We start from the raw sequence: 181331 nt of genomic DNA, 5'->3' as shown, positions 1-181331 counted from the left end.
CCGTGTGGAAAGACCCCGAAGGCCTGACCGACGACGAACGCCGCATCGTCATGCGCAACCTCGGCTTCTTCTCCACTGCCGATTCGTTGGTCGCCAACAACCTGGTCCTGGCCGTGTACCGCCTGATCACCAACCCGGAGTGCCGCCAGTACATCCTGCGCCAGGCCTTCGAAGAAGCGATCCACACCCACGCCTACCAGTACTGCATCGAATCGCTGGCCATGGATGAAGGCGAGATCTTCAACATGTACCACGAGATTCCATCGGTCGCTAAGAAAGCGGCGTGGGGCCTCAAGTACACCCGCTCCATCTCCGATCCAAAGTTCGAAACCGGCACCGTCGACACCGACAAAGAGCTGCTGCGCAACTTGGTCGCCTACTACTGCGTCCTGGAAGGCATCTTCTTCTACTGCGGCTTCACCCAGATCCTCTCCATGGGCCGTCGCAACAAAATGACCGGCGTGGCCGAGCAGTTCCAGTACATCCTGCGCGATGAATCGATGCACTTGAATTTCGGTATCGATGTGATCAACCAGATCAAAATCGAAAACCCACATCTGTGGGATGCCGAGATGAAGGAAGAAGCGACCCAGATGATTCTGCAAGGGACTCAGCTGGAGATTGAATACGCGCGCGACACCATGCCACGCGGTGTATTGGGCATGAACGCGGCGATGATGGAGGATTACCTCAAGTTCATCGCTAACCGTCGCTTGTCGCAGATCGGTTTGAAAGAAGAATACCCAGGCACCACCAATCCGTTCCCTTGGATGAGCGAGATCATGGACTTGAAGAAAGAGAAGAATTTCTTTGAGACCCGTGTGATCGAGTACCAGACGGGCGGCGCGCTGAGCTGGGATTGATATAAAACGGCCCCTTCGGGGGCCGCGTTGTTTTACCTGTCGATGTCTTTTTATGCCCAGTCAAACCATCAAGACACCCTGCGTCGGCCTGTGCTCCACCGTGTATGGCGACCTGGTCTGCCGTGGCTGCAAGCGCTACCACCACGAAGTCATTCAGTGGAACGGCTATAACGCCGAAGAAAAACAAGCGGTGTGGCTGCGCCTTGAACAGTTGCTGGTGCAGGTGATGGCCAGCAAGCTGGAAGTGTTCGATCCGCAGCGCCTGCGCCAGCAGTTGGAAGACCGCAAGATCCGCTTTATGCCGCACCAGTCGCCGTATTGCTGGGCGTACCAGTTGATTGCCCGCGGTGCGCGGGTGATTTCGAAGCTGGATGCATATGGGCTGGCGTTACTGCCGGAGTTTCGTGAGCGCAGCCTGGCGGATTTACGCGATGCGATTGACCGGGAGTTTTTTCTGCTTTCCGAGGCACATTACGAACGCTACATCGCGCCGGGATTTATCCGCGAGGCGTTTGGACCGGCCCTGATCGCCACGTTCTAAACCTCACCACAACACCACACTGTAGGAGGGAGCAAGCCCCCTCCCACATTTGGATATATGCCGGTCAGGCATTCCAGGAAGCGGCGCGCTCCGGCTGCACGCCATACCGCTCAATCGCCTGCTGGCACACCTGCGGTTCCAGACTCCCCTGCTCCACCAACGCCGTCAGCGCAGCCAACACAATGTGATGGCGGTCCACTTCAAAGAAATCCCGCAGCGCAGCCCGTGTATCACTTCGCCCGAAACCATCGGTGCCGAGCACGGTGTAGCGGGAATCCAGGTAGGAAGCGATCATCTGCGGCACTGCCCGCACATAGTCAGACACGGCGATCACCGGTGCGCCCTTAGGCAGGCAACCGGTCAAGTGACTGGTCCGTGCAACTTCCTGCGGATGCAACCGATTCCACCGTTCCACCTCCCGCGCATCCCGTGCCAGTTCGCTGAAGCTGGTGACGCTGAACACCTCGCTCGCCACCTGCCAGTCGTCGGCCAGCAATTTCACCGCCGCCTGTGCCTCACGCACCAGGGTGCCTGAACCGAGCAAGCGCACCTTCGCGTCGGGCGCTCCGCCCAGGCGATACATACCCTTGATGATCGACGCTTCCACCCCCTCGGGCAGTGTCGGCTGCGGGTAGTTTTCGTTCATCAGGGTTACGTAGTAGAACTCGTCCACATCGTGCTCCAGCATCTGGCGCATGCCGTGGTCGAGGATCACCGCAAATTCGCCAGCAAATGCCGGGTCGTAGGCGCGGCAGTTGGGCACCGTGGCGGCGGCGAGATGGCTACTGCCATCCTGATGCTGCAACCCTTCGCCGCCCAGGGTGGTGCGGCCGGCGGTGGCACCCAGCAGGAAACCACGGGCGCGCTGGTCGGCAGCCGCCCAGATCAAGTCGCCTACGCGCTGGAAGCCGAACATCGAGTAATAGATGTAGAACGGCAACATGCGCAGGCCATGCACCGAGTAGCTGGTGGCCGCAGCGACCCAGGAACTGATGGCGCTGGCCTCGCTGATGCCTTCTTCGAGGATTTGCCCGTCGGTGGCTTCGCGGTAGCTGAGGATCGAGCCGATGTCTTCCGGCTCGTAGCGCTGGCCGACGCTGGAATAGATGCCGATCTGCTTGAACAGGTTGGCCATGCCGAAGGTGCGCGCCTCGTCAGCGACGATAGGGACGATGCGCGGCCCGAGGGATTTGTCCTTGAGCAAGTTGGTGAGCATGCGCACGAAGGCCATGGTGGTGGACATCTCCTTGCCCTCGGCTGCCGTGGCGAAAGCGGCGTAACCGGCAATAGGCGGCACGTTGACCGATGCTGCAAGCTGGCTGCGGCTGGGCACGTAACCGCCCAGGGCGTGGCGACGTTGATGCAGGTAGCGCAGTTCGACGCTGTCATCGGCCGGTTTGAAAAAACTCAGGGACTCGGTCTGTTCATCCGACAGCGGCAACTGGAAGCGATTGCGGAAGGCGATCAGCGCGTCGCGATCGAGCTTCTTCTGCTGGTGGGTGGTCATCTTGCCCTGCCCCGCTTCGCCCATGCCGAAGCCTTTTTTGGTCTGGGCCAGGATCACCGTGGGCTTGCCCTTGACCCGGCGCGCGGCGTGGTAGGCCGCGTGGATCTTGACCATGTCGTGGCCCCCGCGTTTGAGGCGGTCGATCTGTTCGTCGCTTATGCCCTCGACCAACTTGGCCAGCGACTTGCTCTGGCCGAAGAAATGTTCGCGGTTATACGCGCCGTCCTTGGCGGCAAAGGTCTGGAATTGCCCGTCCACGGTGTGTGACAGCGTCTCGACCAACGCGCCGTCGGCGTCCTTGGCCAGCAAGGCGTCCCAGTCCGAGCCCCATACCAGCTTGATCACGTTCCAGCCGGCACCGCCGAACAATGCCTCCAGTTCGTCAATGATTCGACCGTTGCCGCGCACCGGGCCGTCGAGGCGTTGCAGGTTGCAGTTGACCACCCAGGTCAGGTTGTCCAGGCCTTCGCGAGCGGCCAGGGTCAGGGCCGACATGCTTTCCGGCTCGTCCATTTCGCCGTCGCCGAACACTCCCCAGACGTGGCGGTCGGTGGTGTCCTGCAAGCCGCGATGCTGCAGATAGCGCATGAAGCGCGCCTGGAAAATCGAGCTGATGGGGCCGATGCCCATGGAACCGGTGGGGAACTGCCAGAAGTCCGGCATCAACCAGGGATGGGGATAACTGGACAGCCCGCGTGCACCCGCTTTAGCCCCGCCGATTTCCTGGCGATAATGGGCCAGGTCGCTTTCGTTCAGACGGCCTTCAAGGAAGGCGCGCGCGTAGATACCCGGCGCGGAATGGGGTTGGTAGAACACCAGATCGCCGCCAAAGCTCTCGTGGCGGGCGCGGAAAAAATGGTTGAAGCCGACTTCGAACAAATCCGCCGCACTCGCGTAGCTGGCGATATGGCCACCGAGTTCGCCATAGGCCTGGTTCGCGCGTACCACCATGGCCAGGGCATTCCAGCGCACCAGCGAGGCCAGACGCTCTTCGGTAGCGAGGTCGCCGGGAAACGCCGGCTGCTGCTCGACGCTGATACTGTTGATATAGGGCGTGCCGTGGCGCGGCTTCCAGTCGATGTGCGGGGCGCTGCCTTCGCGGGCCAACAGGTCGAGAATCTGGCGTGCGCGCTCGGGGCCGGCATTGGCCACCAACGAGGCCAGGGCATCGCGCCACTCGTTCAGCTCTTCCTGATCCATTGCTGTGTGATTCACTGCACTCGCGAAACCGTTCATGGGCACCTCCGGGCTTTTTTTCAGTTTATGTCGGTGACTGAGGATTTTTTGCCTCTTGTGAGGCGCGCCACAGCGTATTTTGAGCATGAATCGCTGCCAATCAGACGATTCCCAGCACGTTGTGCTCCAGCACCCCGAAACGTGGCAATTGTGTTTAAAATGCCGCCCGCTCAACGACTGACGTTTAACGATGACCCCAGACGTACTCGCCACCCTGCACGCCCACCTGCTCACCGCCCTGGCCAGCCCGCCCGCTGAAACCCGGCGCCTGTTCCACGGCCGTGGCCGCTGCTGGCCGGGCCTGGAGCAACTGACCGTGGACTGGCTGCAGGGCGTGGTACTGGTCTCGCTGTTCAAGGAACCGGATGCGGCGCAACTGCAAGCCTTGAAACAGCTACTGCAGGCGCAGTTGGGGGCGTATACCGTCGCGCTGCAACACCGCTATCTGCCGCAAAGCACCACCGAATGGCTGGTCGGTGAGGCCGTCGACGAGCTGACCATTACCGAAGGCGGCCTGCGTTACCTGATCGACCTGGGTAAAAAACAGAACAGCGGGCTATTTCTGGACATGCGCTACGGACGCAACTGGGTGCGCGAACAGGCCAAAGACCTGCGCGTACTCAACCTGTTTGCCTACACCTGCGGTTTTTCTGTGGCCGCCATTGAAGGCGGCGCCGAGCACGTGGTGAACCTGGACATGGCCCGCGGCGCACTGAGCCGTGGCCGCGACAACCATCGCCTGAATGGCCACGACCTGGGCAAAGTGACCTTCCTCGGTCACGACCTGTTCAAATCCTGGGCCAAGGTCAGCAGTTATGGCCCCTATGACTTGGTGATTATCGATCCGCCGTCTTTCCAGAAAGGCAGTTTCCTGCTGACCAAGGACTACCAGCGCGTACTGCGCCGCCTGCCGGATTTGCTCACCGCACAGGGCAGCGTGCTGGCGTGCATGAATGATCCGGCCTTTGGCGAAGACTTCCTGATCGACGGCGTTACCCGCGAAGCTCCGGGCCTGCGCTTCGTGGAACGCCTGGAAAACCCGCCGGAATTTCCGGATATCGACGCACAAAGTGGCCTTAAAGCACTGGTGTTCCGCCAAGGCTGATGCCGAAACGGCCTACGCTTGCTACGCTAATCAATACACCGGGGTGGTGAACCTTATCCCCCCCTTCCCGGTCGATACCTGCATCCCCTGGCCAGACTCGACGGCGTAACGCCGTCGGCTGCCCCGTTCCACCCTTTGGAGAACAGCCCGTGATATCGACCCTGCATGTAGCCAGATTAAAAGCCTGGGGCGCCCACGGCTTTACCGCCACCGGTGTGGTATTGGCCTTCCTGGCCACCCTGGCACTGCTGGAAAACTCACCCAAGGCCTGCCTGCTATGGCTGGGCCTGGCGCTGGTGGTCGATGGTGTCGATGGCTCATTGGCGCGACGGGTGAATGTCAGCACGGTATTGCCAAGCTTTGACGGTTCGGTGCTGGACTTGGTGATTGATTACCTCACCTATGTGTTTATTCCGGCGCTGTTTATCTATCGCTATATCGACCTGCCCGAGTTCACCCACCTGTTTACGGTGTCGGTGATCCTGGTGTCGTCGCTGTTTTGCTTCTGCAACGTCAACATGAAGAGCAAGGACAACTACTTTGTCGGCTTCCCGGCGGCCTGGAACGTGGTTGCCCTGTGCGTCTATATCATCCAGCCGGCGGCGTGGGTGACATTGTTGACGGTGATCGGGCTGGCGCTGCTGACCGTGACGCCGATGAAATTTCTGCATCCGTTTCGGGTGAAGCGGTTTATGCCGATCAATATTGCGGTGACCACGATCTGGTTGTTGTGCAGCTTTTTGATGGTGGTGGATTATCCGAATACCAACCCGTGGACGTTTGGGTTGTGGTCGGTGATGTCGGCCTACTTCCTCGGGATTTGTGTTTGGCGGACGGCGCTGGAGTGGATCGAAACCCACCGGTAATCAAGCGGGTACGGTCTCAAATGTGGGAGGGGCTTGCTCCCACATTTGGATCTCCATACTTCAAACAGGTAAGATACCGGCCTTTGGCGCTGTCCCTTCTGCGCCCTGCCAATAATAAGCCCCGCCCATGCCCTTCGAACTCAGCGTAGACCTCACTACCCTCGCCATCCTGGCCGTCGTAGCCTTCATCGCCGGTTTCATCGACGCCATCGCCGGCGGCGGCGGGCTCCTGACCACCCCCGCCCTGCTCACCGCGGGTATGCCGCCGCACATGGTGCTGGGTACCAACAAACTCAGCTCCACGTTTGGTTCCGCCACCGCCAGTTTCACCTTCTACCGCCGCAAACTGTTCCACCCGCGCCAATGGGTGCACGCCATCGTCGGCACCCTGATCGGTGCCCTCGCCGGTGCCGTCGTCGCCCATTACCTGCCCGCCGAAACCCTGAACAAGATGCTCCCGGTGATCGTCTTCGGTTGCGGCCTGTACCTGTTGTTTGGCGGCACGCCCAAGGCACCGCTGGATGCCGACGCGCCGATCAAGAAGAAATGGCAAAGCACCCAAGGCTTCGGCCTGGGCTTCTACGACGGCGTAGCCGGGCCTGGGACCGGTGCGTTCTGGACCGTCAGCACGATGCTGCTGCACCCCATCGACCTGGTAAAAGCCAGCGGCGTGGCGCGCAGCATGAACTTCGTCAGCAACGCGGCGGCGCTGTCGGTGTTTATCTTTAACGGTTCGGTGGACTGGATCGTCGGCCTGGCCATGGGCTTTTCGGTGATGGGTGGCGCGTTCTTCGGCGCACGCAGCGCGATCAGCGGCGGCGCCAAATTCATTCGTCCGGTGTTTATCACCGTGGTCCTCGGCCTGACGGTGCGCCTAGCCTGGCAGCACTGGTTCAGCGTGGCCTAAACGGCGGGCCAGGTAGAGGTCGATCAGGTAACGCGCAATCGAACGCGACGCCGGCAACGGCGGCAGGTCGTGGATGTTGAACCATTGTGCGTCTTCGATCTCGTCGGCCTGGGGCACGATATCGCCGCCGGCGTACTCGGCATGGAAGCCCAGCATCATCGAGTGTGGGAACGGCCAGCACTGGCTGCCCATGTACTGGATGTTCTTGACCTCCACCTGCACTTCCTCGCGCACTTCGCGGATCAGGCAGTCTTCGGCCGATTCGCCCGGCTCGGCAAACCCCGCCAACGTGCTGTATACGCCCGTGACAAAGCGTGGCGAACGCGCCAGCAGAATCTCGTCGCCACGGGTCACCAGCACAATCATGCTCGGCGAAATGCGTGGGTAGCTGCGCAAGTCACAGGCCTGGCAGAACATCGCCCGCTCCCGTGGCACTTGGACCATGGCCTGGCCGCAACTGCCGCAAAACCGGTGTTCCCGCGCCCAGGTGCCGATCTGCGCGGCGTAGCCCAGCACTTTGTACAGTGTGTGATCACCTTGCAGCATGAAGCCGCGCAGGCCCTGCCAACTGCAGCCGGGCACGTCGCTGGCCGAATTCAGTTCCAGCAGGTACACCGGTTCGCCGTCGAGGTGGCCAATGCCGTGTTCGGCAAATACCGACAGGTCCTGGCGCTTGAGCCATTCCCGAGGGAACAGCGGGCCGTTGGTGTCGTGCAAAAAGCCCTCGCGGCTGCGGGCAACGGCCCAGCCGCCTTGGGCGTCGTTGTCCAGCAGCGTTGTGGTAATCCAGCCTGGGGTCATGTCAGTCAATCCACGAATTCGGGTTTCTGCTTGCTCATATGGGCCGCGATGGCCACGCGCAGGTCGTTGGATTGCAACATAGCCGAGTTCCAGGTGGCAACGTATTCCAGACCGTCATTGACTGTATGGTCACGCATGTAGCTGATCATGGCCTTGGTGCCGGTCACGGCAATCGGTGACTTGGCGGCGATTTGATGGGCGATCTCCAGCACGCCGGCCAGCAGGCTTTCTTGATCGGGATAGACGCGATTGACCAGGCCGATGCTGCGCGCTTCATCGGCGCCGAACGGGCGACCGGTATACGCCAGCTCACGCAGCATGCCGTCACCGATGATGCGCGGCAGGCGTTGCAGGGTGCCAACGTCGGCGGCCATGCCGATGTCGATTTCCTTGATCGAGAACTGCGCGTCTTCAGCGGCATAACGCATGTCACAAGCGCTGATCAGGTCAATGGCACCGCCGATGCAGTAACCCTGAATCGCCGCCAGCACCGGTTTGCGGCAGTTGTCGACGGCGTTGAACGAGGCTTGCAGTTCGAGGATCTTGCGGCGCAGCAGGCGCGCGTTACGGCCTACGTCCTTGCCGAAGTCGTTGGCGACCGAGGCCAGCATCATCAGGTCGATGCCCGAGGAGAAATGCTTGCCGGCGCCGCTGAGCACCACCGCACGCACGGCGTCGGTGTCTTCCACCCACTGGAAAATGTCGATGATTTCGGTCCAGAACGCCGCGTTCATCGCGTTGATCTTTTCCGGGCGATTGATCTGCACATGGGCAACGTTGCCGGTGAGTTCGACGACAAAAGCTTGGTATTCGGACATGGCAGTGATCCCTGACTGGCGGCTGATAAGGCCCGAACTATATCAAGGGTGTATCAAGGCGCGTCGGCCAAAAACAGGACTGGCAAAGGTCATGGAATGTTGTGGGTGCCCCCGTCGGGAAAACGCTGGAAAAAATCCCGCCCAAGCGCCATCCTGCGCGCTTTAAGCCGCCCGTCAGCGGCGTTCGACGCTCAAAGGATATGCCCATGCAAGCCCAACCCCTCACCCCCGCCGATTTCGCCTTCATCGATGAAACCCTGTTGAAATACGGCGACGACCACTCAGTGCTGAACCTGGCCGAACTCGACGGCTACTTCACCGCCCTGGTGTCCAGCCCGGCACAGGTGGATATCACTGAGTGGTTCCCGGCCATCTGGGGTGGGCAGAACCCGGAGTGGGAAAGCCCTGAGGAAGCCCAGCAGTTTCTCGACCTGTGCGTGCGCCACATGAACACCCTGGCCACGCAACTGGCCAGTAATGCCCAGGGCTTCAAGGCACAGTTCGACGAGACCGAGCATCAAGGCCATGCGCTGACCCTCGCGGAAGAATGGTGCTTTGGCTACATCCGTGGCGCGGCCATTGGCAACTGGCCGGAACTGCCGGGCGAACAGGCTGCACAACTGGAAAAAATCTCCTGGTGTGCCGAGCAGGACAACTTTGAGTTGCCGGCGGATTTGGATGTGAAGGCCCATCAACAGCGGGTCAGTGAGATCGAACCGGCCGCGCGGGCGCTGCATGATTACTGGCTGGCCTTGCGCTAGACCTCGACAAGCACCGCTGCTTTGGCCGATTATTCGTGTCCGCCCGTCGGCCACTCCGTTCCACCTTGCCTTGATCAGGAGCCTTGTACCTTGAGTTCGCAGAAAACCGTGACCGTTACACCGCCCAATGTCCCCCTGAACGGCAAGGTCGCACCGCCCGGCTCCAAATCCATTACCAACCGCGCCTTGCTGCTCGCGGCCCTGGCCAAGGGCACCAGCCGCCTGAGCGGTGCATTGAAGAGTGATGACACCCGCCACATGTCGGTGGCCCTGCGCCAGATGGGCGTGATCATCGATGAGCCGGACGACACTACGTTTGTCGTCGTAGGCTCCGGCAAGCTGCAATTGCCGGCGCAGCCGTTGTTCCTCGGCAATGCCGGCACCGCGATGCGCTTCCTCACTGCCGCCGTGGCCACCGTGCAAGGCACCGTGGTGCTCGACGGCGACGACTACATGCAGAAACGCCCGATCGGCCCGCTGCTGGCCACCCTCGGCCAGAACGGTATCCAGGTTGACAGCCCGACCGGCTGCCCACCGGTGACCGTGCATGGCGTCGGCAAGGTCCAGGCCAAGCGTTTTGAGATTGATGGCGGTTTGTCCAGCCAGTACGTGTCGGCGCTGTTGATGCTCGCCGCCTGTGGCGAAGCAGCGATTGAAGTGGCCCTGACCGGCAAGGACATCGGCGCCCGCGGCTACGTCGACCTGACCCTGGATTGCATGCGTGCGTTCGGCGCACAGGTCGAGGTGGTCGACGACACTACCTGGCGCGTGGCGCCGACCGGCTACACCGCCCACGACTACCTGATCGAACCGGACGCTTCCGCCGCCACTTACCTGTGGGCCGCTGAAGTGCTGACCGGTGGCCGCATCGACATCGGCGTGGCCGCGCAGGATTTCACCCAGCCGGACGCCAAGGCCCAAGAGGTGATCGCGCAGTTCCCGAACATGCAGGCCATCGTCGTCGGCTCGCAAATGCAGGACGCGATTCCGACTCTGGCCGTGCTGGCCGCGTTCAACAACACACCGGTGCGTTTCACCGAGCTGGCCAACCTGCGGGTCAAGGAATGTGATCGCGTGCAGGCGCTGCATGACGGCCTCAATGAAATCCGCCCGGGCCTGGCGACCATTGAAGGCGACGACTTGCTGGTAGCCGCCGACCCTGCGTTGGCCGGCACGTCGTGCAATGCACTGATCGACACCCACGCCGACCACCGCATCGCCATGTGCTTTGCCCTTGCCGGGCTGAAAGTCTCGGGTATCAAAATTCAAGACCCGGATTGCGTCGCCAAGACCTATCCTGAGTACTGGAAGGCTCTGGGTAGCTTGGGCGTTCAATTAAGTTACTGACACAACCCTACTGTAGGAGCGAGCTTGCTCGCGAAGGTCGTTAACGATAACGCGCTCATTCTGAATGAACGCGGTGCCCTGGCGTTTTTCGCAAGCAAGCTTGCTCATACAGCTCCAATTCGCCGGGAGCGTTCATGACCATTCGCCAACCCTGCCCACCCGGCGCCTGTGTCTGCGATCGCGAACAACTGCTGCAAGCCCCTGGCGCCGACGCGCGCATCCTCAACCTTACTCGCCAGGAAGAAAAGCGCCTGATCGAGCGCCTGGAAGACTTAAAGAACCTCCAGGACCTGGAGCGCATGCAACAGCTGATGTACCAGCAATTGGGCATCCGCGTGCATGTCGCGCCGGGCCATACGGAGGTCAAGAGCATGCGCGGGATTCAGATCGTAATCGACGAACTGCCGGGCCTGTGTCGCAAGACCCGACAGTCGATTCCGGCGGCGATTCGTCGAGGGTTGGAGAAACGTCCGGAAATTGCCTACCGCTTGCTGGATGCCCACGACCTGTTTCGCGAAGGCTGAATTACCCGGCCACCGTCTCGCCCTGAAACAGGCCCTGCCCCACGCCTCTGGCCTTTTGCAAATGCGCCTGCGCGCCACCGCTTTCCGACTCCAGCAGCAACGCTGACGTCACCACCTTTGCCCCACAGTAATCAAAAATTCCGTAGTCGATCTGCGTGCGCATGGCGTTGGCGTAGCCGTGGCGATCGAAAGCGCCTTCATCCGCTGCGCCAACGGCCAGCAGGTGCACCTGCAAGTGCCGCAGCTTTTTCACCACGGGGGTGTCGGGGCCGTAATCAATCGCCCAGCCGTTGATGAATACGCGGTCGACCCAGCCCTTGAGCAAGGCCGGCATTGACCACCAGTAGATGGGAAACACGATGACCAGTGCGTCGGCGCGGTCGATGCGCGCCTGCTCGGCGAGCACGTCGGCCGGTGGCGTGGCACGGGTGCGGTGCACCAGGTGGTCGGCGGTCGAGTAACGCGGGTCGAACCCTTCGGCGGCCAGGTCGGCGATCTCATGGGTATGGCCGGCCGCAGACAATCCGGCGGCGACTTGCGCAGCCAGGCTGTGGGTGAGCGATTGCCGGTCGTGGTGTGCAACAACGATCAAGGCGTGCATGACATTGACTCCTTTTCGGTTTACGCTGGGCTTAAGTTACCTTTGGTAAGTTACTTTTGGTATATAAGCATGTCAAGCAGTCAATCCCCTCCCCCTCGTCGGCGCCTGGCCCGCGAGGATCGCCTGCGCCAATTGCTCGACGTTGCCTGGCAACTGGTGCGTGAGGAAGGCACCGACGCCCTGACCCTGGGGCGTCTGGCGGAACTCGCGGGCGTCACCAAGCCGGTGGTGTACGACCATTTCGTCACGCGTTCGGGGTTGTTGACCGCGCTGTACGAGGATTTTGACGCGCGCCAGAACCAAGTGTTTGCCGATGCCATTGAGGCCAGCAGCGCGACACTGGAGGATCGGGCTTGGGTGATCGCCTCGGCCTACGTCGATTGCGTGCTGTTGCAGGGGCGCGAAATTCCGGGGGTGATAGCGGCACTGAGCAGTTCGCCGGAACTGGAAATCCTCAAGCGCAAGTACGAAGCGATCTTCCTCGACAAGTGCCGCGACGCGCTGGCGCCGTTTGCGCCCGGTGGTCGGGTTTCCCAGGCGGGGCTGCGGGCGATGTCGGGAGCGGCGGAAGCGCTGTCCCACGCAGCGGCCAGCGGCGAGATAAGCCGTGAAGAGGCGCAGCAGGAACTGTTGGCGACCATTCTGGCGATGGTCAATCGCGGGGTGTGCACCGCGGGTTGATCGGGCGCGGGTAATACCGTTGCCATCGCATCCATGGGTAAACACCCTCTAAGAGCAAACACCGTACCTGTGGCGAGGGCGCTTGCTCCCGTTGGGCCGCGAAGCGGCCCCAAAGATGGGACTGCTAGGCAGTCCAACGGGACGGTGCGGCAATCCGACAAGCTCCTTCGCCACAGGGTGCAGTGCTGAACTTAACTGAACGGTATTGCCCCACGGGACGTTGTTATTCAGCCCAGGCGCTCGTTCACGAAGAGCCGCACCTTGCGCGTCAATTGATCCAGATGCCGATCACGCTGCTTCTCCGCATCCACCATCGCGCGCTTGCCATGCTTTTGCAGCAGGTAGGTATGGATCTGCCGCACCTCCAGTGAGCTGTAGATCGACGCCACATCCAGCACGCCCATCAAGCCATCGGTGCCGTAGTCCCGGGTGTTCATCAGCACCTGGGTGCCCCGCGCGCCGCGTACCTGCAAGCCCATGGCTTCAAATGCAGGCACCTTTTCTACCGCACACGCCAATTCGGCGTGGGGATAACGCGCCAGCATGTCCTGCATCATGCTCCGCGCCACACCCTGGCGCCTGCAAGCGGCCTGCACCGCCATGAACGCCACCCCGCATGCCTCGGGGTCGTCCTTCACTGGCAGGTACAGCAAAAAACCGATGACCTTTTCCGGGTCCTGCGCATCCGTGGCGACGATCAGTTCGACCGCAATCCCTTTCGCTCCGCTCAGCGCCTCAAGGTACAGGTGCACCTCAAAGCCAATCGCGTACTGGTAGATGTTGTAGAGCAGGTTGCTCGGCGCCAGCGCGACGCTGCTGATGTCGGTGAGGTTATCCACCACCATCTGCAGGATCTGGCTGTTGATCGGCTCGGGGCACGGTGTGGTGTAGCGGGTAAGGCTGAACATGCAAATTCCTGGGGTTTCACGTCAAGGCAGCGGCGATTGTACCTGCTGCCGGCCGGTCATTGCCCGCACACCTCGCGCAAACACCCGCGCAACCAGCGATGGGCGAGGTCGGCGTCCAGGCGCGGGTGCCAGAGCATGGCCACGGTGAAGGCCGGTAACGCCAACGGGAGCGCAAAGCAGAACAGGTCGCGTCGATTGGTGGCATAGCGTTCGGGCACAGCGGCAATCAGGTCCGTGTCGCGAGCCAAGGCGATGGCCGTGGAGAAGCCGGCAACGATGGTTGTGATTGTTCGCGTCAAGCCCTGGGCTTCGAGAGCATCGTCAATCTGGCCACGCGCCTGGCCGCGGCGAGACACGTAGACGTGCTGGCCTTCGGCAAACCGCTCTGCACTGACGTCGCCCTGGCTGAGGGGATGGCCGCTGCGCACGACGCCGATCAGGCGATCACGAAACAGCGCCTGGGTCAGCACTTCGGGGCTGGCAGTGGCGTCGACCACACCGGTTTCCAGGTCGACGCTGCCTTCACGCAGCAGCGCATTGTCTTTGTCAGTCTTGTTGACGAAGCGCAGGCGCACGTCGGGAGCCTCTTGGGCGATGCGTGCCAGCAACGCCGGGCCGACGCTTTCAACAAACTCTTCGCTGGTGCGCAGGGTGAAAGTACGCACCACCTCGCCCATCGCCAAAGATTGCACAGGACGCAGCACCGCCTGGGCGTCCTGCACCAGTTGGCCGACCTGTTCGCGCAGTTCCAGCGCGCGTGGCGTTGGCACCAGGCCGCGACCGGCGCGCACCAGCAACGGGTCACCGGTGGTTTCACGCAAGCGCGCCAAAGCCCGGCTCATCGCCGAAGGGCTCAAACCCAGGCGTTTGGCGGCGCGGGCGACGCTGCCTTCGCTGAGCAGCACGTCGAGGGTGATCAGCAAGTTGAGATCCGGCATCAGCGCTCCTTATAAGGCGTTTAGCGCAAGTATTCAGTGCAATCCATGCGCCTTCCGCCATGTTAGGCGACGCCGTAGATTTGCGACAGTTGCGTTCATTAAAGGAATCTCCCATGCAAACCACTTCACGCGGTGCACTCGTCAGCCTGTCGCTGTGCATGTTGCTCGCATCCCTCGGCACCAGTATCGCCAATGTGGGCTTACCGAGCCTTGCGCAGGTCTTCGATGCCTCGTTTCAGGCGGTGCAGTGGGTGGTGCTCGCCTATCTGCTGGCGATTACGGCGGTGATTGTCAGCGCCGGGCGCCTGGGGGATCGCCTAGGGCGCCGCCGGCTGCTGCTCGGGGGATTATTGCTGTTCGCGTTGGCGTGTGGACTGTGTGGTGTTGCGCCCTCCCTGGCGTGGCTGGTTGCAGCACGCGGCCTGCAAGGCCTGGGCGCGGCAATCATGATGGCGATGACCCTGGCAATGGTGGGCGACACGGTGACCCGCGAGCGCACCGGGCGCGTGATGGGCTTGCTCGGCACAATGTCGGCGGTGGGCACGGCCATGGGGCCCAGCGTTGGAGGACTGCTGCTCAGTCTATGGGGCTGGCGGGCGCTGTTTCTGGTGGGTATGCCGCTGGGATTGCTCGCGGCCGCCCTCGCCTGGCGCTACTTGCCGGTGGATCGTCAACAGCCTCCGTTGCCCACGGGCGCGACCTTCCGATCGTCATTGAACGACCCTGCCCTGCGCGCCGGCCTGGCCATGAGCACGCTGGTGTCTGCGGTGATCATGGCGACTTTTGTGGTCGGGCCGTTCTACTTGTCTCACGGGTTGGGGCTCACGCCTGCATGGATGGGCCTGGCCATGGCCGTCGGTCCATGTGTAGCGGCGGCAACCGGGGTCCCCGCGGGCCGCCTGACCGACCGCCTGGGCAGCCACCGCATGACGCTTGCCGGGCTGGGCATCATGGCCATCGGCGCCGTGTCGCTGGCACTGGCCTTCGGGCTGGTGGCCTACCTGGGTTCACTGGTCACGCTGACGGCGGGCTACAGCCTGTTCCAGGCCGCCAACAACACCGCCGTGATGAGCGATGTCGAGGCGGCACGCCGAGGGACGATCTCGGGCTTGTTGAACCTGTCTCGCAATCTCGGCCTGATTGGTGGCGCCTCGGCACTCGGTGCCGTGTTCGCGTGGGCGACTCCCGATGTGACCCACGCCGCCGCGCAATCTGTGGCTAATGGCCTGCACGCAACCTTCGCCGTGGCATTGGCGTTGATCCTGCTCGCAGGCACGTTGGCCTGGGGGCGCAACAACGCCGGGAACCACCCGCAGAACACCCGCTGAGGCAAAAAAACAAAAAAGGCGTTGCGCCAGACCGGGTTACATCGCGCATCATGGGCACTTTCAAGCTCAAGGGTAACGTCCATGCGCGTTCTGTCATTGATGATGGGTCTTACGACGCTGGCCGCCAGTCTGGCGTTCTGCGCCAGCGCGATGGCGAATGAAGAAAGTCAGTTGGTACAACAGATCAACGAGTACCGCAGCCAGGTGCAACGCTGCGGTGACCAGGGTTCCCAGGAACTGCCACCGCTGGCCAGCGATACGCGGCTGGTGCTGCCGGCCAACAATGTTGGCGACTTGCAGCAGGCATTGGCGCGGGCGGCGTACCCGATGGTGAATGTGCAGGCCATCAGCCTGTCCGGCCCCAAGGATGCCCAGGCGGCCATGAAGGCCGTGCGCGAAAGCTTCTGCCGGGTGGTGCTGGACCCACAATTTGTCGATATCGGCGTGAGCAACAGCGGGCAGGACTGGCGCATCGTGCTTGCGCGCCCGCTGCTGTCCAGTGGCCTGGGGGATTGGCAGACCGAGGGCAAGCAACTGCTCAACCTGATCAACGCCGCCCGTGAAAAATCACGCCAGTGCGGCAAACAGGACTTCGCCGCCACCACCCCGTTGTCGTGGAACGACACCCTGGCCAGCGCCGCCAACAGCCACTCGCGAAGCATGGCCAACGGCAACTTCTTCGACCACCTGGACCATGACGGCCGCACCCCCGGCGACCGCGCCGAACTGGCCGGGTATATCGCGAAGAACATCGGCGAAAACATCGCCGCCGGCCTCGATACCCCGCGCAAGGTAGTGGACGGCTGGCTCGCCAGCCCCGGCCATTGCGCCAACTTGATGAACCCGCAATTTCGTGAATTGGGCGCGGCCTATGCCATGGACCCGAAGAGCGATGCGGGGATTTACTGGACCGGTATGTTGGGCACGCAGTAGGGTTTGGGCAATCGCCCAAACCTTGTAGGTTTTAACTATTCAAACGGATAGATTATCAACGTGCCATCTAAGCGAAAATAGCGCTGAACTGGCAGCGTCCAAGCGGGTCAGTAGCTTTGGCACCCGATACTCCGGGGCCGCTTGAAGACTCTGGCAAAACAAGGTGTTCACCCAATGATGAATTGGCTGCAAAGCAGCAGCAACATGGCTGAGCGGGTTCGTCAGCATGATTGGGCAAGCACGCCTCTGGGCCCGCTGGAGCAGTGGCCGGACGTGTTGAAGACCACTGTGGCGCTGTGTTTCGCGTCGAGCTTTCCCCAGGCCATCGTTTGGGGCCCCCAGCTGATTACCCTCTACAACGATGCGTTTGTGCCGATCCTGGGGGACAAACCGTATGCGCTGGGGCGTCCCTTCAGCGAGACGTGGCAGGAGGTGTGGCCTGAAGTGGCGCCCTTTGCCGACGCAGCCTTCCAGGGCCATGCCACCTACATCGAAAACTTCCCCCTGCTGATCGAACGCGGCAGCGAGCCGGAGCAGGCGTATTTCACTTTCTGCTACAGCCCTATCCGCGACCCCCAGGGCACAGTGGTGGGAATGCTCGACACCGTGTCGGAAACCACCGCCACGGTATTCTTCGCCCGCCGCCTCGCCGCGCTGGATGCCATCGGCAACGCCGTGGCCAATGCCACCGACGCCGAAGCGATCATGACCAGCACCACCCAGTTACTCGCGGAACACTTGCAGGCGAGCAATTGCGCCTACGCCGATATGGACGCCGATGAAGACGGCTTTACCATTCGCAACAACTGGACCGCACCGGGCTCGCCGAGCATCGTCGGCCGCTACAGCCTGGCCGCGTTTGGCGAAAAGGCCGTCAGTTGCCTGCGCGCCGGCGAACCGCTGGTGATCCGCAACAACCTGCACGAGTTGCCCGCCCACGAGTCCGCCACCTTCCAGGCCCTCGGCGTCACGGCAACAATTTGCATGCCGCTGATCAAAAACGGTCGGCTCAGCGCCTTGATGGTAATCCACGACAAGGCGCCGCGTTTCTGGTCGCCCTATGACCTGGCCCTGTTGGGCGAGATCACCGAGCGCTCCTGGGCGCATATAGAGCGGGTTCGCGCCGACGCCGCCGTGCGCGAGGGCCTGGCGGCCTACACCGAGCTGAATGCGAGCCTGGAGCAACGGGTAGAAGAACGTACCCTGCTGCTGACCCAGGCCGAAGCCGCTTTGCGCCAGTCGCAAAAACTCGAAGCCATCGGCCAACTGACCGGCGGCGTGGCCCATGACTTCAACAACCTGCTGACTATTATTCGCTCCTCGGTGGATTTTCTGCGCCGCCCAGGCTTGTCCGAAGAGCGCCGGCAACGCTACATGAGCGCGGTCTCCGATACCGTGGAGCGTGCCAGCAAGCTGACCAGCCAACTGCTCGCATTTGCCCGGCGCCAACCGCTGAACCCGGAAGTCTTCGACGTGGGCCAGCGGGTCATGAACATCGGCGAGATGCTCGAAAGCGTCACCGGTGCGCGCATTCAGGTGCGGGTCGAATTGCCTGGCCAGCCTTGCTATGTGCGTGTTGATTCCAGCCAGTTTGAAACCGCGCTGATCAACATCGCCATGAACGCACGCGACGCCATGAGCGGCAACGGCACGCTGACCCTGCGCGTCGACAACGTGCCCGCCCTGCCGAGCATTCGGGGCCACGCCGAGTCGCGCCAGCCGTTTGTGACGGTTGCCCTGGCCGACACCGGCAGCGGCATTGCCGGCGAGACATTCGAGCGTATTTTCGAGCCGTTCTTTACCACCAAAGAGGTGGGCAAAGGCACGGGCCTGGGCCTGTCTCAGGTGTTCGGCTTTGCCAAGCAATCGGGCGGTAACGTCGATGTGACCAGCACACTGGGCCAAGGCACGGTCTTTACCCTGTACCTGCCCGAAGTGCAGCCCGAGGTAACCCCGCATGAGCCTTCACCCCTGGTGCCCGGCCCGATACAGGACGCGGCCCTGCGCCATATCCTGATAGTGGAAGACAACCTGGAGGTGGGCCGCTTCGCCAACCAGATCCTGCAGGACCTGGGGTACCAGACCACTTGGGTCACCGATGCCGAACAGGCACTGGCGCTCGCCGGCCCGGATGCCGGAGCGTTTGACGCGATTTTCTCGGACGTGGTAATGCCCGGCATGACCGGCGTAGCGATGGCCAAGGTGCTGCGCGAGCGCCGCGCGGACCTGCCGCTGGTACTGACCTCAGGCTACAGCGAAGAGCTGGCGGACAACGGCTACGAAGGTTTCGAATTCCTCGCCAAGCCTTACTCCGCCGATCAGGTTGCGCGGGCACTGGCCAAGGCGATGCGCAAGGACTGAGCCCTACTCCGCCACGGCGACCTGATTGCGGCCCAAGGCCTTGGCACGGTACAGCGCCTTGTCGGCAGTGTTCATCAGGCCGTGCAGGTCTTGATCCTGCGTATGGGTGGACGCCACGCCGAGGCTGGCGGACAGGCCCTGTACCGGCTCGGAAACCAAACCAGAGATGGCCTTGATCAACTGCTCAGCGATATCCCGCGCGGTTTCCAGTGACGTATTGGGCAGCAACACCGCAAATTCCTCGCCACCCAGCCTGCCGTACACATCGGCCTGGCGAAACGACGCGCTGATCACCCCGCCAATCTGGCGCAACACCTGGTCCCCGGCCTGATGGCCGTAGGTGTCGTTGATATTCTTGAAGTGGTCCATGTCCATCATCAGTGCACACAGCGGCTGCTGATTGTGGCGACATTGCGCATACAACAAGTGGCCATGTTCGAAGAACGCACGGCGGTTCATCAGGCCGGTGAGTTCATCGGTCTGTGCGGCGCGCGTGGAAATCGTGTGGGCCTGTTCCATTTGCCGGGTCAGGCGGAAGGCTTTTTCCAGGGCATCGGAGAACTTGCGCGTGGCGCTGACCACAAACGAGGAAAACACCAGCACCGCTAACGCCACGCCCACCTGCATCGACGACGGCTGAAACAGCAACCAGAAGGTGCAAGGCATCAACACCAGGCCGATGGAGACCAGCGTCATATAGCGATAAGCCGAGTAACACGAGACCGCGCTGACGGACATGCCCACGGCAAACAGCATGATCAGAGCCTGGGAAAGCCGGTCGTCGGTGGGCATCAGCGCAAACGCACCGGCGCCCCAGGTCCCTGCGGACAGCATCAGCGTGATGAAGTAACGCAGCTCCCACCGGTCCGGCGTGCGTTCGCTGTTGGGGCAACGAAACCAGTCCATGAACAGTTTGACACGCAGCAGCGACGTTACCGCCAGCACCACCAGCCACACCAGCATGACGCGATGGTCAAAGCGCTCCCAGCACAGCCAGCAGAGCATCGCAGCGGCCATGTAACTGCCGAAAATCGCGGCAAACGATTGGCGGAACAGCTGGTGCAAACGGTCGGTTCGCACCTGCTCTTCTATAAGACAATCCTGGTCCTGCCCACGCCCAAGGCCATTCATGAAATCCGCCTGATTCAACTGCCATGACAAAGGCGCCATTGTGGCACCCTGCCACTAGCGTGGACAACAGAATCCAGCAGGATAGAGCGTCTAACTCGCTTCCGGCCGCAAAATCAGCACCCCCAACGGCGGCAAGTTCAGCAACAGCGACACCGGTTGCCCATGGCGCGGCTCATCTTCGGTGAAAACGCCGCCGCCGTTGCCGTAATTGGAACCTGCGTAAGTGTCGGCATCACTGTTGATGACTTCGCTCCAACGCCCGGCAAACGGCACGCCGACGCTGTACGCCTCACGCGGCACCGGGGTGAAGTTGGCCACCACCAGCACCGGCTTGCCATCCTTGCTCCAGCGAAGCCAGGCATACACGCTGTTGATCGCGTCGTCGCCGATCAGCCACTGGAAGCCCTGGGGCGCGTCGTCCTGTTCATGCAGGGCCGGTTCCTCGCGGTACAGGCGGTTCAAGTCGCCCACCAGCTTCTGCACGCCACGGTGTTCCGGGTACTGCAGCAGGTACCAATCCAGTTGCTGGTCGTGATTCCACTCGCGCCACTGGCCAAATTCGCAGCCCATGAACAGCAATTTCTTACCGGGGTGCATCCACATGAAACTCAGGTACGCACGCAGGTTGGCGAATTTCTGCCAGCGGTCGCCGGGCATCTTGTCGATCAGCGAGTGCTTGCCGTGCACCACTTCATCGTGGGAGATCGGCAGGATAAAGCGCTCAGACCAGGCATACACCAGGCCGAAACTCAGCTCGTTGTGATGATGGGCGCGGTACACCGGGTCCTGCTGGATGTAATGCAGCGAATCGTGCATCCAGCCCATGTTCCACTTGTAGTTGAAGCCCAGGCCGCCCTGTTGGGTGGGCTGGCTGACGCCGGGCCAGGCGGTGGACTCTTCGGCAATCACCAGCGCGCCGGGCGCTTCCAGGGCCACCACGTCGTTCAGGTGGCGCAGAAAATCGATGGCTTCCAGGTTCTCGCGGCCGCCGTGGCGGTTGGGCACCCATTCACCGGCCTTGCGTGAATAGTCGCGGTAGAGCATCGAGGCCACCGCATCCACGCGCAGGCCATCGACGTGGAAGTGTTTAAGCCAGTGCAGCGCCGAAGCCAGCATAAAGCCGTGCACTTCGGTACGGCCCAGGTTGTAGATCAGCGTGTCCCAATCCTGGTGAAAGCCTTCCAGTGGGTTGGCGTATTCGTACAGCGCTGTGCCGTCGAATTGCGCCAGGCCGTGAGTGTCGGTAGGAAAATGCGCAGGGACCCAGTCGAGGATCACGCCAATATCGGCCTGGTGGCAGGCATTCACGAAGTAAGCGAAATCTTCCGGCGAGCCAAACCGCGCACTCGGTGCGAACTGTGACAACGCCTGATACCCCCACGAGCCACCGAACGGGTGCTCCATGATCGGCATCAGCTCGATATGGGTGAAGCCCAGCTGCTGCACATACGGAATCAGCCGTTCAGTCAGTTCGCGCCAGCCGTATTGGCGCGACACTTCACCGGCCTCGTCCAGCTCGCACTGCCAGGAGCCCACATGCAGTTCATAGATCGACAACGGTGCGCTGGGTTTCTGTTTTTCGCCGCGTGACTGCATCCAGTCGTGGTCCTGCCAATCCACCTGTAAAGGTGCGGCGACCTTCGAGGCGGTGTCGGGCGGCAGTTGGGTGGCCAGGGCCATCGGGTCGGCCTTGAGCGGCAGGATGCCGTTGGCGCCGAGAATTTCGTATTTGTAGGCCGCACCCGGTTGCAGGCGTGGGATGAAGAGTTCCCACACGCCGGAAGGATGACGCAGGCGCATCGGGTGGCGGCGGCCGTCCCAGATATTGAAGTCGCCCACCACCGACACGCGCCGGGCATTCGGTGCCCACACCGCAAAACGCACACCTTGCACGCCGTCAACGCTGGTCACCTGGGCGCCCAGGCAACTGCCGAGGTCACGGTGATTGCCTTCGGCAAACAGGTACAGGTCCATTTCCCCCAACAACAGCTGGTTGAAACTGTAGGGGTCTTCGGTGATCTGCTCACCGCCGGCCCACTGGATTTTCAGCAAGTAGTCCTGGCGAGTCGCGAAATGCCCGACAAACAGGCCGGGCACCTGGCTCGCTTCCAGGCTGCCGAGCTGTTCACCGCCCTCACGGCTCAGTACGTGGACGCTCAAGGCCTCCGGCAGGAACGCGCGGATAAACTGCCCGCCCTGCTCATCGTCGTGCGGCCCCAGAATCGAAAACGGGTCGTGATGCTCGGCGCGTACCAGCGCTTCGACGTCCTTGGACGCCGGCATTGCAGTCAACTTGGGCTGCAGCGGTTCTTTATGTGTAAAACTCATGACGTCTCCCCACCGCGTACAGATTTAGATCCAGGTATAAGCCCGCTCAGCAAACCGTGTAAACCCTGCAAGGGCACCGGCAACCAGGTCGGGCGGTTTTCCGCTTCGTAGGCCACTTCATACGCGGCCTTCTCCAGACTGAACAACGTGAGTGCGGCGTCCTGGCCTTTGGCATCCTGCCAGTCATGCGCCAGTGTAGACGTAGCAGCCTGATAAGCCTGGATAAATGCCTGCCGCGCTTCATTCAGATAACGGTCGGTCACACGCCGGCGGGCAGTGTCCGCTTCGGGCGAGTGATCCACCCCTTGCACGTTCAGGGCCATGGCGGCGGCGTAATCAAACGAACGCAGCACGCCACTCACATCCTTATACGGGCTGTGCTTGCCGCGCCGTTCATGCAGCGGCCGCGCCGGTTCCCCTTCAAAGTCGATCAGGTAAGCGTCGCCCTTCACCACCAAGACCTGGCCCAGGTGCAAATCACCATGGACGCGGATGCGCAACCCGCCGACCGTGGCTTTCGCCAGGGCCTGCACGTGAGCGCTGATGGCTTTTTTCTGCTCCAGCAATTGACTGACCAGCGCCTGATCGGCCGGGTTCAATTGGCTTTGATGCACCTTGAGCAATTGCAGCGCGCGCTCGATCTGCGCGCTCACATCCTTGGCCCAGGCCTGGGTGTCCTTGACCGTGGTGGCTTCGGGCTTGAAGTCTTTGTTGGTGGTTTTCGCGCCCAGTACCACGTGCATTTCACCGAGACGCTGCCCGAGCAATGCAGCGAAATCCGCCAGCTCGCCCAGGGCGTTGTAGTGCTGCTCCTGTTCGGAGATGGCTTCGGCGAGTTCATCGCGAATCGCACGTTCCAGGTTGTTCTGGGTCCAGCCCCAGGCGTCGCCCTGGTTGCTCAGGTAGCCCTGGGCAATCATCAACAGGCTGTCCTCGCCTTGGCCATCGCGGCGAATCATCGAGCCCAGCAGCGGCGAAATATTCGGGTAACCGGCTTCGGTCAAGTAGGCGCTCATTTCCAGTTCCGGGTGCACCCCGGCGCTGACTTTACGGATCAGCTTGAGCACCAGGCTCTCGCCCACCACCACCGAACTGTTGGACTGCTCGGCCGCCAGGTAGCGCACTTGCGCTTCCTCCGTCAGTTGCAGTTTGGCCAGGTGTGGCGTGGCTTCGAAACGCAGGTCGCCTTCGCTGGAGTTCAACACGGTGCCGGCCTGCAGGCTCTGGATCACCGCACGGATAAAGTGCTCAAGGCTGAACGCATCGGTGACCAACCCCACTTGCCGCACACGCCGTACACGGGCCAGGGCGAGTTGTTGCGGCAAGGCGCTGGTGAACTGGTCTTCGCCGAGGAAGCCGAACGGCAGTTGATAACGGCTGACCTGGCCGCCCGCAGTCACCTCAAGCTCGCTGAGCAGCACCGGGTGCTGCGGGTCGCCAAAACGCACGCCGTAGGCAATGCGCACGCTGTCGATGGCGGTGTCCTTGCCGGCAAACCAGCGGCGCTTGGGCAGCCAGGCCGGCAGTGAGGTCTGTTCAAGGGTCGTGCGGCAAGGTTCTTCGAGTAATTCTTCCATGCGTTTTTTCAGCACCAGTGTGGTGAAGTCCGGCATGCTTTGCGCCGGCTCCACATGCCAGCTCGGCATCTGGTTTTCCGCCGCCAGCACGAACCAATAGAAGCCATACGGCGCCAGGGTCAGCAGGAAATTCAACTGGCCGATAGGCGGGAAGGCATTGCCGCCGAGCATCTCCACCGGGACCATGCCGGCAAACGCCGAGAGGTCCAGCTCCGCCGCCTGGGCACTGCGCGACACGTTGGCCACACACAGAATGATTTCGTGGCGGCCATCCTCCCCGGTGTATTCACGGGTGTAGGCCAGGATGCGACGGTTGCTCGGTGAAAGCATTTTCAGACTGCCCCGGCCGAACGCCTTGGACTGCTTGCGTACCGCCAGCATGCGCCGGTTCCAGTTGAGCAGCGAATGCGGGTCCTGGGTCTGGGTCTCGACGTTGACCGACTGGTAGCCATACAGCGGGTCCATGATCGGCGGCAGCACCAGGCTGGCCGGGTCGGCACGCGAGAAACCGCCGTTGCGGTCGATGGACCACTGCATCGGCGTGCGCACGCCATCGCGGTCGCCGAGGTAGATGTTATCGCCCATGCCAATTTCATCGCCGTAATACAGGGTGGGCGTGCCCGGCATCGACAGCAGCAGGCTGTTGAGCAACTCGACACGTCGGCGGTCACGCTCCATCAGCGGCGCCAGGCGGCGGCGAATGCCCAGGTTGATCCGCGCGCGACGGTCGGCGGCGTAGTAATTCCACAGGTAGTCGCGTTCTTTGTCGGTGACCATTTCCAGCGTCAGTTCATCGTGGTTGCGCAGGAAAATCGCCCATTGGCAATTGGCCGGGATCTCCGGGGTCTGGCGCAGGATATCGGTGATGGGGAAGCGGTCTTCCTGGGCCAGGGCCATGTACATGCGCGGCATCAGCGGAAAGTGGAACGCCATGTGACATTCATCGCCGTCGTCACCCTTCTTATCACCGCTCTTTGTTTTACCAAAATACAACTGCGTGTCTTCCGGCCATTGGTTGGCTTCGGCTAGCAGCATGCGGTCCGGGTAATGGGCGTCGATCTCGGCGCGGATCTGCTTGAGGACATCGTGGGTCTCTGGCAGGTTTTCGTTGTTGGTGCCGTCGCGCTCGATCAGGTACGGAATGGCGTCCAGGCGCAGGCCGTCGATGCCCATGTCCAGCCAGTAGCGCATCACCGACAGCACCGCTTTCATCACCTGCGGGTTGTCGAAGTTGAGGTCCGGCTGGTGGGAATAGAAACGGTGCCAGAAGTACTGGCCGGCGACCGGGTCCCAGGTCCAGTTGGACTTCTCGGTGTCGAGGAAGATGATGCGGGTACCGTCGTATTTCTGGTCGTCATCGGACCACACATAGAAATCCCGCGCGGCCGAGCCCGGCTTGGCCTTGCGTGCCCGCTGGAACCACGGGTGCTGGTCGGAGGTGTGATTGATCACCAGCTCAGTGATCACCCGCAGCCCGCGCTTGTGGGCCTCGGCGATAAAGCGCTTGGCGTCGGCCATCGTGCCGTAGTCGCTGTGTACACCCCGGTATTCGGCGATGTCATAGCCGTCATCGCGGCGTGGCGAGGGGTAGAACGGCAGCAGCCAGATGGTGTTGACGCCGAGATCGGCGATGTAGTCGAGTTTGGCGATCAGCCCGGGAAAGTCACCGATGCCGTCGTTGTTGGAGTCGAAATAGGATTTGACGTGAACCTGGTAGATCACCGCGTCCTTGTACCAGAGCGGGTCTTTGATAAAGGTGGCAGCCTTGGGTTTCTTCGCCATTGGAAACTCCTGAAATTCTGCGATGGAGATCGTCGGAGATCGTTCCCACGTCGAGGCGTTTAACCGTCTGCGTGGGAATGCAGCCAGGACGCTCCGCGTCCCAAAGCGTGACGCAGAGCGTCACATGAGGCATTCCCACGCAGAGCGTGGGAACGATCTCCACGGTTCGACGCCTCGACATGGGAACGATCTCCAGACTTAAGATGTGGTAATCCGCCAGATCCCAAAGGGGGTGTGCGGCTCAAGGCGCATCCACTGGGTCTTGCCGTACCACGTCCAGCGATGGCCATTCATTAGGTCTTCGCCCTGGGTGTGGGCGTCGTCAGGGAGGCCCAGCTCCCAAAGCGGCAATTCGAAATCGGCCTCCTGGGCGTTGAACGGGTCTAGGTTGACGGCGATCAGGATGAAGTTGCTGCCGTCTTCACTGCGCTTGCCGAAGTACAGGATGTTGTCGTTCCAGGCGTTGTAGAGCTTCAAGCCCAGGTGCGTCTGCAGCGCCGGGTTTTGTCGGCGTATGCGATTGAGTTGGGCGATCTCGGCAATGATGTTGCCCGGCGCGGTGAAGTCCCGTGGACGGATCTCGTATTTCTCAGAGTCCAGGTACTCTTCCTTGCCCGGCACCGGCGCGGCCTCGCACAGTTCAAAGCCCGAGTACATGCCCCACAGGCCGGAACCCATGGTTGCCAGCGCCGCGCGAATCAAGAAACCCGCGCGCCCGGATTCATGCAGGAAGCCAGGGTTGATGTCCGGCGTATTGACGAAGAAGTTCGGCCGGTAGCACTCACGCCACGGCGACTCGTTCAACTGCGTCAGGTATTCGCTCAGCTCGGCCTTGGTGTTGCGCCAAGTGAAATACGTGTAGCTCTGCGAGTAACCGACCTTGCCCAGGCGCGCCATCATCGCCGGCGTGGTAAATGCTTCGGCGAGGAAGATCACCTCGGGGTGTTTGGCCCTGACGTCGCTGATCAGCCATTGCCAGAACGGCAGCGGCTTGGTGTGCGGGTTGTCGACGCGAAAAGTCTTCACGCCCTCTTCGACCCAGCCCACCACGACGTCGCGCAACTCGGTCCACAGGCTCGGGATAGCGTCAGCGGCATAGAAGTCGACGTTGACGATGTCCTGGTATTTTTTCGGCGGGTTCTCGGCATATTTGATCGTGCCGTCGGGGCGCCAGTTAAACCAGCCGGGGTGTTGCTTGAGCCAGGGATGGTCCTGGGAACACTGGATGGCAAAATCCAGGGCGATTTCCAGGCCATGGTCGGCAGCGGCTTTGACCAGGCGACGGAAGTCGTCGCGGCTGCCCAGTTGCGGGTGAATGGCGTCGTGGCCGCCCTCCTCGCTGCCAATCGCGTAGGGGCTGCCGGGATCATCCGGGCCGGCGGTCAGGGAGTTGTTCTTGCCCTTGCGATGGCTGCGGCCGATCGGATGGATCGGCGGGAAGTACAGCACGTCGAAGCCCATGTCGTGAATCATCGACAGCCGCGCGTGCACGTCGTTAAACGTACCGTGACGTGCGGGATCGTCGGTGATCGAGCGGGGAAACAGCTCATACCAACTGGCAAACTGCGCAAGCTGGCGCTCCACGTCAATCGGGTAGACGCTGCTGATGCTCAAGTAGGGGCGATGATCGGCCTGGGTCATCAGGTGCGCACTGTCTTCGTGCAGAAACTGCGCAACCTGCTCGGTTTCCAGCAGGCCGGAGAGTTCGTGGTGCAACAGCATCAGGCGGTCGCGCAGCTCGTTGTCGCTGCGCTCGGCGGCCTGCAACACCAGGCTGCGGCCTTCCTGCAGTTCCAGGCTAACCGGCATGCCGGCTTCGTGCTTTTTGCGCAGTTCGTAACAGAAGCTGGCGAAGGTGTCGATCCAGGCTTCGATGCAGTATTCATGGGGGCCCTGGGCGGTAACAGTAAATGAGCCTTCCCAGCCATTGTTGCCGACATCGTCCATGACCACGCTGTGCCAGCTTTCTTCGTGCAAGGCGCGCCAGCGAATCAATACGGCGAGCTTGTCGTGGCCGTCTGCGAAGACTTTGCTGGTGACGTTGACCCGCTGGCCAACCACGGCCTTGACGGCAAATTCGCCGCCGTCGATCACGGGGGTGGTGCTTTCAATCGCTATGCGAGGCAACAACAAGGCCTGGGACAGCGGCAGTACGGAACCTTCTTCTGGCGTCAGTGTTTCAGCAGTCATCGAGCATCTTCCCCTTACGCCCTGTGGACGCTCTTTGCTTGATCCGAATTCTGATACGGCGACGCTCTCCTTGAGCAGGGCCGTATAAGGTCCGAGCCCGCACCCCGGTTAAAAGTTCAGGTGGATATGCCGGTTTTGAGCAAGGAATCAATTGCTCCCGACGGATGTCCACCAGTAGAGCAAAGCACAAAGGAGGCCACACCGATGAATATCCCGATCCCGGCTGAAACACCGGACCCGAATATCGACAACCCAACCCTGCCGCCGACCGAACCGGAGCCGATTCCGGAGAACGAGCCGCCTGGAACCGTACCACCGCCCGTGGAGGAACCGCCAACGACGATGCCGCCAGTGATTGTTTGAGCAACGCAGAGCCGGCTTTTTCAATGATTACGAGGGCGCGGAACAGCCGGCGCTGCAGCATTCCACTCCCTGATCAGAACGTTGATGCGTTAGTCGTTATTTATTGCGAATCGGCCTAGACAACTGTCATTTATGACAGTATCCGCCGATTGAAAGACGGCCTAGCATTTGGAGACTATCGGACGTAATAGCGCCCGCCACTCCAAGTTCCCACACGGGCAGACAAACAATGAAAATACTAAATGCACTGTGCCTGGCAACCCTCTCAATGCTGATGGGCTGCAGCACGCCTTCACTGCATATAGATGAAAAAAGCAGCGTGGCCGACGAATTGAATACGCGATATATGGACACGTCAGAAACATGCAGTGACGGCAGTGCCGCGTTTCACTGTAACGGCGTTCTAGTCCGTGTTTCCGACACGCTTATTTCCTCAAAAGATGAACTCGACAAAAATACGGTCGCATTTTCCTATATGCGCGCCGACGCTCGCGTGACTGAACTCTACAAACGAGGTACTCAGGGCATCATTCTGAGCGCACTGCCCATTGCAACCACCAATGCGCTGAGTGTGCGTTGCGCGTTTGCAACGAACGCGCAAACCGATTCTCGCCCGGATGGATGCGGGATGACGACCAGGGTCATTCAGGGTTTAGAGTTCGAATGGAGTCGGCATTGTGATGAACAAGGGATCAACGATGAAGACAGTTGGTATCTTCACTATAAAAAAATCCGTTATCACGAAGCCTATATGTGTGCATTGCGCCCTACTGCGTACCAATTTGCGCTGAGTATTAAAGCCCGTAAGCTGATGCTGCAGGATTTCACTACCCCGTGGAATGAAGTTGTTACTTCCGCATGGAATGTAGCAGACCTGAAAACACTTCCCTTCCAAGCGTTTTTCTTTAACCCGCAAGCCCCCCAAAATCTGGTCGCTGCACAAAAGCTACAACGCGACTTCTACACGTACACCGGTATTATTTTGCCCATCGTCAGACTCGACTTGGCCGCGCAGGACCGCCCTGTTTTCGTTTACAGTAAAGACGATCAACTTCTCTTACCGACTCATTGATCCCACGCTCGACAGGCGGCGCCCCGATACCTGCGGCTCCGAGAACCCGCCTTAACAAGCGAAACATCCTACTGACTCGAACGGTGAAGTCCTGACTTCGTCTGAACGGACATTGCTCATACTGACCTCGCATAGACGTCTTCCCAAGACGACTCGCTTACCCATGTACTCGCGAGGAAACATCATGTCAGCCATCAATCAAATGTCGGACCTTCACTCTGCACTCCCGCCAGGGCAACATCGTCCAGAACACAGCCCCCCTCCAACGTCTTCAGTCGTCACCCCGCAAGCGTTGGAGGCCCTGCTCCAGTCAGGCCCGAACGATGCGAGGGAGCCCAAGCGACCTGACAACTTCAAGCCCACCCCTTCAAATACGGTAACGATGAAGCAGGACCTCGCTGACCTTGGCGTACAGGTAGACAGGAGCGCGGTTGAGCGCATGGTGCGTGACCCGACATCCAAAGCATCGGTAGCCGTCTTCAACAAGATTAGCGCGCTGTTGACGGCAGACAAGATCAATTCCTTATTGTCCGAGCCCAATGCAAACGATAACGTCAAGGCCCTCAGCGGGGTCGAAGCCCAATTGGGCAAGGACGCGATCGACGCTGTCGTGACCCCCCTCGAGGCTGAGCAGATCGAGGCCTATCAGCGCTACGTCGATTCGGCACTGTTCAACTTGAAAGCCAGATTAATGAACGCCCCGCTTGAAAGCCGCTTTGATATCGTCCGCAATTTTGCAGGTAAAAAACACGAGCACTTGACGGGTATCGAGGACTATCTAGTTGAAGTAAACGCCAAGGCTACATCCCTCTGCTCCATTTCCGCCCTGGTGAAAAAGGCAATCGGCTCGTTGCAGTTCGCACACCACAACGATTGGGACAACCGCGTGCCCACAGACACACGCGACAAACCGTGTAAGGATCGGCCCAATATCTACAGTTACGCAAACATCCACGAGTCCTCCCTCGACTCCCCCAGCGAAGTCAGGGATTTCGTGCAGGGTCGAGACAAACTGGATGTTTCACGTATTCGAAGACAACTGAACAAGACACTGCAATGGGTCCACCAGTTATCCGGAGCTAGCGGCGAAATGCAGTTGAAATACTCCCCCATCCATAACACGAGCGTTCTCGTGATATCAGGTAACAAGGGGGAGGATGCGTTTGTCGCAAAGGTATTCGGGCAACTAAAGGAAACCGACCTGCTGACCTGAGCGGCGCTCATTGATCCTTTTCAAAGGTCTTGACGATTTTTGGCATCACGCTGAACACCGCCAAGGCCAACAACGTACTGAGCACCGCTGTCGATTCCCGGCCCAACCCGGCCGAGACCCCAATCGCAGCGGTCATCCACAGGCCAGCAGCGGTGGTCAGGCCTTTGACATGCCCTTCCTCATCATCCTTGCCCTTGATGATGGTGCCGGCACCGAGGAAACCGATCCCGGCAATCACACCTTGAACCACCCGGCTCATGGCGTCCGCCTGACTGCCGGACATCTGCGGCACCATCACAAACAGCGCAGCGCCCAATGCAACCAGCATGTGCGTGCGCACCCCGGCGGCCTTGCCCTTGCTCTCGCGTTCAAACCCGAGGATGCCCCCGAGGATCGCGGCGATCAGCAGGCGTACGGTGATCTGGGTAAGCTGTTTCGCGTCGCCGATGTCCGCGAATTCAGCCTGCAGGGTTTGCCACACTTCTTGCCACCAGGCATCCATGGAAACGGTCCTTTGTCGTAGTAGTTATTGGATGGACAGCGGCGACCGCCAGTCAGTTGCCTGGAACCCGTGCCTGCGCCCGCACCCTAACGTTCATAGCCCATGAAAAGGAGATCGGCATGACCCTACGTATCGAAAACCAGATGTGCTACTTCAAGCTAGATGAGGATGGCCAGGAACAAAGCCTGCCCGCCACACGGGTCAAGATCGTTACCGACAATGACAAATCCATGTCGTTCGTGGAGCTGGCGGGCCAGCGGATCTACATCACTGAAGTCGAAGCCGACGCCCTCACGGTCGCCGGGGCGACGGACGGACGTAACCATGTAAAGGCGGAAGAGCCTGGTTCGCTGATTTAATTGATCTGTATCAGCACAGGCCAAATAGCGCTGCACCCCAGGCCCAACGGGGTGCAGCAGATTGTCGCAGCGACTGATTCCCGACCCATCTGATCCGCTTTATATCGCTGTAGCTGAGCCTGTTATGCAAACAGAGCGGCCGTCATAGTTCATTGGCCTGATGGAGGCTGATGAGCGAACGACCATGAGCGAAATAATCCCCGTCCGAACCGTGGAAACCTATGAGCCTGCGCACCCAAAGAAGGTGAAGGCCACATCCAGCGACCACCTGATCCATACCCGTAGTTTTACCGGCGTGTACCGCACCTTGCGTGTGAGTGGTGCAGCGTTCCTGTTCCTGGCCTTTTTCGGCACCGTGTGGCTGAACTGGGGCGGTCGCCAGGCCGTACTGTGGGACTTGGCCGAAAGCAAATTCCACATTTTTGGCGCGACCTTCTGGCCCCAGGATTTCATCCTGTTGTCGGCGCTGCTGATCATCTGTGCATTTGGCCTGTTTGCGATCACCGTGTTTGCCGGTCGCGTGTGGTGCGGCTATACCTGCCCGCAAAGTTCGTTCACCTGGCTGTTCATGTGGTGCGAAAAGGTCACCGAAGGCGAACGCAACCAGCGCATCAAACTGCAAGCGGCGCCCTGAAACCTGAAAAAACTGGCGCGACGCTCGGCCAAACATACGATGTGGCTGGGCATCAGCGTGCTGACCGGGCTGACCTTTGTCGGCTACTTCACGCCCATACGCCCGCTGGCTACCGAACTGCTGACCTGGCAAATGGGCGGCGTGAGCCTGTTCTGGGTGCTGTTTTTCACCGGCGCCACCTACATCAATGCTGGCTGGCTGCGCGAAGCGGTGTGCATGCACATGTGCCCGTATGCGCGGTTCCAGAGCGTGATGTTCGACAAGGACACGTTGACGATCTCCTATGATGTGGCGCGTGGCGAAAACCGTGGCCCGCGTAAACGTGAGGTCAAGCCTGCGGATGTGGGCCTCGGCGACTGTATCGACTGCCAGGTGTGCGTGCAGGTCTGCCCCACCGGCATCGACATTCGCGACGGCTTGCAAATGGAATGCATCGGCTGCGCGGCGTGTATCGACGCCTGCGATTCGATCATGGACAAAATGGGCTATGCCCGTGGCCTGGTGAGCTACACCTCCGAACATCAACTGCAAGGCGGCAAGACCCATCTGCTGCGGCCACGCCTGATCGGCTACAGTGCCGTGCTGCTGGTGATGATCGCGGCGCTGGTGGTGGCCTTGATGGAACGGCCAATGGTCTCGCTGGACGTGACCAAGGACCGTGGCATGTTCCGTGAGAACAGCCAGGGCTTGATCGAAAACATCTACAGCCTCAAGGTCATCAACAAGACCCAGCAGCGCCAGGATTACCGCTTGGAACTGGTGGACGCCGAGGGCTTCCAGTTGCAAGGCAAGACCGAGATCAGCCTCGCCCCAGGGGAAATCAGCGATGTGCCGGTATCCGTGGCATTGTTGGCGGATAAGCCGGCGAGCAGTTCGCAGACGATCCACTTCAAGGTGTCGGATGTGGACGAACCCTGGATCTACAGCGCTGCCGACAGCCGTTTTGTGGCGCCGCTGAACCGCTGACGACCACGACGTCAAAGACGCAGGGGACTAAATGTGGGAGGGGGCTTGCTCCCGATTGCGGTATGTCAGCTAGAGAGTTCATTGACTGATCCACTGCTATCGGGAGCAAGCCCTCTCCCACACTTTGCTCTGTGTTAAAAATGAGAAATCGTTTAAGGCCACCCATGAAACGCTACGAAAAATTCGCCGATGACATTGCCGAACTGATCCGCTCCGGCGTTCTGGGCCCCGGCCAACGGGTGCCGTCGGTGCGCTATGCCAGCCAGACGTACGGCGTCAGCCCGTCCACGGTGTTCCAGGCCTACTACCTGCTGGAACGGCGCGGGCTGATCCGCGCGCGGCCGCGTTCGGGCTACTTCGTCAACACCCATGCGCCCAGTCCGTTTTCCGAGCCGGTGGTGAGCGAACAGGTGCATGAGTCGACTGAAGTCGATGTGAGTGAGCTGGTGTTCTCGGTGCTCGACTCCATCAAAGACCCGAACACAGTGCCTTTCGGCTCGGCCTTCCCCAGTCCGATGCTGTTCCCGCTGCCGCGCCTTGCCCGCTCCCTGGCCAGCGCCGGTCGCGAGATGGACCCGCGCCTGGTGGTCACCGACATGTCGCCGGGCAACCCGCAACTGCGTCGGCAAATTGCCCTGCGCTACATGGTCGGCGGCCTGATGCTGCCCATGGAAGAACTGCTGATCACCAACGGCGCCCTGGAAGCGCTGAACCTGTGCCTGCAAGCCGTCACCGAGCCGGGCGACCTGGTGGCCATTGAAGCACCGGCGTTCTACGCGTGCCTGCAAGTGCTCGAACGCCTGAAGCTCAAGGCGGTGGAAATTCCGGTGCACCCGCGCGATGGCATCGACCTGAATGCGTTGTCACAAAGCCTTGAGCGTTATCCGATCAAGGCCTGCTGGACCATGACCAGCTTCCAGAACCCCATGGGCGCCACCCTGCCGGAGGCAAAAAAACAAGCGCTGGTGGCGTTGCTGCGCAGCCATCAGGTGCCGCTGATCGAGGACGATGTGTACGCCGAGTTGTACTACGGGCAACACGCGCCCAAACCGGCAAAGGCCTTCGACACCGAGGGCCTGGTGATGCACTGCGGGTCGTTTGCCAAGAGCCTGGCGCCAGGGTATCGCGTCGGCTGGGTGGCGGCCGGGCGCTATGCGCAGAAGGTCGAGCGCTTGAAGCTGATGACCTCCCTATGCCCGTCGATGCCGGCGCAGGCGGCGATTGCCGACTACCTGCAGCACGGTGGTTATGACCGGCACTTGCGCAAACTGCGCTATGCGCTGGAAGAACAACAAAGTGCCATGCTGGCCGCCATCGCCCGCTACTTCCCCGCGCAGACACGGGTCAGCCAGCCGGCTGGAGGATATTTCCTGTGGCTGGAATTGCCCGAGCAAACCGACTCGTTGAAGTTGTTCCAGATGGCCCTGGCCCAGGGCATCAGCATTGCGCCAGGCCCGATTTTCTCGGCGACCCGACGCTTTCGCAACTGCATTCGCTTGAACTATGGCAGCCCGTGGACAGAGGCGTCGGAGCAGGCGATGGAGACGTTGGGACGAATTGTGCGGTCGTTTTGAGTTATGGCGTTGCCCTTACTGACGCCATCGGGAGCAAGCCCCCTCCCACATTTTGATGTGTGAATACTCTCAAGTGTGGGAGGGGGCTTGCTCCCGATGACACCGGTGCAGGCACTACATAACTAGCGACCGCCGCCCAGATCGATAAAAGTACCGGTGGCGTACGACGCCTTGTCCGACAGCAACCAGATAATCGCTTCCGCCACTTCGTCCGGGCGCCCGCCCCGGGCCATGGGAATTCCGGACTCCAGCTTGCTGACCCGGTCTGGGTCGCCGCTCAGGGCGTGGAAGTCGGTGAAGATATAGCCAGGGCGCACCGCGTTGACACGAATGCCCTCGCCCGCGACTTCTTTCGACAGGCCCAGGGTGAAGGTGTCGAGCGCGCCCTTGGAAGCGGCATAGTCCACATATTCGCCCGCTGCCCCCACGCGCGACGCCACCGACGACACGTTGACGATACTGCCGCCCTGCCCGCCATGCCGAGGCGACATGCGCAGCAGCGCATGCTTGGCGCAAAGGATCGGGCCCAGCACGTTGGTCTTCAAGACTTTCAGGATGCGGAATTCGGACATTTCATCGACCCGCGACTTTTGCCCCACGGTGCCAGCGTTGTTGACCAGCGCCGTGACACGCCCCAGCTCAGCGTCAACGCGGCTGAACAAGGCGATCACTTCATCTTCAATACTGACATCCGCACGCACGGCAATCGCCTGCGCGCCCAACGCGCGAACCTGCTCGAGAACGCGGTGGGCGGCGGCTTCGTCGGACTGAAAATTGATGCAGATGCGATAGCCCTCGCGTGCTGCCAGCAATGCCGTCTGGGCGCCAATCCCGCGACTGCCTCCAGTGATGATGACGACTTTGTCCATGCGTGCGATCTCCTGATTCAACCTGAGGTTTAGGGTTGGATCCAAGAATACGCGTCACGCACGGCTTTTGTCAGGCGTTAACACGTCTTCCGCACGCTGGATGTCTGCCATAAAACCGTCTGCCGGCAGCGGGTGACCCAACAGGTAGCCTTGCAGCGCGTTGCATCCCAGGCGCGTGAGGAAGCTTTGCTGCACATCGGTCTCTACCCCTTCGGCAACAATCCGCAACCCCAGGGCCTGGCCCAGCGCGACGATGGCCGACACGATGGCGGCGTCGTCGCTGTCGTGCTCCAGGTCGCGCACAAAACCACGGTCGATCTTCAGCTCGTTGGCCGGCAAGCGCTTGAGGTACATCAGGCTTGAATAGCCAGTGCCGAAGTCGTCGATGGACAGGTCGACGCCCATGTCCGAGAGCTGCTGCAACACCGCCATGCTCGCATCGGCGTCGCTCATGGCGGTGGTCTCGGTGATTTCCAGGGTCAGGCTGTTGGCCGGCAACTGGTGACGCTCAAGGGCCGAGGCCACGCTATTGACCAGCCCGACGTGACAGAACTGCAGCGCCGAGAGGTTCACGGCAATGCGCCAATCCTCATAGCCCTGGGCGTACCACACGCGCATCTGACGGCAGGCTTCATTGAGTACCCACTCGCCAATCGGAATGATCAACCCGGTCTTTTCCGCCAGGTCGATAAAGGTCGCCGGCAGTAACAGGCCTTGCTGCGGATGTTCCCAACGCAACAGCGCCTCGGCACCCACCGGGATGCCACTGATCGCGTCGAACTTGGGCTGGTAATACAGACGGAATTGCTCGTGTTCCAGGGCGTTGCGCAAGTCCTGCAGCAGCTGCAGTTGTTTGCGTGCGTTGGTGTTCATCGACACATCAAAGAAGCTGTAGCCGTTCTTGCCCATGCCCTTGGCGTGGTACATCGCGGCGTCGGCGTTCATCAACAGGTCCTGCGGGTTGCTACCGTTGCCGGGAAACATGGCAATGCCGACGCTGGCGGATATTTTCAGTTCGTGTTCAGCCACCTGGAACGTCTGGTTGATCAGGTTCACCTGGCGTTCGGCGAGGCCGAGGGCATCGTCTGGCTGGGTCAGCTGTACCAGCAGCACAAACTCATCCCCGCCGATGCGCGCCAGGGTGTCGTGGCTGCGCAGGTCTTCGCGCAGGCGTAGGCCGACTTCGCGCAGGAGCTGGTCGCCCATATGATGACCAAAGGCGTCGTTGACCGGCTTGAAGCCATCCAGGTCGATAAACATCAGGGCGAAGCAACCGCCTTGCTCCTTCACCGCCTGTATCGCCTGCTGAATGCGATCCGCCAGCAACGTGCGGTTGGGCAGGCCGGTAAGCATGTCGTGCAGGGCCAAGTGGGTCAGCTCCTGGTTGGCCAGGGTCAGGGAATCGGCGAGTACGGAGGTGCGCGCCTCCAGACGGGCGTCGAGCAACGAGGTGAGTAGCGCGATGCCCAGCACCGCTAACGTCGTCACCAGCACCAGGTTGTCCAGGCCTTGGCCGCTCAGGCCTGTCAGCGCCGCGCCGCAGAAACTGTCGTCGGCAAACTGTGCCGCCGCCATGCCGGTGTAGTGCATGCCAACGATGGCCACACCCATCACCACTGCCGCGCCACCGCGTGCCAGGCGTACATAAGGGGTGCTACGGCGCAGGTTGAACGCAATCCACAGTGCCGCACCGGAGGCCACGACCGCGATCAGCAATGAAGCGCCGAACAAGGTGGGGTCGTAGTCGATACCGGGCGTCATGCGCATTGCGGCCATGCCGGTGTAGTGCATGCTGGCGATGCCTGCGCCCATGATCAGCGCACCAAAGGCCAGTTGCCAGGCGGGCAAGCGTTGCTGGCTGACCAGCCATAACGCAAAGCCGCTGGACAACACCGCGATCAACAATGACAGCGCGGTAATGCCCAGGTCAAAACCCAGAGCAAACGGCAGGCGCAGGGCCAGCATGCCGATAAAATGCATGGACCACACGCCCACGCCCATCGCCAATGCCCCGCCGGCGATCCACAGGTAGACGGCGCGGCCCTTGGCGGTCGCGATGCGGCCGGTGAGGTCCAGCGCGGTATAGGACGCAAGGATCGCGACGCACAGGGAGATCACAACGAGGGAGATTGAATAACTACCGATAAGCATGGGACTTCTCGTGGGCAACGGCCCCGATAGGCCAGTGCCAAGTGGCGAAGCGGCGGATTGTAGCGAGAATAATTATTGAGCACTTGATTAATTATCAGAGCGCCATCATTGGCATTTTGACGTCAATTGGCTGGCTTAAAACGCCCGCAATCCTCGTTCCCGCGCGCAGCAAAGGAACGCATCCCGTGACGCTCCGCGTCACATTCGTCAACGGGACGCGGAGCGTCCGGGGCGGCATTTCTACGCAGAGCGTGGGAACGATCTAACGATCTACTCTTCCTTCTCGGCGATTGGCGTTTGCCCATCCCATCCACCGCCTAGCGCGGCGATCAGTTGCACACTTGCCACCAAGCGTGTCTGCAGCAACGTCAGCACCGTGCGCTCGTTACTCAACGCCGTCGCCTGCACCGTCACCACATCCAGATAAGCAATCAACCCCGCCTTGTACTGGTTCTGCGTCAACCGCAACGACTCCCGTGCCGACTCCAGCGCTTCATTGCTGACCACCGCCTCGTCTTGCAGCACCTTGAGCTGGACCATGTAGTTTTCCACTTCGCGGAAACCGTCGAGCACGGTCTGGCGGTACTTGGCCACCGTCTCGTCATAGGACGCCACGGTACGATCGACTTCCGCCGAGCGCTGACCGCCGTCGAACAAGGTCATCGCCAGTTTCGGTCCCACTGACCAGAAACGGTTCGGCAAACTGATCCAATCGGCGTAGGTGCTGCTGGAGTAACCACCCGCCAGGCTAAGGCTCAAGTCCGGGTAATAGGCGGCCTTCGCCACGCCTATATTGGCGTTGGCGGCGATCACCGAGCGTTCTGCCGAGGCGATGTCGGGGCGGCGCTCCAGCAGTTGCGAGGGCAGGCTCAGCGGAATCTGCGGCAGTGCCGGGATGTCCTTGCTCACGGCCAGGTTGAAGTTGGCCGGCGCTTCACCGATCAACACGGCGATGGCGTTTTCCAGTTGCGCGCGCTGCCAGATCAGGTCGATCAGGCTGGCCTGGGTGGTCTTCAGCTGGGTTAGCGCCTGGGCAACCGCATCCTTGCCGGAGACGCCGGCGCGGTATTGGTTTTCGGTCATTTGCAGGGAGCGCTGATACGTCTCCAGGGTGGCTTGCAGCAGGCGGGTCTGTTCGTCCATGACCCGCAATTGCAGGTAGCTTTGCACCAGTTCAGATTGTTGGCTGAGGCGCATCGCCGCAAGGTCCGCCGAGCTGGCTTCGGCGCTCGCCTCATTGGCCTCCAGGCCTCGGCGCAACTTGCCCCACACATCGGCCTCCCAGCTCACGCCCAACTGCGCATTGAGGGTGTCGCGGATGCCGCTGCTGGAACTGCTGAGACTGGCATTGCTGCTGCCGGTACCCTGGCTCGCGCGGGTTTTCCCGGCGCTCAGGTCGACGGTGGGGTAAAACGCCCCGCGCGAGCTGCGCACCAGTGCCTGGGCCTGGCGAAAGCGCGCTTCGGCCTGGGCCACGGTCTGGTTGGCGGTATTGAGGCGCAGCACCAAGTCATTCAATTGGCGGTCGCCGTACAGCTCCCACCAGGCGCCACGAGCCAGGGAGTCGCTCGGCGTGGCCTGGCGCCAGCCCTGGGCTTCCTTGAACTGGACGGGTTCGATGACGTCCGGGCGTTTGTAGTCGGGGCCGATGGCGCAGGCGCTGAGCAACATCGCCAAGCCCACTGTAGGAGCGAGCTTGCTCGCGAAGGTCGCCAACGATGACGCGCCCAACCTGGAGGAACGGGGTGCCTGTGAGTTTTTCGCCGGCAAGCCGGCTCCTACAGGGGGTTGCGGTGCAATGAAGTCAGGTGAGTATCCCGGCTGCGGTGAATTGGCGTTGATTGAATCGGTCATAGCGCAGTGTCCAGGGCAGCATCGGTACGCACGCCGCGCCAAGCGTTGAAGCGGTGGCGCGCGCGGTCGAGATAAAGGTAAACCACCGGGGTGGTGTAGAGGGTCAGGATCTGGCTGAACACCAGGCCGCCGATAATGGTCAGGCCCAGGGGCTGGCGCATTTCCGCGCCTTCGGCCGTGCCGAGCAACAGCGGCAAGGCGCCTAGGATCGCGGCCAGCGTGGTCATCAGAATCGGCCGCAAGCGCAACAGGCAAGCGCTGCGAATCGACTCCAGCGGGCTCATGCCCTCATGGCGCTCCAGTTGCAGCGCCAGGTCGATCATCAGGATCGCGTTTTTCTTCACCACCCCGATCAGCAGGAACAGCCCCAGCAGGGAGATCAAACTGAACTCACCGCCCAGCAGGTAGATCGAGAGCAAGGCCCCGACCCCGGCCGACGGCAACGTCGAGAGAATCGTCAGCGGGTGGATGTAGCTTTCATACAGAATGCCCAACACCAGATACACCGCCACCAGCGCGCCGAGAATCATGAACGGCTGGCCCTTCTGCGTGGCCGCGAAAGCATCGGCGGTGCCGGCCATCTTGGCGATCACGTCTTCCGGCAAGCCGACCTTGGCAATCGCCCGCTCAATGGCAGCGGTGCCCTGCTCCACCGTCACGCCGGGCGACATGTCGAAGGCAATGTTTTCCGAGGCGAACTGGCCTTCGTGGCTGACGCGGTCATCCGCCAGGCTGTTTTCGTAATGGGCGATGGTCGACAACGGCACCCGCGCCCCGGTGGAAGTGATCACCTGCATCTGGTTGAGGGTGATCGGGTCCTGGGCGTACTTAGGGTTGACCTCCATCACTACCTGGTACTGGTTGAGGCTGTCGTAGATCGTGGAAATCTGCCGCTGGCTGTAGGCGTTGTTCAACACCGCCGTGACCATGTCCATATCGATTCCCAGGCGCTTGGCCTGGTCACGGTCGACGATCAGCGTGACCTGGGCGGCGCCTCGGCCTTCGCGGGCGTCGATGGCGGTGAGCTCCGGCAGTTCGCGCAAGGCGCTCACCACTTTCGGGTACCACAGGCGCAAAGCCGCCAGATCACCGCTTTGCAGGATGTAGGAATACTGCGCGCTGGACTGGTCACGGCTGCCGCCGAATTGCAGGTCCTGGTCGGCCATCAGGAACAGGCGCCCGCCCGGCACCAGCGGCACGCTTTTACGCAAGCGCTCGATCACGGCCTGGGCGGAAATCTTGCGTTCGCTGATGGGCTTGAGGCGCACCAGCATCACCGCGTTGTTGGTGCCGCTGTTACCGCCGATAAACCCGGCCACGCTGAGCACCGCCGGGTCTTGCAGCACCGCCTTGCGGTAAATTTCCATCTTCGGCTGCATCACGCTGAACGACAGCCCGTCGTCGCCGCGCACAAACCCGATCAACTGCCCGGTGTCCTGCTGGGGCATGAAGGTTTTCGGCACGACCACGTACAGGGCGATATTCACGCCCACAGTGATCAACAGGCTGAGCAGCGTCAGGCGCCGATGGCGTAGCACCCAGTCCAGGCTGGTGGCGTAGCCGGCCACCATGCGGTCGTTGACCTTCTGGCTCCAGCGCTGCAACCCGGTCATCTCGCCTTTGACGTGGGGCTTGAGCCAGCGCGCGCAGAGCATGGGCGTCAGGGTCAGCGACACAATCAGCGATACGATGATCGCCGCCGACAGGGTGATGGAAAACTCGCGGAACAGGTTGGTAACGATCCCGCCCATAAACAGGATGGACAGGAACACCGCCACCAGCGACACGTTCATCGACAGCAAGGTAAAGCCGACCTCCTTGGCCCCCAGGTACGCCGCCTTCATCGGCGGCACGCCCTCGTCGATATGCCGGGAGATGTTCTCCAGCACCACGATGGCATCGTCGACCACCAGACCGGTGGCGAGGATCAGCGCCATCAGCGAGAAGTTGTTCAACGAGAAACCGAACAGGTACATCACCGCAAAGGTGCCCACCAGCGACACCGGCACCGCCAGGGTCGGAATCAGCGAGGCGCGGAAGTTACCGAGGAACAGGTACACCACCAGGATCACCAGGACCACGGCGATCAGCAACGTCATCTCGGCTTCGTGCAAGGTCGCGGTGATCACCGGCGAGCGGTCCATGGCCAGGCTGAGCTTGACGCTGGACGGCAGCACCGCCTGCAACGCCGGCAACTGCGCCTTGATCTGCTTGACGGTCTCGATAATGTTGGCGCCGGACTGGCGGTTGATCACCAGCAGCACCGCCGAATCATTGTTGAAGAAACCACTGTTGTAGCGGTCTTCCACGCCGTCGCTGATCTTGGCCACGTCGCCCAGGCGCAGGGCTGCGCCGTTCTGGTAGCGAATCAGCAGCGGCTCATAGTCCTTGGCTTTTTCCAGCTGGTCGTTGGCCTGGATCTGCCAGTTGCGCTCGCCGTCTTCCAGGGAACCCTTGGGCCGGCGCTGGTTGGCGTTGGCGATGGTGTTGCGCACATCGTCCAGGGCCACGCCGTACTGGTCGAGGGCCTTGGGTTCGAGCTCGATGCGCACCGCAGGCAGGGAGCTGCCGCCGATCTGCACTTCGCCCACACCCGGCACCTGGGACAGGCTTTGCGAGAGGATGGTCGAGGCCAGGTCGTAGAGCTGGCCCTTTTGCAACACGTCCGAGGTCAGCGACAGCACCATGATCGGCGCCTGGGACGGGTTGATTTTCTTGTAGGTGGGCATGCTACGCATGCCGCTGGGCAGCAGGTTGCGCGAGGCGTTGATCGCCGCCTGCACTTCCCGCGCCGCACCGTTGATATCGCGGTCGGAGTCGAACGCGAGGATCACCCGCGTCGAACCCTGGCTCGACGAACTGCTCATGGTGGTGATGCCGGCAATCGCACCGAACGAACGCTCCAGCGGCGTCGCAACGGTGGATGCCATCACCTCGGGGCTCGCGCCGGGCAAGCTGGCCGACACCACGATGACCGGGAAGTCGATCTGCGGCAGCGGCGACACCGGTAGCAAATTGAAGCTGACGCCGCCCAGCAGCATGATCGCCAGGCTCAGCAGCATGGTCGCTACCGGCCGGCGGATGAAAGGTCCGGACAGGTTCATGACTCAACCGGCTCCAGGCTCTGCGGCTCTTTGCGCCAGCGCCGGCCAAGTCGATCGAAGTACAGGTAGATCACCGGTGTGGTGAACAGCGTCAGCACCTGGCTCACCAGCAAGCCGCCGACCATCACCAGGCCCAGGGGCTGGCGCAATTCCGCACCGGAACCCGTGGCCAGCATCAGCGGCACCGCACCGAACAGCGCGGCCAGGGTAGTCATCAGGATCGGCCGGAAACGCAACAGCGCCGCCTGGTAGATCGCGGTCTGCGGGTCGAGGCCCTGGTTGCGTTCGGCGTCGAGGGCGAAGTCGATCATCATGATCGCGTTCTTTTTCACAATACCGATCAGCAAGATGATGCCGATGATCGCGATCATCCCCAGGTCATTGCCGCTGAGCAGCAAGGCCAGCAAGGCCCCCACCGCCGCCGAAGGCAAGGTCGAGAGGATGGTGATCGGGTGGATATAGCTCTCATAGAGCACGCCGAGCACGATGTACATGGTGACCACCGCCGCCAGGATCAGCAGCAAGGTGCTCGACAGCGACGCCTCGAACGCCTGGGCAGCGCCCTGGAATTGGGTTTGCACGCCTACCGGCATGCCGATGTCTTTCTGGGCCTGGTTGATCAGCTCCACGCCTTTGCCCAGCGCGACGCCGGGGGCCAGGTTGAAGGACATCATCACCGCCGGGAACTGGCCGATATGCGCAATCGCCAACTGCGCCTGACGCTGTTCCACCCGGGCCAGGCTCGACAGCCGCACCTGGCCGCCGTCGGTGGTTTTTACATGGATCTGGTTCAGCGCATCCGGGCCCAGGGTTTCACCCGTCTGGGCCTGCAACACCACCCGGTACTGGCTGGCCTGGGTGTAAATCGTGGAAATCTGCCGTTGGCCAAAGGCGTCGTACAGCGCATCGGTGATGGTCGACACGCTGACGCCGAGGCGCGAAGCCGCATCGCGGTCGATTACCAGGTACACCTGCAAACCTTTGTCCTGCAGGTCGCTGGCGACGTCGGTGAGCTCGGGCAACTGGCTGAGGGTGTGCACCAGCTTGCCGCTCCACAGGGCCAGCAGCTCTGAGTCCGGCGAGGACATGCTGAACTGGTACTGGGTACGGCTGACACGGTCTTCGATGGTCAAGTCCTGCACCGGCTGCATAAACAGGCGGATGCCCACGAGTTTGTCGATTTCCGGTTGCAGGCGCGTGATCACCTGGGCCGCGCTCAAGTCGCGCTGGCCATGGGGCTTGAGGTTGATCAGCAAGCGGCCACTGTTAAGGGTGGCGTTGTCGCCATCCACACCGATATACGACGACAGGCTTTGCACCGAAGGGTCGGCGAGGATGATCTTCGCCAACGCCTGCTGGCGCTGGCTCATCGCAGCAAAGGAAATCGACTGCGGCGCCTCGGAAATGCCCTGGATCACGCCGGTGTCCTGCACCGGGAAAAAGCCCTTGGGCACCACCAGATACAACACCACCGTCAGGCCCAGGGTGGCGATGGCCACCAGCAGGGTCAGCGGCTGGTGCTTGAGCACCCACTGCAACTTGCGGCCGTAGGCTTCGACCATCCAGTCGATCCAGGCGCCGCTGGCCTTGTAGAAACGGCTTTGTTCCTCTTCCTTGGGTTCGCGCTTGAGCAAGCGCGCGCACATCATCGGCGTCAGGGTCAGGGACACCACCAGGGAAATCAGGATCGCCACCGCCAGGGTGATGGCGAATTCGCGGAACAGTCGCCCGACCACGTCGGCCATGAACAGCAGCGGGATCAATACCGCGATCAGCGACAGGGTCAGGGAAATAAGGGTGAAGCCGATCTGCTTGGCGCCCTTGAGCGCAGCGGCCATCGGCGTCTCGCCTTCCTCGATATAGCGGGAAATGTTCTCCAGCATCACGATGGCGTCGTCCACCACAAACCCGGTGGCGATGGTCAGGGCCATCAGCGTCAGGTTGTTGATGGAGAAGCCCGCCAGGTACATCACGCCAAAGGTGCCTATCAGCGACAGCGGCACGGCGATGGACGGAATGATCGTGGCGCTGACCCGGCGCAGGAACAGGAACGTGACCATCACCACCAGGGCGATGGCGATGAGCAATTCGTGCTGCACATCGGTAACCGAGGCGCGGATGGTCTGGGTGCGGTCGGTGAGTACAGTGACGTCAAGGCCGGCAGGCAGGTTGTCGGTGATGCTCGGTAACAGCGCCTTGATGCGATCGACCACCTCAATCACGTTGGCACCCGGCTGGCGCTGGATGTTCAGCAGCACAGCCTGGTTTTCATTGGCCCACGCGGCGAGGCGTTCGTTTTCGGCGCCGTCGACGATCTGCGCCACATCTTTAAGGCGCAGCGGCGCGCCATTGTTGTAGGCAAGGATCAGTTCGGCATATTGCTGAGGCGAGACCAACTGGTCGTTGGCGTCGAGCATTGATACGCGGGTGGGACCGTCGAAGTTGCCCTTGGGCTGGTTGACGTTGGACGCGGCGATCAGGGTGCGCACGTCCGAGAGGTTCAAGCCGTTGGCCGCCAGGGCCTCGGGGTTGACCTTGATGCGCACGGCCTGGCGCTGGCCACCGGCGATACTGACCATGCCGACGCCACTGATCTGGGCGATTTTCTGCGCCATGCGGGTGTCGACCAAGTCATTGAGCTTGGGCAGCAACATGGTCTTGGAAGTGATCGCCAAGGTCAGCACCGGGGTGTCCGCCGGGTTGACCTTGTTGTACACCGGCGGCGCCGGCAAATCCTTGGGCAGCAGGTTGGTGGCGGCGTTGATCGCGGCCTGAACCTGTTGCTCGGCGACATCCATGTTGATGTCGAGGTTGAAGCGCAGGGTGAGTACGGACGCGCCGCCGGAGCTGGTCGACGCCATCTGGGTCAGGCCGGGCATTTGCCCGAACTGGCGCTCCAGGGGCGCGGTGACCGCGCTGGTCATCACGTCCGGGCTGGCGCCGGGGTAAAGGGTCATCACCCGGATGGTCGGGTAATCCACCTGGGGCAAGGCCGAGACCGGCAACAGGCGATAGGAGATGATGCCGGCCAGGACAATGGCCAGCATGCTCAGCGTGGTGGCGACCGGGCGAAGGATAAACAGCCGCGACAGGTTCATGAACCGACCTTTTGCGCCTTGCCGGCGTCAGCCCCGGTCTCCCCTTTTGCTGCCGGCTTGCCTTGCAGGTGTTCAGTCGGGGTGGTCGGCACTTGGCTGCTGTCGTTGACCACTTCGATTTCGCTACCTTCCTTGAGACGGTCGGTGCCTTCGAGCACCACGCGGTCTCCGGCGACCAGGCCTTCCTTGACCACAGTGTTGTCGCCATCGTTGTCACCCACCACCAGCGGCTGGACCTTGACCTTCTTGTCGCCGTCGAGCTTGTAGACAAAGGTGCCGGTGTTGCCAAACTGAATCGCCGCGGAAGGTACCAGCACCACATTGTGCAAGGTGTCGGCGAGCAGATGCACATTGACGAACTGGTTCGGGAACAGTGCCTGGTCCTTATTATCGAAGCGGGCCTTGAACTTCAGGGTACCGGTGGTCACGTCGATCTGGTTGTCGAGGCTTTGCAGCACGCCAGTGGCCTGGCGCTTGGCGTCGCCACGGTCCCAGGCTTCGACCGGCAGCTTGTTGCCGGCGTGGTAACGGGCGAGCACGGTTTCCAGGGTATTTTCCGGCAGGGTGAAGGCCACGCTGATCGGCTGGGTCTGGGTGATCACGGCGAGGAACGTGGTGTCGTTGGCGGCCACCAGGTTGCCCACGTCGACTTGACGCAAACCGACCCGGCCGGTGATAGGCGCGCGGATTCTGGTGAATTCGAGGTTGAGCTTGGCGTCATCCACCGCGCCCTGGTTCGTCTTGACGGTGCCCTGGTATTGCAGGACCAGCGCTTCGGCGGTGTCCAGGGTTTGCTTGGCGATACTGTCCTGGGCGTAGAGGCCGCGATAACGCTCGACGTCGACCTGGGCGTTTTTCAGCTGGGCCTGGTTCTGCATCAGCGTGCCCTGGGCCTGGAGCAAGGCGTTCTGGTAGCTGCGCGGGTCGATTTGGGCCAGCAGGTCACCGGCCTTGACCATCTGCCCTTCTTCAAAGGCGATCTTGACCAACTCTCCGCCCACCCGGCTGCGCACATTGATGGTATTGAGCGCGGTTACCGTGCCCAAGGCCTTGTAGTACACCGGGAACTCCCCCTGCACCGCCGGCGCCACGCGCACCGGCACTGCGCCGGTGGAGCCACCGAAGCCCGGGCGCGCCATGCCGGTCTTGCTGGTGTGACCGGCCGGTGCGTCTTTGTGGGCAACGCCGCCGGGCCAGAATTTCCAGCACAGGCCGGCGATAACCAGCAGCACAAGCAGGCCGAACATCCAGCGGCGGGACTTACGGGGGGAGGATTGCATGGAGTGATCAACCATTGGGGGCGAGAGCTTCTACTTTGGGAGGCTGAAAGATAAGCACTGGGGCGCGTTAAGAAAAGCGCCTTTACCGGCTATTTACCTTGGGCTTACAACTTTTAACTTTTGAGCTTAGTCCGCAGGCTATTTCGCTAAGCGTCTGACCGGTAAATAAAAACGGCCTGGACTAGGCCAGGCCGCAATCATGTATCACGCGTGTTACTGCCAGACGACAGTAATGCGCCGAAACAGTTATTTCAAAACAGCCAGGGCTGCTTCGTAGTTAGGCTCTTGGCCGATTTCAGATACCAATTCGCTGTGCAGCACGTTGTCGTTTTCATCCAGTACCACGACGGCACGGGCGGTCAGGCCTTTCAATGGGCCGTCAACGATCGCAACACCGTAGTCGACGGCGAAGGCAGCGTCGCGGAAGTCCGACAGGTTTTTAACGTTTTCCAGGCCTTCGGAGCCGCAGAAACGCGCTTGGGCGAATGGCAGGTCAGTGGAGATGCACAGCACAACGGTGTTTTCCACATCGTTGGCCTGGGCGTTGAACTTGCGAACCGAAGTCGCGCAGGTCGGGGTATCAACGCTTGGGAAGATATTCAACACTTTGCGCTTGCCGGCGAAGGTGGCCAGGGTTGCTTCCGACAGATCGCCGGCGGTCAGGGTGAAGTCTTCAGCTTTGGTGCCGACTTTCGGCAGATCGCCTTCAACCTGGACAGGGTTACCACGAAGGGTGACTTGAGCCATGAACAGAATCCTTATGCTGGGTTTTGGTTAAACGAATTCGAGAGGCCGAAGTTAACCACAAAGTGCCGTGGCTACCTACCGCCAGACACAAATTGTCATGCCATGCGGTTGTGGTTTAATTGCGCGCTTTTCGCCCGCACTTCAAGGAAACCGTTGTTGATGAATCAGCCCGCCACAAAAGTTTTGGTCATTGGTTATGTCTGGCCAGAACCCCGCTCCTCGGCCGCCGGCGGGCACATGATGCAGATTCTGCAGAGTTTCCTGGACGCGGGCTGGAACATCACCTTCAGCAGCCCGGCCGCGCTTGGCGAGCACAAGGCTGACTTGCTGACACTGGGCATCGCCGAGTGCGCGATCGAGCTCAATAACAGCAGTTTCGACGACTTTATTCGCGAACTGGCCCCGGACATTGTGCTGTTTGACCGTTTCATGATGGAAGAACAGTTCGGCTGGCGCGTCGAAAAACATTGCCCCGACGCCCTGCGCGTGCTGGAAACCTCTGACCTGCAAAGCCTGCGCGACGCCCGTCACCAGCGCCTTAAGGACCACCTCAAGGCCGATCCGGACGGCGACGACTTCGGCGCCCTGTTCGCCCCCGCACTGGAGGGAGAATTCCAGTTGATGGCAGACACCGACTTGGCCAAGCGCGAGATTGCCGCCATTTACCGCTGCGACATCAGCCTGATGATCTCCGACGTGGAAATCCGCATGCTCACCGAGCAGTTCAAGGTGCCCGCCGCCCTGCTCCACGGGTGCCCGCTGATGCTGGAACCGCCGACCGAGGCCTTTGCGCCGTTTGAAGACCGCGCGCACTTCCTCAGCATCGGTAACTTCCGCCACGCGCCTAACTGGGATGCGGTGCTCTGGATGAAAAACAGCGTGTGGCCGCTGATCCGCCAGCAACTGCCCGGCGCCCAGTTGCACATCTATGGCGCCTACACGCCGCCCAAGGCTACTGCGCTGCACAACCCGGCCCAGGGCTTTCATGTGATGAACTGGGCTGAAGACGCCCTGCAAGTGATGTCTGCTGCGCGCATCTGCCTGGCACCCTTGCGCTTCGGCGCGGGTATCAAGGGCAAGCTGGTGGACGCGATGCTGTGTGGCACGCCGAGCATCACTACGCCCATCGGCGCCGAGGCCATGGGCGATGAACAGCCCTGGCCGGGGATGATCGAACACAGCGCCCCTGCCCTCGCTGCCGCCGCCGTGGCCCTGTATCAGGACCGCAAGCGGTGGACCCAGGTCCAGGAACACGGCCGCCAGTTGCTTGCTCGCCGCTACGACCAGAACGTCCACGGCCCGGCGTTGGTGGAATGCCTGGAACAGTGCCGCAACCGCCTCGCCGCCCATCGCCGGGATAACTTCACCGGCAGCATGCTGCGCCATCACGCGCATAAAAGTACGCAATACATGTCTCAGTGGATCGAGGCAAAAAACCGCATCGTATAAACACCGAGGCTGACAGGGTCGCGCGCAAGGGGGCATTATTCAGGTCGCAATCACAATAAAGCGACGGCAGCATGACCCGAGCAACGCGAATCACCGACCCTTCCTACGAGCTGATGGACGATCACAACGGTCTGTCCATCATCTATCGCCAGCACGGTTTCCCCTGCCCGCTGGTGCGCTGGCATTTCCACAAGGAATACGAGCTGCACCTGATCGTCGCCAGTTCCGGCAAGGTGTTTATCGGCGATTACATCGGCAATTTCTACCCTGAAAGCCTGTTCCTCACCGGCCCAAACTTGCCCCACAACTGGATCAGCCAGGTCGAAGAAGACGAAGTGGTGCCCAAGCGCGACATGCTGGTGAACTTCACCGATGACCTGTTCGAGGGCGGCAGCCAGATATTTACTGAACTCAAGACCCTGGCACCGCTGCTGGAACGCGCGCAGTACGGCATCGAGTTTCGCTGCAAAAAGACCATCGCCCAGGCCATGAGCCTGATGCAACGCATTGAGGACGCCAAAGGCATGGCGCGCCTGGGGCACTTCTTTATCCTGCTGGAAGTGTTGAGCGCGTGTGAGGACTACCAATTGCTGTCCGGCGTGACCACGCCGCAGCTGGCCGACGAGCACAGCATCGACCGCACCAACCGCGCGGTGGACTACATTTTCGCGCATTACGCGCGGGAGTTACCGCTGGAGGAAGTGGCGGACTATCTGGGGATGAAGCCGACGTACTTTTCGCGCGTATTCAAACAGGCGACGGGACGCACGTTTATCGAGTTTGTGAACCGGTTGCGCATCAGCAAGTCCTGCGAGTTGCTGGCTGACGGTGACAAGGCGGTCACAGACGTGTGTTTTGAATCGGGCTTCAACAACATTTCCAACTTCAACCGGCGCTTTCAGCAGCTTAAAGGCATGACGCCGTCCCACTACCGACGCCTGGCGGTGCAAAGGCTCACCGAGCAAAACCTGGCTTAATGATTGATCGTTCCTACGCTCTGCGTGGGAATGCCGCTCCGGACGCTCCGCGTCCCGCCATGCAAGGTTTGAAGACTGTGCAACGGTGACGCAGAGCGTCACGGGATGCATTCCCACGCAGAGCGTGGGAACGATCAAGTTAACCGCTTCAGCACGTTGAGACCGAGTGCAAAAAAGTATCAGTCCAAGTGCGCCCAAGGATTTGTCACAACCCCATTTCAAGGCTGTAATCAACGCACACTCTTCCTGACTCCTTGTAGGAAGACACAACAACAATAACTGTCCTTCTGTAGCCTTCCGGGCGCGGAAATGGAGTGCGCGATGAAGTTCACAGTAAAAGCTCTGCTTGCCTGCACCTGCATGACCCTCAGCGCCGTCAGTCTTGGCGCGCAAACCCTGACCATTGCCACCGTCAACAACAGCGACATGATCCGCATGCAGAAACTCTCGAAAACCTTCGAGGCCGAGCATCCGGAGATCAAGCTGAACTGGGTGGTGCTCGAAGAAAACGTGCTGCGCCAACGCCTGACCACCGACATCGCCACCCAAGGCGGGCAGTTCGATGTGTTGACCATCGGCATGTACGAAGCCGCACTCTGGGGCGCCAAGGGCTGGCTGGAGCCAATGAAGGACCTGCCTGCTTCCTACGACCTCGATGACGTATTCCCTTCCGTGCGTGACGGTTTGTCCGTCAAGGGCTCGCTGTATGCACTGCCGTTCTACGCCGAAAGCTCGATCACTTATTACCGCACCGACCTGTTCAAGGACGCCGGGCTGACCATGCCGGAGCACCCGACCTGGACCCAGATCAGCGAATTCGCGACAACACTCACCGACAAGACCAAAGAGCAATACGGCCTGTGCCTGCGTGGCAAAGCCGGTTGGGGTGAGAACATGGCGCTGATCACCACCCTGGCCAACGGCTATGGGGCGCGCTGGTTCGACGAGAAGTGGCAGCCGGAATTCAACGGTCCTGAGTGGAAGGATGCGCTGAACTTCTACGTCGACAATATGAAGAAATCCGGCCCGCCGGGTGCTTCCAGCAACGGCTTCAACGAAAACCTGGCGCTGTTCAACAGCGGCAAGTGCGCGATCTGGGTGGATGCCAGCGTCGCCGGCTCGTTTGTCACCGACAAGACCCAGAGCAAAGTGGCTGACCATGTCGGTTTCACCTTCGCCCCGCACGAGAAGACCGATAAAGGCACCTCGTGGCTGTACTCCTGGTCCCTGGCCATCCCGACCAGTTCCAAGGCCAAGGACGCTGCCAAGGTGTTCACCAGTTGGGCGACCTCCAAGGAATACGGTGCCTTGGTCGCCAAGACCGATGGTGTTGCCAACGTTCCGCCAGGCACGCGCAAGTCGACCTACAGCGACGAGTACATGAAAGCCGCGCCGTTCGCCAAGGTGACCCTGGAATCGCTGAAAGTGGCGGACCCGACCAACCCAACCCTCAAGCCGGTGCCGTATATCGGTATCCAGTTGGTGACCATTCCTGAGTTCCAGGCGATTGGCACCCAGGTCGGCAAGTTCTTCTCGGGCGCGCTGACCGGGCAAATGTCTGTCGACGACGCACTCAAGCAAGCGCAGACCACCACCGAACGCGAAATGAAGCGGGCCGGTTATCCCAAATAGTCTGTAAATGTCTCAATTGTGGCGAGGGAGCTTGCTCCCGTTCGTGGGCGCAGCCCACGTAAACCTGCCGGCGTAAATATAGAAATCGCCTACACAGGTTTTGGGGGCGCTTCGCACCCCAACGGGAGCAAGCTCCCTCGCCACAAGGACCTCGCCGCATAACGAGCCTGTGATCATCATGAATACCACCACTGCCAAAGTGCAAACCGCCGCGCCTGAAACGCCGCGCAAAAGCCGCCTGGCCAACCCCGGCTGGTTCCTCGTCACCCCTTCGGTCGCCATGCTGCTGCTGTGGATGATCGTGCCGCTGGGCATGACCCTGTACTTTTCGCTGATCCGCTACAACCTGCTCTATCCCGGCGAAAACCAATTCGTGGGGCTGGAGAACTTCGCCTACTTCGTCACCGACTCCGGCTTCCTGCCCGGCGCCACCAATACCCTGTTGCTGGTGGGCAGCGTACTGCTGATCAGCGTGGTGTTCGGTGTGTTGATCAGTGCCCTGCTGGAGGCCAGTGAGTTCTTCGGTCGTGGCGTGGTACGGGTGTTGTTGATTTCGCCGTTCTTCATCATGCCCACCGTCGGTGCGCTGATTTGGAAGAACCTGATTTTCCATCCGGTATCGGGGATTCTCGCCGCCGTGTGGAAGTTCTTCGGCGCCGAGCCCGTGGACTGGCTCGCGCATTACCCGTTGCTGTCGATCATCATCATTGTGTCGTGGCAGTGGCTGCCCTTCGCGATCCTGCTGCTGATGACCGCCATGCAGTCCCTCGACCAGGAACAAAAGGAAGCCGCGCGCCTCGACGGTGCCGGTGCCATCGCGATCTTCTGGCACCTGACCCTGCCCCACCTGGCGCGCCCGATTGCTGTGGTGGTGATGATCGAAACCATCTTCCTGCTCTCGGTCTTCGCCGAAATCTTCACCACCACCAACGGTGGCCCCGGCTACGCCTCGACTAACCTCGCCTACCTGATCTACAACCAGGCGCTGGTGCAGTTCGATGTGGGCATGGCGTCGGCCGGCGGCTTGATTGCCGTGGTCATCGCCAATATCGCGGCGATCATCCTGGTGCGGATGATCGGCAAAAACCTGACTGACAAGCCTTGAGGGCCGCGCCATGACGCTTCAACAATCCCGCCGCCTGCAAAGCCTGTTGCTCGGCACGTTGGCCTGGGCCATCGCGATCCTGATTTTCTTCCCGATCTTCTGGATGGTGCTGACCAGCTTCAAGACCGAAATCGACGCGTTCGCCACACCGCCGCAGTTCATCTTCACGCCGACGCTGGAGAACTACCTGCACATCAACGAGCGCAGCAACTACTTCAGCTATGCCTGGAACTCGGTGCTGATTTCGTTCAGCGCGACCGCGCTATGCCTGCTGATCTCGGTGCCGGCCGCCTACTCCATGGCGTTCTACGAAACCAAGCGCACCAAAGGCACGCTGCTGTGGATGCTCTCCACCAAGATGCTGCCGCCGGTGGGCGTGCTGATGCCGATCTACCTGCTGGCCAAAAGCCTTGGCCTGCTGGATACGCGCATTGCACTGATCATCATCTACACCCTGATCAACCTGCCGATCGTGGTCTGGATGGTTTACACCTACTTCAAGGACATCCCCAAAGACATCCTCGAAGCCGCCCGCCTGGACGGCGCGACCCTGTGGCAGGAAATGGTCCGGGTGCTGCTGCCGATCGCCAAGGGTGGCCTCGCCTCCACGGTGTTGCTGTCGCTGATCCTGTGCTGGAACGAGGCCTTCTGGTCGCTGAACCTGACCTCCTCCAACGCAGCGCCCTTGACCGCACTGATCGCCTCCTACTCCAGCCCCGAAGGTTTGTTCTGGGCCAAATTGTCAGCCGTCTCGACCCTGGCCTGCGCGCCGATCCTGATCTTTGGCTGGATCAGCCAGAAACAGCTGGTGCGCGGTTTGTCCTTCGGCGCCGTGAAATAACCGACATTTAATAAAAATTCAAAGTGGAGGCCCATCCCATGGCCAACCTGAAAATCAAGAATCTGCAAAAAGGCTTCGAAGGTTTCTCCATCATCAAGGGCATTGACCTTGAAGTGAACGACAAGGAATTCGTGGTATTCGTCGGCCCGTCGGGCTGCGGCAAATCCACCCTGCTGCGCCTGATCGCCGGCCTGGAGGAAGTCAGCGAAGGCACCATCGAACTCGATGGCCGCGACATCACCGAAGTCACCCCAGCCAAGCGCGACCTGGCGATGGTGTTCCAGACCTACGCCCTGTACCCGCACATGAGCGTGCGCAAGAACATGTCGTTTGCCCTGGACCTGGCGGGTGTCGACAAAAAAATCGTCGAGAGCAAGGTCAACGAAGCGGCCCGCATCCTGGAGTTGGGCCCGCTGCTTGAGCGCAAACCCAAGCAGCTCTCCGGTGGCCAGCGACAGCGCGTGGCGATCGGCCGTGCGATTGTGCGCAACCCGAAGATTTTCCTGTTCGATGAGCCGCTGTCCAACCTCGACGCCGCCCTGCGCGTGCAGATGCGCCTGGAACTGTCGCGCCTGCATAAAGAGCTGCAAGCGACCATGATCTACGTGACCCACGACCAGGTCGAAGCCATGACCCTGGCCGACAAGGTGGTGGTTCTGAACAGCGGCCGCGTGGAACAGGTCGGCTCGCCGCTGAAGCTGTATCACCAGCCGGCCAATCTGTTTGTCGCAGGCTTCCTCGGCACGCCGAAAATGGGCTTCCTCAAAGGCAAGGTCACTCGCGTGGAGGCACAGGGTTGCGAAGTCGAACTGGATGCTGGCGGTCGCATCAGCCTGCCCCTGAGCAGCGCGACCTTGAGCGTGGGCGGCGAGGTCACACTGGGCATTCGTCCGGAGCACCTGGAAATCGCCGCCCCTGGCCAGGCCACTCTGACCGTCACCGCCGACGTCGGCGAGCGCCTGGGCAGCGACACCTTCTGCCACGTCATCACCGCCAGCAAAGAGCCGTTAACCCTGCGTATCCGTGGCGACATGGCCAGCCAATATGGCGAAACCCTGCAGTTGCACCTGGACCCGACTCAATGCCATCTGTTCGACGCTGATGGCGTTGCCGTGGCCCGCCCACTGCGCGCTGCCGCCTGATTTTGCGAGATTTGTGATGAAACTGAATAAGCAGAACCTCACCCAGCTGGCGCCCGAAGTGAAACTGCCGGCCTACGCCATTGCCAGCACCTCCCAGGGCATCGCGCATATCGGCGTCGGCGGTTTCCACCGTGCGCACCAGGCGTACTACACCGATGCGCTGATGAACTTAGGCGAAGGCCTGGACTGGAGCATCTGCGGCGTTGGCCTGCGTGCCGAAGACCGCAAGGCCCGCGACGACCTGGCAGGCCAGGATTACCTGTTCACCCTGTATGAATTGGGCGACACCGACGACACCGAAGTGCGCGTGATCGGCGCCATCAGCGACATGCTGCTGGCCGAAGACAGCGCCCAGGCGCTGATCGACAAACTCGCCAGCCCGCAGATCCGTATCGTCTCGCTGACCATCACCGAGGGCGGCTACTGCATCGACGACAGCAACGGCGAGTTCATGGCCCACCTGCCGCAGATCCAGCACGACCTGGCACACCCTGCTGCACCGAAAACCGTGTTCGGCTTTATCTGCGCCGCGCTGACCCAACGCCGTGCCGCCGGCACCCCGGCCTTCACCGTGATGTCCTGCGATAACTTGCCACACAACGGCGCCGTGACGCGCAAGGCGCTGCTCGCCTTCGCCGCCCTGCACAACGCCGAGCTGCATGACTGGATCAAGGCCAATGTGAGCTTTCCGAACGCGATGGTCGACCGCATCACCCCCATGACCAGCATCGCCCACCGCCTGCAATTGCATGACGAACATGGCATCGACGATGCCTGGCCCGTGGTGTGCGAGCCCTTTGTGCAGTGGGTACTGGAAGACAAGTTCGTCAACGGTCGCCCGGCGTGGGAAAAGGTCGGCGTGCAGTTCACCGACGACGTGACGCCCTATGAAGAGATGAAGATCGGCCTGCTCAATGGCAGCCACCTGGCCCTGACGTACCTGGGTTTTCTCAAGGGTTACCGGTTTGTGCACGAGACCATGAACGATCCGCTGTTTGTGGCGTATATGCGTGCGTACATGGACCAGGACGTCACGCCGAACCTGGCGCCGGTGCCGGGTATCGACTTGACAGACTACAAGCAGACCCTGGTGGACCGCTTTTCCAACCAGGCGATTGCCGACCAGTTGGAGCGGGTGTGTTCGGATGGGTCGTCGAAGTTTCCCAAGTTCACCGTGCCGACGATCAATCGGTTGATTGCCGACGGGCGCGAAACCGAGCGGGCTGCACTCGTGGTTGCCGCATGGGCCTTGTATTTGAAGGGGGTGGATGAGAACGGGGTGAGCTACAAGATCCCCGATCCGCGTGCGGATTTCTGCCAGGGGCTGGTGAGTGATGATGCGCTGATCAGCAAACGCTTGCTGGGGGTGGAAGAGATTTTTGGTACAGCTATTCCCAACTCGCCCGAGTTTGTGGCAGCGTTCGAGCGGTGCTATGCGAGCCTGCGTGACAAAGGCGTCACCGAGACGATCAAACAACTGCTCGCAAAAACCAACTGAAGAAACTGGGTTAAATGTGGGAGGGGCGGTGCGACGATTCGACTTGCTCCCGCCCCTCCCACATTTGGACCGCATTGACACTCCAACAATAATGCTGAGCAAATCATCATGACCCAGCAAAACCTGTTTCTCGGCATCGACTGCGGTACCCAAGGCACCAAAGCCATCGTCCTCGACGCCTCCAGCGGCAAGGTCCTGGGCCTCGGCGCCGCCGCTCACACGCTGATCAGCGGCGCCAATGGCCGCCGCGAGCAGCACACCCAGGAATGGCTGGACGCCTTCACCGAAGCCACCCACCGCGCCCTGCAACAGGCCGGCGTGGACGGCCAGGACATCCTCGGCATCGGCGTCTCCGGCCAACAACACGGCCTGGTATTGCTCGATGACAGCGGCCAGGTGCTGCGCCCCGCCAAGCTGTGGTGCGACACCGAAACCGCGCCGGAAAACGACCGACTGCTGCAGCACCTCGGTGGCGAAAGCGGCTCGCTGGAACGCCTGGGCGTAGCGATTGCGCCGGGCTACACCGTGTCCAAATTGCTCTGGACCCGTGAGCAGCACCCTGACATTTTCGCGCGCATCGCGCATATCCTGCTGCCCCACGACTATCTCAATTACTGGCTCACCGGCCGCGCCGTCGCGGAATACGGCGATGCCTCGGGCACCGGCTACTTCAACGTGCGCAGCCGTGAATGGGATGTGGCGTTGCTCAAGCACATCGACCCGAGCGGGCGCCTTGAAGCGGCGCTGCCTCAACTGATCGAAGCCGATCAAGCCGTGGGCACCATCCTCCCGGCCATCGCCGAACGCCTGGGTATCAACCCCAATGCCATCGTTTCCAGCGGCGGCGGCGACAACATGATGGGCGCCATCGGCACCGGCAATATCGCCTCCGGCGTGATCACCATGAGCCTGGGGTCATCGGGCACTGTCTACGCGTTTTCCGACCAGGCAAATGTCAGCCCCCAGGCATCCGTCGCGACGTTCTGCTCGTCCAGCGGCGGCTGGTTGCCGTTGATCTGCACGATGAACCTGACCAACGCCACCGGGGTGATTCGCGAGCTGTTCGAGCTCGACCTCACCGCGTTCAACGCGCTGGTCGAACAGGCCCCGATTGGCGCCGACGGCGTGAGCATGCTGCCGTTCCTCAACGGCGAGCGCGTGCCCGCCCTGCCCCACGCCACCGGCAGCCTGCACGGCCTGACCATGACCAACCTGACGCGCGCCAACCTGTGCCGCGCGGTAGTCGAGGGCGCCACCTTCGGCCTGCGTTACGGCCTCGACCTGCTGCGCCAGACCGGCCTGCAAAGCCTGCGCATCCGCTTGATCGGCGGAGGTTCAAAAAGCCCGGTGTGGCGCCAGATGGTTGCCGATATCATGAACACCGAAGTTATCTGCACCGAACAAAGCGAAGCCGCGGCCCTGGGCGCGGCGATCCAGGCGGCGTGGTGCCAGTCCGGCGAAAGCCTGGCGGCCCTGTGCGAGAAATGTGTGAGTGTCGACCCGGCCAGCCGCACGCTGCCGGTGGCGTCCAGTGTCAGTGCCTATCAACAAGCTTACGAGCGCTATCAACAGCACGTTGCAACCCTTTAAGAGCGAACGACTATGTATCTGGTGTGTGGTGAAGCGCTGTTTGATTTTTTCAGCGAGGAGGATGCCAGCGGGCAGGCGTCCAAGGTCAATTACACGGCGATTGCCGGCGGCTCACCGTTCAACGTGGCGGTGGGGTTACGCCGTCTTGGGATCGAAGCCGGGTTGTTCGGCGGCGTGTCCACCGACTTCCTCGGGCGCCGCTTGTTGCAGGTGCTCAAGGATGAAGGGGTAAGCGAAGACTACCTGGTGGAATTCGCCGCACCGACCACCCTGGCGATGGTCGCCGTGGGCGCCAACGGCTCGCCGCAATACAGCTTTCGCGGCGAAGGCTGCGCCGACCGCCAACTGGAAGTCGCGCACCTGCCGGTATTGGACGATGACATTCGCGGGCTGCACATCGGTTCATTCTCGTTGGTGGTACAGCCGATTGGCGACACCCTGCTGACCCTGGTCAAGCGCGAAAGCGGCAAGCGCCTGATCAGCCTCGACCCCAACGTGCGGCTTAACCCCCAGCCGGATATCCAGCTGTGGCGCGACCGCGTCGCGGAGCTGGTCAAGCATGCCGACCTGATCAAGGTCAGCGATGAAGACCTGCACCTGCTCTACCCCGATCAATCGCCGGAAAGCGTGTTGCAGGGCTGGTTGCAGCACCGTTGCCAGCTGGTGTTCCTCACCCGTGGGGGTGACGGCGCCAGTGTATTCAGCCGCCAACACGGCACCTGGTCGCAACCGGCAGTGAAGGTGGTGATGGCCGATACGGTCGGTGCCGGGGATACTTTCCAGGCGGCGTTGATTGCCTGGCTGACCGAGCAGCAATTGGACTCGGTGGAAGGGCTGCAACAGCTGAGCCGCGCGCAGATCGAGAGCATGCTGACCTTCGCCATTCGCGCTGCCGCCTTGACCTGTGGCAAGACCGGCCCGGACCTGCCGTATCGCCGACAACTCGACTAAGTCACTCGCCTCAACAACCAACACGCAGGCCACGTATTCCGTGGCCTGCAAAGATGAAGGTTTTGTCAGCAACGGCAACATTAATCGATGGTTAATCCCGCAAGCCGAGATTGAAGGCGTACCCCTTGCGGAGAACCTTCATGAAACTGCGTACTTTAATGCTGGGCGGCGTATTGGCGCTGTCGGCATCCTCGGGCCTTGCCCAGGCAGACGATCAAAAACCGGTGCCCTATCAATACGGCATGCCCTTGAACATCAGCAAGGTCATTGCCATGAACGAAACCCCGACCAATGACTGCAAGGTCATCGACGCCGATATCAAGTTCGTGGACAAGGCCGGGAAAGTTGAAGATGTGGGGTATCTCAAGCTGTCGGATGCCTGCAGCTTCCAGAATTGAGGCATGAACGAAGCGGATCCATGTAGGAGCTGTCGAGCTCAAGCGAGGCTGCGATAGGATCGCCTCGGTGTGCCTGCAAAACCGCTGCGCCTGCATCGCAGCCTCGCTGAAGCTCGACAACGCCTCCAAATGGCATCACAAATAGCGCACAACAGGGTATTCTTGCGCTCTTGTCACAACGCCGAAAGGATTCGTCATGTCGTTGAGTTTTCGCACCCTCGCCACCTTCACCGCATGCCTGTGCTTCGCCCTCGCATTGATCTGGGGAGTGCGCCCTGACCTGCTGTTATTGATGTGGGATGTGGAATATTCCAGCGCTACAGGGCTCGTCGCTCGACGCAACGCCGCGCTGTTTCTGGCCCTCGGCGTCATGTTCTACCGCATTCGCCATGCTGTGCCTTGCGACACGCGACGTGCCGTGACCCTTGGGTTTATCACCGGCTGTTTTGTGCTCGCGGCACTGGGGTTGAGTGAGTGGATCAGCGGCCACGCAGGCCCTGGAATTCTGCTGGCAGTGGCAACAGAAACCGTATTGGGCCTGGCGTTTATCCAGGCCCACAAGGCTTCAGTGACTCAACCTCAAACGTCGCGCTAGCTAGTAGTAAGCACGCCCCGCTGCTCGCTGCAAAACGGGTGTGTGCGAATGTTTGAGGTCTTCACGCAACCCGGTGATCAGGTTGCAAAGGGCTCGACTGCTGTCGAGTTTATCGGCGTTTATGCCTTTGACTTCCAAATGCACCCGATCACGGTCGCGGTGGTCATACACCTTGATCGTCAAGGAAGCATCATCGGCTTTGGTGCATTCGCACCGATTGGGCAGGAAACTTCCTTCAATAATGCCGCGCAGTTCTAATTCCGAAAGCATGGCCAACCTCTCCTTTTTTGAGACTGCCAATTGATTGTTATCAATACTCAAGGTGTTGGCAGGCGCGTGCCTGCCACGTCTTTCCAGCCTTGGAAGACGCTTACAATCAACAAGCCTACTCGGCAAAATCCGATCCCGTTGTAACCTTTCCTCATAAGCGCCGTGCGGTTTTGTATAACTTGGTTCAACTCAAATTCGCTCGGCGCGCATCATCGCCGAACCGCTTCGATTAAACGTTTAACCCTGCACCTCGTGTTTAAACAGCGCCTTGTGCAGCGACTCTTTCAGCAACATATCGCAAACTATCAAAGTTGATATTGGCCCCGGAATTAACCGCTACCAACGTCTGCCCACGTGCGCCCGTCTCCCGGACGTACTTGCGAATACCTGCCACCGCCAACGCTCCGGAAGGCTCGGTGATGGAGCGCGTATCGTCGTAGATCAGCTTGATCGCGCTGCACAACTGGTCATTGCTGACGGTGATGACTTCATCCACCCAATTGCGGCAGATTTCAAAGCCATACGCGCCGATCTGCGCCACGGCGGTGCCATCGGCAAACCCGTCGACGCTGGGCAGCACCACGCGCTCACCGGCACGCAAGGCGGCCAGCAGGCAACTGGAACCCTGGGGTTCGACGCCGACGATGCGCACCTCGGGGCGCAGGTATTTGACGTAGGCTGCAATGCCCGCGATCAAGCCACCGCCGCCTACCGGTACAAAGATAGCGTCCAGCGGGCCCTGCTGCTGGCGCAGGATCTCCATGGCCACGGTGCCTTGGCCCGCGATCACGTCCGGGTCATCGAACGGTGAGACGAAGGTGCAACCGGACGTCTCGGCCAATTGCAGCGCATGGGCCAGCGCAAACGGAAAGCTCTCACCGTGCAGCACCGCTTCGGCCCCCCGGGAGCGCACGCCGAGGACTTTCAACTCCGGGGTGCTGCAGGGCATGACGATGCTGGCTTTGATCGCCAATTCCCGCGCTGCCAGCGCCACGCCTTGCGCGTGATTGCCTGCCGATGCGGTGACCACACCCCGCGCCCGTTGCTCGTCAGTGAGTTGCATCAGCTTGTTGTAGGCACCGCGAATCTTGAAGGAAAAGGTCGGCTGAAGGTCTTCGCGCTTGAGCAATACGTGGTTGCCGAGCAATGCCGATAACGCTGACGCGGCTTGCAGGGGCGTGCGCACGGCCAGGTCGTAAACCGGCGCGGCGAGGATCTTTTTCACATAGTGTTCAAGCAATCCCGCATCGGCGGTGCGGGGGACGGGACAGGTGCTCATGGGTGTCTCCTGGCGTTGTGCAAAGGGCGCTGGAGACGGAAAAACAAAACCCGCCTCTAGGGCGGGTTTGGGTGCAGCCGTGCGCTATCCCGCCAAATGAGGAATGGCGGTAATAATGCTTGGCTGGGCACGAAAGGCTTGAAATGTCATGAATTGAAATTAACCGCCAGCTGCGGGGCAAGTCAATCGCAAACCGCCATTTGGCGCCCAGGGGTTTACGGTCAGCATACGAAACGTATACGCTTTGTATATTAAATCAACACAGTGAACCCCATGGGTATCGTCAAGATCACCGACCAACTGCACGAACAACTGCGCCTGGCCAGCGCCGCGATGGACCGCTCCATCAACGCCCAGGCCGAGTTCTGGATCAAGATCGGCCTGTTGGCCGAGCTCAACCCCAACCTGCCCTACAACGAGTTGATCAACAAACTGTTGCTGGACAAACCCGACCTGATCCGGGGGCGCAGTTGATGATCAAGACCGCCAAACAACTTGCCGTGATGCGCGAATCCGGGCGTTTGCTCGCCCAAGTGTTCACGATGCTCGACAGTTTTGTCGTCGCCGGCCGCTCCACCCTGGAGCTGGACAGCGCCGTCGAAGCCTTCATCCGCAATGACCTGAAAGCCCGCCCCGCGAGCCTCGGGCAATACGACTACCCCTTCTCCATCAACACCTCGATCAACGAAGTGGTATGCCATGGCATGCCCAGCGCCAAGGAAATCCTCAAGGACGGCGATATCATCAACATCGACATCACCCTGGAAAAAGGCGGTTTTATCGCCGATTCCAGCAAGATGTACCTGATCGGCAACGTCGCGCCCAAAGCGCGGCGCCTGGTGGAAATGACCTTCGAAGCGATGTGGGCCGGCATCCGCCAGGTCAAGCCCGGCGCCCGCCTGGGTGATATCGGCCATGCGATCCAGAGCCATGCCCAGGCCAACGGTTACAGTGTAGTGCGCGAATACTGCGGCCACGGCATCGGCCGCCAGATGCATGAAGAACCGCAGATCCTGCACTTCGGCCGCCCCGGCACCGGGTTGGAACTGCGTGAAGGCATGGTGTTTACCGTCGAGCCAATGCTCAACCAGGGCAGCGCCAAGGTGCGCGGCCTGAAGGATGGCTGGACGGTGGTCACCAAGGACAACAGCCTGTCGGCGCAGTGGGAACATACCGTGGCGGTGACCGCAGAGGGTTTCGAGGTGCTCACCCTGCAAAACCAGCCAGGCGAATAACCTGTGGCGAGGGAGCCTGCTCCCGTTGGGCTGCGTAGCAGCCCCAGGATCAGGCGCGCTGCGCACGCCAACGGGAGCAAGCGCCCTCGCCACATTTACATCGTCGCACCCGCAATCCGTTTTAACCCCAGCACCATCAAACCTGCCCCCAACCCCATCGCTGTCAGAAACAACGGGTAAGACACCCACCACGGCGTCCCTGCCGTCATCATGCTGAATTCCGACATGCCGCCAATACTCGCAATCAGGTTGAGTGGCAGGAACACCACGTTGATCAACGTCAGCTTGCGCAGCAGGTTGTTCATGCTGTTGTTCATCAGGTTGCCACGCGCGTCGATCAGCCCGGAGAACACGTTGGAATAGATCTCGGCCTGTTTGTAGCACTGGTGGTTCTCGATGATCAGGTCGTCGATGAGGCCGAGGATTTCGGCGCTGAAATGCTCCTTTTCGCCGTGGTTGCGTAGCCGCGACAGCACCGCGCCATTGCTGTGCAGGGCGTTGATGTAATAGATCAGGCTTTCGCTGAGGCTGAACATCTGCATCAGGTGGTGGTTGCTCATGGACGCGTTGAACTGTTGCTGCAACTCCCGCGCGACCAGTTTGATCACCTTGAGGTGGCCCAGGTAGTGGTGGATGTTGTTGAGCAGCAGGTCGAGCAGCACATCCAGCGGCGTGTGCAACGGGCGGCGGGCGCCGAGCCCGGACAGCGGGGTTTCGTCGGTGGCAATCACCAACAGGCGGCCGGGCGAAAAGAGCAGGCCGCAGGACGACACCTCGAACACCAGGTTGCCGCCGCCGGAGTAGTTCTCCGGGCGTTTCCAGATCAGGAACAGGTTGTCGGGGTGAAATTCGATGCGTGAGACTTCGTCGGGGTCGAGCGCCGAGGCCAGCGCGTGTTCATCCAGCTTGTGGTGGTCGCGCAGCCATTCGCGCTCCGCCTCGTCAGGGTTGCTGACCAGCAGGATCGGCACATCATCGCCCTGCCCGGTGTTGAGTTTGCCGTCGGTCAATTCAAAGCGCTGGATCATCGCGACTCACCAGACCTGGCCCTGACGTTTCAATTCCAGGCGTCGGACAAATTCCTCCAGCACCAGGCCATACAGGTCGTCCTGCAAGTAGGCATCTTCGATACCTGCATCGAGGTTGGGGTTGTCGTTGACCTCGATCACCACCACCTTGTCGCCGGACTGCTTGAGGTCCACGCCGTACAGGCCGTCGCCGATCAGGTTGGCGGTCTTCACCGCCAGTTCCACTACAGCCTTGGGCGCCTCGTGTACCGCCAAGGTGCGGCATTCGCCGTTGATGTCAGGGCCGATGGCCTTGTGGTTGTAGATCTGCCAATGGCCCTTGGACATGAAGTACTGGCAAGCAAAGATCGGTTTGCGGTTGAGTACGCCAATGCGCCAGTCGTACTCGGTGTAGAAAAACTCCTGGGCGAGCAACAACACCGAATGCTCGAACAGTTCAGCGGTGGCCTTGAGCAACGCCTCCTGGCTTTCGACCTTGATCACCCCCCGCGAGAAACAGCCGTCGGGGATTTTCAGTACCAGCGGGAAGCCCAGGCGCTCGCCGACCCGTTCGAAATCTTCCGGTCGTTCCTTGTAGAGAATTTCGGTGGCGGGCATGCCCAACTGGTGGCTGTTGAGCAGGTCGGTGAGATAGACCTTGTTGGTACAGCGCAGGATCGATGCGGGGTAGTCCATCACCACCAGGCCTTCGCTTTCGGCCTTCTTGGCGAATCGGTAGGTATGATTGTCGACGCTGGTGGTCTCGCGGATCAGCAAGGCGTCGTATTCGGCCAGGCGCGCGTAGTCCTTGCGCTCGATCAGCTCAACATCGATGCCCAGGCCCTTGCCGACGCGTACGAAGTTTTCCAGGGCCTTGGCGTTGGACGGCGGCAATTGCTCCTGGGGATCGTGAAGGATCGCCAGGTCATACCGGGCCAATCGACGCGAGCGCGGCTGACGCCAGATCTTGCGGCTGAAGTTATCCAGGGCGTGGGCGAATTGATCTTCCTGGTCATCGCGCAACTTGTGCAACACGCCGGACTTGACCCCTTCAATATGCCAGCCGTTATTCTTTTTAAAATCAACTAACAGAATCGGACAGGGAAAGGCTTCAAACAACTGACGGGCCAAATCCTGCAACGGCTCTATATTGGTACGGCCAAAATAAAGTGTCAGGGTAAAGCCTTCGGTATTGCTGTAAAGATGATGATTCAAGGCTTTATCGAGGGTTTTATCCAAGTCATCCAGGGCCAGGCCATACAGGGATTTCTTGGTCAATTCGCTGATGGTGCGCACCGAGGGAATCACCTTGTGCCCGCGCGCTTCGGCCAGCAGCGAGCAGTAGTAGCCGTGGCCCAGGTACTTGTAGCTGCGGCACAGGTTGATCACCTGTACCCGCTTGCCCGTCTCGTTTTCGCGGGTCTGTTCCAGGTATTCCTGGGCGGTGACGATGTCTTCGCTGGGGAAGTAGGAGGCCCAGTCTTCCTTGCGTTCGACAATGATCACGACTTGACTGGCGCCTTTGAGTGGAGTGGAAAAATAACCCTTGGAAGTTATTGTCGCCGCGACAGTTTGCTCGGATACTTCACGCCAATGACCTTGTACCGCTGACATAATATTTGATCCGCTTTAGAGAACTCGACCTTTTCTATTAAGCACGATCTTTTAGAGAAGTCCCGTTTCGTTACGCAACTTTTACGGCGGTCATATGGCTCTTTTCTTTCGCGTTGCAACCCTCTGCGATGCACCGGCATTGGTGGCACTGGAACAGCATTGTTTCACCACCGACCGGCTGTCACCGCGCAGTTTCCAGTGGATGATCAGCCGCGCCCACGGCCAGTTGCTGGTGGCCGAACAAGACGGGCAATTGCTCGGGTATGCACTGGTGTTGTTCCATCGCGGCACCTCGCTTGCACGGCTGTATTCCATCGCCATCGCCGAGCACGCACGCGGCCTGGGGCTGGGCAAGCAATTGCTCGCGCGCATTGAGGCCTGTGCCGTGGAGCATGACTGCGCCTACCTGCGCCTGGAAGTGCGCACCGACAACCCCGGCGCCCTCGCCCTGTATGAGCGCAATGGCTATCGGCGCTTTGCCATGATCAACGATTACTACGAAGACCACGCACCCGCCCTGCGCCTGGAAAAACGCATCGTCCAGCACCAGGGTGCGCGCCCGCAGAGCGTGCCGTATTACCAGCAGACCACCGACTTCACCTGTGGCGCCGCGTGCCTGTTGATGGCCATGGGCGCGCTGGTGCCTGCGCGCGTGGCGCAGCGCCGCGAAGAGCTGCAAATTTGGCGGGAAGCGACCACCGTGTTCATGACCGCCGGCCACGGCGGGTGCAGCCCTCAAGGGCTGGCACTGGCGGCCTGGCGCCGGGGGTTTGGGGTGCGGATGCAGGTGAATGTGCGCGGGCCGCTGTTTCTCGACGGCGTGCGCGATCAGCATAAAAAGGACGTCATGCGCGTGGTGCACGAAGCCTTCGAGGAAGAGTTGGCGGGCAGCGACGTCGAGCAGGTGCTGGCCGGCGCGCTGGACCTGCCCCAGGTGCTGCGCGACGGCGGGCAGCCACTGGTGTTGATCAGCAGCTACCGCCTTACGCGCTCCAAGTCACCGCATTGGGTGATGGTCACCGACTGCGACGACGATTTCGTCTACCTGCATGACCCGGACGTGGACCACAGCCAGCACCGCCAGCCTCTGGACTGCCAGCATCTGCCGGTCAGCCACGGGGAGTTCGAACGCATGTGCCGGTTTGGCAACAACAAGCTGCGCGCGGCCGTCGTGCTGTTCAAGCCACTTGCTTGATCCCGGCCTTGGCTTCCAGCTCGCGCACCAGCGGCAATACACGCTTGCCGAAGTACTCGACTTCTTCCTGGAAGTGCAGGAAACCCGCCAGCACCAGGTCAACCCCCACGGCCTTGAGCGCAACGATGCGCTCGGCGATCTGCTGCGGCGTGCCAATCAGGTTGGTCTTGAAGCCATCGTTGTACTGCACGAGGTCTTCAAAGCTGGACTTGGCCCAGTTGCCCTCGCCTTCCGGCGACGCCTTTCCCGCCTGCCTGGCGGCGTCGCCAAAGGCGTTGACCGCTTCCGGGTCAGCCTTGTCGATGATTTCCGCGAGCACGGCCCGCGCTTCTTCTTCGGTATCGCGGGCGATCACAAACGCGTTCACACCGACCTTCACCGAATGGTTATTCACGGCAGCCTTGGCGCGGATATCGTCGACCTGGGCCTTGATGCCTTCCGGGGTGTTGCCGTTGGTGAAGTACCAGTCGGAAACCCGCGCCGCCATATCCCGCGCAGCCCGTGAGCTGCCGCCCTGAAATACTTCCGGCTGGCCCAATGGCTTGGGTTTCAGGGTGTAGTTGTTGAAGCGGTAGAAGTCGCCCTTGAAGGTGAAATCGTCCTGGGTCCAGATGCCTTTGAGGGCGCGGATAAATTCCTCGGAGCGGCGATAACGTTCATCGTGCTCCAGCCAAGGTTGGCCGATGGCCTGGAACTCGCCCTTGAACCAGCCGCTGACGATATTCACCGCGATGCGGCCGTTGGTGAGTTGGTCGATGGTCGCCAACTGCTTGGCCGCAAGCGCTGGTTGCCACGGGCCGGGCAGGATCGCTGCGATAACTTTGAGCGTGGTGGTCGCGGCCAACAGCGCATGGCTGAACGCCACGGACTCATGCTGGTTTTCGGCGCCGTAACCGGCGGTGAAGCGAATCTGCGTCAGGCCATATTCGAAGCCGGCGGCTTCAGCCAATTGCGCGAGTTTGCGGTTGTAGTCGATGCCCCAGTGGGTGCGCTGCTCGATCTTGCTGACTACCAGCCCACCGCTGACGTTGGGCACCCAATAGGCGAATTTGACAGGTTGCTGACTCATCTAGCGGTACCTCACACAAAGGGATGTGCTTACGCTTGAGCAGCAAGCGTGCCAGGCAGCGGCAAAGGCCCGGGCCATGGGCTCGCGTGCGCAAACCAAGGCTGTCGAAGGCATCAATAAGGATGTTTCGGATCGCATCGATTTGTCGGTTTGCTGTTGCTCAGGCAACAGTGGTTTGAAACCAATCCCAGTAAAACCGGGCCCCAGAACCCGGCACGGAGTGTGCAATCCCCAAGGTATTGATCACTGCCCAGGAGCCTTTCCCCATGACCGAGCAACATGTCATCAATCCGCTGTCCATCGGCGTCGATTACGCCACCCTGGCCGCTCGTTTCCGGCCGATCTTCCAGCGCATCGCCGACGGTGCGGTCGAGCGCGAACTCACCCGTACCCTGCCCCATGCGCCGATCCAGTGGCTCAAGGCCGCCGGTTTTGGCGCGGTGCGGGTACCGGTGGAATACGGCGGTGGCGGCGCGTCCCTGCCGCAGTTGTTTGAATTACTGATCGAACTGGCCGCCGCAGACTCCAACGTGCCCCAGGCGCTGCGCGGGCACTTCGCCTTTGCCGAAGACCGCCTTAACGCAACGCCAGGCGCCGGGCGCGACGTGTGGTTCAAGCGCTTTGTCGACGGCGATATCGTCGGCTGCGCCTGGACCGAAATCGGCAATGTGGCGATTGGCGATGTGGTCACCCAGGTCAGCCCGGATGGCGACAAATGGAAGCTCAACGGTGAAAAGTTCTACAGCACCGGCAGCCTGTTTTCCGACTGGATCGACGTGTACGCCCAGCGCAGCGACACCGGCGGCGATGTAATCGCCGCCACCCGCACGCGCCAGCCCGGCGTGGTGCAAAGCGATGATTGGGACGGGTTTGGCCAGCGCACCACCGGCAGCGGCACCTCGCGCTTTACCGACGCGGTGGTCGAAGCAGAAAACGTCATCGACTTTGCCACTCGCTTCAAATACCAGACCGCGTTTTACCAGCTGGTGCTGTTGGCGAGCCTGGCGGGTATCGGCCGTGCAGCGCTGAATGACGTGGCCCACCAGGTACGCAGCCGCAAGCGTATTTACAGCCATGGCAATGCGGCGCATGTCAGCCAGGATGCGCAGGTTCAGCAGGTAGTAGGGGAAGTCGCCGCGCTGGTGTATGCCGCACGCGCCAGCGCATTGAAGGCCGCCGTGCCGGCGCAACGGGCCTACCTGGCGCGCTTTGGCGGGGATGAGGCGGCGGAGCGCGAAGCCAATGTGGCTGCCGAGATTGAGTCGGCGACGGCGCAGGTGGTGGTGTCGGAACTGATCCAGCGCGCCACCAGCCAATTGTTCAACGCGCTGGGGGCGTCGGATGTGCGCCAGGGCAAAGCCCTCGATCGGCACTGGCGCAATGCGCGGACCGTGTCGTCGCACAACCCGGTGATCTACAAGGCGCGGATCGTCGGCGATTGGGTGATCAATGGCACCGAACCGCCGTTTGTGTGGCAGATCGGTAATGGCCCGGCCAAGGCATGACCAAATGTGGGAGGGGCTTGCTCCCTCCCACATTTGGACCGCGTACACCTTAGAAGGCGAGTTTGTAGCCGATGGTCATCAACATGATCGCCAGGCACGGGCGCAATACGCCGTCCGGGACTTTGCCGGTCATGTGGCTGCCGAAGTAAATCCCCGGCAGCGAGCCGATCAGCAAAAAGCCCAGCAGGTGCCAATCCATATTGCCCATGCCGGCATGGCCCAGGCCCGCAACCAACGTCAGCGGCACGGCGTGGGCGATCTCGGTGCCGACCAGGCGCCGCGTGGCGAGGAAGGGATAGAGGATAAACAGCGCGACCGTGCCGAGGGCGCCGGCGCCGATGGACGTCAGGGCGACCATGGTGCCCAGCACCGCCCCGGTGACCACCGTCAGCGCATTCAGGTTACGCGGGCTCATATGGTAGTCATCGCCAGCATGGCGCTGGGCGAAGGCCAACAGGCGCTTCTTGAACAGAATCGCCAGGGCCGTCAGCAGCAACACAAAGCCGAGGGCCTGTTTGATCACCGCGTTCATGACGCTGGGGTCGGTGTGCAGGCTGGCGAGGAACCACAGGGTCAGCAATACGGCGGGCACACTGCCCAGGGTCAACCAGCCGGTGATGGTCCAGTCGATGTTCTTGTTCTTGCTGTGCACCAGCACACCACCGGACTTGGTGATGGCGGCGTACAACAGGTCGGTACCCACGGCGGTCGCCGGGTTGATGCCGAACCACAACAGGATCGGCGTCATCAACGAGCCTCCGCCGACACCGGTCATACCCACGATAAAACCAACCACCAGGCCAGCGATTACAAAACCAACGTTACCCACATCCATTACAGCTACCTGCGGCCTTATAAATTTCTGGCGGCAGGATAGCGATTTTTCTTATAACGACTTATATCAATATGATCTGACTTTATGCCTTTTACGTCAGTCGTTGACAGACGTATGCCTGGGTCTGGTAAGGGAACGCCACCGTGTCACGGCCCTTCAGCCCAGGGTGGGTGTCGATCAAGCGGCGCAATTGCTCGGTCACCCGGGCTTTTTCAGCCGCGGGCAACACGGCGATAAAACTCACCGAGAGGAAGCGATCGATGATCACTTCTTGAGGACTGCCGACGTGACTGTAGGCGAAACAGGTCATTTGCGGATCGGAAAAGTACTCGCCGGTGAAGGCTTCGCGCCAACGCCCACTGTGAAAACGCGGCGTGTCGCCCTCGTACGGCGTGATGATCGCGGTGATGGCGGCCACCCAATCTACCGACTCATCGCGCACATTCCACACCAACCCCAGGCGCCCGCCGGGCTTGAGCACGCGGTGGATTTCGGCCAGCGCGGCCCGGGTGGAAAACCAATGGAAGGCCTGGGCGCAGAACACGGCGTCGGCGCTGGCGGTTTCCAAGGGCATGGATTCGGCGGTGCCGTTTACCAGGCGCACGTCTGGCAACAGCTTGGTCAACTGCGCACCCATCTGCGCCACGGGCTCGACCGCTATCAGCGTCGGCGCCAGGCTGCTAAGCAATCGGGTGAACTTACCGGTGCCGGCGCCCAGGTCAATCACCGTGGAGTGCGCATCGACGTGCAGTGTGTCGGTGAGCCAGCCCGTCAGTTGGCGGGGGTAGTTCGGGCGACCTTGGGCGTAAGTGACGGCCTGGGTCGAGAAACCCTGTTGAGCGGACGTGTGAACACCAGTCATTGCCAATCTCTCCTCGGGTAAAGCGGGGGCACAGTGTGCGCCCTCCCTGGTTTATTTTCTAATCCGTGCATCCAATCGTGCGCACTGCGGGTAGTCCCTACAGTCACCCCGCTGTTTTACTGAATGGAGAAACACCCATGAACGCTAAAGCACTGCTCTGCCTCACTGGTTTGCTGGTCGCCACCCCGGCGGCGTTTGCCCAGACCGGCTTGCCCGACAGCATCAAGGTGCCGGATGGGCACAAGGTTGCGATGGAAACCACAGGCGTCGGCGAAATCACCTACGAATGCCGCGACAAAGCCAACGCCGCCGGCCAGACCGAGTGGACGTTTGTAGGCCCCAAGGCCGTGCTCAATGACCGCAGCGGCAAGCAAGTGGGGACCTACTTCGGCCCACCGGCCACCTGGCAAGCCAAGGACGGCTCGAAAATCACCGGCACCCAGTTGGCCGTGGCGCCGTCGAGCCCGGGCAACCTGCCCTATCAACTGGTCAAGGCCAACCCGGCCGAAGGCAAGGGCGCGATGAGTGGCGTGAGTTACATCCAGCGGGTCGCGTTGAAAGGTGGCGTGGCGCCGAACACAGCGTGCACCGCCGCCAACAAGGGTCAGCAGGAAGTGGTGAAGTACCAGGCCGACTACATTTTCTGGGCGGCTAACTGAGGAAAATCGGCTACGCTGCCCGAAGGAAACTGCCCACACCCCCTTGTAGGAGCGAGCTTCTTGTGGCGAGGGAGCTTGCTCCCGCTCGGGTGCGTAGCGCCCGCAAGCTTTTTGGGGCCGCTTCGCAGCCCAACGGGAGCAAGCTCCCTTGCCACAAGAAGCTCGCTCCTACACGGAGGCCGGGGTAGTCGTTATTTCAGTGGCAGGAAACCGTGCCTTTGCCTGAATCCATTTTTGATTACGAAGCCTGCCTGCTGGCCTGCGCCCGTGGCGATCAACAGGCCCTGCGCCGCTTGTATGAGCAGGACAGCAGCCGCTTGCTCGGTGTTGCTCTGCGCATCGCCCGCGACAAGGCGCTGGCCGAAGATATCGTGCATGACGCCTTTCTCAAGATCTGGCGCGGCGCCGGCAGTTTTGACCCCTGCCGCGGCTCTGCGCGGGGTTGGGTCTACAGCGTGACGCGGCACCTGGCGCTCAACGTCGTGCGCAACAGCGGCCGCGATGTGCCGTTGAGCGATGAACACGAGCAGCTCGCAGAACCGGAGCACACCTTTGAATTCACCGCGCGCACCGGGCAAATCCACACGTGCCTGGAACAGCTGGACCCGGCCCGTCGAACCTGCATTCTGCATGCCTATGTCGACGGTTATTCCCACAGCGAAATCGCGCAAAAACTGGGCACCCCACTGGGGACCATCAAGGCCTGGATCAAACGTAGCCTCGCCGCCTTGCGGGAGTGCATGGCATGAACAACACCCCTGATGAACTGGCCAGTGAGTACGTACTGGGCACCCTGCCCGCCGAACAGCGCTCCGAGGTCGAGCAACGCCTCATGCATGATGCCGAGTTGCGCGCGGCGGTGGATGCCTGGGAGCAGCGCCTGCTGCCGTTGACCGCACTGGCCGAACCGGTGCCGCCTTCCGCGCAACTGTGGCGACGCATTCAACGCAGCGTCGCCGGCCCCGACGAAGCGACGGTGCCGTGGTGGAACCTGCTGGCGTTGTGGCGTGGCCTGGCCGGAGCCGGGCTGGTGACGACCCTGGTCTTGGCCGCGCTGTTGCTGACCCGCCCACCCAATACAGAACCGAGCTTTGTCGTGGTGCTGGTGGCGCCGCAAAGCCAGGCGCCGGGCTGGGTGATCCAGGCGAGCAATGACCAGCAGATCCAGTTGATCCCGTTGGGCGTGATGGAAGTTCCGGCCGACAAGGCCCTGCAGTTCTGGACCAAGGGCGATGGCTGGCAAGGCCCGGTATCGCTGGGGCTGGTCAAGCCGGGGCAGACGCTGTCGGTGCCACTGGACAAGTTGCCGCCGTTGTCGGCGAACCAGTTGTTCGAACTGACCCTGGAAGACCCGCGCGGCTCGCCCACCGGTAAACCCACCGGGCCGATCCAGGCGATCGGCCGCGCAGTCAAAGTGCTCTGATCAGGCGATGGTGGGCAACCACACGCGAAACCGCGCACCACCCAGTGGCGACGCCTGAGCGGTCAAGGTACCGCCCTGGGCCTCCAGGGCGCGCCGGCTGATCGCCAGGCCCAGGCCAAAGCCGCCGGTGGCGCGGTCGCGGCTACGGTCGAGGCGGTAGAACGGTTCGAAGATACGCTCGCGCTGGTCCAGCGGGATGCCAATGCCATCGTCATCTACCCAGATCTCACAGCCCTTGGCGCACACTTTGACGCCCACCTGAATGCGCTTGTCGCAGTAGCGCGTGGCATTGCGCAGCAGGTTCTGCAAGGCGCGGGCGGTCAGGCGCGGGTCGAGGCTGAAACGCTCGACGCTGCAGTCGAGCACCACGTCGATGACGATCTCGGGGTTTTCCAGTTCATCGTCGACGCTGCCCAGCACGCTGTCGATAAACTCATCGAGCATTACGTCGACCCGCTCCGGCAATTGCGCCGGGTTTTGCAGGCGACTGTAAGAGAGCAATTCCAGCACCAGCTCATCCAGCTCGCGAATATGCGCCACCAGGCTTTGCAGGCGCTCGCGGCTGGCCTGGGGCAAGTCTTCAGACAACGCCAGGGCCAGGCCGAAATCCAGGCGGGTCAACGGTGTGCGCAGTTCGTGGGAGACCGCATTAAGCAGGTCGCGCTGCTGGTTGAGCAGGTGTTCGATGGCGTCGGCCATGGTGTCGAACACCGCCGCCAGGCTGCCGATGTTGGAGCTGGGCGGAATGTGCGTGCGCTCGGCCAGGTTGCCCTTGCCCAATTGCGCGGCAGTGCTTTTCAGCCGTTCCAGGTCACGCCAGTGCGGACGCAGCCATACCAGCAGGCAGGCCAGGAGTGCAGCGCCGATCAGCACGTTCATCGACCAGTACAGCAGGTTCATGTCCAGCGGGTCCGGCGGGACCGTCAGCTTGACCGCAAACTGCTGGTTGATCGGCGAACTGACCTCTTCCATCCAGCCCCACTCGCCCAGGCGGATCACCGGCTTGCCTTGCTCCAGCAGCTGTTCTTCCTGCGGGGTGTAGCGCGCGTCCTGGCGCAGCATCAGCTCGACTTTCAGCGGTGCGAAGTCGTGGCTTAGCTGCTCGGTCACCTGGGACCAGCGCTCCACCGGCGCCCGCTGGTATTGCTTGACGATCAGCTTCTGCATGCCCCTGGATTGCTCGACGTTGTAGTCCAGGTAGCGGTGTTCGAACAGCTGGATCACCAGCTTGGGAATCAGGAAGATCGCCGCGCTGTAGGTGACGATGGTGATCAGGTAGAGGCGAATCAGCACACGAAACATGGATCAGCATTCCCACTCGGAACGGCTGAACAGATACCCCTTGCCCCACACGGTCTTGATCTTGCGGGCTTCGCCTGCGTGGTCGTCGAACTTGCGGCGCAGTTTGGAAATCGCCACGTCCACCGAGCGATCGGTACCGTTGAACTCGATACCGCGCAGGCGTTGCAGGATCTGGTCGCGGCTGAGCACTTCACCGGCATGGCGCGCCAGCACCACCAGCAGGTTGTATTCGCCGCTGGACAGCTCCACCGCCTGGTCGCGCCAGATCACGGTGCGCTCCGACAGGTCAATGCACAGGTTGCCCATCAGGATCTGGTCGTTGGCCACCTGCGGTTCGGACAGGCTGCTACGCCGCAATAGCGTACGTACCCGCGCCAGCAAAACACGCGGCTCGCAGGGCTTGGTGACATAGTCGTCGGCGCCCATTTCCAGGCCCAGCACCTGGTCGTGGCTGTCGTCGCGGGCGGTGAGCATCAGGATCGGCAGGCCCGCCGAATCGGCGCGCAGCAGGCGGCACACTTGCAGGCCATCAAGGCCCGGCAACATCAGGTCGAGGATCACCAGGTCCGGCGGGTTGAGGCGCGCACGTTCGCGAACGTGGTCGCCCCGGCTGAGCACGCTGACGTGGTAACCGTTGCGTTCCAGGTAGCTGGCAATCAGCTCGGAGAGTGCGGCGTCGTCTTCCACCAGGAGGATGTTGGGCATGGTGTTTCCAAATAATGCAGTTATTGGTCGTACGAAAATCCCATGTGGGAGGGGGCTTGCTCCCGATGGCGGTGGTTCAGTTGCAGAGTGGTTGACTGATACACCGCCATCGGGAGCAAGCCCCCTCCCACATTGGACCTTTAGTGTTTGCAGGATTGTGCAAGGATATACGCCCTCGGCGCCCCACGCGTCGCACCTTACATTTCTTCACACACGACCTACACAGCTTCACAGCACCACGGCGCAGGTGACCTTAGGATGCGCCAGTCAATATTGGGATAAGAGCATGTCGAAGAATCTGTTTGCGCCGTTTTGCCTGTTGGCACTGACACTCGCACTGAGCGCGTGTGACAAGTCCGCAGCCGAGGCGCCGGAACTGCCGCTGGCCAAAGTGCGCATTGAAACCCTGCAGGCCAAACCCCTCTCCATCACCAGCGAACTGAGCGGGCGCATCGCCGCGCCGCGCATTGCCGAAGTGCGCGCACGGGTCGCCGGCGTGGTCATGCAGCGCGTATTCAAGGAAGGCCGTGACGTGAAACAGGGCGATGTGCTGTTTCGCATCGACCCGGCACCGTTCAAGGCCGATTTGGACAGCACCCAGGCCAACCTGAGCAAGGCCGAGGCCAATGCGTTCCAGGCGCGCCTGCAAGAGCAGCGCTACAGCCAGTTGGTCGAAGGCAACGCTATCAGCGGCCAGGACTACGACAACGCCCGCGCCGCCGTGCGCCAGACCAACGCCGAAGTCGCCGCCAACAAGGCCGCCGTCGAGCGGGCCAAATTGAACCTGGGTTACGCCACCGTAACCGCGCCGATTTCCGGACGCATCGGCCGCGCACTGGTAACGGAAGGCGCGCTGGTCGGCCAGAACGAGGCCACGCCGCTGGCGATCATCCAACAACTGGACCCGATCCACGCCGACCTCACCCAGTCCACCCGCGAGCTGAATGACCTGCGCCGCGCCTTCCGCGCCGGCAGCTTGAAGCAGGTCGGCCAGGACCAGGCCAAGGCCACACTGATCCAGGACGATGGCAGCCTGTATCCGCTGCCGGGCAAATTGCTGTTCGCCGAGATCAGCGTCGACCCCGGCACGGGGCAGATCATCCTGCGCAGCGAGTTCCCCAACCCGGACCTCGACCTATTGCCCGGCAGCTTTGTGCGCGTGCGCCTGGAGCAGGCGGTCGACAAACAAGGCATCAGCGTGCCGCAACGCGCGATCACGCGTGACAGCGCCGGCATCCCGATGGTGCTGCTGTTGGACGCCGAGCAGACCGTGAGCCAGCAGCCGGTGGAACTGGGTGCGGTGATCGAGGATCGCTGGGTCGTCAGCAACGGCCTCAAGCCCGGCGACCGCATCATCGTCGAAGGCCTGCAACACGCGCGCCCCGGTGAAAAAGTCCAGGTAGATGACAGCCCGACACCGCTCGCCCAGGCTTTGGGCCAATAAGGATTATTGACAATGCCGCAGTTCTTTATTGACCGCCCGATCTTCGCCTGGGTGGTCGCCCTGTTTATCCTGCTGGCCGGCGCGCTGGCCATCCCGCAGTTGCCGGTGGCCCAGTACCCCGTTGTGGCGCCGCCGCAAGTCGAAATCTACGCGGTGTACCCCGGCGCCTCGGCCCAGACCCTGGACGAAAGCGTGGTCAGCCTGATCGAGCAGGAGCTTAACGGCGCCGATCACCTGCTGTATTTCGAGTCCCAAAGCAGCCTGGGTTCGGCCACCATCACCGCCACCTTCCAGCCGGGCACCGACCCTGAAATGGCCCAGGTCGATGTGCAAAACCGTCTCAAGGCGGTCGAGCCGCGCCTGCCCCAGGCGGTGAACCAGCAAGGTTTGCAGGTGGAAAAAGTCTCCGCTGGCTTCCTGCTGCTGGTGACCCTGACGTCCAGCGACGGCAAGCTTGATGACGTGGCGCTCAGCGATTACCTCGCGCGCAACGTGATGAACGAGCTCAAGCGCCTGGACGGCGTGGGCAAGGCGCAGTTGTATGGCGCCGAACGGGCGATGCGCATCTGGATCGACCCGCAGAAACTGATCGGTTTCAACCTGACCCCGGCCGACGTCAATGCCGCGATCAGCGCGCAGAACGCCCAGGTCTCGGCGGGTAGTATCGGTGACTTGCCGGGCACCAAGACCCAGGAAATCACCGCAGCGATCCTGGTCAAAGGCCAGCTGTCGACCCCGGCGGAATTCGCCGACATCGTGCTCAAGGCCAATCCTGACGGCTCCACCGTGCGTATCGGCGACGTGGCGCGGGTGGAAATCGGCAGCCAGGAATACCAGTTCTCCACGCGTCTGAACGGCAAGCCTTCCACCGCCGTCAGCGTGCAGTTGGCACCGGGCGCCAACGCGCTGAACACCGCGACCCTGGTGCGGGCGAAGATGGACGAGTTGTCGCGCTACTTCCCTGCCAACGTGGAATACAAGATTCCGTATGACACCTCGCCGTTCGTCAAGGTCTCGATCACCAAGGTGGTGTACACCTTGCTTGAGGCGATGGCGCTGGTGTTTGCGGTGATGTTCCTGTTCCTGCAGAACGTGCGTTACACGCTGATCCCGACCCTGGTGGTGCCTATTGCGCTGATGGGCACGTTCGCCACCATGCTGTTGCTGGGTTTCTCGATCAACGTGCTGACCATGTTCGGCATGGTGCTGGCGATCGGCATCCTGGTGGACGATGCGATTGTGGTGGTAGAGAACGTTGAGCGGATCATGGTCACCGAAGGCCTGTCGCCCAAGGACGCGACCAAGAAGGCCATGAGCCAGATCACCGGTGCTATCGTCGGTATTACGCTGGTGCTGGTGGCGGTGTTTCTGCCAATGGCCTTCATGCCGGGCTCGGTGGGGGTGATTTACCAGCAGTTTTCGCTGTCGATGGCCACCTCGATCCTGTTCTCGGCGTTCCTCGCCCTGACCTTGACACCTGCCCTGTGCGCGACCTTGCTCAAGCCAATCGCCAAGGATGATCACCACGCCAAGGGCGGTTTCTTCGGCTGGTTCAACAAGCGTTTTGAGCAGCTCACCGACCGCTACGAAGGTTGGGTGGCCTATGCCCTCAAGCGCAGCGGCCGCTACCTGCTGATTTATCTCGTGCTGCTGGTGGGCCTGGGGTGGATGTTCAGTCGCCTGCCCTCCTCGTTCCTGCCGGTGGAAGACCAGGGTTACACCATCACCGATATCCAACTGCCGCCGGGCGCCAGCAAGAACCGCACGGTGCAGGTGGCCGAGCAGATCGAGGCGCACAACGCCGAAGAGCCGGGGGTGGGCGATACCACCATGATCATGGGCTTCAGTTTCTCCGGTTCAGGGCAAAACGCCGCGTTGGCGTTTACCACGCTGAAGGATTGGTCGCAGCGCGGCAGCGAGGACTCCGCCTCGGCAATTGCCGACCGTGCCAACGCGGCTTTCAGCGAACTCAAGGACGCGATTGCCTACGCGATCCTGCCTCCGCCGGTAAACGGCCTCGGCACCTCCAGCGGTTTCGAATTCCGCCTGCAGGACCGGGGTGGCGTCGGCCACGCGGCGCTGATGGCGGCGCGGACCGAGTTGCTGGCTGCCGCCGAGAAGAGCCCGATCCTGGCCAACGTACGTGAAAGCGCCCTGGCCGAAGCACCGCAAGTACAACTGGAAGTCGACCGTAAGCAGGCCAATGCGCTGGGTGTCTCGTTTGCCGATGTGGGCAATGTGCTGTCGTCGGCGATTGGCTCAGCGTATATCAACGACTTCCCCAACCAGGGCCGCATGCAACGGGTGGTGGTGCAAGCCGAAGGCGACCAGCGCAGCCAGGTCGCGGATTTGATGAAGATCAACGTGCGTAACAACGCCGGGAAGATGGTGCCGCTGTCGGCGTTTGTCGAAGCCAAGTGGACCCAGGGCCCGGCGCAGTTGACGCGCTACAACGGCTACCCGGCCATCGCCATTTCCGGCGAAGCGGCACCGGGGCACAGCACGGGTGAGGCGATGGAGGAAATCCAGCGTCTGGTCAATCAACTGCCGGCGGGCCTGGGCCAGGAATGGACCGGGTTGTCGTTGCAGGAACGCCTGTCCGGCTCCCAGGCGCCTTTGCTGCTGGGGCTGTCGCTGCTGATCGTATTCCTGTGCCTGGCGGCGTTGTATGAAAGCTGGTCGATCCCGACTTCAGTGCTGCTGGTGGTGCCATTGGGTGTGCTCGGCGCGGTCGTGGCGGTGTCGTTGCGCGGCATGCCCAACGATGTGTTCTTCAAGGTTGGCTTGATCACCATCATTGGCCTGTCGGCAAAAAACGCGATCCTGATCATCGAATTCGCCAAGGACCTGTATGACCAGGGCGAAGATCTGGTCGATGCCACCCTGAAGGCCGCGCGGCTGCGCTTGCGGCCGATCATCATGACGTCACTGGCATTCATCCTCGGCGTGGTGCCGTTGGCGATTGCCACGGGCGCCAGTTCGGCGAGCCAGCAGGCGATTGGTACGGGCGTTATCGGCGGGATGATCACCGCGACACTGGCGGTGGTGTTTGTGCCGGTGTTTTTTGTGGTGGTGATGAAGCTGGTGCGCAAGCAACGCTAACTACGCGCCGGTTGTGGCGAGGGAGCTTGCCCTAATGCCGATCAGTTAAGGGCGGGCACCGTACCTGTGGCGAGGGAGCTTGCTCCCGTTGGGCCGCGAAGCGGCCCCAAAACCTGACGCCGCGTTTTGCCTGAAAAAACGTGTGGCTTTCAATGGGGCTGCTTCGCAGCCCAACGCGGGGCAAGCCCGCTCGCCACAACAAGCCTACTCGCCACAACAAGCCCGCTCGCCACAGTAAGTCAGCCTCCACGGAATGCGCTATGGTGCTCACAAGCACCGTACTTGTGAGCCGCCATGCCCTTCCTCGCCCGCACCCACCCTCGCCTCTCCTGCGCCGCCGTGCTGGGCCTTGCCGTTGGCATCCTCGTACCGGCCGAGTCCCTCGTCAGCAAAATCCTGATCGGCTGGAACGCCGGCGTCTGGACCTACCTGGTGCTGATGCTGTGGCTGACCATCCGCGCCAAGGCTCACGACGTCAAACGCATCGCCGAGATCGAGGATGAAAACGCCGGGCTGGTGCTATTCATGGTGTGCATCGCCGCGATCGCCAGCCTCGCGACCATCACCTTCGAGCTGGTGGGCAGCAAGGACCTGGCCACTTCCGAGCGCCTGCTGCACTACGGGTTTACCGGGCTGACGGTGATCGGTTCATGGCTGCTGATCGGGGTGATTTTCAGCGTGCATTACGCGCGGCTGTATTACACCTGGGAAGGCAAGGAACCGGCGCTGCGCTTTGCCGAAGGGCTGTTGACGCCCAACTATTGGGACTTCCTGTATTTCTCGTTCACCATCGGCGTGGCGGTGCAAACTTCCGACGTGGGCGTCGCCACCCGTGGCATGCGCAAGGTGGTGTTGGGGCAATCGTTGATCGGATTCCTGTTCAACACGGCCATCCTGGGGTTCTCAATCAATATTGCGGCGGGACTGTTCAGTTAACGCTGCACCCACCGTCTAGACGCCCAAGAACCGCGCCTGCCGTAAATCATCAGCCAAGCCCTCCACCCCCTGCCATTGGCCCCTGCCTCGCGCAAAAGGCCTGGGCTGGTCGGCACGCCCTGCCTGCAATGGGTCACCCCAAGACAAGGATGATAGCGCTGGCCAGTATGTTTGCCGCACTGCGTGGTTGAACGGCGTGCGCGCCAGGCAGTAATAACGACGAACGGTAGAGTAAACCTGTTAATTCTGACAGTTGTCGCCTACGCATATCTGGCGCTGAATGGACCCACTCAGTACACGCAGTGCCCCCCTCAGCCCGGTCTTCAGGGAGATACACCATGGCAACGCTTATTCCATTGGCCAACAACCTGGTCATCAACGGCAACTTTGCCCTCAATGGATCAAATTGGAATGCCACCGCAGTTCCCCCCGGACATGTGGATTTCTCAGAACAAAGCTGCATCCTCAGAACCAATGGCAGCGCCGAACAGGCCATGCCCGTGTTGAGCGCAACGGGCTACACATTCAGCGTGTACAGCTTGATTACCTACCAGGGTGAGGGGGCAGCGCATGTGCAGTTCCAGCCCTCTGGCACCCGCGAGTCAATTCCCCTGTCAGGAAATCATGGCTGGGTGCGACAAATGTTGATGTTCACCACGCCCGCAGGGACAACCACAGCGACGGTGCAACTGGAAGGCACCAAAGGCGACGTGTGGTTCGATAACGTCAGGCTGGTTGAAGAAGAAGGACCGGTAGTTCCCAGTGAACTTATCCTCAATGGCGATTTTTCAGAAAACAATCGTTACTGGGCTGTTACACGACCGGAGCTCCCATCCAACGTAACATTCACCGATGGGCGGTGCCAGTTAACGCTCATGGGTTACATGGAACAACAAATCCCCGTTATTCCGGAACAGACTTACAACTTTTCAATCGATGCCCGGGGAATTACAGGGGGCCATGGTTTCGTACGCTTTCATTTGGCCGCCGGCAATGTACCTGAAGTGGAATTGCGCGGTGATGGCTGGGATACCTATCCGTTTTCCCTGACAGTTCCTGCAGGCGTTACCGAATTCACTCTACAAGTGGAAGGTACGACGTTTCTAGAAGTCGACAATCTCTCTCTGACCCCGTCAGGTCGAGCAAACACTCACATCACTTCACGACCACCATCGCAGGAGAATCGCATCATGGCCACTGCAACCGCTCGAAAAGCTCCCATCCGGAAAACTGAAACGCAGTTTTTTCAAGGCAAGATCGGAAGCGCGGATTTCAAGGCAGACTTTCTGGAAAACAATCTCAAAAACAACTTCTGGCTAGCTCAAGGCACCATGAAGATTCCACCCTCGGAAACATCAAAGCAGGTGGTGATCTTCAAGTACTCATCGACCCTGCAATCCGGTCGCTATTCTCTACCAGACAACCCTGAAGTCCGCCGGCCCACCCATAGTTGTCCGCAATCCGTCGACCAGGAAGCTGCTCGGTTTTCCGTCATTCTCATGACCATCGATGAAAACCCCGTCCCGGCTTATGAAGCACAACGGGGTACTGTCGAATTCTTTCATGATCCAAATGACAATAGTGTCAATGGCGCACTCGACGTTTACTTTGTTGATGTCAATAACAACGAAGTACACATGCAGATGCTGTTCAGTATCTAAAATGGCTTATAAAAGAAAACGCCCCGATTTCGGGGCGTTTTTTTTCAACCATAATTGAAGCGCAACGTCATTACCTGTTTACCAGCTATAACGCATTCCGACATTCGCTCCCCATGGCTGATCAACGTGCTTGCCCTGGCCGTAGTCAAAGTCGGCATGCAACTGCAGCTTCTTGGACAAGGAAACGGCGACGCCTGCTCCTAACTCGATACGAGATCCCGAAAGATTGTTGTCGAATGCCTGGTTGTTGACCGTCACCTTATTGTTCTTGGCAAATTCATGGGCCACGCCACCACGCAAGTAGGGCTGGAGCACACTGCCATCATCCAATACAAAATCGCGGCCTACGGTAACACCCAGCTTGCCCAGCACCGAGTCGGTGTGCTCGCCTTTGGCGTTAAGGCCATTGTCCAGGCTGTAGCTCTTGCCTTGTACCTTGACCACAGACGCCTGGGCGAACGGCTCAATGAAAAAATCGTCGTCCAGCTTGATATGACGGCCAACTTCCACAGACGCACCCAGCGCATTGGTGCTGTAGTTACCCTTCGCTTGCTTGCCATCACTCAACCCGACCTTGGAGTCGTTGTTCAGGCGGTTGGCCTTGATGGCACCGTCGAAATAGTAGCCGTCGTCTTCATCCAACCAAGTGGCATACAGGCCGGCGTAGTAACTCTTCACCGTGCCCGAAGTACCCCGGCTAAGGTCCAGGTCAGAAGTACTATGACCGGCCATTACCCCAAGCAACCATTGACCTTCACCCACCGGCGTATCTGCCCCCAGAGAGAAGCCACGCTGGGTTTGCTCGTAGGCACCGCTATCACCTCCGCTCACTTCATATTTATTGCCATAGGCACGCAGCCAACCGCCGGCTTCGGCGCCGTTATGGCGCAGTTCACCCATGCGACTACGCAACGACGTCATTTCGCCATACCAGACAGTTGGGGCGGTATTGAACAATGCCAATACCGATCGTGTGCCTGGGCTGACCGTACGGTTGTTCGGATCGAGGAACCAATCGTTGCCGTCCTGCTTGAGTCCATAAGACCAGGCCCCAACATCCACGGCGCCCCCCACCAGTGCGAATTGTGCATCGCCGCCGCCGGTATGGACGATATGCACCTCGCCTGGATTGACGGGTTCTGCACCGCTGCTGGCAAGCAACAGGTCGTGATTGCCGCTGGCTTCGCCGGTAATGTTCAAAAAGTCTGTCTGACCACGGGCAAAATCGGTCCCCATCACAAAGGTACCCTGGCCCGACAGGCTCTCCAGGTCCAACTGATAGAACGCGTCGCTCTCGCCAAATTTGACTATGCCGTCTGCAAGATTCAGGTCCCCAACCTGGCTATTGCCGGTCATGACCCACATGGATTGGTCGCCAATGTTCAACGACGATACGTTTTCCAGGCGGCCGGTCAGCGAGGCTTGATTACTCAATTGCAGATGGGCATGGCTTCCCGCATCAACAATGACATCACCTTGAAGCTGGCTATTCTCGACGCTCATATTCGCCGTCGAGCCACCCTTTACTTCCAGCAGATTGCCATTGCCACCGATAAGGGTCGAACCATTGCGTACCACAATATCCGCCACCGTACCCTGGCCACGGGAGCCTTGTACAAGCAACGCAGCGCCGGTAGTCCCCGTCACATGGGTCTGGTCGAGCACCAGTGCATTAGACCCGGGCGAATGCCGATTGGACGACATTTCAATGCCGTTACGACCTCCCGTGATGTTACTGCCGAAAGCCCGTGCCGTTGAGCCCTCCAACCTCAACCCAAAGCTGTCATCACGGGTACCGATCACTTCGCTTCGCTGCAACTCCAGCGTACTTCCACCCGTAACGGCTGCGCCGCCAGTTGCACCGACCAGGACACTACCGCTTACCGTCGCAGTGGATGCATCGGTTGAGGTGGTAAATTTGCTGACCAGCAAGCCGACGTAGTCGGTGCTGGAAATCACACTGTTGTTGATCTGGGCGGCGCTGCTGTACAGCGCTACACCGGATTGAAACGCCCCGGAGGCGGTGACGCGGCTGCCGTCGACATTCACGTTGGAGCCACTCTGGGCGACGACAGTCCCCAGGATCGTACTGCTCTTGCTGACATTCAGGTTCGAGGCATGGGCAAAAATATCCAGCGTCTGACCGTCTATTACATTAAGCGTGGCATTCTGTAATTCAAAGGTATCAATATAGGCATCATGCCCAATGGTTTCAGTGCCATTTTCGATCAGCCGCGCATGGGCGTGAGGCGCCAGAAGCAATAAGGTGACAACAGATGGCACCTGCATCATTGCAACCAAGGGTTTTAACTTAAAATACGAATTGATATTCACAAGGCACCACTCATTCAGCAGACATTCCACGACGGAACTGTTCGGCCTGTTTCCAGAGGGTTGGAGCCAGGCCATTCAAGCCGTGGACATTACAGATAGGAATTACCCATTTATGTAGGATTAATCCCAACATATCGGTATGAATGGAGTCGGTGGCCGTGTGAACGCTGTAGCGCGTGTGCCCTGCAACTAAAGGGTGCCGAAGCACCCCACAGTCTGTTTCTATACCTATTCCTCTTGCGCGACGGGTGGTTGCTCCTCGCAATACATCCCGTTCAAGTCAGTGAAGCGTGTACGGCTCCTGGCTCTCTCGGCAGTGTGCTCCCCGCCCCCTGGGATCGGCACGAAGTAGCGAAAGTCCACCGAGTTTCGCGCCGCCGGCCTTAAGGCCGTGTAAGGGACCGTTATGTTGAACCCGTTGGAAACCATATCGGGGGTCAGCTTTGGTGAGTTGAGCACTACAGTATCGCCCAACTGGGTGTCTCCAGTGGTGTCGCTGAACACCCGGAACTCGCACCGAACGATCATATCCAGCTCGAAGTAAATTGTATTACCGGGAACTCTCACCGTCCCCGCCCACGTTGTCCGATTGAGGTCTGTGCAGGCCCAGGTTGCAGTAGCCTTGTTGAAAGTTGCTGGCTCCAACACCACCTTGTTGGCATTCACAATCACTTCTTGCGCCGGGGAGCGCTGAGTATTGTCATTGGTATCCCATCCCAGTGTGTAGAACACCTGGACCGGCACGTTGCCTACATCCCGAATAATTGGCCACGGCACCGTCAGCGTTACGGTATCGCCAGGGCCTTCGCTCGTTAGTACCAAACTATCAAACTCATTCGCCAAGCTCCCCCAATAACCTCTGAGGGTTGTTCCCGGCGCGGGAATGGGCTCGTCCCAAAGCACGATCTCGGCGGTGGCGGCGTTACCGAAATCATCTACTGTGAGTTCGTTGGGTTTGGATGGATCGCTGCCATAGACCAGCACCGTGTTGAGCAAGTCGTTCTCCGGGTCGACGCCCGGGTTAGGGCCAGGGGAGGAAAAGTCAACATCGATTTCGTGGTCAGGCGCGTCGAACGCACTACCGTTGCGGTCTATAAAATAGCTGATGGTCGTGGGGAGCTCGCCAGTGGCTGTGCCGTAATCGGCTACAAGGTTAGCCCTACTGATGGGCAGCATTAACGGAAACGGCAGATAAAGACCGACATTGAAACGAAGCGGAGGCCGCGAGCCCCAGGTCAATTCGATCACGTCAATGTCTGGCAGATTTTCATCATATTTGGGGATAGCGACGAACACCCCGGCGGGGTCATAAAGGTCCTGTAAATCGAGCACCCCATCCTCAGGAAGAAGTGCTAAAGGCACATAGGCTTCCAGCGGAACAGCGTCACCGGTGAGGTTCAATTCAATTCGGGCAGGTGCCGAGTCTTTGCTGAAGTTACCCGCCTGGTCAATCAAGCGGTAGAACAGGTAGTTCTTCCCTCCCTGATTACCAACAAGCCGACTCCACGGCAACGTAAAACTCAATGCGCCCGCAACAACGGGAAATGTGTCGATCGGGCGCGACAGTTGTGAAGAGAAATCGGGCGCGAAATGGACTGCGATTCTGTCGCCCGAACGACGACTGCTCGGATAGTCGGGAAATGTACACACCATCCCCTCAGGGTGATCCTCGATATCCCTCTCAGTGATTTCACCTGCCAAGGACAAATAATCAGGGAATAAGGGCTCTAACGGGTAATTGGGGTGGTAGGGCGGGGTGTGGTCCACCTCCAAGGGGGCACCTGTGAGCAGCGGCGTGGCATTACGGTCCTCATAGACGATGTAGCCGATCTCATGGCTCCCTTCCGTCAAACGGGCTACAGGAATATCACGGATGAACGGTTGGTCAATAGGCGGGAATGTAGGGTTCTCGGGCGTTCGGAACCTTACGATGTAAAGCGCGGCGCCCCACTGTGTTGCACCTTTGCCACGTATATGTACATCAAGACGCGTGATGGCGGGATCAAGATCGTTATCCTCCGCAAACTGCGCAATATCAAACGTCACGGGAAGCGGCTTTTTTGAATTTTCGGCGGAGATCAACCCCTCAGAGTTCATTGCACTGAAGGTAGGAAGCGGTAACGCCAAGCCCGCCTTTTTGCGTTGGGACATCAGCTCTTTATTCGCCTTGCGCGACTCAATGGCGGCCTGTTGTTTCTTACTCAAAATCGTCATTTGTATTCTCCTTTTGCACTTATTGATACGGTTATAGCCGGATAAGCACTTACGACATGACACCACTCAAATCGAACAACCGCTGCACCGCCACTGCCAGGACCTGCAACTTGCACCAGCATTCAACTCTTAAGTGCCGCTACACTTCTATGTTTCAGGGCCGTCACCGTCCGGCCCGCAATAATTGACCCCCGCTCTTTTACGATCAATCTTTGCATAGCGTAATCTTGACGAACCGATCACTCTGGTTTTACGCCATAACGTATACATGACGGACACAGAACTACCCGAACTGTGAGGGTTTGGTGACTTGATCGGCTTGATCTTATCTTCGTAGTTGGATTGCTTGAAGGTATAACCGTTTTTCGCCTCCTCTTCGGTCAATCGGTGTGTCAGGGTATCCGCCGTTGATGTAATGGCTTCGCCACCGCCAGCAAACTCTTCATATCCTTGCCACTCCACAACAAGATCGTCATCTTTCCGGAAGGCCGTCTCCGGAACAATTCTGATTGGAATGTGATCCCACATGGCCGGAACAGAATCGCAATTTATAAACATTTGGATATTGGCACTCGGGAACTCAACACGCGTCAGTACCAGCGGTGCGACCACATCGACTGTCACTTCAGTAAAATAGGTAAGTTGCTCATTAACGCCGTTGAATGTCGAGTAGTACACCCGTAGTTTTTCATCATTGCCTCCATCGACAATGACCTGCCAGGGAATATCGCTGAATTCCACACGCACGCCTTCGGCATCCCCCTTGCCGGTATCAACGACATAACGCGCCACTGGGTTATCACTGTTGGGAAAATCGCCCCAAAACAACTCCAACACCTCACCGTCGCGGGGCCGGTGATACAGCAGGACGCTGGCATATACACGCCGGTCCTTGTCGCGAATATCAATATGGTTTTCAGTCTGGGAGCCTTCGCCAAACACGCGCACCTTGGGCAAGTCGAGGTTAAGCAGCGCGGGGGCATTGATATGGTCTTGCCCTGCGACTCTAAAGTCCCAGCGAATTAACGTAGGTGGGCTGGGGAGCGTGGGCGTGCTGCTGCCGGACCGTGTAACGGTGTAGGTGGCTGCACCTTCTGCGAGCCCCAAGCCATCCTCGATCAACCTGGCCCAGGGGATCGCGACATTGAAGGGCACCTGGGTGACGCTCTGCCTGGCAAGCAAGGTTTGGCCCCAGCGTACGGTGACGAAATCTCCGTCTTGCCAATTGTCGTATTGAACGATGGCTATAACGCCGAGCCGGGCATCGTGGCGATTGATCAGGCCACTCGACATTGCTGGAATAACAAGAGCCTGGAGCTCTGAAGGAGACGCCGACAATTGAACTTCTATGCTTGTCTGATCGGACCTCGGGCCGCGGTTACCGGAACGGTCTTGCAGGCGAATATGAACGTACTGGGTACCGCTGGGGAATAGGCGAAACAGTTCCCCGGGAATAGGAAGGGTAAGCGGGCTAGTTTCGGACGGAAACTCTACAAAACCATTCGGTGCCATGTCCTGAGGAGGTGATCTGTCCGAGAGATAGTAATAAACCCTGTCGTAGGGCCGACGACCGTTATAGGCAGGCAGTATAAGCTTTACTGTTGGATTCGCCGCAAGATAAGCCTCATCAATAAGACCTACCGGAAAGGCAGGGTTGGGTGGCGTAACATTATTGTTTGGCGGCGTCCGATCAAGCACTAAGGTGCGGTAGTCCGAGGTCGTAGACTGATTGGTTTCATCGGTGATCCGATAAGCCAGCCGGACTGTACCGTCGTTCTCCAAATAGTCTCGCGGCACAAAGATGGAAAAAGGAAAGGGCTTGGTAATCGGACCGTCCCACCGCTCCTTGAACGGTGAGACACCTCCACCTCCGCTGCGCGACCAAAGAATTTCCACAATATTGTACTCGCCGGCTTGCGGAGCACCGTCCCACAGTTTCTGAATCACCACTTCAAGTGCGGTATCGAGATGTTGATGAGGGATATACCCCTCCAAAATCGGCGGAATAACGTCGTCCAGAATAGGTACTTTAATCTCGGCCAAGTTCAGAGTACCGCTGCGAAGAAGCCTATTTTCATTGGTCTTGTGAGCGCTCATCGGAATCTCCTGTCGTTCCACCTGTTACACACCGCCAGGGCGGGTCTGGCAGTTATTAAACGCTCAATGCAAAGCGTCGAATACTGTCAGAACTAACAGGTAGGCAGTGCCGCCCATCGGATACTGGGTGATGACCCCCTCACGGCCGCTTGACGAAATGGCCTAGTTGATGTCTTCTGAAACCGGTTTCAGCCTCTAAAGCCACGGCTCAAACCGACTAAATCCAATAAGAAAGGCCCGCCACCGTGACTCCCTTTTCCGCCGCCCAGCGCACCCGCGTCACCATGCTCGACGTCGCCCAGCGCGCCGGCGTGTCCAAAGCCAGTGTGTCGCGCTTTATCGGCGATGACCGCGCCCTGCTCTCCGACGCCATCGCCCTGCGCATCGAGCAGGCCATCGACGCGCTCGGCTACCGTCCCAACCAGATGGCCCGTGGTTTGAAACGTGGCCGTACGCGCCTGATCGGCATGCTGGTGGCCGATATCCGCAACCCCTATTCCATTGCCGTGATGCACGGCGTCGAAACCGCCTGTCGCCAGCACGGCTACAGCCTGGTGGTGTGCAACACCGACCGTGATGACGAGCAGGAGCGCCAGCATTTGGCGGCGCTGCGCTCGTACAACATCGAAGGGCTGATCGTGAACACCCTCGGCCATCACCTCGACCAATTGCTCGAACTGCAACAGGAAATGCCGCTGGTGCTGGTGGACCGCAAGGTCGAGCCGCTGCACAGCGATTTGGTGGGGCTGGATAACCCTGCCGCTGTGCGCATGGCGGTGGAGCATCTTGAGCAGCAGGGCTATCGCGATGTGCTGCTGGTGAGCGAGGCCACCGATGGCACCAGCTCACGGTTGGAGCGCCTGGATAGTTTCCAGGCCGAGATTGCCCAACGCCCGGCGTTGACCGGCGCAGTGCTGGAGCTGGATGGCGAGCTGGAGGTTCATCTACAGACCTTTCTGGCCAGGCCCGGCGCCAAGGCCTTGTTCTGCGCCAACGGTATCGCCGCGCTGGCGTGCACCCGCGCGCTCAAGGCGTTGGGCTGCAGCCTGTTTGACGATATCGGCCTGATCGCCCTGGATGACCTGGACTGGTACCCGCTGGTGGGCAACGGCATCACCGCCCTCGCCCAACCGACCCAGGCGATTGGCGCCAGTGCCTTCGACTGTTTGCTCAAGCGCCTGCGCGGTGACACCGCCCCCACGCGAACGCTGGATTTCCTCCCCGAACTGATTATCCGAGGCTCCACAAACCCCTTGTAGGAGCCGGCTTGCCGGCTCCTACAGTGAACATTGCGAAAGAAAATGAAACCGGTTTCAGAGGTAAACAACAATGCATAAATACCCCGTCTCCATCAGCCTTTCCAGCTACGGCGCCGACCTTGTGCGCCAGCAGGGCCAATTGAGTTTTGTCGAGTTGTTGGCGGCAGCCGGCGCCCAGCGCATCGAATGGCGCGAAGAACTGCTGACCACTGAACAGCCGGTAGAGCTGGCCCAGGCCGCCGCTGAGCATGGCCTGGAAGCCGTGTTTTCTTCACCGCTGGAACTCTGGGTCGCCGGCCGCGCCCAGCCGAATGCCGAGCTGAACGCAACCCTGGACCGTGCCCAGGCATTCGGTGCGCGCTGGCTAAAGGTCTCCCTAGGTTATTTCACTGACACCAACGACCTGCAAAGCCTGCACGCCCTGCTCAACCGCCACCCGGTCAAGCTGCTGGTAGAGAACGACCAGACGCTGCACGGCGGGCGCATCGAACCGATGCAACGGTTCTTCAACGAGGTCGAGCGCCTCGGCCTGCCGGTGAAAATGACCTTCGATATCGGTAACTGGCACTGGCAAGACCAGTCCGCCCTCACCGCCGCACGCCTGCTGGGCCGGCATGTGGATTACCTGCACTGCAAGGCCGTCGCCCGTCGCCAGGACGGCAAACTCGTTGCCCTACCGCCCGGCGCCACCGACCTGCATCTGTGGGAACAACTGCTCAAGCACATGACTCAAGGGATTACCCGGGCGGTGGAATTCCCGTTGCAAGGCGATGACCTGGTCGAAGTCACCGCGCAGCAGGTCGCCGCCCTCGCCCTCCTTGGCCAACCCCGTGCGGAGAATGCCCATGTCTGAGATCGATATCCTGTCGTTTGGTGAAACCATGGCGATGTTCGTCGCCGAGCAGACCGGCGACCTGGCCCAGGTCGAGCAATTTCATAAACGTATTGCCGGGGCCGACAGCAACGTCGCCATTGGCTTGTCGCGCCTGGGTTTCAACGTCGCCTGGCTGAGCCGGGTGGGCAATGATTCCCTTGGGCGTTTTGTGGTCGACACGCTGAAAAAGGAAGGCCTGGACTGCAGGCATGTGGCAGTCGACCCGCTGCATCCCACCGGCTTCCAATTCAAATCCCGCGAAGAGGCCGGCGCAGACCCTCAAGTGGAGTACTTTCGCAAAGGCTCCGCCGCCAGCCATCTATCCATCGAGGCCATCAGCCCTGCGCTGTTGCGAGCTCGCCATCTGCATGCCACGGGTATTCCGCCGGCCTTGTCCGACGCCACCCGCGAACTGTCCTTCGAGCTGATGACGCAAATGCGCAAGGCCGGGCGCAGCGTGTCGTTCGACCCGAACCTGCGACCGTCACTGTGGGCCAGCCAGCAAGAGATGATCCGTCAAGTCAACGCCCTCGCCGCCCTGGCGGATTGGGTATTGCCGGGCTTGAGCGAAGGTCGCCTGCTGACCGGTTTCGACGACCCGGCCGACATCGCCGCGTTTTACCTGGACCACGGCGCCGAAGCCGTGGCCATCAAGCTCGGCCCCGACGGCGCTTACTACCGCACGCAGATGGACCAGGGCTTTATCGCCGCCGTCAGCGTGGACAAGGTGGTCGACACCGTGGGTGCCGGTGACGGTTTTGCCGTCGGCATGATCAGCGCCCTGCTGGAAAATTTGAGCTTCCCCGAGGCGGTACAACGCGGCAACTGGATCGGCAGCCGCGCCGTGCAAAGCCGCGGGGATATGGAAGGTTTGCCGTTCAGGGCCGACTTGCCCCGGGCACAAAAGGCGAGTTAACCAACGGGGGGAAAGCCCCCTCGCCACAACGTTACCTGTTGCCACAACTACAACAAGCTCAGGAGCAACCCCATGGAAACCGTGAAACTCGCCACCCGCCGTTGGTGGTACATCATGCCCATCGTCTTTATCACTTACAGCCTGGCGTACCTGGACCGCGCCAACTACGGCTTCGCCGCCGCCTCCGGGATGGCCGAAGACCTGATGATCACCCCCGGCATGTCGTCGTTGCTGGGTGCGCTGTTTTTCCTTGGCTACTTTTTCTTCCAGGTGCCGGGGGCGATCTACGCGCAGAAGCGCAGCGTGAAGAAGCTGATATTCGTCAGCCTGATCCTCTGGGGCGCCCTGGCCACCCTGACCGGGGTGGTATCCAACGCCTACATGCTGATCGTGATTCGCTTCATGCTCGGCGTGGTCGAAGCGGCAGTCATGCCGGCGATGCTGGTGTACCTGTGCCACTGGTTCACCCGTGCCGAACGCTCGCGGGCCAACACCTTCCTGATCCTCGGCAACCCGGTGACCATGCTGTGGATGTCGGTGGTGTCGGGCTACCTGGTGCAGCATTTCAGCTGGCGCTGGATGTTTATCATCGAAGGCCTGCCAGCCGTGCTGTGGGCGTTTATTTGGTGGCGCCTGGCCGATGAGCGTCCCAAGGATGCCAAGTGGTTGAGCGACAGCGAAAAACACGACCTGGAAACCGCCCTGGCCGTCGAGCAGGTGGGTATCAAGGCGGTGAAGAACTACGCCGAAGCCTTCCGTTCGCCCAAGGTGATCATCCTCGCGCTGCAGTTCTTTTGCTGGAGCATTGGCGTGTATGGCTTTGTGCTGTGGTTGCCGTCGATCCTCAAGTCCGGTTTGCAGATGGACATGGTCGAAGCCGGCTGGCTGTCGGCGCTGCCTTACCTGGCGGCCGTGATCGGCATGCTGGTGGTGTCGTGGGGTTCGGACAAACTGCAAAAACGTAAGCGTTTTGTGTGGCCGCCGTTGCTGATCGCCTCCATCGCCTTCTATGCGTCCTACGTGCTCGGTGCCGAACATTTCTGGTGGTCCTACACCCTGCTGGTGATTGCCGGGGCCTGTATGTATGCGCCCTACGGACCGTTTTTCGCCATCGTCCCGGAAATCCTCCCAGCCAACGTCGCCGGTGGCGCCATGGCGCTGATCAATAGCATGGGCGCCCTCGGGTCGTTCGGCGGTTCGTATCTGGTCGGCTACCTGAACAGCAGCACCGGTTCGCCCGGCGCGTCCTACCTGCTGATGAGCGGCGCGCTGATGCTCGCGGTGGTGCTGACGATTTTCCTCAAGCCCGGCGCCAGCGACCGCGAACGCGCGCCGATGCCTACCCTTGAATTGAAGGCGAGAACCTCATGAAAAAGTCTGTCGTTTTGTACAAGAAACTCTCCGCCCCGCTGATGGCCCGCTTACACGAGCAGGCCGACGTCACACTGATTGAAGCGCTGGATGAAACCGGCCTGGCCGCGTTGCGCGATGCCCTGCCCTCCGCCCATGGCCTGCTCGGTGCGAGCCTGCGCCTGGATGCCAAATTGCTCGATTCGGCACCCAAACTGGAGGCCGTAGCCAGCGTCTCCGTGGGGGTCGACAATTACGATATCGACTACCTGACCCAACGCGGCATCCTGCTCAGCAACACCCCGGATGTACTCACGGAAACCACCGCCGACACTGGCTTTGCGCTGATCCTGGCTACCGCACGGCGTGTGGTCGAGTTGGCGGAGATGGTGCGCGCAGGCCAATGGAACAAGAACATCGGCCCTTCGCACTTCGGCAGCGACGTGCATGGCAAGACCCTGGGTATCATCGGCATGGGCCGCATCGGCGAAGCCCTGGCCCAGCGCGGGCACTTCGGGTTTGGCATGCCGGTGATCTACCACAGTCATTCGGCCAAGCCGTTGGTTGAAGAGCGTTTTGGCGCGCAGTACCGCAGCCTGCAGGACTTGCTCAAAGAGGCTGACTTTGTGTGCCTGACGTTGCCGCTCACGGCTGAAACCGAGAAGTTGATCGGCGCTGAGGAATTCACGCTGATGGGCCCGGAGACAATCTTTATCAATATTTCCCGGGGCAAGGTGGTGGATGAAGCTGCGCTGGTGGAGGCCTTGCAGCAACGCACCATTCGGGCGGCGGGACTGGATGTATTCGAGCGCGAGCCGCTCAATCACGATTCGCCGTTGTTGCGCTTGAACAATGTGGTAGCTACCCCGCACATCGGCTCGGCGACCCATGAAACGCGGGAGGCGATGGCGAAGTGTGCGGTGGATAACCTGCTGGCGGCGTTGGCGGGAGAGCGCCCGAAAAACCTGGTCAACCCCTCCGCCTGGAAGCACTGACTCCATTGTGGCGAGCGGGCTTGTCGTGGCGAGCGGGCTTGCCCCGCGTTGGGCTGCGAAGCAGCCCCAGTGAGAGCCCCGCGTTTTTTCAGACAAAACGCGGCGTCAGGTTTTGGGGCTGCTTCGCAGCCCAACGCGGGGCAAGCCCGCTCGCCACAGGAGCCCGCTCGCCACAGAAGCCCGGTCACCACAACAAGCCCGCTCGCCACAAAAAATCAAATCCCGGCAAGGTCAGATAACGAACCGCGCCACCATCGCGTTCAAATCCACCGCCAGTCGCGACAGCTCATGGCTGGCCGCGCTGGTCTGGTTGGCACCCGCCGCCGACTGGGTTGCCAGGTCGCGGATGTTGACCAGGTTGCGGTCCACTTCACGGGACACCTGGGCCTGTTCTTCCGAGGCGCTGGCAATCACCAGGTTGCGCTCGTTGATCAGGCTGATCGACTGAGTGATCTGTTCCAGCGCTACACCGGCGGCGCGGGCCAGTTCCAGGGTGTTCTGGGTGCGCTGGTTGCTCTGCTGCATTGACTGCACCGCTTCACCGGTACCGTTCTGGATGCCGGCGACCATCTTCTCGATTTCCTGGGTCGACTGGGCCGTGCGATGGGCCAGTGCGCGCACCTCATCGGCCACCACCGCAAAACCACGCCCTGCTTCACCCGCCCGTGCGGCTTCGATCGCAGCGTTGAGCGCGAGCAGGTTGGTCTGTTCGGCGATCGCGCGGATCACGTCGAGCACCTTGCCGATATCACGCCCTTGCGTAGCCAGGCCTTCGATCAACACTGAGGTATTTTGCACGTCCTGGGTCATGGTCTGGATCGCGCCAACGGTCTCGATCACACGGTCGCGGCCTTCGCGCGCCGCCTGGTTGGACTGGCCGGAGGCTTCGGAAGTCGACACCGCATTACGCGCCACCTCTTCCACGGCGGCGGTCATTTCGTTGACGGCGGTCGCGGCCTGGTCGATTTCATTGTTCTGTTGCTGCAACCCTTTGGAGGCTTCTTCGGTGACCGCGCTCAACTCTTCGGCGGCAGACGCCAGCTGCGTGGCCGAGCCGGCGATGTGCTGGATGGTCTGACGCAGGTTGGTTTGCATGGTGGCCAACGCCGCGATCAAACGCGCCGGTTCATCCTTGCCGTCGTCCTCGATGACTTTGCTCAGGTTGCCCCCGGCGATGGTTTCAGCTACTTCCACGGCTTTGCGCAGCGGCGTTACGATGCTGCGGGTCAGCAACCAGGCCAGCAACACGGTCAGCAATGCAGCGGCCACCGAAACCACAATGATGCCGGTGATGGCACTTTCGTAACTCTGCCCTGCGCCCTCGTTGGCTTGCCTGGCGCCGGCGGCATTGATGGCGATCAGCTTGTTCAACTGCTCGCCCATCTGGTCGGTACCTTCCTTGATCCGGCTGTTGATCAGCGCCCGCATCTCATCGACCTTGTCTTGTTTGGACAGGGCCAGCATGTCGGCCTGGGCCTTGAAGTAGTTGTCCAGGGTAGCGACAAAGGTCTTGTACAGCGCGGCCTCCTCCGTACCGGCGGGCAACGCTGCATAACCGGCCTGGGCGGTTTTCACCTTGTCGACCAGCGCCCCTATGCGGGTTTCAGCTTCCTGCAGGCCGGCGGCCTCACGGTTGACCAGCACGCGGAACGACAGGATGCGCAGGCGCAGTACGTTTTCCGTGATGTTGCCCAGGTACGTCACGCTGGGCAGCTGGTTCGTGCTCATGTCGACCGAGGCCTGGCGGATCAACGTCATGCGGTTGACTGCAAACACCCCCAGTACAACCACTAACAACGCAATAAACGCGAAACCTAGAGACGCTCGAGGGGCAATGTTCAAGTGACGGAGGGACATAGGGGTGCTCTCAAAATGGAGTGTTTGCGTGCATCCGTGCCGCGAAACGATCAGCCAGCGTCAACGCGCTGTCCTGACCCTGGTCACCACTGTTGTAATTGGTATGTGGGCCTATAAGAGATATCGGCAGGCACCGGGGTTTTACGCAGGGTCTTTATAAATATTTTTTTACACTTCTGACGTTTGGCGGTTTCTGGCATCCTGCGCCTCCATTTTCTGACCCGAGCCATCATCTTGTCTGACGCTCAAGCCTCCCGCCCGCGCTATAAATCCGACCTGATCTACGGCCTGGAAGACCGCCCGCACTTCACCGCGGCGATTTTCGCCGCCTTGCAGCATGTGCTGGCCAGTTTTGTCGGCATCATCACGCCCACGCTGATCGTTGGCGGCGTGCTCGGCCTGGAAAGCGAAGTGCCCTACCTGGTGAGCATGGCGTTGTTTGTGTCGGGGCTGGGCACCTTCGTGCAGGCGCGCACCTTTGGCCCGATCGGCTCGGGGCTGTTGTGCCTGCAGGGCACCAGTTTTTCCTTTATCAGCGTGATCCTCAGCGCCGGGTTCATGGTCAAGGCGCGGGGTGGCGGCACCGATGAAATCCTCTCGACGATCTTTGGCATCTGCTTTTGCGCGGCGTTTATCGAAGTGGTGTTCAGCCAGTTCATCGGCAAGCTGCGCAAGCTGATCACGCCCGTGGTCACCGGCACCATCATTACCTTGATGGGTTTGTCGCTGATCAAGGTCGCGGTCACCGACATGGCCGGCGGCTTTGGCGCCAGCGACCTCGGCGCCGCGAGCAATATGGGCTTGGCCGCGTTGGTGCTGCTGACCATCGTGGTGCTCAACCGCTTCAATAATCCGTTCCTGCGCCTGGGTTCGATCGTGATCGGCCTGACCCTGGGCTTTGTGGTGGCCTGGTGGCTGGGCCGCGTCGATATGACGGCGTTGCCCCAGGTGCCGTTGATCAGCGTGCCGGTGCCGTTCAAGTACGGCTTTTCGTTCGACTGGGTGGCGTTTATCCCGGTAGCGGTGATCTTCCTGATTTCGCCCCTGGAAGCAGCCGGTGACCTGACAGCCAACTCGATGATTTCCCAACAGCCGGTCAAGGGCCCCCTGTATATAAAGCGCATCAAGTCCGGCCTGCTGGCCGACGGCCTTAACTCGGCCATGGCGGCCACGTTCAACAGCCTGCCAATGGTGACCTTCGCCCAGAACAACGGGGTGATCCAGTTGACCGGCGTGGCCAGCCGCTACGTGGCGTACTTTATCGCCGGCCTGCTGGTGCTGCTGGGGCTGTTCCCGATGATTGGCGCGGTGCTGCAACTGATGCCCAAGCCGGTGCTGGGCGGCGCCACACTGATTATGTTCGGCACCGTGGCCGTGGCCGGGATCAAGATCCTTGCCGAGGCCGGGCTGCATCGACGCAATATGCTGATCGTGGCCATTTCCTTAGGCATGGGCCTGGGCGTCGCCGCCGTGCCGGAAGTGCTGCGCGATTTGCCAAAGGCGCTGCACAACATCTTCGAATCGCCGATCACCGTGGGGGCGTTCTGTGCAATCCTGCTGAACATTTTCCTGCCGGAAGAGTTCATAGCACTGGAAGAAGATGAATTTGATCCGGAGTCCTCTACCCTCAAAGTGATGCAGGACCCTGACGTCACGAAATAGGAGCACCCTTTTATGCGCAAGCTCATGGTTCTATCGTTACTGCTACTGACCTTGAGCGCCTGCGCGCTGTTCCCCAACCGCGACCCGGTCAATATAAACGTGGTGGGCATCGAGCCGCTGCAAGGCCAGGGCCTGGAAGTGCGCTTCGCCGTGAAGTTGCGGGTGCAAAACCCCAATGAAACGGCGATTGACTATAACGGCGTGGCACTGGACCTGGAGGTCAATGGCCGGCCGCTGGCATCAGGGGTGAGTGATCAAACGGGATCCATCCCACGTTTTTCCGAGACCGTACTGATGGTGCCGGTCAGCGTTTCGGCGTTTTCTGTGCTGCGTCAAACCCTCGGCCTGAGCCAGACCCAGAGTCTGAATAACCTGCCCTACGTACTGCGGGGCAAACTGGCGGGCGGGCTGTTCGGCACCATGCGGTTTGTGGAACGTGGCACGCTGGATCTGCCGAACACAGCAACCTGGTAGAACACATGCAACCTACTTTGATCACAGAACGCCTGATCCTGCGGCCACTGACCCTCGACGATGCCGAGGGCATCCAGCAACAGTTCCCCCATTGGGAAGTGGTGCGTTACCTCAACGCCCTGGTGCCCTGGCCCTACCCTGCCGATGGTGCGCGGACCTACCTGGAACAAAACGCCCTGCCGGCCATGGCACGAGGCGAGGAATGGCATTGGTCGATCCGTCTGAAAATCGCGCCTGAACAACTGATCGGAAACGTCAGCCTGATGAACGAGCAGGACAACAACCGGGGCTTCTGGCTGGGCCCACAGTGGCAAGGCAAAGGGTTGATGTCCGAAGCCAGCGCGGCGGTGACCGACTATTGGTTCGGCGTGCTCATGCGCCCGCTGCTGCGTGTGCCCAAGGCCGCGCCCAACCTGGGCTCGCGGCGAATTTCCGAGCGCACTGGGATGCGGTTGATCAAGACGGATGAAGGCCAGTTTGTCGAAGGCACATTCCCCCGGGATATTTGGGAGATGACCCGCGAGGAATGGCTGAAATCCAATCCCTTGTAGGCGCTGGCTTGCCAGCGCCTACAGTTTTATACCGGGTTCAGTCGGTGAGGTAGCGCACGCCGGGTTTGGTGCGCTCATCCACCGTCAGCTCGAAAATATCCGGCCGGGCGTAATGGCCTACCACGTCGTAGTCATACCGGGCACGTACCAGGTCGTCGGTGTTGATCTGCGCGGTCAACAGCCCCGCTTCGCCGACCAGCGGCCCGGCCAGAATATCGCCCATGGGGCCGACAATTATGCTGCCCCCCGCAATCAACGGCCGAGCCGCCGGCCAGTTGGCAACCTCGACCCCCAAGGCCTCGGGGGATGCCTGGACCTGGCACGCGCTGACCACAAAACAACGCCCCTCATGGGCGATGTGGCGCATGCTCACCTGCCACATCTCGCGCTCGTCCACCGTGGGCGCGCACCACACCTGCACGCCCTTGGCGTACATCGCCGTGCGCAACAGCGGCATCATGTTTTCCCAACACACCGCGCCGCCGATGCGCCCGACTGCGGTGTCGATCACCGGTAAGGTCGAGCCGTCGCCCTTGCCCCAGATCAACCGCTCGGTGCCGGTAGGCATCAGCTTGCGATGCTTGGCCACCAGGCCGCCAACCGGTTCGACATACAGCACGGTGCAATACAACGTGCTGCCATTGCGCTCGATCACGCCGACGACCAGGCTGGCACCGGTGCGGGCCGACAAACCCGCCAGCACCTCGGTCTCGTCGCCCGGCACTTCAATGGCATTGGCAAAGTACCGCGCAAACGCTTCGCGGCCTTCGGGCAGGCGATAACCCAGTTGCGTGCCAAAGCTTTCACCTTTGGGATAACCACCCAGCAGTGCCTCGGGCATCACCACCAGTTGCGCGCCACTGCGCAGGATTTCGTCCTCGTAAGACAGGATTTGCGCCAGGGTTTCGGCCTTGCCGCCGGGCAATGAACCAATTTGCAAAGCAGCCACAGTAGAAACAGGCATCACGATCACTCCGGAAAACGGCGGTTGCGCAGGCCTCTTGCAGGAGCGAGGCGGGCGGCTAGCCCTTGCTCCTACAGAGGGTTTAAAGGTTGCCCATTCTCCGGCCAGCCTCGATCATGAATAAAGCCCACTTCAGTGCTGAATGATATGAGCCAAATGAATATCGCCAAGGTTGACCTGAACCTGCTGAAAACCTTCGAAGCCCTGCATGACGAGTCCAGCGCCAGCCGTGCGGCCCTGCGCCTGGGTGTGACGCAATCGGCCATCAGCGCCGGTTTGCGGCGTTTGCGCGAGGTGTATGGCGATCAACTGTTCGTGCGCACCGGCCGAGGTCTGGCGCCGACCTTGCGCGCCAATCAGTTGAAGCCGGTGATCAGTGAGGCGTTGGATCGCTGCCGGCAAAGCCTGGCGATGATCAGTCCGGATAACCTGCACTATCAGGGCAGGTCTGTGGTGTTGGGGCTGTCCGACGACTTCGAGATTGCCTATGGCCGCCGGCTGATGGAGGCCATCGCGCAGCGTTTGCCGAAACTACGGGTGATCTTCCGCCAGACCCACAGCCAGATCGTCGGCGCCGCCCTACTCGACCGTAGCCTGGACCTGGCGATCACCGCCGGCGGTTTTGCCGAGCGCCGGCTGAGTCGGCAGGTATTGGGGGAAGGTGATTACCGCTGCCTGGTGGACCCGCACAGCCTGGAGCCCGGCCAGCAAGGCATCAGCCTGGAGGAGTTCGTCACCCGCGAGCATGTGCTGGTGTCGTCGGGCGGGTTTATCGGGATCACCGACGAGGGGCTGGCGGCGCAGGGGCTGAGCCGCCAGGTGTGCGCATCCACCAGCCATTTTGCCGCGCTGCCGTTTCTGCTCAAGGGCAGCCAGGCAGTGGCGACCATTCCCGGGCACGCGGCCGAGGCGATTGCGGACATGACCGGCTTGCGTGTACTGCCCTGCCCGCTGGCGTTGCCGCGCTACCCGGTGGAACTGGGCTGGCGCACCCAGGCCCAGTTGGACCCGATGCTGCTCAAGGTTCGAGAAGCGATCAGCGCCAGTTTTACTTGGCCGCCATCAGCTTGTTGACTTCACTGCGCACCATGCTGGAGAACTCCGGCGGCGACATGCCGTCCAGCTCCGCGCGCACCCATTCGGCCCATTTGCCCTTGCGCTTGGCGCGCTCGCCAAACAGTCGAGCCGCTTCGCCCTTGGCCTTGCCCAGGTTGGTTTGCCACAGGTCGTAGAGACGGGACTTTTCATCTTCCAGCTCGGCGCGTTCGGCGAGGGTCTTGTTGGCGAGATTGAAGCTCATGTTGAATTACCTGCTGCACAAATAGGCGACATCTTACACTGTAGGTCGAAATTTCCTGATTCGGAATTTACTCAGGGCGCCGCGACGGCAAAAAAACTGCAACTTTTGCCACGGCCCGACACTCCATTGTTCACTGTCACATTCACCCGCAAGGAGTCACACAATGGCCCGCAAAACCGCCGCCCAAGCTGCCCAAGCCGTCGAAGATCAAATCAAGGATCAAGCCTTCAGCGAACTCACGGCGCTGATCGAAGAATCGGACAAACTACTGAAAAGTAGCGCCGCCCTGGTAGGCGAAGAAGGTGAAACCCTGCGCGAACAGGTCGCGATCAAACTCAAGCAAGCACTGGACTCGGTGTCCAACGTGCGCGAACGCAGCAAGCCAGTGGTCGATGCCACCGAAACCTACATCGGTGGTCACCCATGGCAGACCGTCGCCATCTCCGCCGGTTTCGGCCTGGTGGTTGGCTTGTTGCTGGGCCGCCGTAACTGATGTGCCGGGGGCTGCGCCAGTGGCGCAGCGCCTTTTTCACTCCGCCAACAACGCCTGCAATCGCGCCAGGTCCTGCGCCTCCAGCTCAATCCCTTGTTGCTCCGACTTCGCCCGTGTGCGATGACGTCGATCCCCCGGCAACCGCCGTAACCCCACCGCATGCATCTGCCGCACCAGTTCCTGGCTGCGCTCGGCGAAGTGTTGCCCGGCGGTTTTGCTCGGGTCGATGACGATCAGCAACTGACCGGTCCAAGGTGTGCGTGCGCCAGGGTGGTCGGCCCAAGTGAACTCAAACGAGAAGTTACCGCCCGTCAACGCCGCTGCCAGCAGTTCGACCATCATCGACAACGCCGAGCCCTTGTGCCCGCCAAACGGTAACAGTGCGCCGCCTTCGAGCACGGCCTTGGGGTCCTGGGTCGGCTGACCGAGGCTGTCGACGCCCATGCCCGGCGGCAGGCGCTCGCCCTTGCGCGCGGCAATCTGCACGTCGCCGTGGGCAATCGCGCTGGTGGCCAGGTCGAAGACGATGGGCGAGCCGTCGGCGCGCGGCGCGGCGAAGGCGATGGGGTTGGTACCGAACAGCGGCCGGTCGGCACCGTGGGGCACGACGCAGGTCATGCTGTTGACCACGCTCAGTGCCACCAGGCCTTCTTCGGCGAAGGGTTCGACATCCGGCCAGAGCGCGGCAAAGTGATGGGAGTTGTGAATCGCCAGCAACGCGATACCAGCGCTGCGTGCTTTTTCGACCAGCAGCGCTCGGGCCGCCGCAAGGGCGGGCTGGGCAAAACCGTTGCCGGCGTCGACACGCACGAAACCGGAAGCGACATCGGTGACCACCGGGATGGCCTTGCCATTGACCCAACCGCTCGCCAGCGTGCTCAGGTAACCGGGCATCCGGAAAATACCGTGGCTATGGGCGCCATCGCGCTCGGCGCTTGCACAATTGTGCGCCAGGATCGCCGCTACTTCCGGCGAGGTACCGTGTTTCACAAACACCGCGCGCAGCAACCCCACCAGGTCGTTGAAACCGATGAACGTTGTAGCACTGTCAACTATCGGGGACTGGGCAGACATCTGTAGCTCCGACTTTATAATTGGGAGAGACAACAAGAATCCAGACCGTCGATTAAACAACGCCTGCCGTGCCTGCTGTCAACGGGCGCTTGAGGTCTGACGCAGTTATCTACCGCAAGTCGCGCCGGAACGGCTCTTACCTTGGGACTCCCAAGAGCCCCTTTGATAGAGAGCACACCATGGCGCACGTAACCCCCCCGTACTTTTTCGATGAGTTCCTGCAACCCGTCAAACGCATGGTCCCCACACCACGGGAGCTTTCACTGGGGTTTACGATCAAGGACCTGGAATGGCTGCATACGCGGTACTACGCCACTGACACTGCGCGCAGGGACCCTGCGGTGCATCGGTATCCAATGCTGGCGGAAAGGCTGCTGATCAACCTAATCGGCAAACCCGCTCTCCCGCTCGCCGGCGCGTTTATGCTGAGCCCGACGCCAGAGGCCGCAAAAGCTGTGCTCTACACGCCCTATGGTGGCCTGGAGGTGTTCGACGGCCATGCAGCCCTGCTTGACGAAGTGAGCGCACGCTTGAGGCAAACGAGCCAGCGCGTCGAGTTGCTGCAATTTCTGTCCATAGGTGAGCGTGATGCGATCCCGATTGACGCGCTCCTGACGGTAAGCTCCGCCGTTATCTCCGGCGCCGTGATGGAGGATCAGGAAAAAACCATCCTCGCGGGCCAGCAGAGAAATGTAGAGGCAACGCTGGACGAGCTGCTCAAATTCCCCAGCCTGAGCTGGATGCTCGATACGTTGCTCGGCATCATGGCCCGCCCCTACTTTCCGCGCCTGAACCAGCGCGACACGCGGGTGAATTTTTTCAGCCGCGCGTCCGAGGGACAGGACAGCCGCTTGCTCGCCTGCGAACCGCTGCGCGACGTACTGTTGCAGTTCTACGTCAAGCAAGCCTGGCCGATCGATCAAACCCATACATTCTTCAATATCGGCCATGACACCCGCGCTTTTACTCCCGCTCAACTGGCCCAGGACCAGCAGCGCTGGGACAGCGTAGTCGAGCAAACCAGCGGCATTCTTTCAAAGTTATTAAACAGCCTGCTGCAGACCTACTGGAACGAAGACTTCCAGGCGGGCCAGTCACGCCTGAAGTTTTTCGCCCAGGTCATGAGTGAAAAATTCCGCGCGGACCTGTTGTTCAAGCAGCAGAATTTGATCCTGTCGACCGACGAAAGCCTGCAACTGCGCGCGATGTTTCTGGCGGACCAGGCCGCACGTACCGCCTTCGCTGCCCAATTGAGGATCGAAAAGGTCAAGATTCACGCGCCTTATCAACACTACGTCGAGCTGGCGAGCACCCTTCTGATCAGCAATTCCCACGCGTACCTCTACACCCAATCCCGTGGCTTGCAGGTACTCAAGGACCTGAATGACCTCAACGACCTCTTGCTGGCCATGCTCAAGACCGCCGGGCATGAAGATGAACTGCTCAATTTCCTGTCTCTGGACGAGCGCAGTGTGTTTATTGGCATGGATCAAATCCAGGTCAGTGGCCAGCCGATCGCCGGCCATGTCTTCCAGGACATGCTCGGGGACATTATCGCCAAGCAATTCAACAACCTTGAACATGCGCTGGGCCTGTATCGGCGCAGCGGGGGCAGCATCGACCTGGCCGCCTTGCTCGACAGTGCCCTGGATATACGCACCATGCTCGACAGCCGTTTGCTTGAGCACGAGGCCCAAGGACGCTGGACCGTGCATCCCGTCATCAGTGGCAATGGGCGCCCCACCACCGTCCGCGCAGAAAAGGCCAAACGACACCTGCAGCGGCTGAGCGCGGTTGACACGGCGATGGCCCTGGAGCGCAGCAAACACCCGACCTTTCGCGACCTGGCCGCCCATGCATTGGAGGTGGAACTGACCAAAAGGCATCTGGACCTGAAGGCCCGCGATGTCTTCATCAATACCTACCCGACGGCGGCCCAGGAGCGCGAAGAGCGCGGGCCCGGCATGTCATCGAGCATGGTCGAGCACTTTATTGCGCGCCTGGCGCGGCAAACCGATGCGCTGACCAACTCGCCCCTGACCTGGTTTTACGACAAACGCGAAACAGGCGTTGCGCACAAACTGCACAACCTGACGATAGACAGCTTCAATGCCGTCATCGAGCAGGTGATGACCACCTTTGCACAACACGACCTGCGCACGCTGCCGCAATTGCTGGTGGACAATAACCAGCCCCACCTGAGCCAGGGCTTATTGCAGGGGCTGAGCGGCGAAGCCGAATTGGGGCGGCTGTACAAGAGTTTGTCACCCGGCAACCACGCGCTGCTGGACAGTGTTCTCAACGCCAACAGCTTGAGCAGGCAGACCCGCCATGGCCTGAACGGGTTTATCCCGGATGCCTATGGCATGACCCTGAAAGTCGGCGTAGCAACCGAGCCTCAAGCCCTGGCCAATTGTTTTGTGCTGACCGAGCGCGGCGGCATGGACCCTGCTCATTCCGGTGCGGCACTGCTGTGGACGCCGCGTTGCGGCTATGAGGCGTTTGCGTCGATTAAAATCATGCGCGACGCATTGGAGCAGCGTTTGCAGGATCCCCTGGCGCGTTTGCCGTTGATGGAAAACCTGCCGGTCTCGAAACGAATCCCGCACCAGCCCTGCCAGCTCGGCCCGCTGCGACGTATCGACGACCACCTGATTAACAACCGCCAACACACCTACAGTCACTTCCTGCGCGACGAGATTGACCATGTGCTCTCGATGAGACTCAACGCGCAACGCTTTCAGGACTGTATGGACGCCTTGATCCGGCGGGCGCCACCGTCCAACCTGCCCAGGGCCATTGCCCTGGCACGCACGTTGATCCACCAGCAGGCATTACCGGCTTGGCTGGGCATGGCGCGGCCATCTGAGCAAATTCAGCACGCCGAACTTATCGAGCAGTACCGTATCAGCGCGCCGGACGAACGTGACTACCTCCACAGCATCACACCCTTGCGCGAACAGGCCGTGACCACCTTGTCGACCCTGCTTAACGCGCGATTTCCCGGGCAGGTGATCAACCCGGACAACGTACTGATTCCCGTGCGTTTCGAGTTGGAGGGCCACATCCAGACCCTGACGGACTTCGCCCTCCGGCACCTGCCTGAGTTAAGCGCTGATGAGATCCGGCCACGGTCGCGTACCGCCACGCCGTTGCCAACGGCGATGGACGGCAATGCCGTGGTGCAAATGGTGCGACAGCTCGACTTGAACAGCCTCTACCAGCCCCTGCTGAGCACCCACCTCGAAAGCCAAACCGACGACGCCCACGAACGCCGCCGATTATTCTGCCGACAGTTGCGCTGGCAAGTGCTGCAACACGCCCATGAACAGAAGCTGGATGAGCGCCTGTCCGCCTCGGCCTGGAGCTTTATCCAGCAAGTGTTTGATATGCCGGATGCGCTGGCCCGGGCCGCTGTCAGCGGCGTCACGGCGATCATTCGCCCCCTTGAACTGATCGCTACCCCCGGCGCAGCCCTGGCCAAGGCTCTGGGCTGCTACCTGATCGGCCCGCAGGCGGGTGCTTCCGGCCCCTCAATCCTGTATGCACCCTACAGCCCCAAACACGTATTGAAGGAATACTCGAGTGAAGCTGCGCTGCTCAATGAATTCACGACGCCGGGCGCGCTGCAGGAATGGGTCGTCGGGCAATTGGAAGCACCGCATCAAGCGACTTACCGCAATTTGCTACAGCAACGCTGGCGCCCTGAAACATCGGAGATCCGTCTCGGCGCGTCAGCCATCGTCGGCAACCTGCTGAACCGCCTGTTTGTGGACAATACCGGGATGCTGAAACGAATGCTGGCGTGCCAGTTCACCCAGGGCAGCAAAACCCAATGGGACGCGGGCGCTGGCCTACTGACGCGGGGTATCGCCAACGGTTTGCAGTTCATGGCGGGTAAACTCAGCTACCCGCTGGTGGTGTGGCGCAGCTATAAACTGTTCAAGACTTCCGCTGAAGACCTACAGCAACACCGCTGGCAACACGCACTCAGGACCTTCGTCGGTGGCGTGGCCGAGTTGGCCTCCTTGCGCACGGAACTGGACAGGCTCCTGCCGCAACCCCCCGCCCCCAAAGAACAGCCCACACTCAAGCAATGGCTCGAAGCCCCTTTACCCCCCGCTCCCGCGCTGGCAACCCTGGACCTGACAGCACCGGATCGCACCCACCTGCAAACGTTCGAACACCACGATGTGGCCCTGACCGACCTCAAACAAAGCCCCAAGACCCAGGTGTACAGGGATGACGCCTCCAACCGTAATTTTGTACCGGTGGCAGGCAAGGTGTACCCGGTGAAAAGCGCGGGTGAGCAATGGCGCGTGAGCAGCGGTGAGCAGCACGGCCCATATGTAAAGCGCAACGCGCAGGGCGATTGGGTACTGGACCTCGACGGGCATCAACCGCGCTACGGTAAAACCTTGAGTCGCTATGCAGGAAGAGTTCAAACCCAGGTATCTGAACGTCAGGCCATCAATATAGAGGCGGTGGGCATGAGGGAAATTGCCGCCCTGTCCAGCTGGAAAGCGCAGTGTATCGATGAAGCGCTTAACGTCGCGACGTATTACACGGTCACCTGCAAGCGCAACCTCCTGCACTTCGCGGACCTGCTTGATCCCTTCAGCCGACTCGGGCGCTTTTTGGGCGAGTTGTTCGGCGTCGTCACCCTGAACCCCAACCAAGTGAAAAGAATTGAGCAGCGCATCGACGAAGTCCTCAATGAGCTGGTCAACCACACCCTGATCGGTCCCGATTCAAAACGTTTTGTCACCGGTACCCACCGCTCCAGCCCGCAGGAAAATTACGCCTTCGTGATACCTGCTGATGCGCAACAGAAGATCTACCTGCTGGACCGCTTCTTCGACCCGGCCATGGACGTCTATCAGAACCGCCTGACCACGCCGTTCGATATCTCGGCTCATGCACGGGCCACTGTGTTGATACACGAGATCACCCACCTCAAATCCTTGACCGAAGACCTGGCGTACCTGGAAACCATGCGGCCGTTCGCGGACCTGATCAATGTGAATATCACCGGGGCCGAACTGATGAAGACCGACCTGACCCACGTGCGCGAGACCGCGCTGTCTACGCTGACGCCCGCCACGATGCTGTTCAAGACTTGGGACGAGTTTTCCCAACAGTGGAAAGACTTCGGCAGTAGCGGTGAGGAGGGTACTTCTGGCTCGGTGCTCAAGCATAAAGTCCTGAACACCACCGGTGCCCGGAGCCTGGATGATGCCCGAGTAATCTTCATGAGCAACGTCGACAAACGTATCGACACCATCCTGGCGAATGCCGACTCCGTCACCTACCTCATCAGCCATCTGGGCCGGGAGCTGGATGCGGGAGCCTGAGAGGCCGCCGCCGGGGCATTTTAGAGAGATTCATTCTCATTGATGGGCAATTGCCATGATGGCGGTTTTCGCCGTCCCAGTGTGAAGGTTAGAATGCGGGAAATCAGGATGAGTCAATGAGCGAAAAAACCCTTTTGGAAGCCGAATATGACGCCATCACCGACGCCGCCGCGCATTGGTGCATGCGCCTGCACGCAAGCGATTGCACGGGCGTCGAGCGTCAGGCTTTTGAGCAGTGGCACGACGCTCATCCGCTGCACGCCTTTGAATACGCGGCCATGCTCGAAATTTGGGACGTCGCCGACCACTTGCCTCGCCCTGAACCCACGCGGGTAGTCGTGCCGTTCAAGCCGCGCAGCCGGTTGCGTACCTACGCGGTGGCGGCAGCGATCTGCCTCGCTGCAGCGCCCCTGGCAGCCTTTACCGGCTGGGAAGCGGGCTGGTTGCCGAGTTCCTACGAACGCTTCGAAGCTACCAATGGGTTGCGCCAGGTCACGTTGGGCGATGGCAGCCAAGTGGAACTGAACCTGGGCACCGAGCTGGTCTACAGCAACTACAAGGACCAGCGCCGGGTCACGCTGAACAAGGGCGAGGCGTTTTTCAACGTCAGCCATGACAGTGCCCACCCGTTTATCGTGCGCGCTGGCGACGGCCAGGTGCGCGTCACGGGTACCCAGTTCAACGTCTGGAAGTATGACGACCAGGTCCGTGTGATGCTGATCGAAGGCTCGGTGCAGATTTCCATCGACAAGGTGCACGGCAGTGCGCCGTTGACGCCAGGGATGCAGGCCAGCTACCGACAGGGCGATGCCACCCCTCAGATCAGTTCGATCGCCCCTAACGACACCGCGCTGGCGTGGCGCCAGGGCAAGCTCGTCCTCGACAACCTCGCGCTGGCCGATGCCTTGCCGCTGATCAACCGCTACCTGAGCAAACCGGTGATGCTCGCCGATGCCAGCACCGGGGCGATACGCATCGGCGGCATCTACAACCTCAATGAGGTCACGAACCTCATCCCTTCCCTGCCCAAGGTTTTGCCGGTCTACCTGACCCAGAACAAGGATGGCAACCCCGTACTCAATTCCATACCGCGTAAAACGCCCAAGGGCTGAGCCTCCTGCGCGCCACGACGGGCGCACTTGCGCCTGCAGTGTCCACTTTTGAAACACTCGCCTCCCCTGAATCGCCCATTCGGCGCGGATTCACGTGTTTGTCATACACGGTGTTACATCACTGATACAGCCTCCCGGAAGCCTGACCGCCGGGCGGGATCTGCCGAGCAGAAGAGCTCGTCTGCCCCGACCTGTATCAGCGCTGAAACAGCGATGCCATCACTGCGCCCTGCCATTTACCTATCTCATTGATTAACCAAACTAAATAAAAAGCGGCACGCCTTCTGCTCTCTCCCTTACAGCGCTGTTTAGGGTCAGCGCGATGAATAAGGAATGCCGCCGTGATCACACTCACTCAAGGTTCGATGAACGTACTGCTGATCAGCTGTGTACTCAGCGCCGGCATCAGTACTCCGAGCTTTGCAGGTGACGGCGTTATCGTGACCGGTCGTGAAGTGCAAGGCCACATGTACGGTCGAGTGTCCTTACCTGACCCCTACCCCACCACTGCCAACGCCAATCCCAGCCGAGAAATCATGAGTGCCACCTCCGGTGAACTCAGTGATGTTGATTTTGGCGGCATCAGCAGTGGTTCAAGCATCGCACGGTCGATACAGGCCACTAGCGGCTTGTCTGGCCTTACCTCCACACAAAACAGCATGTCGACACTGGGGGCCGGTGCAGCGGCCGGCCGCGGTGCGGGCAGCAATGTGGGTGGTCAGATCGGCGACTCGATCCAGCGCGGCATGGCGCCCCTTAACAACATCGGCAGCATGATGGGGGGCAAGTGATGAATCGCACTCTGCTGATCCTCGCCCTGCTGGGCAGCGCCACTGCATGGGCGGATGACACCGCTGTGATCAACAACAGCGGCAAAGACTACAGCGGCAACTTTTCGATCAACCAGTCGGCTGGCAATCAGCAGCAAACGGCCAACAACCGGGCCATCGCGCTTGGCGGGCAAGCCACCACCGTCAATATCCAGAACATGAACGGCAAGGTCGATCCATCCCTGAACGCCAAGGCCGCGATCGAGGGAACCTCTTTTACCAACGGCAACGGGATGCTGGGCATCAACCAGACAGCCGGGGCCAATAACCAATCAATCAATGCCGTGCGGATCAGCGTCAATCCTGGCCCGCTAAGCATCGACGACAGCGTCCTGTTGCAACAGAACACGACGACGCTGGCAACCGACTCAGGGCTCACCTCCACCACTGGCAGCCGCCAGGTCGTGACCAGCGACCAGGCCTTCACAGGCAGCCGAGGAGTGATTCAGGTGAACCAGAGTGCCGGGGTGGGGAACCGAGTGGCTAACACCCTAGGCATCACTATCAAGTAAACGCTTGGTAGCACTAGTTAGACCGTACCAACACTTAACCAACTAATTAGAAGCAAGGAGATACACCATGAAACCTCAAATGGCTCTGAAACCAATGGTTTTCGCTCTGGCTGCGCTCATGGCTGCTGCTGCACAGGCAAATGGCTGGCACCCTGCGCCTCAACCCACCGGCACTGTTGCCGCTGTCGTTACAGATGTACAAAATAGCGCAGGCAACAAGTTCGACGACACCAAAACCGAAAATAACGCTTCCTCCGATAACTCGGTAAACGGCAACAGCGGTAACGTCGGGGTTAACGTTCAAGCGGGCAGTGGCAACCAAGCAGACAACTCTGCCGCCATCTCCAGCGCCAAAGGCGACTTTGCAGCGGTATTTGGCGTGGTCGATGTGAATCAAAACAGCGCGCTGAACAACTTCGTCAACAAAGGCACGCAAAACAATGCCTCCCTGGACAACTCGCTTAACGGTAACTCCGGCAACCTGGGTTACAACGGCCAGGCCGGTCAAGGCAACCAGGGTAAAAACAACCTGGCAATCACGACTGCTGACGGCAAAAACATCGCTGCAGCCGCCAACACCGAGCAAAACTCGCTCGCCAACAGCTACCTGAACGCTGCCGCTACCAGCCACGGGTATGGCTATGGCTATGGCGGCAAGTCTCAAATTGTGTCCAACAACTCGAGCCTCGACAACTCGGTTAACCGTAACTCCGGCAACGTAGGCGTAAACCTGCAATCGGGTTCGGGCAACCAAGGCAGCAACAGCCTGTCGATCGGCCAGGGTTGCAGCGTCTGCAGCAGCGCCGTGCGCTTCTGATGCAACGGGGCCTTGGCAACAAGGCCCTTTTTTATTCCAGTGTCCAACAGGTCATTCAATCATGCGCCTCGCGACCCTCACCCTCCTGATGTTACTCACCGGCCCGACCTGGGCAGGCACCATGGCGATCTCCGCCATGCCTGGCGGTGCGGTGATTTTCAAGAAGGTCGAGAGTATTCGTGAGCGCCGGTTCGCCAACCTGGTGGAACAGAAAACCGATTTCAGCTGCGGTGCTGCGGCACTTGCCACCATCCTGCGCCAGGCCTACTGGCTCGACGTCGACGAAGACCACATCATCAAAGGCATGCTGGTCAACGCCGACCAGGACCTGGTACGCACCCAGGGCTTCTCCATGCTGGACATGAAGCGCTACCTCGAAAGCATCGGCATGCGTGCCCGGGGCTACAAGATCGGGCCAGACACCCTGGTGACCTTGAAAATCCCTGTGGTGGTATTGCTGGAAATTCGCGGCTACAAGCACTTCGTGGTGATGCAGCGCGCGGACAAGGATTGGGTCTATGTAGGCGACCCGGTGCTGGGCCATAAGCGCTACTCGCGCGACGATTTCGTCAAGGGTTGGAATGGCATCGTGTTTGCCGTGCTGGGCGAAGGTTACGACAAGGCCAATGTCTTGCTTGACCCGCCTACCCCGCTCACCGCGAAGAACCAGTTGAATGAATTCAGACCCGTGGGCGACGCCGAGCTGATGGACTTCGGTTTTATCCAGAGCGACTTCTTCTAAGAAGCGCAATAAAAGGCAGGACGCTCTAGGAGCAAAAGATGAACACTTCCCGTTGGCTGACGGTCATGTGTCTGGCAGCCTCAATGCCCGCTTATGCTTCATCGGGGTTCAACCCGATCGAACTCAAGGATTCGGAAATGGCCGATCTGCGCGGCCGTTATGTGATGCCGGGGCGAATCATCAGCTTCGGCATTGTCATGAGCAGCACCTGGACCAACGCTATCGGTGACACCATCACCGGCAAGGCCAGCATGCAGATCGACAAAACCACCATTACCCCGCAGTTCTATGTACAGACCACCGGCTCGGCGGGTACCGGAACCAACCAGAACACCGGCACGGGTAACGTGGTCGGCGGCGCCGGCCTCGGCAGCGGCCAGGGCGTAACCCAAAGTGTGCGCACGGCGGGTGATGACAACACGGCCTACAACAACGTCGGCATCAACGTTTCCCAGAACGGCTTTGCACCCGGCAATGCCGTGCAATCGGGGCAGGTACTGGTGGCCGGCGGTACGGTCACCGGTGACAGCGCGGCAGGCCGGGTAAGTGTGTCAGCCAACAACGGCGGCTTGCAGATGGCTATCCAGGCCAACCACAACCAAGGCAACAGCCTGCAGCAGATTGGTGGCGGCAATGTACTGCAAGGGACGGTTTTGACCGGCAATACCAACTTCGTCAACAACATGACCCAGCTCAACGTCGTGATGAACAATAACGGACTAAACAACGGCGCATTGAATTGCAACCTGGATCAACTCAAAGGCCTACGCACACTCGGTTATTGAACTACGCTGACCCTCGACACTTACGCATTAGAAAAGGACGGCTTAATTCATGCATCGATCGTTATCGCTACGCGCGGTGGTCTGTTTAAGTACGCTCTTGCCTGCATCCGTTCTGTATGCCGCGCCAGACGCCGATATCGAAACCCTCAAACAGGAGCTTCTGCAACTAAAACAGCGGTACGAAGTGCAGCAAAAAGCCCTGGCCGTGCTGGAACAGCGTGTGCGTCAGGTGGAGGACCAACCAGCGACTCCCGCGCCTAAACGCTTGGCCAAATCACCTGCCGACTTCAAAAAAGGCGGGGCCACGGTCGCGGGCACGGGCGCTGCGGCGGCATCCGGTGGTGCAGGTGGCGGTGGCAGCTCCTACGGGCAGGCCCTCAAGGACGACTCGGCCCCCGCGCAAAGTGTGAGCAACCTCTATAACGAAGCCAGCGGCTTTTTCGGCAATGGCAAGTTCAGCTTTGAAACCGGCGTTACCTATGCCCGTTACGACGCCCGCCAATTGACCCTCAACGGGTTCCTGGCGCTGGACTCAATTTTCCTCGGCAATATCAACCTGGACCGGATCAAGGCCGATAGTTGGACCGTCGACATGACCGGACGCTACAACTTTGATAACCGCTGGCAGTTCGACGTCAACGTACCGGTGGTGTACCGCGAGTCAACCTACCAGTCGGGCGGCGCTGGCAACGATGCCACCGCCACGTCGGAAGCTTCAGTGACTCGCGACCCGACCATCGGCGATGTCAATTTCGGCGTGGCGTACAAGTTCCTCGACGAAACCCCCAACTTGCCGGATGCGGTCGTGTCTGTAAGGGTCAAGGCGCCTACGGGTAAAGAGCCCTTTGGCATCAAGCTGGTCAAGCAACCCCTCAACGACAACCTCTACGTGCCGGAAAACCTGCCTACGGGTAACGGTGTCTGGTCGGTCACGCCAGGCATCTCGCTGGTCAAGACGTTCGACCCGGCGGTGTTGTTTGGATCACTCTCCTATACCCACAACTTCGAGGAGTCGTTTGACGATATCAGCAGTGAAGTCAACCAGAAGGTCGGCGGCAAAGTGCGGCTGGGCGACAGCTTCCAGCTCGGTGTGGGCGTAGCCTTTGCCCTCAACGAGAAGATGAGTATGTCGTTCTCGGTGTCGGACCTGGTGCAACGCAAAAGCAAGCTCAAGCCCAATGGCGGCGACTGGCAATCGGTGGTGTCCAGCGATGCTAACGCCGGCTACTTCAACGTGGGGATGACCATTGCCGCGTCGGAGAACCTGACGATCGTGCCGAACCTGGCGATCGGGATGACGGATGATGCGCCGGACTTTACGTTTAGCCTGAAATTCCCGTATTACTTCTAGCGACATCGGGACGCAGAGCGTCCCAGGCGGCATTCCCACGCGGAGCGTGGGAACGATCAAATCGCAGCCCAACGGGAGCAAGCTCCCTCGCCACGAGGAAAAGCCCCGCAACGATAAGTGTCGTTGCGGGGCTTTTCGGTTTACCCGCCCTAGCGGATCTGGTGTTTGTGCAGCAACCGGTAGAACGTTGGCCGGGAAATCCCCAGCACACGGGCCGCGATACTCAAGTTGTCGCTGTGCCGGTTGAGCACATCGCACAGCGCCTGACGTTCGGCGCGGTGCTTGTAGTCTTCCAGTGTAGCCATCGGCTGAGAAATTGCCTGTTCGCCTTGCAACCCAAGATCAGCGGCTTCGATCTGCCGTCCTTCGGCCAGTACCAGGCCACGCCGCACGCGGTTGGCCAGCTCACGCACATTGCCTGGCCACGGGTGCTGCCCCATGGCCACCCGTGCGTCCTCGCTGAAACTGCGCGGGCGACGGCCGGTTTCCTGGCTGTAGAAACGTGAAAAGTGGTTGGCCAGCATGGCGACGTCACCATGGCGCTCGCGCAACGGTGCGGTGACCACTTGCAACACATTCAAGCGGTAATACAGGTCTTCGCGAAACGAGCCCTTTGCCACCGCCGCTTCCAGGTCCACGTGGGTTGCCGCCAGTACCCGCACATCCACAGGAATGGGTTGGCTGCCACCGACCCGCTCGATCTGTTTTTCCTGGAGAAAACGCAGCAGGTTGGCTTGCAGCTCCATCGGCAAATCGCCGATTTCATCGAGAAACAGGGTGCCGCCATTCGCCGCCTCGATCCGCCCGACCTTGCGCTGGTGCGCGCCGGTAAACGCGCCCTTTTCGTGGCCGAACAGCTCGGACTGAATCAGGTGCTCGGGGATTGCGCCGCAGTTGATTGCAACAAACGGCTTGGCGTGGCGCTGGGATTGGCGATGCAGGGTTTTGGCGACCAGCTCTTTACCGGTGCCGCTGTCGCCGCGAATCAACACCGGCGACTCAGTGGGGGCCAGCTTGGACAACAATTTGCGCAGCTCGCGGATCGGTCGGCTGTCGCCCAGCAGTTCATGCTCGGGCTCTTCCACCTGGGTGTTGCCTTTACCCCGCAGGCGCGCCATGCCGAAGGCTCGGCCCAGGGTGACCTGCACCCGCGACACATCGAACGGCAAGGTATGAAAGTCGAAAAACCATTCGCAGACAAAATCACCGACGTTCTGCAGCCGCAGTACGTCCTGACTGAGCACCGCGATCCACTCGGTGCCGCTGCGACCAATCAGTTCCTTGACGGCTTCGGGCCGCTCCAGATGATAGGGTTGCAAACGCAGCAGCCCGACGTCACAGGAACGATCGCCCACTGCCTCCAGGGCACAGCTGTCCACATCCCACCCCACGGTGCGCAGGCCGGGCAGCAGCCCGTGACAGTCGTCACACGGGTCGACCACGAGCAAGCGGCGCTGGATAGGTGTGCCAATCATGACTATTCCTTGGCGTCAAAATTGTTGTCATTGAGGAACAAAATTATTTAGAAACAAAGGTTTGTAACGCCTGGCGCTTACATTAGCAAGGTCTTGACGCAGGCCTTGTACCGTTTAGCTATAAGTGTGGGCAAAAAGCCACTTCTGCCTGCGCACGAACACAAAAACTTCCATCCCAGGAGACTTTCATTCAGCTTTCAAAACAGCCGCTTACATGATGTCAGTCAGGGAAAGTTAAAAAATCTTGCTCTAAGATGTGACCCGTACCCTGCCATCGTGCATCAGTACAAGTAACTCGCCGCACGGTACGCCCAGCCGACGGCACTCACTTGATTGGGCATTTAGAGAGACGACCCACATGAACGCCCCGCTCCGCATCAACGAAGCTCTTTTGATCGCAGACCGTGCTTTCCAACCCTTTCAGTGCGTGGCCTGGCACGATGGCAATGGCGCCCTCAGCCTGAGCGTCATCGACCGCACCAACACTCGTATCAGTAGCAAACAACTGTCCTCCAGCACTTATACCGACGCGGCACAGTTGGAAAACCTGCTGTCGCAGGCCCGTGCCGAACTGGACAAAAGTGGCTATCAGTTGCAGTCCTGGGCCATGCCAAAGTAATTCGATGCTGTAACTTCCGCTCAGGGCTTGACGGCAAACTAATGAGCGGAAGTTCAGTGTTAGAACGTAGCGTGCTTATTGCGCCGCAAGTATAAAACGCTCGATCGCTTCAGCAGCGCCATCGTCGACATTACTGCCGGTGACAACGCTGGCCTGGCGCTTGACGGCTTCTTCAGCCTGCCCCATGGCAATCGATAACCCGGCCACGTGAAACATCGCCGGATCGTTGCCGCCATCGCCGATGGCCGCCGTTTGCTCAATGGGCACTCCCAGGTGCGCCGCTAAAGTCTTCAAGGCCTCACCCTTGTTGGCCAGCATCGCCGTCACATCCAGATAGACCGGTTGCGAACGCGACACCTGCGCCAACCCTTGCACCTTGGGCTGTAACTGCGCCTCCAACTCCACCAGCAACTGCGTGTTGTTACTGGCAGCAACGATCTTGTCGACCCGATCCAGGTACGGCTCAAAACTCTCCACCACAACCGGCCCGTAGCCCAAGCCATCGGCTTCGCGCTGCATCATCGGCCCAGGCGGGTCACGGCGCAGCCAGTCGCCGTCGGCAAAGACCCATACCTCCACGTCCGGCTCCGCCGAAAACAGTGCCAGGGTCACCAGCGCCGCCTCCGCCGGCAAATAGTGGGCAACCAGGATGCTGCCATCCGGGTTGATCAGCGTACCGCCATTAAAGCCTGCCACCGGCACATCGATGCCGAAGGTCTCGATGAGATGCAGCATGGCCTTGGGCGGTCGCCCGCTGGCCAGGCTGAAAAACACCCCGGCGTCGCGCAAGGCACGAACGGCGTCGGCCGTGCGCTGGCTCAGGCGGTGATCGGGATAGAGCAACGTGCCGTCCACGTCGCTGAGGATAAACCGGATGGGATGGATCGCTGCATCACTCATCCGAGCGAGTGCCAGGCACGGCCATCGCGGGCCAGCAACGCATCGGCCGCCACCGGCCCGTCTTCACCGGCCTTATAAGCCTGGATCCCGTCGTCTTCCTTCCACGCATCGAGAAAGGGCTGCACCGCACGCCAGCCGTTTTCGATGTTGTCGGCGCGCTGGAACAAGGTCTGGTCGCCGGTCATGCAGTCGTAGATCAGGGTTTCGTAGCCTGTCGACGGCTGCATCTCGAAGAAGTCCTTATAGGCGAACCCCAGCTGAATGTTGGCCATGTCCAGGGCCGGCCCGGGCTTTTTCGCCAGCAGGTCGAACCACATGCCCTCGTTGGGCTGGATCTGGATTTTCAGGTAGGTGGGCTTCAGTTCTTCGACTTCGGTATCGCGGAACTGCGCGTACGGCGCGGGCTTGAAGCAGATCACGATCTCAGTGTCGCGAACGCTCATACGCTTGCCGGTGCGCAGGTAGAACGGCACGCCGACCCAGCGCCAGTTGTCGATCATCACTTTAAGGGCGACAAACGTCTCGGTGCTGCTGTCGGGGGCGACGTTGGCTTCTTCGCGGTAGCCAGGCAACTGCTTGCCGCCAATTTCGCCAGCGGTGTATTGGCCACGTACCGAGTTGGCTCGTGCGTCCTCCAGGGACCACGGGCGTACCGCACCAATCACCTTGGCTTTTTCACCGCGTACCGCATCGGCGCCGAAGGCGGCCGGCGGCTCCATGGCTACCATCGCCAGCAACTGGAACAGGTGATTGGGCACCATGTCACGCAAGGTGCCGGTTTTTTCGAAGAAATTACCCCGGGTTTCCACGCCCACCGTTTCCGCGGCCGTGATTTGCACGTGGTCGATGTAATGGTTGTTCCAGAACGCCTCGAACAGCACGTTGGAGAAACGGCTGATCAGGATGTTCTGCACCGTTTCCTTGCCCAGGTAATGGTCGATGCGATAGATCTGCTTCTCGCTCATCACCTTGAGCAGGCTGGCGTTCAACGCTTCGGCGGTGGCCAGGTCAGAGCCGAAAGGCTTTTCGATCACCACGCGGCGGAAGCTGTCGTCGGTTTCCGTCAACAGCCCCGCGCTGCCCAGGCGCTGCACGACTTCACTGAAGAAGCGCGGCGCGGTGGCGAGGTAGAACACCGCATTGCCGGTGCCGCTGTCGGCGATCTTTTTGCCGATGTCGGCATAGGTTCTGTCATCGAGGAAGTCGCCCTCGACGTAGCTGATGCCTTTGGCCAATTGCGCCCACAACTCTGGGTCCAGGGCGTTTTCAGCGTTGCCCTTGACCTTGCTCGCCGCCTCGGTGCGGATGAAATCCTCGAGCTTCTTGGCGAAGTCGGCATCGCTGATGGCGTTGTGATCAACCCCGACAATGCGCAAGCCATTGCCCAGCAGCCCGTCCCGACTCAGGTTGTACAGCGCCGGCATGAGCAGGCGCTTGACCAGGTCGCCATGGGCGCCAAACAGAAACAGCGTGGTAGGTGGAGCGGGTTCGGCCTTGGATTTCTTGCCGTTTGAAGTCATTTTTTGGAAGTCTCCACGTGGCCGCCAAAGCCGAAGCGCATGGCAGACAGCATTTTGTCACCGTAGGTGCTCTGCTGACGGGAGCGGAAACGCGCAAACAATGAGGTGGACAGCACTGGCACCGGTACGGCCTGTTCCATGGCGGCTTCGATGGTCCAGCGGCCTTCACCACTGTCGGCCACGGAGCCGGAGTAGCCGTCGAGTTTCGGGTCGGTGGCCAGCGCATCGGCGGTCAGGTCCAGCAGCCAGGACGAGACCACGCTGCCACGGCGCCAGACTTCGGCGATGTCGGCAACGTTCAGGTCGAAACGCTGGTCTTCCGGCAAGTTCTCCGAGTTCTTGGTCTTGAGGATGTCAAAACCTTCGGCAAACGCCTGCATCATCCCGTACTCGATGCCGTTATGGATCATCTTGACGAAATGCCCCGAGCCCGCAGGGCCGGCGTGAATGTAGCCATGCTCGGCACGCGTATCGGCGGTGGCAGAACGGTCCTTGGTGCGCGGGATGTTGCCGATGCCCGGTGCCAGGCTGGCGAAGATCGGGTCGAGGCGTTGCACCGTCTCGGCGTCGCCACCGATCATCATGCAGTAGCCGCGTTCCAGGCCCCAGACGCCGCCGGAGGTGCCGACGTCGACATAGTGCAGGCCTTTTTCCGACAGCGCCTTGGCGCGACGCACGTCGTCTTTATAGTTGGTGTTGCCGCCGTCGATGATCACATCGCCGTCTTCCAACAATTCACTCAATTCATTGATGGTGTTCTCGGTAGGGTCGCCTGCCGGCAGCATCACCCACACGGCGCGAGGCTTTTGCAGCCCGGCCACCAAGGCTCTCAAATCGGCAACGCCGGTGGCGCCCTCTTCGCTCAAGCCTTTGACGAATGCTTCGTTACGGTCGTAAACAACGGTGGTATGCCCATTGAGCATCAGGCGCCGCGCAATATTACCGCCCATGCGGCCTAGTCCAATAATCCCCAGTTGCATGTGCTGATGCTCCTAACTACTAAAAAATGTGTGACATAGTTTATAGCGCAATGAGGCTAATGAGGGTTAGTCCAGAGCGGATCCATGTAGTTTCATGACAAAAAAGTAGCCATCATTTCACCATCACGACACAAAAAGTCACACGACCGCCAAAAATAAAAAAGTTCCATTGATGCAAAAAAGAATTCAGAATTGCTTCCGACTGATGCCGAGAACCTCGAATCAAGCGTTCCGGCACCGCGATCTACCGCTATTTGCGAGGTAAGCAATGAGCACAGTACAGATGACCCGCCCGCCACAGACCCTCTACGTCACCATCCGTCGTGATGAGTTACGCCAGTTGAAGGACGAACGCGATCAACTGCTCATGCAAGTCGCGCAACTGCAGATGCAATTGCAAGGCCCCAGCTCAGTCGCACTGACGGCACCGGCCCACAGCTGATTCACGATGGCATGCGGCTGAAAAACAGGCGCTGTGCATTCCGTTGGCGATAATCCCCACCTCGCGGTTCTGCGCCTCACGAAGTTGGTCGTCATAGGTCTTGTACCTTAGGGCCGCCAACTTCAAATGCCCTTTACGCAACGTCTTCACATTTTCCCGTGAGCAATGAAAGTGCGCGTACCGCAGCACTGTATGACGGCCCTGGCGGAAATTTTTCTCGTCCAACACTTCAAATGCGCTTTCAGCCTCACCCACGACCCTGTGCGGTGCCCGCTAGTCGTCGCCCACTGAAACTTCAGGTTTAAAACTCACGAACTTTTCACACCCCACTGACGATACTGCGCCCGATAAACGTCCGGTCTGCGGATGAAAAGCCGTACGGGCAATGCTGCCCGAGGATGAACTCACGTTTTGCTGGAGCGCTGGATGGCAATGTTCAAACGCAGCACCAAGTCTGCGAAAGGCTTCGATTGGGCCGGCTTTGGCTGGTTGTTCCTGTTTTTCTGGTACTTCTCGGGTATCACCCAACTGCTGATCCAACTGACCGGCACCTCCGGTTTCAGTGGCTTCCGCCAGGCCTTCTTCATGAGCGCGCTGTGGTTGGCGCCCATGTTGCTGTTCCCGCGCCGTACCCGTTTACTCGCCGCCTTGATCGGTGTGGTGCTGTGGGCCTGTTCCATGGCCAGCCTGGGTTATTTCTTCATCTATCAGCAGGAATTTTCCCAAAGCGTCATCTTCATCATGTTCGAGTCGAACATCTCTGAAGCCGGTGAATACGCCACCCAATATTTTGCCTGGTGGATTGTGCTGGCGTTCATCGCCCATACCGCCTTCGCGGTCTTCCTGTGGACGCGCCTGCGACCGGTGTATCTGCCGCGCGGCCAGTCGATGCTGGCAGCCGCTGCCATTGTGCTGGCCGTGGTGGGTTACCCGCTGGTCAAACAGATCGCCACCAGCGACAACATGGAACAGGCCATCGACCGCTTCGAAACCCGCATCGAACCCGCCGTGCCATGGCAGATGATCGTCGCCTATCGCCGCTACACCGAACAGTTGGACAACATGCAAGGCATGCTGACCAGCGCCAGCCAGATTCCGCCCTTGAAGAACCTCAAGGACAGCATGGCCGGCCAGCCTTCGACCCTGGTGCTGGTGATCGGCGAATCCACCAACCGCCAACGCATGAGCCTCTACGGCTACCCGCGCAACACCACCCCGGAGCTGGACAAGCTGCGCGACCAACTGGCGGTGTTCGACAACGTCATCACCCCGCGCCCGTACACCATCGAAGCGCTGCAACAGGTGCTGACCTTCGCCGACGAAGAGAACCCGGACCTGTACCTCAAGACCCCGTCGATTGTCAGCGTGATGAAACAGGCCGGGTACAAGACCTACTGGATCACCAACCAACAGACCATGACCAAGCGCAACACCATGCTCACGACCTTTTCCGAACAGGCCGACGAGCAGGTGTACCTGAACAACAACCGCAACCAGAACGCCCGCCAATACGACGGCGATGTGCTGGCACCGTTCTCCAAGGCCCTGGCCGACCCGGCCGAGCGCAAGTTCATCGTGGTGCACCTGCTGGGCACGCACATGAGCTATCAATACCGTTACCCGCCGACCTTCGACAAATTCACCGATCGTGAAGGCGTTCCGCCCGGCGTCAGCGATGCGCAACTGCCAACCTACAACAGCTATGACAATGCGGTGCTGTACAACGACTTCGTGGTGTCGAGCCTGATCAAGGACTACGCCAAGACCGACCCCAACGGCTTCCTTATGTACCTGTCGGACCATGGCGAAGACGTCTTCGACTCGGCCGGCCACAACACCCTGGGTCGCAACGAAGGCAAGCCGACGGCGCCGATGTACACCATCCCGTTCATGGCCTATGCCTCACCCAAGTGGCGCGAAACCCACGACTGGAGTTTCGCCGGTGACCTGCAGCGGCCGTACAGCAGCTCGCAGTTGATCCACACTTGGGCCGACATGGCCGGCTTGAGTTTCGATGAATTGGACCACAGCAAGAGCCTGGTCAGTGAGAGCTTTAAGCCACGCCCGCTGTTGATCGGCAACCCCTACGAGCGTCAACAGAAAGCGCTGATCGACTTCAGCCTGATCAAGCCGAAAAAGGCGGACAGTAACGAGGTCGTACTCAAGTAGAAACGCGCCTTGTAACAGAAAGATAACAATCATTCTCGTCTAACCCTAAAGTTCCACACCTCCTTTCGTCTTTGAGCCAAGGCCTTTTCTTACTGAAAAGGCTGCAAAGACGACAAGGAGTCTTCCGCGATGTTCGCGCCTTTTACCCGTTCCATGACCTTCACCCTTGGCCTGTTCAGCGTGGTGCTGAGCCCGGACCTGCTGGCTGAAACCGACCCTGACCAAACGCCCGCCACCGCGCTGGAGCTGGGCAGCACTCGCATCACTGCCGAAGGCCTGGGGGCCAATACCGAGCACACCGGGGCCTACACCACCGGCGCGATGAGCACCGCCACCCGCCTCAACTTGTCCATCAAGGAAACCCCGCAGTCTATTTCGGTGGTCACTCGCCAGCAGATGGATGACTTCAACCTCAACACCCTGACCGATGCCCTGCGCCAGACCACCGGGGTGACGGTGCAGCACCTGGATTCCGACCGCGCCGCGTATTCCTCGCGGGGTTATTCCATCAATAACTTCCAGGTCGACGGCATGCTCAATACCTTCGGCCGTATGAAATCCGATTCCGATACGATCATTTACGACCGTATCGAGGTCGTGCGGGGTGCCACCGGCTTGACCACCGGCGCCGGTGATCCCTCGGCGACGGTGAACATGATCCGCAAGCGCCCCACCGCGCAGTGGCAGGCCAAAACCGGCGTCAGCGGCGCCAGCCATGACAACTACTACAGCTACCTGGATGTGGGCGGCCCGCTGGCGTTCGATGGACGACTGCGCGGGCGCACGGTGCTGGCTTATCGTGACAGCCAATCGTTTCGCGACAACTACGCACTGCAACGGGAAGTGGGCTACGGCATTCTCGAAGCCGATCTGACGGACGATACCGTGTTGGCCGTAGGGTTCGACTACCAAAACAAACATGTGCAAGGCACTTCGTGGGGCACCCTGCCGTACTGGAACAGTGATGGCAGCAAAGCCGATTTATCCCGCTCGGCCAACCTGGCAGCCGACTGGAGCTCCTGGCCACTGAAAGACAAGACCACCTTTGCCTCCATCGACCACCGGCTGTCTGCAGACTGGCGCCTGAAAGCCGCCTACACCCATCGGCAAAGTGATACCGACGGCAAGGTGTATTACGGCGGCGCGGGCTTCCCGAACGCGGATGGCAGTGGCATGACGGCGTGGACCAACCAAATGGTCGGCACGTCGAAGATGGATGCGGTGGATTTCAACCTGGCCGGTTCTTACTCGCTATTAGGGCGCGAGCATGAATTGATGATGGGTTACGGCGAGTCCGACCAGCGGGACACTTCGCCCTACCAACGCGGCAGCACACCCGACGGTTACGTAACCATCCCTGACTGGCAACACATGGGCGGCATCGTTAAATTTGCCGACCGCACGACAGGCCTCAAGGGCGCGCACTCGAGCAAGCAACAGAAGGCTGGCTACCTGGCCACGCGCCTTAGCCTGACCGACAAGCTGCACGCCGTGCTGGGAAGCCGCTACGGTAGTTGGGAAATCGAGAGCGTCTCGCCCAAGTACGACCTCAACAACCAACTGACCGCCTCACCCAAGTCCAGCCAGACCCACAATGACATGTGGACGCCCTATGCCGGCCTGCTCTACGACCTGACGCCGGAGTACACGGTGTACGCCAGCTACACCGATATCTTCAACCCGCAGGACGCGCGCGACGTCAGCAAGAAGTACCTGGAGCCAGTGGTGGGCAGCAACTATGAGGTAGGCCTGAAGGGCAGCCTGCTGAACGAACGATTGAACCTGGCCGCTGCGTACTTCTGGAGTACCCAGGATAACGTCGCCGAACTGGATAACAGCGCCAAACCGGACAAGGACACCGGCGAGCAGTTCTACACCTCCGGCGGCAAGGGCAACAAGGTGCAAGGCTTTGAAGTGGAGGTGTCGGGAGAAGTCATGCCGGACTGGAACCTCACGGCGGGTTACACCTACACCCATTCGCTCAACGGCAACAAACAGCGTAACAACACCGACCAGCCGATGAATATGCTCAAGCTGTCTACCGCCTATCGCCTGCCGGGCGAATGGCACGGCTTGACCGTGGGCGGTGCGGTGAACTGGCAGAGCGATTTCTACGACTTTGCCGAGCGTCCGATCGGTGGCAGGGACACAGATGGCTACCTGATCACCGAGTCCACGAAGATCACGCAACAGGCCTACACCGTCGTCAACCTGATGTCGCGCTACCAGTTCGATGAACATGTTTCGGCGTCGGTTAACGTCAACAATCTATTTGATAAGAAATATTACGAACGCGTCGGTTTTTATAACGGCGTGTATTGGGGCGACCCGCGCTCGATTACGCTGGCACTGGACTGGAAACTGTAGGAGTTTTTAACCCGAAGTTAACGAAAATGTTAACTTCGGATATTTTTAGCGTTAATTCCCACTTAATAAGATCGTTGCAAACTCGCCCCATAAATCTGATCAAGGAGTGAACGGATACCGATCATTCTTAATGGGAACACTGCCATGAAAATCTCGACCTTGATGCTTGCCAGCCTGATGACACTCGCCTCTGCCGCCGCTTTTGCAGAAGGTGGCTCGGAGCGCTCGAAGGAGTTTTACAATAACTTCAGTTTCATCCAGCAACAAACCCACGGCACTACCGAACAAACTGCAGCTGCCGACGGCAAGACTTTGAACACCCGCACTGTTGATCAGTCCGAGGCAGAGCAACAACCGAAAAGTTGATTTAATGCTTGGTTAATCCGCAACACCCTGTGCCATTCCGCTCCGTTGGCAAAGGTTTATCGGGCGCCATTTAATGGCGCCTTTTTTTGCCTGTTATTTATTACAGCGGCTTATTCCAAAACAACATGCGCCCATGGGCCGGATCAAAACTTGAGTCATCAAAACCAAACTTGCGGTAAGCCGACTGGGCCACGGCATTGCCCTCAAGCACCTCCAGGGTGATCTTGCAGCAACCGCGTTGACGGGCGATTTCCTCGACTTTTTGCAGCATTTTCTGACTCAACCCCAGCCCCCGAAACTGATTCATGACTACCACGTCGTGGATGTTGACCAGCGGGCGGCAGGCGAAGGTGGAGAACCCTTCAAAGCAATTCACCAACCCCGCCGGCTCACCGCCGACGAACGCCAGAACGCTGAACGCATGCGGGCGCTTGGCCAGTTCCGCCGGCAGTTGCTGCAGGAGATCGGCTGGGAGGGTGTGACCACCGCCCATCGGGTCTTCGGCGTAATGGTTGAGCACCAGGGCGATAGCCTCGGCATGTACGGAGTTGGTGTAGCTGGCTTGCAGCACCAGGATGTCAGGGGTGTCCATTTCCTTCCTCGATAACGACAACAAGGGAATCGGTTCCCTTTGAGGGGAACGATTGTAAGCGTGGAGCCGGCAGCAGATGAAGGAGATTAACTACAGATGCTTGCCTGAAAGCGCGAAGGTTATGCAGATCAAAGCGCCCACCCAGGCCTTCCGAAGGTTTTTTCGTACGGTCATCACTCGCCGAATCGCTGCAACTGCATCTCCTGCAAACGACTCAGGGTGCGGCGGAAGGGAAATTCCAGGTAGCCCTCGGTGTAGAGGCTATCGAGCGGCACCTTGGCCTCGATGAACAACGGCACCTTGCGGTCGTAGCATTCATCCACCAGCGCGATAAAGCGGCGCACGCTGTCATCGTGTACCGACAACTCGGGCAATTCGCGATCACCGGCCACCACGCGCTGGGCGCCGTCTTCAGTGCCACGAGCAATCCGACCAGGGCGTTTCTGCGCGCTCAGGTTGGGCACCTCTCCCAGCAGGATCGCCTTGAAACGGTCACACAGCAGCATGAAATCCATCGCGGCCAGCGGCTGCTCGCATAGGTCGGCATAGCGACACCACAGCACCGTGTCACTGGCCTGCACCGCTACAATCGAACGGTGACCGACAGAGATCGCCCCGCTGCTCACGGTTTGTCCTGCACTCAATTGCTTGAACACAGCAGCCAGCGCATCCGGATGATCCACCCAATAACGCTGTACGCCGACGCCTGGATGCAAACGATGATCCTCTCCACCGGCCACCGCCACGACCTGCATGTGCTGCTTGATCGCCTCGATGCCCGGCAGGAAACGCTCGCGATTGAAGCCCTCGGCATACAGCTGCTCGGGCGGTTGATTGGAGGTGCACACCATCACCACGCCTTCTTCAAACATCACCTGGAACAAACGGCCGAGGATGATCGCGTCGCCGATGTCATTGACGAACAATTCGTCGAAGCACAGCACCCGCACCTCCCGGCTCAGCTCGCGGGCCAGCGCTTGCAAAGGGTCTTGGGTGCCGGTGAGCTGGAACAATCGCTGGTGCACCCAGCCCATGAAGTGATGGAAGTGCTGACGACGCGCAGGCACCCGCAGGCTTTGGTAGAACTGGTCCATCAACCAGGTTTTGCCACGACCCACCGGCCCCCACAGATAAACCCCGGTAATCGGTGAGCGGCCCTGATGCAAAGCCTCATGACAGGCTTGCAGGGCGCCTGCCGCCCGGCGCTGGGCGTCGTCGGCAACAAAGCCCTGCTGGGCGATGGCGTATTGATAAGCGGTGAGGGGCGAGTCGAAAGTCATGTGCGCAATTATGACTTACACAGAGATATCCAGCCGTGAAATCTTGCCCTGCTCATTCAGGCGAAAGGTGTAGCGCAACTCCAGCGGGCTGCCGGGGAAATTACCCGACACAACGTTGCTGACCAGCACCTTGCCGGTGCGGTGCTGCACGTTGAGCACTTCCACCCGTGGCTGGTAGCGACGCCCGGTGTCTTCCATCCAGCGCGCGATGGCGGCGGTGCCGACCTGATGCACGCCTTCATCGAACACGTTGGCATCGTCGGCAAAACAATGGGCAATGACCGAGGTATCGCGGGCATTGGCTGCAGCGATATAGGCCACGATGGCCGGGGCCAGTTCTGGGTGGGTAGCGGACACGGCACAGCTCCTTTTTGGTGATTTATGACGCCATGCTAAGCCATGGGTGTGTCATTTTTTGTCAGGAGTGAACGGCCCAGCCTCATTCTGTTCCATCAGTTTGCGCCAGGCGCGCAGCCAGTCACTGCGCCGGCCGGAGTAGCGCTCGCCCTGAAGATCGGCGGTGGCCACACGGTCGGTGCGAAAGGTGCGGTAGGCGCCACGCAATTCGCACCAGGCCACGATCACCCGCACCTCATTCAGAAAACCCAGGGCCAGCGGCCAGATCAGCCGCTGGCTCTGGGTCTGGCTGGCGTCCGCGTAGTCGATATGCAACTTGGCCTGATTGCGAATAGCCTCGCGAAACACATTCAGCGGCACGCGATTTTCCGGGTAGCCGAAACCCGGCGGGCCGGGCAGCAGGGTCGGGTTGCGCAGCGCTTCCTGGGCGGCGGGATCGAGCACATCGGCAATCTTCGCCAAGGCATTGGCCGCGGCGCGGCTCAGTACGTCGTCTCCACGCTGATCCACATAACGCAGGCCGAGCACGATCGCTTCCGTTTCCTCGGCATTCAGCATCAGCGGCGGCAAAAACAAGCCACTGCGCAGCACATACCCTACCCCGGCCTCACCGAAAATCGGCGCGCCCAAGGCGGTCAACTCGGCGATATCGCGATACAGCGTGCGCTCGGACACTTCCAACTGCGCAGCGAGGACGGCGGCAGTCACCGGGCGCTTTTTGCCCCGCAGGGCCTGGAGCAACGTCAGTAGACGAGTGGTGCGCGACACGTTGATCCCACCTCGGACAATAAAATGTGCCGCAGCTTAGCAGAGCGCCCTGCCAGAAAATGTCAGTAGTGACAGCGTCGACCGCCCGTGATTTGAATCGCAGCGTCTGCACAAAGGAGGATGCTCTAGCTGTTGCCTTGCTTTGCTTTGCTTTGGATTTTGATCTGAGGCGCCCCGTTAAACACGCTGGCCGCACGCAGGCTTGAATCCGCGGGTTACCCCGCAGCGTCACGGCCCCCCAGACAAAAAAACGGCCCACCGAGTGATCGGCAGGCCGTTTTCATTGACCAGTGCAAGCGTTAAGCAAGGCTCTTGCTGACCACCTCAAACACATCACTCGACAGCTCGCCCGACGCACGAATACGCTCCAGCTCCGCCTTCATCAACGCCTGCCGCGCGCTGTCGTATTTACGCCAGCGAGTCAACGGCGCCAACTGACGCGAAGCAATCTGCGGGTTGAACGCGTTCAGCTCGATCACCAGGTCCGCCAGGAAGCGATAGCCAGAGCCATCCGCAGCATGGAAGTTGATCAGGTTCTGCCCGGCAAACGCGCCGATCAAGGCTCGCACCTTGTTCGGGTTCTTAAGCGTAAACGCCGGATGCTCCATCAACGCCTGGACCCGCGCCAGCCCGCCCGGCAACGTGCTGCCGGCCTGTACGCTAAACCACTGGTCCATGACCAGCGGGTTGTCCTTGAAGTTCTCGGCAAACACCGCCAGCGCCTTGGCCTTTTCTGCCTCGAACGGCGAATTCACCAGCACCGCCAACGCCGTCAGGCGCTCGGTCATGTTTTCGCTGGTGTCGAACTGGTCGAGTGTCGCCGCCAATACTTCCGGCTTGCCGCTGAGCATCAGGTAAGACAGCGCGATGTTCTGCAAGGCACGACGGGCAAAATGCTCGGCCGCAGCCACGTACGGAGTTTGCTTGGACAGCTCGCGATTGGCCTGGTAGCGCAGCCATAGCCCTTCGAACAGGTGGTCGGCCAGTTGCTTGCGGGCAAACTCACGGGCTGCATGAATGGCGTCAACATCCGCCACGTCGCTGATTTCGGTCAGGTAGGCTTCACCCGGCAACGAGAGCATTTCCGCGACCATTGCCTGGTCCAGGCGCTCGTCGCTCAACACCGTGCGCAGTGCATCGATCAAGCGCTGATCCAGCTTCAGCGGCTGACCCGCCTGATGCTGGCCTATCAGCTCTTGCAACACCTGCACCGACAACTGCTGGCCGGCATCCCAGCGGTTGAAACCGTCGCTGTCGTGCTGCATCAGGAACATCAGTTGATCGCGGCTGTAAGGGAAGCTCAGTTTCACCGGCGCCGAGAAACCGCGCAGCAGCGAAGGCAACGGCTGTTCAGCAATATCGACGAAGGTGAAGGTCTGCTCGGCTTCAGTCACCGAAATCACCCGGGACGTGGCGCCAGCAGCCGCTTCACCGACCAGGCGCAAGGCGATACCGGCGCCCTTCCCGTCCAGCAAGCCCAGCTCAACCGGGATCACGAACGGCAGTTTTTCAACCTTGTCCGGAGTGTCCGGGCAGCTCTGGCGGAAGGTCAAGCTGTAGGTTTTGGCCGCCGCGTCGTAGGACTCGCTTACCGCCAAACGGGGTGTGCCGGCCTGGCTGTACCAGCGCTTGAACTGGCTGAGGTCGGCGCCATTGGCGTCTTCCATCGCCTTGATGAAATCGTCGCAGGTCACAGCCTGGCCGTCATGGCGTTCAAAATACAGGTCACTGCCTTTGCGGAAACCTTCAGCGCCGAGCAAGGTGTGGATCATGCCGACGACTTCCGAGCCCTTTTCGTACACGGTCAGTGTGTAGAAGTTGGAGATCTCGATAAAGCTGTCCGGGCGCACCGCGTGGGCCATTGGGCCGGCGTCTTCGGCGAACTGATGGGTACGCAGGTACGCCACGTCCTGGATGCGCTTGACCGTGGCCGAGTTCATGTCGGCAGAAAAGCCCGAATCACGGAATACGGTGAAGCCTTCCTTGAGCGACAGCTGGAACCAGTCGCGACAGGTCACGCGGTTGCCCGACCAGTTGTGGAAGTATTCATGGGCGACGATGGCCTCGACGCGCTGGTGCGCGGCATCGGTGGCGGTTTCGGCGCGGGCCAGCACGGCGCTGGAGTTGAAGATGTTGAGGCCCTTGTTCTCCATGGCGCCCATGTTGAAATCGTTGACCGCCACGATCATGAAGATGTCGAGGTCGTACTCGCGGCCGTAGGTTTCTTCGTCCCAGCGCATCGACTTTTTCAGGCTGGTCATGGCGTGCTGGCACTTGTCGATGTTTTCCGGCTCGACGTAGATGCGCAGCGCCACGGTGCGCTCGGTCATGGTGGTGAAGGTATCTTCAACGCACCAGAGGTCACCGGCCACCAGGGCAAACAGGTACGCAGGCTTCTTGAACGGGTCTTCCCAGGTCGCCCAGTGGCGACCGTCTTCACCGGGGCCGCTGGCGATCGGGTTGCCGTTGGACAGCAGCACCGGGTAACTGTGTTGCTCGGCGATCACCGTGGTGGTGAAGGTGCTCATCACGTCCGGACGGTCGAGGTAATACGTGATCTTGCGGAAACCTTCGGCCTCGCACTGGGTGCAGAACATGCCGCTGGATTTGTACAGGCCTTCCAGGGCGGTGTTGGTTTCCGGGTGGATCTTGACGGTGGTGTCGAGGGTGAACGTCGCGCTGGTGGGATGCACGGTCAGGTGGCTGTCGGACAGCTGGTAGTCAGCGTCGGTCAACTCCTGATCGGCCAGGTTCACGCTCAACAGCTCAAGCTGCTGGCCATCCAGCACCAGTGGCGGCAAGCCTGCGCCGCGCTCGGGGTTGCGGCGCATCACCAGTTGCGCGTGGACCAGGCTGTGGTCCTCGAACAATTCGAAGGTCAGGTGCGTCTCGTCGATCAGGTAGTCCGGCGCCTGATAGTCCTTCAGGTAAATCATCTTCGGTTGTTCGGTGCGCATGGGTGGCATCCTTTTACTGATGCACGGCGAGCTGGTAGGCCGTGTACTTACGAATGTTGATAACGCCGGTGTCGAAGATCAGGTATTGGCCCTTGATCCCCAACAGCGTGCCTTCGGCAATCGGGTTCTTGTCCAGGTTGAAGCTGACGATCTTGGTCGGATACTGCTCGACCGGGTAGCGGATTTCGATCGGTTCGATGTCGGATACCGGTTGGATGGCTTGCAGGCCAAAGCGTTCCTGCAAATTCAACAGGCCATCGGCACAGGTCGCAAACAGCTCATCGCGCACCTGCTTGAGGTCGACCGATTGCGCATCGCCCTTGAGCAAGGCACGCCAGTTGGTCTTGTCGGCCACCTGGCTGCGGAACAGGTCTTCGACGAAACCGGACTGCTGGCGGGTCGCCACGCGCATGATCGGCAGCGCCTGGCTGGCGCCTTGATCCAGCCACCGGGTCGGCAGCTGCGTGGCGCGGGTGATGCCGACCTTGACCCCCGACGAATTGGCCAGGTACACCACGTGGTCGGTCATGCAGAACTGCTCGCCCCAGCCCGGATCACGGCAGGTACCGGCGTCGTAATGGCAACGCTCGGGGCTCATGATGCACAGGTCGCACTGGGCCAGCTTGGTCATGCACGGGTAGCAATAACCCTGGCTGAAACTGGTTTTGGTCTTGCGGCCGCAATGGCTGCAATGAATGGCACCGAGGTACTCCAGGCGCACATGGGTGCCGATCAATGGGTTGACCGGCACCTCGGTATCGCCCAGGCGAAACGCATATTGAACGGTCGGCTCACCGAGTTGCGCCGACATTTTGCTGACTGCACCGCGACCAATTTCAATCAATGGATCGCATCCGACTTGAACAGGATGTTCGGCACGGTGGTCGACTTCGACTCGCATTCCTGAGCGCCCATATAGCCGGTGCGCTGGTCTTCCGGCAGGTTCTGGAGTTCCCAGGCGATCATCGCTTGCAGGGACAGCTCGCGCTGCTCGGCGGTGAGCTTGCGCCCGTCGGACCATTTGCCGATTTCCACGGCGAGCTTGAGGCTCTCGTAGATGTCGGGCGTGATGTTTTCGATCATTTCAGCAAAAGAGGACATGCGGCTCTTCCTTAATAAATAGGGGTTTTGCGGCGGCTGTAGAGCCCGCCCAGCAAACCGGTCAGGCAACCGATAACCAGGCCGCCGACATGGGCAGCGTTGGCGATTTCGCCGAAACCGATCATCGAGACCAGCCCCGACAGGCACAGCACCAGCCACACCAGCATCATCACCAACACCCCACGGGGCAGGCGATACGCCGGGTTGGGCGAGACGAGTTGATAGATCCAGCAATGCCCGAGCAGGCCATACAGCACGCCCGACAAACCGCCAAACAGGCCGGGGCCGCCGTAAGCGTATTGCGCGTAGTTGGAGACCAGGCTGAACAACAGGGTCAGGCCCAGCAGGTTGATACTGCCCTGGCGCGCTTCGATGCGCCGGCCCAGTTCCCAGTACCACATGCCGTTCATGGCCAAGTGCAGGATGCCGAAGTGGATCAGCATCGGCGTGACCAGCCGCCACCACTGCCCCGACGCCAACATGTCGGCGAACGGCGTGAACTGGATGTACTCACCCATCACCCGGAACGGCAGGAAGGTCAGCCAGCTCATGGCTTGCAGGTTTTCACCCAGCAGGGTCACCGCACCGACGATAAGGCTCGCCAGCAATACCAACGCTGTGACTGGGCTGTGGCGCAGTTGCTGAACAAAGCTCGGGCGCGTGGCCGGTGCCTGTTCGGGAATATCCAGTTGCTGGTCCGGGTCACCGGCGGGAAAGCGCTGATACAACACGCGCACGTCGTCGCTGATGGTTTCGGGCACCCACAGAACCTGCTCGCCGGCCTCTTCGCTGACGCGATGGGGCACTTGCATACGTTGCAGCAGTTTGACGAAACCACCCAGGTCGACGCTCAGGGGCAAGCGCAATACGGCCACGGTACTCATGAAATTACCTCAGGGCGCTCAACGTCGACCCATACGAATTTACGCGGATCCAGTTGGGTTTCCTGGTCCAGGCGATACGCCACCAACTTGCCGTACAGCACGGCGCTGTAGTCCAGGCAGGCCAGGTTCGGGCGGATAGGCGCCGGTTTACCGCTGCGCCAGTAATGGCCGACGAACAATAACGGCTCGTCGACGCCGTAGCGCAGCAGGGAATTTTTTTCAGTCGAGGACAGCGCCGTACGTGCCACCGGCTCCGGCAAGGCGTCGGGCTGGAACACGATATCGCCGTAGGTTTTCGGGTCGTCTTCCCAGAATTTGGTGCGGAAGAACGAGCGCGTCAGGCCATCGCCACCGGTGAGGGTCAAGCCATCCGGCAGGCGCATGTCGGTGCCGCGCAGCAGGCGGTCGAACGCGTTGCAGGCAAAACTGCCCGGCACCGCCGCGGCCTGCAGGAAATGCTGATCGATGCAGCCATCGGGGAAGGTCGCGCGCAACGGTGCGATAAAGCCGTTATCCCAGCACGCATGCACCACGCGAAAACGCCCGGCGTCGACAAACAGCGGCATGTCATAGAACCAGCCGAGGAAGTCGTGCCAGTCAGCCGGGTGCTGTTCAAATTGGGTCAGGGTCTCGTGGATCAGCCGCTCATGCCGTGGGGTGTGCTCACGCACGAACTGCTTGCCACTGCCCGGCGGCGCCGGTGTGGCCCAGCCCAGGGCATTGAACTCGTGGTTACCCATGATGCACAGCGCCTGGCCGGCCTCGGCCATGTCGTGGACGATATGCAGCGCCTCGCGAATGCGTGGGCCACGGTCGATGATATCGCCGAGGAACACCGCCATACGCGACGGATGACGCCAGGTGCCACCCTGCTTGTGGTAGCCCAACTGGTCGAGCAAGTGCTCAAGGGTATGAGCGCAACCGTGCACGTCACCAATCAGGTCGTAGCTACGCGCGGGATCGAGCATCAGTCGCCTCCACCCCCCAAGCGGCTGCCCCAGCCCAACTTGGTCCGGCACACTTCGTAGTAATTGTGGTCCAGCGGGTGGATCAACCGCAGCTTCTGCGCCTTTTTGCTCACAGTGATGGTGTCACCCGGGGCGCAGGTGAAATGGTTCTGCCCGTCACAGGAGACTTGCGGGTAGATCTGCATGTCTTTGGACACCACGATTTTCAGCTCACTGTTGCCATCGACCACGATGGGCCTGCTGGACAACATATGGGGGTACATCGGCACGATCACAATGGCATCGAGCTTGGGGTGCATGATCGGGCCACCGGCAGACAACGCATACGCGGTAGAACCGGTCGGCGTGGCGACGATCAGGCCGTCGGCCTTCTGGCTGCACACGAACTGGCCATCGATATACAACTCGAACTCGATCATCCGCGTGGATTTGCCGGGGTGCAGCACCACATCATTAAGGGCGTCGCCCTGGCCGATGGCTTCGCCGTGGCGGCGTACTTCGGCCTGCAGCAGGAAGCGGTTTTCCACCAGGTAATGGCCGTCGAGCACCTTGGCCACTTCGACTTCCAGCTCATCCGGGCGAATATCGGTGAGGAAGCCCAAGCTGCCACGGTTGATCCCCAGCACCGGCACGTTATGCCGCGCCAGGGCACGGGCGGCGCCGAGCAGGCTACCGTCGCCGCCCACCACGATGACCATGTCGCAGACCTCACCGAGCATCTTGCGCGACGAGGTTTGCAGGCCGTGGCCGGGGAGGATTTCAGCGATGGTGTCTTCGAGGATCACATGCAGGTGGCGATCCAGCAGGAATTTTTTCAGCCGGCGGACGGTGTCCAGCACCTGGGTACTGCCCAGGCGACCGATAATGCCGATATTGCGAAATTGCTCCATGGGGCTCCTGCGGGATTGGGGTGTGGCAAAAAAGAACGATTATGGGCGAAAGGCCGTCTCAGGCAAAATCCTTTGTCGCCGTGAAGCCTTGATGACAACGGTTCTCAGCCACCTGCAACCGGCTTAAAAGGCTATGCTCGGACCATGACTGTGTTCCCCGACTTACACAACTTGCCTCGCCAGCTGCGCCACCCTGAGGTGCGCGACCTGGCGTGGGTCATACTCGCCCCGCCGATGCTCGCGCAAACGCCATGGCCGCAGCGCCATCCTCTGGCCGGCAGTGACTGGGTGCAGGCGCCTCATTTGCTCGAACACTGGCTGCGACAATTAGACCAGGACAGCCGCGAACTGCAGCACTGGTTGAGCCTGGCCCGCACCCGACGCCTGGGCTTGTATTACGAGCGCCTGTGGCAGTTCGCCGTGCAACACGCGCCCGGCGTTCAATTGCTGGCGGCCAACCTGCCGATCCGCCGCGCCGGGCATACCCTGGGCGAACTGGACATGCTGCTGCGTGACCGCGATGGCGTGCATCATCTGGAGTTGGCGATCAAACTCTATCTCGGCCCGCAAGACGGCGATGGCCGCGACCCTGCGCAGTGGCTGGGCCCGGGTTGTCATGACCGTCTGGACCGCAAGCTGGCGCATCTGGCCCAGCATCAACTGCCGATCTCCGCACGGCCGGAAAGCCGTGAAGTGTTGGCGGCGCTGGATATTCAGCAGTTTGATGCGCATTTGTGGCTCGGCGGGTATTTGCTCTATCCGTGGCCTGGCCAGGCTGAATCTCCCCAAGGTGCCCATCCGCAGCATTTGCGTGGGCGTTGGTTGCATCAGCGTGATTGGCCGGCGTTTGTCAACGCCAGCCCGCCCGGCCACTGGCAACCCCTGCCCCGGCATGCATGGCTGGCGCCGGCGCATTACCCGGCGCATGAGGTGTGGAGCGAGGAGCAGATGCAGGGATGGTTGGCGGAACTGGAACCGATGGCACCGGCGCAGTTGCTGGTGCGATTGGTTCAGGTTGGGGAAGATTGGGAGGAAGCCGAGCGGTTGTTTCTGGTGGCGAATCTTTGGCCGAGTGTGCCTGGCTCGGGATGAGGCTTTGCGGTGGCTTCAAAGGCCTCATCGTGAGCAAGCCCACTCCCACATTCGACCGTATTCCAAAGGAGGTACTCGGTTGAATGTGGGAGTGGGCTTGCTCACGATAGCGATAGACCCAACGCTACACAGTATCGATATGCCAATAATCCAGTTGTAGCCCGGCGGCCAGCTCTTGGGATCGGCCCAACCTGATCGGCCCGCGCTCGATATCCACCAACAACCCCGCGCACTCCAACTCAGGCAACCCCGCTAACGCCTTGACCCGCCCATCCGTAATCAGCAGCAACCGCTGCTGCTCGGCGGGATAGCGCTTGCGCCGCGCCACCAGCCAATGGCGGGCCTCGGTCAACGCCGCCACCAATGGCGTGCCCCCGCCCGCGCCCAGTTGATCCAACCAACCGGTCAAACTCTTCGCGGCTTTCAGCCCCTGCACCTGCCACTTCGGCGACTGCCCGCTGGCCGTCAACAACGCCATCCGCGCGCGTTGCCGGTAAGCATCATCGAACAACTGGGCCAGCAACCCCTTGGCATCGGTCAAGGCGCGATGCCGCCGCGTGGACGCGGATGCATCGACAATCACCAGCCACAATTCATGGGCCGAGCGGCTGCGCAGGTGGAACAACAGATCCTCGCGGCATTGCGGCCGGCCACCGAGCAAGGTGCCCGGCCAATTGATCGAGCCGCGCTGCGCGCTGCGCGCCTTGCCTTGCCTGCCTCTGTCCAATCGCCCTGTCTTGGGGCGGGCATCCGCCCCCGCGTCAGGTCGAGGGCGAATGCCTAGGGCTTTTTTGGCCAGGTGGGCACGTCCCGGCGAGCGCCCGTGGGCAGGGACGGAGCAGGCATGTCGCCCCATTGGCCTTGGCCGGGTGAGGTGTCTGAGGGGTTCGGCGCCTGGCCTTCATTGGGCGCACTGGCCGGCGGCGATTGCTCCTGGCGCCGGTGGCGCAAGGCAAACTCGGCCACGGCTTCGATATCTTCCTCGGCAATCGCGCTAGCGCCACGCCAGGCTGCGTGGGCCCTGGCGCCGCGCAGCCAGACCAGGTCCGCGCGCAGGCCATCGACACCGGCGGCAAAACAGCGCTCGGTAATCTGCGCCAGCGCCTGGTCATCCAGCTCAATGCTGTCGAGCCGCGCCCGCGCCTGGGTGCAGCGCTCGCGCAAGGCAGACTGCGGTTCAGCCCACTGTGCGCAGAACGCTTGCGGATCGCTGTCGAAATTCAGGCGACGGCGGATGATCTGCCCGCGCTCGGCCGGCAAGGTCTGCCCGCTCAGCGCCACGTTGAAGCCGAAACGGTCGAGCAGTTGCGGGCGCAACTCGCCCTCCTCCGGGTTCATCGTGCCGATCAATACAAATCGCGCCGAGTGGCGGTGGGAGATGCCGTCGCGCTCGATCAGGTTGGTACCGCTCGCGGCGACGTCGAGCAGCAGGTCCACCAGGTGGTCGGCCAGCAAGTTGACTTCATCGACATACAACACGCCGCCGTCCGCCTTGGCCAGCACGCCTGGGGAAAACTGCGCGCGGCCTTCGCCCAGCGCCGCATCCAGATCCAGGGTGCCCACCAGGCGTTCTTCAGTGGCGCCCAGTGGCAGGGTGACGAACTGACCACTGGCCAGTAGATCGGCCAAACCGCGGGCCAGGGTCGACTTGGCCATCCCGCGCGGGCCCTCGATCAGCACGCCGCCAATCTTTGGGTCGATGGCGGTCAGGCACAGCGCCAGTTTCAGGTCGTCGGCGCCGACCACGGCGGACAGCGGGAAATGGGGGATATCAGTCATTCGGGTTCTCTTTAAATTCTGCGGTACAGGCAATCAACTTTGATGGGCGAGCTTCCTGTGGCGAGCGGGCTTGCCCCGCGCTGGGCTGCGCAGCAGCCCCAATAAAGCTAAACGCATTCTTCCTGACGGAACGCTGTGTCCGGTTTTGGGGCTGCTTCGCAGCCCAACGCGGGGCAAGCCCGCTCGCCACAGGAAGCCTGCTCACCACAAGAGCCGGATCTTGCGCTAACCGTCTTCTTCTATATCCAGCAACAGGTTTTCCAACGCCTCGCGATACGCCCCGGGCTCCTGCCACATCCCGCGCTGCTGGGCCTCGAGCATGCGCTCAGTCATGTCCCGCAGGGCGTCGGGATTGTGCTGTTGCACAAAGGCCCGGGTGTCAGGGTCGAGCAAGTAGGCGTCGGCGAGCAAGGCGTATTGGTGATCGTCGATCAGCGCGGTAGTGGCGTCGAACGCGAACAGGTTGTCCACGGTCGCGGCCATTTCAAACGCGCCTTTATAGCCATGGCGCTTCACGCCTTCGATCCACTTGGGGTTGGCGGCGCGGGAACGAATCACCCGGTTCAGCTCTTCCTTCAAGGTGCGGATCTTCGGCAGGTCCGGCTGGCCGTGGTCGCCATGATAGCTGGCGGCCTTGTCGCCGCTCAGGGTCTCCACGGCAGCGAGCATACCGCCCTGGAATTGGTAGTAGTCATTCGAATCGAGCAGGTCATGCTCGCGATTGTCCTGGTTCTGCAGCACCGCTTGCACTTGGCTCAGGCGCTGGGCGAACTGTTCGCGGGCGGCGGTGCCTTCGTCGGAGCCGCCATAGGCGTAGCCACCCCAATTCAGGTAAACCTCGGCCAGGTCCTCGCGGCTTTGCCACAGGCGACCGTCAATCGCGCCCTGCACGCCCGCGCCATAGGCACCCGGCTTGGCGCCAAAGATGCGCCAGCCGGCATGTTTTGACGCAGTTTCTTCGTCCAGGCCCGACTCAAGCAATGCCGCGCGCTCGCTGCGCACCTTGGCCGCCAGCGGGTTCATGTCGTCGGGTTCATCCAGCGCCGCCACCGCCTGCACCGCCGCATCGAACAGGCGGATCAAGTTGGCGAAGGCATCCCGGAAGAAGCCCGACACGCGCAGCGTCACGTCCACGCGCGGGCGGTCCAGCAGGCTGATCGGCAGGATCTCAAAGTCATCCACGCGCTGGCTGCCCGTGGCCCACACCGGGCGCACGCCCATCAACGCCATGGCCTGGGCGATATCGTCGCCGCCAGTACGCATGGTGGCGGTGCCCCATACCGACAGGCCGAGTTGGCGCAGGTGGTCGCCGTGGTCTTGCAAGTGCCGCTCAAGAATCAGGTTGGCGGATTGAAAGCCAATACGCCAGGCGGTGGTGGTGGGCAGGTTGCGCACGTCCACCGTGAAGAAGTTACGCCCTGTGGGCAGCACGTCCAGGCGACCGCGACTCGGTGCGCCACTTGGGCCTGCCGGGACAAAGCGGCCACTCAAGGCATCGAGCAAACCACGCATTTCCGCTGGGCCACACGCATCCAGGCGCGGCGCCACGACAGTGCGCAGGCTTTCGATCACGGCCTTCACGTCCTCCCAGCCGGGTTCCTCCAATTGCTCAAGCGGCCCTTCCAGCGCCTGCTCGATCAAGCGCGCCGCATACAGTTCGAGGCGTTCGCGGGTGTCACCGGCCGTGCGCCACAATTGCGCATCGATCGTTTGCAGTACCTCGGGGCGACACCCGGCCCACGGCTCGGCGAGGGCGCAATCCAGCGGATCAAAGCCCAGCTCGAAAGCCTTGGCCAACACACGCAGCAGGCTCGATTGCGGCCCGCGACCATCGCCACGCGGGATGCGCAACAACGCCAGCAAAGTGTCGATACGCAAGCGGCCTTGGGGCGACTCGCCAAAGATATGCAGGCCGTCGCGGATCTGCGATTCCTTCAAATCGCACAGGTACGTGTCCAGGCGCGGCAACCAAATGGCGGCGTCGGCGTCGTTGTCCAGTTCCAGCTCTTGGTCGATACGGGTTTCGCGCACCAGCTTGAGAATGTCTTTTTGCAGCTCAAGGGCGCGGCGCGGGTCAAGCAGCTGCGCCTCGTAATATTCGTCCGCCAACAGTTCCAGGTCGCGCAGCGGGCCGTAGGTTTCGGCGCGGGTCAGCGGCGGCATCAGGTGATCGATGATCACCGCCTGTGTGCGGCGCTTGGCCTGGGCGCCCTCGCCCGGGTCATTGACGATAAACGGGTAGATATTCGGCAGCGGCCCGAGCAATGCATCCGGCCAGCAGTGTTCCGACAGCCCCACGCCCTTGCCCGGCAGCCATTCCAGGTTGCCGTGCTTGCCCACATGGATCACACCGTGGGCGCCGTAGGTGTGGCGCAACCAGAAGTAGAACGCCAGATAACCGTGGGGCGGCACCAGGTCCGGGTCGTGGTAGACCGCGCTGGCGTCCACCTGGTAACCCCGGGCCGGTTGGATGCCGACGAAGGTCAGGCCCAGGCGCAGGCCGGCGATCATCATGCGGCCGTCGCGGCACATCGGGTCGCTATGTGGCGCGCCCCAGCGCTCCAGCACAGCGCGGCGGTTGGCTTCGGGCAAGCGCTGGAACATCGCCTCATAGTCGTCCAGCCCCAGGCTTTGATGGCAGGGGCGCAGGTCGAGGCTGTCGAGGTCATTGGTCACGCCGCCGAGCAGTTCATGGATCAAGGCAGTGCCGCTGTCCGGCAGCACATCCGGCAGCGGGTAACCCTCGGTTTGCAGGGCGCGCAGGATATTCAGCGCCGCCGCCGGCGTATCCAGGCCCACGCCGTTGCCGATGCGGCCGTCGCGGGTCGGGTAGTTGGCGAGGATCAGCGCGACGCGTTTGTCCGCATTCGGCACCCGCGCAAGCTCGACCCAACGCCGCGCCAGTTCCGCCACAAAGTCCATGCGCTCGGGCGCTGCGCGGTAACACACCACGTCCGACTGGCTACGCTCGCTGCGCCAGGCCAAGTCTTTGAAGCTGATCGGCCGGCTGATAATGCGCCCGTCCAGTTCCGGCAAGGCGATGTGCATCGCCAGGTCGCGTGGGCCGAGGCCCTGCTCGCTGGCCTCCCAGCCGGGTTGGTTGTCCTGGGCGCAAATCGCCTGGATCACCGGGATATTGCGGCGAAACGGACGCAAATGCGGCGCTTCGGGGCTGGATTGAGCAAAACCGGTGGTGTTCAAAATCACCGCCGCCCCGACCTCATCCAGCAAATCCTCGACCACCGCCAGGCAGCCGGGCTCTTTCAAACTGGCCACCGCCATCGGCAGCGGGTTAAGGCCTGCTGCCTGCAAGCGCTGGCAGAACACATCGATAAAACCGGTATTGGCCGCCTGCAAATGGGAGCGGTAAAACAGCACGGCCGCCACCGGGAAGTCCGGGCGCCAGTCGGCCTGCCAGTCATTGAGGTGGGCATTGGCTTTATGCGGGTGATAAATCGCGGTGCGCGGCAGGGTTTGCGGCTCGGCCCAGGCGTACTCGCGGCCCAGGTAGTCGCTGGCGAGGCAGCGATAGAAATCCAGCGCATTACCTAGCCCGCCCTGACGCAAAAAGTGCCACAGGCGGTCGCGCTCTTCCTGTCCCACAGTACTCAAACCGCTGAGTTCCGGGTCTGGCCGATCACAGCCCGGCACCAGGATCAGTGTGACGCCGCGCTCGGCCAACTGCACCAGACGCTCGATACCGTAGCGCCAATAGCCAATGCCGCCATGCAGCGAAATCAGGATGACTTTGGCGTGGCACAGCACTTCATCGACATACAAGTCGACGGACGCGTGGTTCTGCACCTGCATCGGGTTGGCCAAGCGCAGGCTCGGGTAATCGTCGGGCAACTGCTGCGCCGCTTCGGCGAGCAGCGCCAGGCTGGAATCGCCGCTGCACAGGATCACCAGCTCGGCGGGGGTTTGTCCAAGGTCGGCAATATTGTCGTCCGAGACGAAACCACCGGGCTGGGTCCTGAGCAGGTGCATGGGTTAAACGCTGAGGGCGGCGCGCAATTGCGCTTCGAGGCCCGCCGCGTCCAGCTCCTGGCCGATCAGCACCAGGCGCGTGATGCGCGCTTCGTCGGCGCCCCAGGCACGGTCGAAGTGCTTGTCGAACCGCGTGCCCACGCCCTGGATCAGCAGGCGCATCGGCTTGTTCGGGATCGCCGCGAAGCCTTTGATCCGCAGGATGCCGTGCTGCACCACCAACTGGGTCAGGGCGTCGAGCAGCAGTGCTTCGTCGGCTTGAGGCAGGTCGATGGAGATGGAGATGGAGTCAAACGCGTCGTGGTCGTGGTCGTGATCGCCTTCACCGTCGTGGTGATGATCGTGATGGCTGTGGCGGCCGTCGATGTGCTCTTCGGAGCCGGCGCCCAGGCCGATCAACACGTCCAGAGGCACGCGGCCGCTGCTGGCTTCGATGATTTTCACGGCAGGCGGCAGCTCTTCGGCCACTTCCAGGCGCACGCGGGCCAGGTCTTCAGGGCTGATCAGGTCGGATTTGTTGAGGATCACCAGATCGGCGCTGGCCAGTTGGTCGGCGAACAGCTCGTGCAGCGGCGATTCGTGGTCCAGGTTCGGGTCGAGCTTGCGTTGGGCGTCGACCTGATCCGGGAAGGCGGCAAAGGTACCGGCAGCTACGGCCGGGCTGTCGACCACAGTGATCACCGCGTCAACCGTGCAGGCGCTGCGGATTTCCGGCCACTGGAAAGCCTGGACCAACGGTTTCGGCAGGGCCAGGCCCGAGGTTTCGATGAGGATATGGTCCAGGTCGCCACGACGGGCGACCAGTTCACGCATCACCGGGAAGAACTCTTCCTGGACGGTGCAGCACAGGCAGCCGTTGGCCAGTTCGTAGACGCGGCCGTTGGCTTCTTCTTCGGTGCAACCGATGGAGCACTGCTTGAGGATTTCACCGTCGATGCCCAACTCGCCGAACTCATTGACGATTACCGCGATACGGCGGCCCTGGGCGTTGTCGAGCATATGGCGCAGCAAGGTGGTTTTGCCCGAGCCGAGGAAGCCGGTAACGATGGTGACGGGGAGTTTGGCCAGTGTTTTCATCGGATGCCCTTTGGGGCGGGCATACGGGACGATGAGCCCTGCGGCGGCGCGCAGCAGCGGATTTCGTCACCGGATCACCCCGCCCGGTTGAATTGAAAAATCGGTTGCGAGGCAGGTCTCCTGGCTTGGGGCATGCGGGTCTTTAGACCGGCGCTGGCTGCGCCTTCCCGCCGTATTGGCAGTGGCGTGGCAGTCAGATAAACCCTTCACAGTTGCGGGGGCAGCCGCGGCTTGAACCGCGTTCCCTTCTTAGCTTCGACCTGGGCCGAAGAACCTCGAAGGTGCAAGGCTACAGGGGCTCGGTCAATTTGACTACCGTCGCTCTGCATGCTTTCCTACACGCCTTGTTTCGGGTGCCCTTCACAGGGTGAAACGGGAAACCGGTGAGTCATGCTTCCATGACGAGTCCGGTGCTGCCCCCGCAACGGTAAGCGAGCGAAGCGTCACAGCCACTGTGCCTCTGGGTATGGGAAGGCGATGCTTTCAGGACTCAGTTCAAGAGCCCCCTCGCAAGCCCGGAGACCGGCCCGAAAAAATCAGATAACAAACCCGCGGTGGGCGGGCGCTGTTCAGAACCCTGCGTGCCTGGCTCGCGGGGTTTTCATGCGCTCGTTTCACCCAGACACCTGAAAGGGACGCGCCATGTCGATCATCAGCAGCACTTCGCACACCAGCACCACCACTTCTCTCAGCCAACGCCTGACTGCCGCCATCGGTGCGTCGATCCTCGGCGCGTGCCTGGTGTATTTCGCCGGTTTCTCGCATATCGAGGCGGTGCACAACGCTGCCCACGATACCCGCCACAGCGCCGCGTTCCCTTGCCACTGAGACCTGCCGACATGATCAAGCGTATTGCGCAAACCGCAGGGTTCACCGGCCTGCTGGCCGCCCTGCTGCTGACCCTGCTGCAAAGCTTCTGGGTGGCCCCGCTGATTTTGCAGGCGGAATCTTTTGAAAAAGCCCCGGCCGCGACTGAAGTGGTGCATGAGCACGCCGCTGGCGCCGTCGCCCACACCCACGACGCCGAAGCCTGGGAGCCGGAAGACGGCTGGCAGCGCGTGTTGTCGACCACCGGTGGCAACTTGGTGGTCGCGGTCGGTTTCGCGCTGATGCTGGCCGGTTTCTACACCCTGCGCGCGCCGACCCGCACCGCTCAAGGCCTGCTGTGGGGCCTGGCCGGTTACGCGACCTTTGTACTGGCGCCTACCCTGGGCCTGCCACCGGAGTTGCCGGGCACCGCCGCTGCCGACCTGGCGCAGCGCCAGGTCTGGTGGATCGGTACTGCTGCGTCTACTGCTGCCGGCATCGCGCTGATCGTGTTTGGTCACAACTGGCTGCTCAAAGTGCTGGGCGTCGCAATCCTGGCCGTCCCGCACGTGATCGGCGCGCCGCAGCCGGAAGTGCACTCGATGCTGGCGCCGGAAGCGCTGGAAGCCCAGTTCAAGATTGCTTCGCAGCTGACCAACGTTGCGTTCTGGCTGGCCCTTGGCCTGATCAGCGCCTGGCTGTTCCGTCGCAATCGCGATGATCAATACTCGGCATGACGCTGGTCGTTGGCCTGGGTTGCCAGCGCGGTTGTGAGGCTCACACCCTGCTGGAACTGTTCGATACTGCCCTCGCCGAGGGCGGTATCGAGCGCCAGCGTGTCACCGCGCTGGCGAGTATCGATCGCAAGCAGGACGAACCGGGATTGCTTGCACTCGCCCGGTTGCTGAACCTGCCGCTGCAGTGTTTCAGCGCTGACCAACTGGCGATGTATGAAGACCGACTGAGCCACAAATCAGCGCTCGCCTTTGCGCATACCGGCTGTTACGGCATCGCCGAAAGTGCCGCCCTGGCCCTTGCTGAACACCTCTACGGCGCACCTGCACGCCTGTTGATCGCCCGCAAACAAAACGCCCAGGCCACCTTTGCATTGGCCTGCGTCGACTAAAACCCCGATAATCGCCCGTCTCGATCATGAGCATTTTTCATGCTCGCCCGTTTTTCGACAGGAATTCCCCATGACCGTCTACTTCATCGGCGCCGGCCCCGGCGACCCGGAATTGATCACCATCAAAGGCCAGCGGCTGATCCGCAGCTGCCCGGTGATCATCTATGCCGGCTCGCTGGTGCCCACGGCGGTATTGGACGGTCATCAGGCGGAACAGGTGATCAACAGCGCCGAATTGCACTTGGAACAGATCATCGAGTTGATCAAGGCGGCTCACGCCAAGGGCCAGGATGTGGCACGCGTGCACTCCGGCGATCCGAGCCTGTATGGCGCGATTGGCGAACAGATCCGTTATTTACGTGAACTGGGCATTCCGTTCCAGATCATTCCGGGTGTGACCGCAGTGGCGGCTTGCGCGGCGCTGCTGGAGGCCGAATTGACCCTGCCGGACATCGCCCAAAGCGTGATCCTGACCCGCTATGCAGATAAGACCAGCATGCCTGCCGGCGAGGACTTTGACAGCCTGGCGCGGCATGGCACGACCATGGCGATTCACCTGGGGGTCAATCATCTGGAGAAAATTGTCGCCGAGCTGCTGCCGCACTATGGGGCGGATTGCCCGATTGCCGTGGTGCATCGCGCTACCTGGCCGGATCAGGATTGGGCGATGGGTACGCTTAGCGACATTGCCGAAAAAGTCGCGGCAAAGGGCTTCCGGCGTACGGCATTAATTGTGGTGGGCCGGGTGTTGGCGAGTGACAGTTTCAGCGATTCGTCGCTGTATCGTGCCGGCCATGCCCACCTCTATCGACCATGACAATCCACATCACAAAATAACTACAAGTCATTGATATAGATAAATAAATACCAATAGCTTGTAGGAGCCCGGCTCGCCGGAGATGGCGTCTTCATGGGCACCATCGCCGGCAAGCCGGGCTCCTACAGGTGATGTTTTTTATCAGGACAATGATGTAATTGGTTGAATTTAAAGCATAAAAAAACGGCGCTCACGGGGCGCCGTTTTTTTGTTCGCAGTGAACGCCTTACTCAGTAGTAGGCGTTTTCTTTCTGCGTGTGGTCGGTCACGTCGCGTACGCCCTTGAGCTCCGGAACGCGCTCGAGCAGGGTGCGCTCGATGCCTTCGCGCAGGGTCACGTCCGCCTGGCCGCAGCCCTGGCAGCCGCCACCGAATTTCAACACGGCGATACCGTCATCCACCACGTCGATCAGGCTGACCTGACCGCCGTGACTGGCCAGCCCCGGGTTGATCTCGGTTTGCAGGTAGTAGTTGATGCGCTCGTTGACCGGGCTTTCGGCGTTGACGTTCGGCACCTTGGCGTTTGGCGCCTTGATGGTCAATTGGCCACCCATACGGTCCGTGGCGTAATCGACCACGGCGTCGTCAAGGAAGGCTTCGCTGAAGTTGTCGATGTAAGCAGTGAAGCTTTTCAGCCCCAGCGCGGTGTCTTCAGGTTTTTCTTCGCCCGGCTTGCAGTAGGCAATGCACGTCTCGGCGTACTGGGTGCCAGGCTGGGTAATAAAGACGCGGATGCCGATATTCGGGGTGTTCTGCTTGGACAGCAGGTCAGCCAGGTAATCGTGGGCGGCGTCGGTAATGGTTATGGCAGTCATGGAAACTCCTCACAGGCTTGACAGGAGTTTACGCCAAATTATTACGGAGGTACAAAGTCCTAGTGTTTTTGTCGGGATAGTTTTTGGTTTGGGTGTGGGTGTACATATCCGTTTCTGCGGTAACGGCTGATATGGGTTCCGCTCTTACAGCGGCTCACTTTTGAAAAGCGCAAAAGTAAGCAAAACGCTCTTGCCCCAACACTCGGCACCTCGCTTGGGCTCGGTGTGCCCGGGGCAGCATTCCGGTCCTTCCAATAGTGACCCGCTGTAAGAGCGGAACCATAGGTGGCACTTACCGCAACAACGGATATCCACCTAAAACCCCCGTCACAAATTCTCATACCGATTCATATCCAACACCCCCTCTTCCACCGGCGTGGTTTCCCGGATGTACTGCGACAAATCATGAAAATACTGCCAAAACAACGGATGACTCCGCCGCACACCCCACCGATCAACAATCTTCTCAAAGCGCTTGGCATCTTTAGCCTTCTCCATCAGCGCCACAAACTCCGGCACTTCCTGAGCCGGAATATTGAACATAAAGTTCGGATAGCTGCTAAGCACCCCCGGATAAATAGTCACCGTGTCCAGCCCAGGCTGATAGCGATAAGCCTCACCCAGCAAAAACGCCACATTACTGTGCGCACGGTTACGCAGCAGGCTATACACCACCCGCTTGCCGTTGGCGGTCTCGATCCGCAGCATCGTCGCTTCAGGCAATTGATCGATCACCGTGAGCCCCGCCGCCGGGCGTGCCGTCAGGCGGCTCAGCGCTTGTTCCGCATCCTGTAGCGCCGGATCAATGCCATCACGCGAGCAATAGGCCCCCACGCAACGGTTGATCGGGTCCGGACTGGCGTTCAAATCGCCGTAACGGGCCAGCAACTGGTTGGCAAAATCCCGTTTCGGGTCCTTTTCATCCAAGTACAACCCGCTGGGCTTGTCGTCATCAATCGCCTCGTAGTCCAGCCACAGCTTGATTTGGCCGCCGTTCTGGTACCAGTCGTCCATGAAGTCGTCGCGGCTATCCGCCGGCATCAGGCGCAGGAAGTTCTGTTCGGCGCCGTTGCGGATCAGGTCGAAGTACAGCCGGGTCTGGGCCTGGTGCGACACATTGCCGAACACATCGAAATTCACCGCCAACTGGTAATACGTGCGCTCCAGCAGCGGATAGTCGAACAACCACATCGTCTGCGGCACTTCGCCGATCAGGCCCTTGTTCACCGAGGCGCTGTCAAAGTGGCGGAAGATACTCAGCAAGGCATTGTCATTACCGGCCCACAAGCTCGACCAACTCGGCGGCGGCAGGTCGGCGTAGTTGTCCCGGCGCAGCGCTTCGTACTGGTTGCGCTTGTCGCGATAGGCCAGCCATAGGCTCAACACGCTGCCCACGTCATCGTTCTGCCCCGGCATCGCCAGCAACGGCGTGGCCTGGCCGCGATAACGCGCATCGGTGATGTACAGGTCGTGGTCGGGGTCCTGGAACAGGGTCCAGAAGTTGTCGCGAATCACGTCCGTGGCGATCTGCCCACGGCACACCGGCCCGCGAATAAAGGTGCGCACGAAGTATTCGGCGTTATCCAGCATGAACTGGTAACGCGCCTTGGCCGGGATCGCCTCGAAGGTTTCGAACGGATTGGCGCGGCGGCGCGGGCCGTAGCCAGGCGAGGCGTTGACCTGCCAGTCGCCGGCATAGAACAGCGACTTGATCCGGGCCATTTTTTCGGCACTGAACGGATAGGTGATGTGGGTCTTGTGCACGATCACGCCCTGCACCGGCCACAGGCGGTAGTAAACCCTCGTGCCTGGGTCGTCATTCGGGCGGCGGGTGCTGATCAGGTCGATCGGCTGGCCACTCGGCGTGCGCGAGCGCACCCACTGGAAGAAATGCCCCGGCTCGCCGTTTTCGAAGTAGATGTGCGCGAGGAACAAATGCTCGTACAACCAGCGCCCCACCAGGCTTTCACGGGCACCAGGCTGGTTAAACAGGTTTTCCCATTGCTGCACCTGCAGGGCTTCCTGGGCGCTGGGTGCCAGGCCTTGCTCGTCAATCGGCGCACCGGAGGCCAGCCAGCGTTGCAGAGTCTGGTATTGCTGGTCGGTCAAGCCGGTGACCGCCAGCGGCATGCCTTCGCTGGGATGGGCACCGGCGTAGGCGTTGAACTCGCCGGGCAGCGCGCACATGTTTTCGCGGTTGAGCCCCAGCACAATCTCTGCGGGCAACTTGGCATTGGGCTGCAAGGGCGCCTTATGCCCCATCTCCAGCATGCGCGTCATCAATGCGGCCTGGCTGCCTTGGGCGTCCAGTACCGAATAGAAGCCCTTCTGCTGCCAGGCCTGCTTGCCAAATGCGTCATAGAACAAACGGGTGGTCGGCGTCGCCTGGCTACGCTCGCCGTCGTAGACCGGCACTTTGGTCGCACCGCGCGCCGCACCCTCGGCACTTCCAAGGTTCAACTGGCAGGCGGAGTCGTAGCAGGCATGGCAGGCCACGCATTTCTCGGTGAAGATCGGCTGAATGTCACGAGTGTAGGAAATCGCCGGTAAAGCGTCCGCCTGGGCAGTACTGGCTATCAATGCCAGAACGGCGCTGACGATAAGACGAAGTGACATGTACCCGGTCCCGATTCAATGCGTGCGATAAAGAGCAGGCGGTGATTCTACCGGGCTAAGACCCGCACCAACATGAACGATATTCATGCAAAACCGGCACATGCTCCAAATCGGCACAGGTTTGCTATGATCCACGCCCTCCGTAATGCCTGACCAGAGTAGTCCCATGTCCGATCGTAGCGCTCGTCTGCAAGCCCTTCACCAAGCCCTCAAGGAACGTATCCTGATCCTCGACGGCGGCATGGGCACGATGATCCAGAGCTATAAACTGGAAGAGCAGGACTACCGTGGCAAACGCTTCGCCGACTGGCCAAGCGACGTCAAGGGCAACAACGACCTGTTGATCATCACGCGTCCGGACGTGATCGGTGGCATCGAAAAAGCCTACCTGGATGCCGGCGCCGACATTCTGGAAACCAACACCTTCAACGCCACCCGGATTTCCATGGCCGATTACGGCATGGAAGCACTGGCCTACGAGCTGAACGTAGAAGGCGCGCGACTGGCGCGTAAAGTCGCCGATGCCAAGACCCTGGAGAACCCGGCCAAGCCGCGTTTCGTCGCCGGCGTGCTCGGCCCTACCAGCCGGACGTGCTCGCTGTCACCGGACGTGAACAACCCCGGCTACCGCAACGTGACCTTTGATGAACTGGTGGAAAACTACACCGAGGCCACCAAAGGTCTGATCGAGGGCGGCGCCGACCTGATCCTGATCGAAACCATCTTCGACACCCTCAACGCCAAAGCCGCGATCTTCGCCGTGCAAGGCGTGTTCGAAGAACTGAATGTTGAACTGCCGATCATGATTTCCGGCACCATCACCGACGCGTCGGGCCGTACCCTGTCGGGCCAGACCACCGAAGCGTTCTGGAACTCCGTCAGCCACGCCAAGCCGATTTCGGTGGGCCTCAACTGCGCCTTGGGTGCGAGCGACCTGCGCCCGTACCTGGAAGAGTTGTCGAACAAAGCCAACACCCATGTGTCGGCTCACCCTAACGCCGGCCTGCCCAACGAATTCGGCGAGTACGACGAACTGCCGTCGGAAACCGCCAAGGTCATCGAAGAGTTCGCCCAAAGCGGCTTCCTCAACATCGTCGGCGGCTGCTGCGGCACCACGCCGGGCCATATCGAAGCCATCGCCAAGGCCGTGGCCGGTTACGCGCCACGCCCGATTCCGGACATCCCCAAGGCCTGCCGCCTGTCGGGCCTGGAGCCGTTCACCATTGACCGCAGCTCGCTGTTCGTCAACGTCGGCGAGCGCACCAACATCACCGGCTCCGCACGTTTTGCCCGGCTGATCCGTGAAGACAACTACACCGAAGCCCTGGAAGTCGCCCTTCAGCAGGTGGAAGCCGGCGCCCAGGTGATCGACATCAACATGGACGAGGGCATGCTCGATTCGAAGAAGGCCATGGTGACCTTCCTCAATCTGATTGCCGGTGAACCGGACATCTCCCGCGTACCGATCATGATCGACTCCTCCAAGTGGGAAGTGATCGAGGCCGGCCTCAAGTGCATCCAGGGCAAGGGCATCGTCAACTCCATCAGCATGAAGGAAGGCGTCGAGCAGTTCATTTATCACGCCAAGCTGTGCAAGCGTTACGGCGCGGCGGTTGTGGTGATGGCCTTCGACGAAGCCGGCCAGGCTGACACCGAAGCGCGCAAGAAAGAAATCTGCAAACGCTCCTACGACATCCTGGTGAATGAAGTCGGCTTTCCGCCGGAAGACATCATCTTCGACCCGAACATCTTCGCGGTCGCCACCGGTATCGAAGAGCACAACAACTACGCCGTCGACTTCATCAACGCCTGTGCCTACATCCGCGACGAGCTGCCGTATGCGCTGACCTCCGGCGGCGTATCCAACGTGTCGTTCTCGTTCCGTGGTAACAACCCGGTGCGTGAGGCGATCCACTCGGTGTTCCTGCTGTATGCGATCCGCAACGGCCTGACCATGGGTATCGTCAACGCCGGCCAGTTGGAGATCTATGACCAGATCCCGGCCGAGCTGCGCGATGCGGTGGAAGACGTGGTGCTCAACCGCACCCCGGAAGGCACCGACGCCCTCCTCGCCATCGCCGACAAATACAAGGGCGACGGCAGCGTCAAGGAAGCCGAGACCGAGGAATGGCGCGGCTGGCCGGTCAACAAGCGCCTGGAACACGCACTGGTCAAAGGCATCACCACCCATATCGTCGAAGACACCGAGGAATCCCGGCAGTCGTTCACGCGCCCGATCGAAGTGATCGAAGGCCCGTTGATGTCGGGCATGAACATCGTCGGCGACCTGTTTGGCGCCGGTAAGATGTTCCTGCCCCAGGTGGTGAAATCCGCGCGGGTAATGAAACAAGCCGTGGCCCACTTGATCCCGTTCATCGAGCTGGAAAAAGGCGACAAGCCGCAAGCCAAGGGCAAGATCCTGATGGCGACCGTCAAGGGCGACGTGCACGACATCGGCAAAAACATCGTCGGCGTGGTACTCGGTTGCAACGGCTATGACATTGTCGATTTGGGCGTCATGGTGCCTGCGGAAAAAATCCTGCAAGTGGCCAAGGAACAGAAGTGCGACATCATCGGACTGTCCGGGCTGATCACCCCGTCCCTGGACGAGATGGTGCACGTGGCGCGCGAGATGCAGCGCCAGGACTTCCACCTGCCGTTGATGATCGGTGGCGCCACCACCTCCAAGGCCCACACGGCGGTGAAGATCGAGCCCAAGTACAGCAATGACGCGGTGATCTACGTGACCGACGCCTCGCGCGCCGTGGGCGTAGCCACGCAGTTGTTGTCCAAGGAATTGAAGCCGGCGTTCGTCGAGAAGACCCGCCTGGAATACATCGACGTGCGTGAGCGCACCTCCAACCGCAGCGCGCGGACCGAACGCCTGAGCTACCCGGCGGCCATCGCCAAGAAGCCGCAGTTCGACTGGAGCACCTACACCCCGGTCAAGCCGACCTTTACCGGCGCCAAGGTGCTGGACAATATCGACCTCAAGGTACTGGCCGAGTACATCGACTGGACGCCGTTCTTTATTTCCTGGGACCTGGCCGGCAAATTCCCGCGCATCCTGACCGACGAGGTGGTGGGCGAAGCTGCTACCTCGCTGTACGCAGACGCCCAGGAAATGCTCGCCAAGCTGATCGACGAAAAGCTCATCAGCGCCCGCGCGGTGTTCGGTTTCTGGCCGACCAACCAGGTGCAGGACGATGACCTGGAAGTCTACGGTGACGATGGCCAGCCAATTGCCAAACTGCACCACTTGCGCCAGCAAATCATCAAGACCGACGGCAAGCCGAACTTCTCCCTGGCCGACTTCGTTGCGCCAAAAGACAGTGGCGTGACCGACTACATCGGTGGCTTTATCACCACCGCCGGCATCGGCGCCGAAGAAGTCGCCAAGGCGTATCAGGACGCGGGCGACGACTACAACTCGATCATGGTCAAGGCCCTGGCCGACCGCCTGGCCGAGGCCTGCGCCGAATGGCTGCACCAGCAAGTGCGTAAAGACTACTGGGGCTATGCCAAGGACGAACAACTGGACAACGAGGCGCTGATCAAGGAGCAGTACAGCGGTATCCGCCCTGCCCCCGGCTACCCGGCGTGCCCGGATCACACCGAGAAAGCCCAGCTGTTCCAACTGCTCGACCCCGAGGCCCGCGAAATGCAAGCCGGGCGCAGCGGCGTGTTCCTCACTGAGCACTACGCGATGTTTCCGGCAGCGGCGGTCAGCGGCTGGTACTTCGCCCACCCGCAGGCGCAGTACTTTGCCGTGGGCAAGGTCGACAAGGACCAGGTGGCCAGCTACACCGCCCGCAAAGGCCAGGACCTGAGCGTGAGCGAACGGTGGCTGGCGCCGAACCTGGGTTACGACAACTAAGCCCTGCCGGATGATCGTTCCCACGTTCAGCGTGGGAATGCCGCCCGTGACGCTCCGCGTCGCCCTCCCCGACCCAGCCGTAGGCCATCGTCTATGCTGTCCCACACACACCTTGTGTCGAGGGATGTATGGACGATCCAGGCAACAACAAGCCACCGACCTTCTGGCAGATGCTTCACAGCGTCATGGCCGCCGCCTTCGGCGTGCAGAGCGGCAAGAACCGCGCGCGGGACTTCACCCATGGCAAGCCCAGCCACTTCGTGGCGCTGGGCATTCTGTTCACTGCAGTGTTTGCCTTGACGCTGTTCGGCATCGTCCAACTGGTGCTCCACCTGGCGGGTGTCTAGCGCAGCAGCAGTTGCAGGCTGAAGGGGTATAGATAGGACGCCGGCTTGCCCTGGGCGGACAGCGCGCGAAAATTCACCGACGGTGTCGGCCCCAACAAGCGCCGTACCTGGCCGACATCGATCAACTGGAATAACGCCAGCTGACGGTCGCGCCCGCCGTATGCGCCAATGTCCACGCCCTTGGCATCATCATTGATCAGCACCATGGCCCACCCGCCCACGGTGAAATGCCCAGCGACCAAGCTCGACAAGCGCCCATCCAGGCGCGCCTGCAAGATCTCGGGCGAGCTGTTGACCGCGCTGAACAGCGTATCCTTACCGGGCAATCGCCCACTGGCCTGGAGCGCCTGCATGGCGCCCAGCGCCATCTGATCGTTGGCCGACCACACCAGCGCCGTCTGCGGATAGCGCTTGAACAGTTGCATCGCTTGCTCGAAGGCCCGCTCGCGGCTCCACTCGCCGAAGACTAACTGGCGCAGGCGCACCTCGGGATGCTCGGCCAGCGCCCGACGCATGCCCCGCTCACGCAATTGCGCGACCGGCGTGGTCTTGAAGCCGGAAAATGCCAACAGGTCGAGGGATTGGCCGGGCGCAACCGGGCCGTACTGGTGCAGCAGGTCGCTGAGCATCAGATAGCCAGCTTCTTCGTCGTCGGCGACCAGGCTGCCGATCAAATGGATGCCGTTGCGGGCTCCCAGCAATTGCACCTGGTCGGGGGTCAGCGCGCTGTTCACTACCAGCAGCTTGACGCCACTGCCCTCAGCCATGCGCAGGATCTGCGGTGCAACGTATTGCTCATTCACCAGCACCAGATAATCAGGCCGCTGGCTGCCTTGCAGCACCTCACGCGCCTGGGCCAGCGTGTTGTTGGCATCACGCTCGGCATAACGCACACGCAAATCCAGGCCGAGATCCTTGGCGGCGGCCTGCATGAATTGCGTGTAGCTGACCCAGAAGGTTTCCGTCGACATACCGGGGTTGAGAAAGACCACAGAGGTCGCATGAGCCATCGCCCCATACGCCGCCCCCAGGCACCACAAACACGCAATCAGAACCTTCGACATGCTTAATTCGAGCCTTGAATATAAGCCGCCATGATAATGCCGGCTCGCCAGTATATCGAGGCTCGAACAGGGTTCTTTATTGGTGGCTGACCCAGAACACGGCGGTTCCCACCACCAGAATTATCAGGAACAGAATGGCCCAGGCATCAACGGTACTGTCGGGTTTACGGGCTTTTGTCGGATTGCTCATTGCATCGCCTCTTGTCGGTTTTATAGGTGATTGCACTCAAACACGACCACAGTAAAGTTGATGATTGCCCGCATGACAAATGTGGGTATCGCGATAACCGTTCTCATTAGTCGATTTGGTTATTTACATATACTCAAACATCACTTTTGCGCATAAACGCAAACTGGTATCGTGCGCCGGCTCCGTTGGGAGTGCGCGGCCGTGCGCGCAGATTTGCCGAGAACAGGACCTATATGTACGTATACGACGAATACGATCAGCGCATCATCGAGGACCGCGTCAAGCAGTTCCGTGATCAGACCCGACGCTATCTGGCAGGCGAACTGAGCGAAGAAGAGTTCCGCCCTCTGCGCCTGCAAAATGGCCTTTATGTTCAGCGCTTTGCGCCGATGCTGCGGGTGGCCGTGCCCTATGGCCAACTGACTTCGCGCCAGACGCGCATGATGGCCAAGATTGCCCGCGACTTCGACAAAGGCTATGCCCACATCAGTACCCGCCAGAACGTGCAGTTCAACTGGCCGGCGCTGGAAGACGTGCCGGACATCCTGGCTGAACTGGCCACTGTGCAGATGCACGCTATTCAGACCAGCGGTAACTGCCTGCGCAACGTGACCACCGACCAATTCGCCGGCGTTGCCGCCGACGAACTGATCGACCCGCGCCCCTGGTGTGAAATCGTCCGCCAGTGGACGACCTTCCACCCGGAATTCGCCTACCTGCCGCGCAAGTTCAAGATCGCCATCAATGGCTCGACATCGGACCGTGCGGCCATTGAAGTGCACGATATCGGCCTGGAGCCGGTGCACAACGCGGCCGGCGAGCTGGGCTTTCGCGTACTCGTCGGTGGCGGCCTGGGCCGTACGCCGGTGGTGGGCGCATTTATCAACGAGTTCCTGCCGTGGCAGCACCTGTTGAGCTACCTCGACGCCATCCTGCGGGTCTACAACCGCTACGGCCGTCGTGACAACAAATACAAGGCCCGGATCAAGATCCTGGTCAAGGCGCTGACACCTGAGGTGTTTGCCCAGAAAGTCGACGCCGAAATGGAACACCTGCGCGGCGGCCAGACCACCCTGACCGAAGCCGAAGTTCACCGTGTGGCCAAGCACTTCGTCGATCCTGAGTACAAGGCCCTGAGCAATCAGGACGCCGAACTGGCTGAACTCGACAAGCAGCACCCAGGTTTCGCCCGCTGGCGCACCCGCAACACCCTGGCGCACAAAAAGCCGGGCTATGTGGCCGTGACCCTGTCGCTGAAACCCACCGGCGTGGCGCCGGGCGATATCACCGACAAGCAACTGGACGGCGTCGCCGACCTGGCCGAGCGCTATAGCTTCGGCCAACTGCGCACCTCTCACGAGCAGAACATCATTCTGGCGGACGTCGAGCAGAGCCAACTGTTCACCCTGTGGGGCGAGCTGCGCGAAGGCGGTTTCGCCACGCCGAACATCGGCCTGCTGACCGACATCATCTGCTGCCCGGGCGGCGACTTCTGCTCCCTGGCCAATGCCAAGTCGATCCCGATTGCCGAATCTATCCAGCGCCGTTTCGATGACCTGGACTACCTGTTCGACATCGGCGAGCTGGACCTGAACATCTCCGGTTGCATGAACGCCTGTGGTCACCACCACGTCGGCCACATCGGCATCCTGGGCGTGGACAAGAAAGGCGAAGAATTCTACCAAGTGTCCCTGGGTGGCAGCGCCAGCCGCGATGCGAGCCTGGGCAAGATCCTCGGCCCGTCCTTCGCCCAGGAAGCCATGCCGGCGGTGATCGGCAAACTGATCGATGTGTACATCGAACAGCGCACCGAAGATGAGCGTTTCATCGACACCTACCAGCGCATCGGCATTGACCTGTTCAAGGAGCGCGTCTATGCAGCGAATCATTAAGAACAACGAAGTCCTCGACGAAACCTGGCACCTGCTGCCCAAGGACGCGAGCTTCGACGGCATCTCCAACTGCGACGACCTGATCGTTCCGCTGGCGCTGTGGCGCGAGCACGGCCACGCCCTCAAGGCCCGCGACGGCGGCCTGGGTGTGTGGCTGGACGCCGATGAAGAAGCCGAAGAGATCGGTGATGACGTGGAGCACTTCCAGGTGATCGCCCTGAACTTCCCGGCCTTCACCGACGGTCGCAACTACTCCAACGCACGCCTGCTGCGTGACCGCTACGGTTACAAAGGCGAATTGCGCGCGATTGGCGACGTGCTGCGCGACCAACTGTTCTACCTGCGCCGCTGCGGGTTCGATGCCTTCGCCTTGCGCGCCGACAAAGACCCGTACGAAGCGCTGGAAAGCCTCAAGGACTTCTCGGTGACGTACCAGGCTGCAACGGATGAACCGCTGCCGCTGTTCCGTCGACGCTGAGTCCTCGGTAGCCACACACCAAGGGCAAACACTGCACCTGTGGCGAGGGAGGGCCCACCCCGTCTTCGACGCCGCGCTGTCGCGCAGCAAACTGGGCCCTCTGTGGCGAGCGGGCTTGTCCCGCGTTGGGGTGCGAAGCGCCCCTGATGAAGACGATGCGGTGTATCGGGCACTCCTCTGCGCCTGGTTTTGGGGCTGCTGCGCAGCCCAACGCGGGACAAGCCCGCTCGCCACAAGAATGCGGTCGCCTGAAAGTGTTTATGCAAGACTCAAGACTTTAGGGTGAAATTTTAACCCTTTAAAATCAGTAAGTTATTTTAAGTTTGATAAGAGGGGGCTTGCTCCCGATTGCGGCGTGTCAGGCACTGTGTTTATTGACTGACCCACTGCTATCGGGAGCAAGCCCCCTCCCACACTGTCCTGCGTTGTTCTCAAGGTTGAGTTACACCCCTTGGCTACGCAACCAGCTCATCAACTGCGGCAACGGAAACGCCCCACTCTGACGCGCCACTTCGCGGCCGTTCTTGAACAGAATCAAACTGGGGATCGAACGAATCCCCAACTGCGCCGAAAGCTGTTGATTGGCCTCGCTGTCGAGCTTGGCCAACCGGCACTTGCCTCCCAGCTGCCCAGCTGCCTGTTCAAACACCGGCGCGAACGACTTACACGGTCCACACCACTCGGCCCACACATCCACCAGCAACGGCAGATCGCCCTTGATCTGGCTGGCGTAGTCGCCTTCCTTGAGTTCAAAAGGCTTGCTCAACAACACGGGCTGCTTGCAACGCCCACATTTCGGCGCGTCAGCCAGGCGTTCGCTGGGGATGCGGTTGAGGCCGTTGCAATGTGGGCAGGGGATTACGAGAGGTTCGGACATGGTGGCGCTCCTTTGAAACTGGCCAATAGGTCCTATTTGGAGTCGCGCACAGGTTTTATCAAGCGAGGGTGTGGCGACGCATGTGCTCACAGATTCGTCCGTGTTGATTTGCGCATGTCTATCTAGGCTGTGAAGGCGTGTTCAACACAGCGCCACTGGTCCGTTTGAGGCTATAGCAAATTGCGATAGTCGGAGTTCGGGTATAACCTTCATAGCAAGATGCGATAGGGATGTTGCATGCGAGTGATTAGTGCGAAGCACATCCGAAATGCCAAGGAAAAATGGCCCCATTCAGCCAGTGCTTTGGATGAGTGGCATCGGAAAGTCAAAGTCATCAGTCCTGAAGACTTCGCCGCGTTGAAATCGGTTTTCCCCGCGGTGGATAAGGTTGGGTCGTTGCACGTCTTCAATATCGCAGGCAACAAGCTACGACTCATTGCGGCAGTGCGCTATCGAATGCAGCGCCTCTATATCCGACATGTTCTGGACCATCGTGAATACGACAAGGGTAAGTGGAAGGAGTAACTGCAAATGAGTGTACTGATCGAGCAGGTAGTCGAGCATTGGCAATTCGTATCACCCCTGCTGCGCAAACCCAAAACTGAGGCGGACTACGATGTGCTGGTGGAGGCGCTGGACGAATTATTGGATATTGTGGGGGAAAACGAAGCCCATCCACTGATGGGCGTGGTTGATATCATCGGTGACTGGGTCGAGGCCTACGACTTAGAACATTGGCCAATTCCTGAGGTGAGTGGAGTCGATGTATTACGGTCAATGATGCAGGAGCATGGGTTGACTCAGAGTGATTTGCCGGGTGTTGGCGCTCAATCGGTTGTTTCAGAAATACTGAGTGGGAAACGCCAGCTGAACGTGCGACAGATTCGTTGGCTGGCGGAGTTTTTTAAGGTGCCGGTAGACATGTTTATCTGATCGCAATCATGGCATGGGCGACCTTCTGGAAATGTCGTCCTTACGACGAACAACTAATCTCCAAATGCTTCCCCCAGTCCGGCGGCCGCTGCGCGTACTGTTCCATCCCCGGCTGTTCCTCAAACGGTCTGGTCAGCACCTCATGCAGCCGCCGCACTTCGCTGTAATCGCCTGACTCGGCCGCAGTGATAGCGTTCTGCGCAAGATAATTGCGCAGGATGTACAGCGGGTTCACCGCATGCATCCGCTCGCAGCGCTGTTCTTCGTTGTCATCGCTATCCCGTGCAACGCGGGCCGTGTACTGCTCGGCCCAGGCATCAAACCCTGCGATATCGACAAAATCATCGCGCAACCGCGCCACGGCCAGCGCCGCCGATTCATCACCCAACCGGCGGAAGAATAACGTGTAGTCAACGGCGCTGTTCTGCATCAATTGCAGCAAGCGCTCCACCAGCTTCTGGTCATCGTCTTCGGCGGTGGTCAGTCCCAATCGGCGGCGCATCAGGTCCAGGTAATTCGCCTGATACAGCGGCAGGTACAGGCCGAGCGCTTCCTTCAAGGCTTCAACGCTGATAAACGGCGTGAGTGCCTGGGCCAGCGCGCTGAGGTTCCACTGTCCGATCGGCACTTGGTTGCTAAAGGAGTAACGCCCTTCGTGGTCGGAGTGGTTGCAGATGAAATGCGCGTCAAAGTCGTCGAGAAACGCAAACGGACCAAAGTCGAAGGTGATGCCGAGGATCGACATGTTGTCGGTGTTCATCACCCCGTGGCAGAAGCCGTAGGTCTGCCATTTGGCGATCAGTTCGGCATTCCGCTCGACGATTTCGCGGAACATCGCAAGGTACGGTTCTGGCTGTTCCATGCACTCGGGGAAGTGCAATGAAAGCACATGCTCGGCCAGCTCTTTCTGCTGCTCGGGCTTCTTCGTGTAGTAGAAATACTCGAAATGCCCAAAGCGGATATGGCTGTGCGCCAGGCGCAACACCATCGCCCCGCGTTCCTGTTTTTCACGCCACACCGGGGTACTGGAGCCGATTACGCACAACGCGCGGCTGCTGGGGATGCCCAGCGCATGCAGCGCTTCAGATGCCAAAAACTCACGAATCGAAGAGCGCAGCACCGCACGCCCATCGCCCATCCGCGAGTAAGGCGTCTGCCCGGCGCCTTTGAGGTGCAGGTCCCAATGCTCAAAGGCCTCGTTGTACACCTCGCCCAGCAACAACCCACGGCCATCGCCCAATTGCGGGTTGTATGAGCCGAACTGATGCCCGGAATAGACCATCGCCCGCGGTTGCGCCTCGGCCCACAGCTTGTGCCCGCTGAACAGCTCGGCGAATACCGGCGTTTCGGCCACCGCCGGGTCGAGGTCGAGCAGCGCCATGGCGGCGTTGCTGGCGACTACAAGGCGCGGTTCGTCGAGGGGTTCGGGCAGCACGTGGGTCGAGAACGCATCGCCCAGGCGTGCGAAGCGGTTGTCGAAGGTCAGTTCGTCGAGGGCTTTCACCGGCCATCTCCAGCAGAATGTCCGAGCATTCTGCTGGGGATAGGCGTTTTAGTCGAGCTTGGAGGGTGGCGGCTCGGGGGCGTCCACCACTTTGCCCGGTGGCGGCTCCGGCAAGTCGTGGGGCTCGGCCGGACCGACGATGGTGCGATTCTCGTCTTCCACCGGCACCAGCTTGTACTCCTGGCCGTGGAGGTTCTTCAGGTAGACCTCCATCTGTCGGAACGAGATGTTGATGTGGTTGTTCTTGAACTCGCGGTTGATAAAGCGGTTCACCTCGTCGATCACCGGGTTGCGGTCACCGAGGTCGCGCACGTGCATGCGCAGCTCATGGTCGAGGGTGCTTTCGCCGAAGTTGAGGAAGTAAACGTGGGGTTCGGGCTCTTTCAGGACCCGTGGGTTTTCCCGCGCGGCCTGGAGTAGCAAGGCCTTCACCAGGTCGAGGTCGGAGCCGTAGTCCACACCGAGTTTCAGGGTGACGCGGGTGATGGTGTCGGTCAGCGACCAGTTGATCAGTTGCCCGGTAATAAACGTCTTGTTCGGGACAATGATGTCCTTGCGGTCAAAGTCGGTGATCGTCGTGGCGCGGATGCGGATCTTGCTCACCGTGCCCGACAGGTTGCCGATGGTGATGGTGTCGCCGATGCGCACCGGGCGTTCGAACAGGATCATGATGCCGGAGATAAAGTTGGCGAAGATCTCCTGCATGCCGAAGCCCAGGCCCACCGACAGCGCCGCGACAAGCCATTGCAACTTGTCCCAGCTCACGCCGAGGGTCGAGAGGGTGGACACGAAGCCCACGCCGGCAATCACATAGGACAACAACGTGGTGGTGGCATACGCGCTGCCCTGCGCCAAGTCGAGCTTGGACAGCACCAGCACCTCCAGCAAACCGGGCAGGTTGCGCGCCAGGGCGAAGGTGATACCGATGATGATCAGCGCGCCGAGCAAGTCGCCAATGCTGATGGGCACCATGCTGATATTGGCGCCGGTGCCGCTGGTGTATTCGTAGAGGGTGACGTTGTCGAGGTAGGAAAAGACCGAGATCAGGTCAGACCACACCCAGTACAGCGCGGCGATAAAGCCACCGAGCAATGCCAGGCGAATCAGGCGCATGGACTGTTCGTTGACCTGCTCGATGTCCAATGTCGGTTCTTCAATCACCGCTTCGCCATCGCCGGCTTCCTTGGCGGCCTGGCGTTTGGCCAGGGCTCGGGCATAGGCCAGGCGTCTGGCAGCAACGCCCAGGCCACGCACGAAGGTGGCTTCGATGACCAGCCAGAACATCAGCAGGTACAGGGTGTTGATCAACCGGTCGCTGAGCTTGAGGGCGGTGTAGTAGTAGCCAAAGCACACGGCAATAAACAGCGCGATGGGCAGGGCGGTAAACAGCAGGCCTACGGCTTTGCGGAACAGCGAGGCTTTTTCATGGGTCGGGCTATGCAGCAGCAAGCGTCCCAGCAGCCAGGCCATCAGGGCGTAGCATGTGAGCACCACGCCGATGCCCAGTACGTCGTCCGCCAGCGCCGCCGGCTGGTGCTCGGCAATCGCCACCACGGCCACCAAGGCCAGTACCACCAGCCCGAGTTTGCGTACCCAGCCTTGCAGGAATTCAACCTGAGGTCGTTCCCAGCGGAAGTGCAGCTCCGCCACGCCACCCGGCGCGAGGATGCGGTAGGCGGTGTAGAACACCAGCCATGCCTGGGCGATTTGCAGGAGCGCCGCGCCGAGGTTGGCGTTTTGCCCACGGGCGTCGATCTGCAATGCATAGCCGCACAGCGCCAAGCCCAGGGTCACCGGCATGGCCAGCAGGATATTCACCAGGATCGCCTGCGGCGTGTGCCACTGGCTGTCGCGCTTGAAGTGGCCGATGTCCAGGTGGACCTTTTTCAGGCGTGCATACAGAGCGTTGCGCCGCCACAACAGGGCGCCGATCAACAGCAAAAGTGGCAAGAACAGCAGCGGGCGCTGGGTCAAACCGTCGTACAGCTCGCTGACGCTGGAGGCCCAGGGCAGGGTGGTGACTTGCTTGCTCAGGTGTGCCGGGACGGTTTCCAGCCATTCGGTGTCCAGCGGCTTGTTGCTGGGGATCCAGAACATCTGCTCATCCAGCGTCGCGCGCAGGGTGGTGGCGGTGCTCAGCAGTTGCTTCTGGTTCAGTTGCAGGGTGATGGATTCGTTAAGCAGCGCGCTCAGCTCGCGGCTCAGGCGCTCCAGCAGGTCACTACGGGTGATCGCCAGCTCCAGCAGGGTGCGCCGCAGTTGCGGGGTGACGTCGTCCGGCGGTTGGTTGGCCAGCAAGTTATCCACATAGCTGCTGGGGGAGCTGATCAGTTCACGCTGCTGGTTGACCTCGAACTGGTACAGGCGAATGTTGGCGATATCGTCAGCCAAGTCGCGGTCCACTGTCAGACGTGGCAGTGCCTGTTTCTGCTTATAAAGAATTTTCGACAGCAGCAGGCTGCCCTTGAGCACGTTGATCTGCTCGTCCAGCGCCGAGTCGCTCTGGGTGACGGTGTCCAGTTGTTGCTTGGTCTTGAGGTTTTTCTGGGTCAGGTCGTTGAGGCGGTCAGTACTTTTGAGCAGGTAGTCGGACAGCTTCAGGTTGGCCGCGCTTTCTGTGGCGAGCAGGCTGCTACCACCGGCTTTCTGCGCTTCGATGGACTGTTGGGTCACGGTTTGCTGGGACTGGGCCAGGCGTTTCTGGTTGATCAGGGTTTGCAGGTCCTGGATCTCTTGTTCCAGGCGCGCGGTTTTTTCCATCACCAGGTCATGTTGGCTGTTGCCCAGGTCTTGCAGCTGGCTGTTGCCGGCCAGTTCCTGGCGGCGCAGGGGGATCAGCGCGTTCAGGGAGGCGAGTTCGGCGTTCAGCTGGTTGCGCTGGTCGCCGCTGAGGGCTTTGCCATTGTCCTTGCCGGCCTTGAGGGTTGAATTGATCTGCTGGATGCGCGTCTGGCTGCTGCTGATTTCGGTCTGGGCGCGCTCGGGGCGAGTCTGGGCGGCGATAGTCAGGCTGTTGGCCTCGGCCAGGTCTTTTTGCAGATCGCCTTGCTGGGTGGTGCGCTGCACCAGCAGTTGCTCAAGTTGCGGCACCGGCAGCGTGGCGTAGCGTTGGGCCACTGGGACGACCTTGGTGGCCTTGAGACGGGTCAGCTCGCGCTGGTTATCGGTGGTCTGGCGCGGAGCGTCTTCCAGCTGGCGCTTGAGGTCGGCCAGGCGTTGCTCGTAATCCTGCTGGTTGCCCAGGTAGGTCAGGGTCTGTTGCAGGATCGACTGCAGCGCCTTCATGTCGGCGTCGGGCAGCTTGCGGTCGGGCAGCTTGTCCAGGGTTTGCTGGATGGCGTCGGCGCTGGGCGGGTCGGCGGCGTGTACGCTGCCGACACAAAGGGTCAGGCTCAGCAGGGCAGTGGCGAGAAAAGTGCGCAGGGTTGGCATAGAGACCGGTCGAGCAAGGTGAAGAATCGGGGCGTCGTCGCCCCGCAGTTTAGAGGAAGAGTCCGGGGCCCGGGCGACTTCCTTCGGGGAATCTGACGCCCACTTTGCCAATCTTGTTCCCGTCCATGACCGCGACCGTCCAGATAGTGTTGTTCCACTCCACCTGGTCGCCCACCACCGGCGCGCCGCCGACTTTCTGGTTGATGAAGCGGCTCAATGGCATGTCCGGGTCGAGGCCTTCGAGCTTGAGGCCATACAGCGCCGAAACCGCGCCCAGCTGGGCGTCGCCTTCCAGCACGAAGTCGCCGAAGAAGCGCAGGTCGAGGCCGCGTTGCGGGGCCTGGCTGAACAGTTTGCCCAGTGCCGGCAGGTTGTGTTCGTGGCCTATCACGCAGAGCAAATCGTCGACTTCCAGCACCGTACTACCCGACGGATGGAGCAGTTGCTGGCCACGAAACAGGGCTGCGATGCGCGTGCCTTCGGGCATTTTCAGCTCGCGCAGGGCCGCGCCAATGCACCATTTTTCCGCGCCCAGGCGGTACACGAACAGCTCCCACTCGCTGGTGACGTGCACTTCCAGGGCTGCGCGGGAAATCGGCGCAGGGTCCGGTGGTACGGTCACTTTCAGCAACTTGGCCACCCACGGCAGGCTCGTACCCTGCACCAGCAGCGAGACCAGCACGATGAAGAACGCCAGGTTGAAGTACAGCTGCGCATGGGGCAGGCCGGCCATCAGCGGGAACACTGCCAGAATGATCGGCACCGCGCCGCGCAGGCCGACCCAGGCGATAAAGGCCTTTTCACGGCCATGGAACGCTTTGAACGGCAACAGGCCGACCATCACCGACAGCGGCCGTGCGAACAAAATCATCCACAGCGCCAGGCCCAGGGCCGGCAGCGCAATCGGCAGCAAATCATGGGGCGTGACCAGCAGGCCCAGCACGAGGAACATGCCGATCTGTGCGAGCCAGGCCATGCCGTCGAGCATATGCAAAATGCCATGACGGCTGCGCACCGGGCGGTTGCCGATCACCAGGCCGCACAGGTACACGGCGAGGAAGCCGCTGCCGTGCAGGGCGTTGGTCAGGGCGAAGACGAACAGCCCGCCGGCGATCACCAGGATCGGGTAAAGGCCGGTGGCCAGGTTGATGCGGTTGACCATCTGCAGCATCAGCCAGCCGCCGCCCAAGCCGACGAGGCCGCCGATGCCGAATTCGCGGATCAGGTGCGTCAGCAGGCTCCAGTGCAGGCCGGTCTGGCCGCTGGCGAGCATGTCGATCAGGGTGACGGTGAGGAACACCGCCATGGGGTCGTTGCTGCCGGATTCGATTTCCAGGGTAGCCGTGACCCGCTCGTTGAGGCCCTTGCCGCCGAGCAGCGAGAACACCGCTGCGGCGTCGGTGGAACCGACGATGGCGCCGATCAGCAGGCCTTGAATGATATTGAGGTCAAACAGCCAGGCCGCCGCCATGCCGGTGAGGCCAGTGGTAATCAACACCCCCACCGTGGCTAGCGATAACGCCGGCCACAGTGCCACGCGGAAACTCGCCACCCGCGTGCGCAGGCCACCGTCGAGCAGGATCACTGCCAGCGCGAGGTTGCCTACAAGGTAGGCGGTTGGGTAGTTATCGAAGATGATGCCGCCGCCATCGACGCCGGCGACCATGCCCACGGCCAGGATAATCACCAGGATCGGGATGCCCAGGCGGGACGAAAGAGAACTCACCAGAATGCTCGCACTCACCAGCAACGCGCCGATCAAGAACAGGCTGTTGATGGTCGTCGCATTCAAAGGCAGTACTCCATGAGCAAATAAGACGGGGCGCAAACTGACCATGCAGTCTGCGTGCCAGCGATTCTAACCTGTTGAATTGCTGCGCTGTCAAAAAGGTTTGATGGTGGGCCGAGATCTAAATGTGGGAGGGGGCTTGCTCCCGATGGCGGTGGGTCAGCAGTACATTTGCCGGCTGACACACCGTCATCGGGAGCAAGCCCCCTCCCACCTTTTTAACCCCGTGCAGTCAGTTAGAGGCGGAAACGCCCCACCATCCCATTCAAGTCCACCGCCAGGCGCGACAGTTCACTGCTCGCCGCACTGGTCTGGCTGGCACCGGTCGCCGACTGCACCGACAAATCACGAATGTTCACCAGGTTGCGATCCACTTCCCGCGCCACTTGCGCCTGCTCTTCTGCCGCGCTGGCGATCACCAGGTTGCGCTCGTTGATCTCGACAATCGCCGTATTGATCGTGTCCAGCGACATCCCCGCGCCCTTGGCGATGTTCAGCGTCGACTCCGCACGCTCGGTGCTGTTGCGCATCGAATTCACCGCATGTTCGGTGCCAGCCTGAATGCTGCTGATCATCCGCTCGATCTCGCTGGTGGACTGCTGGGTACGATGGGCCAACGCCCGTACCTCGTCAGCCACCACCGCAAACCCACGACCCGCTTCACCGGCACGCGCTGCTTCAATCGCCGCGTTCAGGGCCAGCAGGTTGGTCTGGTCGGCCAGGCCGCGAATCACGTCCAGCACCTTGCCGATATCGCGGGATTCATTGGCCAGGTCGCCAATCAGGGTGGCGGTGGCTTGCACGTCACCACTCATGCGCTCGATGGCGCTGACAGTTTCCTGCACCAGGTCGCGGCCATCACCGGCAGAGGTGGTGGCATTGCGTGAGGCTTCGGACGTGCTCACGGCATTGCGTGCGACTTCTTCGACGGCGCTGGTCATCTCGTTGACGGCGGTGGCGGCTTGTTCGATTTCGTTGTTTTGCTGGGTCAGGCCGCGAGCGCTTTCGTCGGTGACGGCGTTCAGTTCTTCCGCAGCAGAGGCCAGCTGAGTGGCCGATCCGGCGATGCGTTGCAGGGTGTCGCGCAGTTTTTCCTGCATCTTGGCCATGGCCAGCAACAGGCGCCCGGCTTCATCGTTGCCGTCGGCCTTGATCGGACGCGTCAGGTTGCCTTCGGCGATTTCTTCAGCGGCATCCAGTGCCTGGGAAATCGGCACGGTGATGCTGCGAGTCAGCAGCCAGGCGAACAACAGGGTCAGCGCGGTGGCAGCGATCAACAGGCCGACCACCAGGTCAAAGGCCATGTTGTATTGGTCTTCGGCTTGCTGGTTGGTGGCGTTGGCCATCTTGTTGTTGATGTCCAGCAGGCGCGTCAGCACGGCGTTGACCTGCTCGGAGTTGCTCAACAATTCGGTATTGAGCAGGGCCCGCAGCTCATCAATCTGATTGGCGCGCGACAGGCTCTTCATGCGTTCTTCAATCTGGTGGTACTGGCCGAGAAGGCGCACGTACTCGTCGTAGGCCGAACGCTCTTCGCTGCTGTCGATCAGTTTTTCGTAGACGCCCTGTGCGGTGCGGATCTGCTGGTTACGCAGTTCGAAGGCCTCCAGGGTTTTTTGCTGTACGTCCGGCTCGCGGTTGGTCAGCAAGCGGTACGACAGCACGCGCAGGCGCAAGGTCAGCTGGGTGAACTCGTCGAGGGCACGAATACTGGGCACGCTGGACAGGGTGATGTCTTCGGTGGCGCCACGGATTTTGCTCATCTGGTTCAGGGCGAACACACCGAGAAACAACATGAGTGCACCTATCAACGCGAAGCCCAAGAAGGCGCGCGGTGCGATATTCATATTACGAAGAGACATGCTGGAGTCCTGGGGAGAAGCGCGATCCGTGCGGTCATGAGGCGGGGTGTGCATCAACTATCGGCGGTACGACTAAAGTCTTAAGGGGCGTGCGCTTTTGTCGCATCTGACGAGGGGTTGGGCGGATTCAGGAACCAGATGGGGTAATTGCAGTCACTAAGGCTCGAAAGTGTGGCCCGGCCCTTAAAAATCGGGCTGCGCGCCGGGGATAACCCTGGCTTCCGAGGTGAATTTTCTTTATCGTCACCGCCCTTTGAAAAAGCCCGAGAAATCAAAATGTTAGAAGCATCCCTCAGCCAACTGGAACAACTGGTCAGCGACCTGGTACAGCAGAATCAGGACCTGCTGGGCAGCAACGAATCTCTCAAGGTCGAACTGGCCCGCGCCAAGGATGAAAACGACAGCCTGCAACTGAACCTGATGGAGCAGGAAGAAAAACACAGCGCCACCGCCGCGCGTATTCAAGCGTTGGTTGAGCGCGTGAGCGCAGGGCCTGTCAGCGCATGAATGAAGGGATAAAGGTCGTTTCGATTCTCGGAGAGGATTACTCGATCAAGGCGCCGGCCGGGGAAGACCAAACCCTGATGCACGCCGTGACGATGCTCAAGGCTTCCCTGGCCACCACCAAGAAAAAGTACCCGACCCTGATCGGTGACAAATTACTGGTGCTGGCCGCGCTGAACCTGTGCGCCGAGCAGATCGAAATGCAACAGCGTCACCAGCAGGAACTCGACCGTTACCAAGAGCAAGTCAGCGCCACGGTCGAGGTGATTTCAAAGGCGATTGGGCAGGGGGAGTGATTGGAGCGGCCTAAGCCTCTTCGATGATGAGGCCGATAGTGATGACCTCACCCTCTGCATCGAGTAGCCAGTCTTTTTCCAGAACCCGGTGTCTTTTACCTTGCCGGAAGTACGCTTCTCCAACGGCAACATTCAACAGAAATAGTGTTGAAAACGTGCTGTTGTCCGGAACGGGTTTGCCGTTAATGGTTGCCTTGATTGCGTTGGGTGAACTCATGTTCGCATGCTCCATTTCGATGAGTTGAACTCGCGGGAATACCCGAACGACAACGAGAACAACCATCCGGTCAGGTCATGCTAGTGCTGATCGTTGTATGGCGTCACCTGTGAACAATGACAGGTGGCGCAATGATGCTTACCTCAGAACCACTCATCCCGCATCCCCAGGCACGTATCATCGCGTGCCTCCAGAATCGCCAGCTCATGATGGCAGCCCGGCACTTCCCAGGTCAGGAAGTACCGGGCGGCCTGGAGCTTGCCTTTATAGAAGGCGACATCGGCCGCACTCCCCTTGGCCAGCCCTTCTTCTGCGCGAATCGCCTGTTCCAGCCAGCGCCAGCCAATCACCGTATGCCCGAACACCTTCAGGTACAGCGCCGAATTCGCCAGGCTGCTGTTGACCTTGCCTTGGGCGAGGTCCGTCAGCAGACCAATCGTGACGCTTTGCAGGCGGGCCACCAAGTGTTCCAGCGGCTCTCTCAAGGCAGTGAGTGAGGGGTATTCTTGTGCGCGTGCGCCGGTCTCGGCGATCAACCGAATCAACTGTTTAAGGCCTGCGCCGCCGTTCTGCGCGAGCTTGCGCCCGAGTAAATCCAGGGACTGGATGCCGTGCGTGCCTTCGTGGATCGGGTTCAGGCGGTTGTCGCGATAGTACTGCTCCACCGGGTATTCGCGGGTGTAGCCGTGGCCGCCGAGGATCTGGATCGCCAGTTCGTTGGCCTTCAGGCAAAACTCCGACGGCCAGGATTTGACGATGGGGGTCAGCAGGTCCAGCAGCTCGTGTGCGTGCTTGCGTTCGGCGTCGGTTTCCAGGGTGGTGGTGTCGTCGAACAGCCGCGCGGCGTACAGGCCCAGGTCGAAGGCGCCTTCTACATAGGCTTTCTGGGTTAGCAGCATGCGCTTGATATCGGCGTGCTGGATGATCGACACCGGTGCGGTACTTGGGTCCTTGTTGTCTGGTAGTCGACCCTGCGGGCGCTCGCGGGCGTATTCCAGGGAATACAGGTAGCCGGCGTAACCGAGCATGACCGCGCCCATGCCGACGCCGATGCGCGCTTCGTTCATCATCTGGAACATGCAGCTCAGGCCCTGGTGCGGTTTTCCCACCAGATAGCCGACGCAGTTGCCGTTATCGCCGAAATTCAACGCAGTAGACGTGGTGCCGCGCCAGCCCATCTTGTGAAACAGCCCGGCCAGCAGCACATCGTTGCGCTCGCCCAGGCTGCCGTCCTCGTTGACCAGGTATTTGGGCACGATAAACAGTGAAATGCCCTTCACTCCGCTCGGCGCATCCGGCAGCTTGGCCAGGACCATGTGCACGATGTTTTCCGACAGCGAGTGATCGCCGCCGGAGATGAAGATCTTGTTGCCCTTGAGGCGATAGCTGCCGTCAGGCGCAGGCTCTGCGCGCGTACGAATATCCGACAGGGACGAGCCCGCGTGGGGTTCAGTGAGCGCCATCGTGCCGAAGAAGCGGCCGTCGATCATCGGTTGCAGGAAGCGTTGTTTCTGCTCCTCGGTGCCGAAGCTCTCGATCAGGTTGGCGGCGCCCATGGTCAGGAACGGGTAGGACGTCGACGCGGCGTTTGCCGACTGGAAATGCGCGAAGCAGGCTTGGGACAGCAAGGTTGGCAACTGCATGCCGCCGGCTTCGAAGCTGCGGGCCGCGTTGAGGAAGCCCGCTTCGAGGAAGGCGTCCACGGCGGGTTTCACTTCCGGAATCAGAATCGCCTTACCGTCTTCGTAGCGCGGTTCGTTCTCGTCGTTCTTGCGGTTGTGGGGGGCGAAGTACTTTTCGGCGATGCTGCGCGCGGTGTTGATGGCCGCGTCGAAGGTCTCGCGGTTGTGCTCGGCAAACCGCTCGCGCTGGGTCAAGCCCTCGGCATCAAGGACTTCGTACAGCTCGAAAGCCAGATTGCGGGAACTGAGCAGCGTCTCGGACATGGCGGCTTACCTGTGTGGGGATAGGCCTGAGTCTAAGTGCGCGAATAGAAGCTGGATAGCAAGATTGATCTGGGTGATGGAGGGGCAGAACGCAGGCGAGGAATTGAAATGCGGTCAAATGTGGGAGGGGGCTTGCTCCCGATAGCGATATTTCAGTCACACAAGGCGTTGACTGTTCAATCGCTATCGGGAGCAAGCCCCCTCCCACCTGTTTGACCGCGTTTCGTCATTTAACCAATGGTCATCAAGCTGGCGTTACCGCCAGCAGCCGCGGTGTTAACGCTCAACGCCCGCTCGATCACCAGACGCTCCAGCGCAATCGCCGTCTCGCCCTGGGACAAACCATGCACCCCGACAATCGCCCCGCCACGCTGGGCCACTTGCTGGCACACCGCGCGCAGGTGGTCGGAATCGCCGTGGTGCAGGACGGCGTCGAACACTACGTCGTCCTTGGTCCAGTCAGCCACACGCTTGATCTTCGCTTGAATTTCCTTCGGCAGGCGTGGGAACAAGGCCTTGGTCAGGTCAGTTTCCGGCCATACCGCCGAACCGCCCACGGCCAATACCGCGGCCAGTTGGCTCAGCAGATCGCCTTCCACCTCGGCCAGGCACAGCACGTGCTCGCGGGGCAGGATGGCGTAGCTGTTGCGTTCGCCGGTCGGGCCGGCCAGCAGGCGGGTGATACCGCTTTGCGATTGCGTGGCGAACTGGGTGCACAGGGCGCTCAGTTCGCTGAACGTGTTGCTGTCGGCCCATGTTTTCAGGGCGGTCAGCGGTTGGCTCATGGCATCGCGCAGTCGCACGTCCGGTGCAGATAACGCATCACCGCGAACGAAGGATTGCTCGATCGCATCGGTAGGACGTGTCGACAACAGGCGGTACAGGTACAGCGGGCCACCGGCTTTCGGACCGGTGCCCGACAGGCCTTCGCCGCCGAACGGCTGTACACCCACCACGGCACCAACGATGTTGCGGTTGACGTAGACGTTACCGGCATTGACGTTGTCGATCACCTTGGCGATGGTCTCGTCGATACGCGTGTGCACGCCCAGGGTCAGCCCGTAGCCGGAGGCGTTGATCTGGCCGATCAACTGGTCGATCTCTTTACGCTTGTAGCGCACCACGTGCAGCACCGGGCCGAAGATCTCCCGTTGCAACTCGTCGAAGCTTTCCAGCTCGATCAGGGTTGGCATCACGAAGGTGCCGCGCTTGACCTCTTCGCTATCGGCAATCGCCACCTGATACACGTTGCGACCTTTGTCGCGCATGGCCTGGATGTGTTTCTCGATGCCGGCCTTGGCTTCGGCGTCGATCACCGGGCCAATGTCTACCGACAGGCGCTCAGGGTTGCCGAGGCGGCATTCAGCCATGGCTCCTTTGAGCATTTCGATGACACGGTCTGCGGAATCTTCCTGCAAGCACAATACGCGCAGGGCCGAGCAACGCTGGCCGGCACTGTCGAAGGCGGAGGAGACCACGTCGATGACCACTTGTTCGGTCAGCGCCGAGGAGTCGACGATCATGGCGTTCTGGCCACCGGTTTCGGCGATCAGCGGGATCGGACGGCCCTGGGCATCCAGGCGGCCGGCGACACTGCGTTGCAGCAGGCGCGCGACTTCGGTGGAACCGGTGAACATCACGCCTTTGACGCGATCATCACCCACCAGACGGGCGCCGACGGTTTCGCCCTGGCCCGGCAGCAGTTGCAGCACGCCTTCCGGAATGCCGGCTTCGAGCAAGATGCGTACGGCCTGGGCCGCGACCAACGGTGTTTGCTCGGCAGGCTTGGCCAGTACCGGGTTACCGGCGGCCAGTGCTGCGGCGACCTGGCCGCTGAAGATCGCCAGCGGGAAGTTCCACGGGCTGATGCAGACCACCGGACCCAATGGGCGGTGGGCGTCGTTGGTGAAATCGTTACGGGCCTGTACCGCGTAGTAACGCAAGAAGTCCACGGCCTCACGCACTTCAGCGATGGCGTTGGCGAAGGTCTTGCCGGCTTCACGGGCCAGCAGGCCCATCAGTGGCTGGATCTCGCCCTCCATCAAATCGGCGGCGCGTTCCAGGATCGCGGCGCGCTCGGCTGGCGGGGTGGCCTGCCAGATCGGGCCAGCATTGATGGCGCACTGGATGGCGTTGTCGACGTCTTCGACGGTGGCTTCCTGAACATGGCCGACCACGTCACGCAAGTCGGACGGGTTCAATACCGGTGCGGCAGCCTGATCGCTGGAGGCGCAACCGAGCATCGGCGCGGCTTTCCAGTCGTTATGTGCAGAAGCCAGCAAGGCGCAGGACAGCGACGCCAAACGGTGTTCGTTGGCCAGGTCGATACCGGCCGAGTTGGCGCGGTCGCTGCCGTACAGGTCGCGCGGCAGTGGGATACGCGGGTGCGGCAGGCCGAAGCCGCCTTCCAGCGTCGCCATCTGCTCGATGCTGGCCACTGGATCGGCCACCAGCTCCTGAATCGATATGGATTGGTCGGCGATGCGGTTGACGAACGAGGTGTTGGCGCCGTTTTCCAGCAGGCGACGGACCAGGTAAGCCAACAGTGTTTCGTGGGTGCCGACCGGTGCGTACACGCGGCACGGACGGTTCAGCTTGCCTTCGGAAACTTTGCCTACCACCTGCTCGTACAACGGTTCACCCATGCCGTGCAGGCATTGGAACTCGTACTGGCCGGGGTAATAGTTCTGACCGGCGATATGGTAAATCGCCGACAGGGTATGGGCGTTGTGCGTGGCGAACTGCGGGTAGATGACTTCCGGTACCGACAGCAGCTTGCGTGCGCAGGCGATGTAGGAAACGTCGGTGTACACCTTACGGGTGTAGACCGGGTAGCCTTCCAGGCCTTCGACCTGGGCGCGCTTGATTTCGCTGTCCCAGTACGCGCCTTTTACCAGGCGGATCATCAGGCGATGGCGGCTGCGGCGTGCCAGGTCGATGACGTAGTCGATCACATACGGGCAACGCTTCTGGTAAGCCTGGATCACAAAGCCGATGCCGTTCCAGCCGGTCAGTTGCGGCTCGAAGCACAGGCGTTCGAGCAGGTCGAGCGACAGCTCCAGGCGGTCGGCTTCTTCGGCGTCGATGTTCAGGCCGATGTCGTATTGCTTGGCCAGCAGGGTCAGGGACAGCAGGCGCGGGTACAGCTCGTCCATCACGCGCTCGTACTGGGCGCGGCTGTAACGCGGGTGCAGTGCCGAGAGCTTGATGGAAATGCCCGGGCCTTCATAGATCCCACGGCCGTGGGAAGCTTTGCCGATCGAGTGAATGGCTTGTTCGTACGAGGCCAGGTACTTCTGCGCATCGTGTTCGGTCAGCGCGGCTTCACCGAGCATGTCGTAGGAGTAACGGAAGCCCTTGGCTTCGAACTTGCTCGCGTTGGCCAGGGCTTCGGCGATGGTTTCTCCGGTGACGAACTGTTCGCCCATCAGGCGCATGGCCATGTCGACACCCTTGCGGATCATCGGCTCGCCGCTTTTACCGATGATGCGGCTCAGGGACGAGGTGAGGCCGGCTTCGTTGTGGGTGGCGACCAGTTTGCCGGTCAGCAGCAGGCCCCAGGTGGCGGCGTTGACGAACAGCGACGGGCTGTTGCCCAGGTGCGGCTGCCAGTTGCCGGTGCTGATCTTGTCGCGGATCAGCGCGTCACGGGTGCCTTTGTCCGGAATACGCAGCAGCGCTTCGGCCAGGCACATCAGCGCCACGCCTTCCTGGGACGACAGGGAAAACTCCTGCAGCAGCCCCTGAACAATACCGGCACGGCCGCCGGCGCTCTTCTGGTTGCGCAGTTTCTCGGCAATCGAGGCGGCCAACTTGTGGGTGGCTTCGGCCATCGCTACCGGCAGGCGCGCCTGCTCAATCAGCATCGGCACCACTTCCGGCTCGGGGCGGCGGTAGGCGGCGGTGATCGAGGCGCGCAATACGGATTGCGGCAGGATGCTCTCGGCGAACTCAAGGAAACACTGGTGGGCGTGGTCGGTCTGGACTTCGCCTGCATCTTCAGCGTCCTTGCTGCTCAAGCCATTGAGCTCGGTCAGGGTTGCACCACCCTCGAGTTTCTCCAGGTAATTGAAAATCGCCTGCTTGATCAGCCAGTGTGGCGTGCGATCAATCGAGGTCGCGGCCGCCTTCAGGCGCTCGCGGGTCGGGTCGTCAAGTTTGACCCCAAGGGTGGTCGTAGCCATTTTCTTATCCTCATGGGTGCCACTAACGAGTGGCATCAGCTGGCGGCAAGATTAGCTTTGCGCATGGCGAGGTGCAACCGGGTGCAACCCTTTTTATTCAGGAAATTTTCGATCGTGATCGGGAAAAAAATAGGTCATCGACCGAATCCGCTTTGTCTTGGTGCATTTGCTTCTGATATCGGCTGTTCTTGCTCCGAAAAGGAGCAAAAACGGGCTGTTTTCTGCAATTCACATCCGGGTGCTACTTATTCTCGAGAAACTGGTTGCACCTTATTTGCTTTGTTGAATAGCATTCGCGCCCAAGGTGCAACCGCCTTTACGGTACGGTTCATCGGCTGACGGCTTTCCTGGGGAAACGTCAGTCATAAATGCGCGGCACGCAGGCTCGTCTATCCCACTATGCGTGGGTGGCCGTCTGACAGACCGCTGCTACATAAAAACAAAGCCAGGGCGTCACTCTTATGAGCGTTAGTAATCCAACCCTGATCACGTTCGTGATCTACATCGCAGCAATGGTGCTGATCGGCTTGATGGCCTATCGCTCCACCAACAACCTTTCCGATTACATCCTGGGCGGTCGCAGCCTCGGTAGCGTGGTGACTGCCTTGTCAGCCGGTGCTTCCGACATGAGCGGCTGGTTGTTGATGGGCCTGCCGGGCGCGATCTACATGTCCGGCCTGTCGGAAAGCTGGATCGCCATTGGCCTGATCGTCGGTGCCTACCTCAACTGGTTGTTCGTGGCCGGTCGCCTGCGGGTACAGACCGAACACAACGGCGATGCCCTGACGCTGCCGGATTACTTCTCCAGCCGTTTCGAAGATAAAAGCGGGCTGCTGCGGATCATCTCCGCGGTGGTGATCCTGGTGTTCTTCACCATCTATTGCGCCTCCGGCATCGTCGCCGGTGCGCGTCTGTTCGAAAGCACCTTCGGCATGTCCTACGAGACCGCGCTGTGGGCCGGTGCTGCAGCGACCATTGCCTACACCTTCGTCGGTGGTTTCCTCGCTGTGAGCTGGACCGACACCGTACAAGCCACGCTGATGATCTTCGCGCTGATCCTCACGCCGATCATCGTGCTGCTGGCCACCGGCGGTATCGACACCGCCTTCCTGGCGATCGAAGCGAAGAACCCCGACAACTTCAACATGCTGAAAAACACCACCTTCATCGGCATCATCTCGCTGATGGGCTGGGGCCTGGGTTACTTCGGCCAGCCACATATCCTCGCGCGTTTCATGGCGGCGGATTCGGTAAAGTCGATCGCCAATGCGCGTCGCATCTCCATGACCTGGATGATCCTGTGCCTGGGCGGCACTGTGGCCGTGGGCTTCTTCGGTATCGCTTACTTCTCGGCGCACCCGGAAGTGGCCGGCCCGGTCAACGAGAACCATGAACGTGTGTTCATCGAACTGGCCAAGCTGCTGTTCAACCCATGGATCGCGGGCGTGTTGCTGTCGGCCATCCTGGCGGCAGTGATGAGCACCCTGAGCTGCCAGTTGCTGGTGTGCTCCAGCGCCCTGACTGAAGACTTCTACAAGACCTTCCTGCGCAAAAATGCTTCCCAGGTTGAGCTGGTCTGGGTCGGTCGCGCCATGGTGCTGCTGGTGGCATTGATTGCTATCGCCATGGCTGCCAACCCGAACAACCGTGTGCTCGGCCTGGTCAGCTACGCCTGGGCCGGCTTTGGCGCCGCGTTCGGGCCTGTGGTACTGATCTCGGTGATCTGGAAAAACATGACCCGCAACGGCGCACTGGCCGGCATCCTGGTGGGTGCGATTACCGTGATCGTGTGGAAACACTTCGAGTTGCTGGGCCTGTACGAAATCATCCCAGGCTTCATCTTCGCCAGCCTGGCGATTTACTTCGTGAGCAAAATGGGCGCCCCGACTGCCGGTATGGTCGAGCGTTTTGATGCTGCTGAAAAAGACTACAACCTCAACAAGTAATTCACCGGGCGCCTAGCGCTCGTTGAGTTGAAAGAAAGGCCCGCATCCTACGGATGGCGGGCCTTTTTTTGCGTGCGATTTGGGCCGGCGCGAAGAAGATTCAGACGCTGGCGTGTAGGGTTTTACTGATTTATTTGGGGCGTGCTCAGTAGGGCCCAACAGTGGTGCAGAATCTGCCGCCTACCCCAAGCAGAGAAACACCGGATGTTCGCTCCTGCCAATCAAAGTGCCTTCAACCTGACCTTGGATGGGGTTGCCAGCGACCTTAAGGTCTATAGCTTCAAAGGTGAGGAGGCTATCAGTCAGCCCTACTGTTTTAACCTTGAATTGGTCAGCGAACAGCCCGATCTTGATCTGGAAAGCCTGCTGCATCGCCCGGTCTATCTCGGCTTCGACGATCAGGGTCATGGCGTCCACGGCTTGGTTGCCCGGGTGGCGCAGGGCGATTCAGGGCGTCGCCTGACGCGCTATCAGATCAGCCTTGTGCCGCAGTTGGCGTATCTGGCGCATAGCAGCCACCAACGCATTTTCCAGCACAAGACGGTGCCGCAGATTGTTGCGCAGGTACTGCTGGGGCAGGGGGTTCAGAGCGACCGATTCGAATTTCGCCTGAGCGGCACTTACCCTGAGCGCGAGTACTGCGTGCAGTTCGGCGAGACCGACCTGGCGTTCATTCAGCGGCTGTGCGCCGAGCTGGGCATTCACTATCACTTTCAGCACTCGGCCGAGGGGCACCTTCTGGTGTTCGGCGATGACCAGACGGTGTTCGCCCAACCGGATCAGCCCACCCCTTACACACCCGGTTCCGGGATGGTGGCTGATACCCCGGCGATCAAGCGCTTTGCGGTGCAGCTGGCGATTCGCACCACGGCGGTGAACCTGCGCGATTACGACTTTCGCAAACCGCGCCTGCAGTTGGAAAGTGAAGTCGCTGTTGAGCAGTTCCCGGCGCTTGAAAAGCAGGCATACCCAGGCCACTTCAGTGATCGGCTCCACGGTAAATACCTCGCCCAACGTGGCCTGGAACGCCACCGCAGTGACTATCGACTGGCCCATGGCAACGGGGACGAGCCCGCGTTGCTCAGTGGCCGGTTCCTCGCGTTGACGGGGCACCCGCGCGAGGCCTGGAATGACTTGTGGCTGGTGACGCGAGTCACCCATGAGGGCAGGCAACCCCAGGTGTTGGAGGAGGCTGTGACGGAGGTCGCAGGCGGGGATTTTCGTCAGGGTTATCGCAATGAGTTTGTCGCTGCGCCGTGGGATGTGATCTTTCGTCCGCCATTGCCCGAGCACGTGCGCCCGTCCATATCGGGCTATCAGAACGCGGTGGTGACCGGGCCCGTCGACAGTGAAATCCATTGCGACGAATACGGCCGGGTCAAGGTGCAACTGGCCTGGGACCGGGCCGGGGAACACAACGATCATTCCAGTTGCTGGCTGCGGGTCGCCAGTGCCTGGGCTCATGACCGCTATGGTTCGGTGCTGATCCCGCGAGTGGGCATGGAAGTCCTGGTGGGTTTCGTCAATGGCGACATGGATATGCCGCTGGTGATGGGCTGCCTGCCCAACGCGACAAAGCCGGTGCCCCTCGACCTGCCGGCAGACAAGACCCGTAGTATCTTGCGCAGCCAGAGCAGCCCGGGTGGTGGCGGTTACAACGAACTGCGCATTGAAGACCGCAAGGGGGCCGAGGAAATCTACCTGCGTGCCCAGCGCGATTGGACCCAGCATGTGTTGCATGACCAGCAGGTGCAGGTGGATAACCTGCGTCGGGTAAGGGTGGGCGGCGAGTCGCATCATGAGTTGCAGGGCGAAGAGCAGCGCATCACCCACGGCAACCGCCTGACTGAACTCAAGCAGGACGATCATCTGGTGGTCGGCGGTTCGCAACAGATGCGCGCCGGGCGGACCATTCAGATTGGAGCGGGGCGAAGCATCGTCATTGATGCCGGCGCCACCGTCACAATTCAGGCGGGCGGGCAGTCGATCACGATGTCGGCGGGCGGGATTTTTAGCAGCGTGCCGATTCAGCTCGGCGGTGCGCCTGCTCCGGCTGCCTTGCCGTTGCTGCCTGGGCTGAAGGATAAATTGCTCGCAGTGATTCCTGCGCCGTTAAGCCGCGTGCAGGTGGCCAGCCTCAAACGCAGCGCGCCGTTTTGCGAAGAGTGTGAACGCTGCAAGAACGGTCAGTGTGATATCCCCCGGCACATTCAAGTTCGACCTTAAAAGGAATTTACTCTTATGCATCAACACGTGATTCCTCACGCCTGGCTGATCCAGTTGCCTTTGCTACCCAATGAGCAGATTTTCGTGGTGCTAGGCACTGCCAGTGAGGCTAAACCGTTTGCCGCTTGGCAAACCATGGCCTCTGGGACGCCGCTCCATCCCATCTGGGCGGGCACGGCTTATGCCGAGTGGAATGAGGTAATGCCCTATGTCGGCATTGTCGAACCCGACAGCGCCTTCCTCGATTGGATAGCATCCACCCAATCCACGGACTGGGGTTGGCTGGCTGTATCGTCCAGCCCGCTGGAAGTGGTGATCGCGCACCTGCAAGGCTTGACCAAGGTGCACCTGCCCGATGATCAGGAGGTGTTTTTGCGCTTCTGGGATGGCGCTCAGTTCCTGCCGATTGTGCAGAAGCTGGGCGATGAAGCGAGGAAGGTGTTGCCGGTGTTCCAGCGTTATCTGATCAATGGCCAGCCGCTGGCCGTTGCGGCTGGCCTGGTCACTGCCGCCCAAACCAGCCCTTGGTGGCGAGTGCCTGCGCCCTTACTGGAATACTTGGCGGAGCAATCACCGCAAACCCTGATCGACAACCTGCTGCTATGGCTCGAAGAGCAGCGCCCCGACCTGTACGGCGCCTTCACGACGGCGACCTTGCGGCACAAGGTCGCCTACTTCGCGCGCAGTCCGGACATCAGCCATGGGGCCTTGGTCGATTACCTCGCCTCAGAGTTGAGTTGAACCCAACGCCTGCTCCAAATCATCGATCAGGTCTTCAATCGCCTCGATACCCACCGACAGGCGAATCATCTCCGGCTTCACGCCTGCCTTGGCCTGCTCCTGCTCGTTCATCTGCCGATGGGTGGTGGACGCCGGATGGCAGGCGAGGGATTTTGCATCGCCGATATTCACCAGGCGCTTGAAGATTTGCAGGGCATCGTAGAAACGCACGCCAGCTTCGTAGCCGCCCTTCAAACCGAAGGAGAGGATCGCCGACGGTTTGCCCTGCATGTATTTTTGCGCCAGTGCGTGGTGCGGGTGGTCTGGCAGGCCCGCATAACTGACCCATTCCACCTCGGCATGGCCTTGCAGGTAGTAAGCGATTTTCAGAGCGTTTTCAGTGTGGCGCTCCATGCGCAGGGCCAGGGTTTCCAAACCTTGCAGCAGCAGGAAAGCATTCATTGGTGCGAGTGCCGCGCCCGTGTTACGCAGCGGTACGGTACGTGCCCGGGCGATGAACGCAGCAGGGCCGAACTTCTCGGTGTAGACCACGCCGTGGTAGGCCGGCTCGGGCTGGTTGAGGCCGGGGAATTTGTCCGGGTATTTCGTCCAGGGGAAGGTGCCACTGTCGACGATCACACCGCCTAAGGAATTGCCGTGACCGCCGACGTATTTGGTCACCGAATGCACCACGATGTCGGCGCCGAACTGGATCGGTTTGCACAGGATCGGCGTGGCCACGGTGTTGTCCACCATCAAAGGCACGCCACGGGCGTGGGCGACGTCGGCCAGGGCTTCGATGTCGATGATATTGCCCGCCGGGTTGCCGATACTTTCGCAGTACACCAGCTTGGTGTCGTCGTCGATCAGTTCGGCGATGGCTTCGGCAGAGTCGTCCCGGGCGAAACGCACGTCGACGCCAAAGCTTGGCAGCAGGTGGGCGAACAGGGTGTAGGTGCCCCCGTAGAGCTGCGGCGTGGTGACGATATTGTCGCCGGCGCGGGTCAGGGTCTGGATCGCATAGTGGATCGCCGCGCTGCCGGCTGAAACGGCCAGGGCTGCGATCCCGCCCTCCAATGCGGCGATACGCTGCTCCAGCACATCGTTGGTGGGGTTCATGATGCGCGTGTAGATATTGCCGGGCACGTCCAGGTTGAACAGGTCGGCGCCGTGTTGGGCATTATCGAATTCGAAGGCGACGTTCTGGTAGATCGGCACGGCGACGGCCTTGGTGGTCGGGTCCGACTTGAAACCGTGATGCAGCGCGATGGTGGCGTCTTTCATGATGGTTATTGACCTCCCTGGATAGTGGACGGCCACAATAAATCCGCCCCGGCGCGGGCGTTTAGATTTTTTTCACCGGCCTTCCTGCCTTTGCGACATAAGCACCGCCCGGCATGCGGCCCTGCACCTTTGCCCGCGTAAAAGGTAAACTTCGCCCCCTGCGCAGGAGCAACCATGAATTATCGTCACGCCTTTCACGCCGGCAACCACGCCGATGTCTTCAAACACCTGACCTTGACCCGCCTCATCGCCCTGATGTCGCGCAAGGAACAGCCGTTCGCGTACCTCGACACCCACGCGGGGATCGGTCTGTACGACCTGCAGGGCGACCAGGCCAACCGCACCGGTGAATACCTGGAAGGTATCGCCCGCCTGTGGGGCGAAAGCGACCTGCCGCCGCTGACCGCCGACTACATGCGCGTATTGCACGAGATGAACCCGGACGGCCAGTTGCGCTACTACCCCGGCTCGCCAGAGCTGGCGCGACGCCTGACGCGGCCCCAGGACCGTGTGCTGCTCAATGAAAAGCACCCGGAAGACGGCGTGCTGCTCAAGGACAACATGAAGGGAGATCGCCGGGTCAAGGTGCACTTGGGCGAAGGCTGGCATGTGCCGCGCGCCTTGCTGCCGGTGCCGGAAAAACGTGCGCTGATGCTGATTGACCCGCCGTTTGAACAGCTCGACGAAATGCAGCGCTGCGCGGCGTCCCTCAAGGAGGCCGTGAGCCGCATGCGCCAGACGGTCGCGGCCATCTGGTACCCGGTGAAAGACCAGCGCATGTTGCGCCGCTTCTACCAGGACCTGGCCGGCACCGGTGCGCCGAAGCTGCTGCGCGTGGAGTTGCTGGTGCATCCGCTGGACACGCCCAACACCCTGACCGGCTCGGGCCTGGCGATCGCCAACCCGCCGTGGGGTCTGGAAGAGGAGTTGCGCGAGCTGCTGCCCTGGCTGTCCAAGAAGCTTGGCCAGACCCAGGGCGGGTGGCAGATGGATT

Annotated in this window: 142 protein-coding genes, 3 pseudogenes and 2 riboswitches (1 of these 147 running past the window's edge); of the genes and pseudogenes, 80 read left to right on the top strand and 65 right to left on the bottom strand. The window is 60.7% G+C overall.

From position 1 onward, the window contains the following. The coding region (locus ACR52_RS19610; protein WP_048726667.1) for a ribonucleotide-diphosphate reductase subunit beta at positions 1-863 on the top strand (863 nt) is incomplete at its 5' end. Positions 864-915: 52 nt separating this feature from the next. Then, entirely contained in the window at positions 916-1404 is a 489-nt protein-coding gene (locus ACR52_RS19605; RefSeq protein ID WP_048728157.1) for a DUF1289 domain-containing protein, read from the top strand. 64 nt (positions 1405-1468) lie between these two features. On the opposite strand, the gene mdeB is transcribed toward ACR52_RS19605, so the two are convergent. Further along, positions 1469-4147 carry an alpha-ketoglutarate dehydrogenase gene (mdeB, locus tag ACR52_RS19600; protein ID WP_048728154.1) on the bottom strand — a complete coding sequence of 893 codons (2679 nt, stop codon included), beginning with the start codon at positions 4145-4147 and terminating at the stop codon, positions 1469-1471. 190 nt (positions 4148-4337) lie between these two features. Here mdeB and ACR52_RS19595 point away from each other — a divergent pair, with 190 nt between their 5' ends. From ACR52_RS19595 to ACR52_RS19585, 3 genes are all read left to right on the top strand, one after another. Continuing rightward, positions 4338-5252, top strand: a complete 915-nt coding sequence (locus tag ACR52_RS19595) for a class I SAM-dependent methyltransferase (RefSeq protein ID WP_048728151.1) — start codon at positions 4338-4340, stop codon at positions 5250-5252. A 149-nt stretch (positions 5253-5401) separates the two neighbouring features. Further along, positions 5402-6118, top strand: a complete 717-nt coding sequence (gene pcsA / locus ACR52_RS19590; protein ID WP_048728148.1) for a phosphatidylcholine synthase — start codon at positions 5402-5404, stop codon at positions 6116-6118. Between the two features lie 127 nt (positions 6119-6245). Then, entirely contained in the window at positions 6246-7025 is a 780-nt protein-coding gene (locus ACR52_RS19585; protein WP_048728146.1) for a TSUP family transporter, read from the top strand. Here the strand turns inward: ACR52_RS19585 and nudC are convergent. Both nudC and ACR52_RS19575 read right to left on the bottom strand, forming a co-directional pair. Beyond that, a complete protein-coding gene (gene nudC, locus ACR52_RS19580) occupies positions 6993-7826 on the bottom strand; it encodes an NAD(+) diphosphatase (protein ID WP_048728143.1) in 834 nt (277 codons plus the stop codon). The genes ACR52_RS19585 and nudC overlap by 33 nt on opposite strands. 5 nt (positions 7827-7831) lie before the next feature. Then, a complete protein-coding gene (locus tag ACR52_RS19575; RefSeq protein ID WP_048728139.1) occupies positions 7832-8644 on the bottom strand; it encodes a crotonase/enoyl-CoA hydratase family protein in 813 nt (270 codons plus the stop codon). 206 nt (positions 8645-8850) lie between these two features. On the opposite strand from ACR52_RS19575, the gene ACR52_RS19570 reads away from it, so the two are divergent. From ACR52_RS19570 to ACR52_RS19560, 3 genes are all read left to right on the top strand, one after another. After that, the gene (locus ACR52_RS19570) at positions 8851-9405 is read left to right on the top strand and encodes a UPF0149 family protein (protein WP_048728136.1); all 555 of its coding nucleotides are present in this window, start codon (positions 8851-8853) and stop codon (positions 9403-9405) included. A 90-nt stretch (positions 9406-9495) separates the two neighbouring features. Then, positions 9496-10752 (top strand): 3-phosphoshikimate 1-carboxyvinyltransferase, encoded by a 1257-nt coding sequence (aroA, locus tag ACR52_RS19565; RefSeq protein WP_048728133.1) that lies wholly within the window; start codon positions 9496-9498, stop codon positions 10750-10752. Positions 10753-10886: 134 nt separating this feature from the next. Then, complete coding sequence (locus ACR52_RS19560; protein ID WP_048728129.1) at positions 10887-11276, top strand: hypothetical protein; 390 nt, start codon at positions 10887-10889, stop codon at positions 11274-11276. Between the two features lies 1 nt (position 11277). Here the strand turns inward: ACR52_RS19560 and ACR52_RS19555 are convergent, their stop codons facing one another. Next, complete coding sequence (locus ACR52_RS19555; RefSeq protein ID WP_048728126.1) at positions 11278-11877, bottom strand: NAD(P)H-dependent oxidoreductase; 600 nt, start codon at positions 11875-11877, stop codon at positions 11278-11280. Between the two features lie 69 nt (positions 11878-11946). Here ACR52_RS19555 and ACR52_RS19550 point away from each other — a divergent pair, with 69 nt between their 5' ends. Continuing rightward, on the top strand, positions 11947-12558 hold the full coding sequence (locus tag ACR52_RS19550) for a TetR/AcrR family transcriptional regulator (RefSeq protein WP_048728124.1): 612 nt from the start codon (positions 11947-11949) through the stop codon (positions 12556-12558). A 227-nt stretch (positions 12559-12785) separates the two neighbouring features. Here ACR52_RS19550 and ACR52_RS19545 read toward each other — a convergent pair whose 3' ends face one another. Both ACR52_RS19545 and ACR52_RS19540 read right to left on the bottom strand, forming a co-directional pair. Then, the gene (locus ACR52_RS19545; protein WP_048728121.1) at positions 12786-13466 is read right to left on the bottom strand and encodes a GNAT family N-acetyltransferase; all 681 of its coding nucleotides are present in this window, start codon (positions 13464-13466) and stop codon (positions 12786-12788) included. A 56-nt stretch (positions 13467-13522) separates the two neighbouring features. Beyond that, positions 13523-14404: a LysR family transcriptional regulator gene (locus ACR52_RS19540; RefSeq protein ID WP_048728118.1), complete on the bottom strand. Its 882-nt coding sequence runs from the start codon at positions 14402-14404 to the stop codon at positions 13523-13525. A gap of 113 nt (positions 14405-14517) precedes the next feature. On the opposite strand from ACR52_RS19540, the gene ACR52_RS19535 reads away from it, so the two are divergent. The 3 genes from ACR52_RS19535 (at position 14518) to ACR52_RS19525 (ending at position 19026) form a co-directional block, all read left to right on the top strand. Then, positions 14518-15732 carry an MFS transporter gene (locus ACR52_RS19535; RefSeq protein ID WP_048728116.1) on the top strand — a complete coding sequence of 405 codons (1215 nt, stop codon included), beginning with the start codon at positions 14518-14520 and terminating at the stop codon, positions 15730-15732. 81 nt (positions 15733-15813) lie between these two features. After that, positions 15814-16665 carry a CAP domain-containing protein gene (locus tag ACR52_RS19530; RefSeq protein ID WP_048728112.1) on the top strand — a complete coding sequence of 284 codons (852 nt, stop codon included), beginning with the start codon at positions 15814-15816 and terminating at the stop codon, positions 16663-16665. Positions 16666-16839: 174 nt separating this feature from the next. Further along, positions 16840-19026: a GAF domain-containing hybrid sensor histidine kinase/response regulator gene (locus ACR52_RS19525; RefSeq protein WP_048728108.1), complete on the top strand. Its 2187-nt coding sequence runs from the start codon at positions 16840-16842 to the stop codon at positions 19024-19026. A gap of 3 nt (positions 19027-19029) precedes the next feature. Here the strand turns inward: ACR52_RS19525 and ACR52_RS19520 are convergent, their stop codons facing one another. The 4 genes from ACR52_RS19520 to ACR52_RS19505 form a co-directional block, all read right to left on the bottom strand. Beyond that, positions 19030-20196: a GGDEF domain-containing protein gene (locus ACR52_RS19520; protein WP_048728104.1), complete on the bottom strand. Its 1167-nt coding sequence runs from the start codon at positions 20194-20196 to the stop codon at positions 19030-19032. Between the two features lie 51 nt (positions 20197-20247). Then, entirely contained in the window at positions 20248-22485 is a 2238-nt protein-coding gene (gene glgB / locus ACR52_RS19515) for a 1,4-alpha-glucan branching protein GlgB (RefSeq protein ID WP_048728101.1), read from the bottom strand. Beyond that, entirely contained in the window at positions 22482-25844 is a 3363-nt protein-coding gene (gene treS, locus ACR52_RS19510) for a maltose alpha-D-glucosyltransferase (protein ID WP_048728098.1), read from the bottom strand. The genes glgB and treS overlap by 4 nt, the downstream gene beginning before the upstream one ends. A 198-nt stretch (positions 25845-26042) precedes the next feature. Further along, positions 26043-28034 (bottom strand): alpha-1,4-glucan--maltose-1-phosphate maltosyltransferase, encoded by a 1992-nt coding sequence (locus ACR52_RS19505; protein WP_048728094.1) that lies wholly within the window; start codon positions 28032-28034, stop codon positions 26043-26045. A 204-nt stretch (positions 28035-28238) separates the two neighbouring features. Here ACR52_RS19505 and ACR52_RS30955 point away from each other — a divergent pair, with 204 nt between their 5' ends. The 3 genes from ACR52_RS30955 (at position 28239) to ACR52_RS19495 (ending at position 30682) form a co-directional block, all read left to right on the top strand. Further along, positions 28239-28397 carry a hypothetical protein gene (locus ACR52_RS30955; protein WP_173439285.1) on the top strand — a complete coding sequence of 53 codons (159 nt, stop codon included), beginning with the start codon at positions 28239-28241 and terminating at the stop codon, positions 28395-28397. Between the two features lie 229 nt (positions 28398-28626). Next, positions 28627-29469 carry a hypothetical protein gene (locus tag ACR52_RS19500; RefSeq protein ID WP_152687647.1) on the top strand — a complete coding sequence of 281 codons (843 nt, stop codon included), beginning with the start codon at positions 28627-28629 and terminating at the stop codon, positions 29467-29469. A 184-nt stretch (positions 29470-29653) separates the two neighbouring features. Then, a complete protein-coding gene (locus ACR52_RS19495) occupies positions 29654-30682 on the top strand; it encodes a M10 family metallopeptidase C-terminal domain-containing protein (RefSeq protein WP_048728086.1) in 1029 nt (342 codons plus the stop codon). A gap of 7 nt (positions 30683-30689) precedes the next feature. Here ACR52_RS19495 and ACR52_RS19490 read toward each other — a convergent pair whose 3' ends face one another. Next, entirely contained in the window at positions 30690-31184 is a 495-nt protein-coding gene (locus tag ACR52_RS19490) for an MgtC/SapB family protein (protein ID WP_048728083.1), read from the bottom strand. A 119-nt stretch (positions 31185-31303) separates the two neighbouring features. On the opposite strand from ACR52_RS19490, the gene ACR52_RS19485 reads away from it, so the two are divergent. The 3 genes and pseudogenes from ACR52_RS19485 (at position 31304) to mapR (ending at position 34717) form a co-directional block, all read left to right on the top strand. Continuing rightward, a complete protein-coding gene (locus ACR52_RS19485; RefSeq protein ID WP_048728079.1) occupies positions 31304-31543 on the top strand; it encodes a DUF3203 family protein in 240 nt (79 codons plus the stop codon). A gap of 184 nt (positions 31544-31727) precedes the next feature. Beyond that, a pseudogene (gene ccoG, locus ACR52_RS19480) lies at positions 31728-33143 on the top strand (cytochrome c oxidase accessory protein CcoG). 164 nt (positions 33144-33307) lie between these two features. Beyond that, positions 33308-34717 (top strand): GntR family transcriptional regulator MpaR, encoded by a 1410-nt coding sequence (gene mapR / locus ACR52_RS19475; protein ID WP_048728077.1) that lies wholly within the window; start codon positions 33308-33310, stop codon positions 34715-34717. 122 nt (positions 34718-34839) lie between these two features. Here mapR and ACR52_RS19470 read toward each other — a convergent pair whose 3' ends face one another. From ACR52_RS19470 to tpx, 7 genes are all read right to left on the bottom strand, one after another. Beyond that, positions 34840-35586 carry an SDR family oxidoreductase gene (locus tag ACR52_RS19470; RefSeq protein WP_048728074.1) on the bottom strand — a complete coding sequence of 249 codons (747 nt, stop codon included), beginning with the start codon at positions 35584-35586 and terminating at the stop codon, positions 34840-34842. A gap of 54 nt (positions 35587-35640) precedes the next feature. Further along, positions 35641-37737: a putative bifunctional diguanylate cyclase/phosphodiesterase gene (locus ACR52_RS19465; RefSeq protein WP_048728070.1), complete on the bottom strand. Its 2097-nt coding sequence runs from the start codon at positions 37735-37737 to the stop codon at positions 35641-35643. A gap of 270 nt (positions 37738-38007) precedes the next feature. Then, positions 38008-39408, bottom strand: coding sequence for an efflux transporter outer membrane subunit (locus ACR52_RS19460; RefSeq protein ID WP_048728057.1), 1401 nt, complete (start codon positions 39406-39408; stop codon positions 38008-38010). A 179-nt stretch (positions 39409-39587) separates the two neighbouring features. Beyond that, positions 39588-42695: an efflux RND transporter permease subunit gene (locus ACR52_RS19455; RefSeq protein ID WP_048728055.1), complete on the bottom strand. Its 3108-nt coding sequence runs from the start codon at positions 42693-42695 to the stop codon at positions 39588-39590. Then, on the bottom strand, positions 42692-45793 hold the full coding sequence (locus ACR52_RS19450; RefSeq protein WP_048728052.1) for an MdtB/MuxB family multidrug efflux RND transporter permease subunit: 3102 nt from the start codon (positions 45791-45793) through the stop codon (positions 42692-42694). The genes ACR52_RS19455 and ACR52_RS19450 overlap by 4 nt, the downstream gene beginning before the upstream one ends. After that, complete coding sequence (locus ACR52_RS19445) at positions 45790-47088, bottom strand: MdtA/MuxA family multidrug efflux RND transporter periplasmic adaptor subunit (RefSeq protein ID WP_048728049.1); 1299 nt, start codon at positions 47086-47088, stop codon at positions 45790-45792. Before ACR52_RS19445 ends, ACR52_RS19450 begins: the two co-directional genes overlap by 4 nt. A gap of 231 nt (positions 47089-47319) precedes the next feature. Next, positions 47320-47820 (bottom strand): thiol peroxidase, encoded by a 501-nt coding sequence (gene tpx, locus ACR52_RS19440; protein ID WP_048728045.1) that lies wholly within the window; start codon positions 47818-47820, stop codon positions 47320-47322. Positions 47821-47979: 159 nt separating this feature from the next. Here tpx and ACR52_RS19435 point away from each other — a divergent pair, with 159 nt between their 5' ends. The 11 genes from ACR52_RS19435 (at position 47980) to ACR52_RS19385 (ending at position 59998) form a co-directional block, all read left to right on the top strand. After that, positions 47980-49269 carry a glycosyltransferase gene (locus tag ACR52_RS19435; RefSeq protein ID WP_048728043.1) on the top strand — a complete coding sequence of 430 codons (1290 nt, stop codon included), beginning with the start codon at positions 47980-47982 and terminating at the stop codon, positions 49267-49269. 71 nt (positions 49270-49340) lie between these two features. Beyond that, entirely contained in the window at positions 49341-50246 is a 906-nt protein-coding gene (locus tag ACR52_RS19430) for an AraC family transcriptional regulator (RefSeq protein ID WP_048728041.1), read from the top strand. A gap of 321 nt (positions 50247-50567) precedes the next feature. After that, positions 50568-51878, top strand: a complete 1311-nt coding sequence (locus tag ACR52_RS19425) for an ABC transporter substrate-binding protein (RefSeq protein ID WP_048728039.1) — start codon at positions 50568-50570, stop codon at positions 51876-51878. 178 nt (positions 51879-52056) lie between these two features. Continuing rightward, the gene (locus ACR52_RS19420) at positions 52057-52983 is read left to right on the top strand and encodes a carbohydrate ABC transporter permease (RefSeq protein WP_048728036.1); all 927 of its coding nucleotides are present in this window, start codon (positions 52057-52059) and stop codon (positions 52981-52983) included. 10 nt (positions 52984-52993) lie between these two features. Further along, the gene (locus ACR52_RS19415; protein WP_048728032.1) at positions 52994-53824 is read left to right on the top strand and encodes a carbohydrate ABC transporter permease; all 831 of its coding nucleotides are present in this window, start codon (positions 52994-52996) and stop codon (positions 53822-53824) included. A gap of 38 nt (positions 53825-53862) precedes the next feature. Beyond that, positions 53863-54966, top strand: coding sequence for an ABC transporter ATP-binding protein (locus ACR52_RS19410; protein WP_048728029.1), 1104 nt, complete (start codon positions 53863-53865; stop codon positions 54964-54966). A gap of 16 nt (positions 54967-54982) precedes the next feature. Then, complete coding sequence (locus ACR52_RS19405; RefSeq protein WP_048728185.1) at positions 54983-56464, top strand: mannitol dehydrogenase family protein; 1482 nt, start codon at positions 54983-54985, stop codon at positions 56462-56464. Between the two features lie 108 nt (positions 56465-56572). Then, positions 56573-58054 carry a xylulokinase gene (gene xylB / locus ACR52_RS19400; protein WP_048728025.1) on the top strand — a complete coding sequence of 494 codons (1482 nt, stop codon included), beginning with the start codon at positions 56573-56575 and terminating at the stop codon, positions 58052-58054. 12 nt (positions 58055-58066) lie between these two features. Then, on the top strand, positions 58067-59005 hold the full coding sequence (locus ACR52_RS19395; protein ID WP_048728020.1) for a carbohydrate kinase family protein: 939 nt from the start codon (positions 58067-58069) through the stop codon (positions 59003-59005). A 140-nt stretch (positions 59006-59145) separates the two neighbouring features. After that, positions 59146-59403 carry a DUF2790 domain-containing protein gene (locus ACR52_RS19390; protein WP_048728017.1) on the top strand — a complete coding sequence of 86 codons (258 nt, stop codon included), beginning with the start codon at positions 59146-59148 and terminating at the stop codon, positions 59401-59403. Positions 59404-59599: 196 nt separating this feature from the next. Continuing rightward, positions 59600-59998 carry a hypothetical protein gene (locus tag ACR52_RS19385; RefSeq protein ID WP_048728015.1) on the top strand — a complete coding sequence of 133 codons (399 nt, stop codon included), beginning with the start codon at positions 59600-59602 and terminating at the stop codon, positions 59996-59998. Here the strand turns inward: ACR52_RS19385 and ACR52_RS19380 are convergent, their stop codons facing one another. Together ACR52_RS19380 and ilvA are read right to left on the bottom strand one after the other, a co-directional pair. Then, positions 59999-60268: a DUF1652 domain-containing protein gene (locus ACR52_RS19380; protein ID WP_048728012.1), complete on the bottom strand. Its 270-nt coding sequence runs from the start codon at positions 60266-60268 to the stop codon at positions 59999-60001. A 256-nt stretch (positions 60269-60524) separates the two neighbouring features. Continuing rightward, a complete protein-coding gene (gene ilvA / locus ACR52_RS19375) occupies positions 60525-61547 on the bottom strand; it encodes a threonine ammonia-lyase, biosynthetic (RefSeq protein WP_082143183.1) in 1023 nt (340 codons plus the stop codon). A 273-nt stretch (positions 61548-61820) separates the two neighbouring features. Here ilvA and ACR52_RS19370 point away from each other — a divergent pair, with 273 nt between their 5' ends. Further along, a complete protein-coding gene (locus ACR52_RS19370; protein WP_025855286.1) occupies positions 61821-62021 on the top strand; it encodes a ParD-like family protein in 201 nt (66 codons plus the stop codon). Continuing rightward, positions 62021-62782, top strand: a complete 762-nt coding sequence (gene map / locus ACR52_RS19365; RefSeq protein WP_048728002.1) for a type I methionyl aminopeptidase — start codon at positions 62021-62023, stop codon at positions 62780-62782. Before ACR52_RS19370 ends, map begins: the two co-directional genes overlap by 1 nt. A 95-nt stretch (positions 62783-62877) precedes the next feature. Here the strand turns inward: map and ACR52_RS19360 are convergent, their stop codons facing one another. Then, positions 62878-63810 (bottom strand): magnesium transporter CorA family protein, encoded by a 933-nt coding sequence (locus tag ACR52_RS19360; RefSeq protein ID WP_048727999.1) that lies wholly within the window; start codon positions 63808-63810, stop codon positions 62878-62880. A gap of 6 nt (positions 63811-63816) precedes the next feature. Next, a complete protein-coding gene (locus tag ACR52_RS19355; RefSeq protein WP_048727994.1) occupies positions 63817-65403 on the bottom strand; it encodes a RimK family protein in 1587 nt (528 codons plus the stop codon). Between the two features lie 94 nt (positions 65404-65497). On the opposite strand from ACR52_RS19355, the gene ACR52_RS19350 reads away from it, so the two are divergent. Next, positions 65498-66598 (top strand): peptidase C39 family protein, encoded by a 1101-nt coding sequence (locus ACR52_RS19350; protein ID WP_048727990.1) that lies wholly within the window; start codon positions 65498-65500, stop codon positions 66596-66598. Here ACR52_RS19350 and sfnG read toward each other — a convergent pair. Continuing rightward, positions 66582-67667 carry a dimethylsulfone monooxygenase SfnG gene (gene sfnG, locus ACR52_RS19345; protein WP_048727988.1) on the bottom strand — a complete coding sequence of 362 codons (1086 nt, stop codon included), beginning with the start codon at positions 67665-67667 and terminating at the stop codon, positions 66582-66584. The two genes, ACR52_RS19350 and sfnG, sit on opposite strands and share 17 nt — an antisense overlap. A gap of 266 nt (positions 67668-67933) precedes the next feature. Here sfnG and ACR52_RS19340 point away from each other — a divergent pair, with 266 nt between their 5' ends. Next, the gene (locus ACR52_RS19340) at positions 67934-69172 is read left to right on the top strand and encodes an acyl-CoA dehydrogenase family protein (RefSeq protein WP_048727985.1); all 1239 of its coding nucleotides are present in this window, start codon (positions 67934-67936) and stop codon (positions 69170-69172) included. A 49-nt stretch (positions 69173-69221) separates the two neighbouring features. Here the strand turns inward: ACR52_RS19340 and ACR52_RS19335 are convergent, their stop codons facing one another. Together ACR52_RS19335 and ACR52_RS19330 are read right to left on the bottom strand one after the other, a co-directional pair. Then, positions 69222-70007 (bottom strand): sulfite exporter TauE/SafE family protein, encoded by a 786-nt coding sequence (locus tag ACR52_RS19335; RefSeq protein WP_048727982.1) that lies wholly within the window; start codon positions 70005-70007, stop codon positions 69222-69224. Positions 70008-70098: 91 nt separating this feature from the next. Beyond that, entirely contained in the window at positions 70099-70869 is a 771-nt protein-coding gene (locus ACR52_RS19330; protein WP_048727979.1) for a class I SAM-dependent methyltransferase, read from the bottom strand. Positions 70870-71006: 137 nt separating this feature from the next. On the opposite strand from ACR52_RS19330, the gene ACR52_RS19325 reads away from it, so the two are divergent. The 3 genes from ACR52_RS19325 (at position 71007) to ACR52_RS19315 (ending at position 72951) form a co-directional block, all read left to right on the top strand. After that, positions 71007-71528: a DUF3455 domain-containing protein gene (locus tag ACR52_RS19325; RefSeq protein WP_048727976.1), complete on the top strand. Its 522-nt coding sequence runs from the start codon at positions 71007-71009 to the stop codon at positions 71526-71528. A gap of 218 nt (positions 71529-71746) precedes the next feature. Further along, positions 71747-72277, top strand: coding sequence for a sigma-70 family RNA polymerase sigma factor (locus tag ACR52_RS19320; RefSeq protein WP_048727973.1), 531 nt, complete (start codon positions 71747-71749; stop codon positions 72275-72277). Then, positions 72274-72951 (top strand): anti-sigma factor, encoded by a 678-nt coding sequence (locus ACR52_RS19315; RefSeq protein ID WP_048727968.1) that lies wholly within the window; start codon positions 72274-72276, stop codon positions 72949-72951. The genes ACR52_RS19320 and ACR52_RS19315 overlap by 4 nt, the downstream gene beginning before the upstream one ends. Here the strand turns inward: ACR52_RS19315 and ACR52_RS19310 are convergent, their stop codons facing one another. After that, the gene (locus ACR52_RS19310; RefSeq protein ID WP_048727966.1) at positions 72952-74253 is read right to left on the bottom strand and encodes an ATP-binding protein; all 1302 of its coding nucleotides are present in this window, start codon (positions 74251-74253) and stop codon (positions 72952-72954) included. Positions 74254-74256: 3 nt separating this feature from the next. Continuing rightward, complete coding sequence (locus ACR52_RS19305; RefSeq protein WP_048727963.1) at positions 74257-74958, bottom strand: response regulator transcription factor; 702 nt, start codon at positions 74956-74958, stop codon at positions 74257-74259. A gap of 286 nt (positions 74959-75244) precedes the next feature. Between ACR52_RS19305 and ACR52_RS19300 the strand changes: the two genes are divergently transcribed. From ACR52_RS19300 to ACR52_RS19285, 4 genes are all read left to right on the top strand, one after another. After that, positions 75245-76402 carry an efflux RND transporter periplasmic adaptor subunit gene (locus ACR52_RS19300; protein ID WP_048727960.1) on the top strand — a complete coding sequence of 386 codons (1158 nt, stop codon included), beginning with the start codon at positions 75245-75247 and terminating at the stop codon, positions 76400-76402. A gap of 12 nt (positions 76403-76414) precedes the next feature. Next, positions 76415-79504 (top strand): efflux RND transporter permease subunit, encoded by a 3090-nt coding sequence (locus ACR52_RS19295; protein WP_048727958.1) that lies wholly within the window; start codon positions 76415-76417, stop codon positions 79502-79504. A gap of 294 nt (positions 79505-79798) precedes the next feature. Then, positions 79799-80440 (top strand): DUF1345 domain-containing protein, encoded by a 642-nt coding sequence (locus ACR52_RS19290; protein ID WP_048727953.1) that lies wholly within the window; start codon positions 79799-79801, stop codon positions 80438-80440. A gap of 338 nt (positions 80441-80778) precedes the next feature. Continuing rightward, positions 80779-82101, top strand: a complete 1323-nt coding sequence (locus ACR52_RS19285; protein WP_048727949.1) for a carbohydrate binding domain-containing protein — start codon at positions 80779-80781, stop codon at positions 82099-82101. 78 nt (positions 82102-82179) lie between these two features. On the opposite strand, the gene ACR52_RS19280 is transcribed toward ACR52_RS19285, so the two are convergent. The 3 genes from ACR52_RS19280 to ACR52_RS19270 form a co-directional block, all read right to left on the bottom strand. Next, positions 82180-84435, bottom strand: coding sequence for an autotransporter outer membrane beta-barrel domain-containing protein (locus tag ACR52_RS19280; RefSeq protein WP_330219100.1), 2256 nt, complete (start codon positions 84433-84435; stop codon positions 82180-82182). Positions 84436-84663: 228 nt separating this feature from the next. Then, positions 84664-86649: a hypothetical protein gene (locus tag ACR52_RS19275; protein WP_048727946.1), complete on the bottom strand. Its 1986-nt coding sequence runs from the start codon at positions 86647-86649 to the stop codon at positions 84664-84666. Between the two features lie 147 nt (positions 86650-86796). Continuing rightward, positions 86797-88746, bottom strand: coding sequence for a hypothetical protein (locus ACR52_RS19270; protein ID WP_048727943.1), 1950 nt, complete (start codon positions 88744-88746; stop codon positions 86797-86799). Positions 88747-88991: 245 nt separating this feature from the next. Between ACR52_RS19270 and ACR52_RS19265 the strand changes: the two are divergent. The 5 genes and pseudogenes from ACR52_RS19265 to ACR52_RS19245 form a co-directional block, all read left to right on the top strand. Continuing rightward, positions 88992-90034 (top strand): annotated as a pseudogene (locus ACR52_RS19265) (LacI family DNA-binding transcriptional regulator); the annotation flags it as partial. A gap of 41 nt (positions 90035-90075) precedes the next feature. Beyond that, on the top strand, positions 90076-90858 hold the full coding sequence (locus ACR52_RS19260; RefSeq protein WP_048727938.1) for a sugar phosphate isomerase/epimerase family protein: 783 nt from the start codon (positions 90076-90078) through the stop codon (positions 90856-90858). Continuing rightward, positions 90851-91795, top strand: coding sequence for a sugar kinase (locus tag ACR52_RS19255; RefSeq protein ID WP_048727935.1), 945 nt, complete (start codon positions 90851-90853; stop codon positions 91793-91795). Before ACR52_RS19260 ends, ACR52_RS19255 begins: the two co-directional genes overlap by 8 nt. A gap of 72 nt (positions 91796-91867) precedes the next feature. Further along, positions 91868-93166, top strand: coding sequence for an MFS transporter (locus tag ACR52_RS19250; protein WP_048727931.1), 1299 nt, complete (start codon positions 91868-91870; stop codon positions 93164-93166). Continuing rightward, positions 93163-94140: an NAD(P)-dependent oxidoreductase gene (locus ACR52_RS19245; RefSeq protein ID WP_048727926.1), complete on the top strand. Its 978-nt coding sequence runs from the start codon at positions 93163-93165 to the stop codon at positions 94138-94140. Before ACR52_RS19250 ends, ACR52_RS19245 begins: the two co-directional genes overlap by 4 nt. 231 nt (positions 94141-94371) lie before the next feature. Here ACR52_RS19245 and ACR52_RS19240 read toward each other — a convergent pair whose 3' ends face one another. Continuing rightward, positions 94372-95997 carry a methyl-accepting chemotaxis protein gene (locus tag ACR52_RS19240; protein ID WP_048727923.1) on the bottom strand — a complete coding sequence of 542 codons (1626 nt, stop codon included), beginning with the start codon at positions 95995-95997 and terminating at the stop codon, positions 94372-94374. Positions 95998-96231: 234 nt separating this feature from the next. On the opposite strand from ACR52_RS19240, the gene ACR52_RS19235 reads away from it, so the two are divergent. Genes ACR52_RS19235 through ACR52_RS19225 form a run of 3 tightly spaced genes read left to right on the top strand, consistent with a single transcriptional unit; the run spans position 96232 to position 98684 of the window. Then, entirely contained in the window at positions 96232-97659 is a 1428-nt protein-coding gene (locus ACR52_RS19235) for a nucleobase:cation symporter-2 family protein (RefSeq protein WP_048728175.1), read from the top strand. A gap of 12 nt (positions 97660-97671) precedes the next feature. After that, on the top strand, positions 97672-98133 hold the full coding sequence (locus ACR52_RS19230; protein WP_048727919.1) for an LEA type 2 family protein: 462 nt from the start codon (positions 97672-97674) through the stop codon (positions 98131-98133). Between the two features lie 5 nt (positions 98134-98138). Further along, entirely contained in the window at positions 98139-98684 is a 546-nt protein-coding gene (locus ACR52_RS19225) for a GNAT family N-acetyltransferase (RefSeq protein WP_048727915.1), read from the top strand. 37 nt (positions 98685-98721) lie between these two features. On the opposite strand, the gene ACR52_RS19220 is transcribed toward ACR52_RS19225, so the two are convergent. Next, on the bottom strand, positions 98722-99648 hold the full coding sequence (locus ACR52_RS19220; protein ID WP_048727912.1) for a carbon-nitrogen hydrolase family protein: 927 nt from the start codon (positions 99646-99648) through the stop codon (positions 98722-98724). A 156-nt stretch (positions 99649-99804) separates the two neighbouring features. Between ACR52_RS19220 and ACR52_RS19215 the strand changes: the two genes are divergently transcribed. After that, positions 99805-100722 carry a LysR family transcriptional regulator gene (locus tag ACR52_RS19215; protein WP_048727909.1) on the top strand — a complete coding sequence of 306 codons (918 nt, stop codon included), beginning with the start codon at positions 99805-99807 and terminating at the stop codon, positions 100720-100722. Here the strand turns inward: ACR52_RS19215 and ACR52_RS19210 are convergent. After that, the gene (locus ACR52_RS19210; RefSeq protein WP_048727907.1) at positions 100697-100948 is read right to left on the bottom strand and encodes a hypothetical protein; all 252 of its coding nucleotides are present in this window, start codon (positions 100946-100948) and stop codon (positions 100697-100699) included. The two genes, ACR52_RS19215 and ACR52_RS19210, sit on opposite strands and share 26 nt — an antisense overlap. Before the next feature lie 163 nt (positions 100949-101111). Between ACR52_RS19210 and ACR52_RS19205 the strand changes: the two genes are divergently transcribed. Further along, on the top strand, positions 101112-101441 hold the full coding sequence (locus tag ACR52_RS19205) for a DUF883 family protein (RefSeq protein WP_034104648.1): 330 nt from the start codon (positions 101112-101114) through the stop codon (positions 101439-101441). 36 nt (positions 101442-101477) lie between these two features. On the opposite strand, the gene ACR52_RS19200 is transcribed toward ACR52_RS19205, so the two are convergent. Beyond that, entirely contained in the window at positions 101478-102515 is a 1038-nt protein-coding gene (locus ACR52_RS19200) for an Ldh family oxidoreductase (protein WP_048727900.1), read from the bottom strand. Positions 102516-102694: 179 nt separating this feature from the next. Between ACR52_RS19200 and ACR52_RS19195 the strand changes: the two genes are divergently transcribed. The 8 genes from ACR52_RS19195 to ACR52_RS19160 all read left to right on the top strand — a co-directional run bounded on the left by ACR52_RS19195 (position 102695) and on the right by ACR52_RS19160 (position 114018). Next, entirely contained in the window at positions 102695-107869 is a 5175-nt protein-coding gene (locus ACR52_RS19195) for a dermonecrotic toxin domain-containing protein (RefSeq protein ID WP_048727897.1), read from the top strand. 116 nt (positions 107870-107985) lie between these two features. Next, positions 107986-108981, top strand: a complete 996-nt coding sequence (locus tag ACR52_RS19190; RefSeq protein ID WP_048727894.1) for a FecR family protein — start codon at positions 107986-107988, stop codon at positions 108979-108981. 341 nt (positions 108982-109322) lie between these two features. After that, positions 109323-109772 (top strand): hypothetical protein, encoded by a 450-nt coding sequence (locus tag ACR52_RS19185; RefSeq protein WP_048727891.1) that lies wholly within the window; start codon positions 109323-109325, stop codon positions 109770-109772. Continuing rightward, on the top strand, positions 109772-110323 hold the full coding sequence (locus ACR52_RS19180) for a hypothetical protein (protein WP_048727886.1): 552 nt from the start codon (positions 109772-109774) through the stop codon (positions 110321-110323). Before ACR52_RS19185 ends, ACR52_RS19180 begins: the two co-directional genes overlap by 1 nt. 67 nt (positions 110324-110390) lie before the next feature. Beyond that, positions 110391-111140: a hypothetical protein gene (locus ACR52_RS19175; RefSeq protein ID WP_048727883.1), complete on the top strand. Its 750-nt coding sequence runs from the start codon at positions 110391-110393 to the stop codon at positions 111138-111140. 61 nt (positions 111141-111201) lie between these two features. Then, entirely contained in the window at positions 111202-111882 is a 681-nt protein-coding gene (locus tag ACR52_RS19170; RefSeq protein ID WP_048727880.1) for a C39 family peptidase, read from the top strand. Positions 111883-111920: 38 nt separating this feature from the next. After that, positions 111921-112667 (top strand): hypothetical protein, encoded by a 747-nt coding sequence (locus ACR52_RS19165; protein ID WP_048727877.1) that lies wholly within the window; start codon positions 111921-111923, stop codon positions 112665-112667. Between the two features lie 49 nt (positions 112668-112716). Next, complete coding sequence (locus ACR52_RS19160) at positions 112717-114018, top strand: transporter (RefSeq protein ID WP_048727873.1); 1302 nt, start codon at positions 112717-112719, stop codon at positions 114016-114018. Between the two features lie 149 nt (positions 114019-114167). Here ACR52_RS19160 and ACR52_RS19155 read toward each other — a convergent pair whose 3' ends face one another. Then, positions 114168-115493 carry a sigma-54 dependent transcriptional regulator gene (locus ACR52_RS19155; protein WP_048727870.1) on the bottom strand — a complete coding sequence of 442 codons (1326 nt, stop codon included), beginning with the start codon at positions 115491-115493 and terminating at the stop codon, positions 114168-114170. 358 nt (positions 115494-115851) lie between these two features. Here ACR52_RS19155 and ACR52_RS19150 point away from each other — a divergent pair, with 358 nt between their 5' ends. Beyond that, positions 115852-116112 carry a hypothetical protein gene (locus ACR52_RS19150; RefSeq protein ID WP_048727868.1) on the top strand — a complete coding sequence of 87 codons (261 nt, stop codon included), beginning with the start codon at positions 115852-115854 and terminating at the stop codon, positions 116110-116112. 75 nt (positions 116113-116187) lie between these two features. Here the strand turns inward: ACR52_RS19150 and ACR52_RS19145 are convergent, their stop codons facing one another. From ACR52_RS19145 to gnd, 3 genes are read right to left on the bottom strand one after another with little or no spacing between them, the layout of a single operon-like run. Beyond that, positions 116188-117012: a Cof-type HAD-IIB family hydrolase gene (locus ACR52_RS19145; RefSeq protein WP_048727864.1), complete on the bottom strand. Its 825-nt coding sequence runs from the start codon at positions 117010-117012 to the stop codon at positions 116188-116190. Then, positions 117009-118532 (bottom strand): glucose-6-phosphate dehydrogenase, encoded by a 1524-nt coding sequence (gene zwf / locus ACR52_RS19140; protein WP_048727861.1) that lies wholly within the window; start codon positions 118530-118532, stop codon positions 117009-117011. The genes ACR52_RS19145 and zwf overlap by 4 nt, the downstream gene beginning before the upstream one ends. After that, positions 118529-119512 (bottom strand): phosphogluconate dehydrogenase (NAD(+)-dependent, decarboxylating), encoded by a 984-nt coding sequence (gnd, locus tag ACR52_RS19135; RefSeq protein ID WP_048727859.1) that lies wholly within the window; start codon positions 119510-119512, stop codon positions 118529-118531. The genes zwf and gnd overlap by 4 nt, the downstream gene beginning before the upstream one ends. 268 nt (positions 119513-119780) lie before the next feature. Between gnd and ACR52_RS30950 the strand changes: the two genes are divergently transcribed. The 4 genes from ACR52_RS30950 (at position 119781) to ACR52_RS19120 (ending at position 124856) form a co-directional block, all read left to right on the top strand. Then, positions 119781-119954, top strand: a complete 174-nt coding sequence (locus ACR52_RS30950) for a DUF6026 family protein (RefSeq protein ID WP_173439283.1) — start codon at positions 119781-119783, stop codon at positions 119952-119954. Positions 119955-120380: 426 nt separating this feature from the next. Continuing rightward, complete coding sequence (locus tag ACR52_RS19130) at positions 120381-122123, top strand: phosphoethanolamine transferase CptA (protein WP_048727855.1); 1743 nt, start codon at positions 120381-120383, stop codon at positions 122121-122123. 129 nt (positions 122124-122252) lie between these two features. Continuing rightward, on the top strand, positions 122253-124490 hold the full coding sequence (locus tag ACR52_RS19125) for a TonB-dependent siderophore receptor (protein ID WP_048727852.1): 2238 nt from the start codon (positions 122253-122255) through the stop codon (positions 124488-124490). 144 nt (positions 124491-124634) lie between these two features. Next, positions 124635-124856 (top strand): hypothetical protein, encoded by a 222-nt coding sequence (locus ACR52_RS19120; protein ID WP_048727848.1) that lies wholly within the window; start codon positions 124635-124637, stop codon positions 124854-124856. Positions 124857-124956: 100 nt separating this feature from the next. On the opposite strand, the gene ACR52_RS19115 is transcribed toward ACR52_RS19120, so the two are convergent. The 10 genes from ACR52_RS19115 to ACR52_RS19070 all read right to left on the bottom strand — a co-directional run bounded on the left by ACR52_RS19115 (position 124957) and on the right by ACR52_RS19070 (position 134653). Beyond that, entirely contained in the window at positions 124957-125448 is a 492-nt protein-coding gene (locus tag ACR52_RS19115) for a GNAT family N-acetyltransferase (protein WP_048727845.1), read from the bottom strand. Between the two features lie 173 nt (positions 125449-125621). Further along, on the bottom strand, positions 125622-126728 hold the full coding sequence (gene zapE / locus ACR52_RS19110; protein ID WP_048727841.1) for a cell division protein ZapE: 1107 nt from the start codon (positions 126726-126728) through the stop codon (positions 125622-125624). Between the two features lie 15 nt (positions 126729-126743). Next, complete coding sequence (locus ACR52_RS19105; protein ID WP_048727838.1) at positions 126744-127085, bottom strand: nuclear transport factor 2 family protein; 342 nt, start codon at positions 127083-127085, stop codon at positions 126744-126746. Between the two features lie 51 nt (positions 127086-127136). After that, the gene (locus ACR52_RS19100) at positions 127137-127853 is read right to left on the bottom strand and encodes a helix-turn-helix transcriptional regulator (protein WP_048727836.1); all 717 of its coding nucleotides are present in this window, start codon (positions 127851-127853) and stop codon (positions 127137-127139) included. Positions 127854-128152: 299 nt separating this feature from the next. After that, positions 128153-130810 carry an aminopeptidase N gene (gene pepN, locus ACR52_RS19095; RefSeq protein ID WP_048727833.1) on the bottom strand — a complete coding sequence of 886 codons (2658 nt, stop codon included), beginning with the start codon at positions 130808-130810 and terminating at the stop codon, positions 128153-128155. 13 nt (positions 130811-130823) lie between these two features. After that, positions 130824-131654, bottom strand: coding sequence for a DUF2797 domain-containing protein (locus ACR52_RS19090; RefSeq protein WP_048727831.1), 831 nt, complete (start codon positions 131652-131654; stop codon positions 130824-130826). Further along, positions 131651-131911 (bottom strand): YeaC family protein, encoded by a 261-nt coding sequence (locus tag ACR52_RS19085; protein WP_048727829.1) that lies wholly within the window; start codon positions 131909-131911, stop codon positions 131651-131653. Before ACR52_RS19085 ends, ACR52_RS19090 begins: the two co-directional genes overlap by 4 nt. A gap of 11 nt (positions 131912-131922) precedes the next feature. Next, a complete protein-coding gene (locus tag ACR52_RS19080) occupies positions 131923-132795 on the bottom strand; it encodes a rhomboid family intramembrane serine protease (RefSeq protein ID WP_048727826.1) in 873 nt (290 codons plus the stop codon). Further along, positions 132792-133766, bottom strand: coding sequence for a metallophosphoesterase (locus ACR52_RS19075; protein WP_406955765.1), 975 nt, complete (start codon positions 133764-133766; stop codon positions 132792-132794). Before ACR52_RS19075 ends, ACR52_RS19080 begins: the two co-directional genes overlap by 4 nt. After that, positions 133763-134653 carry an NAD(+) kinase gene (locus ACR52_RS19070; protein ID WP_038845279.1) on the bottom strand — a complete coding sequence of 297 codons (891 nt, stop codon included), beginning with the start codon at positions 134651-134653 and terminating at the stop codon, positions 133763-133765. Before ACR52_RS19070 ends, ACR52_RS19075 begins: the two co-directional genes overlap by 4 nt. 144 nt (positions 134654-134797) lie before the next feature. Between ACR52_RS19070 and ACR52_RS19065 the strand changes: the two genes are divergently transcribed. After that, complete coding sequence (locus tag ACR52_RS19065; protein ID WP_048727810.1) at positions 134798-135745, top strand: DUF1853 family protein; 948 nt, start codon at positions 134798-134800, stop codon at positions 135743-135745. A gap of 124 nt (positions 135746-135869) precedes the next feature. Here the strand turns inward: ACR52_RS19065 and ACR52_RS19060 are convergent, their stop codons facing one another. From ACR52_RS19060 to cobW, 4 genes are all read right to left on the bottom strand, one after another. Beyond that, positions 135870-136472, bottom strand: coding sequence for a vWA domain-containing protein (locus ACR52_RS19060; protein ID WP_048727807.1), 603 nt, complete (start codon positions 136470-136472; stop codon positions 135870-135872). Positions 136473-136525: 53 nt separating this feature from the next. Further along, positions 136526-137524, bottom strand: a complete 999-nt coding sequence (locus ACR52_RS19055; RefSeq protein WP_048727805.1) for an ATP-binding protein — start codon at positions 137522-137524, stop codon at positions 136526-136528. A 225-nt stretch (positions 137525-137749) separates the two neighbouring features. Beyond that, on the bottom strand, positions 137750-141511 hold the full coding sequence (gene cobN / locus ACR52_RS19050; protein ID WP_048727801.1) for a cobaltochelatase subunit CobN: 3762 nt from the start codon (positions 141509-141511) through the stop codon (positions 137750-137752). 3 nt (positions 141512-141514) lie between these two features. After that, positions 141515-142588, bottom strand: a complete 1074-nt coding sequence (gene cobW, locus ACR52_RS19045) for a cobalamin biosynthesis protein CobW (protein ID WP_048727797.1) — start codon at positions 142586-142588, stop codon at positions 141515-141517. Positions 142589-142681: 93 nt separating this feature from the next. Beyond that, positions 142682-142881: riboswitch (cobalamin riboswitch) on the bottom strand. 41 nt (positions 142882-142922) lie between these two features. Next, positions 142923-143133: riboswitch (cobalamin riboswitch) on the top strand. 97 nt (positions 143134-143230) lie between these two features. Between cobW and ACR52_RS19040 the strand changes: the two genes are divergently transcribed. The 4 genes from ACR52_RS19040 to cobM all read left to right on the top strand — a co-directional run bounded on the left by ACR52_RS19040 (position 143231) and on the right by cobM (position 145338). Then, entirely contained in the window at positions 143231-143416 is a 186-nt protein-coding gene (locus tag ACR52_RS19040; protein ID WP_048727794.1) for a CbtB domain-containing protein, read from the top strand. Positions 143417-143427: 11 nt separating this feature from the next. Beyond that, positions 143428-144132, top strand: a complete 705-nt coding sequence (locus tag ACR52_RS19035; protein WP_048727791.1) for a CbtA family protein — start codon at positions 143428-143430, stop codon at positions 144130-144132. Beyond that, the gene (locus ACR52_RS19030) at positions 144129-144521 is read left to right on the top strand and encodes a cobalamin biosynthesis protein (protein WP_048727787.1); all 393 of its coding nucleotides are present in this window, start codon (positions 144129-144131) and stop codon (positions 144519-144521) included. The genes ACR52_RS19035 and ACR52_RS19030 overlap by 4 nt, the downstream gene beginning before the upstream one ends. Positions 144522-144591: 70 nt before the next feature. Then, positions 144592-145338 (top strand): precorrin-4 C(11)-methyltransferase, encoded by a 747-nt coding sequence (cobM, locus tag ACR52_RS19025; protein WP_048727784.1) that lies wholly within the window; start codon positions 144592-144594, stop codon positions 145336-145338. A gap of 230 nt (positions 145339-145568) precedes the next feature. On the opposite strand, the gene nfuA is transcribed toward cobM, so the two are convergent. Beyond that, positions 145569-146153 carry a Fe-S biogenesis protein NfuA gene (gene nfuA, locus ACR52_RS19020; protein ID WP_048727782.1) on the bottom strand — a complete coding sequence of 195 codons (585 nt, stop codon included), beginning with the start codon at positions 146151-146153 and terminating at the stop codon, positions 145569-145571. A 327-nt stretch (positions 146154-146480) separates the two neighbouring features. Beyond that, positions 146481-148769, bottom strand: coding sequence for a fatty acid cis/trans isomerase (locus tag ACR52_RS19015; RefSeq protein WP_048727780.1), 2289 nt, complete (start codon positions 148767-148769; stop codon positions 146481-146483). A 166-nt stretch (positions 148770-148935) separates the two neighbouring features. On the opposite strand from ACR52_RS19015, the gene metH reads away from it, so the two are divergent. Further along, complete coding sequence (metH, locus tag ACR52_RS19010; protein ID WP_048727777.1) at positions 148936-152646, top strand: methionine synthase; 3711 nt, start codon at positions 148936-148938, stop codon at positions 152644-152646. A gap of 128 nt (positions 152647-152774) precedes the next feature. Beyond that, on the top strand, positions 152775-152993 hold the full coding sequence (locus ACR52_RS19005) for a DUF2970 domain-containing protein (protein ID WP_048727774.1): 219 nt from the start codon (positions 152775-152777) through the stop codon (positions 152991-152993). Here the strand turns inward: ACR52_RS19005 and ACR52_RS19000 are convergent. After that, a complete protein-coding gene (locus tag ACR52_RS19000) occupies positions 152990-154057 on the bottom strand; it encodes an ABC transporter substrate-binding protein (RefSeq protein ID WP_048727771.1) in 1068 nt (355 codons plus the stop codon). The genes ACR52_RS19005 and ACR52_RS19000 overlap by 4 nt on opposite strands. Positions 154058-154480: 423 nt before the next feature. Here ACR52_RS19000 and ACR52_RS18995 point away from each other — a divergent pair, with 423 nt between their 5' ends. Beyond that, complete coding sequence (locus ACR52_RS18995; protein ID WP_048727767.1) at positions 154481-156139, top strand: nitrite/sulfite reductase; 1659 nt, start codon at positions 154481-154483, stop codon at positions 156137-156139. Continuing rightward, on the top strand, positions 156123-156617 hold the full coding sequence (locus ACR52_RS18990) for a DUF934 domain-containing protein (protein ID WP_048727764.1): 495 nt from the start codon (positions 156123-156125) through the stop codon (positions 156615-156617). The genes ACR52_RS18995 and ACR52_RS18990 overlap by 17 nt, the downstream gene beginning before the upstream one ends. A gap of 442 nt (positions 156618-157059) precedes the next feature. Here the strand turns inward: ACR52_RS18990 and trxC are convergent, their stop codons facing one another. After that, complete coding sequence (gene trxC / locus ACR52_RS18985) at positions 157060-157494, bottom strand: thioredoxin TrxC (protein ID WP_048727761.1); 435 nt, start codon at positions 157492-157494, stop codon at positions 157060-157062. 237 nt (positions 157495-157731) lie between these two features. On the opposite strand from trxC, the gene ACR52_RS18980 reads away from it, so the two are divergent. After that, positions 157732-158019 (top strand): type II toxin-antitoxin system HigB family toxin, encoded by a 288-nt coding sequence (locus tag ACR52_RS18980; protein ID WP_048727758.1) that lies wholly within the window; start codon positions 157732-157734, stop codon positions 158017-158019. Between the two features lie 6 nt (positions 158020-158025). Then, positions 158026-158427 carry a helix-turn-helix domain-containing protein gene (locus ACR52_RS18975; protein WP_048727756.1) on the top strand — a complete coding sequence of 134 codons (402 nt, stop codon included), beginning with the start codon at positions 158026-158028 and terminating at the stop codon, positions 158425-158427. A 40-nt stretch (positions 158428-158467) separates the two neighbouring features. On the opposite strand, the gene selO is transcribed toward ACR52_RS18975, so the two are convergent. From selO to ACR52_RS31805, 5 genes and pseudogenes are all read right to left on the bottom strand, one after another. Then, positions 158468-159931, bottom strand: a complete 1464-nt coding sequence (gene selO, locus ACR52_RS18970; RefSeq protein WP_048727752.1) for a protein adenylyltransferase SelO — start codon at positions 159929-159931, stop codon at positions 158468-158470. Positions 159932-159979: 48 nt separating this feature from the next. Then, the gene (gene mscK, locus ACR52_RS18965) at positions 159980-163363 is read right to left on the bottom strand and encodes a mechanosensitive channel MscK (RefSeq protein ID WP_048727749.1); all 3384 of its coding nucleotides are present in this window, start codon (positions 163361-163363) and stop codon (positions 159980-159982) included. Between the two features lie 49 nt (positions 163364-163412). Beyond that, positions 163413-165155 (bottom strand): potassium/proton antiporter, encoded by a 1743-nt coding sequence (locus tag ACR52_RS18960; protein ID WP_048727746.1) that lies wholly within the window; start codon positions 165153-165155, stop codon positions 163413-163415. Positions 165156-165388: 233 nt separating this feature from the next. Beyond that, positions 165389-166252 (bottom strand): methyl-accepting chemotaxis protein, encoded by an 864-nt coding sequence (locus ACR52_RS31810; RefSeq protein ID WP_408003345.1) that lies wholly within the window; start codon positions 166250-166252, stop codon positions 165389-165391. After that, positions 166244-166999 (bottom strand): annotated as a pseudogene (locus tag ACR52_RS31805) (MCP four helix bundle domain-containing protein); the annotation flags it as partial. The gene ACR52_RS31810 and the pseudogene ACR52_RS31805, both read right to left, overlap by 9 nt. A 291-nt stretch (positions 167000-167290) precedes the next feature. On the opposite strand from ACR52_RS31805, the gene ACR52_RS18950 reads away from it, so the two are divergent. Together ACR52_RS18950 and ACR52_RS18945 are read left to right on the top strand one after the other, a co-directional pair. After that, on the top strand, positions 167291-167521 hold the full coding sequence (locus tag ACR52_RS18950; RefSeq protein ID WP_048727740.1) for a hypothetical protein: 231 nt from the start codon (positions 167291-167293) through the stop codon (positions 167519-167521). Further along, the gene (locus ACR52_RS18945; protein ID WP_048727738.1) at positions 167518-167814 is read left to right on the top strand and encodes a cell division protein ZapA; all 297 of its coding nucleotides are present in this window, start codon (positions 167518-167520) and stop codon (positions 167812-167814) included. The genes ACR52_RS18950 and ACR52_RS18945 overlap by 4 nt, the downstream gene beginning before the upstream one ends. Positions 167815-167824: 10 nt before the next feature. On the opposite strand, the gene ACR52_RS18940 is transcribed toward ACR52_RS18945, so the two are convergent. From ACR52_RS18940 to putA, 3 genes are all read right to left on the bottom strand, one after another. Continuing rightward, the gene (locus ACR52_RS18940) at positions 167825-168031 is read right to left on the bottom strand and encodes a hypothetical protein (RefSeq protein WP_152687644.1); all 207 of its coding nucleotides are present in this window, start codon (positions 168029-168031) and stop codon (positions 167825-167827) included. 143 nt (positions 168032-168174) lie between these two features. Next, positions 168175-169977: an acyl-CoA dehydrogenase gene (locus ACR52_RS18935; RefSeq protein WP_048727732.1), complete on the bottom strand. Its 1803-nt coding sequence runs from the start codon at positions 169975-169977 to the stop codon at positions 168175-168177. A gap of 230 nt (positions 169978-170207) precedes the next feature. Further along, positions 170208-174161, bottom strand: coding sequence for a trifunctional transcriptional regulator/proline dehydrogenase/L-glutamate gamma-semialdehyde dehydrogenase (gene putA, locus ACR52_RS18930; protein WP_048727730.1), 3954 nt, complete (start codon positions 174159-174161; stop codon positions 170208-170210). Positions 174162-174622: 461 nt separating this feature from the next. On the opposite strand from putA, the gene putP reads away from it, so the two are divergent. The 3 genes from putP (at position 174623) to ACR52_RS18915 (ending at position 179074) form a co-directional block, all read left to right on the top strand. Next, complete coding sequence (putP, locus tag ACR52_RS18925; RefSeq protein ID WP_048727727.1) at positions 174623-176107, top strand: sodium/proline symporter PutP; 1485 nt, start codon at positions 174623-174625, stop codon at positions 176105-176107. A gap of 204 nt (positions 176108-176311) precedes the next feature. Next, complete coding sequence (locus tag ACR52_RS18920) at positions 176312-178333, top strand: type VI secretion system Vgr family protein (protein WP_048727725.1); 2022 nt, start codon at positions 176312-176314, stop codon at positions 178331-178333. A gap of 15 nt (positions 178334-178348) precedes the next feature. Next, a complete protein-coding gene (locus ACR52_RS18915; protein WP_048727724.1) occupies positions 178349-179074 on the top strand; it encodes a DUF4123 domain-containing protein in 726 nt (241 codons plus the stop codon). On the opposite strand, the gene ACR52_RS18910 is transcribed toward ACR52_RS18915, so the two are convergent. Then, a complete protein-coding gene (locus ACR52_RS18910; protein ID WP_048727721.1) occupies positions 179060-180337 on the bottom strand; it encodes an O-acetylhomoserine aminocarboxypropyltransferase/cysteine synthase family protein in 1278 nt (425 codons plus the stop codon). The two genes, ACR52_RS18915 and ACR52_RS18910, sit on opposite strands and share 15 nt — an antisense overlap. A gap of 174 nt (positions 180338-180511) precedes the next feature. Between ACR52_RS18910 and ACR52_RS18905 the strand changes: the two genes are divergently transcribed. After that, positions 180512-181331, top strand: the 5' portion of a protein-coding gene (locus ACR52_RS18905; RefSeq protein ID WP_017138523.1) for a 23S rRNA (adenine(2030)-N(6))-methyltransferase RlmJ. Its footprint extends 17 nt past the window's final position; the window shows 820 of its 837 coding nt (coding positions 1-820); its start codon is at positions 180512-180514; its stop codon lies off the right edge, out of view.

The sequence above is a fragment of the Pseudomonas fildesensis genome (assembly GCF_001050345.1).
Classification (GTDB): Bacteria; Pseudomonadota; Gammaproteobacteria; order Pseudomonadales; family Pseudomonadaceae; genus Aquipseudomonas; species Aquipseudomonas fildesensis.
Note: the sequence above shows the minus strand (reverse complement) of the source record. Positions and strands in the feature narration are given on the sequence as shown.

Coding starts and splice junctions, on each gene's coding strand:
- mscK (WP_048727749.1), bottom strand. CDS start 163,363: ATGCCAACCCTGCGCACTTTTCTCGCCACTGCCCTGCTGAGCCTGACC.
- ACR52_RS19415 (WP_048728032.1), top strand. CDS start 52,994: ATGACGCTTCAACAATCCCGCCGCCTGCAAAGCCTGTTGCTCGGCACG.
- ACR52_RS19035 (WP_048727791.1), top strand. CDS start 143,428: ATGATCAAGCGTATTGCGCAAACCGCAGGGTTCACCGGCCTGCTGGCC.
- ACR52_RS19465 (WP_048728070.1), bottom strand. CDS start 37,737: ATGCTTATCGGTAGTTATTCAATCTCCCTCGTTGTGATCTCCCTGTGC.
- ACR52_RS19550 (WP_048728124.1), top strand. CDS start 11,947: ATGTCAAGCAGTCAATCCCCTCCCCCTCGTCGGCGCCTGGCCCGCGAG.
- ACR52_RS19340 (WP_048727985.1), top strand. CDS start 67,934: ATGACCGAGCAACATGTCATCAATCCGCTGTCCATCGGCGTCGATTAC.
- mapR (WP_048728077.1), top strand. CDS start 33,308: ATGAAACGCTACGAAAAATTCGCCGATGACATTGCCGAACTGATCCGC.
- ACR52_RS19545 (WP_048728121.1), bottom strand. CDS start 13,466: ATGTTCAGCCTTACCCGCTACACCACACCGTGCCCCGAGCCGATCAAC.
- cobW (WP_048727797.1), bottom strand. CDS start 142,588: ATGAAAACACTGGCCAAACTCCCCGTCACCATCGTTACCGGCTTCCTC.
- ACR52_RS19460 (WP_048728057.1), bottom strand. CDS start 39,408: ATGTTGCTCAGCGCCTGCGCCATCGGCCCCGACTACAAACGCCCGGAC.
- ACR52_RS19395 (WP_048728020.1), top strand. CDS start 58,067: ATGTATCTGGTGTGTGGTGAAGCGCTGTTTGATTTTTTCAGCGAGGAG.
- ACR52_RS18935 (WP_048727732.1), bottom strand. CDS start 169,977: ATGTCCGAGACGCTGCTCAGTTCCCGCAATCTGGCTTTCGAGCTGTAC.
- ACR52_RS19160 (WP_048727873.1), top strand. CDS start 112,717: ATGCATCGATCGTTATCGCTACGCGCGGTGGTCTGTTTAAGTACGCTC.
- ACR52_RS19085 (WP_048727829.1), bottom strand. CDS start 131,911: ATGTCCTCTTTTGCTGAAATGATCGAAAACATCACGCCCGACATCTAC.
- ACR52_RS19370 (WP_025855286.1), top strand. CDS start 61,821: ATGGGTATCGTCAAGATCACCGACCAACTGCACGAACAACTGCGCCTG.
- ACR52_RS19240 (WP_048727923.1), bottom strand. CDS start 95,997: ATGTCCCTCCGTCACTTGAACATTGCCCCTCGAGCGTCTCTAGGTTTC.
- ACR52_RS19145 (WP_048727864.1), bottom strand. CDS start 117,012: ATGAGTGATGCAGCGATCCATCCCATCCGGTTTATCCTCAGCGACGTG.
- treS (WP_048728098.1), bottom strand. CDS start 25,844: ATGGCGAAGAAACCCAAGGCTGCCACCTTTATCAAAGACCCGCTCTGG.
- ACR52_RS19495 (WP_048728086.1), top strand. CDS start 29,654: ATGTCAGCCATCAATCAAATGTCGGACCTTCACTCTGCACTCCCGCCA.
- ACR52_RS19540 (WP_048728118.1), bottom strand. CDS start 14,404: ATGCCGGATCTCAACTTGCTGATCACCCTCGACGTGCTGCTCAGCGAA.
- ACR52_RS19065 (WP_048727810.1), top strand. CDS start 134,798: ATGACTGTGTTCCCCGACTTACACAACTTGCCTCGCCAGCTGCGCCAC.
- ACR52_RS19310 (WP_048727966.1), bottom strand. CDS start 74,253: ATGTTTCGTGTGCTGATTCGCCTCTACCTGATCACCATCGTCACCTAC.
- ACR52_RS19230 (WP_048727919.1), top strand. CDS start 97,672: ATGCGCAAGCTCATGGTTCTATCGTTACTGCTACTGACCTTGAGCGCC.
- pepN (WP_048727833.1), bottom strand. CDS start 130,810: ATGCGCACCGAACAACCGAAGATGATTTACCTGAAGGACTATCAGGCG.
- ACR52_RS19405 (WP_048728185.1), top strand. CDS start 54,983: ATGAAACTGAATAAGCAGAACCTCACCCAGCTGGCGCCCGAAGTGAAA.
- ACR52_RS19285 (WP_048727949.1), top strand. CDS start 80,779: ATGGCAACGCTTATTCCATTGGCCAACAACCTGGTCATCAACGGCAAC.
- ACR52_RS19485 (WP_048728079.1), top strand. CDS start 31,304: ATGACCCTACGTATCGAAAACCAGATGTGCTACTTCAAGCTAGATGAG.
- nfuA (WP_048727782.1), bottom strand. CDS start 146,153: ATGACTGCCATAACCATTACCGACGCCGCCCACGATTACCTGGCTGAC.
- ACR52_RS19330 (WP_048727979.1), bottom strand. CDS start 70,869: ATGACTGGTGTTCACACGTCCGCTCAACAGGGTTTCTCGACCCAGGCC.
- ACR52_RS19585 (WP_048728146.1), top strand. CDS start 6,246: ATGCCCTTCGAACTCAGCGTAGACCTCACTACCCTCGCCATCCTGGCC.
- ACR52_RS19200 (WP_048727900.1), bottom strand. CDS start 102,515: ATGTCTGCCCAGTCCCCGATAGTTGACAGTGCTACAACGTTCATCGGT.
- ACR52_RS19390 (WP_048728017.1), top strand. CDS start 59,146: ATGAAACTGCGTACTTTAATGCTGGGCGGCGTATTGGCGCTGTCGGCA.
- ACR52_RS18950 (WP_048727740.1), top strand. CDS start 167,291: ATGTTAGAAGCATCCCTCAGCCAACTGGAACAACTGGTCAGCGACCTG.
- ACR52_RS19155 (WP_048727870.1), bottom strand. CDS start 115,493: ATGATTGGCACACCTATCCAGCGCCGCTTGCTCGTGGTCGACCCGTGT.
- ACR52_RS19335 (WP_048727982.1), bottom strand. CDS start 70,007: ATGGATGTGGGTAACGTTGGTTTTGTAATCGCTGGCCTGGTGGTTGGT.
- ACR52_RS19555 (WP_048728126.1), bottom strand. CDS start 11,877: ATGCACGCCTTGATCGTTGTTGCACACCACGACCGGCAATCGCTCACC.
- ACR52_RS19300 (WP_048727960.1), top strand. CDS start 75,245: ATGTCGAAGAATCTGTTTGCGCCGTTTTGCCTGTTGGCACTGACACTC.
- ACR52_RS19435 (WP_048728043.1), top strand. CDS start 47,980: ATGAATCAGCCCGCCACAAAAGTTTTGGTCATTGGTTATGTCTGGCCA.
- ACR52_RS19015 (WP_048727780.1), bottom strand. CDS start 148,769: ATGTCACTTCGTCTTATCGTCAGCGCCGTTCTGGCATTGATAGCCAGT.
- nudC (WP_048728143.1), bottom strand. CDS start 7,826: ATGACCCCAGGCTGGATTACCACAACGCTGCTGGACAACGACGCCCAA.
- ACR52_RS19560 (WP_048728129.1), top strand. CDS start 10,887: ATGACCATTCGCCAACCCTGCCCACCCGGCGCCTGTGTCTGCGATCGC.
- putA (WP_048727730.1), bottom strand. CDS start 174,161: ATGGCTACGACCACCCTTGGGGTCAAACTTGACGACCCGACCCGCGAG.
- ACR52_RS19165 (WP_048727877.1), top strand. CDS start 111,921: ATGAACACTTCCCGTTGGCTGACGGTCATGTGTCTGGCAGCCTCAATG.
- ACR52_RS19290 (WP_048727953.1), top strand. CDS start 79,799: ATGCCCTTCCTCGCCCGCACCCACCCTCGCCTCTCCTGCGCCGCCGTG.
- ACR52_RS18975 (WP_048727756.1), top strand. CDS start 158,026: ATGAGTGTACTGATCGAGCAGGTAGTCGAGCATTGGCAATTCGTATCA.
- ACR52_RS19505 (WP_048728094.1), bottom strand. CDS start 28,034: ATGACTGCTGAAACACTGACGCCAGAAGAAGGTTCCGTACTGCCGCTG.
- ACR52_RS18980 (WP_048727758.1), top strand. CDS start 157,732: ATGCGAGTGATTAGTGCGAAGCACATCCGAAATGCCAAGGAAAAATGG.
- cobN (WP_048727801.1), bottom strand. CDS start 141,511: ATGCACCTGCTCAGGACCCAGCCCGGTGGTTTCGTCTCGGACGACAAT.
- ACR52_RS19305 (WP_048727963.1), bottom strand. CDS start 74,958: ATGCCCAACATCCTCCTGGTGGAAGACGACGCCGCACTCTCCGAGCTG.
- ACR52_RS19115 (WP_048727845.1), bottom strand. CDS start 125,448: ATGGACACCCCTGACATCCTGGTGCTGCAAGCCAGCTACACCAACTCC.
- ACR52_RS19525 (WP_048728108.1), top strand. CDS start 16,840: ATGATGAATTGGCTGCAAAGCAGCAGCAACATGGCTGAGCGGGTTCGT.
- zwf (WP_048727861.1), bottom strand. CDS start 118,532: ATGACTTCAAACGGCAAGAAATCCAAGGCCGAACCCGCTCCACCTACC.
- ACR52_RS19250 (WP_048727931.1), top strand. CDS start 91,868: ATGGAAACCGTGAAACTCGCCACCCGCCGTTGGTGGTACATCATGCCC.
- ACR52_RS31810 (WP_408003345.1), bottom strand. CDS start 166,252: ATGCAGGAAAAACTGCGCGACACCCTGCAACGCATCGCCGGATCGGCC.
- cobM (WP_048727784.1), top strand. CDS start 144,592: ATGACCGTCTACTTCATCGGCGCCGGCCCCGGCGACCCGGAATTGATC.
- ACR52_RS19255 (WP_048727935.1), top strand. CDS start 90,851: ATGTCTGAGATCGATATCCTGTCGTTTGGTGAAACCATGGCGATGTTC.
- ACR52_RS19220 (WP_048727912.1), bottom strand. CDS start 99,648: ATGCCTGTTTCTACTGTGGCTGCTTTGCAAATTGGTTCATTGCCCGGC.
- xylB (WP_048728025.1), top strand. CDS start 56,573: ATGACCCAGCAAAACCTGTTTCTCGGCATCGACTGCGGTACCCAAGGC.
- ACR52_RS19225 (WP_048727915.1), top strand. CDS start 98,139: ATGCAACCTACTTTGATCACAGAACGCCTGATCCTGCGGCCACTGACC.
- ACR52_RS19270 (WP_048727943.1), bottom strand. CDS start 88,746: ATGAGCGCTCACAAGACCAATGAAAATAGGCTTCTTCGCAGCGGTACT.
- tpx (WP_048728045.1), bottom strand. CDS start 47,820: ATGGCTCAAGTCACCCTTCGTGGTAACCCTGTCCAGGTTGAAGGCGAT.
- putP (WP_048727727.1), top strand. CDS start 174,623: ATGAGCGTTAGTAATCCAACCCTGATCACGTTCGTGATCTACATCGCA.
- ACR52_RS19530 (WP_048728112.1), top strand. CDS start 15,814: ATGCGCGTTCTGTCATTGATGATGGGTCTTACGACGCTGGCCGCCAGT.
- ACR52_RS19500 (WP_152687647.1), top strand. CDS start 28,627: ATGAAAATACTAAATGCACTGTGCCTGGCAACCCTCTCAATGCTGATG.
- ACR52_RS19150 (WP_048727868.1), top strand. CDS start 115,852: ATGAACGCCCCGCTCCGCATCAACGAAGCTCTTTTGATCGCAGACCGT.
- ACR52_RS19210 (WP_048727907.1), bottom strand. CDS start 100,948: ATGAGCTTCAATCTCGCCAACAAGACCCTCGCCGAACGCGCCGAGCTG.
- ACR52_RS19355 (WP_048727994.1), bottom strand. CDS start 65,403: ATGTCAGCGGTACAAGGTCATTGGCGTGAAGTATCCGAGCAAACTGTC.
- ACR52_RS19125 (WP_048727852.1), top strand. CDS start 122,253: ATGTTCGCGCCTTTTACCCGTTCCATGACCTTCACCCTTGGCCTGTTC.
- ACR52_RS19030 (WP_048727787.1), top strand. CDS start 144,129: ATGACGCTGGTCGTTGGCCTGGGTTGCCAGCGCGGTTGTGAGGCTCAC.
- gnd (WP_048727859.1), bottom strand. CDS start 119,512: ATGCAACTGGGGATTATTGGACTAGGCCGCATGGGCGGTAATATTGCG.
- ACR52_RS18910 (WP_048727721.1), bottom strand. CDS start 180,337: ATGAAAGACGCCACCATCGCGCTGCATCACGGTTTCAAGTCGGACCCG.
- ACR52_RS19260 (WP_048727938.1), top strand. CDS start 90,076: ATGCATAAATACCCCGTCTCCATCAGCCTTTCCAGCTACGGCGCCGAC.
- ACR52_RS19205 (WP_034104648.1), top strand. CDS start 101,112: ATGGCCCGCAAAACCGCCGCCCAAGCTGCCCAAGCCGTCGAAGATCAA.
- ACR52_RS18990 (WP_048727764.1), top strand. CDS start 156,123: ATGCAGCGAATCATTAAGAACAACGAAGTCCTCGACGAAACCTGGCAC.
- ACR52_RS19455 (WP_048728055.1), bottom strand. CDS start 42,695: ATGAACCTGTCCGGACCTTTCATCCGCCGGCCGGTAGCGACCATGCTG.
- ACR52_RS19195 (WP_048727897.1), top strand. CDS start 102,695: ATGGCGCACGTAACCCCCCCGTACTTTTTCGATGAGTTCCTGCAACCC.
- ACR52_RS19190 (WP_048727894.1), top strand. CDS start 107,986: ATGAGCGAAAAAACCCTTTTGGAAGCCGAATATGACGCCATCACCGAC.
- ACR52_RS19385 (WP_048728015.1), top strand. CDS start 59,600: ATGTCGTTGAGTTTTCGCACCCTCGCCACCTTCACCGCATGCCTGTGC.
- ACR52_RS19350 (WP_048727990.1), top strand. CDS start 65,498: ATGGCTCTTTTCTTTCGCGTTGCAACCCTCTGCGATGCACCGGCATTG.
- ACR52_RS19380 (WP_048728012.1), bottom strand. CDS start 60,268: ATGCTTTCGGAATTAGAACTGCGCGGCATTATTGAAGGAAGTTTCCTG.
- ACR52_RS19080 (WP_048727826.1), bottom strand. CDS start 132,795: ATGAGTACCGTGGCCGTATTGCGCTTGCCCCTGAGCGTCGACCTGGGT.
- ACR52_RS30950 (WP_173439283.1), top strand. CDS start 119,781: ATGAGCACAGTACAGATGACCCGCCCGCCACAGACCCTCTACGTCACC.
- ACR52_RS19315 (WP_048727968.1), top strand. CDS start 72,274: ATGAACAACACCCCTGATGAACTGGCCAGTGAGTACGTACTGGGCACC.
- ACR52_RS19450 (WP_048728052.1), bottom strand. CDS start 45,793: ATGAACCTGTCGCGGCTGTTTATCCTTCGCCCGGTCGCCACCACGCTG.
- mdeB (WP_048728154.1), bottom strand. CDS start 4,147: ATGAACGGTTTCGCGAGTGCAGTGAATCACACAGCAATGGATCAGGAA.
- ACR52_RS19360 (WP_048727999.1), bottom strand. CDS start 63,810: ATGATCCAGCGCTTTGAATTGACCGACGGCAAACTCAACACCGGGCAG.
- ACR52_RS19120 (WP_048727848.1), top strand. CDS start 124,635: ATGAAAATCTCGACCTTGATGCTTGCCAGCCTGATGACACTCGCCTCT.
- ACR52_RS19055 (WP_048727805.1), bottom strand. CDS start 137,524: ATGACTGATATCCCCCATTTCCCGCTGTCCGCCGTGGTCGGCGCCGAC.
- ACR52_RS19520 (WP_048728104.1), bottom strand. CDS start 20,196: ATGGCGCCTTTGTCATGGCAGTTGAATCAGGCGGATTTCATGAATGGC.
- ACR52_RS19070 (WP_038845279.1), bottom strand. CDS start 134,653: ATGGAGCAATTTCGCAATATCGGCATTATCGGTCGCCTGGGCAGTACC.
- ACR52_RS19040 (WP_048727794.1), top strand. CDS start 143,231: ATGTCGATCATCAGCAGCACTTCGCACACCAGCACCACCACTTCTCTC.
- ACR52_RS19005 (WP_048727774.1), top strand. CDS start 152,775: ATGGACGATCCAGGCAACAACAAGCCACCGACCTTCTGGCAGATGCTT.
- ACR52_RS18940 (WP_152687644.1), bottom strand. CDS start 168,031: ATGAGTTCACCCAACGCAATCAAGGCAACCATTAACGGCAAACCCGTT.
- ACR52_RS19425 (WP_048728039.1), top strand. CDS start 50,568: ATGAAGTTCACAGTAAAAGCTCTGCTTGCCTGCACCTGCATGACCCTC.
- ACR52_RS19535 (WP_048728116.1), top strand. CDS start 14,518: ATGCAAACCACTTCACGCGGTGCACTCGTCAGCCTGTCGCTGTGCATG.
- ACR52_RS19595 (WP_048728151.1), top strand. CDS start 4,338: ATGACCCCAGACGTACTCGCCACCCTGCACGCCCACCTGCTCACCGCC.
- trxC (WP_048727761.1), bottom strand. CDS start 157,494: ATGTCCGAACCTCTCGTAATCCCCTGCCCACATTGCAACGGCCTCAAC.
- ACR52_RS19605 (WP_048728157.1), top strand. CDS start 916: ATGCCCAGTCAAACCATCAAGACACCCTGCGTCGGCCTGTGCTCCACC.
- ACR52_RS18995 (WP_048727767.1), top strand. CDS start 154,481: ATGTACGTATACGACGAATACGATCAGCGCATCATCGAGGACCGCGTC.
- metH (WP_048727777.1), top strand. CDS start 148,936: ATGTCCGATCGTAGCGCTCGTCTGCAAGCCCTTCACCAAGCCCTCAAG.
- ACR52_RS30955 (WP_173439285.1), top strand. CDS start 28,239: ATGAATATCCCGATCCCGGCTGAAACACCGGACCCGAATATCGACAAC.
- ACR52_RS19410 (WP_048728029.1), top strand. CDS start 53,863: ATGGCCAACCTGAAAATCAAGAATCTGCAAAAAGGCTTCGAAGGTTTC.
- ACR52_RS19000 (WP_048727771.1), bottom strand. CDS start 154,057: ATGTCGAAGGTTCTGATTGCGTGTTTGTGGTGCCTGGGGGCGGCGTAT.
- glgB (WP_048728101.1), bottom strand. CDS start 22,485: ATGAGTTTTACACATAAAGAACCGCTGCAGCCCAAGTTGACTGCAATG.
- ACR52_RS19215 (WP_048727909.1), top strand. CDS start 99,805: ATGAATATCGCCAAGGTTGACCTGAACCTGCTGAAAACCTTCGAAGCC.
- zapE (WP_048727841.1), bottom strand. CDS start 126,728: ATGACTTTCGACTCGCCCCTCACCGCTTATCAATACGCCATCGCCCAG.
- ACR52_RS19430 (WP_048728041.1), top strand. CDS start 49,341: ATGACCCGAGCAACGCGAATCACCGACCCTTCCTACGAGCTGATGGAC.
- ACR52_RS19170 (WP_048727880.1), top strand. CDS start 111,202: ATGCGCCTCGCGACCCTCACCCTCCTGATGTTACTCACCGGCCCGACC.
- ACR52_RS19275 (WP_048727946.1), bottom strand. CDS start 86,649: ATGACGATTTTGAGTAAGAAACAACAGGCCGCCATTGAGTCGCGCAAG.
- ACR52_RS18920 (WP_048727725.1), top strand. CDS start 176,312: ATGTTCGCTCCTGCCAATCAAAGTGCCTTCAACCTGACCTTGGATGGG.
- ACR52_RS19325 (WP_048727976.1), top strand. CDS start 71,007: ATGAACGCTAAAGCACTGCTCTGCCTCACTGGTTTGCTGGTCGCCACC.
- ACR52_RS19180 (WP_048727886.1), top strand. CDS start 109,772: ATGAATCGCACTCTGCTGATCCTCGCCCTGCTGGGCAGCGCCACTGCA.
- ACR52_RS19245 (WP_048727926.1), top strand. CDS start 93,163: ATGAAAAAGTCTGTCGTTTTGTACAAGAAACTCTCCGCCCCGCTGATG.
- ACR52_RS19175 (WP_048727883.1), top strand. CDS start 110,391: ATGAAACCTCAAATGGCTCTGAAACCAATGGTTTTCGCTCTGGCTGCG.
- sfnG (WP_048727988.1), bottom strand. CDS start 67,667: ATGAGTCAGCAACCTGTCAAATTCGCCTATTGGGTGCCCAACGTCAGC.
- ACR52_RS19570 (WP_048728136.1), top strand. CDS start 8,851: ATGCAAGCCCAACCCCTCACCCCCGCCGATTTCGCCTTCATCGATGAA.
- ACR52_RS18945 (WP_048727738.1), top strand. CDS start 167,518: ATGAATGAAGGGATAAAGGTCGTTTCGATTCTCGGAGAGGATTACTCG.
- ACR52_RS19470 (WP_048728074.1), bottom strand. CDS start 35,586: ATGGACAAAGTCGTCATCATCACTGGAGGCAGTCGCGGGATTGGCGCC.
- map (WP_048728002.1), top strand. CDS start 62,021: ATGATCAAGACCGCCAAACAACTTGCCGTGATGCGCGAATCCGGGCGT.
- ACR52_RS19420 (WP_048728036.1), top strand. CDS start 52,057: ATGAATACCACCACTGCCAAAGTGCAAACCGCCGCGCCTGAAACGCCG.
- ACR52_RS19130 (WP_048727855.1), top strand. CDS start 120,381: ATGGCAATGTTCAAACGCAGCACCAAGTCTGCGAAAGGCTTCGATTGG.
- ACR52_RS19575 (WP_048728139.1), bottom strand. CDS start 8,644: ATGTCCGAATACCAAGCTTTTGTCGTCGAACTCACCGGCAACGTTGCC.
- ilvA (WP_082143183.1), bottom strand. CDS start 61,547: ATGAGCACCTGTCCCGTCCCCCGCACCGCCGATGCGGGATTGCTTGAA.
- ACR52_RS19445 (WP_048728049.1), bottom strand. CDS start 47,088: ATGGTTGATCACTCCATGCAATCCTCCCCCCGTAAGTCCCGCCGCTGG.
- ACR52_RS19490 (WP_048728083.1), bottom strand. CDS start 31,184: ATGGATGCCTGGTGGCAAGAAGTGTGGCAAACCCTGCAGGCTGAATTC.
- ACR52_RS19295 (WP_048727958.1), top strand. CDS start 76,415: ATGCCGCAGTTCTTTATTGACCGCCCGATCTTCGCCTGGGTGGTCGCC.
- ACR52_RS18915 (WP_048727724.1), top strand. CDS start 178,349: ATGCATCAACACGTGATTCCTCACGCCTGGCTGATCCAGTTGCCTTTG.